Here is a 194789-nt window from a genome sequence, read left to right as displayed (position 1 = left end):
GTCGCGCTCGTCTCCAGGGGTCGTGTCGTGCGTTCGCTGCCGGACGAGGGTGCGTCCTGCGGGGTCGGACATGCCGTGGCGTGCTCGGTGACCGCACTCGGGACCAGGTCGTCGCCGGCGGATCGTCGGTGGCTCCGGGGGCTTCGTCGACGCCTCGTTGCCGCGGAGGTTCCCACAGGGTTGTCCACAGTGTTGTCCACGACCACCTCGAGCCGTCTGACAGGAGTACTTCCCTGTCGTACCGGCCATCGGGGGGATCGATCACACCACTGTAAAGGACCGGACCGAGTCCCACCGAACGGAAGTTGTCCCCAATGTGGAGAATGGGCTCGAGGGACGTCAGACCCGGCGGCGACGGTGCGACCGCTCCAGGCGGGGTTTGACCTGCTCGCCGCTGTCACGTACCGTTAACCAGTTGACTGCGGCCCTTTGGTCGCGCCCATCTGCGTCGTTCGACACCCGGACGGCTACACATACGTGACGGCTCGCCGCGAGCAGCCGTGTGGAGAACATCATGAGCAAGCGCACCTTCCAGCCGAACAACCGCCGCCGCGCCAAGAAGCACGGCTTCCGCCTCCGCATGCGGACGCGTGCCGGCCGCGCCATCCTGTCGGCGCGTCGCGCCAAGGGCCGTACCGAGCTCTCGGCCTGATCAGGTTCATCGCCTGATCCGGTCCTCGGTCTGACCCCGGCGTCGCAGTGTTGGCCAGCGCCAACCGCATCGTGCGCGGGGATGACTACCGGAACGTCGTGCGTCGTGGTCGCAAGAGCGCCACGGCGCACGTCGTCGTGTCCGTGGTCCGTCAGCCGGCAGATCGCAACGGACCGACGCGGTTCGGCTTCATCGTCGCGAAGACGGTGGGGAACGCCGTGACCCGGAACCTGATCAGGCGGCGACTCAAGGCGATCGCGCACGATCTGCTCGTCGAGTGCCCGCAGGGCTTCGACGTGGTGGTCCGTGTACTGCCAGCCGCATCGCAGGCCGGATGGCCTACCCTGCTCGAAGACGTCACGCGCTCCTTCGCGCGCGGGGTGGAGAAGGCAGCATGAACCGCACTCTGTGGACCCGACTTGCCTGGGTCATCGCGTTGCTCCCACGCAACGCGTGCGTCGTCGTGCTCCGGGCCTACCGTGCGGTGATCTCCCCGCTGTACGGCAACGTCTGCCGCTACCACCCGTCGTGCTCCCGGTACGCCCTCGAAGCGATCCAGCAGTACGGCGTCGTGCGCGGATCCGCCATGGGCGCCTGGCGCATCGCCCGTTGCAACCCCTGGGCTGCTGGCGGAATCGACGACGTCAAGGAACGCCGTCACCCGTTCGTCGTCAACCGGTTCGGGTTCGTCCTCGCGCCGATCCCGCAGCAGCCGCACCCCGCGGTCGGAACGGCCCGGCCGGTCCTGCTCCCCCAGCGCACTCGAAAGGCGTAGCCGTCCCCATGGTGATCATCAACACGATCCTCTGGCCACTCAAATGGGTGGTCTCGGCCATCCTCGTCGGCTTCCACTGGATCTTCGAGAGCCTCGGCATGGACCCGAGCGAGGGCATCACGTGGGTGCTCTCGATCATCTTCCTGACGTTCGTCGTCCGCGCAGCGTTGATCCCGATCTTCGTCCGGCAGATCAAGTCCCAGCGCCGCATGCTCGAGGTCGCGCCGCAGCTGAAGAAGATCCAGGACAAGTACAAGGGCAAGAAGGACCAGTTCTCGCGTGAGGCCATGAGCCGCGAGACGATGGCGCTCTACAAGGAGACCGGGACCAACCCGCTCAGCTCCTGCCTGCCGTTGCTGCTGCAGATGCCGATCTTCTTCTCGCTGTACTCGGTGCTGCACGAGGCCCAGATCAACAAGACGGGCATCGGCCTGCTGACGAACGACCTCGCGGCGTCGTTCGGCAACGCGGCCCTGTTCGGCGCTCCCCTGCACGAGACGTTCACGAACGCCTCCGGGTGGGAGGTCCGTGCGATCGCGGGCTTCATGATCGTCGTGATGACGGCGTCGCAGTTCATCACGCAGCTGCAGCTCGTCGCCAAGAACATGTCGCCGGAGACCAAGGAGTCTCCGATGTACCGCCAGCAGAAGATGATGCTGTACATCCTCCCGCTGGTCTTCGTGATCTCGGGTCTGAGCTTCCCCCTCGGCGTCATGTTCTACTGGCTGGCCTCGAACGTCTGGACGATGGCGCAGCAGTACTTCGTCATCCGCAGCATGCCGACGCCCGGCTCCGAAGCAGCACTGGCTCGTGAAGCCCGCCTGGCCAAGAAGGCACAGCGTCGCGGGACCGCCACCCCGGTCCTCGCCGAGGCCGGTGCCGGCGCCGGTGCGACGGAGATCGAGCCCGTGCGCGTCACCACCCAGCGTCAGCAGCCGGTCGGCAAGCAGCGCCAGAAGAAGAACGGGAAGAAGTAAGTGACCGAGCAGGACACCGCAGCCGCCGTCGAGACGACGGACACCGAGACCGAGGACGCCCGCGACGAAGCGGACATCGCGGCGGACTACATCGAGGAGCTCCTCGACATCTGCGACCTCGACGGCGACATCGAGATCGAAGAACGCGCCGGTCGGGTGTACCTGTCGGTCACCGACGACGGTGAGGCACTCCGCGTGCTGTCGAAGCCCGACACCGTGACGGCGTTGCAGGAGCTCACCCGGATCGCCGTGCAGGCTGAGACCGGCGAGTTCAGCCGGCTCATCCTCGACGTCGGTGGCTCGCGGGATGCCCGTGCTGACGAGCTGCAGCGGCTCGTGGACACCGCTGTCGAGCGCATCGAAGCCGGTTCGTCGTCGGCTGCGCTCCCCCCGATGTCGTCCTACGAGCGAAAGCTCGTCCACGACCTGGTCGCTGAGAAGGGCTTCCACTCGGAGTCCGAGGGTGAGGGTCGGGACCGCCACACGGTCGTCACCCGATGACGGACACACCCGTCCCGACGGAAGCAGCACCGGTCCTCGAGGCTGAGCCCGCGGCGGCTGCAGCACTCTTCGGTGACCAGATCGAGGTTGCGCGCTCGTTCACGAACGAACTTGCGCGACGGGGTGAGGAGCTGGGCCTGATCGGCCCGCTCGAGCTTCCGCGCCTTTGGACGCGACACATCCTCAATTCCGCGTTGCTGGCACCGCTCCTTGAGGCCCGTGGTCGCGTCGCCGACGTCGGCTCGGGGGCAGGGTTGCCGGGTCTCGTGCTCGCGATCGCCCGTCCGGACGTCGAGTTCGTCCTCATCGAACCGATGGAGCGCCGAACGGACTGGCTTCGCAACGAGTCCGACCGGCTCGGCCTGCAGAACGTCGCGGTGCTCCGCGGCCGTGCTGAGGACGTGGCTGACGACGTCGTCGTCGACCAGGTCACCGCACGGGCCGTCAGTGCGCTGTCGAAGCTCATTCCCCTCACTGTGCCCCTGGTCCGCTCCGGCGGGCAGCTCATCCTGATGAAGGGTGCACGCGTCGACGAAGAAATCGAGAAGGCCCGAAAGGTCATCCTCCGGAAGCGCCTCTCCGATGTCGAGGTGCTCGAGCTCGGAGAAGGTGTGGTCGACGAGACCACCCGTGTCTTCCGGGCTACAGTTGACTGACGCTGCGGCTCGGGCCGGGTCATCCGGCCGCCAGTGGCTCCGCGTTCCACGTGAAACATCGAACCGGGGAAGAGGCACTCGTTGAGTTCATCGACCGACTACGACGCGTCGACACCGCTCGCTCGCGAGATCGCCGACCTGAACCGGCGCCGGCGTGCGATCGCCACGCAACAGTTCCCGCTGCCTTCTGAGACACGGATCATCACCGTCTCGAACCAGAAGGGTGGCGTCGGCAAGACGACGACGACGGTCAACCTGGCAGCGGGTCTCGCACATGGTGGAGCTCGTGTGCTGGTGATCGACCTGGACCCGCAGGGCAACGCCTCGACGGCGCTCGGCGTGGACCACCAGGCGGAGGTCGCGAGCATCTACGACGTGATCGTCGATGAGGCACCGATGGCCGACACCGTGCAGGCCTCCCCCGAGTCGGACACGCTCTGGTGCGTGCCGGCAACGATTCACCTTGCCGGCGCCGAGATCGAACTCGTGTCACTGGTGGCACGTGAACAGCGGCTCCGGACGGCGCTCGACATGTACCTGCAGTCCCTGGATGAGCCGTACCACTACGTCTTCATCGACTGCCCGCCGTCGTTGGGTCTGCTGACCATCAACGCGTTCGTTGCCGCACAAGAGGTACTCATCCCGATCCAGTGCGAGTACTACGCGCTCGAGGGTCTGAGCCAGCTGCTGCGGAACATCGAACTGATCGAGCGGCACCTCAACCCGAACCTCCGTGTCTCGACGATCCTGCTGACCATGTACGACAGCCGGACGAACCTGTCGAACCAGGTGGCGAACGACGTCCGTGAGCACTTCGGTGACCAGGTGCTCAAGGCCATGATCCCCCGCTCGGTCCGCGTGAGCGAAGCACCGAGCTACGGCCAGAGCGTCGTCGCCTACGACGTGAACTCCACCGGGTCGCTGTCCTACCTGGAAGCGGCCGCCGAGATCGCAGCACGAGGAGCGAAGCACTGATGGCACCGAAGCGAACCGGACTCGGCCGAGGCATCGGCGCCCTGATCCCGACCGCAACCGATCAGCAGGACCGTCCCGTCGACGTGTTCTTCCCGACCGGTGGCTCGCCGGCATCCGCTCCGACGGCCGACGAGTTGGTGGCCGTACCGGGAGCTCGACTCGCGAACCTCAATCCGCTCGACGTGATCCCGAACGCGCAGCAGCCGCGAAAGGAGTTCCGCGAGGAGGAGCTCCAGGAGCTCGTCCACTCGATCCGTGAGATCGGCGTGCTGCAGCCCATCGTCGTCCGGCCCATCCCCGGCGCGACGGGTACCGATCCCCAGTACGAGCTCATCATGGGTGAGCGTCGTCTGCGTGCCACGAAGGAACTCGGCCTGAGCACGATCCCGGCGATCGTGAAGGACACCCCCGATGACGCAATGCTGCGCGACGCGCTGCTCGAGAACCTCCACCGTGCGCAGCTCAACCCCCTCGAGGAAGCCTCTGCGTACCAGCAACTTCTCGCCGACTTCGGGATCACCCAGGAACAGCTCGGGCAGCGCATCGGTCGATCGCGCCCGCAGATCACGAACACGATCCGACTCCTGCGGCTCCCCTCCCCCGTGCAACGGCGGGTCGCTGCAGGCGTGCTCTCTGCCGGACATGCTCGTGCCATCCTCGCCGCTCCGGACGCGGAGGCGATGGAGTACCTGGCCGAGAAGATCGTCAACGAGGACCTGTCCGTCCGTGCTGCTGAGGCGATCGCCCAGCAACTCTCCGCCAAGACTCCGCCGGCGAAGCCGAAGGCCGAGCCGTCCAAGCGCCAGGCACACTTCAACGATCTCGCTGAGCGGCTCGGCGATCGCCTGAACACGCGGGTGAAGATCGCGGTCGGCGCTCGCAAGAGTTCCGTCACGATCGACTTCGCGAACGGCGATGACCTCAACCGGATCCTCGGCGAGCTCGGCGTGCAGGACCTCGAGGGCTGAACCCATCGCTGTGCGCCCCTGTGCGGCCGTTTGAGCCCCTGTAACGGCCGGGCCGGGTGCGGACGTGGGTCGGTCGTTTCGGTGGCTCCAGCGGCTCCGCAGCTCGATCGGGTGGGGTTGCAACAGCCGTGATCGCTGTCTGCCTCAGGTGAGATGGTGGTGTCGTGACCAACAGCGGCTCGGCCTTCGTGCCAGTGGTCTGAGGGACGTTCTACCGTGCTGTTGATCAGAGGTTCCGCGACTTCGCTGTAGCGGGATCACGGTCCTCGGGCCGGTACCCGAGTGCGCCAGCCCACGTTGTACTCAGCTCCTGAGTTGTCGGAGTCCGTGCCGCGATGATCACCCAGAATGACGTCCGGCCTGAGGCGGTGGAGATCGTCGCGATCGACCTCGAGGCGTCCGGCATCGTCGCCCTGCGCGATGTGAACGCCTTGGAGGCAGTCGGCATCGACTTCGAGGACGCCTTGGCGCCTTGGCAGGCCATCGCCGAGTCCGGGGGGACACCTCGCTCGTGGACGGTGTGTGATCGCCTCATCGAGGGCGGTGCGATCGGTTTGGTCGACCCGTCGCGGAAGAGCCCGGGCCTCTGGCACCTGGTGCTGTGTCGGTGGAACGTGGCGGAGACGCGCCGCGAGTCCGTCTGCTCGATGGACACTGCCTCGGCGGGTGAAGCGACGTTCCACGTGGAACATCGAAGCTCGCCCACCGAGCAGGCGGGACACAAGGTGCCGGTGTTCCACGTGGAACATCGGCAGCAGGGGTCAGGCGCGGTGGTCCCGGATGGCCTGCTCAGCGAGCTCGGCGTAGGTCCAGCCGAGGTCGAAACCGGACGCGGACAGCGCCTGCGGGAGCAATGACGTCTCGGTGAGCCCGGGGAGCACGTTGGCCTCGAGGAACCAGGGCGTCCCGGCCCCGTCGATGATCAGGTCGACGCGTGACAGGTGCCGGAGTCCCAGTGCTGCGTGCGCGGCGACCGCTGCCTCCGCGGCTGCTCCGGCGAACTCGTCCGAGAGTCGCGCGGGCGTGTAGAAGGTCGTCTCCCCCGCGTTGTAGCGCGCCTCGAACCCGTAGATGCCGTTCCGCGGCACGATCTCCACGGCGGAGAGCGCAACAGGGCCGTCTCCGGTGTCGATGATCCCCACGGCGACCTCGGTGCCGCGGATGAGCTGCTCGACCACGACGTCGTCGCAGTACGTGTACGCCGTCACCATGGCCCGGGGCAGGTCCTTGACGTCGTCGACCAGGGTCACGCCCTGTGCGCTTCCGCCTCGAGCCGGCTTCACGGCGAGCGGCACCGGGTGCTCGGTCGCGATGGCCTCGAGGACTCCGACGGCACCGAGCTCGCGGAAGACGTCGTGGGAGAGCGTCACCGAACGAGGGGTGCGGACGCCGGCGCGGGCGACCAGAGCTGACGCCGTGGGCTTGTCCCATGCCAACCGAGCCGACGTCGAACGTGAGCCGACGAACGGGATGTCCACGGCCTCCAGGATGCCCCGCAGGGCCCCGTCCTCACCGGAGGCGCCGTGCAGTGCCGGCCACACGACGTCCGGGCGTGATTCGGTGAGAGCCGGCAGGAGCATCGCGTCAGCGTCACGCAGGTCGACCTGCCAGCCGTAGCCGGTCAGTGAGTCGGCGACCCGACGGCCGGAGCGGAGGGAGACGTCGCGCTCGTGCGAGATGCCTCCGGCTACGACGACGACGTGACGACGGGTGAGCTCGGCCATGCGGGGTCCTCCGATGTGGAACTGCGGTGCTGTGCGAGCAGCACTGCGGAAAAGCGCTGATCAGGAGATGTTCGGCGGCGGTGCGCTGACGGAAGACGTCTGTCGGACCACGGTGTTCGGGCGGGTCGCCGGGCCGAACGTCTCGATCAGTTCGAGTTCGTCGTTGACGACGTTGGCCAGACGCTTGACACCCACCCGGATCTGCTCCGGCGTGGGGTAGCAGAACGACAGACGGATGTGTCCGCCTCCGCGTCCGTCGGCGTAGAAGGCCGTCCCCGGGGTGTACGCCACGAGCTCCTTGACGGCGCGCGGCAGCATGCCCTTGGAGTCGAGCGACTCGGGCAGGGTCAGCCACACGAAGAAGCCACCGTTCGGCTTCGTCCAGGACAGGTCGGGCAGGAACTCCCCCAGCGCGGACAGCATGGCGTCACGGCGCTCGGCGTAGATGCCCCGGAACGTGTCGACCTGACCCTTCCAGTCCGCGGCGTCGAGGTACGCGTTCACGACGTACTGGCCGAAGGAGTTCGGCGCGAGTACGGCCGACTCGTTGGCGAGCACGAGCTTCTCGCGGATGGCGTGCGGCGCGAGGGCCCAGCCGACGCGGAAGCCGGGTGCGAGGGTCTTCGAGAAGGAGCCGAGGTACACCACGCCCTCTTCGTCGATCGATCGGATCGCCTGCGGTGCCGGCTCGTCGAACCACAGGAGCCCGTACGGGTTGTCCTCGAGCACGAGGATGTTGTTCGACCGGCAGATGTCGAGCACCTCGATGCGGCGCTCGCGGCTCATCGTGACGCCGGCCGGGTTGTGGAAGTTCGGGATCGTGTAGAGGAACTTGATCCGCTTGCCCTGGGTGCGGAGGTTCGCGATTGCCTCGCGCAGCGCCTCGGGGACGAGACCGAGCTCGTCCGTCGTCACGTGCACCGTCTCGGCCTGGTACGACCGGAAGACGCCGATCGCACCGACGTAGGACGGCGACTCGGCGAGCACGACGTCGCTCGGATCGATGAACAGCCGGGTGACGAGGTCGAGGGCGTGCTGCGAGCCCGTGGTGACCACGACGTCCTCGGCGCTGGCACGGATGCCCTCGAGGCTCATGACGTCCACGATGTGCTCACGGAGGGACCGCAGGCCCTGTCCGCCGCCGTACTGGAGCGCCATGGCGGCGTCCTCGTTCATGACACGATCCAGGGAGCCCGTGACGAGCTCTCTGGGCAGCGCTGAGACGAACGGCATGCCGCCGGCCAACGAGACCACTTCGGGGCGCGAGGCGACGGCGAACAGGGCTCGGACCTCGGAGGCGCTCAGCCCGGCGGTGCGCTGGGCGTAGGAGTCGTACCAGGGGTCGAGGCTGTTGCCGTTCGTCATCGAGTGCTCCGTTCAGTGGGACATTCCCGCCACACTACGACATCGGCCCGGGGAACCAGGGTTCCGCGACGGAGCCGATCGTCATCCGGTGGCTCCGGACGAGAACGGCCCCGCCCTCCGGGGAGGGCGGGGCCGTTCGGGTGGGGCGACCTACACGAGGAACTCGGCGAGGTCGGCCTCGAGCGCGGGCTTCGGCTTGGCACCGATGACGGTCTTGACGACCTCGCCGCCCTTGAAGACCTTCATCGCCGGGATCGACGTGATCTGGTAGTTCATGGCCGACTGGGGGTTGTCGTCCACGTTGAGCTTCACGATCTCGATCTTGCCGGCGTGCTCTTCGGCGATCTGGTCGAGGATCGGCGAGACCGCGCGACACGGGCCACACCACTCGGCCCAGAAGTCGACGAGGATCGTCTTGTCGGACTTGAGGACCTCGTCCGAGAAGGTGGCGTCGGTGACAGCCTTGGCGTTGGACATGTGTGCTCCTTCGAGAAGTCGTTCAGGGGGTACAACGGCGATGCCGTCGTGGTATTCCGAGGCGGGTCAGGCGCGTGCGGCGATGACGTCGACCATGGCGGGCTCGGTCGGACCGACGCCCTCGGCCTCGTCCGTCAGTGCGTCGTCGAGCTCGGCGAGGTACTTCTCGGCGTCGAGCGCGGCGACCGTGCCCGAACCCGCAGCCGTGACGGCCTGACGGTAGGTCGGGTCGATGACGTCACCGGCGGCGAAGACACCCGGCAGGTTGGTCTTCGACGAGCGGCCCTGGACGGCGATCGTGCCCTCGGGCGCGATGTCGATCTGGCCGTGGATCAGGTGCGTGCGCGGGTCGTTGCCGATCGCGATGAACAGGCCGTCCAGCGCGAGCTCGGACTCCTCGCCCGTCACGGTGTCCTTGAGCGTGACGCCCTCGACCGCGGAGTCACCGGTGATGCCGGTGACTTCCTTGTTCCACGCGAACTCGATCTTCGGGTCGTTCATCGCACGGTCCTGCATGATCTTCGACGCACGCAGGGAGTCCTTGCGGTGGATGACCGTCACCTTGTCGGCGAAGCGGGTGAGGAACGTCGCCTCTTCCATCGCGGAGTCGCCGCCACCGACGACGGCGATGTTCTTCTGTCGGAAGAAGAAGCCGTCGCAGGTCGCGCACCACGAGACACCGTGGCCGGACAGGCGCTCTTCGTCGGGGAGGCCGAGGTGACGGTAGGCCGAGCCGGTGGCGTAGATCACCGCGAGGGCCTCGTACGTCTCGCCGGAGCCGACCGTGACCTTCTTGACCTTGCCGGTGAGGTCGACGGAGACGGCGTCGTCGTACAGGACCTCGGCACCGAACTTCTCGGCCTGTTCCTGCATCTTGATCATGAGGTCGGGGCCCTGGATCCCCTCGGGGAAGCCGGGGAAGTTCTCGACCTCGGTCGTCTTGGTGAGTTCACCGCCCGTCTCGACACTGGAGGCGACGATGAGCGGCTTGAGCTCTGCGCGCGCTGCGTAGATGCCGGCGGTGAACCCGGCCGGGCCGGAACCGATGATGATGAGCTGGCGCATGCCTGATTGCCCTTCCGTTACGTCTGACCGGGTCAACCCATCGTACCGGCGTGGCATTCCGCACGGCCCGTGAGCGTGCGGCGTCCGGCAGGGATCAGCGGCCGAGCTTGCTGCGGAGCATCCGGACGGCGTTGCCGATCTCACCGTTCTTCGCGACGACGAGGGCTCCGAAGTACACGGCCACCATCGCGGCGCCGGTGAGGATGATCGTGATGAGTGCACCGGTGCGGTCGGACATCGCGAACCCGGCCTCTGAGAACGCGCCGAAGAAGTTCACGACGAGGAGCCCGACCACGCCCGAGATCAGCGCGGCGATCACGAACTGGACGTGCGACCGGGTGATGACCGGTCCCTCGATGCTGCCGAGCCGCTTGCGGACGAGCACGAGTGCGACGATCGTCTGCGCCGACCCCGCGATGGTGGTGCAGGCGGCGACCCCGATGCCGATGACCGAGGTGGGGAACGTCGACACCGCCAGGGCTCCGATGACGAACAGCACCGACTGGATGCACTGCATCAGGAACGGCGTCCGGTGGTCGTGCATCGCCCAGAAGACCCGCTGGATCACGAACAGCATGCTGAACAGGACGAGTCCGGGCATGTAGGCGACGAGCACGGCGCCGACCTGCAGGGCGCTTTCGAACGTGCCCTCGTACAGGCGGCCGAACGGGACGGCGACGACGATCAGCGCGACCGAGGCGAAGACGGTGAAGAGCCCGACGATGCGCAGGGACAGCGACAGGTTGCGGCGGACGGCGTCGAGGTCGCCACGTTCGGCGTCGTGGCTCATGCGGGTGAAGTACGCCGTCGCGATGGAGACCGTGATGATCGAGTGCGGGAGCATGAAGATGAGCCACGCGTTGCCGAGCACGGCGTTGCCGGGCCCGTCGTCCTGACCCTTCCAGGCGACCGCAGACTGCACGATCCCGGCGATCTGGGTCACGAGGATCATCGCGAAGAGCCAGCCGGCGGCGGTGCCCGTGGACTTGAGACCGACCCCGCGCCAGCGGAAGTCCGGTCGGAACGACAGGCCGGCGCGCTTCCAGAAGAACGGCAGGAACGCCGCCTGGGCGAAGACGCCGAGGGACGCGCTGCCCGCGAGGACCGCGATCTTGACCGGCGTCCACTCACCGACGTCACTGTGCCCGCTGCCGAACAGCGCGATGAAGACGATGAGGCCGGCGATCGCGATGACGTTGTTCAGCAGTGGTGCCCACGTGAACGGCCCGAAGACCTGCTTCGCGTTGAGGACCTCGCCGAGCAGGGAGTACATCGCGTAGAAGAGGATCTGCGGGAGGCACCAGAAGGCGAAGGCGATGGCGAGGTCGGTGGCGGCCGGACCTCGGCTGTCGGACGACGTCGTGTACAGCCGCACGAGGAGCGGCGCGAGTGCCGTCGCCACGATCGTGATGACGAAGAAGACGGAACCACCGAGTGTCACGATCTTATTGACGTACGCCTGCCCGCCGTCCGTGCCGGTCTTCATCGCGCGGACGATCTGCGGGATGAGCACGGCCGACAGCAGACCGCCCGCGATGAGCGCGTAGATGTTGTTCGGCAGCTGGTTCGCAACGGCGAAGGCGTTGGCCGAGGGGCTCGCATTCTGCCCGATCGCGTACGCCAGCACGAAGGTCTTCGCGAAGCCGAGGATGCGGCTCACCATCGTGCCGGCGGCGAGCATCGCGCTCGCCCGGCCGAGGCTGCGCTCAGCGACCGGCTCGGCGTCGACGTCGGGCTGGGGCTGGCTGGCGCTGATGGTCGGCTCCTCGGGGTCGCGGTCGTCCGCGACGGTGTTGCGTGCGGCGTCGGACGGGAGGCCCGGCTCGGCTCCGGCGCGCGCGATGGCGTCCTGCAGGGGGCCCTGGTTCACCGCCGCGGTCGGCGCTGCGGTTGCCGCCCCGGCAGTGGACGCGGCCGCGCTGGGAGCGGGGGCCGCTCCGGAGGGGTGATCCGTGCCTCCAGGCCGGGTGGTGGCCGCCTGCGCGCCCCCGACCGTCGGCTGGACCGCCAGGGGGCGGTTCGGGTCGTCGTCGTCCTCGTCGTCGAGCTCGCCGTTGCGGCGGCGGATGCGCTTGCGGATGCTGCGGAAGATGCCGAAGCCGAAGATGCCGATCAGGGCGATCGCGGCGACGGCGGTGATGACCGTCTCCCACTGGGCCTGCACGTTCAGCTCGACGGTCGCGGGCTGGGCCACGGCGACGCCGGTCGGGCTCGAGAGCGACATCGTCAGCTCGACCTTGCCGTTCGCGACCGACTGCACGGGGACGGTGGCGCGGGTGGAGGAGTCGGGCTGGATCTCGACGACGATGTCGTTGCGGACCACCCGCAGCGCTGAGTTGGACGGCTGCACGGACAGGTGCACCGTGACCGGGTAGTCGGAGCTGTTGCGGATGGACACCGGCAGGGACGACCGGTCGCCGAGCAGGGTGAGGCTGCTCGAGTCGACGATGCCGACCTCGGTGGTGCTCTTCGCCCAGGCGGCCGTGCGGGCGTCGACCGCGGCGGCGAACCCCTGGTCGTCGTCGCGCCACGCGTTCGAGGCGAGCGCGAGCAGACGGAGCCGGGCCGGGGCGGTGAGCTGGTTCGGGTCGCCGAGGATCGTCGCGAACGCGGAGAGCCCCTGTTCTCCGCGCACGAGTCGCCGGAGCTGGTCGATGCGGGCCTCGCCGGTGGACGCGCTGGCGAGCGTGAGCGACCCGGCGACGGCCTCCGAAGCGGTGGAGAGGTCGGCCGGGGCGACCCAGGCGGTGCTCTCGAGGGCGTCCAGCGCCTGGCTGAGCCGCGTGGAGTCGGACGGCCACTCGCGCCCGAGGGTCAGCAGGATCGGCCCCGCGGCGGTGGCGGCACGGGCCGAGGTGGCGAGCGTCGCGGTGAGCTCGGACATCGCCGACGAGAAGGTCTGCCGGTCGGTGGCGGCCGCGGCTCGGCGGAGCATCGACGACATCGACTGGTCGGAGACGAGCACGTGGTCGTCGCCGATCTTCTCGGACGCCGTGATGGTGGTGTCCGCGCCGGCCGAGGTGTTGCCGCTCGCGACGATGGTGGTCTTCGTGCCGGCACGTTCGAGCGCGGGCAGGTCGGCGGAGGACACGGTTCCCTCGGTCGGCCAGGCGATCGAGTCCATCGAGTACGGGAAGTCGAGCAGGGACTCCGTGGTCGGCAGGGTCTCCTGCGCCTGGTCGGCAGCGTCGCCGGTCGTGGCACCGTCGCTCGAGGTCTCGGTGGGTGCCGGGGACGAGGTCTGCCCCGGCGTGGCCGTCGGTGTCGGAGCCGGGGTCTCGGCGCCGGGGAAGTTCTCGGACTCGACGGACTGGTCGAGGGAGATCGGCGACAGGATGCCGTCGGATCCGGCCTGGCGGAGGCCGGTGACGTCAGCGTCGGCGTACGACAGCGCGAAGGTCTCGTTGCGCAGTGCTTCGAGACGCTGCAGCCAGGTGGTCGCGCTCGACGGTGCGTTGTCGCCGAGGATCCGGATCGAGGCGATGATCCGAGGGTCGACGGCCACGGCGACGTTGTGGTCCTCGGCCGCGTCGAGCTGCTGCGTGAGGGTGCCGTCCACCGAGGTCGCGGCGGCCAGCACCGGGGCGGTGAGGACGCCGTCGGTCGACTTGGGCACCGTGACCGGCATCGCGACGGAGACGCTGACCGGGGCCTGTTCGAAGTCCGGGTACCAGGTGATCGCGGAGCGGTCGACGGCGAAGGCGTCGCCCGCCGTGTACTCGGCAGCGATGCGGCGTGCGCCGAACGAGGAGTACCCGCCGAGCGCGACGTTGCCGGAGACGATGTCGACCGAGTCGATGGTGATCGAACGGTGCGCCGGGATCGCCGGGATGTCCACCGAGTCCATCGGGGCGCCGAGGTAACCGGTTGTGGTGGTGTCGCTGAGCCAGCTCGCCAGGACATCGCGCGTGCTCACCGAGCGGAAGATGTCGAACTCCGCGGTGCCGGCCGGCAGGGCCGTGTCGGTGTCGTTCGTGACGGTGACCGACAGGGTGAGGTCCTGGTCGCGCTCGACGACGCCGCGGTTCGCCGGGGCGATCGAGATGGTCGCCTTGCCCGCGTCGGCGGCGGCCGGGTCGGCGACGTGGCTCTTGGCCGCGGACACCGTGGCGGCCGAGGCGTGATCGGTGGGAACGGGCGCGACGACCAGGCCGAGCGCGACGAGGGTCGACGCGGCTGCGGCGAGCGTGGTGCGGAGCATCTGCATACGGGGAGCGGGCCACGGGGTCGGTTCGGGCCGAGCACGAGTGTATGAGGCTCGACCATGAACAGGTCCCGTGCGCGCGCGGCTCGTGGAGAACTCGGGGCCTCGATCTGGGAGGATGAGCACCGTCATGCAGTCCGTTGCCCAGGCCGTCGAACGACTCGACGCACTCGCCACCACCGAGCCCGTCGACCTCCTCGCTCGGGCCTTCGCCGACGCCGGACACGAACTCGCCCTCGTCGGCGGCCCCGTCCGTGACGCGTTCCTCGGCCGTCCGGTGACCGATCTGGACTTCACCACCGACGCGCGGCCGGACGACATCCTGCGGATCGTCGAACCCATCGCGAGCGCCACCTGGGACGTCGGTCGCCAGTTCGGCACCATCGCCGCACGGGTCGCCGGCGAGCAGGTCGAGATCACCACGTACCGCAGCGACGTCTACGACGGCGAGACCCGCAAGCCCGAGGTCGCGTTCGGCGACACCATCGAGGACGACCTGCTCCGTCGCGACTTCACCGTCAACGCGATGGCCCTGCGGCTGCCGGCCCGCGAGCTCGTCGACGTGCACGGCGGCGTCGAGGACCTGCTCGCCGCACGGCTCCGGACGCCCCAGACCGCGGTCGTCTCGTTCCGCGATGACCCCCTGCGGATGATGCGCGCCGCACGGTTCACCTCCCAGCTCGGTTTCACCGTCGACGAGGACGTGCGGGCTGCGATGCAGGAGCTCGTCGCGTCGATCGACATCGTGTCCGCCGAGCGGGTCCGCGACGAGCTCGTCAAGTTGCTCAACACGGACGACCCGGTCCCCGGCCTCCGGCTGCTCGTCGACACCGGGCTCGCCGAGCGGTTCCTGCCGGAGCTGCCCGAGATGCGGCTCGAGGTCGACGAGCACCACCACCACAAGGACGTCTACGAGCACTCGCTCACCGTGCTCGAGCAGGCCATCGGGTACGAGGCCGAACGGCACGCCGGGGATCCCCCGGACACCGTGCTCCGGCTCGCCGCGCTGCTGCACGACATCGGCAAGCCCGCGACGCGCAAGCTCGAGCCCGGCGGCGCCGTGAGCTTCCACCACCACGACCTGGTCGGTTCGAAGATGGCGAAGAAGCGACTCCGTGCGCTCCGCTTCGACAACGACACCATCGCCGCGGTGTCCCGCCTGATCGAGCTGCACCTGCGCTTCTTCGGGTACACCGAGGGCGCCTGGACCGACTCCGCCGTCCGCCGTTACGTCCGTGACGCCGGACCCCAGCTCGAACGGCTGCACGAGCTCACCCGGTCGGACGTCACCACCCGCAACCGCCGCAAGGCCGACCGGCTGGCGTTCGCCTACGACGACCTCGAGGACCGCATCAAGACCCTCTCCGAGCAGGAGGAGCTGGAGTCGATCCGTCCGGACCTGACCGGCGACGACATCATGAGGATCCTCGACATCCCGCCGGGGCGTGCCGTGGGCGAGGCCTACCGGTTCCTGCTCGAGGCCCGGATGGACGACGGTCCCCTCGGGCCGGAGACGGCCGAGGAGCGCCTGCGCGAGTGGTGGGGCGCCCGAGGCGACACCGGCGCCTGAGACACCAGCGCCTGAGACGCGACCGCCTGACGGGCGGAACCGCTGTCCACAGGCCGGTGGCGCGCCTCCAGGCAGTCCGGTAGGCTACCCAGGTTGCCCCTCGCGCACCTGCGTGGTCTGGGGCACATGCATCAACCCTCCTGCCCCGGGAACCGCCCGGGGCCGCTGAGACCAGAGGAGGTGGGTTCCGCATGCACCAGTACGAACTGATGGCGATCCTCGACCCCGAGATCGATGAGCGCACCGTCGCTCCCAGCCTGGACAAGTTCCTGGCCGTGATCCGCAACGCGGGTGGCACCGTCGACAACGTGGACGTCTGGGGCCGTCGCCGGCTCGCTTACGAGATCGCGAAGAAGTCCGAGGGCATCTACGCCGTCGTCGACTTCACGTCGACGTCCGAGGCCGCCAAGGAGCTCGACCGTCAGCTCGGTCTCTCCGAGGCCGTGCTCCGCACGAAGGTCCTCCGCGCTGAAGAGGGCATCGCGCAGGTCGCCGCCCAGAAGCAGCGTGACGAGGCTCGTGCGGCCCGCAAGGCCGCCAACGCCTCCGCAACCGCGACCGCGAGCGCCGAGTAACCCGTGGCCGGCGAAACCGTCATCACGGTGGTGGGCAACCTCACCGCGGACCCCGAGCTGCGTTACACGCAGAACGGGCTCGCCGTGGCGAACTTCACCATCGCGTCGACCCCTCGCACGTTCGACCGTCAGGCGAACGAGTGGAAGGACGGCGATGCGCTGTTCCTCCGCGCGAGTGTGTGGCGCGAGTTCGCCGAGCACGTGGCGGGGTCGCTGACGAAGGGCTCGCGCGTCATCGCGCAGGGTCGTCTGCGTCAGCGTTCCTACCAGGACCGTGAGGGCCAGCAGCGCACGAGCATCGAGCTCGAGGTCGACGAGATCGGCCCGTCGCTCCGCTACGCGACCGCACAGATCACCCGTGCAGCGGGTGGCAGTGGCGGCGGTCGTGGCCAGGTCGGCGGCGGCGGCAACGCCCCCGCGGGCAACGGCGGCGGCAACTGGAACAACAACGGTGGCGGTCAGTCGGACGCGCCCTGGTCTCCCCAGGGCGGCCAGCAGGGTGGCGGCAACGCACAGTCGAACGACGTGTGGAGCACCCCCGGCGGCAACTTCGACGACGAGACCCCGTTCTGATCCTCCCGGTTCCGACGGACACACAACTTTTCTTCTAAGGACAAATCACTATGGCTGGAAAGAGCACCGGCGACCGCCGGAAGCCTCGCGGCAAGGGCGGCAAGAACGCTGCTCCCGCGAAGTCGATCAAGGTCGGCGTCATCGACTACAAGGACGTTGCGACCCTTCGCAAGTTCATCTCGGAGCGTGGAAAGATCCGCGCCCGTCGCATCACCGGCGTCTCCGTCCAGGAGCAGCGCCTCATCGCCCGTGCCGTGAAGAACGCCCGTGAGATGGCGCTCCTCCCCTACGCCGGCTCCGGCCGCTGATCGGAGGTCGACACATGTCGAAGCTCATCCTCACCCACGAGGTCTCCGGCCTCGGTTCCGCTGGTGACGTCGTCGACGTCAAGAACGGCTATGCCCGCAACTACCTCATCCCCCAGGGCTTCGCTGTCGCGTGGTCCAAGGGCGGCGAGAAGCAGGTCGAGTCGATCCGTGCCGCGCGTACCGCGCGCGAGCTCGCCACCATCGAAGAGGCACAGGACCTCAAGATGAAGCTCGAGAACGCGACCATCACCCTGTCGGTCAAGGCCGGCAAGGACGGTCGTCTGTTCGGCTCCGTCCGTCCGGGCGACGTCGCTGACGCCGTCCAGGCGCAGGGCGTCGGCTCGCTCGACAAGCGCAAGGTCGAGGTCCCCGCGACCATCAAGACCGTCGGTGACCACGAGGCCACCGTGCGCCTGCGCGAGGACATCACTGCCGTGATCTCGCTCAAGGTCGTCGCTGCCAAGTAGCACTGACGTTCCGCTCCACGACGGGCGGGTCTCCTCCGGGAGGCCCGCCCGTCGTTGCGTTCCGGGGGTGGTCGCGCGGCTTGCCCACGGCTGTCGCCGACATGCTCACGGGCCTGGAGGCGCGGCTCGACTCGGGCTGGCTGGTTACGGTTCAGATGGGGTCGCGCTGGCTGGGAACAGGCCGAGAACTCTTCCCATAGGAGGGGTGCTTGTCAAGTTGTTTTACACAGTGGAAACGTGTCAAATCGGAACCTTCAAGGGGTACTTGAACCCCACTTTTCCACACACGGTGTGCACCAGGAAACCCCAGGTCAAGCGGTCGAAAGTGTGTTCGCACACCGCTTTTTCCACAGGCTCCTCCACAGTTCTCCACACAGCGTTCCGGCGTGTTCCGCAGCCTCTCCACAGAGTTATCCACAGGGCTGTTTGTTGGGGATAACTCCGGGGCCGTAGCTTGGGCCAGCGACTCGGGGATGTCGGTCGCCGAGGGTAGAAACAGGGGTGCGGGTTCCCGCCGGTGGGCGCTGTCCCGCCGGTTCAGGTCCGTGTCGTCAACAGAGGAGAGCGTGTGTCGATCGCACATCTTGAGCCCGCACCGCAGGACTACGCGGAGCGCGGCATGGAACGCACCCCGCCGCACGACATGCTCGCGGAGCAGTCGACCATCGGTGGCATGCTCCTGTCGAAGGACGCCGTCGCCGACGTCATCGAGACCGCCCGCGGTGTGGACTTCTACGTCCCCAAGCACGAGGTCATCTTCGACGCGATCCTGTCGCTCTACTCGCACGGTGAACCCACCGACGTCATCGCCGTCACCGACGAGCTGACCAAGACCGGTCTGCTGTCCCGTGCCGGGGGCGCCGAGTACCTGCACAGCGTCACGAGCATGGTGCCGACCGCCGCGAACGCCGGCTACTACGCCGGCATCGTCGCCGAGAAGGCCGTGCTGCGTCGCCTGGTCGACGCCGGCACCCGCATCGTGCAGATGGGCTACGCGTCGGAGGGTGAGGTCACCGACCTCGTCAACAGCGCGCAGGCCGAGGTCTACAACGTCGCCGGTGGTGTGCAGACCGAGGACTACGTCCCGCTGACCGATGCCATCTCAGCCGCGCTCGACGAGATCGAGGCCGCCAAGGGCCGCGACGGCCAGATGACCGGCGTGCCGACCGGGTTCGCGCAGCTCGACGGCCTGACGAACGGGTTCCACCCCGGACAGCTCATCATCGTCGCCGCCCGACCCGCCCTGGGCAAGTCGACGCTGGCGCTCGACCTGTGCCGTGCCGCCGCCATCAAGCACGACCAGACCGCCGCCTTCTTCTCGCTCGAGATGGGTCGCGCCGAGATCGCGATGCGTCTGCTCTCCGCGGAGACCAGCGTGCCGCTGCAGAACATGCGCAAGGGCACCGTGGACTCCCGCGACTGGACCACCATCGCGCAGACCCGTGGTCGCATCAACGACGCCCCGTTCTTCATCGACGACTCCCCCAACATGACGCTCGTCGAGATCCGCGCCAAGTGCCGTCGACTCAAGCAGCAGCACAACCTGAAGCTCGTGGTCATCGACTACCTGCAGCTGATGACCTCGGGCAAGAAGGTCGAGAGCCGCCAGCAAGAGGTCTCCGAGTTCTCGCGTGCCCTGAAGCTGATGGCCAAGGAGCTCCAGGTGCCCGTCATCGCCCTGTCGCAGCTGAACCGTGGTCCGGAGCAGCGTGCCGACAAGAAGCCGGCGATCTCCGACCTTCGTGAGTCCGGCTCCATCGAGCAGGACGCCGACATGGTCATCCTGCTGCACCGTGAGTCGGCGTACGAGAAGGACAACCCGCGTCAGGGTGAGGCGGACCTGATCGTGGCGAAGCACCGTAACGGACCGACGGACACCATCACCGTGGCGTTCCACGGGATGTTCTCGCGGTTCGTCGACATGCCGCAGTAGGCGTTCGTGTCGTCCGCCAGCTAACTTGCCCGACTGCCACGCAACGTGTCTGAAATACGGACGTGGACACGATGTTCGGAGTACGGACGGGCCACGCTGACTAGGGGTCGGCTAGGTCTTCGTGCGTCGCGAGGCGTCCGTATGGCGTGCGGGAAGTGAGATGGTTCGCGGACCACCTATGTGGGACGGGTTCGCCCCGGAGCAGGGCCGTAGGAGTCCGGAGCAGCCCGGAAGCACCCGTTGTCCGCTGGAGTACCGGCTACCGGGACACCATGGTTTGATCGGTCGTGCGCTCGCAGGGCGCGAAGTTCGAGGACAGGAAGGCATCGGATGGCTGAGTTCTTCAACTCACCCCATCCGGTCGCAGAGATGGGGCTCGGGGCGGTTTTCGTCATCATGGGCGTCGTCGTCGGACCGGTGGTCGCGGTTCCGGAAGATCGCGTGAATCAAGGACCTCTGAACATGATTCCGACGCCGGTGCTGGTCGGTGTGCTCGTCGTATGTGGGGCCGTCGTGTTCGCGCAAGGGCTCGGCACTTGGATCAAGCGGAAGCGCGGGAGGTAGGGGCCGGTCGAGGATCGTCTATCTGGGCGCCCTGCTTAGCTAGCGCCGAGGTCGGCCGTATCCCGCTGGACGACCGGCTGACGGGCGGCCGAACATGGCTACATGCGCACGATCTCCAGATCGTGGAGCTGCGCCGACGTGGCAGTGCTGTCTGTCTGCGACAGCCACTTGCACACCGGCTGCAGGCTCACGAGAACACGAGAATGAAGCCGAGGATCGCGGCGGCGAGGGGCAGCGCGGTCAGGACGATTGCCGCAATGGGAGATTCCTTGCGGCGGACGTGAACAGCGATCGCTCCGGCCATGATCACGGTCAGGGCGACGCCGGCGACGGGGCTGAGGGCAGGGGCGATCCGGGTCGCGATGGGGAGGACGAGACCGGTTGCTCCGACGACTTCTGCGAGGGCGATGAGCTTGACGGTGGTGTTGGAGTAGTCCTCGATCCAGCCCATTCCGGCTTCCTTGAGGGCCGATATTGGGCGGATCAGCTTCATCAGGCCTGCGCCGAAGAAGGCGACTGCGGCGAGACCTGCAACGATCCAAAAAGTGATGGCCATGCGTTGTTTCTCCAGGTGGGGTGATGGTGTCCAACGGGGTGCTCGATCGAGGAGCGTCGCCGCGGCGGGGGTCAACCCCGCAGGTCAGTCGATGGTGATGACGAGATTTCCGCCGCCGGAGGTGGGGGCGGTTTCCAGCTCCGCGAGGGCGGGGATGGCGTCGTCGAGGGTGACGGCACGAGCGATGCGGGTGACGATCTCGCCTCGTCCGGCGGCGTCGGCGACGCGCTGAAGGTCGTCGCTGTCGGGGCGGGCCATGAACGCGTTGTAGGGGCCGGGTAGGACGCTTCGGGCGAACTTTGATGCCGCGGGGACGATGTCGATGATGCATCCGTGGAGGGTGAGCATCTGGCGTGCGACGCCGTAGGGCAGGGTCCCTGCCGTGTCGAAGACCACGTCGAACCGGCCGGTGTACGGAACAGGATCTGTGTCGAACGTGACGACTGGGTCGACGCCGAGGTGGCGGGCTTCGGCTTCCGTTCCCGACCGGCAGCTGCCGGCCACGGTCGCGCCTGCCGCGAGTGCGACCTGGACGGCGATTCGTCCAACTCCGCCGAGGCAGCCGTTGATGAAAATGCGCTGTCCAGGTCGGAGCTTGCCGGCCGCAGTGACCGCCTGGTAGGCGGTGAGGCCGGCCACCGGCAGGGTTGCGGCATGTTCGAAGGAGAGGTCGTCGGGCTTGGAAGCGACGGATCGCTCGTTGGCGATCACGAACTCCGCGAACGCTCCTGCATGCTGCAGGCGCGCCGCGCCGAGGACCGCGTCGCCTACCCGAAAGCGGGTGACGCCCTCTCCGACCTGTTCGACGACACCGGCGAAATCGTGGCCGACACCGCGTGGGAACTTCCTGCCGGTCATGACCCGCATCTCGCCGTTACGGATCTTCCAATCCATGGCGTTCGCCGATGCAGCACGCACGCGCACGAGGATCTGGCGTCGACCTGGTTGCGGGATGGCCGCGTCTTCCAACACCAGGACGTCGGGACCGCCGTAGCGGTGGTACTGCAGGCGCCTCATCGCCGCCTGGTCCCAGCGAGCCCGCGGCCTGCGAGGAACCAGCCGACGCCGATCACGGTCAGCATGGGGATGGTGAACTTGAGCTGCGGCCAATTGTCCTCACCGGGCGGGTCCACGCTTGCCGTTCCCGGGTAGAAGAACGCCGAGAGCTGACTGAGCCAGTACGTGCTCGCCGCGAACGCGGCAGCGTCCACGCCCACGCGGCCGGAGCCCGGCCGCCACAAGTTCACCAGGGTCGCCATCGACAACGCGACGCCGGAACTCATGGTCTGCGCGTTGTGGAACTTCGCGTGCGGAGGCCAGGAGTCGTTGTAGATGTGCGTTTCGTTGAAGTCGAACACGTACGGGCCGACCATCTGCGCCGCCGCAGTCGCGGAGACCAGGACTTTGCCCAGCGTCGCCATGCGCATCAGTGCTCATCGCTGGATCCCGTACGGAGGGGCAGGATGACGCGGCTCGCGATCAGCCAGCGGCCTTCGTGCAGGACGACCGTGTCGTCGTAGACGACGCCGTGCACGCCGCCGTGAGCCATGATCATCAGTCCCTTGGACCGCACCGACGCCGTCGACTCCCCCGTCTCCGAGATGACGATGTTCGTCACGAAGTGCGACAGCGGTGCGTGCCCGGAGGCGAACAGCTGCCCCGCCGCGGTTCGCAGGGCGTCCAGACCCTCGAAGGCGCCCATCCCGGAACTGGTCATGTCGTACGTGGCGTCGGGGGTGAACACCTCACGGAGTTGATCCAGGGCGTTCTCGTCGACCACGAACGCCTGGCGCGAGAGAGTCTCGGAGATTTGAAAGCGATCGTCTGCAGAGAGCATTGCTCCTCCTTGTTTGGTACTCAGTACCGTAGCACACCCCGTTCAAGTTGGAACCAAGTCCGGCACATGCTGGTAAGATGAAGCCGTGGCCGAACCAACCGCCGAAGCAGACACGACCCCGCTGACCCTGGTCGAACGGAAGCAGCGTGCCGCGCGGAGCCGGATCATCGACGCCGCAGATGAGTTGTTCGCCGAGCGAGGCTTCGACGCGGTCTCGGTCACGGACATCGCCGAACGGGCCGAGGTCGGCCGGACGACGTTCTTCCGACACTTCGGCGACAAGACGGAAGTCGTCTTCGCCAAAGAGCAGTCCATGTTCGACGCGATCACTACCGTTGCATCCGCTCTTTGGGACCCCGCGCCACCCGTGCAAACCCTCGGAGACGCCCTGAGTGCGCTCGAACCGCTTGTCCTCCAACTCTGCGCACAAGCGATCTCGGACCTCGCCACGTACCGGCGGCACACAATGCTTCTCGACGCGCACGAGGAGCTGCGGGCGCGCGAAGCGGTCAAGCACCAGTACATCGCGAACGAGTTCACGAAGGCGCTCATCATGCAGAACGCCCCCGTTGACGTCGCCACCATCGCAGGGCAACTCGGGGTCGCCTGCTACAACAGCGGTCGGATCCTGGCCAGCGACCCCGCCGACCTGGTGGAAGGGACCGCAGCTGCCTTCCGGAAAGCACTTGCCATGCAATCTGCAGGCTCGAACTAGTCAAGCTCGCGATCGTCTACTGGGCGGTCCTCGTCTGGACGAGTAGGGAGAGGCCGAATACGAGCACTCCCAGGCCGAGCGGAACAAGGATGCCCAGGAACGGCGTCGTCGCTCTTTGATCAGCGAGCATCATCGCAATCCAGAAGAACGCGATGATGCCTGTTCCCACGGCCACCAGCGCAGCCACGACAAGCGCAGCGCTCACGCGCGAGCGCGGCTTGACGACGCCAAAACGGCCGTGACGTGCAAACGGAAACGCTCTCGAGACCCGCGACCGGTAGTGGATCGACTGCCGGACACGGACTGTGGGAGCACCGTTGCGGTGACCGTGCCGCTGTCTTCTGAGACCGAGATGCTCGGTCGCGCGGTCAGCCGTCGCTGACGTCCTCGCGCAGGTTCGGGTCGAGGTTCCCGGTCCACACATTCGCTGCGAGTTCGTGCAACCCGGAGGGGTCGGACGCCGTATACCCATCCGACACGAGTGCCGTCTGGTGGCCGGCATCATCGATCATGCTCGTGACGACGGTCGCTGGCTCGACTGTTCGACCGGCGGAGACTGCCCAGTTCCCGGCACTGTTCGGATCTCCGTTCCGGGCGATCAAGCACACACCACCGCTCGCTGTGGCGGCGATCCAGTACCTGGTTGCGTCCCGCTCTACGACGAAGCGCTGACTGTCCGGCACGATCTCCTCCGGCTCGAACACATCGTCATCGGGGAGCGCGTCGGCGGATGTGGCGGGACGCGCGAGGACGGCGAAGTGCCGGGATGCCAGTTCGATCGGGTCGACGGAAAGAGCAACCGACGTCCGGGTGGCGGACGGAGACGCCTTTGGTGCCGGTCCTCCATCGGTGCAGCCTGCGGTGGCCATGGTCAGGCTGATGGTCGCCGCGACGGCGGATGCAATGACGACCGTCCGTGCTGTTCGTGTCCTTCGTTTCATGTGTCCCCCTCAATGCAGAAACTAGCAGCGGCCGGCGGCCTGCGGGATCCGTCCAAGTCCCGGCACTGGCTCCTGCGCCGCGGAGGCTTTGAAGGGCAAAGCCCCGACGTTCGTTGGCCGATCCGTTACCGGCCAGTGGCTACCAGGACCGGACTTCGGACGAGTCGGTGACCGAACCCCGCCGTGCGACCGCTGGCCGTGGGATCCTTCCAACGGCCCGTTCGAAGTCGTACGGACGTCGGTCGGACCAGCAGCGAGTGGGGATCCGCGGTGTCTGAAGACGGAGTGGTGCGGCGCGACAGTCGGGGCGGTTCGCGGTGGTCACGCCTGCAGCTGGGGGAACGTCCCGCGCGCCCACACCAGGTTGATGGAGAACGACGTGACGAGCCAGGTGTCGCCGTGACGGGTCAGGCGGCCGCGCCAGACGTTCGATCCCTCGAAAGCCGGCGTGTGCGCCTCGTCGCAGAAGATTGCGGTGACGTTGCCGCGAACTTCCGCCTGGTCTCCCGCGATATCGGCTAGGACGCCGGAGATGAGGTGCTGCGTGGCGACCACCGGTTCGTGAACGGCGCGGATTTGCTCGACCACCAAGTCGGCGCCGACAGTGACACCCATGACCGTCGTCGCCTCCACGTCGCTCGCATACATCTGGTGGAGATCGTCGAAGCGGTGGTCGTCGATGGCGGCGAAGATGCGGGAGATGATGTCGGACGGTGTGCTTGACATGAAAAGCCTCTCTTACTGTTGGGATCCCAACGTTGGAAACCCAACGATACATGGAAGAGAGAGTTTCGCCTACCGTGGAGAACATGGCTGACCGGGAGATTCCGGAGCGACTGAGTTCGCTCCCGAGCTGGCTGCTCGTCGAGGCTGCGGCGCGAGCAACACGCGTCGTGTCGGAGCTCACCACCGAGGCCGGCGTCCCGAAGGCGGCGTACCCGATCCTTGCCGTGCTCGAGGCGGCTGGTCCGCTCAGCCAAGCCGAAGTCGGCCGACGCGTCCGGATCGACCGCAAAGACCTCTCGGGGTACGCTGCCCGGCTCGAGCAGCTCGGCTTGGTCACGCGGCGTCCTGACCCCGTAGACGTGCGACGCAACCTGCTCGAGAACACGCTCGCGGGGACGGAGCTCCTCAGGCGGCTTGACCCCGCTTTCGCGGCGGCGCAGGACCAGCTACTGGCTCAGTTGACCTCAGCGGAACGGGTGACGTTGAAGCGGCTGCTCGATCTCATCACCACTGAAGTCGCCCACTAGCTGCAGGCCCTTCGACCCGGCAGCGACTCTTGTCATCGCGACGACGGCGCTCCTCCCGTGACTGCCCGCCGGATAAATCCAGCAGGCAACCTGCAGCGATGTTCCGTAAGCCGGTGGCTCAACGAACGCGACCGGGCCCGCGTGGCCCCGCCCGGTAGGGGATCGTTGACCGGGCGCGCATGGGGATTGGTGGGATCCTTCCGGTATGCAGGCGAACATCCGACTGGTGACCGTCCAAGGCGAGCAGCAGGGCCGCGATGCGGACCTGGACCACGTGCAACAGTTCGAGGTTGAGACGAACGCTGGCCACAGGTCGTCGTCGCGTGTCAGGGCCCTCCTGTTGGTGCGCCGTCGGACTGGGATGTGTTCAGCGCAGAGGATGGCCGCCAGGTAGGTCATGTGCGTCTGCTTGGGGCGGGAATGCCAGGCGCTACGACCTACCGATTCAAGAAGGCTGGAGCGCTCTTCGCCGGCGGGAAGCAGATGGACCTCTGGAACGCGGTGCAATCGCTCCTGGAGTGACTCACGACCGGTGGCCGATCGACTACCGGGAGACGCCGGGAGGCCGCGATACGTCAAGGTGTCGGCGGCGAACACGCGACCATTTCGGCAAGATCGAAAGCATGCGTTCTCTCGCTATCACCCTGTTCATCATTGGCGCACTGCCGTTCGCGAGCGGCATCGTCTACTACCTCGTCGACTACCGCCGAACAGGCGAGCTCTACCGGGAAAAGCTTCCGTGGTTCCCGATCATCATCAGCGGATGGGTGCTCGCCGCCGCCGGGGTGCTAATCGGGATGTTCACCACACCGGGGTAGGGGTTCGGGTGAGCATGGAGCCAACCGCCCCGCATCGTGCCGGCTGGGGCCAGGCCAATGACGTCACTTGCGTCGTCCTCGTGTGAAGGCGAGGACCCCGCCAACCGCCACGAGCGCCAGGACGATGACGATCCAAATGGGAAACGGCATGCTCCCGCCAGGGGCATCACTGCCAGGTAGTGAGAGGTAGGGGTGAACACGACGCTCCGATCGATCGGAACCCGAGGTTATCCCTCGTCCAGCCGCCTTCTCAGGCTAGTTCTTCCGCTCCCGCGCCGCCCGGTAGTTGATCGGCGTGCGGGATCGCTCGGGCCAAGCCCGCCCGAGAACCGACGGCGACGAAGCCCGGCCACCCGCGGTGGCCGAGCCTTGGCACGGGAGGTGCCCGGGTGAGCCTTCGCCTTCAGGATCGCAAAAGCTGGTTGCACGTATCGCTCCTCTGATCGAATGATGACGACAGCTGAACCGGTCCGGCCCGTGATCACCGGCCGTCCACACGAGCGCACCTGAGCGCTAATCCTTTCTCTGCCGACGCGAGGAGCACCGGGTCGGCTGTCCGTCGGAGTTCGACGGCACATCGACGTGTTAGGTTGTGCACAATCTAATGGAGCACAACGTGAAACTGACCAGCTGGATCGACGTCGTCACCGGGGGCCTGCTCGCCGGGCACGGCATCACCACGGTTCGCCGCACCCAACTGCGCGCACGAGCCCAGCAGATGCAGCGCCGGGGCTTCGAGCCGGGCGTCCCGCACGCACTCGGCGTCCCGGCTCTGGAAGTCCTGTCCGGGCTCGGACTCGCTGCTGCAGCGTTCCGCCGTGCCCCCGGGATCGACCTGGTCGGCATCGGCTCCACCATCGCGGCGACCGCCCTCGGCGCGACCCGGTTCGTGATCGACCTCGAAGACCGGCAGGTGACGACCACGACCGGTGCTGCCGGGGCACTCGCACTCGTCGGCGGGCTGCGAGTGTTCACCTCGACCCGCGGCCGTCCGGTCGCCCGGGCGCTCACGCTCGGTGCCGCCGCTGCCGCGATCACGTTCGAGGCCGCACGCCGACGCCGAGTCGTCCGCAGCCGCAGCCACTGACCTCGGCTCCCCACTCCACCGAACCCCACCACGACCGTGAGAGGCACCACCCCGATGGCAACCCGCACCCCCGCAGTCCGCTCCACCCGCCCCCGGACCATCGTCCGCATCCTGTTCGGCGCGATGCTCACCTGGGCCGGCATCAGCCACCTGACGGTGGCGCGCGAGGAGTTCCAGGCGCAGGTGCCGAAGTTCGTGCCGCTGCCGACCGACGTCACGGTGATCGCCTCCGGCGTGGTGGAGATCTCGCTCGGGGCTGCGCTGATGCTCCTGGCACGGCGACAGGTGACCGTCGGGTGGGTCGTCGCGGTGTTCTTCCTGGCGGTCTTCCCCGGCAACATCGCGCAGTGGATGCACCACCGCGACGGGTTCGGCCTGGACACCGACACCAAGCGCTTCGTCCGCCTGCTGTTCCAGCCCGTGCTCATCGCCGTCTCGCTGTGGGCGACCAACGCCCTGCGCAAGCGCCGCTGAGCAACGCTGCGCGAGCGCCGCTGACCGACGCTGCACTCGCGCGGCCGTGACCATGGGGCAGAATCGGCCCCATGAGTGGGGACGACATGGACCAGCCGCGCGTGACCGCGGTGAGCAAGGACGGCGAGCACCGGTTCAGCAAGCCGCTGGTCGACGCGGTGACGCTCGTGGCGGGGTGGGGCATCGAGGGTGATGCCCACGCCGGCACGACCGTGCAGCACCGCTCCCGGGTCGCCCGTGACCCCTCGCAGCCGAACCTGCGCCAGGTCCACCTGCTGCACGCCGAGCTGTTCGACGAGGTCGCCGAGGCCGGGTTCAGCGTCGAGCCGGGCCAGATGGGCGAGAACGTCACGACGAGCGGCATCGACCTGCTCGGGTTGCCGGAGGGAACGGTGCTGCACCTCGGTGACGATGCCTCCGTCAAGGTCACCGGGCTGCGGAACCCGTGCCAGCAGATCAACGGCTTCGAGCCGGGGCTCCTGCGTGCCGTGCTCGGTCGCGCCGAGGACGGCACGGTCGAGCGCAAGGGCGGCGTGATGAGCGTCGTGCTCACCGGAGGCACGGTCCGGCCGGGCGATCGCATCCGGGTCGAGCTCCCCGACGGCGAACGACGACCCCTCCAGCCCGTCTGATGCCGCAGCGCGTGCGACGCGTCCTGGTACTCGGCGGCACCGGTTGGCTCGGACGGAAGATCGTCGACGAGCTGTTGGCCGAGGGCGCCGACGTCACCTGCCTCGCCCGGGGCACGACCGGCAGTGTCCCCGAGGGAGCACGCTTCGTCCAGGCGGATCGAGCCCTGGCGGGCGCGTACGAACAGGCCATCGGCGACTGGGACGAGGTCATCGAGCTCGCCCACGCCCCCGAACTCGTCGCCCCGGCGCTCGATGCCCTCGCCGACCGGGCCGCGCACTGGACCCTGGTGTCGACGGTCTCGGTGTACGCGGATAACGACGAACCGGGCGCCGACGAGTCCGCTCGGCTGGTGGAGCCGAGGGACTCGTCCGCGTACGCCGACGCGAAGGTCCTCGCCGAGCGCATGACGCGGCTCCGGCTCGGGTCACGGCTGCTCATCGCACGCCCGGGGTTGATCGTCGGGCCCGGCGACCCGAGTGACCGGTTCGGGTACTGGCCGGCACGCTTCGATCGCGGTGGGCCGGTGCTGGTGCCGACGACGGCGGAGCGGTTCGTCCAGGTGATCGACGTCGTGGACCTCGCCGTCTGGCTCGTCCGGGCCGGGCGCGACGGGTTCGTCGGGACGGTCAACGCCGTCGGTGCTCCGGTGCCGATGCAGGACTTCTTCCGGTGCGTGGCGGAGGTCACCGGGTTCGACGACGAGCTGGTCGTGGTCGACGACGACGTCCTGCTTGCGCACGACGTTGCCTACTGGGCTGGACCGCGATCGCTCCCCCTGTGGATCCCGGTTTCGGAGGTCGGGTTCGCGCAGCGCTCCGCGGTGGCGTTCACGGACGCCGGCGGGGTGAGCCGACCCCTCCGGGACACCGTCGTGCGGGTGCTCGAGGACGAGCGTGCCCGCGGGACGGATCGCCAACGCCGTGCCGGCCTCACCTCGACAGAGGAACGGGCGATCCACACCAGGTAGACGCACGATCCCCACGAGCGAGATCAGGACGCGGCGGCAGCCTGCTCGTACAGACTCGTCGCCAGGTCGTTGAGCACCTCGTGCAGCTCCCCGTTGTGCGCCCCGTCGACGGCCCGGAGCATCGCGGCGTACCGCTCCCGGTAGTCCGCCACGACGTCGTCGCCCGGGGGCAGCAGCCGCAGCAGGGAGCCTCGACGGTCGGACGGGTTCGGTGCGCGTTCGAGCAGGCCGGCGGTGCTCATCCGGTCGATCATGTTCGTCACCGCGCCCGAGGTCAGCCCGAGGTACCCGGCGACCTCGGTGGGCGTGGAGTACCCGGTGTCGCTGATGAGCACCAGGGCACGGAGGGCGTTCTCGTGCACGCCGGCACGAGCGCTCAGCTGACTCACCAGACTCGCGTTCGCGCGCACGACGGCGGTGAACGCGGCCATGAGGTCAGCCGCTTCGTCGTCGCTTCGTACTGCTGCCACGAGGGCCTGCTTCCGTGTCGGGTACCGGGGGGACAAGAGCCGTCCCCCGCACTGGGGTAAGTATACGAGTGGTCAACTTGGTGAACCAGTGACTATCTTAACCATTGAAGCAAAACAGCCCGAAGGTCTTGCTTCCACAACTTCCTGAAACCACCACCGAACGAAGAGGTACCCCGTGTCCACCAAGCTCCGCACCTCCGCACTGAAGCGGGTCCGCTTCGCCCCCGTGGCGCTCCTCGCGGGTATCTTCGCCGCCGTCCTGCTCTCCCTCTCGCTCACCGGCACCCTCTCCGGGTTCGCGGCGAGCATCACCAACAGCAGCAACACCGCCGCCAGCGGCACGCTGATCATGCAGGAGCAGAACGCCGGCGCGACCGTCACCTGCCTCAGCACGGACGGCGGATCGGTCTCGACGAACTCGGCGACCTGCTCGACGATCAACAAGTTCGGCGGCAGCACGACGATGACCCCGGGCAACACGGTCAACACCGCGATCTCGATCAAGAACACGGGCACCGCGAACGCCAGCACCTTCACGCTCAACCCGGGCGCCACCTGCACCCAGTCGGCGAACGGTTCGGCTAACGGCACCGCGACCGACCTGTGCGCCAAGATGAACCTCGTCATCACCTCCGGCTCGACCACCGTGTTCAGCGGCACCCTCGCCAGCTTCAAGGGTGCGGCGGCGTCGGCCTTCACGATGCCGCAGGCTCCGGCCGCCGGCGCGAGCGTCCCCTTCAACTTCGCGGTGACCCTCGACTCCTCGGCCGGCAACACCTACCAGGGCCTCGCCGCCTCGGTCCCGATGACCTGGACCTTCACGGCCTGATCCGGCCTGATCCGACCCCCATCACCCCTCCCCCCAGACCGGCGACGCTCGGCCGACCCCCCTCCGGCCGAGCGTCGCCCCCCCGCAACACCACCCACCCCCGCAACACCACCCACCCCAGCAAGACCAGCAAGACCAGCAAGACCAGCGAGACCAGCGAGACCAGCCCCACCACCGCCCCACCACGACCTCCCGGAGCAGAGCCCATGAGCCAGACCGCAGCGATCCCGCTCAGCGGGATGCTCGACCGCCCGGTCCTCCGCGGCCGTCAGGTCACCCGCTCGGAGACGGTCCTCGCCTGGTCGGTCGCCGCGATCGCCGCACTGCTCCTCACCGCCGCGGTCCTGTTCCTCTCCGCGGGCGGCCGCTGGTTCGTCGTCGAGACCCCGTCGATGGGCGAAGCCGCCCCCGTCGGCACCCTCGTCCTCGACCTGCCGGTGGACGTCGCCACGCTCAGCGTCGGCGACATCGTCTCGTTCGAGACCTCCGCCAACCCGGACGTCGTCTACACGCACCGCATCGTCTCGATCGACGCGGACGGCGGGCTCCACACCCGCGGCGACGTCAACGGCGCGACCGACCCGTGGACGCTCACCCAGGCCGACGTCATCGGCACCCCCGCGCTCCTGGTCCCCCGCATCGGCTGGCTGCTCCGCGCCGCGCCGATCCTGCTCATCGGCACGCTGATCATCCTGACCCTGACCAGCGCGTTCACCGACCGGGTGACCCGTTCCTGCCTCCGGATCGCGGGCAGCGCCCTCACCGTCTCGTACGCGGCGTTCGTGTTCAAGCCGTTCGTCAACGTGACGACGATCACGAACACCTCGAGCCCGACGGGGGTCGAGGCCACCGTGATCTCGTCGGGGATCTTCCCGGTCCGCGTCGACGCCCACGGCGGGAACAGCGTCCACCTGGTCGACGGCGAGATGGGCCGGGTCGTCATCCACGAGCTGACGAAGAACGGGCACTACCAGCTCATGTCGAACATCGACCTCGATCCCCTGGGCTGGGTCGCGTTGATCGCCGTGTGCCTCGTGCCGCTCGTGGCGTGCCTGGCGGTCGGCCGCGTCGAGACGGTGCGTCCCTCGTGATCCTCCGCCGCCTGCGCGACGGCCGCGTCGTCGCCGTCCTCCTCGTGGTCGCCCTGGCCGTCGTCGTCCTGCTGAACCAGTTCGCCCCGACCCGCTCGGCGTACAGCGCACGCGTGACCAACAGCGCGAACACCGCGGCGACCGCGCCCTACTTCACGTGCACGGGCGCCGTCGGCGCCGACACCGCGAACGCCCTGTTCGCGTACCGCCTGACCGAGGCCTCGGGTTCGCGGACGGCCACCGACTGGTCCGGTCGTGCTGCGAACGGCACCTACCAGGGCACCATGACCGCGACCACGCCGAGCCCGAACGCCTGCCCGCGTGACAGCGGCAGCGCCTACGCGCTCAACGGGTCCACGAGCTACGTCTCCACCCCGCGCTCGTACGCCAACCCCACGACCTTCAGCGAGGAGGTCTGGTTCCGCACCACGGTCGCCGGTGGCATGCTCATCGGCTTCGGCAGCAGCCAGACCGGTGCGTCGGGCCAGCACGATCGAAAGCTCTACCTGACCACCAGCGGCCAGCTCGCGTTCGGCACGTACAGCGGCACCACGCAGGTACTCACCTCGCCGAAGGCCTACACCGACGGCGTCTGGCACCACACGGTGGCGACGATGTCGCCCACCAACGGCATGCGCCTGTACGTCGACGGCACGCTCGTGGCGTCGAACGCGGCCTTCAAGAGCCCCGAGAACTTCACCGGGTACTTCCGCGTCGGCTACGACGTCGTCAGCGGGTGGCCGGGTTCCACGAGCAACCCGTACTTCACCGGGTCGATGCGGTACGCCGCCGTCTACGGCACCGAACTGACGGCCAGCCAGGTGGCCGCGCACGCGGCCGCCGGTTCCTGACAGGGCTGCCTGCCGGACGGGAGGCCCGTGGCCGTGCCCGCCCCGGGCCTCCAGGCCGTCTCTGGTGGCGTCGACAACGTGGGCCGGGTTGGCGGACCGGGCCCACCAACCCGCGGATTCGGGGCGACGAATCCCGCTGATCAGGCCTTTTCGTCCCGTGGACCATGCCAGGATCGTCAGGTCCTGAGACGTCGGCGTCTCCGTCCGACCGTCTCGAAAGGCGCCGCCCCCATGTCGTTCTGGGCCCTCTTCCTCATCGCGCTCGGCGTCTCCGCAGACGCCTTCGCCGTCGCCCTCGGCAAGGGCCTGCACATGAAGCGCTTCGACGTGCGGCACGCGATCGTGATCGCGCTCACGTTCGGGGTGTTCCAGGCGGTGATGCCGTTGCTCGGCTGGCTGCTCGGGTCCGCGTTCGCGCAGGACATCGCGGCCTTCGACCACTGGATCGCGTTCGGGCTGCTCGCCCTGGTCGGCGGGAAGATGCTGTGGGAAGCGTTCTCGACGCACGAGGACACCGAGCAGGACACCGACCGGCTGCCCATCCGCCAGTTGCTCGTGCTGGCGGTCGCGACCAGCGTCGATGCCCTGGCGGTCGGGGTCACCCTGGCGTTCCTGCCCGTGTCGATCGGCGGCGCGGTGCTGCTCATCGGGATCACGACCGCGGTGCTGTCGTTCGTCGGGGTGGTCGTCGGTCGCCGGGTCGGCGCCCGGTTCGGCAAGCCGGCGGAGATCGCGGGTGGCGTCGTCCTGATCCTGATCGGCCTGAACATCGTGCTGGAGCACACCGGCGTCATCGGCTGAGGCCAGGACTCAGGAACCAGCCTCGAACACACCGGAGGCCCGTGGCGAGCTGCCACGGGCCTCCGGTGTGGTGCTGGTGGGCGTCAGTACCCGCCCGTGGTGCTGGTGGGGGCGTTCGCGAGGACCGCGACCACGAAGATGATCCAGATGATGCCGAACACGAGCGACAGGGCGCTGATGATGACGCCGGCGAGGGCGAGGCCGCGGCCACGCTCCCCGGTCTTCTTGATCTGCGAGAGCGCGATGATCGAGACCACGAGGCCGGCGATGTTCACCACGAACGCCAGGACGAACCCGACGATCGCCATGACGTTGAAGCGGTCGGACGACGGCTGCATCGGAGCGCCGTAGGGCTGCCCGCCGGCGGCGTAGGGGTTCGGGTTCTGCTGGTTGTACTGGGGCGTGCCGTCACTCATGGCGCCGCGTCCTCTCTGGTCAGGGGATGTCTACGCAGGAAACGTACAGGACCAGCGGGCCGCAATGTGCAGAGGTGTGACGGGGAGCCGTGAACAGCCGGGAGGCCCGTGGCGGGCCCGCACCGCGCCTCCCGTCCGCCCGTTGCCGGTCCACCTGCCGGACTCGCCGCAGCCGTCGGGCGCATGATGGGCGGATGGCACGCATCCTCGTCACCGGATCCACCGACGGCCTCGGGCGGGGAACCGCCGACTCGCTGCTCCGCAGCGGACACGACGTCGTCGTCCACGCTCGCAACCGGGCCCGCGCCGAGGCGGTCGCCGACCTGGTGGAGCGCGGCGCCGGACTCGTCGTCGCCGACCTGGCGGACCGCGACGCCGTGATCGCCACCGCTCGGGAACTCGACGCCGGCACCCCGCTCGACGCCGTCGTGCACAACGCCGGCGTGATCTCGGGCCGTTCCCTGGTGCCCGTCAACGTCGTGGCGCCCTACCTGTTCACCGCGTTGCTGCAGGCCCCGAAGCGGCACGTGTACCTGAGCAGCGGGATGCACCGGGGCGGCCGCCCGCGCCTGGACACCGTCGACTGGACCGGCGCTTCGGAGACGAACTCGTACTCCGACACGAAGCTGTTCGTGACGGCGCTCGCCGCCGAGGTGCCGCTCCGACGCCCGGGCGTGCTGAGCAACGCCGTCGACCCGGGCTGGGTGGCGACCAAGATGGGCGGGGCCGGCGCTCCGGACGACTTCGAGCTGGGACACCGCACGCAGGAGACGCTCGCGACCGACCCCGATCAAACCGTGACGGGCGGTTACTGGTTCCACGGGGAGCAGCAGGAACCGCACCCGTCGGTCGCCGACCAGCGGTTCCGCACCGAACTGCTCGACGCGCTCGCGACTGCCACCGGCGTCACGCTCTGAGTCGCGCGCACCGCCGTCAGGAGCGTCGGAGCGTCTCGCTCGGGTACTCGCCGTGCCGGTCGGCGTACGCGGCGGAGAACCGGCCGGCGTGGGCGAAGCCCCAGTAGCGGGCGACGTCGGCGACGTTCGTGGTGGCCGGGTCGGACGCCAGCAGTTCGGTCCGGATGCGGTCGAGCCGCACCGAGCGGATGTAGGCGTTCGGCGACATGCCGAGCAGCCGCTGGAAGGCGGCCTGCAGGGCGCGGAGGCTGAGGTGCGCCATCTCGGCCAGGTCGGTGCTGGTGATCGGCAGGTGCGCGTGCTCGTGGACGTACTCGACGACCTGCCGGATCCGACGGTGCTGCGGGAGCAGGAGTTCGTGCGGCAGGCCGGCGGTGGCGCGGGGGTACAGCTCGAGCAGGGACACCGCGGCCAGCCGGCCCATCTCGGCCTGCAGCAGCGGGGACGCCTGTCGGTCCAGGGTCGTCGCGGAGATGAGCTGGACCGTCTGCCGCCACTGCCGGATCGCCGCGTCGTCGATCTGGGCGGTGTGGTCGAAGCGGCGGAGCGACAGGCCACGCTCGGCTGCGACTCCCTCGACGGCGCTGCGGTTCACCTGGACGAGCCGCTGGTCGTAGTCCTCGAAGCGGAACGGGAACGCCTCGTTCGGCCACATCTGCGGGCGCCCCGGCACGAGGTGGATGGCGGAGCCGCCGTCGCCCAGGACGCCGAGCCCGCGGGTGATCCACTGGACGACGAAGTCGTCACCGGCGGGCATCTCACCCGTCAGGCGTCCACCGAAGCGCACGGCGCGGAGTGTCATCGTGCCGTCGCCGGCCGCCGTGTACCGGTAGTCGAACCCGTCGCCCGTGGTGTCGGCGTGCCACTCGATGCCGTCGTACGCGGTCGCGAGGGTCTGCTTCGCAGCTGCGAGGTCCGTGCCCTGCTCGTCGACCCGGATACGCGCGGGCTGCTCGGTGTCGTCGTTCATGTCGCTCGAGCAGTAGTTTCACACCCCGGTTCGGGCCCATCGCGCGATTGTCCAGATGCGGTCAGAACAGGGCGTCACCCTCGTGCACCGCGAGCAACATCGCCGCGGCGGTCCGGGCCGTGCGGACCGGTTGCACCGAGCGGTGGACGGTCGCCTCGACGTGCGCTCCGTGGAGCAGCAGGGTGAGCGCCTGGCCGAGGTGCACCGGCAACGCGGCCGCAGCGCAGCGTTCGGCGACGTGTGCCTCGACCTGCCGCAGCTGGTCGTGCAGCAGGTCGCTGAGGTCGGTTCCGTCGGCGGCGGCTCCAGCTCCGCCGTGGGCCGCGCCGGACCACGCGCGGTGCCCGTCGGCCACGAGACGGTGCTCCAGGTGGGTGAACACGGCGAGCAGCCGGTCCCGGGGGTCGTCGAGGGCGGCCTCGTGCGCCAGCAGTCCGCGCATCCACTCGTCGTGCCGGTGGCGGACGGTGTCGAGCGCTCCGAACCCGACCGGCGCTCCGGACGAGACGGTCGGTTCGGCCACGAGGGTGACGGCGCTCACGCTGCGACGAAGAAGTCCGCGTACGTCGGATCAGCCGGGACGCCCCGCACCACGCCGGACAGCCGCCGGGCGATGAGCGCCTCGAGTTCGATGGGGGGCATCAGGCCGCGGCGGCGCCACTCGAAGGGCTGTGCCCGGAGTTCGTCCATCGCGTCGTCGTCGGAGGGGTGGGCCACGGGGATCATGCGCCGAGGCCGATCACGACGACGGCCGCGGATGTCGTGGCGGTGACCGAGACGATCCCGGTCGCGGTCGCGGCGACCATGAGCGTCCGGAGCCGCGCCTGTTCGCGGATCTCGGTGAAGGGGCTGCGCTCGGAGACGCAGCGTGCACGGCGGGCCACGGCGGTGTGGGCGTGCTTCGGGGCGAGTGCGGTGTCGGTGGTGAAGGTGGTCGTGGTGGTCATCGCTCGGGTCCGTTCCTCTCTGCGTCCTCGCCGGCGGTCCTGTCGATCGGGGTGGGATCGACGGTAGGTCGTGCTCCCCGGTGGCCGTGGACGAACCGGGGCCGGACGGCGAAAGTCGGACAGCCGGGCTGCGAAAGGTGTCCGGAACGGGGTGGCGCACCAGCGCGATCCGGCCAGGACGGCCCTGCGAAGGCGTTCGTCGTGTCCGGACCAGGATGGCCTCGACACGACGAACGGAGGACCCGGTGACCCTCGGCCTGCTCAACGGATCGGGCGGGTGGCAGCGCGTGCGACGGCACGGCCTGCTCCTCGCGAACGTCGCCGTCTTCGTCGTGTGCTTCATCGGCATGGTGTTCGCCGGGTGGCGGGTGTCCGTGGCGGACGCGCTCCAGCACGGCGAGGTGGCCGAGTCGCTCTGGGGCTTCCTGACGAGCGGCGACTTCGCCGAGGCCACGTTCGAGAACTGGGAGAGCGAGTTCCTGCAGATGGGCGCGTACATCGTGTTCACGGTGTTCCTGTTCCAGAAGGGGTCGAGCGAGTCCGAGCCGCTGGACGAGGAGAGCCCGCAGGACGAGGACCCACGGGAGCACGCCGACGACCCGAAGGCTCCGTGGCCGGTGCGCCGGGGCGGGATCGTGCTCGTGCTGTACGAGAACTCCCTGCTCATCCTGTTCGCGGTGCTGTTCCTCGGCAGTGTGGTGGGGCACCTGATCGGTGGTGCGGCGGCCTACAACGAGGAGCAGCTCGAGCACGGCGGCGGTGTCGTCTCGGCGTGGGGCTACCTGGGCACGAGCCAGTTCTGGTTCGAGTCGATGCAGAACTGGCAGTCGGAGTTCCTGGTCATCTCGGTGATGGTGATCGCCACCGTGTCCCTGCGGCAACGAGGGTCGAGCCAGTCGAAGGCCGTGGCCGCACCGACGGAGCAGACCGGCGCCTGACCGGACCCGGCTGACGACGATCGCGGGGTTTCCCCACCGACCACGGGGGGCAGCACCGGTGTGCGGGCGGACCCCCACGGCGAGGCTGGTGCCGGGCAATAAGCTCGTCACCGACACGAAGAGGTCCGCATGTACACCGCCGTCGCCACCCCGGGCGAACCCACCACCGTCCCCCGGTTCCGACCGTTCCGCGCCGTCGCCGACGGCAGTACGTGGCGGGCCTTCGCGTTCCACGCCGCGCACCTGCCGATCGCGATCGCCGCCCTGGCCTGGTTCGTCGTGGTGCTGGCCGTCGGCATCCCGGTGTCGCTGACCTGGGTCGGCCTGGTCGTCGCCGCGTTCCTGCTCGGTGGGTCGCACTGGTTCGCCGCGGTCACCCGCCGGATGTCCGCCGCGCTGCTCGGGCAGGCCGTCGTCGCCCCGGCACCGCCCCGAGCGGGCTCGACGCCGCTCGGCACCGCGTTCGCCCGGCTGTCGGACGGCCCCACGTGGCGGGCGTTCGCGTACCTGCTCGCGGGGTTCGTGCTGACCACCACCACGTTCGCCGTCTCGACCGCGGTGCTCGTCAGCGGCCTGGGCGCGATGACCCACGCGGCGTGGGGGCACTTCCTGCCGGCGCAGCGGGGCGCGGACGGCGAGCTCCACAGCGGTGCGCAGTTCCTCGGCGTGTACGTCGACACCCCGCCGATGCAGGCCGCGTTCGCGGTGTTCGGCCTGCTCATCGTGCTGTTCCTCTGGCCCGCGGTGAACCACGGGCTCGCGGCGCTGCAGCGTGTGGCCATCCGCGCCTTGCTCGGTGCCACCGCACGTGACCTGCGGCTCCGCCAGGTCACGGCCTCGCGCGACGCCGCCGTGCTCGACGCCGACACCACCCTGCGCCGCATCGAGCGGGAGCTGCACGACGGCACCCAGGCCCGGCTCGTCGGCCTGGCGATGACCCTCGGCGACGCCCGCGACCGCCTGCAGACCGGCGCCGACCCGGACGCGGTCACCGCGCTGGTCGACCGGGCGCACGCGTCGACGAAGGAGGCCCTGGTCGAGCTCCGCGCCCTGGCCCGCGGCATCCACCCGCCCGTCCTCGACGAGGGGCTCGAGGCCGCGCTGACCTCGGCGTGCTCCCGCACCCCGTTCCCCGTCGCGCTGTCGGTCGACCTGCCCGTCCGGCCGTCCCGCGTCGTCGAGGGCATCGCGTACTTCGGGGTGCTCGAGCTGCTGACGAACGTGTCGAAGCACGCCGGCGCCTCGGCCACCGCCGTCCGGGTCGGCATGCTCGGCACCGACCTGCTCGTCGAGGTCGAGGACGACGGCCACGGTGGGGCACACGTCGCCCTCGGCACCCCCGACGGTCACGGCACCGGCCTGGCCGGCGTGCTGGAACGGCTGCGCGCCGTGGACGGTGACCTGCAGGTGGACAGCCCCGCCGGTGGCCCGACCGGTATCCGGCTGCGCATGCCGAGCGGAGCCGAACGGTGAGGATCGTCGTCGCCGACGACAACACGATCGTGCGCGAGGGGCTGACGTCCCTGCTGCGCGGTCGCGGGCACGAGGTCGTGCCGGTGTCGGACGGCGACGCTGCGGTGGCCGCCGTCGCGCACGGTGCGGTCGACGTCGTGGTGATGGACATCCGGATGCCGCCGACCCACACCGACGAGGGCGTCCGTGCGGCCGTGCGGGTGAAGGACGTCCGGCCCGACGTCGGGGTGCTCCTGTTCTCGCAGTACGCCGAGGCGCAGTGGGCGCGGGCGCTGCTCGACGTCGCCACCGTCGGCGTCGGGTACCTGCTCAAGGACCAGGTCGCCGAGGTCGGTACCTTCATCGACTCACTGCACCAGGTCGCCGCGGGCAACGTCGTGCTCGACCCCGAGGTGGCGGCCGCACTCGTCCAGGCGCCGCGTACCACGAGCGGTCCGCTCGACTCGCTGACCGCCCGCGAGACCGACGTGCTGCGCCTGATGGCCGAGGGCCGGTCGAACGCCGCGATCGCGGACACGCTGTTCCTGTCCGGCGGGACCGTCGAGAAGCACGTCACCGCGGTCTTCACCAAGCTCGGGCTCGAGGCGACGCCGAACGAGAACCGGCGGGTGCTCGCGGTCCTGCGGTTCCTGGCGGACTTAGCGGGGCCCTGGACGGGCCGACCGAGCCTGAGCGGGAGGCCCGTGGCGGGCCCGCCACGGGCCTCCCGTCCGGTCCGCACCACGCTGGTGCGGTAGGTTCCTGCCGAACACAGTCCGCACGTGAGAGGGGGCGCCCGATGGCGCAGGGGCACCGCTCTCCGCCCACGATGAGCGACGTCGCCGCCGTGGCAGGTGTCTCGAAGAAGACCGTCTCGAACGTGCTGTCCGGCTACGAACACGTCTCCGTCCGCACGCGCGACCGTGTGATGGCCGCCGTCGACGAGCTCGGCTACGAACTCAACGTCTCGGCCCGGAACTTCCGCGCCGGACGCTCCAAGGTGCTCGGGCTCGCGGTGCCGGAACTGCGGCAGGCGTACTTCGCCGAACTCGCCGACGCCGTCATCCGCGCTGCCGGAGCCGTGGGCTACACGGTGCTCATCGAGCAGACCGCGAGCGGCGTGCGCGAGGCGGACGCGATCACCCGGATGCGCGAGCACTCGATCGACGGCATCATCTACAGCCCGCTGACCGTCCGGCCGAGCGACGCCGGCGCGCTCGAGGTGAAGTTCCCCCTGGTCGTGCTCGGTGAGCCGATCCCGGACGCCCCCCTTCCGTTCATCGCCATGTCGAACGCGGACGCGCTGCGGGACGCGACCGCCCACCTGCTCGGCGCCGGTCGCCGGTCGATCGCGTTCATCGGGTCCGACCCGTCGGGCCCCGTGCGCACGGCGCAGGAGCGACTGCGGGGATACCGCGAGGCGCTCGACGGCCACGGCGTGCCGTTCGCGCCCGAGCGGGTGGTGCCGACCGCGCTGTGGCACCGGGCCGAGGGGGCGGCGGCTGCGCGCCAACTCCTCGACGCCGGCGTGCCGGTCGACGGGATCGTCTGCTGCAACGACGCGCTGGCGCTCGGGGCGATGAGTGCCCTGCAGCTCGCGGGCCGGACCGTGCCGGACGACGTCGCGGTCGTCGGGTTCGACGACATCGAGGAGTCGGCGTACTCGACCCCGGCGCTGACCACGGTGTCGGCCGACCTGGACCGCGTCGCGGCGACGGCGGTCGGGGTGCTCGTCGCCCAGCTCGAGGAGGGTGCCCCGGCGACACCGGGGGTGCTGCGCTCGCCGCACGCGCTCGTCGTCCGGGCGTCGTCCGGACCGTTGCGCTCGGTCTCTGCCTGACCCGGTGACCACGGGTGCTCCCCGACCCCTTGACCGGGCGGTCGAGCACCGGCTACTGTCCACATTTACACCGGTGTAAATCCGGGATGGACGAGGTCCGCACACCGACGTGCCGGACGGATGGCAGGTTTTCGATGAAGAAGCACATCGCGGTCGTCGCGCTCGCAGCAGCGGCGTCGCTCTCCCTCGCCGGGTGCGCCGGCTCCCCCGGGTCGTCGGGTGACGGCGGTCACGTCGACCTGACGTTCTGGCACGGCTACACCGAGGCCGACGGCAAGGTCCTGGACGGCATCGTCAAGGACTTCAACGCCTCGCAGGACAAGGTCACCATCACGACCCAGACGAAGACCTGGGCCGTGATCGACGACACGATGCTCCCCGCCCTGTCCGCGAAGAAGGGCCCGGACCTCGTCGCGATGACCTCCGACCGGCTGCCGGTCTACGCCCAGAAGAAGGCGCTGGTCGACCTCAGCGACTTCTACGCCGACGCCGCCAACAACACCGGGGACCTGAAGGAACAGGCCGTCGCGATGGAGCGGGTCAACGGCAAGGAGTACGGGGTGCCGAGCGGGTTCGTCCCGCTCTCCGTGATCTACAACAAGAAGCTGTTCGCAGCGGCCGGCATCGACTCCTTCCCGACCACCTGGGACGAGTGGGTCGCCGACGCGAAGAAGCTCACGAAGGACGAGAACGGCGACGGCACCCCCGAGCAGTACGGGCTCGTGCTGCCGGACCACCAGACCGTCGGCAACGGCATCTGGCCGAGCCTGTTCGCCGGCAACGGCGGATCGATCACGAACGAGGCGGGTACGAAGTCCACCATCGACTCCGCCGCGAACGCCGAGACGCTCGAGTACTGGGCGAATGCGGTGCGCGACGACAAGATCTCGCCGACCGGTGTCGACGGCATCGCTGCGGACAAGCTCTTCACGGCCGGCAAGACCGCCATGGAGATCGGCGGTCCCTGGATGGCCGGCGTCGCCGAGGCCTCGGACATCGACTACGGCATCGCCGCGATCCCGGCGGGCCCCGAAGCACAGGTGGCCTCGGCCATCGGCATCTCGCTCGGCGTGACGGCCCAGACCGACGACGCGAAGCAGGCCGCAGCCGAGCGGTTCCTGCGCTACTTCAACGAGCAGTCCGTCGCGACGAAGTGGGCCCTCGGCTCGGGCTGGCCGCCGCTCCGCACCGACGTCACCGCCGCCGACGTCGACGAGAACGCGACCGTCGCGACGCTCACCGGGCTGCCGGGCACCACGATCCCGCTCCTGCCCGGCGTGGTCGACAGCGCTGACGTGCTCACCGCCGTGGACACCGCGACCCAGAAGGCGATGGCCGGCGGGGACCCCGAATCGCTCCTCGCCACCGCCGACGCCGACGTGCAGTCGGCCCTGAAGTAGCAGCAGCGGCCCTCGGAGGACCCTCGTGACCACACAGCAACTCGGCCGGCGCCGTCGGTACCGACCACCGGGCCAACTCGGCGGACGATCGCCCCTGAACGGCACGTTCCGCCGCCGCGCCACCATCGTCGGGTTCCTCGCACCCGCGATCGTCATCCTCGGGGCGTTCGTGCTCTGGCCGATGCTCTCGGCGCTCCAGCTGTCGTTCACCGACGCCAGCGGGTTCGGCGACCCGTCGTTCATCGGGTTCGCGAACTACGTCCGGGTCTTCACCGACCCCGACGTCCTGCGGTCCATCGGCAACACCGCGCTCTACTCGGTGCTCTTCACCCCCGTCGCGATCGTCGTCGCCCTGGTGCTCGCCCTCGTGCTGAACCACCCGGCCCTGCCGTTCCGCGGGTTCTTCCGGTCGGCGTTGTTCCTGCCGTTCATCGTGTCCTTGGCCGTCGCCGCGTTCGCGTGGTCGTACCTGCTCGACCCGCAGATCGGCCTGCTGAACCACTGGCTGCAGCTCGTCGGCATCCGGCTCGGCAACGTGCTGCAGGACCCGACGCTCGCGATGCCCACCGTGGTGCTCGTGGCCGTGTGGAAGAACTTCGGCTTCTACATGGTGATCTTCCTGGCCGGGCTGCAGGAGATCCCCACCAGCCTGTACGAGGCCGCGCAGCTGGACGGGGCGAACAGCCGCCAGCGGTTCGCGAACGTCACCTTCCCGATGCTGAGCAACACGATGGCGTTCGTCGTGATCGTCGCCCTCATCGCCGCGCTGCAGGCGTTCGACCAGATCTACGTCCTGACCGGCGGTGGCCCGTACCGGTCGACCGAGACGATCGTCATGCAGATCTACCAGTCCGGCTTCAAGGACCTCGACCTCGGGTTCGCGAGCGCCCTGGCGTACGTGCTCCTCATCGCGACCCTGCTGCTCAGCCTCGTGCAGTTCCTGTTCTTCGGGAAGCGCGGAGAGGACACCGCATCATGACCGCGCTCCCCCGTCCCGCGACCGTCGTCCGACGCAGCACGGTGGCCCGTCGACAGCCGTCGATGCGGTGGCTCGGCTTCGCCGCCGTGGCCGTCGTGACCCTGGCGGTGCTGCTCCCCGTCCTCGTGATCGTGTTCACCGCGTTCAAACCGGCGAGCGAGGTCAACGCCTACCCGCCGACGCTGTTCCCGCACACCTGGACGCTCGACAACTTCCGGGCGATCTTCACGCAGCTGCCGTTCGGGCGGCTCATCCTGAACAGCTTCGCCTTCGCCGGCGGTGTGACGGTGTTCGCGCTGGCGTTCGACGCGCTCGCCGCCTACGCCCTGGCGCGGCTCGACTTCCGGGGCAGCAAGGTGCTGCTCATCGTGATCGTCGCCAGCCTGATGATCCCCTTCCAGGCGACGCTCATCCCGATCTACCAACTGGTGTCCGACCTCGGGTGGGTGAACACGTTCGCGGGGCTGATCGCGCCGCGGGCGGCCGACGCCTTCGGGATCTTCTTCCTGCGTCAGTTCTTCGTGTCGCTCCCCCGCGACCTGGACAACGCCGCGCGGATCGACGGGGCCTCGGAGTGGCGGATCTTCCGGAGCGTCGTCCTGCCGAACGCGGTCCCCGCCCTGCTCACCCTCGGCATCTTCACCTTCGTCAACAACTGGAACGACCTGCTCTGGCCGCTGGTGTTCACCACCGACCAGGACATGGGGACCATCACGTCCGGCCTCACCCTGCTGACCGGGCCCGGCGGGATCATCCCGCAGGGCGTGATGATGGCCGGCGCCCTGATCGCCGTGCTGCCCCTCGCCGTCATGTTCCTGCTCGTGCAACGCCGCTTCATCGAGAGCGTCGCCAGCACCGGGCTCAAGTGACGACGACACCGCACAGGCCCGGAGCGGCCGTGCCCACCACGAAACGAGACACCATGCACTGGTCCGACGACGGCAGGCTGCACTTCGCCCTGGGCATCGAGGACACCTTCGTCCCGCAGGCCCGACCGGGCGAACGGCCCATCGACGAGTACGAGCTCACCGACCACTACCGGCAGTACGCCGCCGACCTCGGGCTGGCGGTCGACGTCGGCGCCGAGCTCCTGCGCTGGGGTGTCCCCTGGTACCGGGTCGCCCCCGAGCCCGGCGTCTGGGACTGGTCGTGGGTGGACGGCGTCATGGCGCGGTTCCGCGAGACCGGCCTGCGGCCCGTGGTCGACCTGCTGCACTACGGCACACCGCTCTGGCTCGACGGGCAGTTCGCCCACCCCGACTACCCGGCGCACGTCACCGACTACGCCGCCCGGTTCGCGGCGCGGTACGGCGACGTCGCCACCGACTACACGCCCGTCAACGAGCCGGTCATCCACGCCCTGTTCTCGGGTGAGTACGGGTACTGGCCCCCGTACCTGACCGGCGCCGAGGGGTCGGCCCGGATCGCGTCCGCCCTGGCGAAGGGGTTCGTCTCGACGCAGCACGCGATCGCCCGCGAACTCGGAGACGCCGCCACCTTCGTGCACGTGGACGCCGGCATCCGGTACGTCGGCGACGTCGACGCCCCGGAACACCGCGACACGGTCGCCCGCCTGCGCGCCCAGACGTTCCTGGTCGAGGACCTGGTCACCGGGGGCGTCGACGACGCGCACCCCCTGGTCGGTCGGCTGCGTTCGGGGGGCGTCACCGACGCCGACCTCGACTGGTTCCGGCAGCACGCGGTCCGGCCCGACGTGATGGGCGTCAACTACTACCCGCTGCACTCCACCGAGGTGTTCGAGGCGGGGGTGCACCACGGCGGCGGGTTCGCCGACCCGCGGCCCTACGAGGACACCGGCGTCGAGGGGCTCCGCGACGTGCTCACCACCTACGCCGAGCGCTACGGTGCCCCGGTCATGCTCACGGAGACGTGCGTCACCGGTTCGGTCGAGGAGCGCATCGGCTGGCTGGACGCCTCGGTCACGGCCGTGCGGGAGCTCCGCGACGAGGGGCTGCCGGTCGTCGGTTACACCTGGTGGCCGCTGTTCGACATGTACGAGTGGACCTGGCGGCACACGGAAGCCCCACGCCAGGAGCACCTGCTCACGATGGGCCTCTTCGACCTCGTCGAGGACGGCGCCGGCGGCCTCGACCGTCGCCGCAACCCGGTCGCCGACGCGTTCGCCGCGCACTCGCGACAGGAACAGGCCGTGGCAGCGGCCCTGTCCGCGACCACCTGAGGGACTGGAGGCGCGGGTCGGGTCGGTCCCGCGCCTCCAGTCCGTCCCGGTGCCGCGTCTCAGGCCGCGACCGGCTCAGCAGGCCGGTCACGCAGCGCCGGGCAGTGTTCGGCGGTGGGGTGCTCGGTGATCGCGATGACCTGGTCGAGCCGCCCCCGGACGGCCTCGAGCTCGGCCAGCTGCGCGGTGATCCGATTCCGCTCTCCGATGAGCAGCGCGAACGACTCCGGCGTCGACTCCCCACGGTCGACGCAGGGCAGCAGCTGCACGATCGTGCGGCTCGCGAGCCCGGCGGCGAACAGCTGCTGCACGAGCTGGACCCGCTCGACGGCTGCGTCCGTGTAGATCCGCTGCCCGCTCGCGGTACGCGACGCAGTGAGCAGTCCCTGCTCCTCGTAGTACCGCAGCGAGCGGACGCTGACGCTGGTCGCGGCGGCGAGGTCTCCGATGCGCATGTGTGCTCCGATCCGGGCTTGCCCCTGACATGGATGTGAGGTCTTAGCGTAGCCGAGCCGCTGCAGGAGACACCCGCGCGGCAGGAGGAGACACCATGGACATCGCTGGATCGGTCGCACTCGTCACCGGCTCGAACCGCGGCATCGGACGCCGCTTCGCCCTGGAGCTGCTGGAGCGCGGCGCGTCGAAGGTCTACGCGACCGCACGCCGCCCCGAACTCGTCGACGTCGAGGGCGTCGTCGCGCTGCCCCTCGACATCACCGACCAGGCCTCGGTCGACGCGGTGGCCGCCGCCGCGGGCGACGTGACGCTGCTCGTGAACAACGCCGGCATCTCGACGCAGGGATCCCTGGTGACCGACGACCTGGCCATCGTCCGGAAGGCCATGGACACGCACTTCTGGGGCAGCCTGTCGATGATCCGCGCCTTCGCGCCGGTGATCGAGCACAACGGCGGCGGCGCGATCGTCAACGTGCTGTCGGCACTGTCGTGGTTCGCGGCACCCGGCGCCGGTGGCTACGCCGCGGCGAAGGCGGCCGAGTGGAACATGACGAACGCGGTCCGCCTGGAGCTGGCCGACCGGGGCATCAGCGTGCAGGGACTCCACCTCGGTGCGGCCGACACCGACATGATGGGCGACTACGACGGCCCGAAGACGGACCCGACGGACGTGGCTCGTGCGGCACTCGACGGTGTGGAGCGCGGCGTGGCAGAGGTGCTGGTCGACGACTGGAGCCGGATGGTGAAGGCGTCACTCGCCGATGCACCGGAGCGCTTCTACGCGCAGATGGCCTGAGTGCCGCGGCGACACGACGGGCAGCTCGGCTCACTCCTGACAGAGGGACGCCGGTCGCGGCGGGAGGACCGCCGCGACCCCGTTCGTCCGTGGGTCTTTTGGTCCTGGTCAGACCGCGTCGGCGCGCAGGAACTCCGCCACCGGGGTCGACCCCGTGTTGAACCGGAAGGTGTTGCCTGCCGTGCCGGGGTTCTCGACGACGTCGGCGACCACGTGCGCCACGTCACCCCGCGGCACCTGGGTCGGCGAGCCGTCCCAGTCGACGGAGCCGGTCGGCTCGTCGTCGGTGAGGGTGCTCGGGGCGACGATCGTCCACTGCAGCCCCGAGTCGCGGAGCACGGCGTCGGCGATCATCTTCGACTGCGCGTACGCGAAGAAGTCCTGGTCCTGCGGGATCCCGTGGTCGAGTTGTGAGCCGGACCACGACACCATCACGTAGCGGTCGACGCCGGCCTGCTTCGCCCCCTGGATCGACAGCACCGCAGCGTCGCGGTCGATGGCCCAGGTCCGGTCGACGGAACCGCCACCGGCACCGGCCGACCACACCACGGCGTCGTGCCCGCGGACCAGTTCGGCGAAGTCGTTCAGGGACTGCTGCTGGATGTCCGCAACGTGCGGTTCGCCGCCGTGCGCCCGGATCTCGTCGGACTGGTCGGCGTTCCGGATGACGGAGGTGACCGTGTGTCCGCGCTCGGACAGGATGCGGGTGGCGAGGAGTGCGACCTTGCCGTGGCCGCCGAGGACGATGACGTTGCTCATGCGCCGGACGCTACTCGGGGCGGCTCCGTGCCCGGGGAACGCCGGACGTGCGCCCGGCGATCGCCCGCGATGCTCGGAACACCCGAGGTCACCGTGCGTACCGTCGGGGGCAACACGACAGGAGTCACGATGAGCAAGCAGCACGAGCAGCACACCCTGGTCCGCACCCTGGTCCTCGGCATCATGAGCGGCGGCCGGAGCGCCACCCCGCTCGCCGTCCTCGCACTGAACCACGACCGGTCCTCGCTGAAGGGTTCGTGGCAGCAGTGGAAGGTCTTCAGCACCCCGGTCGGCCGCGGCCTGCTCGTCGCCTCCGCCGTCGGTGAGCTCATCGGCGACAAGCTGCCGAAGACCCCGAACCGCATCGCCCCCTCCGCGCTGCTCGGACGTGTCGCGTCCGGTGCCCTGGCCGGCGCCGCCCTCGGCACCACCGGCAAGCGTGACCTGCGCATCGAGGGCGCGATCCTCGGTGGCCTCGGTGCCCTGGTCGGCAGCTTCGTCGGCTGGGGTGCGCGCAAGGCCCTCGGGGGTGCGGGCCTGCCCGACCCCGTCGTCGCGCTCGCCGAGGACGCTGCGGCCATCGCCGGCTCCGTGAAGGTCATCACCGCCGACTGAGCGTGGCCCGGCGTGCCGCGCTTGCTCGCCGCGGGCGTCGCGCTCGCCGCACTCGCAGCGTGCGCGCTTCGTGAGCAGGAACGGTCGGGTCGCACCGCCGCACCCGACCGTTCCTGCTCACGATCCGCACGCCTCGGCCTACGGTGGCCCTCATGCACATCGTCGTCATCGGAGCCACCGGCCACATCGGGTCGTTCCTCGTCCCCCGCCTCGTCCGCTCGGGTCACCGCGTCGTCGCCGTCACGCGCGGCACGAGCACCCCGTACGCCGACGCCCCCGAGTGGCAGCAGGTCGAGCGGATCACCGCCGACCGCGAGCAGGAGGACCGCGACGGCACCTTCGGCAGCCGCATCGCCGCGCTCGGTGCCGACGCCGTCGTCGACCTCGTCTGCTTCACCGAGTCCTCGGCCGCAGCGATGGTCGACGCGCTCCGTGGCACCGGCACGCACCTGGTGCACTGCGGCTCGATCTGGCGCGCCGGTGTCTCGCACGTGCTGCCGATCACCGAGCAGAACGCGACCCCGCCGTTCGGCGACTACGGCGTCCAGAAGGACGCCATCGCCCGGATGCTCAAGGAAGAAACCGCGTCAGGCGGTTTGGTCACGACGTCGCTGCACCCCGGTCACATCAGCGGTCCGGGCTGGACGCCGATCGGTCCGCTCGGCAACCTCGACCCCTCGGTGCTGACGAAACTGTCCGCCGGCGAACCGCTCGAGGTCCCCGGTCTCGGCGCCGAGACGATGGCCCACGTGCACGCCGACGACGTCGCGCAGGCGTTCCAGCTCGCGGTCGAGCACCGCGATGCGGCGGCGGGCGAGGACTTCTTCGTCACGGCTCCGACGGCGCTCACCGTGCGCGGGTACGCCCACCTGGCAGCGTCGTGGTTCGGCCAGGAGGCCCGGCTCGACTCCGTCACCTGGGACCGGTTCCGCGAGACCACGGCTCCGGAACACGCTGACGCCAGCTGGGAGCACCTGTCCCGCAGCCAGGTGTTCAGCACCGAGAAGGCGAGTCGTCTGCTCGGCTACGCACCGGCGTTCACCGCCGAGGAGACCGTGCTGGACGCCGTGCGCTGGCTCGTCGACCACGGCGAGCTCGAGGTCACGAACCCCCTGGTCCGCTGAGTCCCGCGGTCAGGTCCGCTCCGGCTCGACCACGAGCCCGCGGTTCCGGTGCACGACCCAGACCGTCGCGGCGAACCCCGCCGACACCGCGGCGCCGATCGTGACCGCCGTCCAGCCCCCGGCGTTCCACAGCACCGACGCCAGCGCCGAACCGAGCGCACCGCCGATGAAGTTCGAGGTGACGAACGCCGTGTTGAGCCGGCTCCGCGCGGCCGGGTCGACCGAGAAGAGCCGGGTCTGGTTGAGCACGTTCGCCGCTTGCACCGCGACGTCGAGCAGCAGCACGGCGAGCAGCACCACGACGATCGAGTGCGCACCGACCCCGGCGACGACCAGGGAGACGAGCAGGAGCACGATCGCTCCCCCGGTGACGGGTACCGACAGCCCCCGGTCGTGCAGTCGCCCGACCCGCTGCGCCGCCACGGCACCCGCGAGCCCCACCAGCCCGACCAACCCGATGCTGCTGGTGGAGAAGTCGTAGGGGTCGCTGCTCAGCAGGAACGTCAGCGCGGTCCAGAACATCGTGAACACGGCGAACACCGACGAGCTGATCACCAGCGTGACCTGCACGGTCCGGTGGGTCCGGACGGCACGGAACACCGACAGGATGAGCTGCGGGTACGGCACCTTGCCGCGGGCTTCGAGCTGCGGGATGGCTCGGCGCAGCAGCACCGCGAGGACGAGGGCGACGACGGCGGCGAACACGTAGATCGCGCGCCACCCGAACGCGTCCGCGACCAGGCCGCTGATCGTCCGCGACACCAGGATGCCGGTGAGCACACCGGACGCGATCGTGCCGACCACGCGTCCGCGTTGCGCGGGGTCGGCGAGGTCCCCGGCCAGCGGGATGAGGAGCTGCCCGGCGACCGTGGTGAGCCCGACCAGCGCGAGGGCGACCAGGAGCGTCGCGAAGCTCGGCGCGATCGCGGCGAGCAGCAGCGCGACGGCCGAGGCGACGAGCACCCAGGGGATCAGGCGTCGGCGGTCGAGGACGTCCCCGAGCGGCACGACGAGCAGGATGCCGAGGGCGTAGCCGACCTGGGTGAGCGTGACCAGCAGCCCGGCGAGCGACGCCGAGGTGCCGAGCGACGATGCGATGTCGTCGAGCAGTGGCTGCGACCAGTACAGGTTGCCCACCGCCGCTCCCCCGGCGACGGCGAACAGCAGGGTCCGGCCCGTCGACATCGAGTGGTCCGTGGTCATGCTGCGGGTGCTCCCTCGTTCAGGGCGGCCAGGGCGTTCAACGTGCGCGGGTAGCCGATGAGCGGGACGAGCACGGTCAGGACGTCCAGCATCGGCTGGCGGGTGTTCCCGACGTTCAGGTTGCCGGCCACGTGCCCCTGCACCTGTGCGTCGGCCCCGCCGAGCGCCGCGAGCAGCGCGAGGGTCAGGAGTTCACGGGTGGGCAGCGACGGCGCCCTGCACCTCGTCCGGTGACAGGTGCTGTCCTCCCCCCTCTCCGCTCATCGACGCCGGAACAACTCCCCCAGGTGCCAGGGGCCGGGCGCGAGCCGCACTGCCGCCTCGGCACGGACCCGTTCCTCGAGCTCGCGATCGCGGGTGAGCTCGTGGATCTCCTGCTCGGCGCGCAGCCGGAACCGCAGTCGGCCGAGGCCCCCGGCCGACGGCGCGGGGAGGACCGTCCGGACGGAGTCGGTGTCGTTCATGCTGGATGCGCCCTTCCTCGTCGTGGCTGTGGACACTTGGTGCGCTCGTGCGACGCGACCACGTCACGGCCGGGAGGCGCGGTGCCGGCTGGCACCGCGCCTCCCGGCTGTCAGTGGCCGCGACCACCGCATCAGGCGAGCTGACGCGCCCGCTCCGCGATGCCCTCGGTCGCCGCCCACGAGGCCAGCACCCGCAGGGCGTCGGCCGTGGGACTGCCCGGGGTCGCCGGGTAGATGGTGAGCGCGAGTCCCGGGTCCTCGGCGAGTTCGAGGGTCTGGCAGTGCAGCTCGAGCGGTCCGACGACGCCGTGCCGGAACGACTTCACGCCGGCGTAGTGGCGTCGGACGTCGTGCGCTGCCCAGAGTTCGCGGAAGTCGTCGCTCCGCATCGACAGCTCGCCGATCAGCGCGGCGAGGTCCTTGTCGTTCGGCGTCCGGCCCGCTTCGCGCCGCAGGATCGCGACGTTCGTGTGCGCTGCCCGCTGCCAGTCCTGGTAGAAGTTCCGCGCCTGCGGGTCGAGGAAGATGAAGCGCGAGAAGTTCATCGGCCGCGCCGGTGCCGCGACCAGGTCCGAGTGCATCGCGAAGCCGAGCGCGTTGGCGGCGACGATGTCCTGGCGGTTGTTGACGATCATCGCCGGGGCGTCCGTGACGACGTCGAGCAGGTACTGCAGCTCGGGTCGGACGGCGGCGACGGGCACGACACGACCGGCGCGACGCGGGGTCTCGTTCTGGTGCTGCGCGAGGTCGCGCAGGTGCTCCTGCTCGGCGGGGTCGAGCTGCAGGGCGCGGCCGATGGCGTCGAGCACGCTCTCGGAGACGCCCTGCAGGTTCCCCCGCTCGAGTCGCGTGTAGTAGTCGATGCTGAAGCCGGCGAGGCGGGCGACCTCTTCTCGGCGCAGCCCGGTCACGCGGCGCCGGGTGCCGAAGGTCTCGACGCCGGCTTGCTCGGGGGTGATGCGGGCGCGACGGCTGGAGAGGAAGTCGCGCGCTTCGTCGCGGTGGTTCATGCCGTCACGGTACTTCGCCCCGTCCGGCGCGAGCGAGGGGCTGCGGGAACCCCTTTCACGTGCGCGTGAACGGGACGGAGACGATCCGGTCGTCACCGCTCGACGGCGTCCCACGGCCGTCGGTGTTGTTCGTGACGAACCAGAGGGTGTCCGACGGGCCCTCGACCACCGTTCGGATCCGGCCGAAGTCACCCGCGAAGTACTCGGTCGCGGTTCCGGGGTCGTCGGCCGGGATCGCGCGCAGCACCTCGCCCCGCAGGTTGGCGACGAAGACGGTGTCGTCGACGACGGCGAGGCCGCTCGGGGACGCCTCGTCCGTCGACCACTGCTGCACGGGATCGACGAAGCCCCGGTCCTCGCCGCCGGTGCCCTCGACCTCGGGCCAGCCGTAGTCCGCGCCGGGCTCGATGACGTTGAGCTCGTCGTGGGTGTTCTCGCCGAACTCCGACGCGAACATCGTGCCGTCCGACGACCAGCCCATGCCCTGCACGTTGCGGTGCCCGAGGCTCCACACCGGCGACCCGTCGATCGGGTTGTCGGCGGGGACGTCCCCGTCCGGGGTGAGCCGCAGGATCTTGCCCGCGAGCGAGTCCTCGTCCTGCGCGTCCGTGCTCGCACCGGCGTCCCCGACGCTCGCGTACAGCATGTCGTCCGGGCCGAACGCGATCCGCCCGCCGTCGTGGAACGTGTTCTTCGGCAGGCCGTCGATGATCGTCGTGGCGTCCCCGAGCCCCCACGACCCCGCGCTGCCGGTCAGCTCGTACCGCTGGATCCGGTTGCCGTCGTCGGTCGTGGAGTACACGAACAGGTCGTCGTCGTGCAGTGCGAGCCCGAGCAGGCCGCCCTCGCCGCCGTGGCTGACCCCGTCGACGGTGCCGACCTCGCGGGTGGTGCCGTCGGACCGCAGCTCGAGCACCCGGGCCGAGTCACGCTCGCTGACCAGCGCGTCGCCGTCGTCACCCGTCAGGACCACCGACCAGGGGGCCTCCAGGCCGGTGACCACGTCGGTGGTGTCACCGTCGAGCGCCACCTGACCGGCGGACAGGCCAGCGGGTGCGGTGGCGCGCGCCGTCGGCGATCCGCCCCGGTCGGATCCGTCCTGGTCCGCTCCGTCGCCGCTCGTGCAGGCGGTCAGGGCCAGTGCGGCGACGGCGGCGATGCCGGCCGCCGACCAGAGGCGGCGGCTGCGGGGCGTTCCGGCGGGTGTGTCCACGATGATCCTCCCGGGGTCGTGGGTCGATCACACACGCTGCGTTCGGGAAACCCCTGAGGGGTTCCGGCGGCACCTCCCGCGCGCAGACGCGCCGGCCTACCGTCGTCGGCATGCAGATCGAACCGAAGCAGCCGACCGTCAAGAACCCGCCCGAGCAGTTCACCGGCGACGTCTGGCTCGACGCCGTCGCCTCGCCGAAGGAGCCCGGTCAGACCATGACCGTCGCCAAGGTCCGGTTCCTGCCCGGCGCCCGTACCGCCTGGCACTCGCACGCCAAGGGACAGACCCTGCACGTCACCGAGGGCGTCGCACGGATGGGTACCCGGGACGGCCGCGTGATCGAGGTGCAGGCTGGACAGACCGTCTACACGCCGGCCGGCGAGGAACACTGGCACGGCGCGACCCCCACCGACTACATGGAACACCTCGCGATGCTCGAGGGCGCCGACGACCCGGCGACCACCACCACCTGGCTCGAGCACGTGAGCGACGAGGAGTACACCGCATGACCACCATCGCCATCGTCGGGGCCGGCAAGGGCCTCGGCCTCGCCGTCGCCGAGCGCTTCGCCCGTGAGGGCTTCGCCGTCGCCCTGATCTCCCGCAACCAGGACCGGCTGGACGGGCTCGCCGCGGAACTGCGTGAGCGCGGGCACACCGCCGCCGGGTTCGCCGCGAACGTCCGTGACGGGGACTCCCTGCGCACCGCCCTCGAGCGCGCCACCGAGCAGCTCGGCCCCATCGAGGTGTTGCAGTACAGCCCGCTCCCCGCCAAGGAGTACATGCGCCCGGTGCTCGAGACCACGGCGGACGACCTGGTCGGCCCGATCGAGTTCTCGGTCTACGGCTCGGTCAACGCCGTCCGCCAGGTGCTGCCCGGCATGCGCGCGATCGGCCACGGCACGATCCTGTTCGTCAACGGCGGCAGCGCGGTCCGCCCGGGAGCCCGTGTCACGGGCACGTCGGTCGCCTTCGCCGCCGAGAGCGCCTACGCGCAGCTGCTGCACGACGCCGTCCGCGACGAGGACGTCCACGTCGGCCAGCTCATCATCCCGTTCGGCATCGACGACGGGCAGCCCGAGCACTCCGGGGAGTCCATCGCCGACCGCCTGTGGGCGATCCACACGGAGCGCGGCGACTTCCGCACCTATGCGGAGGCACTGCCCGAGCTCGCGTGAGCGCGGCGCTCACCACGTGACGGACGGGAGGCCCGTGGCGACGCCGCCACGGGCCTCCCGTCCGTCTGTTGCTCGCGGAGCGCGCGCGTCAGTGCGCCCGTCGCACCGTCACCCGCCGCCGACCCCGCGAGGTCAGCCAGGCCCCGGCCGTCACAACGAGGGGCAGGCCGACCGCGAGCAGGGCCAGCACCGGCCAGTCCGGCACGAACGGCATGTGGTTCACCCCGACCGGACTCTCGGTGAACCGCAGGGTCAGGGCGCGGATCGGCAGGAGTCCGAGGAGCGTCCCGATCACCGAGCCGACCGTGGCCAGGATCGCCGCCTGCCAGGTCGACACCCCTCGGCGCAGGCGTGGTGCGGCACCGATGGCGTCGAGCACCTCGTCGTCCCGTCGGCCGTCGGACCGTGCGAGTCCGATCGCCACCGCCGTCGCACCGATGGTGACCGCCGCCGCCAGTGCGAGCACGATCGCCCGGATGATCGCCTCGTTGTCGACCGGACCGGCTTCGTAGGTGAACGACGGGCCGCTCCACCGTGCACGGTCGTCGCCGCCGAAGCTCTGCCACGCCGAGCTCAGCTCGTCCCACTGGGCCGGCTGGATGTCGTGGGGCAGCGTCGTGACGAGCATGCCGTCGACCACCGGCACGCCGTACCGTTCGGCGGTGGCCTTCGTCATGAAGACGCCGACCTGGATCCGCGGGGTCTGCACGTCGAGCACGGCGGGGATCGAGACGCTGGCCGCCGGTCGGCTCCGCTCGGTGACGGGCTCGCTGTCCCAGGTGCGGTCGTGGAACGTGTCGATGCGGACCGCACCGTCGTGGGCGTACTCCGGCCAGAGCGACACCGCGCGACCGCCCTCGAGCGCGCTCCGGACGGCGGCGGACGGCCGGTGCCCGGTGAGCACGGCGTAGTCGTCGACGGTCCCCGTCCAGATGTGCGGGCTCGACGCGCTCGCCGTGTCCAGGTAGTACGAGCAGCTCGTCGTGTCGTTCGCGGGGCAGTCGTACGCGCTCCAGCGGTGCGGGATCGTGACGGTCGAGGGGGTGTCGCCCGGCATCTCCTGCGCGACGCCGAGCACCCGGATGCGGTCCTGGTCGAAGACCCCGGACACGACCTTCGCCGCGTGCGCGGTCAGCGCTGCGTCGTGTCGACCGGTGCCCCCGCCGTCCTTCGTCTCGGTCTGCACCTCGGCCGTCGCGACCCCGACCGCGGTGGAGTACTCGTAGCCACGGACGTACTGGGCCTGGCTCGACGCACTCCACGTGATCACGACCGACGCCACGAACACGACGCTCATCACGCTGGCCAGCACCGGCACCGTGCGGACCGGGTTGCGACGAGCGTCGCGGGCGGCGAGCCGTGCGGACAGCCCCGCGCGGGCGGTGAGCCGGGTGACCAGGGCGAGCAGCCACGGTGAGCAGATGGCGATGCCGAGCTGCATCAGGCACGGCCCGATCGCGACGCCGGCACCGACGACGTAGGCCCACCGGTCCTGCTGCACCGGACGGTCGTTGAGCATGAGCACCCCGACACCGCATGCCAACGTCATCACGGCGCCGAGGACCACGAGCAGCGGCCCCCAGATGCGCCGACGACGGCGGGCCGGACGGCTGACGGGCACCGGACGGAGCGAGCCCCGCAGTGCCGCGAGCACGTTGATCCGGGTGGCCGACCGTGCGGCGACGAGCGCGGAGACGAGTCCCGCGAGCACCCCGGCTGCGGCGATCGACAGCAGCAGGAGCGGCGGCACGTGCAACCCGGGGAAGGACACCACGTTCCCGTTGTCGATCAGCCGGAACGCGAGCACGCCGATCCCGGTGCCGGCGGCGACCCCGAGGACCGCGCCGACGAGCCCGAGCACCAGGCCCGACCCGGCGACGATCGTGCGGACGAACCGCTTGTCGCCGCCGACGCTCGTGACGATGGCGTACGAGCGGGTGTCCGCACGGGTGCCGACCAGGAACGCGGCCCCGGCGAGCAGGGCGACCTCGAACATCGCGAAGACGCCGAGCAACCCCATCGCCCCGAGGTACCAGCCGAGTGTCGAGCTCATCTGCCCACCGGGGAGCCGGGCGTCCGGCGGGTCGAGCACGACCGGACGCGACTGCACGATGATGCCGTGCGCGTTGAGCTGCCGGATCTCCGACCACGTCGGGGCGTCCGACGGCAGGTACACGGTGACGTCGGTGAGCCCGACGTCGTCGGTGGTGTCGGTCGTCGAGAGCGTCGTGCCCCAGGGCAGGAACACCCCCTGCGACCCCGGGTCCGTCCCCAGGTCGGTCATGGTCCCGGTGATCGTGAAGCGCTTGGTGACCGGGTCGGTCAGGTCCACCGTGTCGCCGATCCGCGCCCCGAGGCGCTCGAGCGTGGCCGGCGTCACCATGAGGCCACTGCGCGTGGTCGGCGCGGAACCGTCGAGCACGTGCCAGTGGCCCTCGAGCGACGGGTCCCAGACACTGCCCTCCACGGCGGTCAGTCCGACGGGGCCGTGCGCACCCTGCACCACGACGGGCGTGCTGCCGACCGGGATCGACAGGGCGCCGTCGGGCACGTGGGCCAGGACGTTCGTGAACGGTGAGTCGTCGTCCGACTCCGTGACGGGGCTGTTCCGCTTCGAGTCGGTGAACTCCCACTGCACCGGGTCCTGCACCATGCCGGGCAGGTCCGGGCCGGAGACCCGCATCTGCGCCGATGCGTGGCCGAGGTCGTAGTCGAGCCGCTCGGCGGTAGTGGCCTGCGTCGACTGCACCACGACGGCGACGGCGGCGAACCCGGCGGTGGGGATCCCGATGAGCGCGATGATCAGTGCCGCGCGGCCCGCTTTCGCGAACGCCAGCCGACGCCCCAGACGGAGCGCCGGTCGGAGGGCGAACGGCGTCCGGCCGGTCCCGGCACGCCGACCCCCGCTCACGAGGCGGTCCGGTCCGACAGCGCCGCCTCGACGCCCGAGTACACGGTCTCGTCGACCACCCGACCGTCGCGCAGGAACACGATCCGGTCCGCCCAGGCCGCGTGCCGGGCATCGTGGGTCACCAGGAGGGCGCCGGCTCCGGCGTCGACGTGCCGACGGAGCATGCGGAGCACGACCTCGCCGGTCTGCGAGTCGAGGGCTCCGGTCGGCTCGTCGGCGAGCACGAGTCGACGCTCCCCGACCACGCCGCGGGCGATCGCGACGCGCTGCTGCTGGCCGCCGGACAGGTCGTCCGGGTAGGCATCGGCGCGGTGCGACAGCTCGACGTTGTCCAGCGCGAGCTCCGCGGCGCGGCGGGCCTGCGAGGCCTTCCACCCGTCGAGCTCGAGCGGCAGTGCCACGTTCTCGACCGCGGTCAGCGAGGGGATCAGGTTGAAGTCCTGGAACACGAACCCGATGAGTCGGCGGCGCAGCGCTGCGAGCTCCTTGGCGGGACGGTCGGACACGAAGGAGCCGTCGATCAGGACCTCACCGCTCGTCGGCGGCAGCAGGGTGCCGGCGCAGGCGAGCAGCGTCGACTTGCCCGACCCCGAGGTGCCCATCACGGCCACCATCTCGCCGCGCTCGACCCGCAGGTCGATGCCGGCCAGGGCGGTGACGGCCTTCGCGCCGGAGCCGTAGTGCACGCTCACGGCGTCGAGCTGCAGGAGCGGTGCGGCGGTCACCGTGCGCTCCGCGCAGCAGCGGCGTCAGCGTCAGCAGCACCGTCGGCACTGGCAGGCGTCGCCGGGTGCTCGTCCGGCCGGTACCGGGCGACACTCGACTCCACGTGGTCGAGCCACCGCACCTCGGCCTCGGCCTGGAACACCATCGACTCGAGCACGAGCGACCACGCCAGCTCCGCCGCCGGATCGGTCGTGCGCTTGAGCCGCGTCAGGTCCTGCAGGTTCCGGATCGCGGCACCGCGCTGCACCTGCACCAGGCGGGCGACGTCGACCCCGGGCACGGTCACCGCGAGGGCGAACTTGATCGCCAGCTCGTCGCGACCGCGCTTGGCCGGCACGGGCTCGCTGAACCAGCGCGCCACCTCTGCGCGACCCGCGTCGGTCGCCGTGTAGACGACGTGTCCGTCGCCGTCGGCGTCACCGCGGGCGACCAGGCCGTCGCGCTCCAGGCGGTCCAGGGTCGTGTAGACCTGGCCGATGTTCAGGGGCCAGCTGCCGCCGGTGCGGTGCTCGAACTCCCCCCGCAGCTGGTAGCCGTAACCGGGTCCCCCCACCAGCAGCGCGAGTACGCCCATCCGAACGCTCATGACACTTCCCCTGTCTCGGGCCACCGTGGCCATACTGAGTATGCACATACGCGGTATGCCTGCGCAAGCTCGGATCTGAACCGGGCGGAGAAATGGACGGGAGGCGCGGTGCCGGCTGGCACCGCGCCTCCCGTCCGCCCGGTCGTCGCGTTCGCGACCCGCGGTCGCTTCCCGGGGTCAGTGACCCAGCTTCGCCAGCTCCTCGAACTCGTCGTCGGTCAGATCGACGGTCGCACCCGCGAGGTTGTCCTCCAGGTGCGCGACGCTCGACGTGCCGGGGATCGGCAGCATCACCGGGGAGCGCTTGAGCAGCCAGGCGAGCGCGAGCTGCGCCGGGGTGGCACCCTTGCGCTCCGCGATCTCCGTGAGCGGCGAGTCCTCGCCGGTCAGGCCACCCGTCGCCAGGGGGAACCACGGGATGAAGCCGATGCCCTGCTGCTCGGACCAGTCGAGCAGCTCCTCGGCGTCGCGCTTCTGCAGGTTGTAGAGGTTCTGCACGGAGACGATCGTGGCGATCTCCTGCGCGGCCTTGACCTCGTCGACGGAGACCTCGGACAGGCCGATGTGGCGGATCTTGCCCTCGTCCTGCAGCTTCTTCAGCTCGCCGACCTGGTCCTCGAGCGGGACCTTCGGGTCGATGCGGTGCAGCTGGAACAGGTCGATGCGCTCGAGGCCCAGTCGGCGGAGGCTCATCTCGGCCTCCTGGCGCAGGTACTCCGGGCGGCCGACGGGCGGCCAGACGTTCGGGCCGGTGCGGGTGAGACCGGCCTTCGTGGCGATGACGACGTCGTCGCCGTAGGGGTGCAGCGCCTCCTTGAGGAGCTCCTCGGCGACGTAGGGGCCGTACGAGTCGGCGGTGTCGAAGAAGTTCACGCCGAGCTCGACGGCACGCTTGAGGACGCGGATCGCCTCGTCGTGGTCCTTCGGCGGTCCCCAGACGCCGGGGCCGGTGAGCTGCATGGTGCCGTAGCCGAGCCGGTTGACCTCGAGGTCGCCGCCGATGCGGAAGGTGCCGGAGGACGCAGCCGGACGGTTCGTGGTGTCAGTGCCTGTGGTCATGTCCCCGGTCTACGCCCGGTGCGTTGCCGGTCCCTGAGTCGGTGTCCCCCGACCGCTCTCCGCGTTCGCAGGGCTACGGACGAGTGGGCCGCGGGTACGGGGTCTCGCCGCGTTCGAGTCCGCCGACGAGCTTGGTGAGCCGGTTCGTCCGCACCGTGGCGTTCGGGGCGGTGGTGATGCGGTGCAGTACGGCGTACCGGTTCGTGGCGTCGAGCTCGGCGAACAGCGCGGCGGCTGCGGGGGCGGCATCGAGGGCGGCCTGCAGGTCCTCGGGCACCGTGGCCGTGGCCGATCCGGCGTAGGCGCGGTCCCACCGGCCGTCACCCTTCGCGCGCTCGATCTCGGCGTGCCCGCGCTCCCGCATCCGCCCGTCGGCGATGAGTGCGGCGACCAGGCCGAGGTTCCGCTGCGACCACAGCGAGGCCTTCCGGCGCGGGGTGAACCGCTGGCGGTACGTGGTGTCGTCGCGCCCGCGCCGCTGCCCGTCGATCCAACCGGAGCAGAGCGCCTCGTCGAGGGCCGTGTCGTAGGTCAGCGTCGTCGGCTCCGTGACGCCCTTCTTGGCGAGGACGAGCCACACCCCGTCGGGTTCGTGCTCGTGGTCGTCGAGCCAGGCGCGCCACGCGGCGACGTCCGGCAGCACCAGGTCGACGATGTCCATGCGGTCATCGTAGGGCGCTGCCGGCCGTGAGCCCGGTCGGGTTCCGCGCTGAGCGACAGTTCACGGGGTGCAGGACGCGTGCAGTGTCGCTGGGGCCGAAACCCGGACCGCGCGCACCGTCCCCGGGCCGTCGTCAGACCCAGTGCGGCTGTGCGAGCACGCCTGCGGGGTCGGCCTGCTCGGCGATGCGGTGCAGACGGGTGGTGTTGTCGCCGAAGTACGCGGACGGGTCGGTGATCGATGCATCGCAGTAGTTCGCGTACGCGGCGTCGCCCCACGCCGGTCGCATCGCCTTCCGGAACTCCCGCACGTACGCATCGAACGGCGCGGGATCCGCCCCGTCCGCGAACACCGCCGTGTACTGCACGGTCATCAGCGCCGACCGCCAGGGGAAGGCCGAGTCCCCGGCGCCGACGTCCGCCACGGCGCCACCGAGCGCGTCGAGCGCCACCCCACCCTCGAGGTTGCCCGTCACGTCACCCGCCGCGGCCGCCTGCCGGACGAGCACGTCGATCTGAGCGTCGCTGAGCTTCGCCGAGCCGATCGACGACGTCGCCGCCTCGGACACCCGCTGTGGTCTGCCGGCCAGGGCCGACATCGCTGCCCCGTATGCCAACTCGTCCGCCGTGTGGGCGAGTGGCTTCGCACCCGTCGACCGGACGAACCCGTCGACGGAGGCGTCCGCCCCGGTCTTCGACCCCGTCCACACACCGGTCACGGTGACGGTCGGCGCGGTGTGCCGACTGCCGTTCAGCAGCTTCAGGGACGACCACAGCTCCCGGTCGGCGGTCGGCGCCCAGTCCTGCCAGGCACGCACCACGGCAGCGGCGGCCGACCATGCGAACGTGATCGTGAAGAGCAGGACGGGAGGCGCGGCGTGCGTCCGGAACGTCAGTGCGGTCACGACGCCGACGGTTCCACCGCCCCCACCGCGGCAGGCCCAGAAGAGATCGGGTTCGCGGGACGTCGACACCCGGTGCACGACCCCGTCCGGGGTGACGAGGGTGGCCCCCGTGAGCTGGTCGCAGGTCAGACCGAAGGACCGGACGAGGACGCCGACTCCACCACCCAGGGTCAGTCCGCCGATGCCGACCGTCGGGCACGAACCGGCGCCGATCGCCCGTCCGGCCTTCGCGAGCTCGGCGTACACGTCGCCGAGCCGGGCACCCGGGCCGATCGTGACGGTCCCGTCGTCGTGCAGGTCGATGCCGTCCAGGTCCTGCGTGCTGATGACCAGCGATCGCGGCACGTCGGTGCCGGGCGCCCCGCCGGCCGACCACCCCGTGTACGAGTGCCCGCCGGCCCGGAGCGCCACCGGCGTCGAGGTGGTCCGGGCGAAGGCGAGGCCGGCCTGCACGTCCGCGGTGTCCGCCGCCCGCAGGATCCCTCGCGGGTCGGCGTCGTCGAAACGCGGGTTCTCGAGCACACGGGCGTCGTCCCACCCCGCCGCACCGGACCGGAGCACGGTGCCGGACACCGCGGCGGTCAGCGCATCCCACGAGTCCGGGCCGCGGTCCGGGGAGTCACTCGGTGCAGGGTCAGGGGTCTGCGAGCGCGTCGCGGCGGCGCTCAGTGACCGGCTGGGCTCGGGCCCCGGCCTGCTGCAGGCGGCGAGGATGCCGGCGACACCGAGACCGACTCCGCCGGCGATGAGCGCGCGGCGTGAGGTGGCGGTCGTCCGGTGGGAGCCTGCTGGTTCGGTCACCGGACCTGTCTACGCCGCGCCGCTGCTGATCCGGGTCGCACTCGCCCAGTCGTGCACCCAGTCGGGCACGGTCAGGTCGCGGTCCGCGCCACCCGCCGCCTCGAGCAGGTCCGCGGTCGGCACCGTCCCGCCGGAACGCCGCAGGAACCGGGCCTGCACCACGGCGCGGGCCATCACGGCACCCTGTCGCACGAACGTCTGCTCCAGGTACACGGCACGGTCGTCGACCCCGAGCACGTGGGTCCGGAGCTCGAACCGCTGCCCGAGCGTCAACGATCGCTTGTACGTGATCGTCTGCGCCGAGACCACGGGGTACCAGCCGTGCTCGGCCAGCGCGGCCCAGTAGCCGGAACGGAGCATCAGGTCGAGCCGACCGAGGTCGAGCATCGACAGGTACTTGCCGTTGTTGACGTGGCGCAGCGGGTCCAGGTCGGTCGGGACCACCCGGAACGGCGTCCGCACCTCGTCCCAGAGCGACGCCCGGCGGCGTCCACCGACCCGAGCGCGCAGACGGGTGCGCAGCTGCAGCAGGAGCAGTCGGAAGTACAGGTTCACGGGACGATCACACCAGTGTGCGGAGCGCTCGTGCGAGCACCTTGGAGGAACCTCACGAAGCCCGAGGGCGTTCGTCGGACCAGAACGGCTGGTCCCGACAACGAGTCGAGACGGTTCGTCAGCCCGGGAACATGCCGCCGACACCGCTGCCGCCGGGGTGCGCTGCCTTCGACACGCCTTCGGCCGTCGAGCGCGCGGCGTCGGCGTCGGCCACGGCACGTGATCCCGCCGTGGGGTCGGAGAAGTCCTCGAGGTCCGAGAGCGCCCGCCGCCGACGGCGGTTCTGCACCTCGAGCACGACGAGCAGGGCGCCGAGCACGACGACCACGGCGACGACGATCCAGATGACGACCACGACACTCCCCCGAGCCCGGGGCGCCTGCCCCGTCCCTCGCAGCGTAGTGGTGCGGAGGCGGGTACCGACAGTGCCTCCCGCCGCCCCGGGGGACCGGGAGTAGACCTGCAGCATGCAGACACGCAAGCTCGCAGACCTCGAGGTCGGACCGATCGGCCTCGGAACCATGGGCATGAGCGCCTTCTACACGGGCGCCGGCACCGACGACGACGAGTCGATCCGCACCATCCACCGCGCAATCGACCTCGGCGTCACCCTGTTCGACACCGCCGAGGCGTACGGCCCCTACACGAACGAGGAACTCCTGCGCCGTGCGCTCGAGGGCCGTCGCGACGACGTCGTCATCGCGACCAAGTTCGGCCTGTACCACCACGAGGCCGGTGAGGAGACGCCGACGCAGCAGCGCGGGATCTCCAGCAAGCCCGAGTCCGTGCGCGAGGCCCTCGAAGGCTCCCTCCGTCGCCTCGGCACCGACCACATCGACCTCTACTACCAGCACCGCGTCGACCCGGCCGTCCCGATCGAGGACGTCATCGGCCAGCTCGCCGGCTTCGTGCAGGAGGGCAAGATCCGGCACATCGGCCTCTCCGAGGCGAGCGCCGCGACGATCCGGAAGGCCCACGCCGTCCACCCGATCACCGCGCTGCAGAGCGAGTACTCGCTGTGGACGCGGGACCCCGAGGGCGACGTGCTCGACACCCTGCGCGAGCTCGGCATCGGCCTGGTGCCGTACTCGCCGCTCGGCCGCGGGTTCCTGACGGGTGCCATCACGAAGCCGTCCGACCTGGACTCCGACGACTTCCGCCTGGCGAACCCGCGCTTCCAGCAGGAGGCGTTCGAGCAGAACATGCGCATCGTCGACGCGGTCAAGGAGATCGCGACCGAGGCCGGGGCCACCCCGGCGCAGGTGTCGCTCGCCTGGCTGCTGGCCCAGGGCGACGACATCGTCCCGATCCCCGGCACGAAGCGGGTCTCCCGCCTCGAGGAGAACGTCGGCGCAGCCGATCTGACCCTCACGGCGGACCAGCTGTCGCGCCTGTCGGCGCTGCCGGTCCCGACCGGTGACCGCTACCCCGACATGTCGACCATCGGTCGGTAGACGCGAACACCTGACGACCTGGAGGCCCGTGGCGGATCCGTCACGGGCCTCCAGTCCGTCGTCAGTCGCGTTTGCGGACGCGAGACGCCGGCGTCAGCGCGAGACGCCCCCGAATCCGGCGGCGTCTCGCTGACTCGGCGGCGTCTCCCGAGGACGCCGGCGTCTCAGACTTCAGCGGCGAAGGACGCGGCCCGGACCTGCAGGTCCTCGATGCGCCGGAGGCGCGCTGCCTCGACGTCGTAGCCCTCGTAGGCGGGCGGCGGCAGCTTCCGGACGTTCCGCGAGCACTGGAAGTCCTGGCACACCAGGGTGCCGACGGTGTTGCCGTTCCGTCCGGCCGGCCCGGACCGTTTCGCGCTGTAGAACGCGACGTCGTTCGGCAGCTTGACGTCCTGGCACCACGAGCACTGGGCACGGGAGCGGGGCGAGGCCTCGGCCTGCCGGAACAGGATGCCGATCAGTTCACCGTCCAGGGTCGGCACGACGGCGTAGGCACGCCGCCCGATCTTCGGGTCGCGCCAGCCGAGGTAGTCGAGCGCGTCCCAGTCGAGCGTCTCGAAGTCGGCGGGCAGCGTGAGGTCGGACACCTCTTTCCGTGAGGCGTTGACGAAGGACGTGCGGAGGGTCTTCTCCACGATGGGGAGCATGGGTGTTCGCTTTCGTGCGGGCCCGGGGCGTGCGGACGCACACCGCACCGGGCGGAGGAGGTCAGGGTTCGACGAGGGCGGCCGCACCCGAGGGCACGACCGAGGGCCTCACGCCCTGATGCCGGCGAAACGGGCGCCGACCACCTCCTGGAAGCTCACCCGACCAGCCTACGACCGGGTGTCAAGCCCGGCCCGGCTCGGCCGCGGCCGGTTCGGCGTCGCCGTGACCAGGACGACCGAGCCCTCGTACGTCGGGCGGATCCGGAGCGACCCGTGCCGCCGGTCCCACTCCCCCGACTCCAGCGCGGTCCGGAGCGCCGCCACGGACCGCCGGACGGTGAACTCGTCGACCAGGCCCCACGCCGGGTCCGCCTGGCGCACGCCGGGGTCGAGCAGTCGCTCGGGGCGGGCGTAGTACGCCTCGGCGAACCCGTCGACGCACGTGAACGGGACCGGCAGCGGGGTGCTCGTCACGGTGTCGTCGCGCAGTGCGTCGGCCATCCGCGGCAGTGCTGGATGGCGACGGGCCTCGGCCACCAGCACCTCGGGCGCGTACTCGGCGAGCCAGGAGCGCTCGATGCGGTCGGGGTCGAACGTCAGGACCACGATCGTGCCCCGGGTCACCCGACGCACCTCGGCGAGCCAGCGCTCGAGGTCGTCCCACTCGTGCAGCGAGAAGGTCGTCATCGCGGCGTCGAAGGTGTCGTCGGCGAAGGGCAGGTCCGCGGCGGGCTCCACGGTGGTCACCTCGCGGTCGGTCGGCGCGTACGAACCGGCACCGGCACCGGCACCGGCACCGATGTCGAGCACGGTCCGGGCGTCTCCGAGGGCCTTCGCGACCGCGCGGGCGAACGCGGGTTCGGGCCGGCGGTGCTGCCGGTGGTCCGCGCCTCCTGCTGAGCCGTCCGTCGTCCTCGTCACGTCCCCACCCTACGAACCCGCGGGCGCCGGGTCAGTCGACCGACTCGGACTCGGATTCCGACTCGCGCAGGGCCGCGTACTGCTCGGCCCGCTCCGTCGCGGCCCAGCTGCCGAGCAGCGCGAGCGACCGTTCGGACTCGCTGCCCGGTTCGGCCGAGTACGAGAACAGCGTCAGGCCGGGGTCGGCGACCAGGTCGAGCGCCTCGTAGGACAGCCGCAGCTCCCCCACGATCGGGTGGTCGATGCGCTTCTTGCCGGTGCGCTGCATCCGGACGTCGTGGGCGGCCCACCAGCCGCGGAACTCCTCGCTCCGGGTGGAGAGCTCGCCGACGAGCGTGATGAGCCCCGGCTCGCAGGGGTTCGACACCGCGGCGGTCCGGAGCACGGCCACGGCGTCCTTCGCGGTCTGCGCCCAGTCCGGGAAGAAGTCGCGGGCGGCCGGGTCGAGGAACGTGAAGCGTGCGGTGTTCACCGGGCGTCCGGGGCCGGCGAAGAGCGGTGCGTAGAGCGCACGGCCGAGCTCGTTCGTCGCGACGACGTCCCCGCGCTCGTTCCGCACCCAGGCCGGTGCGCCGGTGATGGCGTCGAGCAGCCGCTGCACGCCGGGGCGCACGCGGGTCGGCACGTTCCGGTGCATGACCTTCGCGCCGGAGTTCGCCAGGCGCGTGAGGTCCCACAGGTGCGCACGCTCGTCCTCGTCGAGCTGCAGGGCGCTCGCCAGGCCCTCGAGCACGCTGTCCGAGACGCCCTTGAGCGAGCCGCGCTCGAGTCGCGTGTAGTAGTCGACGCTGACGCCGGCGAGCATGGCGACCTCGTGCCGACGCAGCCCGGGAACCCGTCGGACCCCGCCGCCGAACGACGGCATGCCGACCTGCTCGGGGGTGAGCCGCGCCCGCCTGGAGGACAGGAAGTCGCGGATCTCGTTGCGCACGTCGATACCCATGCGACGAGCGTACGTGCCCGGGCCGTGCGTCCGGCAGGCACGGGCGGTACCCGTCAGTCGGTCAGGGCGCGGCGTCGGCTCCGATGCGCACCCGTGCGACGCGGTGACCGTCCATGGCAGTCACCTCGAGGCGGTGGCCGCCGGCCGTGACGACGTCACCGACCTCGGGCACGCGGTCCAGCTGCACCTGCACGAGCCCACCCACGGTCTCGTAGTCGCCGTCGGGCAGGACGGGGCCGCCGTCCGCCGCCAGGTCCTCGAGCACGGTTGCTCCGTCGACGCCGTCGTGCGCCAGCACGGACTCGTCGTACTCGGTGGAGTCCCACTCGTCGCGGATGCGGCCGACGAGGTCCTCGAGCAGCGCCTCGAGCGTGACCATTCCGGCGCTGCCGCCGTACTCGTCGACGACCAGGGCGATCTGGTGGCCGTCGGTGCGCATGTCCGCGATCGCACTCGACAGCGACTTCGTCTCGGGCAGGGCGAGCACCGGCCGGACGAGCGTGGCGACCGGGGCCGTGGGGTCGACCGGACGCAGCAGGTCACGGAGGTGCACGAAGCCCTGGACCTCGTCGCGCCCGCCGGAGGTCACGAGGTACCGGGTGTGCCCGGCTGCGATGGCCTGGTCGGTGGCCTCGGCGACGGAGAGGCCGGCGTCCAGCGTCGACACGTCGTACCAGGGGCGCATCGACTCGCGCAGGATGCGGTCACCGGCGTCCAGCGCGCTGCGGGCGATCCGGCGTCCCTGCTCGTCGACGCCGGTGTGCTCGTCGACCAGGCCGCGGAGCTCCTCGGTGCTCATCGACTCGCTGCGGGCGTTCGGGTCGCCGCCGAGCAGTCGCACGACGGTGTCGGTGGACTTCGAGAGCAGCCAGATCACCGGCCGCATCAGCACCGCGAAGCGCTCCAGGGTCGGGGCGACGGCCATCGAGAAGCCCTCGGCACGCTGCAGGGCGAGGCGCTTCGGCACGAGCTCGCCGAACACGAGCGACAGGTACGCGATGACGAGGGTCATGAGCACCAGCGCGACGGCTTCGGCCGTGCCCTGCTCGAGGCCGAGCCCCTGGAACAGCGGCGCGACGTCGGGTGCGATCGAGGACGCACCGTACGCGGCGGAGAAGAACCCGGCGACGGTCACGCCGATCTGCACGGCGGACAGGAACCGGTTCGGGTCACGGCCGAGCTCGGCGACGCGCATCCCGCGGGGGCCGCGGCGTTCGAGCTGCTGGAGCTGGGATTCGCGGAGGGAGACGAGTGCGATCTCGGCGGCCGCGAAGACCCCGCCGACGAGCACGAAGAGGATGACGAGCCCGAAGGCGATCCAGGTGTCGGCGCCCATCAGCGGGCAGCCGCCTCGGATCGACGACGGGCGGGCGGTCTGTGGGGATCGTCCATGCCTGTGAGTCTGCACAGGCAGACTGGGACATCACCGTACTGCCGCTCGACAGCAACTGTGGGTTCTGCGTCGATCCGGGACGGGGCCCTGCAGGAGTCGGTCGCTACAGGGTGAGCGAGCGACCGATGCGGGCTTCGAGCCACGCCTCCGGGTCGATCGGCGTGACGCCGTCCATCAGGACCTCGAGGTGCAGGTGCGCGCCGGTCGAGACGCCGGAGGACCCGACGAGCCCGATGAACTGCCCGGCAGCGACGGTGTCGCCGACGTTGAGCGGCGAGGAGCCGGGGATCATGTGGCCGTACAGCGTGGAGACCTGACGGCCGTCGACCACGTGGTCGATGATGACCGCGTTGCCGTACGAGAAGTAGGTGCCCGAGACCCGGACCTTGCCCGCGGCGACGGCACCGATCGGTGTGCCCATGCCCGGCGTGAAGTCGAGGCCCTGGTGCAGCGACGAGCACGCGCCGCACGGTGCGGAGCGGTACCCGAAGCCGGAGCTCATCTGCACGGGGCCGGGGAACGGCGAGCGGACGGCGCCGCCGAACGACACGGCGCCTCCGGCGGTCGCCGCGGTGCCGGCGGAACCAGCCGTCGTCGTGGTGACGGTCGAGCCACCGCCGACGGTGAACCCGTCACGGTCGAACCCGGCGGACGTGACCGCCTGGGTCACGGCGTAGTCCTGGGTGCGCACGATGGGCGCGATGGTCGAGGTGGCCATCGAGGTGCCGGCGCTCGCGTGGGCGGGCATCGCCGACGCGGCGAACATCGCGATCGCGGCGGCGGCGCTGGTGAGGGTGATGCGTCCGGCACGGGCCGACCGGGAGGCCCGGGGTGCGCTGGCGACACGGGTCGCCTTGGGTGCGGGGCGACGGACGACGCGCTGGATGCGGTCGTCGACGCGCTCGGTGGTGGCGCGTGCGGCTGCGGAGCGGCGGCCGGCCGGCTCGGTGGCCGAGGACGCGAGGACGACGGCCTTCACCGGCTTGGCGACCTTCGCGGCCTTCGGCGCCTTGGCCGGCTTCGCGGCCTTCGCCGGCTTGGCGACCTTCGCTGCCTTGGCCGGCTTCTCGGGCTTGGTGACCTTCGCGACCGGGGCCGTCTTGCTGCGACGCTGCGGTCCGCGTGCTGCTGCGCGCTCGGCCTCGAGGGCGGCGCGACGGGACAGGTGCACCACCGGGGTCTCCGGGTGCTGGTCGGGTTCGGGTGCAGTCGTCATGGCCGCCCACCATTCTGCACGACTCTGTCGCTTTGTACAGGCCCTTCCGTGATCTTTTCGTTACCGAGTGCGCTGGGAGGCGCCTGATCGCCACGGGCCGAAGCGTCCCCCGGGCCCTCCGCATCGGTACGGTCAGGGGAAAGCGACGGAAGGACCCGCACCATGGCCCGATCGCCGCGTGAGCGGTACGGAACGGTCGACCTGGCGTCGGCCGACGTCGTGCTGGCCGGTACCCAGGAACTCCTTCCCGTGCTCCGGGCCGCGGCCGTGCGCGCCGGGATCGACGCCGCGCGGATGCGGGTCATCGGGGTCGACGACCTGCCGGACCCCGGCGAGACCTGGGACGCGGCGCTGGCCGTCATCGCCATCCGCCGCCCCGGTGACGACCCCGCGTTCCACCGGGCGCAGGCGGCTGCCGAGCTCATCGCGCCGATGCTCGCGCCGCACGCCGTCCGCATCGTCGTCACGGTGTCCGGGGTGACCCGCCTCGCGCCGAAGCTCGAGCGCACGCTGACGTCCGAGGTCCTGCACCAGATCGATGCCGCATCGGCGTCGTCCGGGTTCCGTCGGCCCTTCCGGCCCCTGCGCATGCGGCTCGGGCTCGCCGGGCTCCGTGCCGCCGGCGTCCGCGTGTTCCGCGTCTCGATCGGCGACTGAGGCTCAGGCTCCGTCGGTTCCGGAGTCGTCCGGGGGCTGCCGTGTGGTGGTCATGCGCGCTCTCCCTCGCTCTGGTGTTGCGGAAGACCAGCCCACGCGCCGTTCCTATGTGTCGACAGTGCGCCTCCAGGGTGTCGGCCGAGCATCTGCCGCGCGCAGGCAGGGGCCATGTATCTTGATGTCGAGACATCCTGCGCCACGAGTACCGTGGACGTACCGACGGTCGAACAAGGGAGTACCCGCCAGCATGGCCAAGATCATCTACACCCTCACGGACGAGGCGCCGTTCCTCGCCACCCACTCCTTCCTCCCGGTCATCCAGGCCTTCGCCGGCACCGCGGGTGTCGACGTCGAGACCCGCGACATCTCGCTCGCAGGCCGGATCATCGCCCAGTTCCCGGAGCGGCTCACCGACGAGCAGCGCCTGGACGACGCCCTCGCCGAGCTCGGCGACCTGGCGAAGACCCCCGAGGCGAACATCATCAAGCTGCCGAACATCTCGGCGTCGATCCCACAGCTCAAGGTCGCGATCAAGGAACTGCAGGCGCAGGGCTACGACCTTCCCGACTACCCGGACGAGGCCACGACCGACGAGCAGCGCGACGTCCGCGCCCGGTACGGCCGCGTCCAGGGCAGCGCCGTGAACCCGGTGCTGCGCGAGGGCAACTCCGACCGCCGCGCACCCCTGTCCGTCAAGAACTACGCCCGCAAGCACCCGCACCGCATGGGCGCCTGGTCGCGTGACTCGAAGACGAACGTCAGCACCATGGGCGTCGACGACTTCCGGTCGAACGAGAAGTCCTGGATCGCCCCCGCCGACGACGTCCTGACGATCACCTTCGTGGCCGAGGACGGCAGCGAGCAGGTCCTCAAGCAGTCGATCCCCGTGCTGCAGGGCGAGGTCGTCGACGGCACCGTGCTGCACGTGGCCGCACTCGAGACGTTCCTGCGGGAGCAGATCGAGCGCGCCGCGGCCCAGGACGTCCTGTTCTCCGTGCACCTCAAGGCCACGATGATGAAGATCTCCGACCCGATCATCTTCGGGCACGTCATCAAGGCGTTCTTCCCGTCGGTGTTCGAGCGCTACGGCGCCGACCTCGCCGCCGCGGGCCTGACCCCGAACGACGGCCTCGGCTCGATCCTCGCCGGCCTCGGTGCGCTGCCGAACGGCGCCGAGATCGAGCGTGCCTTCAAGCAGGGCATCGCCGACGGCCCCGAGCTCGCCATGGTCGACTCGGACAAGGGCATCACGAACCTGCACGTGCCGAGCGACGTCATCGTCGACGCCTCGATGCCCGCGATGATCCGCACCTCGGGGCACATGTGGGGCCCGGACGGCGACGAGCACGACACCCTCGCCGTCATCCCCGACTCGAGCTACGCCGGCATCTACCAGGCCGTGATCGACGACTGCCGCGCCCACGGCGCCTTCGACCCGTCGACGATGGGCTCCGTGCCCAACGTCGGTCTGATGGCGCAGAAGGCCGAGGAGTACGGCTCGCACGACAAGACCTTCGAGCTCCCCGGCGCCGGTGTGGTCCGCGTCACGACCGCCTCGGGTGACGTCGTCATCGAGCACGACGTCGAGCCCGGAGACATCTGGCGCGCCTGCCAGACCAAGGACGTCGCCATCCGCGACTGGGTGAAGCTCGCCGTCACCCGCGCCCGTGCCTCCGCGACACCCGCCGTGTTCTGGCTCGACGAGACCCGTGCCCACGACGCGAACCTCATCGGGCTCGTCCGCCGGTACCTCGGCGAGCACGACACCGAGGGCCTGCAGATCGAGATCCTCGCGCCCGAGGACGCCATGCGCTTCTCGCTCGAGCGGATCCGCCGCGGCGAGGACACCATCTCGGTCACCGGCAACGTCCTGCGCGACTACCTGACGGACCTGTTCCCGATCATGGAGCTCGGCACCTCGGCGAAGATGCTCTCCGTCGTCCCGCTGCTGGGCGGTGGCGGCCTGTTCGAGACCGGTGCCGGTGGTTCCGCGCCGAAGCACGTGCAGCAGCTCGTGCAGCAGAACTACCTGCGCTGGGACAGCCTGGGCGAGTTCCTCGCACTGGCGGTCAGCCTCGAGCACCTCGCCGGTGTGACGGGCAACGAGCGGGCGAAGATCCTGGGCGAGACCCTCGATCGTGCCACCGGGACGTTCCTCGAGCAGGACAAGTCCCCGGGCCGGAAGCTCGGCTCCATCGACAACCGCGGCAGCCACTTCTACCTGGCGAAGTACTGGGCCGAGGAGCTCGCGGCGCAGACCCAGGACACCGAGCTCGCGGCGTCGTTCGCGGACCTCGCGGCGAAGCTCGGTGATCAGGAGCACACGATCGTCGACGAGCTCGTCTCGGTGCAGGGCCACCCGGCCGACATCGGCGGCTACTACCGCCCGGACGACGCCAAGACGAGCGCGGTCATGCGCCCGTCCGCCACGTTGAACGCGGCGCTGGCAGCGCTCTAGCAGCGACCTGCTCGCGGACGGGAGGCCCGGTGCCAGCTGGCGCCGGGCCTCCCGTCCGTCCGTGGTCGCGTCCGCACCACGAAACCCGACCGTTCGTGCTCACGAAGTGACACGGGGGACGCGCGGGGCGTCAGCCGCGGGACGGCACGGGCGGGCCGGCGGCCAGCAGCCCGGTGAAGACCAGGGCGACGGCCACGACCCCGATGCCCGCGGCCACGGCGGGCCGGCGCACCACGAAGAACAGCAGACGGTCCCAGAAGCCGGAGTGGGCGTCCGGCGAGCGGCGCCAGGAGCCCTCGAGCATGCCGCGGCGGGCGACCGCGACCTCGAACGGCACGGTGGCGTATGGCACGACGGCACTGGCCCAGCCGAGTACGAGCGCCCCGAACGACCACCGCTGGTTCACCGCGACGACCGTCGTGACCACCAGGTACGCCAGGAACACGAAGCCGTGCACCCCACCGCCGATGCGCACGCCCCAGTCGCCGGCGTCCAGGCCGTACTTGAGCACCATCCCGAGGATGAGCAGGGTCCAGGTCACGAGTTCGGCGACCGCGGCGGCGCGGAACAGGGAGCGCGGAGTCATGGCCTCCATGGTGGCGGACCCGGTTGACAGAGAGCAGGACGCCCCGGACCGATCGACCCGGGGCGTCCTCGACGTCGGGTCAGTGCCGCACGACCACCGTCTGGCCCAGGCGGTTCACGCCGGCGCGCGCGTCCCACGTGCCGGTGTTCGCGGTCTGGATCGCGAAGGCCGGGTTCGACGCCACCGAGCGTTCGGGTGCCGGCAGGGCGAGGGCGATGTCCCAGCGTCCCTTCGGCAGGTGTGCGAGCGACGCCCGGACGGTCACGGTCCGGCCCGGCTGCCACGACGACGCGTCGGCGCGCACCGGCACGGTGACCCGGCGGTGCCCGTCGGTCAGGACGAGCTGCACCGGGCGGCTGTTGTACGGCGCCGCCCAGCCGTCGTTCCGCACCGACACCGCGACCGACGGCGTGCGACCGGTGGTGACGGTGCTCGAGGTCATCGTGAAGCGGTAGCCGAGCTTCTTCGCGGCGTCGGTCATGCCGTCCGCGCCCCAGGTCGCCAGGACGTCCTTGTTGTAGTCGAGGTTGAGGTAGCTGTAGTGGTACTTCGCCATCTCGGCCGAGGCTGACGGGTACTCGGACCGCGGCGCGTTCACGGCGCAGGTCTCGCCACCGACGGGGACGTACCGCGACTCGGCGGCCAGGTAGTCCTGGTCGAGTGACAGCGGGTCGCTCAGGAACGTGCCGAAGTCGTCGGGCGAGGCGAGGAAGCAGTCGTTGTGGTGCCCGGTGCGCGACGCTGCCGACCCGTCGTGCGCCTGCTCCGGGGTGAGCGCCCCGGCCGTGCCGGACGGCATGCGGAGTGCGTCCTGCTTCATCTGCATTGTGCGGACCTGGACCGAGCGGCTGGACGGCAGGGCCGCGAGTTCGGCCTGCAGGACCTGCCGTCGGGCGTCCTTGTCGGCCTCGGTCAGCACGCCCGGGTTCGCCGGGTCGCTGGCGAAGTGGTCGGTGTAGTAGCCCTCGCCCCAGAGCCCGATGAACCCCTGCTGCAGGGTCGGGATGACGTCGGCGTTCCGGCGGAGCGTCGGGGTGAGCTGCTGGATGTGCGCGAGCACGGTCGACAGGTCGGCGTCGCCGTAGGGCGCCGAGTACGGGTACGCACCGCCCTGCACGTACGCGAACCGGGTGATCACGCCCACCCCTGCCGCACGTGCGGTGTCGTAGTCGCGCTGCACGAGCCGCAGCCAGGCCGGACTGAGGCGCTGCTGCTGCACGAACGCCTCCATGTAGAACACCCGGACGATCTGGGTGACCCCCTCGGCGCGGTAGCCGCGGAGCGTCGCGGCGTCGAGCGGTGTGTACCCGCTGCCGTCGGCGCGGTAGTGCGTCTCGGTGGTGTGGTCGAACCCGCGCGAGGGGTTCGGGATGACCGCGTCGCTCGCCGTGTAGGCCACGGTCGAGGTGGTCGTGGTCCGTGTCGTGTGGTGGCCGGTGGGCGACGACGCCCACGCGGTGGTCGGTACGGCGAGCGCGAGTGCCGCCGCGAGTGCGACGGTGGTGATGGTGCGGTGCTGCATCGGACGAGCCCCTGTCCTCGGCGCGGACGGTGATCGGCGCCCCCTGGCGCTGCCGTCCTGCGCGATTGTGATCTGAAGGTAGGCCGAACGATCAGAAAACGCCAGTGGATGCGCGAACCGAGCACGGGTAGCGTTGCCTGCATGTCGCCGTCGACCGAGAACCGTCCCCTGAACATCGTCGTCTGGAACGAGAACGTGCACGAGACCCGCGGTGACGCGACGGTCATCGGGCACTACCCCGACGGCATGCACACCGTGATCGCCGAGGCGCTCCGGCAGCTGCAGCCCGGGGCCGACGTCTCCACCGCCACCTTGCAGGAACCCGACCACGGCATCACCGCCGAACGGCTGGCCACCACGGACGTGCTGTTCTGGTGGGGGCACGCCGCCCACGACGAGGTGAGCGACGCCGTCGTCGACCTGGTCGTCGACGCCGTGCACGCCGGCATGGGCCTGGTGGTGCTGCACTCCGGCCACTACTCCAAGCCGTTCAAGCGCCTGATGGGCACGACCTGCTCGCTGAAGTGGCGGAACGACGGCGAGCGTGAACTCGTCTGGACCGTCGCGCCCGAGCACCCGATCGCCGCGGGGGTCCCGCACCCGATCGTCATCGACCGGCAGGAGATGTACGGCGAGTACTTCGACATCCCGCGCCCCGACGAAGAGGTGTTCCTGTCGACCTTCGCGGGCGGCGAGGTCTTCCGCTCCGGCGTCGCGTACCGCCGGGGGCTCGGCAAGGTCTTCTACTTCTCGCCGGGCGACCAGGAGTACCCCGTCTACCACCACCCGGACATCCAGCGCGTGCTGTCGAACGCCGCCGCCTGGGCCGCCCCGGTGTCCGAGCGCCGCGAGCTGACGGCCGACCCCCACCCGCGGGACTGGTTCCTGTCGGACGATGGGGGTAGACAGGTCGGGTGACCAACCATCTCGACGGTGCGCACAGGCGCACCGCGGTGATCGAGGCGCTCGCCATCTTGGGATCAGGACCCGAGGAGCGCTTCGATCGCATCACCCGCATGGCCCACGAGGCGTTCGACGTCCCGTTGACCTTCCTCAACCTCGTCCACCACGACCTCGTCACCACGCAGTCGACCTTCGGCTGGCACCAGGGATCGAGCGTCCCCGCCAGCGAGCAGTTCTGCGCGTCGACGGTGCTCACCCGCGAACCGATGGTGATCCCGGACGCGTCGCTCGACGCCCGGTTCGCGCACACGGCGGCGGTGGCGGAGCACGGCATCCGGTTCTACGCGGGCGCACCGTTGACCATGGTCGACGGCACCCGGGTGGGCACGCTGTGCCTGATGGACGCTGTTCCGCGCACGTTCTCGCCGGACGACGTCGCCCTGTTGGGTGACCTGGCCCGGTGGGCGGAGCGTGAACTCGGCGTCGCCGTCGACCGCGGACGGGTCCGTCGGGTGCTCGACGGCCTGGTGCCGGACCCGGTCGCGGTGCCGGGGTACGACCTCGACGTCCTGGTGGCCCAGCACGACGACGGCGGGGGTGACGTCGCCGACTGGCGCGTCGCACCGGACGGTGCCCTGCACGTCACCGTCGGCCGGGTGAGCGCGGCCGGCCCGGCGTCGGGCCTGCTCGCCGCGGCGGTCCGCGGTGCCGTGGCGGCACGGACCGGTTCGGCCATGTCGGACGCGATCGTCGGCCTGGAGGCGCAGGTCACCGCCGACCTGTCGGCTGCGGACGCCGTCGGCTCGCTCTTCCACCTGCGGCTCGACCCGACGTCGGGTCACGTCGACTTCGGCGACGCCGGCCACGGCCTCGCGGTGTTCGTCCCCGCCGACGGCCCGGCTCGCGTCCTGCACCCGCTCGACCTGCCGCTCGGGCTGCAGCCGGAGTCGATCCCCCGGTCGCCCGGCGCGCTCGACCTGGAACCCGGCGACCGGCTGGCGATCTGCACCCAGGGCGTCCTGACGCTGGACGGACTCCGGCACCTGGACGACCTCGCTGCGCTGGTGCGCTCCGCTCCGGACGGGGCCACGGCGGTCGAACGGGTGCGCGCGGCGGTCCCCGCGGACGCCGCGGTCGACGTCACGCTGGTGGTGCTCACACGGCACTGAGCGGGATGGGCCGCCTGGGCGTCGCGTGCTGCCCCGGGTGGGTCAGGAGCGGAAGCGGTCCTGCCGAGGGCGCGGGGTGCCGGTCAGCGCGACCACGAGCAGCGTCGCGAGCAGGGCGAACCCGGCGAGCTCGATGCCCAGGCCGGCGAGCTGCCAGTACGCGCTGCCGACGTGCTGCGGCTGCGTGATCGACTCCGGCCACCACGACTCGATGAGCGGGAACGAGCCCGGGAACGGGTCGAGGCCGAACACCACGAGGCCGCCGAGCAGCAGCACGACCCCGAGGGCGGCCATCGCCCCGCGGGACCGACCGAGCATGTGCACCACGAGGGCCGCTGCCATGCCGGCGAGGCCGACGACGGCGAGCAGGAACGCGAGCACCACGATGGTCTGCGGCGCGAGCGCGACCCAGTCCAGCACCGCGATCGGCAGCAGCAGCCACCGCCCCGTCCGTGCCCAGCGCGCAGGGTTCCGCCATCCGTCCATGGCGACCGACCGTAGGGCACCCGGCCGAACGCCTGCCGAATGCGGCCAGTGGACCCCGGCGGCAGTCCGCCCTGGCTACGATCGGACCCCATGGCGCAGGACCGACCGACCCGGCAGCAGCGGTCGCTCGCGACCCGCACGGCGATCATCGAGGGCGCGGCCGCGGAGTTCGACGAACGCGGGTACGTCGGCGCCTCGATGGACGGCATCGCCGAACGCATCGGGATGACCAAGGGCGCGCTGTACTTCCACTTCAGGTCGAAGGCCGACATGGCGGGTGCCGTGATCGCCGAGCAGCACGCGATCTCCCGACGGTACGGCGAGGCCGCGGTGGCGAAGGGGACGACGCCGCTCGAGTGGATCGTGTGGTTGGCGCAGGGGCTGGCCGTGCAGATGACGACCGAGGTGGTGGTCAGCGCCGGTGTCCGGCTGTCGACCGACGTGGCCGCGAGCGACGTCGACCGGCAGGACCCGTACACGGACTGGACGACGGTGGTCGCCGGGTTCGCACGGCAGGCCGTCGACGCGGGCGAGATCGACCCACGGTGGGACCCGGAGCTGGTCGGCCGGGTCGTCGTCCGTGCCTACACCGGCGTGCAGACCGTTTCGGACGTGATGACCCGCCGGGCCGACCTGTTCGCGGGCCTGCGGGAACTCTGGACGGTCCTGCTGGACGCGTTCGTCACCGAACGGCTGCGTCCGGAGATCCCGCGGCTCGTCGCGCTCATCGCTCCGGAGTGACGCGGGTCCCCCCAGGGAAACACCCACGTCACCTCGTCCCTGAGACTACCGAGGAGGATCTCGCGCCACCGGCCCCAGTTCGCGGGCGTGTGTCCGGCGGCCCACTAGCCTGACGCCGTGCCCACACCCGCTGCCGAGGTCGACGTCGACGTCCCGCTCGTCCGGGCCCTGCTGCGCGACCAGCACCCCGACCTGGCCGTGCTGCCGCTCGAGGTCGTCGCGAACGGCTGGGACAACGTGGTGCTGCGTCTGGGCGACGACCTGGCCGTCCGGGTCCCCCGTCGGGAGCTGGCCGCACGCCTCGTCGAACACGAACAGCGCTGGTTGCCGGCCATCGCCGCCCGGGTCGGATCGGTCGTCCCGGTGCCGGTCCCGGTGCGCACGGGCCGCCCCGCCCTCGGCTACCCGTGGTCGTGGAGCGTCGTGCCGTGGCTGCCCGGTACTGCGATCGGTGAACGGGCGGCCGGGGTCCTCGTCGCCGAGGCGCTCGCCGCGTTCGTCGGGCTCCTGCACGTCCCCGCCCCGGACGACGCCCCGGCGAACCCGTTCCGCGGGGTGCCGCTCGCGTCGCGGAGCGACGCCGTGCTGACGCGACTCGACGGTCACGGCGTGCACCGGGCCGGAGAGCTCGCCGCGTTGTGGCGGACCGCAGCGGCCGTGCCCGCGCACGCCGGGCCTCCTGTCTGGGTGCACGGCGACCTGCACCCCTTCAACCTGCTCGTCGACCCGTCGGGCGGTGCCGACCGCCTGTCGGCCGTGATCGACTTCGGGGACGTCACCGCGGGGGACCCCGCCGTCGACCTCGCGACCGCCTGGCTGACGCTCGACCGGCCGGGGCGTCTGGCGTTCCGCGCGCGCGTCACGGCCCCGGAGGCCACCTGGCAGCGCGCACGTGGGTGGGCGGTCGCGCTCGCGTCCGCCCTGGCGACCGCTGACGAGCGCGCCTTCCGGAGCGTCGCGCGACGGAGCATCGACGCGGTGCTGGACGACTGAGTCCTCGCGGGGCTATCGTGACCGCACCATCCGTGCACAGCCGATCGGAGGGGCCGCCATGACCCTCGAGCTCCGCGTCCAGCACGACGTCGCCACCGACGCCTCCCCCGCCCCCGTCCGACCCGAGCGACACGGTCTCCGCGGCCTGCTCGACCGTCTGTCCGACCGCCGCGCCGCCGCCCGCGCGCGGCGGGTCGACGACCGTGTTCGCGAACTCGGCGAACTCGTCCACCTGCTCTCGGACGCCCGCGCCGTCGTCGAACGCGGGTGGGTCCAGCACGCCTGGTTCGCCTACCTCGACGAGCACGGCCGCGAGCGCAAGGCCTCCAGTGCCGCCGCGATGGACGTGCAGGGCCGGCCGCTCGTCGGCGCCTGCCTGGTCGGCGCGGTCGTGTCCGCCGCCGGCGGGCCGCACGCGGTCCACGCGCCCCGGGTGCAGCACGCGCTCGACGTCGTGTGGCACGCCCTGGCCCGCGACGAGGGCGAGCCCGTGCTGTGGTGCCCCGCGCCGGACATCCGGATGGGGCGGGTGCGTGACCTGACGAGCTGGAACGACGCCCCGGCACGCACCGGTGCCGAGGTCGCCGGCCTGTTGCTGACGGCCGAACGGGTCGCCGTGCAGGAGTCGACGCGCCTGCAGGAGCTCCGGGTGGCACGATCGGGGGCATGAGCGACGTCGAAGCGGTCCCCGAGGTGCACCCCGCGAGCACCAGCACGCTGGCCGCGAGCGGCAACGCCCTGCTGTCGGACGAGGGGTCTGCGCGGAACCCCGACCGCGCGGCTGCCGACGCCGCGGTGAAGCAGACGCTGCACCGGTACCTGCAGAAGCACCGTGCGGCCCTGCTGGCCAAGCTCGACGGGCTGGCGGAGCGGCAGGCCCGCTGGCCGGTGACGCCGACGGGCACGAACGTCCTCGGGCTCGTGAAGCACGTCGCCGGGGTGCAGGCCGGCTACTTCGGCGAGGTGTTCGGGCGGCCGCTGCCGGACCAGCCCGCCTGGCTCGAGTCTGAGGACGGCGAGGACATGTACGCCACGCTCGACGAGACCATGGCCGACATCGTGGCCTTCCACCACCGCAGTGCCGCCCACGCCGACGCCACGATCGATGCCCTCGACCTCACCGCGACCGGCACCGTGTCGTGGTGGCCGGAGGGGCACCGGGACGTCACGCTGCACCGGATCCTGGTGCACATGGCGTACGAGACCGCCCGGCACGCGGGCCACGCCGACATCGTGCGCGAGATGCTCGACGGCCTGGCTGGCGACGGCGACGGCAACCTGGCCGACAAGTCGCCGGAGGAATGGGTCCGGTGGCGTGAGCAGCTCGTCGACATCGCGGAGCGAGCCGGGTTGCGCGGCTTCGACGCATAGCCGAGCACGCACACCGATCGTTACCGTTCTCCCAGGGTTCACCCGGTGACCAGGCTCTGACCTGGGGTTATTCTCCAAGCAAATGTGAGGGAAATGGTCGTCCACCGCTGTGTGCGTTGTACAACAGGTCCAGCTGCTGCGTAGCTTTGGCCGAGCTCGTGCCCCGATCTGTGGGCAGTTCAGCCGACCGGAAGGGGAGCGCCCACCCGTGTTCCAGTACGTCGTGGAGCGATGGAGCCAGATCTGGTTCGCATCGTGGCAGCACTTCTCACTGGTCGTCCAGTGCGTCGTCCTCGCCACGGTCATCGCCGTGGTGCTCGCCACACTCGTCTACCGCAGCCCGCGCTTGACCTCCGTCGCGAACGGGGTGTCGGCCATCGGCCTCACCCTGCCGTCCTTCGCGGTCATCGGCCTGCTCATCGTCCCGCTCGGCTTCGGCGTCCTGCCGTCGGTCGTGACGGTCGTCTTCTTCGCCGCGCTGCCGATCCTGCGCAACGCGGTCGTCGGTCTCGCCGAGATCCCGCCCACCGTCGTGGAGTCGGCGCGCGGCATCGGCATGAGCCGGTTCCGCACCCTGCTGCAGGTCGAGCTGCCGATGGCGTGGCCGATCATCCTGAGCGGGGTCCGCGTGTCCGCGCAGATGGTGATGGGCATCGCCGCCATCGCCGCGTACGCGCTCGGCCCCGGGCTCGGCGGTTTCATCTTCTCCGGGTTGTCCCGCCTCGGTGGCGCCAACGCCCTGTTCTCCGTCGTGGTCGGGGTGGTCGGGGTCGTCCTGCTCGCCCTCGTCCTCGACCTGCTCCTCATCGGCCTCGGCCGCCTGACCATCTCGAGAGGTATCCGTGTCCAGCACTGACTCCGCCACCACCACCGCGCCCGACGGGGACGTCACCGGGCGCAGCATCCTGCTCGACGAGGTCACCAAGCGGTACCCCGGGCAGTCGAAGCCCGCCGTCGACGGCATCACGCTCGAGATCCCGGCCGGCAAGATCGTCATGCTCGTCGGCCCGTCCGGCTGCGGCAAGACGACGACCCTCAAGATGATCAACCGCCTGATCGAGCCCACCCAGGGCCGGATCGTCGTCGGCGACGACGACGTCACCGGCATCGACGGCGACGAGCTCCGCCGCCGCATGGGCTACGTGATCCAGGCCGGCGGTCTCTTCCCGCACATGACCGTCGCGGCGAACATCGCGATCGTGCCGAAGATGCTCGGCTGGTCGAAGGAGAAGATCGCGGCGCGCGTCGACGAGCTGCTCGACCTGGTCTCGCTCGACCCCGACACCTACCGCGACCGGTTCCCCCGCGAACTCTCCGGTGGGCAGCAGCAGCGCGTCGGCGTGGCCCGTGCGCTCGCGGCGGACCCGCCCGTCCTGCTCATGGACGAGCCGTTCGGCGCCGTCGACCCGATCACCCGCCAGCGCCTGCAGGACGAGCTCCTGCGCATCCAGGAGGAACTGCACAAGACGATCGTCATCGTCACGCACGACTTCGACGAGGCCGTGAAGCTCGGCGACTGGATCGTCATCTTCACCGAGGGCGCGCACATCGTGCAGTACGACACCCCGGAGCGGATCCTGGCCGAGCCGGCGAACGAGTTCGTCGAGAACTTCATCGGTTCCGGTGCCGGCCTGAAGCAGCTCACGCTGAACCGCGTGCGCGACGTCGAGGTCGAGTCAGCCGTGACGTGCTCCCCCGGCGAAGAGGTCAAGGCCGTGCTGCAGCGGATGAACGAGGCCGGCGGGCACCAGCACGCCGTCGTCGTCGACCACCGCCAGCGTCCGATCGGATGGCCGTCGCGCCGCCAGCTCGAGCGTCTGACGCGCATCCCCGACGGCGTCGAGCCCGGCCTGCCCGTCGTGGGCGAGGCAGCGACCCTCAACGACGCGCTCGACACCATGCTCGTCTCGAGTGCCGGCGCCGCGCTCGTCACCGGTCGTCGTGACGCGTTCCGCGGGGTCATCACCGTCGAGACCGTGATGGAGGCGATCACCCGCTCCCGCGCGACCGCCGCCGGAGACCAGGCATACACGCCGGTCGGCACCAACACGAACCCGATCGAGACCATGCCGTCGTCACCGGTGTCGGCCATGCCCACCGGAGAAGACCTGTGAGCGCAGTCGCCGTCGCCGGCCCCGCCACCGGTGCACGCACCTCGTGGAAGGGCCTGCTGTTCCAGCCGATCGCGATCCTGGTCGTCCTGGCCGGCTTCGCGGTGTGGCTCGCGACGGCGGACCTGACCCCGACGGAGCGCACGACGCTCAACCCGGCGGACATCCTGGCCCTGACCGGCCAGCACCTCGTGCTGACCCTGCAGTCGACGGTCCTGGTGCTCGTCATCGGCATCCCGTTGGGTGTCGTGCTCACCCGCGGGCCTCTGCGCCGGGCGAGCCCGTACGTGCTCGCCGTCGCGAACTTCGGGCAGGCGGCCCCGGCTGTGGGCCTGATCGTGCTGCTCGCCGCCTGGCTCGGCCTGAACAGTTCGTCCGCCGTCATCGCGCTCGTGCTCTACGCGATCCTGCCGGTGCTCCGGAACACCATGATCGGCGTGCAGAGCGTCGACGACCGCCTGGTCGAGGCCGGTCGCGGCATGGGCATGAGCGCCTTCAGCGTGCTGATGCGCGTCGAACTGCCGCTCGCGGTGCCGGTGATGCTCTCGGGCATCCGGACCGCCCTCGTGCTGCTCGTCGGCACGGCGAGCCTGGCCACCTTCGTCGGTGCTGGCGGACTCGGTCTGCTCATCACCACGGGTGTGACGCTGTTCCTGCCCAAGGTGCTCGTCGCCGGGGCCCTGCTCGTCGCCCTGCTCGCCCTCTCCATCGACTGGCTCGGCCGCGTGGTCGAGACGGTCGCACGACCGAAGGGACTCCGATGACCCGCAGCACCCGCAGCACCCGCCGCACCCGGGTCGGAGCCGCCGCGTTCGTCGCCGGTGCCACCGCCCTCGTCCTGACCGGGTGCGGCCTGCAGCCCGCCACGTCGTTCGTGCCCGAGGCCGGCGCCGGCTCCATCCAGCGCATCGACGACCTGCCGGCCGGCGCCCACATCACCGTGACGTCGAAGAACTTCACCGAGCAACTCGTGCTCGGCAAGATCGCCGTGCTCGCCGCCAAGGCCGCAGGGTTCGACGTCACCGACGAGACGAACGTGCCCGGCAGCGTCGCGGTCCGTGAGCTGATGACCTCGCACGCGGCCGACTTCACGTACGAGTACACCGGAACCGCCTGGCTGACCTTCATGGGCCACGCGGAGGGGATCCCGGACAAGACCGACCAGTGGACGGCGGTGAAGAAGGAGGACGCCGGCAACGGGCTGACCTGGCTCGAGCCGGCGCCGATGAACAACACCTACGCGTTCGCCGTCCGCAACGAGGCAGTCAAGGAACTGGGGGACGTCAAGACGCTCTCCGACGTCGTCAAGCTGCCGGTCGACCAGCGCACGTTCTGCGTGGAGTCGGAGTTCAACTCCCGTGCCGACGGCTTCAAGCCGATGCTCAAGAAGTACGGTCTGGAGCTCGGTGGTTCGGGATCGAACGGCGTGCCGAGCCGCAACGTGAGCATCCTCGACACCGGCACGGTCTACACCGCCACCGACCGCGGCAAGTGCAACTTCGGTGAGGTCTTCACCACCGACGGCCGCATCAAGTCGCTCGGTCTGACGGTGCTCGACGACGACGAGGGGTTCTTCCCGGCGTACAACGTCGCCCCCGTCATCGACTCGGAGACGCTGAAGGAGTACCCGCAGCTCGAGGGGATCTACGACCAGATCTCGCCGAAGCTCACCGACGCCGTGCTGCAGGAGCTGAACCGTCAGGTCGACGTCGAGGGGCGCGAGCCAGCCGACGTCGCCTTCGACTGGATGGTGAAGGAGGGCTTCATCACGAAGCCCTGACCGTTCTGGACGCACCCATCTGACGGACGGGAGGCCCGTGGTGACCCCGCCACGGGCCTCCCGTCCGTCTGTGGTCGCGTCTCAGGCCGCGGCGATGCGCGCCGCCGTGTCGCGGATCGACGCGACCACCGCCGCCCGGACCTGCTCCGGGTCGGACCCCTCGTGCCGGGCCGAGCTCCGCAAGCCCGTCATGCACATGCCGAGCAGCATCTCGGCTGCCTGCGGGGTCGCGGCCTCCGGCCCCCAGGCCGGGTCGCGTTCGAGGATCGTGCGCACCGCGCCGGTCATCGCCTCGGCGACCGTGGTCATCCGCGTGACCTGCCGACGCATCAGCTGCGGGAACCGCACGATGACGGCCTTGCGTTCGAGCCGTTCGTGCTCGTCGCCGAACGACGACCCGAACACCAGGAACGCCAGGTCCACGACGGCCTGCGCCGCCGGCTCTCCCGCGACGGCCGCCAGGTGCGCCTCGAGGGTGGCGGGTTCGAGGTCGAGCTCGGTGTGCCCGAGGACCGCGTCCTCCTTGCTCTCGAAGTAGTTGAAGAACGTCCGCGGGGAGACGTCGGCCCGCGCGGCGATCTGCTCGATCGTGGTGCCGTCGACGCCCTGCTCGAGGGCCAGGGACCGAGCCGCCTCGGCGATGCGGTTGCGGGTCTCGATGCGCTTGCGGTCACGGAGACCGAGTTCTGACGGCGTCGGGGAGTCGGGCATGGCCCGACTGTAACCGGAAGGTCACATGATCTACAGCAAACGCAAACTTGCAGTCGTGCACCGGACACTACGGTGAACCCATGACCACTCCCGTGCTCGAGGCCCGTGACCTCGCCAGGACCTACGGCCGCGGCGCGACGCGGTTCGACGCGCTCAAGGGGGTGTCGTTGGCGGTGCACCAGGGCGAGAGCCTGGCGATCGTCGGCAAGTCCGGCTCCGGCAAGTCGACGCTGATGCACCTGCTCGCGCTGCTCGACAAGCCGTCGGCCGGTCAGGTGCTGCTCGACGGCACCGACGCGGCGACGCTCGGTGCGCGGCAGGTCAACCGCACCCGGAACAGCACCTTCGGGTTCGTGTTCCAGCAGTTCTTCCTGACACCGAAGACCTCGGTGCTCGACAACGTCGTGCTCCCGCTCAAGATCGCCGGTGTCTCCGGAGCCGAGCGGAAGCGCCGGGGCATGGCGGCGCTCGATGCACTCGGGCTGGCCGACAAGGCGAAGAACGACGCCAACGACCTGTCCGGCGGCCAGAAGCAACGCGTGGTCATCGCCCGGGCGCTGGTCGGCGAGCCGAGCGTGATCTTCGCCGACGAGCCGACCGGCAACCTCGACACGAACACCGGACAGGTGGTCGAGGACATGCTGTTCGGGCTGCAGCGCGAGCGGGGGATCACGCTCGTCGTGGTCACGCACGACGAAGAGCTCGCCGCACGCTGCGACCGCAGTGTCAACGTCCGCGACGGCCTGATCGTCGGCGGATCCGACGACGCGGTCGACGCGTCCGGCACGCACGGAAGGCACGCCGCATGAACTTCCTCGACCTCCTGCGCACCGCGGTCTCGAACACCTTCCGCTCGAAGCTGCGCACGACCCTGACCGTCATCGCGATCTTCATCGGCGCCTTCACGATCACCCTCACCTCGGCCATCGGCACGGGCGTCAGCAACTACATCGACAGCCAGGTCTCCTCGATCGGAGACGACGGCACCCTGGTCGTCACGAAGGCCGTGGACTCCACCTCGACCGACAGTGGCCCGGCGAAGTACGACCCCGAGGCGTCCGGCCAGAGCGTCGACCGCGGCCCGGCGTCGTTCTCGTACCTGTCACAGTCCGACGTCGACGACATCGAGAAGACCGACGGCATCGAGAGCCTCCGCCCCGCGGTCGCCCTCGCGCCGAAGTACGCCGAGTACGGCGACCAGGGCAAGTACGTCGTCTCGCTCACGGCCAACGCCGGCGAGCTCGACGCCGACCTGGCGAGCGGCGAGCAGCTCGACGACGAGACCGACGCCGACCAGGTGATGCTGCCGACCGACTACCTGAAGAACATGGGTCTCGGCAGCGCCTCGGCCGCCGTCGGCAAGGAGCTCACGTTCGCCGTCGACGACTACCAGGGCAAGCCGCACACGCTCACCGCCACCGTCGTCGGGGTGCAGAACGAGTCGCTGTTCGGCAGCGGTGCCGGGGCGAACGCCGCACTGACCGACGCCATGCAGGCCGCGCAGGAGATCGGCAAGCCCGACTCGATCGCGACGTCCTACGCCAGCGCCACCGCGACGCTCGACGCCGACGCCTCCGTCACGACGGTCAAGAAGTCCCTGGCTGACGACGGGTTCCTCGGCCAGACGATCCAGGACCAGCTCGGCCAGTTCCAGACCGTGATCAGCGGCATCGTCGGGGTCCTGAACGCCTTCGCCGTGATCGCGCTCGTCGCCGCCGGCTTCGGCATCATCAACACCCTGCTCATGAGCGTGCAGGAGCGCACCCGCGAGATCGGCCTGATGAAGGCGATGGGCATGGGCGGCGGCAGGGTCTACACGCTGTTCTCGCTCGAGGCGGTGTTCATCGGGTTCCTCGGCAGCGCCATCGGCGCCGGGGTCGCGATCCTGCTCGGCACCGGGATCTCGAACGTCCTGGCCGGCACGCTCCTCAAGGACCTGCCGGGGCTGCAGATCATGCAGTTCGCGCCGGGGTCCGTCGCCACGATCATCCTCGTCGTGATGTTCATCGCGTTCCTGGCGGGCACCCTGCCGGCACGACGAGCGGCACGGCAGAACCCGATCGAGGCGCTCCGGTACGAGTGACAGGCAGGGCTGCCTAGTGTCGGAGCGGTGACGACGTTCGGACGCGACCTCGGTGACGGCTACACGCTGACGCTGCGCGACCTGACGACGATCGACCCGGTGCTCGCACTCGTGCACGCCAACACCGATCGTCTCCGGGCCGCCGAGCCCTGGGCCTGGGACCCCCAGACCCGCGAGGCCATCGCCCTGCACACCGAGCGGCTGCTCGGGCAGTTCGCGATGGACCGCGCGCTGCCCTGCGTCATCCGCGCGGACGACCGCATCGTCGGGGTGGCCTCGCTGACGTTCGACCCGTACCTGGGCCAGGCATCGCTCGGCTACTGGGTGGACGCCGGACAGGAGGGCCGTGGTGTCGTCCGGCGGGCCGCCACCGTGCTGATCGGGGTCGCCCGGGCGCGCGGGTCCGCGCGGATGGAGATCCGGACGGCGGTCGACAACGCGCGGAGCCGGGGGCTCGCCGAGCGGCTCGGCTTCGCGCACGAGGGCACCCTGCGCGGCGCGCTGCCCCTCGGCCCCGAGCGTGTCGACGTCGCGGTGTACGGCCTGCTGCTCTGACGCCCGCCGCCCTCGTGCAGGCCGACCGACACCGGGCGCCGGTATCGTCGGAGCATGGCCTTGTTCGGACGACGCAACCCCGACGTGCGCGATCGACCCATCAGCCAGGTCGAACTGAAGCGGGCGGTCGACGAGGGCTTCCTCATCGCGAAGGCCGCCGTCACCATCGCGGTGGCCAACCGCATCATCACGAACGCCCTGCGTGACCAGGGGTACTTCGACCACGCGCTCATCGCCGAGGCCACGCGCGAGGAACTCCACCGCATGGCCGAGGAACAGCGGGGCGACGCCGCACGCATGCGGGAGATCCGCTCCACCTCGAGCAAGCAGAAGGGCCGCTCCCGCCACCAGCACGACTACCGGCGGGGCGACGACCTGAAGCTCCGGATGCGCGAGGCCACGTACGAGCAGCTCGCCACCATGCTCGACAAGCGGCGCGACGACCAGCACTTCGTCGACGGCATCGTGCTGACCGCCCGGGCGCGCGCCTGGGACGACATCGGCACCACCGTCGTCGGTCGGCTGGGCTGGGCGCAGCGCCCGGCGGACGACTACGAGATCGGCCGCGACGACCGGTTGCAGCAGATGCTCGACGAGGACTTCGCCGAGCTGCTCGCCGAGCACCCCGTCGGATCGACCCCGGTCGACGCCGACGAACCGGACGACGCCGACGGCGACCAGGACGAGTCCGACCCGGCTGATCCCGACACCTCGCGCACCTGACCGACACCACACGCAGTCACGAGTCCCTAGGCTCGGTGCATGGTTGATGCGGTGGTCGTCGGAGCGGGACCGAACGGGCTCGCGGCAGCGGTGACGCTCGCCCGCGCCGGCCTGTCGGTCGAGGTCGTCGAACGGAACGACACGATCGGCGGCGGCGCCCGCACGGCCGAGCTCACCCTGCCCGGCTTCCTGCACGACGTCTGCTCCGCCGTGCACCCGATGGCCCTGCAGTCGGAGTTCTTCCGGCTGTTCCGCATGGAGGAGCGCATCGAACTCCGCCTGCCCGAGGTGCAGTACGGCCACCCGCTCGACGGCGGCCGTGCCGGCATCGCCTACCGGGACCTCGACCGCACCGCCGCCGAGCTGGGGGTGGACGGGCCGGCCTTCAAGCAGCTGATGGCGCCGCTGTCGAACAACGCCGACCAGGTCGCCGACTTCGCCACCGACGCGCTGCTGCACGTGCCGCGGCACCCACTGACGGTCCTGCGCTTCGGCCTGCGGGCGCTCGAGCAGGGCACCGCCGCGTGGAACCTGCGTTTCCGCGGCGAGGCCGCCCCGGCGATGGTGTCCGGCGTCGCCGCGCACTCGATCCAGCACCTGCCCTCCCTCTCCACCGCGGCGGCGGCACTGTCACTCGGCTCGTACGCGCACGCCCGCGGCTGGCCGGTGCCGATCGGCGGCAGCCAGGCGATCGTCGACGCGCTCGCCGCCGACCTCGTCGCGCACGGCGGCCGCATCGTCACCGGGCAGGAGGTCCGGTCGCTGGGTGACCTCGCCCCGGCGAAGGCGGTGCTGTTCGACACGAGCGTGCCGGGCATGCTCCGGATCGCGGGCAAGCAGATCCCGACCCCGAAGCGTGGGGCACTGCGTCGCTTCCGGTTCGGCAACGCGGCGGCGAAGGTCGACTTCGCGCTGTCCGACCCGGTGCCGTGGACCAACGAGTCGCTGCGGAAGGCCGGGACCGTGCACATCGGCGGTACCCGCCAGGAGATCGCGGCGGCCGAACGGGCGGTGGCGCACGGGCAGCACGCCGAACGCCCGTACGTGCTCGGGGCGGAGCCGACCGTGGTGGACCCGACCCGGGCCCCGGCCGGCAAGCACGTCTTCTGGGCCTACGCGCACGTCCCCGCGGGGTCGGACGTCGACCCGACCGAGGCCGTCACCCGCCAGATCGAGCGGTTCGCGCCGGGGTTCCGCGACACGATCCTGTCGTCGAGTTCCCGCACCGCCGTGCAGATGGGCGAGTACAACCCGAACTACGTCGGTGGCGACATCGCCGCCGGTGCCGCGAGCTTCTGGCAGCTCGTCAAGCGCCCCGTCCTGTCCAGCGACCCGTGGCGGATGGGCGGTGGCATGTACCTGTGCTCCGAGTCCTCCGCCCCGGGCCCCGGCGTGCACGGCATGGCCGGGTGGCACGCGGCGAAGAGCGCACTCCGGCACACCTTCGGCTTGCCGGAGGACGTCGACCTCACCCCGGAAGGCTGATCACCATGGCGAAGAACGTCCGCATCCTGCACTGCCGTCCCGAAGCCGTCTTCGACGTGCTCGGCGACGGTTGGCTCTACACGACCTGGGTGGTCGGGGCCTCGCGCATGCGCAAGGAGGAGTCCGGCTGGCCGCAGGTCGGTACCCACCTGCACCACTCGTTCGGCGCGTGGCCGATCGTCATCAACGACGTCACGACGTCGCTGGTGTGGGAGCCGCCGCACCGCATGGTCATCCAGCCGAAGGGCTGGCCCATCGGCGAGGCCCGCGTCGAGCTGACGGTCGAACCGCACCGGCACGGCTGCAAGGTCACGATCACCGAGAACGCGGTGGCCGGGCCGGGGTCGTACGTGCCCGACTTCCTCATGCAGCCGCTCATCTGGATCCGCAACCGCGAGACGCTCCGCCGGCTCGAGTGGGTGGCCGTCGGGCGCGCGGCGAACGCCTGAGACGCCCCACGAGACGGACGGGAGGCCCGTGGCGGCGTCGCCACGGGCCTCCCGTCCGCCCTGTGGGTGCGTCGACTACTCGGCGCGCGAGAACTCGCTGGCCCGCGCCACCTGGTCGTCGGTCAGGACGACGCCCGTGTACCGCTCGAACTGGCGCGCCGCCTGCAGGGCGATGACCTCGGCGCCGGTGACGACGTGCTTGCCGGCGTCTCGCCCAGCACGGACGAGCGGGGTCTCCGACGGGAACGCGACCACGTCGAAGACGGTGTGGGCAGCTTTGATCCGTTCCGGTGCGAAGGCGAGTGCGTCCTGCTGGTCGCCGCGCATGCCGAGCGGGGTGACGTTGACGACCAGGTCGGTCTCTCCCGCCTCACGCTCGTCGGCCACCCACTCGTACCCGTACTGCGATGCGAGGGCCGGGCCGGTCTGTTCGTTGCGGGCGACGACCGTCAACCGGTCGAAGCCGGCGCCGCGGAACGCCGCCGTGACGGCCTTGGCCATGCCGCCCGAGCCGCGGAGCAGCACACGCGAAGCCGGGTCGACCTCGTGGGACCCGAGCAGAGCGGCGATCGCCTCGTAGTCCGTGTTCGACGCGGTGAGCACGCCGTCGTCGTTCACGACCGTGTTGACCGACTGGATCGCGGCGGCGGAGTCCTCGATGTGGTCGACCAGCGGGATGATCGCCTCCTTGAAGGGCATCGACACCGAGCAACCGCGGATGCCGAGCGCACGGATGCCGGCGACGGCACCGGGCAGGTCGGTCGTGGTGAACGCCTTGTACAGGAAGTTGAGGCCGAGCTCGTCGTACAGGAAGTTGTGGAACCGGGTGCCGATGTTGCTCGGTCGCGCGGCCAGCGACATGCAGACCTGCATGTCCTTGTTCAGGATGGGCATGCCCTCAGTCTCGCACCCTCTCCCTTTCGCGTCCTCGCAGGGATGGAGCGGTCCATCCAGACCGGGTGCCCTGCTCCGGGGTAGCGTCGGTGCCGATGACTGAGATCCCGGAGACCATGCGCGCTGTCCGCTTCGACGAGTGGGGTGACCGGTCGGTCCTGCACGTGGCCGAGGTGCCCGTTCCCGAGGTGACCCCCGGGCGGGTGCTCGTCCGCGTCCGCGCCGCGGGCATCAACCCCGGTGAGTCGGCCATCCGCCAGGGTGCGTTCGGCGGCGACCTGCCGTCCGGACAGGGCACCGACTTCGCCGGCATCGTGGTGGCCGTCGGAGCCGAGGTCGATGGCGTCGACGAGGGCGAAGAGGTCATCGGCTGGTCGTGGGACCGCGCGAGCCAGGCCGAGTACGTGTCCGTGCCGGCCGTCCAGGTCGTCCAGAAGCCACGCCTGCTCGACTGGACCGTGGCGGGTGGCCTCGACGTCATCGCGACGACCGCGGCCGCAGCCGTGCGTGCGGTCGACCCGCGTCCGGGCGAGACCGTCGTGGTGTCCGGTGCCGCCGGCGGGGTCGGCGGCTTCGTCACCCAGCTGCTCGCGAACGAGGGCATCGACGTCATCGCCGTCGCGTCCGAGGCGAACCACGAGTGGCTCCGTTCCAAGCGCGCACGGCCGGTCGCGTACGGCGACGGGCTGCAGGAGCGCATCACCGAACTCGCGACGAACGGCATCGACGCCGTGATCGACACCCACGGTGCCGAGTACGTCCGGCTCGGCATCGCCCTCGGGGTGCCGGTCGACCGCATCGAGACGATCATCGCGTTCGACGAGGCCGCCGAGGTCGGGGCGAAGGCCTCGGGCAGCGCGGACACCGCCGACCCGGAGATCCTCGGGGCGCTCGCACTCGAGGTCGCGAACGGCGCGATCGAGGTACCCGTCGCCGCGACCTACCCGCTCGACCGCGTGCAGGACGCCTTCGAGGAGCTCGAGCAGGGCCACACCCGCGGCAAGATCGTCCTGATCCCCTGATCCCAGCGTCGCTCAGGGCTGGTCCGGGGGTTTCCCCCACCACGGTCGGGGTGCGTCCCGGATGCGCTGGACCGACGGCGTTGCGTAGCGTCGTCGGTATGAGCACACTCTCCCGTCCCCGCAACGGTCGTCTGCTGGCCGGCGTCTGCGCCGGTCTCGCCGATCGCTTCAACCTGTCCCGCACCCTGGTCCGGGTGGTCTGGGTCATCCTGAGCTTCTTCCCCGGGCCGCTGTGGATCGCGTACGTCGTGCTGTGGTTCGTGATGCCGCCCGAGGGTGGTCGGCGGCGCTGAGCGGTCCGAGCCTCGGCGCTGAGCACCGGTCCGTCCGGACGGGTTAGTGTGGCGGCGTGCCGGTCTCCGTCTTCGATCTGTTCAGCGTCGGTGTCGGCCCCTCGAGCTCGCACACCGTCGGCCCGATGCGGGCCGGTGCCGAGTTCGCCACGCTCGTCCGTGGCCTGCCCGTCACGTCCGTGGTGGTCGACCTGTACGGGTCCCTCGCGTCGACCGGGCAGGGTCACGGTACCCTCGGTGCCGTCGTCGCCGGGCTCATGGGGTCGCACCCGGAGACCGTCGACCCCGATGCCATGGTCCTCGCGCTCGACGCGCTGGAGCGCGACGGTGTCCTGCGGCTCGACGGCGGTGCGAGCGTGCCGTTCCGCCTCGCCGACATCGTCCTGCACCCCCTGACGATGCTGCCCCGGCACCCGAACGCCATGCGGCTGCGCGCCCGTGACGCCGACGGGACCGATCTGGCCGACGAGACCTACTACTCGATCGGTGGCGGGTTCATTGCGCGGGACGAGGCGGCCGAGCCGGCGACGGACGCGTCGGCGGCCGTCGCCGGTGCCGCGATCCCGGTCGACGACGCCGTGCCCCACCCGTTCTCGAGCGGCGCCGAGCTGCTCGCCGCGTGTGCCGGTTCAGGCCTGCCGATCAGCGGCGTCGCCCTGGCGAACGAGGCCGTCACTCGGACGGACGCCGAGATCCGGTCCGGACTGCTGGGCATCCACGGCGTGATGGAGTCGTGCGTCGACCGGTCCGTCCGCAGGGGCGGGTGCCTGCCCGGCGGGCTCGACGTCCGCCGTCGCGCCGCCACCTGGCACGAGCAGCTCACCCGCGAGGACCCCGACCACGACCCGCTGTTCGCGATGGAGTGGGTGAACCTCGTCGCCATGGCGGTCAACGAGGAGAACGCCACCGGAGGCCGCGTCGTCACCGCCCCGACGAACGGCGCAGCCGGCATCATCCCCGCGGTGCTGTACTACGCGCTCACGTACGTGCCCACGGTCGCCGACGCTCCCGCCGCCGAACGCGACGATGCCGTCGTGCGGTTCCTGCTCACCGCCGGGGCGATCGGGTCGATCTACAAGGAACGGGCGTCGATCTCCGGCGCCGAGGTCGGCTGCCAGGGCGAGGTCGGATCCGCGGCGTCGATGGCGGCTGCGGGGCTCGCCGAGGTCCTCGGGGGTACGCCGGAGCAGGTCGAGAACGCCGCCGAGATCGCGATGGAGCACAACCTCGGGCTGACCTGCGACCCGATCGGCGGCCTGGTGCAGATCCCGTGCATCGAGCGGAACGCGATCGCGGCGAACAAGGCGATCAACGCCGCCCGCATGGCCCTGCGCGGCGACGGGGTGCACCACGTGTCGCTCGACCAGGTCGTCGAGACGATGCGGCAGACCGGGGCGGACATGTCGTCGAAGTACAAGGAGACCGCGATGGGCGGGCTCGCGGTGAACGTCCCGCTCTGCTGAGCGTCGTGGTCGCGTGCGCGCGTGCTCGCGCGTGCTCGCGCGTCAGGCGTGCAGGAGCGTCAGCAGTCGCGCCGTCTCGGTGGCGATGGCGTCCCGGCCCGCCGACACGTACTTGCGCGGGTCGACGACCTCCGGTCGCTCGTCGAGCACGGTGCGGAGCGCACGGGTGAACAGGCCGTTCAGGTGCGTCGAGATGTTGATCTTCGTCATCCCCGCGTGCACGGCGCCGCGGAGTTCATCGTCGGACAGGCCCGAGGACCCGTGCAGCACGAGCGGCACCGGCACCGCGGCACGGAGGCGCTCGACCAGGTCGCGGTCCACCGAGGCCTCGCGGGTCTGCATCGCGTGCGAGGTCCCCACCGCGACCGCCAGGGCATCGACCCCGGTGTCGGCCACGAACGCGGCGGCGTCGGTCGGATCGGTGCGGACGCCGGGGGCGTGCACACCGTCTTTGCCGCCGACCTCGCCGAGCTCGGCCTCGATCCCGACACCCGCGGCGTGACACCGAGCGGCGAGCTCGCGGGTCGCTGCCACGTTGGCGGTGAAGTCCAGGTGTGAACCGTCGTACATGACCGAGTCCACGCCGAGTTCGACCCCGGCCGCGACCAGCTCGGGATCCTCGATGTGGTCGAGGTGCACGAGGACCTCGACGTCGGCGGCACGTGCGACCGCCTGGGTCGCGGTCGTGATCGGTGCGAGGCCGCCGTGGTACCGGACGCAGTTCTCGCTGATCTGCAGGATCACCGGCAGCCCGGCCAGCTCGGCGCCGGACACGATCGCCTCGGCGTGCTCGAGCAGCACCACGTTGAACGCACCGACCCCGCGGCGTGCCGTTCGGGCGGTGTCGAGCAGGCCGGTGAGGGCGAGGTCGGTGATCATGCGGGGGTCCTCGTTCGGTCGTGGGCGGGAGCGGGCTGGGTGGACAGGAAGCGGTGGACGTCTGCCGGGTCGACCGCGCCGGCCACCGGTTGGAGGACGGCGGCGGCCCCGTGTGCGGCGGCGGACCGCAGGGCTCGGAGCAGGGTGGCGTCGTCGGGGGCCGGGACGCTGCGAGCGCCGACGAGGACACGCACGAGCCCGGCGGTCGCTGCGTCACCCGCGCCGGTCGGGTTGCCCGAGACCCCGGGGACCGCCGGCACCTCGAGCACGTGCTCGGCGGTGTGGGCGGCGATGCCGTCGGATCCGCGAGACACCACGACGACCGTCGCGCCGAGTCCGAGGAGCCGGAGTGCCCCCGAGCGCTCGTCGTCGGTGCCCGTGGCCTCGAGCAGTTCCTCGCGGTTGGGCTTGCAGACCGTCGCCCCGGCCGAGGCGGCCGCCAGCAGCGCCGTGCCCGAGCAGTCGACCACCGAGAGCACACGGCGACGTCGAGCGGCGGTGACCCAGCGGGCGATGACCGTGGGATCGGTGTCGCGGGGCAGGGAGCCCGACACGACCAGGGCAGCTGCGGGCAGGGCATCGGCGGCACCGTCGGCACCGCCGGCACCGACACCACCGTCGAGGAGCGTCTCGACCGCGGCGGTGACCGTGTCCCACTCGGCTGGGCTGAGCACGGGGCCGGGCTCGCCGAACATCGTCGGGTGGGCGAGGTCGTCCACCACCGTCACGGTCGTGCGGGTCTCACCACGGACGGCGACGTCGGTGTGGACGAGCCCGAGGTCGTCGAGGGCGTGGGTGATCCAGTGCCCGCCGTCGCCGCCGAGGGGTAGCACGGCGTGGGTCGGCGTGCCGGTGGCGGCGAGGACCCGCCCGACGTTCAGGCCCTTGCCGCCGGGGCGCCGCTGGACCTCGAGCACGCGCTGGGTCTCGCCGATGCGCTGTTCGGCGACCCGGTAGGTCACGTCGACGGCCGGGTTCGGGGTGACGACGAGGATCATGCGACCACCGCCGTCGGCAGGGCTCGGACGCTGCCGCGCTCCGGGTCGAGCACGACCAGGTCGGCGGGGGCGCCCACGCTGAGTGGTGCCGGAGCCCCGAGCAGGTGTGCCGCACGCCCCGCGGACGCCGCGACGACCTCGGGTAGGTCGGTCCCCGCGTCGAGCAGGCGGCGGACGGCGTCGGCGACCGTGATCGTGCTGCCCGCCAGCGACGAACCATCGGCGAGCACGGCGAGCCCGTCGCGGACGGTCACCGCCGAGCCGGCGACCGTGTACGCGCCGTCGGGGCAGCCGGTCGCGGCCATGGCGTCGGAGACCAGGACCATCCGGCCCGGAGCACTGCGCTGCACGAGGGTGACCGCCACGGGGTCGAGGTGGTGGCCGTCGACGATGCACTCGAGCAGCACACGGTCGTCGGAGAGCGCGACCCCGACCGGCCCGGGCGCACGGTGGTGCAGCGGGGGCATCCCGTTGAACAGGTGGGTGACGAGCGAGGCTCCGGCGTCGATCGCACGGCGGGTCTGCTCGGCGGTGGCGTCGGTGTGGCCGATGGCGACGACGACCCCGGCTTCGACGAAACGGGCGACGACGTCGAGTGCACCCGGCAACTCCGGCGCGAGCGTGACGATCCGCAGGGCGCCACCCGCGGCGTCGCAGTAGGCGTCGACCTCGGCGGGGTCCGGGGCGTGCAGCAGGTCCACGCGGTGCGCCCCGCGACGGGCGGGCGCGAGCCACGGCCCCTCCAGGTGCAGGCCGGCGAGCGTGCCGTCCGCGACGAGCGGCCGGAGCCGGGCGAGAGCCGCCACGGTGTCCGCGCGCTGGCCCGTGGCGATGGATCCGACCAGGGCGGTCGTGCCCCGTGACCGGTGGTGTGCAGCGGCGGCACGGGCGTCCTCGGCGGAGCACACGGAGAAGTCGTGTCCGAGCGCCCCGTGGGCGTGCAGGTCGACGAACCCGGGCACGATCGCGCCGTCGACGGTGACGGCGGTGTCCGTGCGCATCGGGGACCCGGTGCCGGTCGCCAGCACGGTGTCGTCGTCACCGATGACGAGCCAGCCGTCGTGCAGGTCTGCCTGGGCCGTGACGATGCGATGGGCCCGGACGAGGGTGGTCACAGCAGGACCCCGGTCTCGGTCTCGAGCAGCGCGCGTGCGAGGATCCCTGCTCCGATGGCGCCGGCTGCGTCGCCGTGCCGGGCGGGAACGATGACGGGGGCACGGACGCCCTGCAGACGCTCCGTGACGGCGTCGCGCAGCGGGTCGAGCAGCAGCGCGCCCGACTCGGCGAGTCCCCCGCCGACGATGATCGTGTGGACCCCGGCGACCGCGGTGGTCCAGGCGAGTGCATCGGCCAGGACCGCGACGCAGTCGTCCCAGACCGCACGGGCTGCGGGGTCGCCCTGGCGGACCAGGAGCATGGCGGCGTGCGCGGACGGAGCGCCGGAACGACGTGCGACTCCCCCGGCGGACGCGATCTCCTCGACACGGTGGCCCGCGTGCGGACCGGTCTGGATCCGGACCTGCCCGATCTCCCCCGCCCAGCCACCGCCGGACACGACGACGCCGTCGACCACCAGGGCGCTCGCGAGCCCGGTGCCGACCGGCACGAACGAGACCGACCCCTGCGAGAGCGCCGGGTCACCGGCCCGGACCTCGGCCAGGGCGCCGGCGCGGACGTCGTGGCCGAAGGCGAGCGGCACGTCGATCCCCTGCCGCAGGAGCTCGGCGCGGACGAGATCACGTACCGGGACGTCGCGCCATCCGAGGTTGACGGACAGGTCCACGGTGCCGCGGGTCTCGTCGACGACGCCGGGGGTCACCACCCCGATGGCTCCGAGCGGCGCGCGTCGCGTGGCCTGTGCGGCCAGTTCGGCGACGACGGCGGCGAGGCGCCCCGCGTCCGGGTCGTCGCGCGGCGTCGGTACCCGGGTCTCGTCGAGGACGAGTCCGTCGGCCGTCGTCAGCCGGGTCTTGATGCCCGTGCCGCCGACGTCGACCCCGAGCACCGCGCCTGCGCCACCCATCAGGTGAGGATGACTGACCGGGTGAGCGACCGGGGGTTGTCCGGGTCGAGCCCGCGTCCCTCGGCCAGGGCGACGGCGAACCGGTGCACGACGACGAGTCCGGCGATCGGGTCGAGGTCGTGCTGGACGAAGCGAGCACCGGTGGCGGCGACCTCGTCGGCCAGGCCCTCGGGCGCAGTGCCGAGCGACCAGACGAGCCGGCCGGGCTGGGCGATCGCGATGGGACCGTGCCGGTAGTCCATCGCCGGGTAGGACTCGGCCCAGAACTGCGCCGCCTCACGCGTCTTCAGCGCGGCTTCGAACGTCAGGCCGACGGCGGCCCCACGACCGACGAACGAGACCTGCTCGGCGTCGAGCAGGTCGTCGATGGGCACCGTCAGCGCGGTCTCCGCCTGGGCTGCGAGGGCGTCGACGTCGTCACCGATGGACGCCCGCAGCAGCGCGAGCGTCGTGGTCGCGAAGCGGGTCTGGACGACCGAGCGCTCGTCGGCGAAGGGCAGGGCGACCACCTGGTCGGCGACGGCCGCGGCGGGGCTGTCGGCGACCGCCGTGATCAGGACGGTCCGCTGGGACGGCAGGGCCTGCAGTAGGTCGACGATCTCGGTCGTCGTGCCCGAGCGGCTGATCATGAGCACGCGGTCGTACTCGCGGGACGCCGGGTACTCGGACCCGGCGAAGGCATCGGTCACGCCGAGGCCCGCCTGCTCACGCGCGACGGCGTAGCTCATGGCGATGAACCAGCTCGTGCCGCAGCCGATCACGGCCACGCGCTCGCCCGGCTGGGGGAGCGCATCGGCGAAGGTCGGCAGGAGCGCGGCGGCTGCACGCCAGGTCTCCGGCTGCGAGGCCAGTTCAGCGCTCACGAAGGTGTCGGTCATGGGAGCCTTCCGGGTCCGGATCGATCCGGGTGATCGATGATCAGGAAGCGTAGCGAGCGATCGTGCGCAAGGGAAGGGGAAAACGTCATTTCCGATCACCGTGCGACGGTGGTGACGCCGTAGGATGACCGTCATGACCCCCCAACAGCGGCTGAACGCCCTGCTCGAACTGGTGAGCGAACGCGGCAACGTGTCGATCGCCGAGATCGGGGAGCTGCTCGGGATCTCCGCCGCCACGGCCCGCCGTGACCTCGCGACCCTCGCTGACCAGCGGCTCGTCACGCGCACGCACGGGGGAGCGGCAGCACTCGGCGCCGGGTACGAGCTCCCGCTGCAGTACAAGATCGCCCGGCAGGCCGAGGCGAAGACGGCGATCGCCCGCGCGGCCGCCCGGTTGGTGCAGCCGGGGGAGACCGTCGGGCTCAACGGCGGGACGACCACGACCGAGGTCGCGCGTGAACTCGGCAAGAGCGAGCGGTTCATCCGCGCCGACGGCGAGTTCGGCATCACGATCGTGACGAACGCCCTGAACGTCGGGTACGAGCTGTCCGTCCGCGCCAACGTGAAGATCGTGGTCACCGGTGGTGTGGCGCGGCGGCAGTCCTACGAGCTCGTCGGGCCGCTCGTCCGGGACACCCTGGACGAGTTCGCCCTCGACCTCGTGGTGCTCGGCGTCGACGGGCTCACCGGCCAGTACGGTGCGACGACCATGCACGAGGGCGAGGCCGAGGTCAGCCGCCACTTCGCCTCCGTCGGGCGACGGGTCGTCGTGGTCGCCGACTCGACCAAGATCGAACGGTCGACCTTCGCCCGGATCTGCCCGCTCGACCGCATCGACGTCCTGGTCACCGACCGGCCGGTGCCGGCCTCGTTCGCCGCCGACCTGGCCAGCGCCGGCGTGGAGCTCGTCGTCGCCGACTGAGCGCCCCCTGCGGCCACCCCGGAACGGTCCGGACGTTTCGATCGTGTAAAACCCTCCCCGGCACGGATGCGTGAGCGATCTGTGAGCGCCTATTGTGCATTCATGATCGATTCGGCATCATGGGCGTCACATTCACGCAAGGGAGCGATGAGCATGGGCGCTGACAACGCAGGACTCCGCGTCGCGGTGATCGGGATGGGCCAGCGGTCCGCCATCGCGCGCCACGTGGCCGAGGCAACTGCCGACGACCCGTCGCTGCACGCCCGGGTGGTGGCCGTCGCGGACGTCACCGCGGCCGGCCGCGATCGTGGGCACGACGAGTACCCGGACGCCCTGGTGGTCGAACACCACCGTGACCTCACCGGCCACGTCGACGCGGCCATCGTCACCACGCCGGACTGGACCCACGCCGAGATCGCGATCGACCTGCTCCGCGCGGGCATCGCCGTCTACCTCGAGAAGCCGCTGGCCATCACGGTCGAGGACGCCGACGCCGTCCTGAACACCGCGGCGGAGACCGGCACGCCGCTGTACGTCGGGCACAACTTCCGGCACGCCGCCGTCGTCCGCCTGATGCGCGAAATCGTGGCCCGCGGCGAGATCGGCCAGGTCAAGGCCGTCTGGTGCCGGCACTTCGTCGGCAACGGCGGTGACTACTACTTCAAGGACTGGCACGCCGACCGCAGCAAGGTGAACTCCCTGCTGCTGCAGAAGGCGAGCCACGACCTCGACGTCATCCACGCGCTCGGCGGGGGTGACACCGCCCGGGTCGTCGGCATGGGGTCGCTGTCGGTCTACGGCGACGTCACCGACCGGCGCGACCGCAGCGGCGAGCTCATGGGGGACTGGTTCTCCCACGACAACTGGCCGCCGCTCGCCCAGACCGGGCTGAACCCCGTCGTCGACGTCGAGGACGTCTCGATGGTGATGATGACGCTCGACAACGGGGTGCAGGCCAGCTACGAGCAGTGCCACTTCACCCCGGACTACTGGCGGAACTACACCGTCATCGGCACCGAGGGACGCCTCGAGAACATCGGCGACACCGGTGGTGGCGTCGTGAAGGTCTGGACGCACCGCCGGGGATGGGACACGGCGGGGGACCGCGAGTACCCGATCGACGGCGTCGAGGACGGTCACGCCGACGCCGACCTGCTCACCATGACCGAGTTCCTGCGGTCCGTCGCGTTCGGCGAACCGTCGGAGCTCTCCCCGATCGCGGCCCGTGCCGCGGTCGCCGCCGGCGCGCTGGCCACGCGCTCGCTCCGCAACGGGTCCGTCCCCATCGACGTCCCCCCACTGCCGGCCGACACCATCGCGCACTTCACCCGTTCCACCCCCTCCACCCCGCATCCCGCCCAGACCGTCGGCTCCTGACGGCCGTGCGAAAGGACACCCCGATGACCGCACACATCCCCACCCGAGGAACCGGCGTGCGCCGCGTCCTCCTCGGCGCCGTCGCCGCCCTCGGCGCGGCCGCACTCCTGGCCGGCTGCTCCTCGTCGTCCGGGGCGTCCGACTCCGGTGGCGACTACGAAGCGGCGCCGAAGGACACCAAGGCGTCCCTGACCTACGCCGTCTGGGACGAGAACCAGGTCAAGGCGATCAAGGCCAACCTGAAGGGCTTCAACGAGGAGTACCCGGACATCAAGGTCAGCGTCGACGTCACGCCGTACGCCAACTACTGGACGAAGCTGCAGACCCAGGGCTCGAGCGACACCCTGCCCGACCTGTTCTGGATGAACGGCCCGAACTTCCAGCTGTACGCGGCCAACGGCAAGCTCGCGCCGATCACCGGCGAGGTCGAGTCGGGTGACATCGACGCGTCGAAGTACTCGAGCGCGCTCAACGACCTGTACACGTACGACGACACCCAGTACGGCGTGCCGAAGGACTTCGACACCATCGGTGTCTGGGTCAACAGGTCACTGTTCGAGCAGGCAGGCATGGACCTGCCGTCCAAGGACTGGACCTGGGACGACTTCCAGCAGACCGGCGCCGAGCTGTCCGAGAAGCTGAAGGCGAAGGGTGCCTACGGGGCAGCCGGCGGCATGGACGGCCAGACGACCTACTACAACACGATCCTGCAGGCCGGGGGATCCGTCGTGAACGCGGACGGCACCGAGTCCGAGTACGCCACGAAGGCCTCCGAGGACGGCCTGCAGTTCTGGACCGACCTGATCGACTCGGGGGCATCGCCCTCGATCAAGCAGCTCACCGACACGACGGCCGACCAGTGGTTCACCTCGGGCAAGCTCGCGATGTACCAGGGCGGCAGCTGGTTCCGCTCCGCGCTGACCGGCACCGAGCTCGAGAAGGACGTCGTCGCCTACCCGCTGCCGAAGGGCAAGGAGCAGGCGACCGTCATCCACGGTGTCTCGAACGTCGTGTCCGAGGCGAGCAAGGACAAGGCCGCCGCCCAGGCGCTGCAGGTCTACCTCGCGGGCAAGACGGCGCAGCAGCAGCAGGGCGACATGGGCGCGGTCATCCCGGCGTACGAGGGCACGCAGAGTGCCTTCACGAAGACGATGCCCGACGCCGACCTGCAGGTGTTCCTCGACGCGGTGGACTACGCGAAGCCGCTGCCGGTGTCGAAGAACACCGCCGCCTGGAACACCCTCGAGACCACCCTGCTGCCGAGTGCCTTCGACGGGTCGAAGCCCGTCGACCAGGTGGCAGAGGACCTCGCACAGAAGATGGACGCCGCCCTCGCCAAGGAAAAGTAGGACCCGCGCGTGACGATCAACACCGAGCGGCCCCCGGCCGCAGTCACCCCCGCCCGGACGACACGTTCGTCCGGGCGGGGCGGCCCCGCGCCGCGACCCGGCGGCGGTCGAGCACCACGACGGACCGACGGCTGGTGGCCGTGGCTCTTCGTGCTCCCCTTGCTCGTCGGCGTCGGCACGTTCTACATCTGGCCGATCATCCAGACGTTCTGGTACTCGTTCACCAGCTGGGGTGTCTTCGGGGGCGCCACGTTCACCGGCGTCGCCAACTACGTCCGGCTCGTCGGTGACCCGCAGCTCTACCAGTCGCTGCTCAACACGGTGATCTACACCGTGATCGTCCTCGCCGGGATCCCGATCGCGGTGTGGCTCGCCAGTCTGCTGAACACCCCGGGGCTGCGGTTCGCCCAGTTCTACCGGGTGCTCTTCTTCCTGCCGTACGTCGCCATGCCCGCGGCGATCGCCCTGGTCTGGCGCATCATGTACAACGGCGACTACGGCATCGTGAACTGGTTCCTCGGGAACTTCGGCATCGACGGCCCGTACTGGATCTCGACCCCGGGCTTCGCCCTGATCGCGGTGAGCCTGGTCGGCCTCTGGTCGTCCCTCGGGTTCTCGATGATCATCCTCGGCGCCGGGCTCAAGGACATCCCGCCGGAGCTCTACGAGGCAGCGGAGCTCGACGGCGCGAGCCGGTGGCGGCAGTTCCGCTCGGTGACCGTGCCGTTGCTCAGCCCGAGCATCTTCTTCGTGGTGATCGTCACGACGATCTCGAGCTTCCAGCTCTTCGACCTGCTGTACGCGATCCTCGGCAGCACCAACCCGGTGATCCCGAAGACGATGTCGCTCGTCTTCTACTTCTACAGCGCCGGGTTCATCGACAACGACAAGGGCTTCGCGGCCGCGATCGCCATGGTGATCTTCCTGCTCATCGGCATCGTCACGCTCGTGCAGTTCCGTGTCCAACGGAAGTGGGTGCAGGGATGACCGCCACCGTCACACCTCCTCGGGCCGCACGCCGGCCCGGCCGTCGCGGCGGCAGCCACTGGTGGATCCACGTCGTGCTCGGCGTCGGCGGGTTCGCGATGGCGTTCCCGTTCCTGTGGCAGATCATCATGTCGCTGTCCACGAACGCGCAGGTGCAGTCCGTCACGCCGGTCTTCTGGCCGGGGGAGCTGCAGTGGCAGAACTACGCGCAGGTCTTCGAACGACTCCCGTTCCTCAGCCAGCTCGGCACCTCGGTGTACGTCACGATCATCCGCACGCTCGCGCAGATCGTCCTGTGCACGCTCGCCGGGTACGCCTTCGCCCGGATGCGGTTCCGCGGACGGGCGGCTCTGCTCGCGATCGTGCTGTCGATCCTGCTCGTGCCCTCGCAGGTCTACCTGATCTCGCAGTACCAGATCGTGCAGGGGCTCGGCTGGCTCGACACCCTGATGGGGATCGTCGCGCCCGGGCTGTTCAGTGCCTTCGGCACGTTCCTGATGCGGACCGCGTTCCTGAACATGCCGCCCGAGCTCGAAGAAGCAGCGCGGATGGACGGCGCGAACCCGTTCCAGACGTTCTGGCGGATCATGCTGCCCCTGGCCCGTCCCTCGATCAGTGTGCTCGCGATCACGACCGTGCTGTGGTCGTGGAACGAGCTGCTCTGGCCGCTCGTGGTCTCCACCCGCGCCGAGGACATGCCGCTCGCCGCCGGCCTCGCGACGCTGTCGAGTGACCGCACGATCGACTACCCGGTGCTGATGGCCGCCAGCCTGATGGCGATGGCGCCGGTCCTCATCATGTTCGTCGTGCTGCAGCGTCGGGTGATGGACGGGCTCGCGTCGTCCGGTCTGAAGTGACCACCGCGACCCCCGGCCTGGAGGCCCGTCCCGCGTCCGTCGCGGTCCTCGCCGCCGCCGTGGGGTCACCGGACGACTCCGCGACGGTGGCGGCCGAACTGGCCGCCACCGTCGCCGACGCCGGGTCCGCGGAGCGGGACGCGCTGCTGGTGGCGGCGCTCCGCGCCGCGGTGCCGGAGAGCGCCGACGCCCTCGCGGAGCGGGGCCTCCCGCGCGCGCTCGCCGAGGCCTCCGTCGCCGACGTCGACCGCAAGCTCGGGCGCTACGGGCTGCACGGCACCGGGGTGGAGTGGCTCGTCGCCGTGGTGACCGGGCGTGTGGTGGCCGTGGGGCGCCTCCAGTTCGAACTCGGCGACCACCTGGCGAACGGGACACCGGCCTGGGGTGTGCACGTGCCGGAGACCGGGCCGCTCGACCCGGTGGCCTGCGACCGCTCGTTCGCCCGCGCGCCCGAGGTCCTGCGCGGCCTCGCGCCGGAGCTCGCTGCCGACCGGTGGCAGTGCCGCTCCTGGATGCTCGATCCGGGGCTGCCGGCCGCGCTCGGTCCCGATGCCAACCTCGTGCGCTTCGCCCGGCGCTTCCGTCTCGTCCCGCCGGGGGAGCACGACGCGACCGAGGGGGACGCCAGCGTCGCGAAGTTCGTCTTCGGGGTGCCGCTGGCGACCGCTCGGTCCGCGGCGCCGTCCGGTAGGTTGCGCGCGGCCGTGCTCGACCGGTGGGCGAGCGGTGGGCACTGGACCGAGCGGACCGGCTCCGCACCGGTCGCGTGACCACCCGCAGCCCCGGCCGCGTACCGTGCACGGCATGACGAAGCCCGACCACGACCACCTCGACGACGGCGTCGACATGACGTTCGAGGAACGCCGACAGGACACGTTCCGCCGCATGTCCGGATCCGACGAGCACGACGCCGATCCCCGGGTCGAGGTCTCCCGTGCCGAGGACGGCGACGTCCGCATCGACGTCGCCGACACCGCGGCGGTCCGACCCGGCGAGTGACACCCGATCCGGCCCTGGTGCGTCGGGGTCGGTGGGGCACGGCATGATCGTGTCGTGCACCTCGTCCTCCGCCGCGTCGAAGGCGGCGTCCTCGCGACGCCCCTGACCGACGCGGGGACCGCCGGGGGTGAGCCGGTCCGCCTGGACGAACCGGGCCTCCCGGCCTTCGTCGCGGCCCACGACGCACCGGGCGTGCGCTGGGTGTGGGACGACACCGCGCGCTGGTACCCGGCCGTGCTCGCCGCTGGCGGGCGTGTCGGACGTTGCGTCGACCTGCGCCTCGGTCGTCGTGTCCTGCGGGCCGCGCTCGCTGCACGGGGATCCGCGCTCGCCGCTGCGCCGCCCGACGCCCTGGACGCCCCGGTCGCCGAACCCCGCGTGGTCCGACCGACGCAGGCCCAGCTCTTCGACGACGCCCTGTTCACCGCCGCTGCGCCCGACGACGAGGTCGATCCGGTGGCGGAGTTCCGCGCCCAACTCGCCGCACTGGCGGGGTCGAGCGCTCCGGGTGCGCTCCGCCTGCTGCTCACCGCGGAGTCGGCCGGGGCGCTCGTGGCGGCCGAGATGCTGCACGCCGGGCTGCCGTGGCGTGCCGACGTGCACGAGCGGCTGCTGGAGGACGCCCTCGGGCCGCGCGTGCCCTACGGGGTGCGGCCGCGACGCCTCGAGGAGATCGCCGCCGTCGTGCGCGAGCGCCTCGACGACCCCGGGCTCAACCCGGACTCACCTGCCGACGTCCTGAAGTCGCTGCGCCGGGCCGGGCTGATGGTCACGAGCACGCGGAAGTGGGAGCTGCAGGAGATCGAGCACCCCGTCATCGAGCCGCTGCTCGAGTACAAGCGCCTGGCGCGACTGCTCACCGCCAACGGCTGGACCTGGCTCGACGACTGGATCCGCGACGGACGGTTCCACCCGAAGTACGTCGTCGGCGGTGTCGTCACCGGGCGCTGGGGGGCTGACGGCGGGGGAGCGATGCAGCTGCCGAAGGGCATCCGCGGCGCGGTCATCGCCGACCCTGGGTGGAAGCTCGTCGTGGCGGACGCCGCGCAGCTGGAGCCCCGGGTGCTCGCCGCGATGTCCGGCGACCGGGCGATGGCCGCGGCCGGCGACGGACGCGACCTGTACGACGGCGTGGTGGCCTCGGGTGCGGTCGAGACCCGGCAGCAAGCCAAGGTGGCGATGCTCGGTGCGATGTACGGGGCGACCCAGGGCGAAGGCGGTCGGCTCGTGCCACGCCTGGTCCGGGCGTTCCCGCAGGCGCTCGACATGGTGGAACGGGCCGCGCGTGCGGGGGAGCGCGGCGAGCCGGTGACGACGCTGCTCGGGCGGACGTCACCGGTACCCGAGGACTCGTGGTTCGAGGCCCGGAACCAGGCGTACACGGTCGAGGGGACCCCGGCGATGCAGCGCGCGGTCGAGTCCCGTGCCCGGAGCTGGGGGCGGTTCACCCGGAACTTCGTGGTGCAGGGGACCGCGGCCGAGTGGGCACTCGCGTGGATGGGGTCCCTGCGCTCGCGGCTGCTCGCGCGGTTCCCCGGAGCCGTGACGGACGGGCCGCACCTGGTGTTCTTCGTACACGACGAGATCGTGGTGCACGCTCCGGAGGAGCACGCGGAGTGGGTGGCGCGGCAGATCGAGGAGGCCGCCGTCGACGCCGGACGGCTGTTGTTCCAGGACTTCCCGGTGACGTTCCCGCTGTCGGTCGGGGTGGTCGGGGCGTACTCGGAGGCGAAGGACTGAAGCAGCCGGGACGGCTCACGGCGGGGTCGGGCAGGGTGGACGGATGCACACCGAACGCGGGGACGCCGCCGACCGCACCGTCGGCGAAGTCGACCTGACCCGCTGGCGCTCCCGCGTCGGCCGCAGCGTCGCCGCTGCGTGGACTGCGCTCGGCAAGCGCTTCGGCGCCATGCCGGTGCTGCTGCTGACCCTCGCCATCGGTCTGGGCGTCGCCGTCCTCGCCACGTGGATCGCCTCCGAGGTCTACGACGCCGTCCGGGAAGCCGACGACGTCGCGGTGCTCGACCGACCGGTCCTCGACTGGGCCCTCACGCTCCGATCACCCACGGCCGACACCCTCGTCACGTGGTGGACGGACATCGCCGGCACGATCGGGATGCCGATCGTCGCGCTCGGGTTCCTGGTCGGCTTCACGATCCAGCGTCGTGCGTGGACGCCGCTGGTGCTCCTCGTGGCGGCGAGCGGTGGCTCGCTGCTCATGACGATCGCGGGCAAGGACCTCATCGGTCGCGCCCGTCCGCCGCTGTCCGACGCGGTGCCGCCCTACGAGACGTCGCCGTCGTTCCCGTCCGGTCACACGCTCAACTCCACGGTGATCGTGGGCACCATCGTGTACCTGCTGCTCCTGCGGCAGTCGCGCGTCGTCACCCGGGTGTGGACGATCGTCGTGGGCACCCTGTTCGTGCTGTCGGTCGGGGCGTCGCGGGTGTTCCTCGGGCACCACTGGCTGACGGACGTCCTGGCGGCGTGGGCGCTCGGACTCGCCTGGCTCGCCCTCGTGATCACGGCGCACCGGTTGTACCTGACGGCGCTCCACCACGGTGCCGAGCCCGCGCCGGACGTCGACCGCATCACTTCGTGAGCAGAAGGCGTCGGGTCGTTCGCCCGCACCCGACGTCTTCTGCTCACCGAGTCTCCGGGCGCCACCCCGCCCGCCCCGCCGCCGCCACCGTCCCGCGCCGCCGTGCGCCAACGGCAGAGCGCCGTCAGCCGCGACCGGTAGGTTGCCGGGCATGGAAGAACGGGTCTTCGGCGGCAGGTACCGCGTCACGGGCACGCTCGGACACGGTGGCATGGCGTCCGTGTACCGGGCGGTCGACGAGCAACTCGGCCGCGAGGTCGCGGTCAAGGTGTTCCGCATCGGCCCCGTCGACCGCGGTGAGCGCGCCCGCGCCGAGGCAGAGATCCAGACCCTCGCGACGCTGCGGGCCCCCGAGCTCGTCACGCTCTACGACGCCGCACTCGACGACATCGACGGCGACTCGTACCTCGTCATGGAACTCGTGCCGGGCAGTGACCTGGCGACCCGTCTGCGCGAGGGCCCGCTCGACCCCGCGACCGCCGCCCGCCTGGGTGCGCAGGTCGCCGACGGTCTGGCCGCCGTGCACGCGCAGGGCATCGTCCACCGTGACGTGAAGCCCGCGAACGTCCTGCTCGAGAGCGACGGTCGGCACGTCAAGCTCGCCGACTTCGGGATCGCCCTGCTCCGCGACGCCTCTCGGGTGACGGGGACGGGGACCGTGATGGGGACGGCCGCGTACCTGGCCCCGGAGCAGGTCCTGGCGAAGGAGATCACCGGCAAGGCCGACGTCTACTCGCTCGGCCTCGTGCTGCTCGAGTGCATGACCGGCCGTCAGCCGTTCCCGGGCAGTGCGGTCGAGTCGGCCACCGCCCGGCTGACCCGTTCGCCCGAGATCGACCGGCAGCTGCCCACGGCCTGGCGCACCCTGCTGCACGTGATGACGGCGCAGGACCCGGCGGAGCGACCGACGGCAGCCGAGGCGGCCGAGCGCCTGCGCGCGCTGGGCCGCGACGAGCCGACGAACGCCACGCAGCTCCTGCCCGGGATGCCCGGTGCGGTGACCGCTGCGGCTGCCGGCGCAGCGGGTGCCGCGGCTGGTGCCGCCGCTGCGGCGAACGCCGACGACCGGACACAGGCGATGCCGGCGAGCGAGCTGCCGAACGGCGGCGCGCGTCCGGGCGACGACGCCACCCGCGTCCTGGACACCCAGCGCCCGAACCCAGCCGACGACGTCTCGACGACCGTCCTCGGCGCCCAGGCGAACGACCGAGGCGCATCGGGCCCGAGCGGGCCGACCCCGCCGCCGGTCGCGCCCCGCCCGGTCCGGGGGGACCAGCCGGAGGACCAGCCGGAGAAGAAGAAGCGCGGACCGCTCATCGCCGCGGTCATCGTGATCGTCCTGGTGCTCATCGGCATCGGGGTCGCGGTGTTCGCCCTCAACGGCGACGACGACGGCACCCCGGCCCCGACGGACACCACGTCGACCGCCCCGACCGAGCAGCAGCCGTCCGAGGACCCGGGCGAGGAACAGCAGCCGAGCGAACCGGCCGAGCAGCAGCCCTCACAGGAGCAGCAGCCGTCGCAGCCCGCCGAGGAACCCAGCGAGCAGCCGAGCGAACCGACCCAGCCGGAGCAGCCCACGCAGGACCCGCCCGTCGGACCGGAGCCGAGCACCCCGGCCTCGAACCCGGTGCAGGAGCCGCAGGACGGCACGGGCGCGGTCGACACCACGTCGGACACCGCTCCCGGCAATTCCGGCAGCGCCCCGGGACACAACAAGGACTGACGACGCGCACTGACGACCAACACTGACGACCGGCACTGACACGCCGGGGTTTTCGTCCAGTCCCTGGAGCAAATAGGCTCGCCCTGTGCGAGAACTGCAACGGAGCGGTGGTCCGACGACGGCCGTGGCCGCTCGGAACGGTGTCGGCTTCGGGTCTGCAGAGGGCTGGCTCGTCGAACGACCAGCGGGCGCGCCGGTGGCCGAGGCGATCGTCCCCGGCTTCACCGGACGCACCATCGCCACCGGCGACGAGCTCTCCTGGGTCTGGTTCCCCGAGCGGACCCTGCCCGACGGGGCGTCGGAACCGACGGAAGCAGACCTGCCGCACTTCTGGGACGCCACGGCCTTCGCCCTCGACGTCGTCTTCACCGACGGCTCGCGGCTGCGTGACCACGCCGCGGTCCGCGACCAGTACGGCGACGCGGTCACCCCGGACGTGCAGGACGCGGCCCGCAAGCAGTGGGTGGACCAGTGGAACCGGCGCGCGGTCGACCTCACGCCGTTCGCGGGGCTGGTCGTCGACCGCCTGGAGGCCCGGCTCGGCTCCGACGCGCCGGCCACGGCCACCGACGGCGAGCGTCCCGCACTGCGCGGCTGGCTCGACGCCGTCCGGATCGGTCCCGCGCGTCCGACCCCGACGACCCCGCTCGGCCACGTCCGGACGACCCGTGGCACCCAGGCATCCTCCCGGTTCTCCCGCGGCAACAACGCCCCGCTCGTCGGTGTCCCGCACGGCGGCGTGTTCGGGCTGCCGATGACGGACGCCTCGAGCAACCGCTGGCCGTACGCGTACCAGGAACACGACCGGATCGACGACCAGGGACGACTCCGCCCGGCGATCCAGGCCTTCGCCACGAGTCACATCCCGTCGCCGTGGATGGGCGACCGCGGGGTGTTCCAGGTGATGCCCTCGCCACTCGAGACGCCCGACGTGGACCGGGATGCCCGCGCGCTCGGGTTCGACCACGAGGACGAGCAGGACGGCCCGCACCGCTACCGGGTCGCCCTCGAGCACGCTGTGACGGCCGAGCTGACTGCGGGGGAGTTCGCCCTCGGGTTCCGGTTCACCGGCGCCCGCAGCGTCGTGCTCGACCACCACGGCCGGGTGTCCGACGTCTCCGTGACGGTCACGGACCGCACCGCCGTGGTCGAGGCCGTCCTCGACGACCGGCCAGGCACCCCGCCGCACCACGTGCACCTGCGGGTCGCGGGGGTCACCGCCGACCACACGACGATCGGCGAGCACGAGCTGCGCGGCTGGCTGTCCGTGGGTGAGGCCGGGGGCGCGGACGGCCCGGTCGACGTCCTGCTCGGCATCTCGACCGTCTCGATCGAGGACGCCCGTGCGAACCTCGACGACGCCGGCTCGTACGACGCCATGCGCTCCCGTGCCGAGGCGCTGTGGACCGAGAAGCTCGCGACGCTGTCCTTCGACGGCGCGACCCCCGACCAGCTGACGAGCCTGTACTCCGGCCTGTACCGGTTGTTCCTCTACCCGAACCGGGCCGGGGAGACCGCCCTGACCGGCACCCCGCGACACCGCTCACCCTACGGCGACGTCCTGGCGGAACCGATCCGCGACGAGCCCGGGCCGGAGATCGTCGAGGGCGCGTTCACCACCACGAACGGCTTCTGGGACACCTACCGCACGGCCTGGCCGCTCCTCGGACTCCTGACCCCCGAGACCGCGGGCGAGCTCGCGCAGGGCTTCGTCGAGCACCACCACGACGGCGGATGGACGCCCCGCTGGAGTGCCCCCGGCGCCGAGGACTGCATGACCGGCACCACGAGTGACACCGTGTTCGCCGACCTCGCCGTGAAGGGCGTGCGCGGCTTCGACCTGGGCGAGGCGTACCGGAGCGCGGTGCGGAACGCGACCGTCCCGCCCCGTGACGAGCGCGTCGGACGCAAGGGGAGCCTCCCGGGCGCCTTCCGTGGCCACGTCGACACGGCGACCCACGAGGGGATGTCCTGGACCCTGGACGCGGCCATCAACGACTGGGGTCTGGCCGTCATGGCGGGCCTGCTCGCGTCACGGGCGCGGACGCCGGCCCACCTGTCCCGGTACGAAGCCGAGGCCGAGTGGTTCGCCCGCCGGTCGCTGCAGTACCGGCACGTCTTCGACTCCGAGCGCGGGTTCTTCATCGGCCGCGACCCGGACGGCTCGTGGCGGGTCGGCACCGAGTTCGACCCGCGCGACTGGGGCGACGACTACACCGAGACGAATGCCTGGGGCACCGCGTTCACGGCTCCGCACGACGGAGCCGGCATCGTCGACCTGCACGGCGGCCCCGAGCGGTTCGACGCGGCCCTCGACGCGTTCTTCGCGACCCCCGAGACCGGCAGCCTGGCGCGGTCCGGCTCGTACGGGTTCCCGATCCACGAGATGACCGAGGCCCGCGACGTCCGGATGGGCATGCTCGGGCTGTCGAACCAGCCCGCGCACCACATCCCCTTCTTCCCGATGTTCACCGGGCGCCACGACGACGCGCACCACATCGTCCGCGAATCGCTCGAGCGCCTGTTCGTCGGGTCCGACCTCGGCCAGGGCTACCCCGGCGACGAGGACAACGGTGAGATGAGCGCCTGGTACGTCTTCGCGACCATCGGCCTGTACCCGCTGGCGCCGTCGACCGGCACCTACGTGCTCGTGCCGCCGTCGGTCCGCAGGACGGTGCTGCGGCAGCCTGGAGGCGCGGCCACGGTCATCGAGGTCGCGCCGGATTCCGCAGGCGCGTACGTCGCGTCGGTGACGGTCGACGGCTCGCCCTGGACCTCGGTCACCATCCCGCACAGCGTGGTCGTGGCCGCGTCACGGATCGAGTTCACGCTGTCCGACGAACCGCAGGGATGGGCGGCGGACACCCGGCCCGTCTCGGCCTCCGACGTGCACGGCTACCGGGACGCCCCGGTGGACGTCCTGCCCGTCGGGGTCTCGGCACTGACGGACGACACCGGCCGCTCCGTCACGGCGCTCGCGGCGGGGGAGTCCGTGTCCTTCGACGTGTCGTGCCCCGCCGCCTCGCTGTACACCGTGACGGTCGCGTCGCCGGGGTCCTACTCGTGGCAGGTCGCCCTGGACGACGACGTCACCGCGGTCGACGGCGCCGAGTTCACGTGGGCCGGCCAGACCCGCGTGTTCCGGATCCTCGGCGGGGGTTCGTCGTTCACGTTCACTGCCGGCACCGACCTGGCGCTGACGCAGCTCGAACTCATCGCGGCCGACGGACAGCGTTGACCCGGCGTTCACCGAGCGGGAGCATGCTCGCCCCATGTCGATGAGCGCACCGTTCGATCCCGAACAGCAGGGCCGGTCCATCCCCGTGGACGGCAGTGACGAGTCCGAGCTCGAGATGGAGGAGGACCGCGGCGCCGACGTCGGCGACGACTCCGCCGACCCGAGCGTCTCGCCCGTCAGCCACCACGACGAGGACGAGGCCGGCGGCGGCCCGGTGTTCCGGCGTCCGCACGCAGGCGAGCGGCTCCACCCGGACGACATCTGACCGTTCCGGGGTTCCTCCGGGGTTTCTTGGGCGATTGCCAAGCGGCTCGGGCATGCTCGTGCGCATGTCGATCGCGAACTCGTGGGACCCGTCTGGTGGCCGTGCAATCCCGGAGGACCAGGTCCGTCAGGACGGGCTCGAACTCGACGAGGACCCGGCGATGCTCGGGATCTCGTTCGACGTCGTGGGCGGTGCCTCCGCGGACCCCGCCGGGGTGTCCCCGGTCGACGTGAACGTGCCGACGCCGAGGTCTGCCGACTCCGCGTCCGACGACTAGCGCGCGCCTGGTCGAAGCGGCCGCGCGTCCCATTCAGCCGGTAGTATTCCGGAATGGTACCGACGGCCTACGTGGACGAATCCGAGCCCGGAGACGCACGTGACCCCGGCGCGTACATCCTCGGGGCGGTGACAGTTGCCGACAGCGACGCTGAGCGGTTCCGGGACTCGCTCCACGCCATCAAGCCACGATCGGCGCGGAAGCTGCACTGGTCCGAGAGCGACGCCCGGCACCGCACAGGGATCGTCGAGATGCTGTGTGACCATCCGTTCACAGCCGTCGGAGTCGTGAGCGTGACTGACCGATCCGTCCGGAGCGAGCGCCGTCGCCGTCTGGCTCTTGAGCACTTGATCATGGAACTCCGCGCGAGCGGTGTTGACCGTGTCGTCCTCGAATCTCGCGGACCCTCAGACCGGAACGATCGTGCGCACCTCGACGCCTTGCGATCACGCAAGCTGGTTCACGGATTGGTGTTCGAGCACCTGCCGGGTGGCCGCGAGCCACTTCTCTGGGCGGCGGATGCGGTCTGCGGCGTGGTCGCGCTGGCTCGGCGAGGCGAGACGGCGTACCTCGAGCAGCTGGACCATGTGCTGAGCGTCCACGAACACCGCCGGTGAACGCGCGAATCCCCGGGCCCCGCTATACCGCAGGATCTCCCGGGGATCACTTCCGCACCCACCTCGATGGGGCGACTGGTCTCAGTGTGACATATCAGGCGGGATGGCGGAAGGGTCGAGGACCCGGTACTTGAACCCGATGTGCGAGCCGGTGAAGCCGAGGCGCTCGTAGAAGCGGTGCGCATCGGTCCGTGCAGCGTCCGACGTGAGTTGCACGAGCGGGGTCCCGAGGGCCGGCGCAGCGACGTCGGTCACCCAACGCGTCAGGGCACTCCCAACGCCGCCGGAGCGCCCTCCGGTGCGGCGACGTCACCGCGCGCGGCGCTGATCGGGTCGTCGGACAACAGGGTCATGAGTGCGTCGAGGTCCGCTTCCGTGGCGTCCGCAGCGTCAGTTCGCAGGAGCGTGGGGTCAGACGGACGGGCAAGGCGAGGTCGTGGAGCACGACCCCACCCTGCCCGACCCGACCGGGCCGTTCCTGCTCAGGGAACGGTGTGTCCGGCCGCGGTGAAGATCCGGTACCACTCCTCGCGCGACAGCTCGACGTCCGAGCCGGCGGCCGAGTCCCGCACGCGCTGCGGGTTCGTCGTGCCGAGGACGACCTGGAAGTGCGCGGGGTGGCGGGTGATCCACGCGACCGCGATGCCGGTCGGGGTGACCCCGTGTGCGGCGGCGACCTCCTCGAGCACGTCGTTCAGCTCGGCGTACTGCTCGCGGTCGCCCAGGAAGACGCCGTCGAAGAAGCCCTTCTGGAACGGCGACCAGGCCTGGAGCGTGATGTCGTTGATCCGCGAGTAGTTGAGGATGTCGTTGTCGCGGTCGACCGACTGGTCGAGGCCACCCATGTTCGCGGTGAGGCCCTGCGAGATGACGTTGGCGTGGGTGATGCTCAGCTGCACCTGGTTGAACGCGAGCGGCTGGCGGACGTGCTTCTTGAGCAGGTCGACCTGGCCGGGGGTGTGGTTGGAGACGCCGAAGTGGTGGACCTTGCCGGAGGCGTGCAGCTCGTCGAAGGCCTTCGCGACCTCTTCCGGCTCGACCAGGGCGTCGGGGCGGTGCAGCAGCAGGACGTCGACGTACTCGGTCTGCAGCGCCTCGAGCGACTCGTGCACGGACTCGAGGATGTGCTCGTAGGAGAAGTCGAAGTAGGCGCCCTTCGGCGTCGGTCGGATGCCGACCTTGGTCTGCAGCACGATCTCGGCACGTTCCGCGGGCGACAGCGTGACCGCCGCGCCGAACCGCTGCTCGCAGCCGTGCCATTCGCCGTACACCGCGGCGTGGTCGAACATGTTCACGCCCGCGTCGCGCGAGGCGCTGTAGAGCGAACGGATGTCCTCGTCGCTCATGTCGTTGATCCGCATCAGTCCGACGACGACGTCGGAGGCGGTGAGGTCTGTCTGTGGCAACTCCAGTGTCTTCACGCCCTCGATCCTGCCAGCCAGACCCCGGTGCAGGCAGGCCCTGCCAGTGCCACGTCGCTCAGTGGACGGAGAACCCGCCGTCGACCGCGATCGACTGCCCGGTGACGTAGGCCGACCCGGGTCCGGCGAGGAACACCGCCGCCGCGGCGAAGTCCGACGCGACCCCGTTCCGGCCGACCAGCGTCCGCGCGGCGAGGGCCGCCACCGTCGCCGGGTCGGACCCGAGTCGCTCGTTGAGCGGGGTGCGCACGAAACCGGGGACGAGGACGTTGGAGGTGACCCCCTGCGCGGACCAGGCCTCTGCCTGGGACCGGGCCAGTGCCTCCAGGCCGGCCTTGGAGACCCCGTACGCGCCGCTGGCGGCGAAGGGGCGGTGGGCCTGCTGCGAACTGATCGACACGATCCGCCCGTACCCACGGGCCGCCATGCCGGGTGCGAGCCGCTGCCCGAGCACGAACGGCGCGTCCAGGTTGACGGCCATCGTGGCGTCCCAGGTGGCCTCGTCGAGTTCCGGCATCGGCGGGCGCAGGTTGATCCCGGCGGAGTTCACCAGGACGTCGACGTCTCCGGCGGTGTCTGCGAGTGCGTGTGCTCCAGCGCGGGAGGACAGGTCCGCGACGATGCCGTCGGCCGAGCGGCCCGCCTGGCGGATGCCGGCGACGGTGGCGTCGATGGTCGCGGACGTCCGGGCGGCGACGAGGACGTGGGCACCCGCGTCGGCGAGTGCGGTGGCGATCGCTCGGCCGATGCCGGAGCTGCCTCCCGTCACGAGTGCGGTGCGGCCGTCGAGGCCGAAGAGCTGCTGCAGCGACATCCGGTCAGGTTACCGAGGCCCGTACGCTGGGCCGGTGCGTGACGACCTGCTGCCGATGCTCGCCTGCCCCGTGTGCGCCGAGCCGCTCGGCCGCGTCGACGGCGGCCAGGTCGGCTGCCCGAACGGTCACCGGTTCGACGAGGCGAAGCAGGGCCACCTGACGCTCCTGCCCGCGAAGCGGCGCGCACTCACCGCGGACACCCCGGAGATGGTGGACGCGCGGCTGCGGTTCCTGGGGCGCGGGCACTACGCGCCCGTCGAGCGGGCGCTCGCCGCGATCGTCGCGGACGCCACCGCGCCCGGCATCGTGCTGGACGTCGGTTCGGGCCCGGGGACCTACCTGGCGCATGCGCTGCGCGCGGCGGACGGGAGGCTCGGGGTCGCGCCGGACACGCTTGCACCTGTCGGCCGTCAGCCGACTCGACGACTGGGGGTCGCCTTGGACCTGTCGGCCGTCGCGATCCGGCGTGCGGCACGCGCCCACGAGCGTGCGGGGGCCGTCGTCGGGGACGTGACCGAGCGCCTCCCGGTCGTCGACGGCGCTGCCGCGGTCGTGCTCGACGTCTTCGCACCCCGCAACCAGAGCGAGTACGCCCGCGTGCTGCACCCGGACGGCGTACTCGCGGTGGTGACCCCGCGGACCGGGCACCTTGCGGAGCTCGCCGAGGCGACGATCAGCGTGGACCCGGAGAAGGAACGGCGGCTGCACGACTCCTTGACGCCGTCGTTCGTGCTGCGGTCCTCCGAAGACCTGACGTGGACGATGGAGCTGTCGGCGGAGGACGTCCACGACGTCGTGCACATGGGGCCGAGCCACCACCACGTCGCGGCGGACACCGTGTTCGAGCCGACGACGGTGACGGCCGCGGTCACCGTGTCGACGTGGACGCCGACGCGCTGACCGCGACCGTCAGGACCGACTAGTCGCCAGCCGGGGCGACGTCGAGCTGCCAGACCACGCCGAAGCGGTCACGCAGCTGCCCGGCCAACGGAGCCCAGGCCGAGGGTTCCAGGGGCTGCCGGATCTCGGCGCCCTCGGACAGTGCGGCCCAGTACCGCTCGATCTCGGCCGTGTCGTCACCGTGCACGAACACGTAGAAGGCGTTCGATCCCTGGTCGTAGGGCTGCCCGGGCCAGACGTCGAAGGCCATGACGCGGAAGCCGGCGGCCGTGGAGACCTGACCGAACACGATCCGGTCCGCCCAGGCCGGGTCGTCCAGGGCGCCCATCTGGCCGTAGGTGGCGGCGGTGACCTCGCCGCCGAAGACCGATGCGTAGAAGTCGAGCGCCGCGCGGGCGTCGCCGTCGAAGTTGAGGTGGGTTGTCGTTTCGATGCTCATGGGACGAGGATGTCGGTCAATGCGGTCAGATCGTGTCCGCTTCTCGAACGAAGATGGACGCCATGGCCGGACCCTCCGTACGGATGCTCGCGCTGCTCTCCCTGCTCCAGGTGCACCGCGACTGGCCGGGCGACGAGCTCGCCGGACGGCTCGAGGTCAGTCCCCGCACCGTCCGCCGCGACGTGGATCGGCTGCGCGGCCTCGGGTACCGGGTCGAGGCACTCCGCGGGCCGGCCGGGGGCTACCGGCTCGAGGCGGGCTCCGACCTGCCCCCGCTGCTCTTCGACGACGACCAGGCGGTGGCGATCGCCCTGGCACTCGCCGTGGCCCCGGCATCGGGGGCGGACGTCGCCGAGTCGGCGGCCCGTGCCCTCGCGACCGTTCGACAGGTGATGCCCGCGCGGCTGCGGTCCCGGGTCGACGCGGTGCAGGCCGTGACCGCGACGAGCCGGAGCCTGACCGATCCGGAGGTCCTGGTGGCGGTGAGCGAGGCCGTCCACCTGCAGGAGGTGTTCCGTTTCGGGTACGGCGACGACGAGACCCCGCACCGGGTCGAACCGCACGCCGTCGTCGCCCGGAACGGTCGCTGGTACCTGCTCGACCGGGACCTCGACCGCGACGACTGGCGGACGCACCGCATCGACCGGATCACGCCGCGGATGCGGACCCGTGTCCCGTTCACGCCGACCCCGATCCCCGGAGGTGACGCCGCCGCGTTCGTCGCTGCGCGGTTCAAGGGGTCGGTGGTCGACGACGTGTGGCCGTGCACCGGTTCGGTGACCACGACGGCGGACGATGCACGGAGGATCACGCCGTACCTGCCCGATGATGCCGTGGTCGAGCAGCTCGAGGACGGCCGGGCCCGCGTCACCCTCGGATCGTGGTCGTGGGACGGGCTCGCTGGCGTGGTGTCAGGACTTGCGGTCGACTTCGTCGTCGCGGGTCCGGAGGAGCTCGTCGAGGCCGTGGCAGACCTCGCTGACCGGTTGCGCGCGGCCGGCACGCGTGGCCCACCGTGATCAGTGGCGACCTGTCCAGAGCGCGTGGTCCAGCCAACCGGCGCCGACTCCCATCGACGCGAGATCGAGGTGTTCGTTGCTCGGGAAGGACTCGAGGAGAGCGGCCACGCGCTCGGCCCAGTCGTGGTCGGACGGGATCGACCTGAGCAGGTAGGCCATCACCGCCAAGGTGTTGTAGACACCGAACTGCTTCGGCGCATCGGTTCCCGAAAGATGTGCGAGGAGCGGTACCGCACCGGACCTCGGGCGTTTCGGGACCACGACCAACTTCCGGTTGAACAGACGCGCATGGTGTGCTGCGACGTTCCGGACGTAGTTGACCGAGGCGAGCCAGCTCAGCATCGTCTTCTTGGTCGGGACGCCGAACTCTCGGGCGATCCGGGTGGCGACGTCGTTCCGGAGACCGCCGTACAGCCGAGCCAGGTGTCCCAGCTCGAGGATTTCGGTGAGTGCCCAGATGGGCATCCGGTCGTCGTACTTGGTGCGGAAGTGGGCAACGAACGATTCATCCGAGGAATCCTGCCGTTCGCGGACGCGCTGCAGCCAAGCAGTGTGCGGGCTGGAGCCATCGGACGCATCTGCTCGGTGTGCGGTGAACGCCTCGGTGAAGAGTGATCCGTCTTCGTGAGCGAAGGGGGCATGCTCTCCGAGGACGTGGCCGACCTGGGTCCGAACGGCCACCTCGATCCGCTCGACACCTTCGATCACCAGGAGCCGGATAATCCGATCGAAGGCGATGAGTGCTTCGGCTGCGGCGAGTTCCGTCCCTGCTCGGTACCGGTCCTGGACCTCTACGTGCCGACGGCCGTCGTCGTCGATGTCGAACGAGGATTCACGGAAGGGATAGAGGTATCCGGTGAGGCGGTAGTAACCGACTTCGCGCAGCACCGAGCCCGCGACGCCCCGATCACCGATGCGGACTCCCTTGGAAGCCAGCTTCTCGATCTGCTCACCGATCGAGAGCCACGGCTTCACGTACTCCATGCGCCCCCCGAGACAAGAAAATCGGCCCGAGCCGTGAGGCGAGCGGGCCGATCGTGATGCCGAAACCCTACCAGGATCCGCGTCACGGGATCGAGCGCTCTCCACAGGCGTTAGGAGCGTGCATGCGTCCGCCAGGGCGGCGTCAGGGATCCGTTAGGAGCGGACTGGAGGCGCGGCGCAGGACCCAGCATCGGTTCGGCACCACAAGTGGTGCCGGTCCGCGTCACCCGGCGCGGACACCGCAGACCTTCTGGAGTCCCTCGTGTTCGACGTGTTCGTCGTCGCCGGTGTCCTCGCCGTGTTCGGCGTGGTGGCACTGATCGCCAAGGGGGTGGAACGGCTGTGATCGGCATCACCATCGCGGCCGCCGTCCTCGGCATCGCCGCAGTCGTGTACCTCGTCTGGGCGCTCGTGCGTCCGGAGCGGTTCTAGTGGGCGCCGCGGACGTCTGGGCGGGCATCGCCCAGGTCGCCACCCTCGTCCTGCTGCTCGTCGTCGCGCACCGCCCGCTCGGTGACTGGATGGCGAAGGTCTTCACGCCCGTCCGGCACAACCGGGTCGAGCGCGGGGTCTACCGGCTGATCGGGGTCGACCCGGACGCCGAGCAGTCCTGGCCCGTGTACCTGCGCGGTGTGCTGCTGTTCAGCGTCGCCGGGCTCTTGCTCGTCTACCTGCTGCAGCGCATCCAGGTCATCCTGCCCGGCGACCTCGGGCTGCCCGCCGTCGGACCCTCGCTCGCGTTCAACACCGCGGCGTCGTTCGTCGCGAACACGAACTGGCAGTCGTACTCGCCCGAGGTCACCGTCGGCTACACGGTGCAGATGGCCGGCCTGGCGGTGCAGAACTTCCTGTCCGCGGCCGTCGGTCTCTCGGTCGCCGTGGCCCTGGTGCGCGGGTTCGCCCGTCGCAAGTCCGGCACGCTCGGCAACGTGTGGGTGGACATCGTCCGCGGTCTCGGCCGACTGCTCCTGCCCGGGGCGTTCGTCTTCGCGATCGTGCTCGTCGCCGGCGGGGTCGTCCAGTCGTGGGGAAGCGGTACCGACGTCACCACGCTCATCGGTGGCACGCAGCACATCCCCGACGGGTTCGTCGCCTCGCAGGAGGCGATCAAGGAACTCGGCACGAACGGTGGCGGCTACTTCAACGCCAACTCGGCGCACCCGTTCGAGAACCCGCAGGCGTGGACGAACCTCGTCGAGATCTTCCTGATGCTCGTCATCCCGTTCTCGCTGCCGCGCACGTTCGGGCGGCTGGTCGGCGACGACCGCCAGGGCTACGCGATCCTCGCCGTGATGGGCGCGATCTTCCTCGTGTCGCTGTCGGTCATGTCGATCGCCGAGCTCGCCGGGGGCGGTGTCGCCACGCACGCCGCCGGGGCCGCGATGGAGGGCAAGGAGAGCCGCTTCGGCATCCTCGGTTCCACGCTCTTCTCGACCGCGACCACCTCGACGTCCACCGGTGCCGTCAACGCGATGCACGACAGCTACACCCCGATCGGCGGGATGATGGCGCTCGTCAACATGATGCTGGGCGAGGTCACCCCCGGCGGCGTCGGCTCCGGCCTGTACGGCATGCTCGTGCTCGCCGTCATCACGGTGTTCATCGGTGGCCTGCTCGTCGGTCGCACCCCGGAGTACCTCGGCAAGAAGATCCGCGCCAAGGAGATGACCTTCGCAGCGCTGTACATCCTCGTCACGCCGACGCTCGTGCTCCTGGCCACCGGGCTCTCGCTCGTGATCCCCGGGGTCCGCGAGCAGGTGCTCGGGACGTCGATCTTCAACCCCGGCAACCACGGGCTGACCGAGCTGCTCTACGCCTTCACCTCGGGTGCGAACAACAACGGCTCGGCCTTCGGCGGGCTCACCGCGAACACCACGTGGATGAACTCCTCGCTCGGAGTCGTGATGCTGCTCGGCCGCTTCGTGCCGATGGTGTTCGTCCTGGCGCTCGCCGGGTCCCTCGCCGCGCAGGACCGGGTGCCGGAGACCGCCGGCACGCTGCCCACCCACCGCCCGCTGTTCATCGGGCTGCTCGGCGGCGTCGCCGTCATCGTCACCGCACTCACCTACTTCCCGGTGCTCGCACTGGGTCCGCTCGCAGAAGGACTGTCATGACCACCCCCGTGACCACGGAGTCGGAACCGCGCACCGCCGTGGAACCGGCCACCCGCTCGTCCGCATTCGGACCCCGCCAACTGGTGGCGGGCCTCCCGGGCGCCCTGCGGAAACTCGATCCGCGACTCATGTGGCGGAACCCCGTCATGTTCATCGTCGAGGTCGGCGCAGCGCTGACAACGGCGGCCGCCGTCGTCGAGCCGTCCGCGTTCACGATCGCCATCGCCGTCTGGCTCTGGCTCACCGTCGTCTTCGCGAACCTGGCGGAGTCGGTGGCCGAGGGCCGCGGCAAGGCGCAAGCCGACACCCTGCGGAAGACCCGCTCGACCACGAGCGCCCGCCGGGTCCTCGGGTACGCGACGACCGACGCGGCCGCGACCGGCAACGAGACCGAGGAGGTCGCGTCCGTCGACCTGGCCAAGGGCGACGTGGTCGTGGTCGTCGCCGGCGAGGTCATCCCGGGCGACGGCGACGTCGTCGACGGCATCGCGTCGGTCGACGAGTCGGCCGTCACGGGTGAGTCCGCACCGGTCATCCGCGAGTCCGGCGGTGACCGCAGTGCCGTCACCGGCGGCACACGGGTGCTGTCGGACCGGATCGTGGTGCGCATCACCTCGACGCCGGGTGAGACCTTCATCGACCGGATGATCCGCCTGGTCGAGGGTGCGGCACGGCAGAAGACGCCGAACGAGATCGCGCTGAACATCCTGCTCGCCTCGTTGTCGATCGTCTTCGTGATCGTCTGCCTGACGATGCAGCCCATCGCGGGACTCGTCGGTGCGACGGTCAGCGTGCCGGTGCTCATCGCCCTGCTCGTCTGCCTCATCCCGACCACCATCGGAGCGCTGCTCTCCGCGATCGGCATCGCCGGCATGGACCGGCTCGTGCAGCACAACGTGCTGGCGATGTCGGGCCGCGCGGTCGAGGCCGCCGGCGACATCACGACGCTGCTGCTCGACAAGACCGGCACGATCACGTACGGCAACCGCCGGGCGTCCCGCGTGGTGCCGGTGCCGGGCGTGACGACAGCCGAACTGCTGGAGGCCGCGGCACTGTCGAGTGCCGCCGACAGCACGCCGGAAGGACGCTCGATCGTCGACCTGGCGCGTGCAGACGGAGCCGCCGTCGGTCTGCCCGACGGTGCCGTCGAGGTGCCGTTCACGGCGCAGACACGCATGTCCGGTCTCGACCTGTCGGACGGGTCGCAGATCCGGAAGGGCGCTGCCGCGGCAGTGCTCGCCTGGGCGGACACCACCGAAGCCGGTTTGGTGTCGGCCATCGACGCGACCGTCGCGGAGATCTCCGACCAGGGCGGCACCCCGCTCGTCGTCGGGCGTCGCTCGTCGACCGGTGCGGTCACGCTGCTCGGTGTCGTGCACCTGAAGGACGTCGTGAAGGACGGCATGGCGTCGCGGTTCGCCGAGCTCAGGTCGATGGGCATCCGCACGGTGATGATCACGGGCGACAACCCCCGCACCGCGGCTGCCATCGCCCACGAGGCCGGCGTCGACGACTTCCTCGCCGAGGCCACCCCGGAGGACAAGCTCGCGTACATCAAGCGCGAGCAGGAGGGCGGCAACCTCGTCGCCATGACCGGTGACGGCACCAACGACGCCCCGGCCCTGGCACAGGCGGACGTCGGCGTCGCGATGAACACCGGCACGACGGCGGCGAAGGAGGCTGGCAACATGGTCGACCTCGACTCCGACCCGACCAAGCTCATCGACGTCGTCCGCATCGGCAAGCAGCTGCTCATCACCCGCGGCGCCCTGACCACCTTCTCCATCGCCAACGACGTCGCGAAGTACTTCGCGATCATCCCGGCGATGTTCCAGCTCGCGTTCCCGGGGCTCGCGGCGCTCAACATCATGGCGCTGCACAGCCCGTCGTCCGCGATCCTGTCGGCGGTCGTCTTCAACGCGCTCGTCATCGTCGCGCTCATCCCGCTGTCCCTGCGTGGCGTCAAGTACCGCGCGGCCGCAGCGTCGTCGATCCTCGGCCGCAACCTGCTCGTCTACGGGCTGGGCGGCGTGGTCGTCCCCTTCATCGGCATCAAACTGATCGACCTCGTGGTCGGTCTCATCCCGGGGTTCTAGTCATGGCATCTGCACGTTCCACCTTCCGTTCCGCCGGTGTGGCCATCCGCCTCACCCTCGTCGCCACCGTCGTCCTGGGCGTCGGGTACCCGCTCGCCGTCTGGGGCGTCGGCCAGGCGGCGTTCCACGACCAGGCCAACGGCTCGATGGTCACGGACTCGTCCGGCAAGGTCGTCGGTTCCTCGTTGATCGGGCAGTCGTTCACGGGCAAGCAGGCCGACCGCTGGTTCCAGTCGCGGCCGTCCGCCGCCGGCGACGGCTACGACGCCGGAGCGTCGTCCGGCTCGAACCTCGGGCCGAACAACGCCGACCTGCTCAAGGCCGTCGAGGAGCGTCGTGCGGCGCTGGCGAAGGCCGACGGGGTCTCCGCCGCGCAGGTGCCTGCCGACGCCGTGACCGCATCCGGTTCGGGCCTCGACCCGGACATCAGCCCCGCCTACGCGTCCCAGCAGGTGGCCCGTGTGGCCTCGGCACGCGGCCTGCCCGCCGACACCGTGCGGCAACTGGTGGCGTCGCACACCGAGTCCCGGCAGCTCGGGTTCCTCGGTGAGCCCGTGGTGAACGTGCTCGCGCTGAACCTGGCGCTGGCGAAGGCGTCCTGAGCGTGGGTGACCCCTCCGCAGAACACCGGTGCTCGCGCGTCGAACACCCGCAGACCGCGGTGCGACAGGTGAACACCGGTGTCTTGCGGAGACCGACCCCCGCACGCGAGAGGATGAGCACGTGAAGCGCGGGAAGCTGCGGGTCCTGCTCGGTGCGGCGCCCGGTGTCGGCAAGACCTACACGATGCTGGAAGAGGGGCGTCGGTTGCTCGACGAGGGTCGCGACGTGGTCGTCGCCGTCGTCGAGACGCACGAGCGCGCCGCCACCGCAGCACTGGTGAACGGGCTCGAGGTCGTGCCCCGCCGCACCGTCTCGCACCGGGGTGTCGACCTCGACGACCTCGACCTCGACGCCGTCATCGCCCGGGCACCCGAGGTCGCGCTGGTCGACGAACTCGCGCACACGAACGCCCCGGGGAGCCCGAACGAGAAGCGCTGGCAGGACGTCGAGGCGCTGCGGGACGCCGGCATCGACGTCATCTCGACCGTCAACGTGCAGCACATGCAGTCCCTCGGCGACGTGGTCCGTGAGATCACCGGCACCGTGCAGCGCGAGACCGTCCCCGACGCCGTGGTGCGTGCGGCCGACCAGATCGAGGTCGTCGACCTGGCCCCGGCAGCGCTGCGCGAACGGCTCTCCGACGGGCTCGTCTACCCGGCGGCCCGGATCGACGCCGCGCTGTCGAACTACTTCCGCCTCGGCAACCTCACCGCACTGCGCGAGATCGCCCTGCTCTGGCTCGCCGACGAGGTCGACGACGCGCTCAAGGCCTACCGCGCCGAGCACGGTATCGAGCACCGGTGGGAGACCCGGGAGCGCGTGCTCGTCGCCCTGACCGGTGGCCCCGAGGGCGAGACCCTGCTGCGCCGCGGCGCCCGCATCGCCGCCCGCAGCGCCGGTGGTGAACTCGCCGCCGTGCACGTGACGACGAACGACGGCCTGCGCGTTCGGCACCCCGGCGCGCTCGGCAAGCAGCGGACCCTGCTCGAGCAACTCGGTGGGACGTACCACCAGGTCGTCGGCGACGACGTGCCGAGCACGCTGGTGCGGTTCGCGCGGTCGATCGACGCCACCCAGATCGTGATCGGGGTCAGTCGCCGCAGTCGGCTCGCGGCCGCCATGACCGGTCCGGGGATCGGCAACACCGTGATCCGTGAGTCCGGCGACATCGACGTGCACGTCGTCACGCACGAGCGCGCCGGCGGCGGGATCACCCTGCCCAGGCTCGGCGGCAGCCTGTCCCGCGGCCGGGTGGTCGCCGCGTTCGTGCTGTCGGTCCTGGTCGGGCCGCTGCTCACCTGGGTGCTGTCGATCGGCAGCGACCCGGACGCCATCACGGTGGACGTGCTGGCGTACCAACTACTCGTCCTGGTCGTGGCGCTCGTGGGCGGGATGTGGCCGGCGGTGTTCACGGCCGTGCTGTCCGGGCTGAGCCTCGACTACTTCTTCGTGCAACCCCTCTACATGGTCACCGTCCAGCAGCCGTGGCACCTGTTCGCCCTGGTCATGTACGTGATCAGTGCGGTGCTGGTCAGCTTCGTGGTCGACCGGTCCGCTCGGCGGTCACGCGCTGCCCGTCGGGCCTCGGCCGAGTCCGGGCTCCTGATGGGCATCGCCGGCAGCGTGCTCCGCGGCGACGACGCCCTGCAGGCCCTGCTCGACCGCACACGAGAGGCCTTCGGCTTCGCCGGGGTCCGGATCCGCCAGGGCGACGAGGTGCCGGCGACCTCGGGCGAGTTCGGTGCGACGCCGGACGCGTCGACGACGCTGGCGTCCGGGGCCGTGCTCGAGTTCGCCGGTGCGCCCGACGACCCGACCCAGCGCCGGCTGCTGCGGGTCGTCGAGCAGCAGCTCGACGCCGCCGTCGAGCACCGCGAGCTGACGCGCACCGCCGTGGGCGCCGAGCGCATCGCCGCCGCCGACCGGGTCCGGAGCGCGCTGCTCGCGGCGGTCGGCCACGACGTGCGCCGCCCCATCGCAGCGGCCTCCGCCGCCGTGCAGACGCTGCGTGCGCCCGACATCGACCTGTCCGGGGCCGACCGGGAGGCGCTGCTCGCGACCGCCGACGAGAGCCTCGGTCAGCTGGCGGTGCTGTTGGCAGACCTGTTGGACGTCAGCCGCGTGCAGGCCGGTGTCCTCGCGGTCACCCCGGCGGCGATGGCGCTCGAGACGGTGGTCGCCCCCGCACTCGACGAGCTGGAGCTCGGCCCCGACGACGTCGACCTCGACCTGCCCGCGGACCTGCCACCGGCGCTCGCCGACCCGGTCCTGCTGCAGCGCGTCGTCGTGAACCTGCTCGCCAACGCGGCGCGGTACGCCCCGGACGGCACCCACGTGCGGATCGCCGCGAGCGCGTTCGCCGGCGGGGTGGAACTCCGCGTCGCCGACCACGGCCCCGGCATCCCCGAGGACCGCCGCGACGAGGTGTTCCAGCCGTTCCAGCGACTCGGTGACACCGACAACGAGACCGGCCTCGGGCTCGGCCTGGCCCTGGCGCGCGGGTTCACCGAGGGCATGGGCGGCACGATCGAGGTCGACGACACCCCTGGCGGCGGGCTCACCGTGGTGGTGCGGCTGCCGATCGCCGGGCACGTGGGAGTGGAGATCCGATGAAGGTCCTGATCGCTGACGACGATGTGCAGCTCGTCCGCGCGCTCTCGGTGACGCTCTCGGCGCGCGGGTACGACGTCGTCACGGCTCGGGACGGGCGCGAGGCGATCGACGCCGTCATCACCGAGCGCCCCGACCTGGTGCTGCTCGACCTCGGCATGCCCCGGCTCGACGGCATCGGGGTGCTCGAGGGCGTCAGGGCCTGGTCCCAGGTGCCGGTCCTCGTGCTCTCCGGGCGCACCGACTCGTCCGACAAGGTCGACGCGCTCGACGCCGGTGCCGACGACTACGTGACGAAGCCGTTCCAGATGGACGAGCTCCTCGCCCGGCTGCGGGCACTCGGACGGCGACGGGTGGTGGCGTCGGAGGAGACCCCGACGATCGCGATCGGACCGCTGCTCGTGGACCTGGTCGCGAAGCAGGTCACCCCGGCCGAGGGTCCCGCGATCCGCCTGACCCCCACCGAGTGGCGCCTGCTCGAGGTCCTGGTCACGAACCCCGACCGCCTGATGACCCGCGAGATGCTGTTGACCGAGGTCTGGGGGCCGACGCACGGCAACGACTCCGGGTACCTGCGGCTGTACATGGCGCAGCTGCGGCGGAAGCTGGAGCCCGACCCCGCGCACCCGCGCTACCTGGTGACGGAGTCCGGCATGGGGTACCGCTTCGCCCCCGGAGCGTAGGGGACCGCCGCTGTCGGGGCGTGGACGAGATGCGGATCGGTGAACTCCGATGACGTCGGCGGTACCCGTCGTCGCGATCTCGTCGGGACGCCTCGTCGCGGTCCCGTCGGTTCACGCCCGGGAGCTGAACGCCGCGAGCTCGGCCCGGGTCCGGGCGCCGTGCTTCCGGAGCAGGTTCGCCACGTGGTACTTCACGGTGTTGACGCTGATGCCGAGCCCCTCCGCGATCTCCCGGTTGCCCACTCCCGTCGCCACGAGCCGCAGCACGTCGCGCTCACGCGGGGTCAGGTCACCGTCGTTGACCCCGTCCACCTCGGTCGGCCGCGGGTCGAGCGGCAGCGAGATGTCGAGCACGGACCCCCAGCCGGGCGTGCTCGCGACCTGCACCCGCCCGTCGAGCGTGACGACCCGCTCCGCGATCGGCCGCATGGCGTCGTCGTGCACGTCGAGGGTGCCGGAGCCGTCGTCGCGGAGCTGCATGAGCAGGTTCCGGCCGTCGCAGTCCCACTGGATGCGCACCCGCTTCGCCGCACCGTCGTCGACCAGGGCGAGCACCGCGGTCCGGACGATCGCCCGGGCCGCGTGGGCGACGTCGCCCGGGAGCGCACGGCCGGTGGCCGGCGGCTCGACGAACTGCACGTCGAGGTCCCCGAAGCGCACGAGCGGCCGCAGGTCGGCGCGCAACCGCGAGAACGCGCCGGTGACGGGTTCGAGCAGGGTGCTCCGCTGCTGATCGGTCACGGTGCGCAGGTCGACGAGGGCGGCCGAGGCGATCTCGACGGCCTCGGCCCTGGCGGCCGCGTCGGTGACCCGCGACGACCGGAGCACGGCGAGGACGGACTCGAGGGTCAGCGCGTGCCGGTCCGCCTGCTCGGCGACCGTGCGGGCGTGCTCGGCGGCCGCGAGCCGGATGGCGGAGCCGCCCCGGGCCTCCAGGGTGTCGACCGATGCGTCCATGGACGCGACGGTACCCGTCCCACCCGAGCGGACGGGCCCACCCGATGGGATGGGGTCCCTGCCGGGGCGGGTAGCGGCGTGCCGAGGCGCGCGACGGAAGGATCGAGGGCATGGCAGCAACCACCGTCTCCGCAGCGCTCGACCTGGTCGTCCGCGAGGTCGGCGACCTGGCGGCCCGCCTCGACGATGCCCCGGCCCAGCGCGCACTCGACCTGATCGAGGGCGCCGACCGGGTGTTCGTCCACGGCGCCGGTCGCTCCGGACTCGCCCTCCGCATGACCGCGATGCGCCTCATGCACCTCGGCCTCGACGCGCACGTCGTCGGCGAGGTCACCACCCCGGCCATCCGTCCGGGTGACCTGCTCCTCGTCGCGAGCGGCTCCGGTACGACCACCGGCATCGTGCAGGCCGCGCGCACCGCGCACGAGGTCGGCGCATCCGTCGTGGCGCTCTCGACCACCGACGACTCCCCGCTCTCCGAGCTGGCGGACGTCACGATCGTGCTGCCCGCCGCGACGAAGACCGACCGCTCCGGCACCGCCTCGGCCCAGTACGCCGGTGGCCTCTTCGAACAGGCGGTCGCCCTGGTGGGCGACGCCGTGTTCCACGCCCTGTGGACCCGAGGCGGGCAGTCCGCCGACGACCTCTGGCCCCGTCACGCCAACCTCGAATGAAAGGCACACCCATGCAGCTCCAGTTCGCCATGGACACCCTGACCACCGAAGCCGCCCTCGAGCTCGCCGCCGCGGCCGCGCCGCACGTCGACGTCCTCGAGCTCGGCACGCCCCTGATCAAGAGCGCCGGCCTGTCCGCCGTCACCGCGATCAAGGAAGCACACCCCGACAAGATCGTGTTCGCCGACCTCAAGACCATGGACGCCGGTGAGCTCGAAGCCGACATCGCCTTCTCGGCCGGTGCCGACCTGGTCACCGTCCTCGGTGTCGCCGGCGACTCGACGATCGTCGGTGCCGTCAAGGCCGCGAAGAAGCACGGCAAGGGCATCGTCGTCGACCTGATCGGCGTCTCCGACAAGGCCGCCCGTGCCCGCGAGGTCGTCGCACTCGGCGCCGAGTTCGTCGAGGTCCACGCCGGGCTCGACGAGCAGGCCGAAGAGGGCTTCACGTTCTCGACGCTGCTCGACGCCGGTAAGGAGTCGGGCGTCCCGTTCTCGATCGCGGGCGGCGTGAACGCGTCCTCGGTCGCCTCGGTGCAGGAGGCCGGTGCCCGCATCGCCGTCGCCGGCAGCGCGATCTACAGCGCCTCGGACGTCGGCGCAGCAGCCGCCGAGATCCGCGCCGCCATCAAGTAGCGCGTCCCGGTCGCCCTTCCCGGGCGACATCGTGAGCAGGAATGGTCGGGTGTGCACGTCGCACCCGACCATTCCTGCTCACGAAGCGAACGCCGCCGTCCGGATACGCCGTACGGTGGCCACATGAACCGAGCGCTGCGCTGGACCACCTGGATCGTCGCCGTCGTCGTGCTGATCGCGGTGGTGTTCCTCGTCTGGGCGCACATCGTGATGCAGGGCACCCGCAGCGCCGCCCTGCAGGTCTGGCGCGACGACCGGATCGCGGTCCGGGACGCCGGTGACTCGGTGGTGATGACCCCGACCGGCCAGGCCGACGGGGTCGGGATCGTCTTCATCCCCGGCGCGAAGGTCGACCCGTACGCCTACATGGCCACGTTCCGGCAGATGGTCGCCAACGGCACGACGGTGGTCATCACGAAGCCGACGCTGAACCTCGCGTTCTTCGACACGCGGCCCCTCGCGACGTTCGAGGCCCACGCACCCTCCGTCACCCGCTGGGCGGTCGGCGGGCACTCCCTCGGCGGGGTCCGCGCGTGCCAGCTCGCCCAGGACGCCGACGGCCTGCTGCTGCTCGGCAGCTACTGCGCGAACGACATCAGCCGCTCCTACATCGACGTGCTGAGCGTCTCCGGTTCGCGTGACGGTCTGTCGACCCCGGCCAAGGTCGACGCCGCGCGGGACAAGCTGCCGTCGACCGCCACCATGACCGAGATCCAGGGCTCGAACCACGCCGACTTCGGCGCCTACGGCGACCAGCCAGGCGACCGCACGGCGACCATCAGCCGTGCTGATGCCCGCCAGCAGATCTCGGACGCGATCGAGGCCTGGGTGCGCGACCTGCGCTGATCACCCGGGCGGACCGGCGGACGCACCACGGGCCTCCAGACGGTCTGCCTGGAGGCCCGTGGTGCGCGACGTCAGTGGATCACGCCCGCCTCGTGGTCGCGTCCGGAACGGCGCCCGGTGAACCGGGCGACGAAGTACAGGACCACGCCGACGGCGAGCAGGATCGCGGCGTAGAGCCAGACCTGTCCGCTCTGCTGCGTGAGCAGCAGGATGCACGACAGCACCCCGAGCACCGGGACGAACGTCCAGACCCGGAAGTGGTCGTGCTCGACGTGGTCGCGGCGGAGCACCAGGACGGCGACGTTCGTGCTGATGAACACGAAGAGCAGCAGGAGCACGACGGTCTCGGCCAGCACGCCCACGTCGCCCACCAGGGTCAGGAGCATCGCGACGATCGTGGTGGCGACGATCGCGGTCCACGGGGTCTTGCGGTTCGGCAGGACCTTCGCGAGCAGGGCGGGCAGGAGCCGCTGCTCGGCCATGCCGTAGGTCACGCGGCTCGACATGATCATCGTGAGCAGCGCGCCGTTCGCGACGGCGACCAGGGCGATGAGGCTGAAGACCCAGTCGGGGATCGGGACGCCGGTGGCGGAGACGACCGCGAGCAGCGGGCCGCTGGACTCGGACAACTCCGAGGCGGGGAGGGCGATGGAACTCGCGAGTGCGACGAGGACGTAGACGACGCCGGCCGTGGCGAGGGCGCCGAACAGGGCCTTCGGGTACACGCGGCGGGGTTCGCGGACCTCTTCCGCGATGTTCGCAGAGGTCTCGAAGCCGACGAACGAGTAGTAGGCGACGATCGCTGCGCTCAGGGTCGCGAGCGCCGGGTTCGCATCGGCAGGGAACTCCCCGATGCGCGAGACCTCACCGCCGCCACCGCCGAGCATCACCGCGACGACGACGATCACGATGACGAGGCCGGACACCTCGATGATCGTCATCACGACGTTGCTCTTGAGCGAGTCGGAGATGCCCCGGGCGTTCAGACACGCGATCAGGGCGAGGAAGACGATCGCTGTGGGGACCGGCGGCAGGTCGACGAAGGTGCCGAGGTAGTCGCCGGCGAAGGCGAGCGACAGTCCGGCGGCGCTCGTGACACCGGCCGCGAGCATGCTGAAGCCGACCAGGAACGAGACGATCGGCGACTTGTACGCGCGCTCGGCGAAGACCGCGGCGCCACCGGCCTTCGGGTACTTCGTGACGAGCTCTGCGTAGGAACCCGCGGTGAGCAGGGCCAGCAGCAGCGCGAGGACGAGCGGTGCCCAGAGCGCGCCGCCGACGTCCTTCGACAGGGTCCCCATCAGGGCGTAGATGCCGGCGCCGAGCACGTCGCCGAGGATGAAGAGGTACAGCAGCGGGCCGGTGATCGCCTGGCGGAGCTTCGACTGCGTACCGTCGTGGGGTGCGGCCGTGGTGTCGCTGGTCATGGTGGTGCCTTTCGTCCGGGTCAGCGTGCCGGTGCGTGTCTCCGAGCACTCACAGGTGGATCGTGGTCACCGTGCTCCTCCACACCGAGGTGCGGGTGAACACCCTCCACAGGGCGCAGCGCCTCCGGACGTGCCGACTGGAGCGGTCCTAGACTCGGCGGGAGCCATTCGTCCACCACCAGTCCCCGGAGGACCGCAGATGACGACGCAGGACCAGCGCACGCCCGCGCGACTCAGTGATCAGCGCGCACTCCTGTTCGACCTCGACGGCGTGCTCACCCCGACCGCCGACGTCCACATGCGCGCCTGGAGCCGGCTGTTCACGCCGTACCTGGCCGCACACGGTGTCGCGCCGTACACCGAGCAGGACTACTTCACCTACATCGACGGCAAGCCCCGCTACGACGGCGTGCGTTCGCTGCTCGAGTCGCGCGGCATCGAGCTGCCGCAGGGCACCCCCGACGACGCACCCGACACCGACTCCGTGTGTGGGCTCGGCAACCGGAAGAACGCGGAGTTCACCGCGGAACTCGACGAGCACGGCGTCGAGCCCTACCCGGGGTCGCTGCGGTTCCTGACCGCCGCGATCGCCGCCGGACTGTCCGTCGCGGTCGTCTCGAGCTCGGCGAACGCCACCTCGGTGCTCCGGACGGCGGGCATCCTCGACCGGTTCCCGGTGGTCGTCGACGGGCTCGTCGCGCGCCAGGACGGCCTGACCGGCAAGCCCGCGCCCGACACCTACCTCGACGCGGCAACCCGGTTCGGGCTCACCGCCGCCGAGTGCGTCGTGGTCGAGGACGCTACCAGCGGGGTCGAAGCCGGCCGCAACGGTTCGTTCGGTCTCGTCGTCGGTGTCGACCGCGGCGCCGGGGCGGACGCCCTGCGCGAGCACGGTGCCGACGTCGTGGTGTCCGACCTCGCCGAACTCATCGACGAGCTGCCCGCACCGGCCACCAGCACGACGTAGGCCACCCGGCCGGACACTCCCTGCCTGCCGGCCGCACCGACGCACCCACCTCCCTCCCTTCCCACGGAGCAGCATGAACCCCATCACCTCGGACCCCCTCGACCGCGTCCGCTACCCGATCGACGAGTGGGCACTCGTCGAGACCGAGTACACCCCCGACGAGCAGGGCGTCGCAGAGACGAACTTCGCCGTCGGCAACGGGTACCTCGGCCTGCGCGGCAACCTCGACGAAGGCCGTGGCGGCGTGCAGTACGGCACGTACATCAACGGGTTCCACGAGACCTGGCCGATCCGGCACGCGGAAGACGCCTTCGGCTTCGCGAAGACCGGGCAGACGATCATCAACGCGCCCGACGCCAAGGTCATCCGCCTCTACGTCGACGACGAGCCGCTCGTGCTGGCCGAGGCCGACATCCTCCGGCACACGCGCAGGCTGGAGTTCCGCGGCGGCTACCTGTTCCGCGAGACCGAGTGGTCGACGCCGTCCGGCAAGCGGGTGCTCATCCGGGCGCGTCGGCTCGTGTCGTTCACCGACCGGCACCTCGCCGTCATCGACTACGAGGTCACCGTGCTCGACGCGGACGCCTCGATCCTGCTGTCCAGTCAGATCCTCAACCGCCAGGACGTGCAGGACGAGTACCACGCCGGCATGCGGGCCGCGGCGAACGCCTTCGACCCCCGCAAGGCCGAGGCGTTCACCGAGCGGGTGCTCGTGCCGAAGCTCAAGCGCAGCACCGGCGGCCGTTCGGTCCTCGGGTACCAGGCGTCCAGCTCCGGCATGACGATCTGCGTCGGCGTCGAGCACCACATCGAGACCGAGAACAGCTGGGACGAGTCGTCGTCGATCGACGACGACCTGGCGAAGCACGTCTACCGGGTGCAGGCCCGCGCGGGGCAGCCCATCCGGCTCGTGAAGCACGTGGTCTACCACACCTCCCGCGGGGTGCCCGTGCGCGAGCTCGCCGACCGCTGCGACCGCACGCTCGACCGCGCGCACGCCGAGAACGTCGACGAGACCTTCGCGAAGCAGCGCGAGTGGCTCGACGACTACTGGGCCCGCAGCGACGTCGAGATCGCCGGCCAGCCCGCGATCCAGCAGGCCGTCCGCTGGAACCTGTTCCAGCTCGCGCAGGCCACCGCCCGCACCGACGGCCACGGCATCGCCGCGAAGGGCGTCACCGGGTCCGGCTACGGCGGCCACTACTTCTGGGACATGGAGATCTACGTCCTGCCGTTCCTGTCGTACACGGCGCCGATCGTCGCCCGGAACGCCCTGCGCTTCCGCTACAACATGCTCGACGCGGCGCGGGCTCGGGCCCGCGAGCTGAACCAGCGCGGCGCCCTGTTCCCGTGGCGGACGATCAACGGCGAAGAGTCCAGCGCCTACTACGCCGCCGGCACCGCGCAGTACCACATCGACGCTGACATCTCGCATGCGCTCATGCAGTACGTGCGGGCCTCGGGCGACCGCGAGTTCCTGAAGCGCGGAGCCATCGACGTGCTCGTCGAGACCGCCCGGCTCTGGGCCGACCTCGGGTTCTGGCGGTCGAACGGCGACAAGAAGTTCCACATCGACGGCGTCACCGGGCCGGACGAGTACACGACCGTCGTCGACGACAACCTCTACACGAACGTGATGGCGCGGGCGAACCTGTGGTTCGCCGTCAACGCCTGTCGCGAGCTCGCTGCCGACGACGCCGAAGAGTACGACCGCATGGTGCGCCGGACCGGTCTGCAGCCCGACGAGCTCGTCGAGTGGGAGCACGCCGCCGAGTCGATGGAGATCCCCTTCGACCCGCACCGCGGCATCCACCCGCAGGACGCCCAGTTCCTCGACAAGGAACTCTGGGACCTCGAGAACACCCCGGAGTCCAAGCGCCCGCTGCTGCTCCACTACCACCCGCTGGTGATCTACCGGTTCCAGGTGCTCAAGCAGGCCGACGTCGTGCTCGCGCTGTTCCTGCAGGGGCACGAGTTCACGGCGGCCGAGAAGCGTCGCGACTTCGACTACTACGACGCGCTCACCACCGGTGACTCGACGCTGTCCGCGGTCGTGCAGTCGATCATGGCGGCCGAGGTCGGGTACCACGACCTCGCCGACCAGTACTTCCAGACCGCGCTCTACGTCGACCTGGCGGACCTGCACGGCAACACCTCGGACGGCGTGCACATCGCGTCGACCGGTGGCATCTGGGGTGCGCTCGTCAACGGCTTCGGTGGCATGCGCGACCACGGTGGTCGGATGACCTTCAACCCGCGGCTGCCGAAGCACTGGGACCGTCTGTCCTACCGGCTGACGGTGCGCGGATCGCGGGTCCGGGTGGACCTGGAGCAGGAAGCCATGACGCTCACGGTCGAGACCGGTTCGGGCTTCACGGTGTGGGTGCACAACCAGCAGTGGGACATCGAGGCGGGGGAGCCCACCGTGGTGCCGCTGCCGCACCACGGGCCGCGGATGTCCGGGCACGCCCCGACCACGAGCGACATCCAGGGCACGCTGCGGGCCGACGGCTCGGTCATCACCGCGTCGATCCCGACGATCTCCCTGGAGCGCGACTTCGACCTCGACGACTCGACCGGCTGACGCCGGTACCTGCGCTGCAGTCGCACGTCGCCCCGGTTCCGCCTCGCGGGGCCGGGGCGACCTGCATCCCGGGGCGTTCCTGGCGCCTCCGAACGCGTCCAGTCGGCCCCGGGCACCGTGGTCTGCCGTGCCCCTCGGGTCGATGGCGTCTCCCCGGGCACGGTTCGTGCAACGAGAGGAGACATCATGGGCAACCGGTTCGAGGGCAAGGTCGCGATCGTCACGGGCGCGGGGTCCGGTATCGGCGAGGCGACCGCGCGGGCGTTCATCGACGAGGGCGCGTCGGTCGTCCTGACCGACAGCGTCGACGAGAAGGTGCGCGCGGTCGGGGACTCGCTGCCCACCCACCGGGTGGTGGCGCTGCACGCCGATGTAGCGAGCCCCGACGACTGGCAGACCGTCGTCGACGCGGCGATCGACCGGTTCGACCGGGTCGACGTCCTGGTGAACAACGCCGGGACCTTCAGCTCGGGCGACATCACCGACATCAGCACGGACGAGTGGCGCCGGGTCATCGAGACCGATCTGTCCGGTGTGTTCTACGGCACCCGGGCGGCCCTGCCGTTCCTCCGCGAGACGAAGGGGTCGATCGTCAACACCTCGTCGGTCTCCGGTGAGGATGCCGACTGGCGGATGAGTCCGTACAACGCGGCGAAGGGTGGCGTGACGAACTTCACCAAGGCCGCTGCACTCGACAACGGGCAGTTCGGCGTGCGCGTGAACGCCGTCGCTCCGGGGCTCATCTGGACCGACCTGACCCAGGAGCAGGCGGAGGACGAGGCCCTGCAGTCGAAGTTCACCGAGCGCATCGCCCTCGGCCGCGGGGGTCGCTCTGCCGAGGTCGCCGAGGCGATCCTGTTCCTGGCAAGCGACGCGGCCTCGTTCATCACGGGTGCGGTCCTGCCCGTGGACGGCGGCACCATGGCGAGCAACGGGCAGCCGCCGCAGGCCTGAGCCACCCCGGCGTCGGCGGAGACTCGGCCCAGCGGACACTTCGGGCGGTCAGGGACGTCCGGATCGTCCGTGGGCGTGAGTCTCGGCTCGCTTCGAGTGCACGAGCGTCACAGGAGCTTCCGCAGGGTGTTCGTGTTGCGGGTCGTCGTCGTGCGCTTGAAGCGTGCGGCGCCGGCCCGCTTCGCGAACACGGTGTCGGTGCTCGAGCCCTTCGGGCAGGACCAGTAGACGACGCCGGCTCCGCGTGCGATCCGTTCGACCGAGTCATCGAGTTCGAGATCCTCGATCAAGGCGTCGAGCGCACCGTCGTCGGACCCGAACACGACGTAGTCGTGCCGTTCGTCGGCATGCTCGAAGGGAAAGTCGTCGACCACGGCCGCGAGGGCGTCGTGCCGGACGAGCACGATCCAGGCGTCGTACCCGAACCGGTCGCGCAGCCCCTGCTCGATCGACGTCTTCAGCGGCTCGGCGGGCGCGTCGGCGCTGAACATGACGTTGCCCGAGGCGAGCACGGTCCGGACATCGTCGAACCCGAGCTCCCGGAAGAGCTCCGCCAGGTCCGCGCTCCTGATCGTGATGCCGTTCACGTTGACCCCGCGCAGCAGCGCGACCCACCTGTCCATGTCCGGACGGTAGCGGTCCGCGGCGATCACGTCCACGTCCGGGCCACGCCCCAGCCGGAGCCCTGCGGCACGATGTCGACCACCAGCGACTCGCCGTCGAGGTCGCTGGTCGCCTGGAATCGCCATCCCACGGTCCGCTCCGGCGCGTGGGTGATGGCGGTGGGCAGTTCGGCCCGTGTGACGGTCAGTCGGGTCGGGGTGTCGCTCACCCGCCACCGCTGCCCTGCCCACACCAGGCGGGTCGGTGTGCCTCCGGACCACCACACCGTGGCAGCCGTGTCGGTGATCATCATCGGGTCTCCTCGTTCGAACGTGTGTTCGAATGGTAGGTGTCGACCTCCGACGTCGCAACCGACGGTTGTCGACCACGGCGGGTCGCGGACGAACCCTCGAACGACGCAGCAGCCGTCGTGTAGACGGGACCCATGACGAACGACGCACAGGGCCCCGACGCGCAGCACCAGGTTCCCGAGGGGGTGTCCGAGGCCACGGTCGAGGCGCTCGGCAGCCTGTCCGCCGCGGTCGAGGTCATCGAGCACGCGCGCGGCCTGCTCTACGGGTTCCACCGCCTGACCGGCACCGCTGATCTGAACCTCGGTGAGGCGGTCGAGCAGCTGCGGAAGGCCGGGCACACCGAACTCGCCGAGCGCATCGACACCGAGCTCGTGGGCCGCAACGTCATCGCGGGCCGCTGGACGTTCCAGATCGTCGAGGACTACGACGACGGCTACTACGCCCTCGCCAAGGAGCTCGAGCGCACCGCGCGCGACGAGCTCGTGCAGGGCCGCCGCCACCTGTTCGAGGCGGGCATGAAGGAAGACCGTCGCACCCAGGACCAGCGCCACCACGAGGCCACGCCGAGCGACCTGCCGGACTGACCACGGGCCTCCAGGCCGACGCGGCCGACGCGGCCGACGCGGCCGACGCGGCTGACGCCAGCCGGCGAAGACGCCGGCGTCCTGCGGAAGACGCCCCGGAAACGTCGAGACGCCGCCGGATTCGGCGGCGTCTCGATGACACGACGGCGTCTTGCGCCAGGCCCGAGCGAACCGGCCCAGGAAGGCCCGAACGAATGGCTCAGCCGACGCCGAGCAGCGCCTCCAGCGGCCCCCGCGCGAAGTACAGCAGGAAGCCCGCGGCGACGACGTAGAGCAGCCACGAGACCTCACGGCCACGGCCGGACAGCAGCTTGATGAGCACCCAGCTGATGAAGCCGGCGCCGATGCCGTTCGCGATCGAGTAGGTCAGCGGCATGACGACGATCGTCAGGAAGGCCGGCAGGGCCGAGCCGAAGTCCGACCACGAGATGTCCGCGACCTGCGCGACCATGAGCGCCCCGACGACGACGAGCCCGGCGGCGGCGACCTCGAGCGGGACGACCTGGGTGAGCGGCGTGAGGAACATCGACGCCAGGAACAGCAGGCCGGTGACGACCGAGGCCATGCCCGTGCGGGCGCCCTCGCCGATGCCGGAGGCCGAGTCGATGAAGACGGTGTTCGACGACACCGACGCGCCACCACCGGCGATCGCGCCGACGCCCTCGACGACGAGCGCCGACTTCAGGCGGGGGAACGTGCCGTCCGGCTTCGCGACACCGGCGGCCTTGGCCAGACCGGTCATGGTGCCCATGGCGTCGAAGAAGTTCGTGAAGACGAGGGTGAAGACGAGCATCGACGCGGCGAGCGGGCCGATGCGGGTGAAGGCGCCGAAGACGTCGGCGTGACCGACGAGCGACAGGTCCGGCACGGCGAACAGTGCGCTCGGCAGGCCGGGGGCGTTGAGGTTCCAGCCGGTCTTCGAGTCGACCGAGGTCGGCACCTGGAAGATCGCCTGCAGGATGATCGCGATGATCGTGGTCGCGACGATGCCGATGAGCAGCGCACCCTTGACCCGGCGGGCCATGAGCGTGCCGATGATGATCAGGCCGATCAGGAAGACGATGGTCGGCAGGGCGCCGACGGAGCCGTCCTCGCCGAGCTGCAGCGGCGGCGACGCGAGCCCGGAGGACCGCACGAAGCCGGAGTCGACGAGCCCGATGAACGCGATGAACAGGCCGATGCCGACGGTGATGGCCGCCTTGAGCTGGGCCGGGACGGCGGTGAAGATCATCGTCCGGATGCCGGTCAACGCGAGGATCACGATGATCACACCGTTGATGACGACCAGGCCCATCGCCTCGGCCCAGGTGACCTGCTGCACGACACTGACGGCGAGGAACGAGTTGATCCCGAGCCCCGCGGCGATGCCGAACGGCAGGTTCGCGATGATGCCCATCGCGATGGTCATGACGCCGGCGACGAGGCCGGTCGCCGCGGCCACCTGAGCGTTCTCGAGCCATCCGCCCGAGACGTCCTTGGCGGCCTGGTCGGCGCTGAACCCACCGAGGATGAGGGGGTTCAGGATCACGATGTACGCCATCGTCACGAACGAGACGAGGCCACCGCGGACCTCGCGGGGGATCGACGATCCGCGTTGCGTGATGGAGAAGAATCGATCGAGGCCGGTCGCGAAGCGGTTCCGGGGCGTGGTGTCGGTCTGCGGGGCGCTCACCACGAGAGTTTAAAGGACGCTGGGTTTCGGGCGTGTCACACCGGTCTCACAGGTTGCGACCGCCGGGAGGCCCGTTCCACGCGGATCGCGCACCTCGCGCTGGGCGTCTGCCCGCGTTCTCCGGCCATGGCTGGTGTTGGATGAGCGGGTGACGTCACCCATGGACCGCGCCCGTGTGGAGGCCGCCGTCCGCGAGCTGCTGCTCGCCATCGGCGAGGATCCCGACCGCCCGGAACTCACCCGCACCCCCGCCCGTGTCGCCGACTCGTACGCCGAGTTCTTCTCCGGGATCGGCACCGACGCGGTCGCCATCGCCCGGGACGGCACGGTGCACGCCGAGGACGGTGAGCGCGGTCGGCTCGTCATCGTCCGGGACGTGAAGTTCCGCTCCGTCTGCGAGCACCACCTGCTGCCGTTCCTCGGGGTCGCGCACCTGGCGTACGCGCCGGGCGACCGGCTCATCGGGCTCGGCACGCTGGCACGGGTGCTCGACGCGGTGGCCTCCCGCCCGCAGCTGCAGGAGCGGCTCGGCGAACAGGTCGCCGCGACCATCGCCGAGGGGCTCGGCGCCGAGGGCGTCCTGGTGGTCCTCGACGCGCAGCACCAGTGCGTCACGACACGTGGGGAGCGCCAGACCGGTTCGACGACCGTGACGGTGGCGGCGACCGGTTCGCTGGCCGAAGCCGCGGGACGGGCCGAGGCGATCGCGCTCATCGGCGCGGGGCGTGCGACGGATGCCGGGCAGGATGCGAGTGCCGGGGCGGACGCATGACGGGCCTCCAGGCGGCCGGACCCGGCTGGGTCGTGCCGGACCTGCGCCACCCGGTCCGGACGTTCGGCCGCCGCACCATCGACTTCGACCACCGCATCGCCGTCATGGCGATCGTGAACCGCACGCCCGACTCGTTCCACGACCGCGGCGCCACCTTCGAGCTCGACCGGGCCGTCGCCGCCTCGGTGCGCGCCGCCGAGCAGGGTGCCGACTGGGTCGACATCGGCGGCGTGAAGTTCGCCCCCGGTCCGGAACTGCCCGCGTCCGACGAGATCGACCGTGTCGTGCCCGTCGTCGAGCAGCTCGCCCAGCAGTCCGACGTCGTCATCAGCGTCGACACCTTCCGTCCCGAGGTCGCCGCGGCGGCGATCGCAGCCGGGGCGACCGTCGTCAACGACACCACCGGCCTGTCCGACCCGCGGATGGCCGCCGTGGTCGCCGACTCCGACGCCACCGTCGTCATCACGCACTCGCTCGCCGAACCCCGACGGCCCCTGCCGGCACCGCCGCAGTACGGCGACATCGCGGGCGAGGTCGTCGCGTTCCTGCGCGAACGGGTCGACCGGGCGCTCGCCGCGGGCATCCCCGAGTCGCGGATCATCGTCGACCCCGGCCACGACCTGCACAAGAACACCGTGCACACCCTCGAGCTCACCCGTCGGCTGCCCGAGGTCGTCGCGCTCGGCTACCCGGTCCTCGCCGCGGTGTCCAACAAGGACTTCGTGGGGGAGTCGCTCGGGCGCCCCCGCGGTGAACGGCTCTCCGGATCGCTCGCGGTCGCGACCGTGAGCGCGATGCTCGGCGCCCGGATCGTCCGCATGCACGACGTCGCCGAGAGCGTCGACGCGATGCGCATGGTCGAGGCCACGCTCGGATGGCGCACCCCGGTGGAATCGAGGCACAACACGTGAACGTCCTGCCCCCGTCGATCGCGGACCTGTCCGACGACGACCTGCTCGAGCGCTACACCGCCGACGCCGGCGACCCCTGGCTCCGGGTCAACTTCGTCGCGACGCTGGACGGTTCGGCCTCGGCTGCCGGGGTGTCCGGGGCGCTCGGCGGCGACGACGACCTGCGCGTCTTCGACCTGCTCCGGCGGGTGGCCGACGTCGTGCTCGTCGCCGCCGGCACCGTCCGTGACGAGGGCTACGGGCCGATGGTCCTGCACGACACCGACGTCGCCTGGCGGCGGGCCCACGGCATGCCGGACCACCCCGTGTTCGCGATCGTCACCGGGTCGCTGTCGCTCGACCCGGGGTCTCGGGTGTTCACCGAGGCGCCGGTGCGCCCGATCGTCCTGACGTCGGCGACGGCGGCCGGTTCGCCGACGGGCCGGGCGCTCGCCGAGGTCGCCGACGTCGTGCCCTGCAGCGCGGACGACGACCCGGACTCGGTGGACGCCGGACGGATCCGAGGGCTGTTGGCCGACCGTGGCCTCGGGACGATCCACTGCGAGGGCGGGCCGTCGTTCCTCGGGGCACTCATCGCCGCGGACGCCGTCGACGAGCTGACCCTGACGATCGACCCGTCGCTCGAGGGCGGGGAGGGGCCGCGCATCGCCCGGGGGTCGTCGCCGGAACTCCGGCGGATGCGACCGGCCCACGTGCTGCTCGGCACCGACGGCGTGCTGCTCACCCGGTACGTCCGGGCGCGCTGACCCCGCCCGCGCTGACACCGCCTGCGCTGGCGCCGCGGGTGCGCTGACACCGCTCGCGCGCGGACCGCGGGACGGTCGGGCCCGTGAGCTAGGGTCGGGCGCGTGATCGACATCGTGGCGTCCGGGGTCCTCTTCGACATGGACGGGACCCTCGTCGACTCGACCGCGGTGGTCGAGGCGACCTGGACCCGGTTCGGGAACGCGAACGGCATCGACCCCGACGAGATCCTCGCGTTCTCGCACGGGCGGCAGGCGATCGACACCCTGCGGCGCTTCCTGCCCGACCTGCCCCTCGCCGAGCAGCAGCGGATCGCGGCGGAGCTCGTCGCCGAGGAGACCGCGAGCACCGAGGGCATCCTCGAGATCCCCGGTGCCGTCGCCTTCGTGCAGCGACTCGTCGAGCTCGACGTCCCGGTGGCGCTCGTCACCAGCGCCCCGCGCGACCTCGCCGCGGGTCGGATGGCGGCCGCCGGGTTCGCCGTGCCCGCGGCCTTCGTGCCCTCGGAGGACGTCGAGCACGGCAAGCCCCACCCCGACGGCTACCTGCGCGGTGCTGCTCTGCTCGGCGTCGACCCGGCCGACTGCGTGGCGTTCGAGGACGCCCCCGCCGGACTCGAGTCCGCCATCGCCTCCGGCGCGACCACGGTGGTCGTGGGTCCCCTCGAGCACCCCGTGACGGCCGGCCTGCACCGGGTCCACGGGTACGACGGCCTGACCGTCGAGCGCGACGGCGACGCCTTCCGCATCCACGGCTGAGCGCGGCGCCCGTCCTGCCGCCCGCGTCCGCCGGCCGGTCCGGACATCCCGCTCGGCCCGCGCCGAGTGGTCGGGAACCGTCGGCTGCGCCACCGCCAGCCGCCGCCTTGCGACCGCCCGGCGGACGTGAGCGGGGAGTTGCGGCCGGCCGGATGGCGGCCTGGAGGCCCGTGGCGGGCCCGCACCGTGCCTCCAGGCCGACGGCGGGCGCGTCCACGACGCCTCGCCCGTCGGTCCGGACACCCCGCCCGGTCTGCGCCGAGTGGTCAGGAACCGTCGGCTGCGCCGTGGCCAACCGACGGTTTGCGACCGCCCGGCGGACGTGAGCGGGGAGTTGCGACCGCCCGACCGGACCCCGAGCCGCCCCTGCGCGCCTACCCAGCCGACGCCGACGACCCTCGGGTGTGCGGCCGGAACGACCGGGCCGCGGAAGGAGCGATCATGGCAACCCTCGACGGCAAGAAGGTCCTCGTCATCACGACGAACTACGGCGTGGAGCAGGACGAGATCGTCGTCCCCACCGAACAGCTGCGTGAGCGCGGTGCCTCGGTGACCGTGGCGGCGAAGGAGACCGGCACGATCCAGACGCTGGTCGGCGACAAGGACCCGGGGCAGACGCTCGAGCCGGACACCACCATAGGCGGTGTCGACGCGAAGGACTTCGACGCCCTCGTGATCCCCGGCGGCACGATCAACGCCGACACCCTGCGCCAGGAGTCCCGTGCAGCGACGCTCGTGCAGGCCTTCGCCGAGGCGAGCAAGCCGGTCGCGGCGATCTGCCACGGCCCGTGGACCCTCGTCGAGGCGGGCGTGCTGTCCGGCAAGACCGTCACGTCGTTCCCGTCGCTGCAGACCGACCTGCGCAACGCCGGAGCCGAGTGGGTCGACCAGGAGGTCCAGGTCGACGGCGGCTTCATCACCTCCCGCACCCCGGACGACCTGCCGGCGTTCGTCGACGCGATCGAGAGCGCCCTCACCGCCTGAGCACCGCGCCGCCGAGCGTCTCGACGCCCGGCCGGATCTCGGCCTGCCGGACACGATGCGTCCCCGGACGCCGACGATGTGTCCGCCGAGCCGAGTCTTGGCTGGCGCAGGACGCTCACCGTGTCGCGGCGCGACCGCGTCAGGCGAGCGCCACGGGGCGTGCCGTGCGGAGCACCGCAGGTCCGAGGGTGAGCACACCGTCGGACTCCGGGTCGCACCGCACGCCGCCCCGGCCGCGCATCGCCCGGAACGCCCCGGGGGCCACCTCGTGGTCCATCCAGGCGCAGGGGTTCGCCGCACGGTAGCCACGGAACCGGACCGGCCCGCTACCGGCGTCCGGGGTCACGTTCTCCAGCGAGAACGGCTCGCCCCGCAGGGCCTCGACGTCGGCGCCCCGCAGGAACACGTTCCGCCGGGTCGCAGCGGGGTCGACGGTGGCACCGGTCGCCTGGCCGACGGCTTCGAGCCTCTCCAGCCCGATCACCGTGACCGAGGCGTGCACGTGCGCCCGGGCCGCGAAGTACCGGTCGCCGACGATGCCCAGCCCGGCCCGCAGCTCGATCCGGTCGCGTGACTCGTCCGGATCGTCTGCGCCCACCGGCCGTGCACCGTCGGCCGGGCGCCCCTCGTACCGGTGCCGCGGCGAGACGAGCAGCAGCGCGATCTCGACCTCGGTGCGGAACGGCAGGTCGTCGAGACCGGCCCGATCGTCGAGACCGGCCCGGTCGCCGAGACCGGCCACGTCGTCTGCGGGAGTCACGCGGCCAACGCTAGCCGGGCCTCCCGGCCCCGTACTGCTCCATCGACCTGCGGTGACACGCCGTCGTGTTGCCGGGACGCCGTGTTCCCGGCGGAACGCCGCGGAATCGGGCGGCGTCTCGCGCGCGTGGCGGCGTCTCGACGAGACGCCGGCGTCGTGGCCCGCCCGGCCGTGCACTGCTCCGTCCGATTCCCGCCAGTCGGCGTCGGCGGCGCATGTCAGGCTGAGCCCATGACCAGCCCGGACTCCGACGCGCAGCCCGACGCGCTGCACGCCGAACGGCACCGCGCCGTCGCCTCGCGCGACGCGCGCTTCGACGGCCAGTTCGTCACCGCCGTGCACTCCACCGGCATCTACTGCCGGCCCAGCTGCCCGGCCCGCACGCCGAAGGCCTCGGGCGTCACCTTCTACCGCACGAGCGCCGCAGCGCACCTGGCCGGCTTCCGCGCCTGCAAGCGCTGCCTGCCCGAGGCGACCCCCGGCAGCCCCGAGTGGGACCTGCGCGAGGACGTCGCCGGCCGGGCGATGCGACTCGTCCTCGACGGTGTCGTCGAGCGCGACGGTGTCCCCGGGCTCGCCGCACGCGTGGGCTACTCGGAGCGGCAGCTCAACCGCATCATGACGGCCGAGCTGGGTGCCGGGCCGAAGGCGCTCAGCCGGGCGCACCGGGCGCAGACCGCGCGGACCCTGCTCACCTCGTCCGACCTGCCCGTGGCCGACGTCGCGTTCGCCGCGGGGTTCGCCAGCGTCCGACAGTTCAACGACACCGTGCGCGAGGTCTTCGCCGTCACCCCGACCGAACTCCGCGCACGCCGGTCCGGGCGAGGCGACGTCGCCACCGGCGGCTCCGTCGGTGACGGCGCACTGCACGTCCACCTGCCGGCCCGGGCACCCTTCGACGCGCAGGGCCTGCTCGACTGGCACGCGCTGCACGCCCTGCCGGGCACGGAGCAGGTGGACGCCGACCCCGCCGGCCGGGTCACGTCGTACGGGCGGCTGGTCGACCTGCCTGGAGGCCCGGGCTGGTTCAGCGCATCGGCCGCCGTCCCCGACGTGGCCGGGCGGGGCACCGGGATCGACCTGCGCGTGCGGGTCTCCGACCTCTCCGACCTGCCGTCCCTCGTGGCGCGGGTCCGGGCGCTGTTCGACCTCGACGCCGACCCGGTCGCCGTCGACGCCGTCCTCGGAGCCGTGCCCGAGCTCGCCGGACCCGTCGCACGAGTGCCCGGTCTCCGGCTCCCCGGCGCGGTGGACGCGCACGAGATCGTCTTCCGCACCCTGATCGGGCAGCAGGTCTCGGTGGCCGCGGCGCGCACCGCGCAGACCCGGCTCGTGGCCGCACTCGGAGCGACGGTGCCGGACGCCATCCGGCCCGGCGGGCTGCTGTTCCCGTCGGCGGTGGTGATCGCCGAACGCGGGCACGAGGTCCTGCGCGGGCCGGCCGCTCGCGTCGACACGATCCTGCGGGTGGCTGCTGCGCTCGCCGACGGGTCCCTGGTGGTGGACGGTGGGCAGTCCCTCGGTGACCTGCGCGACGGACTCCTCGCCGTGAAGGGCATCGGGCCGTGGACCGCCAACTACGTCGCGCTCCGGGTCCGGCACCACCCCGACATCGTCCTCCACAGCGACCTCGCGGTGCGGAACGGTGCACAGGAACTCGGGCTGCCCGGTACGGCGCGTGAGCTCTCCCTATGGTCGGAGCAGGTGGCCCCCTGGCGGAGCTACCTCACGATGCACTGCTGGCGACCGATCATCGACCGCGCGATGACCGCGACCGCCGGCGCCCGTGCAACCCGTGCCCCCGAGGACCCCCGGAAGGACGACCGATGACCGACGCAACCATCCAGACCCTGGACACCCCCGACGGGCCGTTCACCGTGCTCGAGGACGCCGAGGGCAGGGTCCTCGCCTCCGGGTGGACCGACTCCGTCGAGCGGATCCTCGCCCGCCTGGCCGACCGTCACCGCCCCGACCGCGTGCTCGACGGCGTGGTCGCCTCGGCCGAGGCCGTCGACGCCTTCTACTCGGGCGAGGTCGAGCACGCCATGCAGGTACCGGTCCGGCAGTTCGGCACCGAGCTCTTCACCGAGGGGTGGCGCCAGCTCCGCCGGATCCCCGCCGGCGGCACCCTGACCTACACCGGGTTCGCGGCGGCGATGGGCCGGCCCGACGCCGTGCGGGCGGCGGCGAGCGTGTGCGCCCGGAACGCCCCGGCGCTCTTCGTCCCGTGCCACCGCGTGCTGCGCTCGGACGGCACGCTCGGGGGCTTCGCGTGGGGGCTCGACGTCAAGCGGTCCCTGCTCGAACGAGAGTCGGTCGGCACCACGGCACTCGTCTGACTTGTACAAAACGCTCTAGAATGTACAGGTGAACGAAGTGTCGATCTCCGAAGCCCGTGGCCGTCTGGCGTCGATCATCGACGACGCCCGACACGAACCCGTGTACCTGACCCGGCGCAACAAGCGCGTCGCCGCCGTGGTCGATGCGGCCGTCCTCGACCGGTTGCTCGAGGCGGCAGAGGACCTGGACGACCTGGTCGCCTACGACGAAGCCGTCGCCGAGAGCGCCCGCATCGGTGGCGAGAACGTCGAGTGGGACGACCTCAAGCGCGAACTCGGCCTCGGGTGACGTACTCGGTCGAGGTCATCCCGGCCGCGCAACGCGTCATCCGCAAGCTCCCGCTCGACGGGCGGCGGCGGATCGAGGGGCTCCTCGCCATCCTCGCCGAGCACCCCCGGCCGCCCGCCGCACGCAAGCTCGTGAACCGGCCCGGGTGGCGAGTCCGCTCGGGGGACTACCGACTGATCTACCGGATCGACGACGGCAAGCTCGTCGTGGTGGTCGTCGACGCCGGGCACCGGCGCGAGGTCTACCGGGATCGCTGAGCTGGCAGGCGGCAGGCGGCAGGCGGCAGCCAGCAGTCGGCAGCGTGCAGCCGTCAGGCGATCGCGCCGCGCAGGCTGTCCACGTGCAGTTCGACGAGCGCCAGGACCCGCTCCGGCGCACGTGCCGTCGGGTCCCACGTGTGCTCGATCGCCAGCCCGTCGATCAGCGCGTGCAGCCGGTCCGCCTCGTCGGTCAGGTCGCGACCGGCGCCGAAGCTGCCGTCCTCACGCAGGATCTCCAGCGCCCGGGTGCACACCCGGCTGACCCCGTCGTTCAGGCGTCGGGCGCTCGCGGCCAGGTGTTCGTCGGTGCGCGCGAGCACGCCGAGCTGCACCTGAGCCAGGATCTCGGTCGTGCGCTCGGCGTCGAGCGGCAGCACCTGGGCGAGGACGTCCAGTGCGAGCGCCCGACCCGTCGAACGCAGGGCGGCGAGCCGAGCGGTGACCCGTTCCTCGATGATCATCAGGCAGTGCTCGCGCAGGGCGTCCTGCGTCGGGAACACACGGCGGAGTGATGCGGGAGCGATGCCGGCCTCGTCCGCGACGTTCCGCACCGACAGCGCGCTCAGGCCGTCCCGCTCCAGGATCCGCAGGCAGGCCGCGGCCACCAGGGATCCCCGTTCCTCGAGGTCGACACGGCGGGACACCGGGTCAGCCTACGGCCGGCTCGCTGCTCCGGCCGGGCTCGCGGCTGCGGAGGTGGCCCGGCGTGGCCAGATCGTGTAGCTGATCGCCCACAGCAGTTCGACGCCCAGCACCACCCCGAGCAGCGCGACCGTGCCCTGCAGTTCGTTCGTGCGCTCCGGGTCCCCGACGACGAGGACGAGTCCGCCGATGATCCCGCCGGCGATCAGCACGGCGAGCGCGGTCCGCAGCACGTCGCCCCAGCACCGGGCCGTGTACCGCCGTCCGCTCAGGCGTTCCGGTGCCGGACCGCCGGCGAACCGGTGCGTGAACCGGACGTCCGCCCACGCGATCATCCGGTGCCCGTACGCGACCGAGAAGCCGATGTAGATCGCCGCGAGTCCGTGGTGCCACGACGCGGTCCCACCGCCGAGCAGGTCGCCCGTGACGACCGCGAGCAGCACGACATCGATCACGGGCGCTGCGACGAGCATCGCCGCTCCCGACCGCGGCCGTCGCAGCAGGTACCGGGTGGTCAGGCCGCCGAGGATCGCGACCCAGAAGGCGATCTCGCAGGCGACGATGGCGATGAGTGTCATGGTTCCCCGTTGCAGCGGCGGTGAGTGTTGAGTACAGGTGTGCTCAAACAGCATGACACGGCGACCACCACGGTGTCGAGCGTGGGGTTCTGCCCCTGGAAGCGGGGGGAGACACGGACTCGCACGCCTGCGACACTCGGAGGACCGGTAATCCGCACGGTCCCCTCCGAGGCCCGACGCATCGCCGTCGACAGCTCGCAAAGGACCCCATGCTCCCTCCAGTCGACCGAACGGTCGTCTCCTCCGACGGCACCACCATCGCCGTCTCCGAGGCAGGGGACGGGCCGGCGGTCGTCGTCGTGGGCGGTGCCTTCGACCACCGGGGGACCCCGTACCTCGACCGCGTGGTCGCCGAGCTCGGCTCGACGCACCGCGTGGTGACCTACGACCGCCGTGGCCGCGGTGCAAGCGGTGACTCGGCGACGTGGGCCATCGAGCGCGAGGTCGACGACCTGCGCGCCGTCGTCGAGAGCATCGGCGCACCGACCACCGCCGTCGGCATCTGCGTCGGCGCCGGTGTCGTCCTGCACGGGCTCGCCACCGGACTGCCCGTCGACGGCGCCGTCCTGTGGGAACCGCCGTACCGCGCCTCGGTCGACCCGCACGCCGACGACGTGGTGTTCGCCGACCTGCTCGACGAACACGTCGGTGCCGGCCGGCGGGCCCAGGCCGTCCGCGGCTTCCTGACCCAGGTGCTCGGGGTCCCGATGGGCCAGGTCACGGCACTGCGGCTCAAGGGGTCGCTCTGGCGCTCCCTGGTCGTCGACGCCCACGTGCTCAGCCGCGAGGTCCGGGTGCTGAACGGCCTCGCCGTGCCCGAGCGGGTCGCTGCCGCCGTGGGTGTGCCGGTGCTCGTCGGTGCCGGTGGCGACGGACTCGAGTGGATGCGTCGTGCGGCCCGCGCCCTCGTCGACGCGGTGCCCGGTTCGGAGTACGCCGAGGTGCCCGGGCAGGGACACGTCCCCGCCCCGGCGGCCCTCGGAGCCCTGATCGACCGCGTCCGGAGCCGGATCGCCTCGCCCAGCAGCTGACTGCGAGAGGATGAGCGGGTGAACGCACCCCGCCTCGGTCTCCTGCTCGACGTCGACGGACCCATCGCCAGCCCGGTCTCCCGCACCATCGCGATCCCGAGCATCGTCGCGGACCTCGTCGCGCTCGCCGCCGAGGGCATCCCGATCGTGTTCAACACCGGGCGCAGCGACGCGTTCATCCGCTCCGAGGTCGTCGGCCCGCTGCTCGCCGGTGGCCTCGCCGAGGGCGGGCGGGTCCATGCGGTCTGCGAGAAGGGCGCCGTGTGGTGCTCGATCGGTCCGCAGTACGACGGCGGCATGGGTGAACTGACGGTGGCCCAGGACCTCGCGCTGCCGCGGGATTACGCCGACGAGATGCGCGAGCTGGTCCGCGACGAGTACGCCGACCTGGTGTTCTTCGACGAGACGAAGCGCGCCATGGTGTCGATCGAGCAGCGCGTCGAGGTGCCGAACGCCACCTACCTGGCCCGCCAGCCGGAGTTCGACGCGAAGGCCATGGCCGCGCTCGAGCGTCGCGGGCTCGGTGTCCGCCGACTCGACGACGTCCGACCCGACGCCGACGGTGCCGTGCAGTGGCGCATCGACCCCACGATCATCTCGACCGACGTCGAGTCGGACCGCAGCGGCAAGGACCTCGGGGCCGAGCGCTCGCTCGAGCTCCTCGGGCAGGACGGCGAGCTCCCGGTCACCTGGCGCACCGTGGGGGACTCCCGCAGCGACTACGCCATGGCGGACTGGCTGCACGCCCACGGCCACGAGGTCGCGCACGTCGACGTCCGTCCCGCCGACGGGGTGCCGGCCACGCCGTACCCGGTGCTCACCGCGCCCGACGGCGTGATCCACGACGAGGCCGGCGCCCGGTTCCTGGCGGACTGGCGCGCCGGCCGCTGACGCGACCGCGGCACTGGACGCACCCGTCAGCCGACCGAGCGGTGCGTGCCGGGCCGGTGCCGCGCCTCCTGGCCGTCGCCGGACCGGACCACCGTCCGGGCGGACGCTTTGCGTGACACAGTGGTACACCAGTACCCTTCCGAGGTCCGCCGCCAGCCGATGACGGGAACCACCCCATGGCAACGAAGCTCCGCATCAAGTCGATCGAGGCCTCCCTGGCCGACTCCGAGGAGCAGGGCAGGTCCCTGAAACGCTCCCTGAAGACGTTCGACATCGCCGCGATGGGGATCGCGGTCGCCGTCGGCGCCGGCATCTTCTCGGTCGGCGCGAACGCCGCCGCGAACTTCGCAGGGCCCGGCGTCATCATCTCCTTCCTGCTCGCCGCCGTCACCTGCGGCCTGGCGATCATGTGCTACGCCGAGTTCGCGTCGACGATCCCCGTCGCCGGCTCCGCGTACACGTTCACGTACGCCACGATGGGTGAGCTGCTCGCCTGGATCGTGGGCTGGGACCTCATCCTCGAGACCCTCACCGCCAGTGCCGTCATCGCGAAGTACTGGGGCATCTACCTCAGCACCGCGTTCGACGTCTTCGGCATCACCCTGCCGAGCACGATCCAGCTCGGCCCGATCCCCTTCACCTGGGGTCCGGTGCTCATCGTCGGGATCTTCACGGTGCTCCTCGCCTTCGGCACCCGCCTGTCGTCGCGGGTGTCGGCGGTCATCACCGTCATCAAGGTCGCGATCGTCGTGTTCGTCATCGTCGCCGGCGCGTTCTTCGTCAAGGCCGCGAACTTCACGCCGTTCATCCCGCCGGCCGAGCCGGCCAAGGGCGCCGAGGGCAGCGTCTGGACCCAGTCGCTCGTGTCCTGGTTCACCGGTGCCGAGCCCGCCCAGTACGGGGTCTTCGGCCTGCTCGCCGCGGCGTCCCTGGTGTTCTTCGCCTTCATCGGCTTCGACGTCGTCGCCACCAGCGCGGAGGAGACCGAGAACCCGCAGAAGACCCTGCCCCGCGGCATCTTCATCGGCCTCGGCATCGTGACCCTGCTCTACGTCGGTGTCAGCATCGTCATCACCGGCATGGTCTCGTACCAGCGCCTGGCAGAGGAGAAGGCGCCGTCCCTGGCGTCGGCGTTCGACATCGTCGGGCTGCCGTGGGCCGCCGGCATCATCGCCATCGGGTCCCTGATCGGTCTGACCACCGTCGTCATGGTGCTGCTGCTCGGCCTGTCCCGCATCGTCTTCTCGATGAGTCGTGACGGCCTGCTGCCCCGCTGGTTCTCGAAGACCAACCCGAAGACGCAGACCCCGGTGCGCGTGCAGGTCGTCGCCGGTGTCGTCGTGGCGCTGCTGGCCGGGTTCACCGCGGTCGACAAGCTCGAGGGCATGATCAACATCGGCACGCTGTCCGCGTTCGTCCTGGTGTCGATCGGCATCGTCGTGCTGCGTCGTTCGCGGCCCGACGCCCCGCGGGCCTTCCGGGTGCCGTGGTCGCCGGTGCTGCCGATCATCTCGGCGGTGCTGTGCTTCTGGCTGATGCTGAACCTCGAGGTCGAGACCTGGCTCCGGTTCGTCGTCTGGCTGGCCATCGGCTTCGTCATCTACTTCGGCTACAGCCGTCGCCACAGCCGCGTCGGCCAGCGCATGCAGTAGGGCGGTTCCGCAAGACACCGGTGTTCGCACGTTGCACACCCGCACAACGCGGTTCGACGTGTGGACACCGGTGTTTTGCTGCCCGCCTGTCCGCCGCGCCGCCGCCGCGCCGCGCCGCCGCCGCGCGGCTCCGCGTCGCTACGCGCCGACGAGCAGGAGCACGCCGAACGCGAGCATCACGACGGCGACCAGCCCGTCGAACACCCGCCAGGTCACCGGCTTCTCGAACAGCGGCCGCAGCAGGCGTCCGCCGAACCCGAGCGCACCGAACCACAGGCAGCTCGCCGTGACGGCACCGATCGTCCAGAGCCACCGGTCGTCCGCACCCTGCTGGTTCGCCACCGACCCGAGGAACACCAGCGTGTCCAGGTAGACGTGCGGGTTCGCCCACGTGAAGACGAGCATGGTCAGCACCGCCGTCCGCATGGTCACCCCCTGGCCGGGAGGCGCGGTGCGCGTCCGCCCCGCCGCCACCGTCCCGCCGGTGGTCGCGCCGACCCCCGCGCTCGCGCCGGCGCCCACCACTCCGTCGTCGGCGGCCTCGTCGGCCACCCGCATCGCGTCCCCCGAGGGCCGCAGCGCACGCCGCGCCGCGAGCACCCCGTACGTGAGCAGGAATGCGGCACCCACGAACCGGACCACCAGGAGCGCCACGGGGAACCGTTCGACCACGGCGCCGACCCCGAGCACCCCGGCGACGATGAGCAGCGCATCCGAAACGGCGCACACCACGACGGCAGCGGCCACCACCCGGAGCCCGGCGCTCACGGCGAGGCGCAACAGGTAGGTGTTCTGCACACCGATCGCGACGATCAGTGCGAGGCCGGTGCCGAGGCCGGAGAGCAGGGGCAGGAGCGTGGTCACGGTCCGACGCTAGGGCCCGGCTCCGGTGTAGTACAGCTCACGTTCCTGCAGCGCCGTAAGCTCAACTGCATGACCCGGTTCCAGCGCGAGCACCTCGAGACGCTGCTCGCCGCCGTCGACCACGGCACGCTCGACGCGGCGGCCCGCGCGCTGGCGATCACCCCGTCGGCGGTCTCGCAGCGGATCAAGTCCATGGAGCAGCAGGTCGGCCGGGTCCTGCTCCAGCGCACCACCCCGGTGCGCCCGACCGCGGACGGCGCAGTGGTGCTCCGGCACGCACGGCAGGTCCGGCTGCTCGACGAGGAGACCTCCCGAGCGCTCGGCGGTGGATCATCGGTGGTGCCGTCGATCCCGCTGGCCGTGAACGCCGACTCGCTCGGCACCTGGTTCCTCGACGCCCTCGCCCTCGTCCGAGCCGACACCGAGGTGGTCTTCGACCTGCACCGCGAGGACCAGGACCGCACCGCCGAACTGCTCCGCGCCGGCACGGTGATGGGTGCCGTGACGGCCGAGGCGGATCCGGTGCAGGGCTGCTCGTCGGTGCCGCTCGGCATCGACCGGTACCGGGCGGTGGCGTCCCCGGCGTTCGTCGCCCGTTACCTCGGCGACACCGGCACCGAGCGGCGGATGCTCCGGCGGCTCGACGAGGTCCCGCTCGTCGACTACGACCGCGACGACGACCTGCAGCAGGGGTACCTGCGGCAGGTCCTCGGACACGCTCCCGGAGGCCCGCGCCACTTCGTCCCGACCTCTGCCGACTTCGCCCGTGCGGTCACGCTCGGGTTCGGGTGGGGGCTGCTGCCCGAGGCGCAGTGCCTCGAGGCGATCGACCGCGGTGTCCTGGTCGAGCTGGCCCCGGGCCGGCACGCGGACGTGGCGCTGTGGTGGCAGCGCTGGAACCTGGCGTCACCGCTCCTCGAACGGGTCACCGACGCCGTCCGTGCGACCGCCTCGTCGCGCCTGCACCCCGCGCGTCAGGTCTGACAGCGCGGACACCAGTACGTGTCGCGCAGGGTGAGTTCCGAGTCGCCGAGTTCGCCGTGCCGGATCGGGGTCCCGCACCGCAGACACGGTTTGCCGGCACGGCCGTAGACCCAGAACCGTCGTCCCGGACGGTCGACGCCGGTGGTGACGCGGGCACTGCGGTCGCGGTTCGCCAGGATCAGTCGGCTGGCGAGCGTGATCGTCCGCGCCGGGTCCGGCACCTGCCCGACCGGACGCGTCGGCAGCACACCGCGCAGGAAGCAGAGTTCGTTCCGGTACACGTTGCCGAGCCCGGCGAGCACCCGCTGGTCGAGCAGCGCCAGCCCGACCGGGCGCTCGGGGTCCTCGGTCAGGTTGACGAGCGCCAGGTCGGCGTCCCAGTCGGGGCCGAGCAGGTCGGGCCCCAGGTGTCCGACGACCTCGGACTCCTGGTCGCGGGGGACGACCTCGAGCACCCCGAGCGCGAAGCCGACGGTGGAGACCCCCTCGGCGTCCAGGATCGCCCGGGCCTGGTGGGCCGGGCGTCGCCAGCGGTCGCCGGGCGCGTAGACGTCCCACCGACCCTCCATCTTCAGGTGCGAGTGCACGGTCAGGTCGCCGATCCGGTGCAGCAGGTGCTTGCCGCGGGGCACGACCTCGTCGACGGTGCGGCCGACCAGGTCGAGCGTCGCGAACGCGGGGACCCGGAAGTCGCTCTTCGTCAGGACCTTGCCCGCCAGCGCGGTGTGCAGGCGGCGAGCCGCCCGGTAGACGGTGTCGCCTTCAGGCACGGGTCACCTCCGACGGGCGCCCGCAACTCGTCCGGACGGCACGGGCCACGTCCGGCACGTGGTCGCTGCGCTGCCGGGAGGCGCGGCTCGCCTCACACACGGAGCCGCAGCCCCTGCGGGGTCGCCGTGAACCCCGCGGCCCGGAGTGCGCCGCCGAGCGGCGTCTCGAGCACGAAGTCCCCGTCGACCCGTTCGACCGAGAGCTTGCGCAGCCCGGTCCGGACGATGCCGGCGATGGAGGCGGCCGCGGCAGCGAGGTCGGCGGCGTCGTCGGTGAAGGTCAGCACCGACTTGCCACCGCGCTCGACGTACACGGTGAGCTTGCCGTCGACGGTCGTCACGAGGGCGCCCGCCTTCCGCCCCGGCCGGTGGCCCCGAGTGGTCTTCGCGCCGCTCGCCGCACCGCTGCCGAGGGTGCTCTCGGCCCCGGCGGCATCGTCCGCCACGACGCCTGGATCGGCGTCGCCCGTCGGCCACGGCAACGAGGCCCCGAACGGGTTCGCCGGGTCGGTCGCGGCGAGCGTGAGCGCCTCGCGCTTCCGGTCCGGATCGTCGCGCTCGTCGTCGCCGAGTTCGCGGGCGTAGGTGCGCAGCCGGTCGACGGTCGGGCCGGTGGCGAACTGAGCGGCACCGAGCCCCTCGACGAAGTACCCGCGACGAGCCCGGCCGGACTCCTCGAAGCGCGAGAGCACCCGGTACACCCCGGCGAAACCACCCCGGACGCCCTCGACCTGCACGGCACCGCGGGCGACGACGCCGTAGCGTTCGAGCAGCTGTTCGGCGGTCGCGGCGGCCCGCACGGTCGAGTCGGACTCGGCCAGCGGCAGCAAGGACCACCGGCCCCCGACCGACGGCGGCCCGGACTGCGTCGGCATCGTCGGACGCCGACGGCCGCGGTAGGCCCGAGCACGCGGAGCACTCGAGCTCTTCGCCTTGCCGCCGAGCATCGAGCGCAGCGGGGCGAACGTGTCGTTCGTGATCTGCCCCGCCCAGACCAGGTCCCACAGCGCGGTGGTGAGCGCCTGGTCGTCACTGCTGCCCACGGCCTGGCCCAACTGCCGGAAGAAGTACGCGCCACCGCCCGCCAAGGCCCCGAGCACGTCCCGCTGCAGCTCGGTCGTCTCGTCGCCGGAGGGCTCGGCGAGCGTCGTCGCCGCGGTGTCGGCCAGGTGCAGGCGAACCCAGCCGTCGTTGCCCGGCAGGGTGCCACCGCCGGACCACAGGACCTCGCCGGTGGCGGTGAGTTCGTCGAGCATGCTCGTCGAGTAGTCGGTCACGCGAGACGGCAGCACCAGGGTCTCCCAGGCGCTGGCGGGCAGGGCGACCCCGGCGAGCTGGTCGATCACCTGCAGGACGCCGTCGACGCCGCGGAGCCCACCGCGGGTCCCGGGGGTCTGCACGTGCTGCCACGCGGGCAGGAACCGGGCGAGGGTGTCCGGCGAGACCGGTTCGACCTCGTGCCGCAGCGCTGCGAGGGACTTCGTGCGGATCCGGCGCAGGACCTCGGCGTCGCACCACTCGGCACCCTGGCGGTCGGGGCGGAACTCGCCCTCCACCACCCGGCGGTCGGCGACGAGTCGGCGCAGGGTGTCCTGCACGACGGCGATGCCCAGACCGAGTCGCCCGGCGGCTTCGTGCGCGGAGAACGGCCCGTGCGATCGGGCGTAGCGTCCGATCAGGTCACCGAGGGGGTCGGCCACGGGCTCGACGAACGCCGTGGGCACACCGATGGGCAGCGGGACCCCGAGGGCGTCCCGCAGACGGGCGGCGTCCTCGATCACGGCCCAGCGCGTCGCCCCGGCGTGCGAGAACGAGAGCACCCGGCGGTCACGCTCGAGGACCTGCAGCGTGCTGCGCAGTTCGGCGGTGGCCGCTGGACGGTCGGCGGTGTCGGCGAGCCAGCTCCGGTCGACCGCTTCGTCGAGGTCGAGCGCGCCGACGAGCCGCAGCACGTCCACGAGCCCCTCGGCGTCACGGGCACGGCGGTCCGGCGAGAGCCGCTGCAGGTCGCGCTCCACCGAGGCGATGACCGCCGGGTCGAGCAGCTCGCGCAGCTCCGCACGTCCGAGCAGCTCGCCGAGCAGCGTCGAGTCGAGCGACAGGGCCGCTGCCCGGCGTTCGGCGAGCGGGGTGTCGCCCTCGTACATGAAGGCCGCGACGTACCCGAACAGGATCGAGCGGGCGAACGGCGACGGCTGCTCGGTCTCCGTCTCGACCAGGCGGATCCGGCGTCCGGCGATGTCGTCGGCGATCCCGAGCAGCGCGGGCACGTCGTAGACGTCCTGCAGCACCTCGCGCACGGTCTCGAGCACGATCGGGAACGTCGGGTACTTCTGCGCGACCTCGAGCAGCTGCGAGGCCCGCTGCCGCTGCTGCCAGAGCGGCGACCGCTGCCCGGGGTTCCGTCGGGGCAGCAGCAGGGCGCGCGCCGCGCACTCGCGGAACCGCGCGGCGAACAGTGCCGAGCCGCCGACCTCGTCCGTGACCAGGGCTTCGAGGTCGTCGCGCTCGAACACGAACAGGTCGGCACCCGGCGGCTCGGCATCGGTCTCCGGGATGCGGACGACGATGCCGTCGTCGGCCGCCATCGCGTCACCGTCGATGCCGTGCCGTTCGCGCAGCCGTGCGGCGACGGCCAGTGCCCACGGCGCGTGCACCTGCATGCCGTAGGGCGAGTGCAGGATGAGCCGCCAGTCCCCGAGCTCGTCACGGAACCGCTCGATGACGAGCGTGGTGTCGTTCGGCACGTGACCGGTGGCCGCGCGCTGGTCGCGCAGGAAGGTCAGCAGGTTGGTGACGGCGCGCTCGTCCAGTCCACCGGCGGCGACGCGGGCGCGGGCGTCCTCGTCCGAGGCGCCCTCGACCTCGCGCACGAACGCACCGGTCGCCCGACCGAGTTCGGCGGGCCGGCCGATGCCGTCGCCCTTCCAGAACGGCACACGTCCGGGCTGCCCGAACGCCGGGCTCACGACGACGCGGTCGTGGGTGATCTCCTCGATCCGCCAGCTCGTCGCACCGAGGGCGAAGACGTCGCCCACGCGCGACTCGTAGACCATCTCCTCGTCGAGCTCGCCGACGCGGGACGCCTTCTCGCCGACCATGAAGACGCCGAACATGCCGCGGTCGGGGATCGTCCCGCCGCTCGTCACCGCGAGTCGCTGCGCACCGGGGCGCCCGGTCAGGGTGCCGTGCACGCGGTCCCAGACCAGCCGTGGCCGGAGTTCGGCGAACTCGTCGCTCGGGTACCGGCCCGTGACCAGGTCGAGCGTCGCCTCGAACGCCGATCGGGGCAGACCGCTGAACGGGGCGCTCCGCCGCACGAGCTCGAACCAGTGCTCGACGTCGAGGGTGTCGATCGCCCCGGCGGCCACGGTGTGCTGCGCCAGGACGTCGAGCGGGTTCGCCGGCACCGAGATCGACTCGATCTGACCCGTGACCATCCGCTCGACCGTGACCGCGCTGTTGACCAGGTCGGCCCGGTGCTTCGGGAACAGCACGCCGCGGGAGATCTCACCCACCTGGTGGCCGGCGCGACCGACGCGCTGCAGGCCGCTCGCGACCGACGGCGGCGCCTCGACCTGGACGACCAGGTCGACCTCGCCCATGTCGATGCCGAGCTCGAGTGAACTCGTCGCGACGACGCACCGCAGCCGACCGGACTTCAGGTCGTCCTCGATGATCGCGCGCTGGTCCTTCGACACCGAGCCGTGGTGTGCGCGGGCGAGCACCGGGACGGATGCGTCCGAGCCACCGCCACCCGTCTGTCCGGACCCGCCGATCAGCTGCGCCGGCGGTCGCTTGGCGCCCTGGGGGGCGACGGCGTGCGCCGAGGTGCGGGCCGGTGACTGTGGTCGGCCCCGCGCCACGGGGAGGCCGTCGTCGTCCGGGGACGCCCCCGCCGGCACCAGCACGCCGTCGCCGGCGGCGGCGAGCACGCGTTCCTCGTGGATCTCGTTGAGCCGGGCCGTGAGTCGTTCGGCCAGCCGCCGCGAGTTCGCGAACACGATGGTCGAGCGGTGTTCCTCGATCAGGTCGACGACACGTTCTTCGACGTGCGGCCAGATCGATCCGTTCGTCGGTGACTCGGACGCGTCCGCACCGACCGGCGGTGCCCCGAGCTCGGTCATGTCGTCGACGGGGACGACGACCCGCAGGTCGAAGGTCTTCTGCGCGGGCGGCGCGATGATCGTCACCGGTGCACGACCGCCGAGGAACCGCGCGACCGCTTCCGGCGGGCGGACGGTCGCCGACAACCCGATGCGCTGCACGGGCTTGTCGAGCAGGTCGTCGAGGCGCTCGAGCGACACGGCCAGGTGCGCGCCGCGCTTGGTCGAGGCGACCGCGTGGACCTCGTCCACGATGACCGTGTCGACGTTGACCAGGGTCTCGCGCGCCTGCGAGGTGAGCATCAGGTAGAGCGACTCGGGCGTGGTGATGAGGATGTCCGGCGGCTGGCGCAGGAGCTTCTGGCGGTCGGACGACGGGGTGTCGCCGCTGCGCACCCCGACCGTGACGTCCGGCGGTTCGGTGCCGAGGCGCCGAGCGGTCTGGGTGATGCCGACGAGCGGGCTCCGCAGGTTGCGCTCGACGTCGACGCCGAGGGCCTTGAGCGGCGAGACGTAGAGCACCCGCGTGCGCTGCTTCGCCGGCGGGCGGTCCGTCGCGCTGATGAGCCGGTCGATCGACCACAGGAACGACGCCAGGGTCTTGCCGGAGCCGGTCGGGGCGATCACGAGTGCGTGCTGCCCGGTCGAGATGGCGTCCCACGCCCCGGCCTGCGCCGGCGTCGGTGCGTCGAAGGCGCCGCGGAACCACTCGGTGGTCGCGGGGGAGAAGCGCTCGAAGACGTCCGTCATGGTCCGTCCCATCCTGCCCGCCACCACCGACAGCAGGCCGAGCGGGCGTACCCCTTGACAGAACGATAGTTAGCGACCTATCGTAAACACATCGCGATACGACGAAGACGATCAGGTCAGACCGGTCGCGAGCCGACTCAGCACGACGAAAGGACTCCTCATGCGCCCCTCGTATGACGACGACAGCAACACGTCCCCCCGCGACCAGCGCGGGTTCGGCCCGCGCGGCCCCCGCTTCGGCGGCGCGCGGCAGCACCACGGCGCCGGCTTCCCCGGCCGTGACCGCGGTGACCACGACCACGGCGGCCGCGGCTTCGGTGGCCGCGGGTTCGGCCCCGGTTTCGGTCCGGGCATGGGCTTCGGCCCCGGTTTCGGCGGGCCCGGCTTCGGCCGCGAACGCCGTCGCCGCGGTGACGTCCGTCTCGCGATCCTCGGTCTGCTGGCCGAGGGCCCGCAGAACGGGTACGCCGTGATCAAGACCATCGCCGAGCGCACCGGCGGCGCCTGGAAGCCGAGCCCCGGCTCGGTCTACCCGACGCTCCAGCAGCTCGTCGACGAAGACCTCGTGGTCTCGTCGGGCGACGGCCGCAAGACGCTCTTCGAGCTCACCGACGCCGGCAAGGCCGAGACCGAGGCCAAGGCCGACGAGATCGCTGCGGCACTCGACGGGGCCCCGGGCATCCCGGACGCCCAGCGCGAGTTCTTCGAAGCGCTGCGGAAGACCATGGGCGTCCTGCAGATGTACCGCAGCACCGCGACCGAGGAACAGGCCAAGGCCGCCACGGCCAAGGTGGACCAGCTCCGCAAGGACCTGCTCCAGATCCTCGCGGACTGACGAACGTCACCGGCGTGACGGACCGGAGGCCCGGTGCCAGCTGGCACCGGGCCTCCGGTCCGTCGTCGTGCGCCTACCCGGCGTCGACGAAGGCCGCCACGTCGGCCAGTTCCGCCGTCGACACGGCGTGCGGCAGGCCCGCGTAGGTGCGGTCGGTCACGTCGGTGTGGGCTGCGGCCCACGCCTGCGTCCGGGCGGTGGCCTCGGGCGGGATCACCGGGTCGATGTCGCCGTGCCCGAGGAACACCCGCGGCCGCACGGCCGACACGGCCTCGTCCCGCGAGTCCGAGACGCCCGGCACGACGAACCCCGACAGCGACACCGCGAACGCGAACGCCGCGGGCCGGGCGCGCAGGAGCTGGAGCGCCATCGAGCCGCCCTGCGAGAACCCGAGCAGCCCGATCCGCGGGTGGTCTGCGGCGACGGAGTCGATCCAGTCGAGCACCTCGGCGGTCGCGGCGTCCACCGCCTCGGTCGATGGGGAGCCGGGTGTGCCGAGTGGGTACCAGCTGAAGCCGGGCCCCCACGCCGTCGGCGCCCGGAGCGACGCGACGGTCCACGCGGGCGGCAGCGCGGGGGCGAGCCCGAGCAGGTCGTGCTCGTTCGACCCCACCCCGTGCATCGCCACGAGCAGGGGTGTCCCCCGCCGGTCCGGGGCACTCCGTGTCCACTGCACCAGGTCCGCATCGATCATGTGGACAACGCTAACCATCCCCAACTCCCGCGCCTTCCGCCGAACTCGCCGCCGTCCCTGGTAGACACGGTGCATGTCCTCGCTGCGCACCCCCGATCCCGACTCCGGCTGGCTGTCCGACGAGGAGCTCGCGAACGTCCGCCGTCGTCTGCCGATCTGCTACGTCGAGGCGGTCCCCGTCCGCACCGACGGTCTCGGCGTCGTGACCGAGGTCGGCGTGCTGCTGCGTGTCTCCCCGAGCGGTTCGATCGCCCGCACCCTGGTGTCCGGCCGCGTGATGTTCGGCGAGTCGATCCGCACCGCGCTGTTCCGCCACCTCGAGAAGGACCTCGGGCCGATGGCGTTCCCGCAGCTGCCCTCGAGCCCGACGCCGTTCACCGTGGCCGAGTACTTCCCGCTGCCCGGCGCCTCGGTGTACACCGACGAGCGGCAGCACGCGATCTCGCTGGCGTACGTCGTCCCCGTCACCGGGACGTGCGAGCCCCGGCAGGACGCCCTCGAGCTCACGTGGATGAGCCCGATGGAAGCCGCGTCCGACGCCGTCGCCGACGAGATGGAAGGCGGCCGCGGCGCACTGCTGCGTGCCGGTCTGGCATCGGTCGGCGCCCTGCACTAGCCCGCCCGGGGCGTCCACGCCCGGCGCACGACGAAGCCCGCACGACGAAGCCCCGGATCCGATCGGATCCGGGGGCTTCGCAGCGCGGTCGCGAACCGGCTTAGTGCTTGTCGTCCTTGAAGCTGTCGGCGACGCCGTGCGCGGCGTCCTTGACGTCGGTGACGCCCTGCTTCGCCGAGGCCTTGCCCTGGTCGGTCTGGCCTTCGGCCTTCAGCCGGTCGTTACCGGTCGCATTGCCGGTGGCTTCCTTGACCTTGCCTGACGCCTTCTCAGCGGCGTTCTTGATGTCATCGATGCCAGCCATAGGCACTCCTTCCAGAAGCGGACGTGTTCCCCGTCAGCCGCTTGCGCGGCATCCGGTGAGTGAGACCGTACGCCCGTCGGAGTCCCTCACCCCCAGCCCCCGCCAAGGTTCGCCCGTCCCCGGACGCAAAACACCGGTGTTCACACAACACACCGCGGGATGCGGGGGTTCGAAACGTGAACACCGGTGTTTTGCGGGCTCAGACCGCCGGGCTCAGCCCGACTGGGTCAGACCGCGTGGGTCAGAGCGCGCAGGTCAGTGGCGGTCGGCAGCGCCGGCCGGACGGGAGGCGCGGCGCGAGCCACCACGACGGTTGCCGCCCGACTCGTTGCCGGACCGACCCGCGGCGTAGCCGCCCTCGGACGACCAGACGGCCGACGAGCCGCCACGCACGACGTCGCTGCTGCCCGAGCGACGGTTGCCGCCACTGCGGCGACCACCGGTCGAACCGGCGGCCGCGGCACCGGAGCGCCCGGCGCCCTCGGAACGCGCGCCACGGGCCGGACGGCCCTGACGGCCCCCGGCCGAACCGGCGGACTCGCCGGCCGAGCCGGAGCGCGCGGGCTGCGCCGCGCCTCCCGACCGACCGCCGCGACCACGGCGACGACCGCCGCCGTCACCGGCGGACTCGGCCGAGCGCTGCTTGGGCTGACGCTGCTGGGTGGGCTGCTCCTCGGCCACGTGGCGGATCGGAGCGACCTCGCCGACGAGCGCGGTGACGGCCGGGGAGGTCGCCGTGACGTGCTGCGGCGTGACCTTGATCGCGGCTGCACGCATCATCTGCGCGACGTCGCGACGCTCGGCGGGCATCGTCACCGTGACGACGTCACCGGACGAGCCGGCACGCGCCGTGCGGCCCGAGCGGTGCAGGTACGCCTTGTGCTCGGTGGGCGGGTCGACGTGCACGACGAGCTCGACGTTGTCGACGTGCACACCGCGGGCGGCGACGTCGGTGGCGACGAGCACCAGGGCCTCGCCGGAGGAGAACTTCGCGAGGTTGCGCTCACGGGCACCCTGCGACAGGTTGCCCTGCAGGTCGACGGCGGGGATCCCCTGGCTGCTGAGCTGCTTGGCGAGGCGCTTGGCGTGGTGCTTCGTGCGCATGAAGAGGATGCGGCGACCGTTGCCCGAGGCGAGGGCGCTCACGAGGTGCTTCTTCGCGTCGGCGTCGGCGACCTCGAACAGGTGGTGGGTCATCGCCTCGACGGGGCTGTTCGCCTCGTCGACGGAGTGCATCACCGGGTTGTGCAGGAACTTCTTGACGAGCTTGTCTACGCCGTTGTCGAGCGTGGCGGAGAACAGCAGTCGCTGCCCGTTCTCGGGCGTCGCCTGCATGATCTTGGTCACGCCGGGCAGGAAGCCCATGTCGGCCATGTGGTCGGCCTCGTCGAGGACGGTGACCTCGATGTCGCCCAGGTTCACGTGGCCCTGCTGCATGAGGTCGGCGAGGCGACCCGGGCAGGCGACCACGACGTCGACGCCGCCGCGCAGGGCGTCGACCTGACGACCCTGACCGACGCCACCGAAGATGGTCGTGGTGTTGAGGCCCATGGCCTTGGCGAGCGGGGCGAGGGCGACGTCGATCTGCGTCGCGAGCTCACGGGTCGGGGCGAGCACCAGGGCGCGGGGGCGGCCGGCGCGGCGCTTGCGGCCGCTGGCTGCGAGGCGGGCGACGAGCGGGATCGCGAAGGCGATGGTCTTGCCAGAGCCGGTGCGGCCGCGGCCGAGGACGTCCTTGCCCTGCAGGGAGTCCGGGAGGGTGTCCGCCTGGATGGGGAACGCCATGTCCTTGCCCTGGTCGGCGAGGACGGAGACCATCGGCGCGGGGACGCCGAGGTCGGAGAAACGGATGTCTTCGGTGGTCATGGTGACCTTTCGAGCCGGAGCGGTCCGGCTGTGGGCGCGCTCTGAGGCAGCGCGCGGGCGGGATGCGCGCCAACGGATGTGGCTGGCGCAGTCGCCGCACCAGAGAAGCCTGGGCACCTTCGTGAGGTGCTCGATCATCGACCGGAGTCTGGAGACAGCTGGTCGGGAGTTCGGGGCGTCCGTACGACGCACGAGGCGATCGGCGCCTCGAGTACGACCAGCATAGCGTGCACATCCCCGGAACAGCGAGGGCGGGGTCGTTCGCCCGTGGCGTGCGAGGATTCCGGGGTGCGTACGCGATCCGTCCTGTTGACCACCGCGATCGCCCTGGTGGCCGTCCTCGGCACCGCCGGCTGCGCCGAGGCCGCCACGCCCAACGCGGCCGCGAGCTACCGCAACCTGCCGACCTCGGGTCGCGTGGACTACCAGCTCGGCGGCGGGTACACCCCGCCCTCCGGCGTGACGATCGTCGAGCGCGACAGCACCGACCGCCCGGCGAAGGGCAAGTACAACATCTGCTACGTCAACGGGTTCCAGACACAGCCCGAGGCCGCCAGCACGTGGAAGAAGTCGTACCCGTCGGCGATCCTCCGCGACCGTGCGGGCAAGCCGGTCTCGGACCCGGGTTGGCCGGACGAGATGCTCCTCGACACCCGGACCGCGGCCGAGCGTGCCCTGATCACGAAGGTGCTCGCGAAGACCGTCGCCCGCTGCGGTGACCGTGGGTTCGACGCGGTGGAGTTCGACAACCTCGACTCGTGGACCCGGAGCGGCAAGCGGCTGACCCGTGCCGGCAACCTGGCGCTCGCGAAGTCGCTCGTCGCCGAGGGACACCGGCACGGGCTGGCCGTCGGGCAGAAGAACACGCCGCAGCTCGGGGCGTCCGGGCGCGAGCAGACCGGGTTCGACTTCGTCGTCGCCGAGGAGTGCGTGCAGTACCGGGAGTGCTCCGCGTACACGAAGGCCTACGGCGGACGGGTCATCGACGTCGAGTACTCGGACACCCTCGAGGGCTCGTGGGCGTCGGTCTGCGGGCTGGAGAGCCGTCCGGCCATGACGATCCTGCGCGACCGCGACCTGGTGACCCCGGAGGACGACGCGTACGTGTACGAGCACTGCTGAGCGCTCGGAACGGTTCTTCCCAGAACGCCTGCGATGCCTGGTCGAATCGGGCGTACCGGGTCAGAACTTCCGACCGGGTACGCCCGGAACGACCAGGTACGCCCGGAAGCACCAGCCAGCGCTACGCCGGCCAGGCCTCCCGCAACGCGGTGGCGGCCTGGTCAGCCGACAGCCCCGCCGAGCGTGCTGCGGCGGCCAGGGCGCGAGCGGCCTCGGCCACGGCTTCCGGTACCGCTGCCGGTCGCACCACCCGGGTGCCGGCGCCCCGCGCGGTGTGCACGAGCCCGGCCTCCTCGAGCAGCTGGTAGGCCTTCGCGACGGTGCCGGCGGCGAGTCCGAGCTCGTCCGCCAGCCCGCGCACGCTCGGCAGTCGTTCGCCGTCCACCAGGTACCCGGCGGTGATCTGCGCGGCGATCTGCGATCGGACCTGCTCGAACGGCGGCACGCGGCCACCGACGTCGAGGGCGACGAGTCCTGTCATGCGTTCCACCCTAGAAGTCGTACTGCTCGCCGACGGGGATCGGGACCGGCACGGTGTTGCCCGGAGGTGCGAGCGGGCACGCCCACGCGGGGTCGTACGCGCACGACGGGTTGTAGGCGAAGTTGAAGTCGAGCACGAGCGACCCGAGGTCGTCGCCGCCCAGGTCCGAGCCCTTGATGGTGTCGAGCAGGTAGCGTCCGCCCCCGTAGGTGCCGCGGGCCTTGCCGGCGCTGGCGTCCTTGACCGGGACGAACACCCCGCCCGCGTAGCCGCCGTGCTTCCAGACGTCGAGCGTGCCGACACCGGGGACCCGCACGAGGCCGAGCCGGTCGAAGTGGACGACGCCGTCGGTCCCGGTCTCGAAGTCGAACTCGGCGGGCTCCGTGGCCTCGACGCGCACCTGGAACCGCCACGCGGGGTCGTAGTCCGGCACCGGCAGGGACTCGAAGTCGCGGGCGTCCTCGTCGAGCAGCGGCGATGCGGGGTGCTCCGCGAACATCGCGTCCCGGGTCTCGCGCCAGAGCGCGTGCGCCGTCTGGGGGTCCGAGGTGGCGCGGACGCGGCGGTACAGGTCGAACGTCATCCGCCGCCAATCCGTCGTCGCGAGCGTGCTGCGCACGCGGTCGTCGGTCGTCGGCTCCTGGGGGCGCGTCTGGCTCACGTGGTCGAGGCTACGCCCGCTCCGCGGTGGACGGGAGGCCCGACCCGCGTCACGTCACTCGCCGTCGGTCCGCCAGGTGGGCGCGAGGGCGCGCATCCGGAACGCCCGCCACTGCCAGATGACCCACATGCCGGGCCACAGGGCGAGCCCGAGGACGGCCGGTCGCATCCGGTAGGTCAGGCGGTCGAGCAGCAGGGTGCGGCCACCCGGTGCGGGGACGACGGCCATCCGGTGCGACATCGTCATCCGCCCGAACAACCCGGACGTGCCGCCGCCGTTGTCGCGCTGCACGGGGACCCCCTGTACCTCGTACAGGTCGAGGTCGACGTGCGTGTCGCCGCTCGGCACCAGCCCGAAGGCGTCCGCGGTGATCGGGTGCGGGTGCCCGGGCTCCCAGCGCTCCGGGAACCCCCGGGGGTCGCGCGAGCGGTACGCCAGGAACGGCTTCGTCACCGCCACCATCACGGACGGGGACAGCAGGGCATCGCGCACGGCGTCGACCGGCGCATCGAGGACGATCCGGAGGCCGACGTGCATGGCGGTGACGCTACGCCCGCGGGCTGGACGGCGCGCCGTGGCCCGCTGCGCGACGGCGCCCGGTCAGGCGAGACGACGCAGGCGAGACGACGCAGGCGAGACGACGCAGGCGAGACGACTCAGGCGTGCCGGGCCGACCGACGGCGGGACCCCTCGGCGCGGTCGTGCCGCCGGAGCCGCTCGGCCAGCGAGAGGCGGACCGCCGGCCACTCCGACGCGATCACCGAGAACACCACGGTGTCGCGCAGGGTGCCGTCGCGGCCGATCGCGTGGTTCCGGAGCACACCGTCCTGCTTGGCGCCGAGGCCCGCGATGGCCGCCCGGGACTGCAGGTTGTGCCAGTGCGTGCGGAACTCGACCGCGATGCACTGCCACGCCTCGAACGCGTGCGACAGCATGAGCAGCTTCGACTCGGTGTTGATCCCCGAACGCTGCGCGGACCTGGCCAGGAACGTGCTGCCGATCTCGACACGGCGGTTGCCCGAGTCGATGTTCATGAAGGTCGTCGCACCCACCACCCGGCCGGTCGGGCGGTCCCGCACGGCGAAGGGCACCATGCGGCCGGCCTCGTGCTCGGCGAGCCGCCGGTCGATCTCGGCCTCGACCTGTGCGGGGGCGGGCACCGAGGTGTACCAGGTGCGCCACAGATCGCCGTCCGCGACCGCCGCCCGCAGGTCTTCCGCGTGCTCCTGCCCGAGGGGCTCGAGCGTCACACGGTCGCCGGTCAGGGTGGGCACGGGGGCGATCTCCATGACCATGCATCCTAGGGTCGCCGACCCTGGCGGAACCCGGTCGGACGCCGACCCTGTGGAGAGGGACAGCATCGCCCGGGCGGCTATCGTGACGGACGTGGCAGAACGCACCCAGGAGAAGTACCAGGTCCGGTTCGCGTGGGGTCCCGGAGGTGCGGCGCGGATCGCCCACGGCGCCCACCTGCTCGTCTGGGTCGACGCCCTGCCGGCGACCTCCGACGCCGCAGCACAGCGGCGCGCGCTGCGGAACGTGACCGCCCAGCTGCCGCAGGGTCCGGAGGTCGTGCTCGGCCACCTCGGCAACGCGGCGGTGGTCGCGGAACGGGTGACGGGCCTCCAGGCCGCACGCGGTGACCGGTGCGTCGTCGCGATCGTTGCCGCCGGGCTGCACCACACCGCAGCCCTCGACGACGCGGCCGAGGCGGCGGGTGAGTCCGTCGACGTCGCCGACGCACCCGACTTCGCCGTCGAGGACCTGCTCGCCGCCGGAGCCGTCGTCGACGCGCTCGCCGAGGTCGGCATCGACCACACCTCACCCGAGGCCGCCGCGGCCTGCGCGGCGTACACGGGGCTGCACCGCGCAGTGCGGCACCTGGTCAGCGCGTCCGAGGGAGCCGCCGTCCTGAGCCGTGACGAGGTGCACGCGGCGCTCGCCGCGGGCGCCGACCTGACCGTCCTGCGGGAATCGGGGGAGCGCGCGTAGCGTTCGCCCCGTCACGGAACCAGCGAGCGAAGGAGCAACGCCATGAAGGCAGTCGTCGGCGACACGGTGATCGCGGAGGCCCCCGAAGAGGACCTCATCAAGATCGAGGGCAACTGGTACTTCCCGCCGTCGAGCGTGAAGACCGAGCTCTTCACCGAGAGCCCCACCCAGTACCACTGCCCGTGGAAGGGCGACACCCAGTACTTCACGGTGAACGTCGACGGACAGGCGCTGCAGGACCGCGCGTGGTCGTACCCGACGCCGATCCCGTCGTCGTTCGACCGCGTCGGCAAGGACTACTCGGGCTACGTCGCGTTCTGGAAGGACGTCCAGGTCGTCGACTGACGACCGCCCGTCCCTGACCGGCTGCGCCTCAGCCGGTCAGGGTGAGCACGACCAGTGCGACGTTGAGCGCCACGATGACCGCCGCGATCACCCACGCCACCACGCGGGTGGTCGCGGCGTTCACGTCGGTCCCCATCACGCTCCGTCGCGACGTGTAGACCACCAGGGGCACGATCGCGAAGGCGATCCCGAAGCTCAGCACCACCTGACTGACGACGAGCAGCATCGTCGCGTCGGCGTTCAGCGCGAGCAGCACGATCGCGGGCACCAGGGTGATCGCGCGCCGGGCCACGAGCGGGATCCGCACGTGCAGCAGGCCCTTCATGATCTCCGCGCCGGCCATGCAGCCCACCGAGGTCGAGGCCAGGCCGGACGCGAGCAGGCCCACGGCGAAGAGCACTCCGACGACCGGGCCGACGTTCTCGGCGATGGCGCGCTGCGCACCGGGGATGGAGTCGGTGCCCTCGACGCCCGGCAGGGTGGCCGCGGCGAGGACGAGCATCGCGATGTTCACCCCGCCCGCGACGATCAGCGCGAGCCCGACGTCCCACCGGGTCGCGACGAGCACCCGGCGACGTTCCGGCCCGGCGGGGACGTCCCCGTGGCGGTCCCGGGCGAGCGCCGAGTGCAGGTACACCGCGTGCGGCATCACGGTCGCACCGAGCATCGAAGCGGCGAGCAGCACCGACCCGGCGCCCTCGAACCGCGGCACGAGCCCGGCGACCAGGTCGGTCGGTGCGACCCGGGCGAACAGCAGCCCGGCGCAGAAGCCCACCGTCAGGATCGCGAGCATCGCCGTCACCACGGTCTCGAACAGGCGCGTGCCCCGGCGGCTGTGCAGGGTCAGCAGGAGCATCGAGACGAGCCCGGTGATGATCCCGCCGACCACGAGCGGCAGGTCGAAGAGCAGGTAGAGCGCCAGCGCGCCGCCGATGACCTCGGCGATGTCGGTCGCGGCGGCGACGATCTCGGCCTGGCCCCAGAACAGCAGACGCGGGGTGCGCCGCATCCGCAGGCCGAGGTGTTCGGGCAGTGACTTGCCCGTCACCACCCCGAGCTTGGCGGACAGGTACTGCACCACCACGGCGCTGGCGTTCGCGGCCACGAGCACCCAGAGCAGCAGGTACCCGTACTCGGCGCCGGCGGTCAGGTTGGCGGCGACGTTGCCCGGGTCGACGTAGGCGATGGCCGCGACGAAGGCCGGTCCGAGCAGGGTGAGCCCGGCTGCGCGACGACGCGGGGCACCGGATGGGTGCTCGTCGAGCCGGGGGCTGGCAGTGTCGGTCATGCACCGATACTGCCAGAGGATTTGGCGGACCGAATCTTTTTCTTCGTCGTGTCGTGGTGCTGGCCAGTCGACACTCGTGCGTGCGTGTGTCGGCTGGTCACGACCCGTCGGTTGCGAGGCCGCTGGCCGACGGTTGGTGACCGCTCGGCGAAGGTGAGCGGGGTGTCCTGACCGCTCGCGGAAGGCGGACGGGAGGCCCGTGGCGGCGCCGCCACGCGCCTCCCGTGCGGTCGGGTGGTCGCGACCTGTCGGTTGCGAGGCCGCCAGCAGACGGTTGGTGACCGCTCGGCGAAGGTGAGCGGGGTGTCCTGACCGCTCGCGGAAGGCGGACGGGAGGCCCGTGGCGGCGCCGCCACGCGCCTCCTGTGCGGTCGGGTGGTCGCGACTCGTCGCTTGCTTTGCGTCGGGTGGTCGCGACCTGTCGGCTGCGACGCCGCCGGGCGACGGTTGGTGACCGCTCGGCGGAGGTGAGCGGGGTGTCGCGACCGCCCCCGGACCCCACACCGTCCGGATCACGCGACGGACGTGGTCGCCCAGTGCTCAGCTCGTGCTCACTCCGCGGCGCGGCGGGCGCGGTGCGCCCGGACCTTCGCCCGGTTGCCGCACCGCTGCATCGAGCACCAGCGCCGGGTCCCACCGCGCGACGAGTCGTAGAACACGAGGCCGCAGTCCTCGGCCGAGCACCGGCTCAGCCGCGTCGGCCGGCCGTCGGCCTCGACGTCGTCGAAGCCGACCTCGGTGAAGAGCGCGACGGCGTCGCGCGCGACGCTCGACAGGGCCTGCGCCAGGCGGACCCGGTTCGCTCCGGCGCGGCGTCGGCCACCCGGGAGGCTCGGGGGCACGTCCGGCAGGGCGGCGAACAGGTTGACGGTGTCGATGTCGTCGGGCGCGGGGCGCGTGCGGCCGGCTCCGGCACGCAGGCCCGCCGCCACGGCGGTGCGTTCCGCGGCGGTGCTCGCCGGCGCGGGGGCGGCGGCCACGGCGAGCCGGGCGATCGCGGCACGCAGGGCACGGGCGTCCTGCAGCTCGCGGGCACTGGCACCGACGTCGATCGGCTCGGTGTGCTCGCTGAGCCACTCGTCCAGGTCGGCCGGACTCGCGAGCAGTTCCCCGAGCTGCGACCGCGGTCGGCGTCCGGCGGGGTCGTCGGCGAAGCCACCCGTGTGCGCGAAGTCGAGCGCGATCCGTCCGGCGTCGAAGAACCAGGAGGAACCGGCGTCCGTGCGGATGTGCTGCCCCGTGTGCATCCGCCCAGGCTAACGGGCTACCGGCGCGCCTCCGTGCGTCGGGCACCTCATGCGGTAGTCGACGCCATCGTGGCCGCGTCGTCGTCCGCGGTCCGGCGCCGCCACGTGATGACGTTCCGGGCATCGAACCGCCGGGAACAGCGGGCGCAGGCCAGGGGACGGGTGGGCGTGCGGTACCGGAAGTGCTCGTGCCCCGCGGGGCAGGTGCCGATCCAGGGGGCGAGCTCGCTGGCGATCGGCCCGTCGTGCAGCCGGGAGCCGGTGTACCCGATCGACGCGGCGGTGCGCTTCCACTTCGGTCCATGTGCCGCCCGGGCGCCGGCGAGTGCGTGCGCGACCTCGTGCAGCAGGACCTGTTCGACGTCGTCGTCGGAGAACCGGGTGGCCAGGTGGCGGCTCACCGTGATCCGCTTCCGCGCGAAGTCGCACTGGCCGGCGCGGGTCTTGGCGTGGTCGAACCCGAACGCCCACGTCCCGCCGCCGAGGTGTTCGGCGATGAGCGCCTCGGCGCGGACACGGACGGTCTCGAGCGCCGTCACTGCTCGGCGCGCGGGTCGGCCTGGCCCTTCTTCGCTGCCCGGGCCGCGATCCGCCCCCAGATGTCGTCGGCCTCGGTCCGGGCGGCGTCGGGTGCACCGAGCACGCGGCGGCGGATCGGCGGGACCTGCTTCACGGGCTCGGCGACACGGGTGGTGGGTTCGTCGTCCTCGGCGCGGCGGGCGGCGACCTCGCGGGCCGTCCGGGGCCGGTCGGACGGTTCCGCCGGGTTCGTGATCGATGCCCGCATGGCGGCCTCGACCGCGGTGCGCAAGGCGTCGGTGCGCTCGGACGGCGCCCCCGCCTGCCGGAAGGCCTGGTACGCCCGCGAGAGTGCGGCGCGGGCCTCGTCGAAGCGGTCGTTCTCGAACAGCGACCAGCCCTCGATCTCGGCCGCGGCGCCCTCGAGTTCCGGCCACTCCTCGGTCGCGGCGGTGTCGCGGGCCATGGCGGCCTCGGCGGCGGCGCGGTCGTGCCGCCCGAGGTCGTGCAGGACGTGTGCCCGGCGGATCCGCGCAGCGACCTTGTCCTGGCGCTCCCCGGTGAACATCGCCAGGCGGAACACCTCTTCGGCGATGACGAGCGACTCGTCCAGACGACCGAGCAGGCGGAGGAGCTCGGCCCGTTCGGCGAGGGCGTCGGTGCTGCGGCTCTGGCCGAGGTCACGGAGCCGCTGGTGCACGGCGTCGACGTCGACCGCGGGTCGCAGGCTGATGGGCGCGAAGGTGCTGCCCGGGCTGACTCCGGCCGTCACGGGAGCCGCGTGGCGCGGTTCACGGGAACGGTCGGACGGGTCGGGCTGCTGGCGGTCGTCGGGCGGGAGGGACATCGGTTCGAGGGTAGCCGCGGTCTCCCGGGAGCGGTCGGTGCGACGCGCTCAGGTTGCGCGGGTGCCGCCGTCCGCGCCTGCCCCCGGGACGACGAACGGCCCGCCGTGCCGGAGCGCGACGGGCCGTTCGGAGTGGTCGATCAGGAATTGGCGCCCACCGCGGCGGCAGCGGCCACGCCGACGTAGGTGACGAGCGTCGCGATCGTGGCGACGACGGCCAGGATGATCGCGAAGATGCCCCAGCCGCGACCACGCTTGGTCACCGCGGCGATGATGCCCTGCACGAGCGCCCAGAGCCCGAGGATCGCTGCGACGCCAGCGATCACCGCACCGACACCGATCTGCGAGATGACGGCCGGGTCGTTCATGAGCTGACGCTGCAGCTCCTGCTGGTCAGGGGTGGCACCACTGCTCGGCACGAGGTTGTTGATCGCGTCGCTGTTGGCGAGCGCCGATCCCATCACGTACCCGCCGATGACCCCGATGACGAGCGCGGCGAGTCCGAGGACGAACGCCACCACACCGAGGGTCTTCTTCTTGGGCTTCGGCTCGTCGTGGCTCTGCCAGGCCGGGGCACCGGAGTGCGCGGGCGCGGCGGCGTACGGCTGCTGGTCGTGGTGCTGGCCCTGGTCGTGGCGCTGCTGGTCGTTCCAGCTCGGCGTGCTCGACGGCTGGCCGTACTGCTGCTGGCCGTACTGCTGCTGGCCCTGCCCGTACTGCTCGCCGTACTGCGGGGTCGAGGTCGGCGCCGGGTCCACCCGCTCGCCGTACCGCGGGGCACCGGCGTCGGGCTGCTGCTGCGGGGCGTCGCCCCAGCGCGGCGCCTGGCCGTCGCCCGTCCGGTCCTGGTCGTTCCGGTCGTCGTTCGTCATCAGGGTTCCCATCGCTCGGTCGCGCACCTGCGCGGTCGTTCAGACCATCCTGACAGCCGGACCCGCCAAGTGCCCGAAGTCCGTCCCCGGCGACGCCCTCGGGCGGGCGTCAGCCCCCGAACACGCTCCGGTTCGGCTCGGGCGACGCGACCGCCGTCTGGTCGGTGACGATCGGCGCCCCGGCGATGAACGACCGGAGCTCCGCGCCGTGCACGACCTTGGCCGGCATCGGGTCGGACGAGTACCGCCTGGGCATGTCCGCCACCGGCAGGTCGGTCGGCGACCCGAGCAGCACGATGTTGCCGAACCGCCGGCCCTTGAGCATGCCGGTGTCCGCGACCGCCGCGACCGAGGGCAGCACCGACTGCAGCGTCGACGCCTGCCCGCGGGCGAAGGCCAACCCGGCGCCGTCGGCCACGTTCACCGCGACGATGCCCGTCGGCGACAGGAACGCGGCGACCTCGCGGTAGAACTCGACGCTCGTCACGTGGGCGGGGATCTGCGAACCGCCGAAGACGTCCACCACCGCCAGGTCCACGGTGCCGCGGAGTCCGGCGGGCAGCTTGCCGAGGACCTCCCGGGCGTCGCCGTACCGCACCCGGATCGACGCGCCGCGGGGGAACGGCAGGGCCTCGCGCACGTGCTCGACCAGGTCGCGCTCGAGCTCGATCACCTGCTGCCGCGAACCCGGGCGGGTCACCGCGACGTACCGGGGCAGGGTGAGGGCGCCGGCGCCCAGGTGCAGTGCCGTGATCGGGCCGTCCGGCAGCAGGTCGATCGCGTGCCCGATCCGCCGGATGTACTCGAACGCCAGGTGCGTCGGGTCCTCGAGGTCCACGTGCGACTGCGGTGTGCCGTCCACCACCAGGGTGAAGGACCCCGGTCGGTGCCGGTCCGGCTCCACCACCGAGTACCCCGCACCGATCCGGAACCCGTCGAACGCATCAGCCATGCCGTCAATGGAACACCACCGCGATCACCACCCGCGCCCCCACCCGTGGTTAGTGTGCCAGCGGAGCGCCCGGAACGAGGCTGATCTCACCGGTCGCGGAACGCCGCCGGACCACCTCGAAAGGCACACCATGTCGGTCCAACTCCTCGCGAACGTGCTCATCGGCCTCGCCCTCGTCGGCTTCCTGGCGTACCGACAGGCGACCTGGCGGTCCCTCGACCCGGCGCGGATCTGGCGGGGCCCCCTCGTCATGGCGGTCGTCGGCGCGGTCGTCCTCGCACAGACCACGACGACCGTCACCACCACCGACGTCGTGTTCCTCGGCCTCGAGGCCCTGCTCACCGTCGGCGTCGGCCTCGCGATGGGGGCCATGACCCGGTTCCGCACCGTCACGACGCCGGACGACGAGGGGCGCACCCTGCAGTCCCGCACGGGCTGGCTCGGCGCCGGCCTCTGGATCGTCCTCATCGCCGCCCGCATCGGGCTCGACGTGCTCGGCGGCCACCTCGGAGCGCACCTGCTCACCTCGACCGGCACGGTCCTGCTCGTGCTCGCCCTGAACCGCGCCGCCCGCGCCCTGGTCGTCGACCAGCACATCCCGCGGGGAGGCGCGGACACCGGCGGCGACGGTCGCCAGGGCGCCGGCCGCGGCATGATGGTGCGGTGAGCCTGCCGACCGACCCGGACCGGACCGATCCCGCCGGGGTCCGGTCCCGCTCGGTCGTCTCCTGGGGGCTCAACGCCGTCGGGATCGCCGTGGTCGCCTTCTGGTTCGTGCGGAACGGCCTCCTGCTCCACCACCCCGCGTGGGTCTGGGTCCTCGGGGCCGTGGCGCTCGCCGCCTGGGTCGTCCGCGAAGGGGCGCGCACGCCCCGTGTGCTCGTCGCCGCAGCCGGCGTGATGATCGCCGCCGGATCCTGCACCGTGGTGCCGACCGACTCGCTCCTGGTCGTCCCGGTGATCGTCGGGCTCGTCGTCCTCGGCGCCGACCTCCGCCTGCCGGTCTGGACGGCTGCGGTCGCCGCGCTCGCCGCCGTCGTGGTGGTCGCCGTCACCGCGACGCTCGAGCAGACGTCGGTGCAGTTCGTCCTCGGGGTGAGCGGCGGGCTGCTGCTCGGCGTGCTCGTCGGCTTCGGTCGTCGGCAGGTCCGGATCACGACGGCGCAGGCTCGCGAGACCGAGCGGCAGCAGCAGCGCGCACGGCTCCTCGCCGACCGGTCGCGGGCGTCCCGGGACATCCACGACGTCCTCGCCCACTCGCTCGGCGGCCTGGTGCTGCAGCTCGACGCGGTCGAGGCCCTGCTCGAGGCCGGCCGCGTCGACGAGGCCACCCGCCGAGCCGGCGAGGCCCGCGCGCTGGCCGCGGACGGCCTGGCCGAGGCGCGGCGTGCGGTGCACGCGCTCCGCGACGAACCGCAGCCCGACCAGCCGGAGCGGACCCGTGCCTCCAGTCCGTCCGCCGACCACGCGTCGGGCCTGACGGACCTGCTCGACGCGCACCGCTCGTTCGGCGGCGAGGTCGTGGTGCAGGGCGACGCGACCCTGGCGGTCCTCGACGACGCCCACCGGGCCGCCGTGGTCCAGGTCGTCCGGGAGGCCCTCAGCAACGCCCGCAGGCACGCTCCCGGCCGCCCCGTGTCCCTGTCCGTGATCCGGGACGGCGAGGCCGTGGACGTCGTCGTGGCCAACCCGCTGCTGAGCGGTGGACAGGGGGTGCTCGGGATGCGCGAGCGGTTCGCGGAACTCGGCAGCGAGGCCACGGTGGAAGCCGAGCGTTCCGACGACGAGTTCGTCGTCGCCATGCACCTGCCCGTCGACGGTTCGGTCGATGCGGAGACCGCGGACGCTGCGGTCGTCGCCGAGGACGACCACTCGTGACGATCCGGGTGCTCGTGGTCGACGACCAGGCCATCGTCCGCGACGGCCTGGTCACGGTGCTGTCACTCGTGCCCGACCTGCAGGTCGTCGGGCAGGCGACGGACGGTGCCGAGGCGATCGCCGCCGTCGACCGGCACGTACCCGACGTCGTCCTGATGGACCTGCGGATGCCGGGGGTCGACGGGCCGACCGCCACCGAGCGGATCGTCGCCGAGCACCCCGGGGTGGCGGTCCTGGTGCTGACGACCTACGCCGACGACGACTCCATCGTCACCGCGCTGCGGGCGGGAGCGCGCGGCTACCTGACGAAGGACGCCGGGCGGGCGGAGATCGCGACCGCGGTGCGCGCGGTGGCCGCCGGGCAGTCGACCTTCGACGCGACCGTGGGGGCGCGGCTGGTGGCGCGCCTCGCCGCTGGTGCCGCTGCCGCTGCCGGTGCCGCTGCCGCTGCGCCTGCGTTCCACAATGCCGGTCCGTCGCTCGGTGCCCGGTTCCCGGACCTCACCCCGCGCGAAGTGGACGTCCTCGAGCGCATCGCGGACGGCCGGACGAACCCCCAGATCGCCGCCGAGCTGTTCCTGACGGTGCCGACCGTGAAGTCGTACGTGAACCAGGTGTTCGCGAAGCTCGGGGTCCGGACCCGCGCCGAGGCCGTCGCCCGCGTCCTGCGCTGACCGTCAGCAGCACACCGTCGTTCCCGGGTGACGCACTGCGGACACGTGAATGCGTACACATGGACAACCAGCGGACACCAAGACTCGTTGCGTACGGTTGACGCCTGTCGTCACGACGCCAGAGCGTCGATGCGTGTGTGCCCCACACACCACGCGTCCGCCCGGACACCGTGACCACGACGTGCCCGTGAGCGCCCCCACCGCTCGAGCGTGCGCGTCGTCGGCGTGCTGCTGCGCGTCACCCCTCCGGCCACCCGCGCGCGCTGGCCGTCGAACGCACCGCACCCGATGACGAGTGCACCACTGCTGATCCGCCGCAGGAGACCTCCGTCATGACCGCCGACACCATGAGCGTGCCCACCGCTCGTTCCACCACCCCGGACGCCCGCCGGGCCGGCACCCGACCGACCCGGGTGATCCGGGCCTCCCGGCCGTCCCGCGCTTCCCGGCCGTCCCGTTCCTCCTTGCCGTTCCACGCCGACCGCGAGACGGCACCCACCTGGATGCGGGTCGTCGGCACGGCGCTGCTCGTCGGCGGCGCCGGCCTGTCCGCCGCCGTGCTCGGCTGGCCGGGGGACGCGCCGGAGGTCGCCCTGCTGGTGCCGGCCCTGCTCGCCGTCGCCCTCGGGTCGCTGCTCCTGCTCGCCCGTGCCGGGTTCACCGTCACCGAGCGGCACGTGACCCTGCACTTCCGTCCGCTCCCGCCGCGGCGCATCCCGCGCCGGCGGATCACCGACGTCCGCCTGGTCGAGGCGGACGCGGCCACCTACGGTGGCGTCGGCCTGCGGATCCGTCGCGGCGTGCGTGCGCTCATCCTCACCCCGGGGCTCGGGATCGAGCTCACGGACGACCGAGGCCGGGTCACGTTCGTCCGCACGCGTCGCCCGGAGGACGCGTTCCGTGCGCTGGCCGGACTGCCGGGCGGCCCGGGAGGCGCGGATCGCGTCGAGCGCGAGCGTCTCGGCTGAGCAGGGACCCGGCTGAGCAGGGACCCGGCTGAGCCGGGAATGGAAGCGGCGTGTGGCGGCTTATACACGCCACTGCCGAATCCGGTCAAGCCGGGACTGGACAGCGCGCCACGGAGCGAACTATGATGACAGTTCGCGCTCCCTGGCATCCGTGTCGTCATATTGCGGTCGACGCAGAGTCTTCAGAACCACCGAGTTCTGAGATGTACAGACTCATCTCGCCCTGGTGCAGCCGGACCCGTATATGGCGGCGGGTACCGCTCACGGAGATCATCCCACACGTGCACCGACGTTCCGCGTCAGGCACGCGTCGGCGTGGTCGCAGGGCTTGCATCTCAGGGTTCGCCGAGCGATCAATCCACTCACCTACACACTGCTCGTCAGTGTCGGCCCGACGGGGCCTACCGGAGGTCACACCCTTGGCTGCTGCGCCCAACGCATCCACCAACCCCAAGAACGGTCGCAACCACTCGCGACTCTCGTTCGCCAAGATCACGGACACCCTCACGGTTCCTGATCTGCTCGCACTCCAGACGGAGAGCTTCGACTGGCTCGTCGGCAACGACGTCTGGAAGGCCCGCCTCGCCGAAGGGCAGGAGCAGGGTCGTACCGACCTCGCGCTGCACTCGGGGCTCGAGGAGATCTTCGAGGAGATCTCCCCGATCGAGGACCTCGGCGAGACCATGCAGCTCTCGTTCACCGCGCCGGAGCTCGAAGACCCGAAGTACTCGATCGACGACTGCAAGGAGCGCGGCAAGACCTACGCCGCTCCGCTGTACGTCAACGCCGAGTTCATGAACCACATGACGGGTGAGATCAAGACGCAGACGGTCTTCATGGGCGACTTCCCGCTCATGACCGAACGCGGCACGTTCATCATCAACGGCACCGAGCGCGTCGTCGTGTCGCAGCTCGTCCGTTCGCCCGGCGTGTACTTCGAGCGCCAGCAGGAGAAGACCTCCGACAAGGACATCTACTCGGCGCGGATCATCCCGTCGCGTGGTGCCTGGCTCGAGTTCGAGATCGACAAGCGCGACCAGGTGGGCGTGCGCATCGACCGCAAGCGCAAGCAGTCCGTGACCGTCTTCCTCAAGGCCCTCGGCCTGACGAGCGAGGAGATCATGGACGAGTTCCAGGGCTTCGCGTCGATCGAGTCGACCCTCGAGAAGGACGCCGTCCTCACGAAGGAAGAGGCGCTCAAGGACATCTACCGCAAGCTCCGTCCGGGCGAGCAGGTCGCTGCCGAGGCCGCGCGTGCGCTCCTCGACAACTTCTACTTCAACCCGAAGCGCTACGACCTGGCGAAGGTCGGCCGCTACAAGGTCAACCGCAAGCTCGGCATGGACGCCCCGCTGTCCGACTCGGTGCTCACCGTCAAGGACATCGTCGCGACGATCAAGTACCTGGTGTCGCTGCACGCTGAGCGCACCACGATCGACGGCGTCCGTGACGGCGAGCCGGTGCAGCTGCGCCTCGACGTGGACGACATCGACCACTTCGGCAACCGTCGCATCCGCGCCGTCGGCGAGCTCATCCAGAACCAGGTCCGCACGGGTCTGTCCCGCATGGAGCGCGTCGTCCGCGAGCGCATGACCACGCAGGACATCGAGGCGATCACGCCCCAGACGCTCATCAACGTGCGTCCGGTCGTCGCCGCGATCAAGGAGTTCTTCGGAACGTCCCAGCTGTCGCAGTTCATGGACCAGAACAACCCGCTCGCCGGCCTGACGCACAAGCGTCGTCTCTCGGCCCTCGGCCCGGGTGGTCTGTCCCGTGAACGTGCCGGCGTCGAGGTCCGTGACGTCCACCCGTCGCACTACGGCCGCATGTGCCCGATCGAGACCCCGGAAGGTCCGAACATCGGCCTGATCGGTTCGCTCGCGTCGTTCGGTCGGATCAACTCCTTCGGCTTCATCGAGACCCCGTACCGTCGCGTCGTCAACGGCGAGGTCACGAAGACCATCGACTACCTCACCGCTTCAGAAGAGGACGACTTCGTCGTCGCGCAGGCCAACGCCCCGCTGACGAACGACTTCCACTTCGCCGACGACAAGGTGCTCGTCCGCAAGAAGGGTGGCGAGGTCGAACTCGTCGCCAAGGACGAGGTCGACTACATGGACGTCTCCCCGCGCCAGATGGTGTCGGTCGCGACGTCGCTCATCCCGTTCCTCGAGCACGACGACGCGAACCGCGCCCTCATGGGTGCGAACATGCAGCGTCAGGCCGTCCCGCTGCTCCGTTCCGAGTCGCCGCTCGTCGGCACCGGCATGGAGGGCTACACGGCCATCGACGCCGGCGACGTCGTCACCGCCGACAAGGCCGGTGTCGTCTCCGAGGTCTCGGCCGACGCCGTCACCCTGCAGCTCGACGAGGGCGGCACGCAGACCTACTACCTGCGCAAGTTCGACCGCTCCAACCAGGGCACGAGCTACAACCACCGCGTCATCGTGTCCGCAGGCGAGCGCGTGGAGCAGGGCGAGGTCATCGCCGACGGTCCCGCGACGGAGAACGGCGAGCTCGCGCTCGGCAAGAACCTCCTCGTCGCGTTCATGCCGTGGGAGGGCTACAACTACGAGGACGCGATGATCCTGTCGCAGAACCTCATCAAGGACGACACGCTCTCCTCGATCCACATCGAGGAGTACGAGGTCGACGCCCGCGACACCAAGCTCGGCAAGGAGGAGATCACCCGTGACCTCCCCAACGTCAGCCCGGACCTGCTGGCCGACCTCGACGAGCGCGGCATCATCCGCATCGGTGCCGAGGTCCGCCCCGGCGACATCCTCGTCGGCAAGGTCACGCCGAAGGGCGAGACCGAGCTGAGCGCCGAGGAGCGTCTGCTCCGTGCCATCTTCAACGAGAAGTCGCGCGAAGTCCGCGACACCTCGCTCAAGGTGCCCCACGGTGAAGAGGGCACGATCATCGGCGTCAAGGTGTTCGACGCGCAGGACGGCGACGACGAGCTCGGCTCGGGCGTCAACCAGCGCGTGGTCGTCTACATCGCCCAGAAGCGCAAGATCACCGCGGGTGACAAGCTCGCCGGTCGTCACGGCAACAAGGGCGTCATCTCGACCATCCTCCCGGTCGAGGACATGCCGTTCCTCGCCGACGGCACCCCCGTCGACATCGTCCTCAACCCGCTCGGCGTCCCCGGCCGCATGAACTTCGGCCAGGTGCTCGAGATCCACCTCGGGTGGCTCGCCAAGCAGGGCTGGAACGTCGAGGGCATCCAGGACTGGGCCGAGAACCTGCCGGAGGCAGCGCACAGCGCCGAGCCCGGCACCAAGGTCGCCACCCCGGTGTTCGACGGTGCGTACGAGCGTGAGATCGAGGGCCTCCTCGACTCGACCCTCCCGAACCGCGACGGCGAGCGCCTGATCGGCTCGTCCGGCAAGGCGCAGCTCTTCGACGGCCGCTCCGGCGAGCCGTTCCCGGAGCCCGTCTCGGTCGGCTACATGTACATCCTCAAGCTGCACCACCTGGTCGACGACAAGATCCACGCGCGTTCGACCGGTCCGTACTCGATGATCACGCAGCAGCCGCTGGGTGGTAAGGCGCAGTTCGGTGGACAGCGATTCGGTGAGATGGAGGTGTGGGCGCTCGAAGCGTACGGCGCCGCCTACGCCCTCCAGGAGCTCCTGACGATCAAGTCCGACGACATCCTCGGCCGCGTGAAGGTCTACGAGGCGATCGTCAAGGGCGAGAACATCCAGGAACCCGGCATCCCCGAGTCCTTCAAGGTCCTCATGAAGGAGATGCAGTCGCTCTGCCTGAACGTCGAGGTCCTCTCGGCCGACGGCCAGGCGGTCAGCCTGCGCGACAACGATGACGAGGTCTTCCGCGCTGCGGAGGAGCTGGGCATCAACATCTCCTCGCGGTTCGAGTCGTCCTCTGTCGACGACATCTGATCCCGCCCGTACATCGAAGCCTGAATCAGCAAGAGAGAAGAACATTGCTCGAAGCAACTTCCTTTGACGCCATTCGGATCGGCCTCGCGACCGCCGAGGACATCCGTCAGTGGTCGTACGGCGAGGTCAAGAAGCCGGAGACCATCAACTACCGCACCCTGAAGCCCGAGAAGGACGGTCTGTTCGGCGAGCAGATCTTCGGTCCTTCCCGCGACTGGGAGTGCGCCTGCGGCAAGTACAAGCGTGTCCGGTTCAAGGGCATCGTCTGCGAGCGCTGCGGCGTCGAGGTCACCAAGTCCTCGGTCCGTCGTGAGCGCATGGGCCACATCGAGCTCGCTGCCCCCGTCACGCACATCTGGTACTTCAAGGGCGTCCCGTCGCGCCTCGGGTACCTCCTCGACATGGCGCCGAAGGACCTCGAGAAGGTCATCTACTTCGCGGCGTACATGATCATCGACATCGATGAAGAGGGCCGTCACGCGGACATGCCGGGTCTCGAGAACGAGATGCGTCTCGAGATCAAGACCCTCGAGGGCCAGCGCGACTCGATCATCGCCGACCGCCTCAAGAAGCTCGAGGACGACCTCGCAGCCCTTGAGGAAGAGGGTGCGAAGGCCGACGTCAAGCGCCGCACCAAGGACACCGCCGAGAAGGAGATGTCCCAGGTCCGCAAGTCGTTCGACGAGGACATCACCCGTCTCGAGCGTGTGTGGGAGGACTTCCGCAACCTCAAGGTGGGCGACCTCAAGCCCGAGGACGCCGTCTTCCACGAGCTCCAGGACCGGTTCGGGATCTACTTCGACGCCTACATGGGCGCCGAGGCGATCAAGCTCCGGCTCGAGGCGTTCGACCTGGCCGCCGAGGCCGAGGCACTGCGTCTGCAGATCGCCGAGGGCAAGGGCCAGAAGAAGATCCGCGCGATCAAGCGTCTGCGCGTCGTCAGCTCCTTCCTCGCCACCGGCAACTCGCCGGCCGCGATGGTGCTCGGCGTCGTGCCGGTCATCCCGCCGGAGCTGCGCCCGATGGTGCAGCTCGACGGTGGCCGTTTCGCCACGTCGGACCTCAACGACCTCTACCGTCGTGTGATCAACCGCAACAACCGTCTCCGCCGCCTGCTCGACCTCGGTGCCCCCGAGATCATCGTGAACAACGAGAAGCGCATGCTGCAGGAAGCGGTCGACGCGCTGTTCGACAACGGTCGTCGTGGACGTCCGGTCACGGGTACCGGCAACCGCGCGCTGAAGTCCCTGAGCGACATGCTCAAGGGCAAGCAGGGTCGTTTCCGCCAGAACCTGCTCGGCAAGCGTGTCGACTACTCGGGCCGTTCGGTCATCATCGTCGGCCCGCAGCTGAAGCTGCACCAGTGCGGTCTGCCCAAGCAGATGGCGCTGGAGCTCTTCAAGCCGTTCGTCATCAAGCGCCTCATCGACCTGTCGCACGCGCAGAACATCAAGTCGGCCAAGCGCATGGTCGAGCGTTCGCGTCCGCAGGTGTGGGACGTGCTCGAGGAGATCATCCGCGAGCGCCCCGTCCTGCTGAACCGTGCGCCGACGCTGCACCGTCTGGGCATCCAGGCGTTCGAGCCGCAGCTCGTCGAGGGCAAGGCCATCCAGCTCCACCCGCTCGTGTGTGCTGCGTTCAACGCGGACTTCGACGGCGACCAGATGGCCGTGCACCTGCCGCTGTCGGTCGAGGCCCAGGCCGAGGCCCGCATCCTGATGCTCGCCTCGAACAACATCCTGAAGCCGTCCGACGGCCGCCCGGTGACCCTGCCCGCACAGGACATGATCATCGGTCTGCACCACCTCACGACCGTCCGCGAGGGCGCCGTGGGCGAGGGCCGTGCGTTCTCGTCGGTGGCCGAGGCGATCCTGGCGAACGACCAGCACACGCTGCACCTCAACGCGATGGTGAAGATCCGCATGACGGGTGTCCACTTCGCCGAGGGTGAAGCACCCGAGGGCTACGAGCAGGGCGACACCGTGCTGCTCGAGACGACCCTGGGCCGTGCGCTCTTCAACGAGACCCTGCCGGCGAACTACCCGTTCGTCCAGAAGGTCACGGACAAGGGCGTGCTCTCCGCGATCGTCAACGACCTCGCCGAGCGCTACTCCAAGACCGAGACGGCCGCTGCGCTGGACCGGATCAAGGACGCCGGCTTCTACTGGGGCACCCGCTCCGGTGTGACCGTCGCCCTGTCGGACGTCGTGACGCCTCCTCGCAAGAAGGAGATCATCGCGGGCTACGAGATCCAGGCCGCCAAGGTGCAGGGCGAGTTCGACAAGGGCCTGATCACCGACTCCGAGCGTCGCGCCGACCTGATCAAGATCTGGACCGAGGCCACGAACGAGATCGCGCAGGAGATGCGCGACAACTTCCCGGTCGACAACACCATCAACCGCATGGTGTCGTCCGGTGCTCGTGGTAACTGGCTCCAGGTCCGCAACATCGCCGGTATGCGTGGTCTGGTGAACAACCCGAAGGGCGAGATCATCGCCCGCCCGATCATCAACTCGTACCGCGAGGGCCTGACCGTGGCGGAGTACTTCATCGCCACCCACGGTGCTCGTAAGGGTCTTGCCGACACCGCGCTCCGTACCGCGGACTCCGGGTACCTCACCCGTCGTCTCGTGGACGTGTCGCAGGACGTCATCATCCGCGAGGACGACTGCGGCACGACGCGTGGCCTCGAGCTGCCGATCGCGACCGTGGACGCCGACGGCAAGCTCGTCCGCGACCCGCGCGTCGAGAACACCGTGTACTCCCGCACCCTGGCCACCGAGGCCGTGGACGCACAGGGCACGGTCGTGGCAGAGGCCGGTGAGGACGTCGGTGACGTGCTGATCGACAAGCTGCTCGCGGCCGGTGTCGAGAGCATCAAGGTGCGCTCGGTCCTGACCTGCGAGTCCGCCGTCGGTGTCTGCGCGAAGTGCTACGGCCGTTCGCTCGCCACGGGCAACCTCGTCGACATCGGCGAGGCGGTCGGCATCATCGCCGCCCAGTCCATCGGTGAGCCCGGTACCCAGCTGACGATGCGTACCTTCCACACGGGTGGTTCGGCCTCGGCCGACGACATCACCCAGGGTCTGCCGCGTGTCACGGAGCTCTTCGAGGCGCGTACCCCCAAGGGCGCGTCCCCGATCGCCGAGGCCCCCGGCCGCGTCGTGGTCGAGGACACGGACAAGGGTCGTCGGATCATCCTCACGCCGGACAACGGCGACGAGCCGTTCATCTACCCGGTGCTCAAGCGTGCGACGCTCCTCATCGAGGACAACCAGCACGTCGAGCTCGGCGAGCAGTTCATCGCCGGCACCGTCGACCCGAAGGAAGTCCTCCGGGTCAAGGGTGTCCGAGAGGTCCAGAAGCACCTGGTCAACGGTGTGCAGGACGTCTACGGCTCGCAGGGTGTGCCGATCCACGACAAGCACATCGAGGTCATCGTCCGCCAGATGCTCCGCAAGGTCACCGTCGTCGACCACGGCGACACCGACCTGCTGCCGGGTGAGCTCGTCGACCGGTCGCGCTACAACGCGCTGAACCGTGCGGCGCTGCAGGAGGGTCGCAAGACCGCCTCGGCTCGCCAGGAGGTCATGGGCATCACGAAGGCGTCCCTCGCGACCGAGTCGTGGCTGTCCGCCGCTTCCTTCCAGGAGACCACCCGCGTGCTCACGCAGGCGGCCATGGAGGGCAAGCAGGACCACCTCGTCGGCCTCAAGGAGAACGTCATCATCGGTAAGCTCATCCCCGCCGGGACGGGCCTCAGCCGGTACCGTGACGTGGACGTGAACGCGACCGAAGAGGCGAAGGCGGAGCGGTACCCCAACCGCATCTTCGCCGACGACTCGTCGTTCTCGGACGCCGACCTGAGCTTCGTCGACTTCGACAGCTTCTCGTCGGACGACTTCACGCCGGGCACGTACAACTGAGCCTGATGTGATCCCATGAAGGCCCCGTCTCCGCAAGGAGGCGGGGCCTTCATCGTGTCGTCACCAGGTGACGGCCTGAAGGCGCGGTGCGGGGCCGCCACGGGCCTCCCGTCCGCCGTGGGGTCGCGGCTAGAGCGCGCGGCCCGCGCCGTTGTCGCGGCCGGAACCGCGACCGGTCTCGTCGACCAGCGAGAACAGGCTCAGCACGTTGCCGTCGGGGTCGCGGACGTCGAACCAGTCGACCGCCCCGTCGACGCACTCGACGGGGCCGATGTCGATGCCGAGCGCGCCGATGCGTGCGTGCTGCGCGGCGACGTCGTCGACGCCGAAGCGGACGCTGACCGGGTTCTCCTCGGCCTGTTCGTCGACGTAGAGCTGGATCCAGATGCCGCCGACCTCGTACTCGGCGACGCCGTCCTCGGGCTCGAGGTCCGGCTCGGTGCGCTCGAAGACCGCGCCGTACCAGAGGCAGGACGCCTCGATGTCGGTGACGGGCAACCCCACGGTCACGCTCGTGATGTCCATGACTCATCATGTGCCCGGGTGGGGGTGTGCGTCGAGAGGGATTCCGCGGTGCCGCGCTGTCCGACCCGCATGGCAGGGTGGGGTGATGGCAACGCTGCGCGAACGGATCCCCGCCCCGACCCAGCTCGAGCTGCCGTCACCCGTGAGCGGCATCGTCTTCCGCCCGGGGTCGCGTGACGACCTGGTGGGCATGCACGCGGTCGCAGTCGCTGCCGCCGCGCTCGACGATCCTCGTGCCCGTCCCTCCACAGCGGACCTCGACCGCTCGTTGTCCACCGAAGGCCTCATCGTCGATCAGGACACGGTCGTCGGCGTCGATGCTGATGGACGTGTGCAGGCCTACGGCATCGTCATCGACGTCCCTTCGCGGGTCACCGCGGCACGGGCGGTGCTCGGCGGTGCCGTCCACCCCCGGTACCGGAGCCGTGGTGTCGGGCGCCGGCTCCTCGCCTGGCAGGTCGGTCGAGCGCGGCAACGGCTCGCCGCGCTCGACATCGACCTTCCCGCGACCCTCGACGTCGGAGGCCGCTCCGGTGCTCCCGTCCTCGCCCTCGCCGAGCGGCTCGGGTTCCGGCCGGTCCGGCACTGGGTCGAGATGGAGCTCGTCTTCGCCGACCATGCCGTCGACGACCTCCCCATGCCCGCGTTCCCCGATGATCTGGTCCTCCGTCGAGCGGCCCCGGACGACATCGAGCCGATGCGAGCCGCCAAGAACGACGCCTTCCGCGACCACTGGGGCTCGCAGCCGATGGTCGCGTCCGACTGGCGGGGCTTCCTCACCGCACCGAAGAGTCGGCTCGACCTGTCCCGACTCGTGGTCGATCCCCTGGGCAACGTGCTCGCGTTCGCCGTCGTCGAGGTCGATCCGGACGGGTTCGCCGCACGCGGACGGGCGTTCGGCTCCGTGCACTGGGTGGGGGTCGTCCGTTCGGCGCGTGGTCGCGGCTTGGCGCCGCTCGTGCTCGGCGCTGCACTCGCGGCGATGCGAGCGGACGGGCTGTCGGCTGCGGTGCTGGACGTCGACACCGAGAACCCGAGCGGCGCGGCCCGGATCTACGAGCGCCTTGGATTCGCCCGGGGCGAGGTCCACGTCACGGCCGCGTTGTCCCTCTGACCGGGGCCGAACGGGTCGTGGACCCCAGTTCTGGGTGCAGCCAGACCCCCTCCGCCCCCTCTTTCTGGGACTGCGGTCGGCGAGGGCGCCAGAAGTAGCGTGGTCGGGCGCCACATCCCTGGTGGTGCATCACCCGACGACGTCTCGCCGTGCGCGAGTCCAAGGAGGCACGGGACTCATGGCGACCCTGTCCGAGATCCTCATCCTGAACGGCGCGCTTCCGATCGAGCACCTCGATGCGATGACGGGCGACGAGGACCTCGACGAGCGCGCGATCCGGGGCCTGGTCGACCAGGGCGTCGTGAGCGAGGCCCAGTTCATCACGGCGCGGGCCGCGTCGAACAACTCGCGCACCGTGCCGCTCAGCGACTACCCGGTCGACGGCACCGCCGTGTCGATCCTGCCGGCCGCACTCTGCCGTCGCCACGGCGTGCTCGGTGTCGGGTTCGAGGGCGACCTCCTCATCCTCGCGATGGTGAACCCCACGAACGTGCTCGCGATCGACGACGCCCGCACCGCCTCGGGCCGCACGATCAAGCCGCTGCAGGTCGAGGAGCGCGACCTCGTCGCTGCCCTCGACCGGTACCTGCGCGCCGACGACGAACTGAACGACCTCACGTCGTCGCTGGAAGAAGAAGCGTCGACGACCTCGAATGCGCAGGTCGACATCGCCGACGGTGCCCTCGACGACGTCCCGATCGTCCGCTTCGTGAACCTGCTCGTGTCGCAGGCCATCCAGGACCACGCATCCGACATCCACATCGAGCCGGGCGAGCACGAGGTCCGGATCCGGTACCGCATCGACGGCGTGCTGCACGAGATGGCGCCGGCGCCGAAGAACATCCAGAACGGTGTGATCAGCCGTCTGAAGATCATGAGCGACATCGACATCGCCGAACGTCGCAAGCCGCAGGACGGCCGCATGTCGGTGCGGCACGGCGGCCGGCAGATCGACCTCCGCGTCGCGACGCTGCCCACCGTGTGGGGCGAGAAGGTCGTCATGCGGATCCTCGACAACACGAACACCTCGCTGACCCTCAAGGACCTCAACCTCCTCGAGCAGAACTTCCAGGCGTACCAGCGGTCCTACTCGAAGCCGTACGGCATGATCCTGGTCACCGGTCCCACCGGTTCGGGCAAGTCAACGACGCTGTACACGACCCTCAACGCCGTGGCGAAGCCCGAGATCAACGTCATCACGGTGGAGGACCCGGTCGAGTACCGGATGGCCGGCATCAACCAGGTGCAGGTCAACCCGAAGGCCGGCCTGACGTTCGCGTCCGCGCTCCGCTCGATCCTCCGGTCCGACCCCGACGTCGTGCTGCTCGGCGAGATCCGCGACCACGAGACCGCCCAGATCGCGATCGAGGCGTCGCTCACCGGGCACCTCGTGCTCTCGACCCTGCACACCAACGACGCGCCGTCGGCCGTGACCCGCCTGACCGAGATGGACATCGAGCCGTTCCTGGTCGGATCCGCCCTCGACTCCGTCGTCGCCCAGCGACTCGCACGCCGGCTGTGCGACCGGTGCAAGGCGCCAGCCGTGTACGAGATCGAGCAGCTCCAGGCGCTCGGGTTCCTGGCCCCCGGCGACGAGATGCCCGCGTTCTTCGCCCCGGTCGGCTGCGCGGTGTGCTCCAACACGGGGTACCGCGGGCGCATCGCGCTGCATGAGGTCATGACCGTGACCGAGGAGATCGAGCGGCTCGCCGTCGGTCGCGCCTCGAGCGCGGAGATCAGTCGCGTCGCCCAGCAGCAGGGCATGCTCACGCTCCGCCAGGACGGCTTCGAGAAGGTCAAGCTCGGCATGACGAGCGTCGACGAGATCCTGCGCGTCGTCGCGTGACCGGGGAACAGGACGAGCAGATGACCGACTCCGTGTACGACATCACCATGCCCGGCGACGAGCCCGTCGCCGGATGGCACCCCGGCACCCCCGGCGCCGAGGTCGGCTCCCGCCGTGCCGCGCGTCTGGCCGCGGCCGCTGCCGCCCCGCCGGAGCAGGTCTACGACCTGACGGACGACTCGGCGCTGTGGCCCGCGCCCACCGGCACGCCCGTGGCCAGCTCGGTCACCGGGCCCGTGGGTGGTCCGGTCGCTGCGCCCGTGGCGCAGTCCGCCACCGCTCCGGCGACGCCGCCCGCCGCGGTGCCGTCGTCGACCGCCACCTACGGGTACGCCGAGCCGACGACCCAGCAGCTGCCGGCCATGGCGTACAGCGGCGCCCACCACGCCGCACCGGCGGCACCGGCTCCGGTTCCCGCCCCCGCCGCTGCGTCGGCTGGTGACATCGACTTCGCCCGGCACGCGCGTGAAGTCGCCGACCCCGACCTCATCACCGCACTGGCGCAGGTCGTCTACCAGGGGGCCTCCGACCTGCACGTCACGGCCGACGCCCCGCCCACCGTCCGCGTCGACGGCTCGCTCCGGCCGGCCGTGCCCGGAGGCGCGTGGTCGCGTGGCAAGGTCATCGCGGCACTCAAGACGCTGCTGTCCGTCGAACAGGCCGGGCAGTTCGACCACGACCAGGAGCTCGACTTCGCGTACTCGCTGTCGCCGGAGTACCGCTTCCGTGTGAACTACTACCAGCAGCGCGGCAACTGGGGCGCGGCGTTCCGCATCATCCCCACCAGGATCAAGACGCTCAAGCAGCTCGGCATCCCCGCGCACGTCGGTGACTTCGCCGGCCTGCCCCGTGGCCTGGTCCTCGTCACCGGCCCGACCGGCTCGGGCAAGTCGACCACCCTCGCCGCGCTCATCGACCTGGTCAACGAGAGCCGTGCTGACCACATCGTGACGGTCGAGGACCCGATCGAGTTCATGCACGACCACAAGCGGTCGATCATCAACCAGCGCGAGGTCGGCGCCGACACCCGCTCCTTCGCCTCCGCGCTCAAGCACGTGCTGCGGCAGGACCCCGACGTCATCCTGATCGGTGAGCTCCGCGACCTCGAGACCATCTCCGTCGCGCTCACCGCTGCCGAGACCGGCCACCTGGTGTTCGCCACCCTGCACACGCAGAGCGCACCCGGCACGATCGACCGCGTCATCGACGTCTTCCCGCCGCACCAGCAGGGACAGATCCGCACCCAGCTCGCGGCCACCCTGCAGGGTGTCGTCTGCCAGACCCTCGTCCCGAAGGCCAACGGCGTCGGCCGGGTCGTCGCCACCGAGATCATGACGATCACCCCGGCCATCGGCAACCTCATCCGCGAGGGCAAGACGTACCAGATCACCTCTGCCATGCAGGCCGGCCGTGACCTCGGCATGCACACCATGGACCAGAACCTCGCCGAACTGGTCAACGTCGGCACCATCTCGCGCAAGGCCGCGATGGAGAAGGTGCACGACGAAGAGGGCTTCGACCGGCTCGTCCAGCGCGTCGAGTCCCCGTCCGACTCCTCGGCCGCCGCGATCGCCGCCAGCGGCATCGACTTCGGCGACAAGTTCTCCGGAGGCTACTGATGTCACTCGCGTTCGACTACCGCGGGCGTGACGGCGCCGGCAAGCTCGTGAAGGGCCGCCTCGACGCCGCGTCCGAAGGGGCCGTCGTCCAGCGTCTCCGGGGGATGGGCGTCTCCCCGATCGCGATCACCGAGGCGAAGGCCGGCACCGGGCTGCAGACCGAGATCAAGATCCCCGGGTTCGAGAAGGGCGTCGGGCTCAAGGACCTCGCGATCATGTCGCGGCAGGCCTCGACGATGCTCACCTCGGGGCTCTCGCTCCTGCGGACCCTCACGATCCTGTCCGACCAGACCGAGAACAAGAAGCTCAAGGACATCCTCGGCAAGGTCCGCGACGACGTGGAGCGCGGCGTCTCGTTCTCCGACGCCGTCGCGAAGTACCCGGTCGACTTCCCGCCGATCATGATCAACATGATCCGTGCGGGGGAGACCGGCGGGTTCCTCGACCAGGCCATGGACTCCATCGCGACGAACTTCGAGAAGGAGCACAAGCTCCGCTCGACGATCAAGTCGGCGATGACCTACCCGGTGGTCGTGCTGTGCATGTCACTCGCCGCCGTCGTGATCATGCTCATCTTCATCGTCCCGATCTTCCAGGACATGTTCTCGTCGCTCGGCGGAACGCTCCCGCTGCCGACGCAGATCCTCGTCTCCCTCTCGCACGCCATGCGGTACGTCGCGATCCCGCTCGCGATCGTCGTCGTGCTGGCGTGGCTCTGGTGGCGGGCGAACAAGAACACCGAACGCGTCCGGGCGTTCATCGATCCGATCACCTTGAAACTGCCGGTCTTCGGCCCGCTGCAGAAGAAGATCGTCATCGCTCGGTTCGCGCGCAACTTCTCGAACATGATCGGCGCGGGTGTTCCCATTCTGCAGGCATTGCGGATCGTCGGGGAAGTGTCGAATAACTTCGTCGTGAAGCGTGCGCTCGACAATGTTGCCGAGGCTGTTCGGAAAGGCGAATCGATCGCCGTCCCGCTCGCCGCGCAACCGGTGTTTCCGGCAATGGTGACGCAAATGGTCGCGGTTGGGGAAGACGCCGGATCGCTCGAGATCATGCTCGAGAAGATCGCGGTGTTCTACGACGCCGAGGTCGAGGCCACCACGGATGCCCTGACCTCGCTGATCGAGCCGCTGCTCATCGCGTTCCTGGGCGTGGTGGTGGGCGGGATGATCATCGCGCTCTACATGCCGATCTTCCAGATCACGAACGTGGTGCAGAACGCTTCGTAGCCATTCCACCCCCGTGTGGGGGCAATGCCGATTTCGAGCATCCCCCGCACTGGGGGTGTTTTGCGTCTGGAATGGCCCCCGTTCTCGGGATTGGCCCCCCGATGCGCTCCGAATACGCTGACATCCGGCGGCCGAGCAAGCCCCGAAATCATCCCCGACATTCCCTGCAGAATGGAAACAACCATGTACTTCGCTCTCATGGGCAAGCTCGACGCTCGCCGCAAGGGTCTCCTGAAGGACGGCGAGAAGGGCTTCACGCTCATCGAGCTCCTCGTCGTCGTCATCATCATCGGCATCCTCGCCGCGATCGCCATCCCGGTGTACATCGGTGTCCAGAACAACGCCAAGGACTCGGCCGTCAAGTCGGATCTTGCCAACGTCAAGACTGCAATCGTGAGCGTCGCTTCCCAGGGCGACGGTTCGTTCCCGGCAACGCTCACCCAGGCTCAGCTGACCGCTGGAGAGTACGCCAGCGCCGGTTCGACCAAGGGTGCCAGCACGAAGACACTCAGCTACACGAAGACGACAAACGGATTCTGTGTACAGGCGGTGAGCACGACTGCCGACACCAAGATCTTCAACGCCACCGACACGACTGGTGTCGCTTCCGGAGCCTGCGCCTCCTGAGCAGGTGTGGTGTGGGCACACACCGTGGTGCCCACACTCACGTTCTCACCGGTTCGCCAATGGAGAGGGACGCCATGATCTCGCGCATCGCCGAGCGACTGCGTTCCGCCCGTGAGAACGAGGCCGGCTTCACGATCGTCGAGGTGATGGTCGCCATGACGATCTTCGCTCTGATCGCCGCCGGCATCGCCGCCGGCATCACCGCTTCTCTCGTGCTCTCGAAGGACACCCGTGCCCGGGAGGTCGCGTCGACGATCGCGATGGAGGACATCGACGGCCTCCGCGACCTCCCGAGCATCTTCGACATCAAGAGCGGTACCGATTCGCCGAAGGTCGGTAACCAGACCTTCGCCCTCACGCGCAAGGTGTCGTGGACCCGGTCCTCGGGAAGCGCGACGGCCTGCGGCACCGGCGAAGGCGTGCTGTCCTACAAAGCCGTCACCGTCACGGTCAGCTGGAAGACGAGTGCATCGTCGTCCGGCTCGCAGCAGGTCACGATGTCGAGCGCCATCGCTCCGTTGACGAACATCAACTCGGACAGCACGGGTTCGATCCTGATCGGGGTCACGAACGCGAACGGCGTCGGGGTTTCCGGGATCATCCCGACGGTCACCGGCCCGGACGGGGTCACCATGCCCGCGACCGATGACGAGGGGTGCACCTACGTCTCCGGAGTCGCTCCGGGCACGTATTCGGTGAAGATCGCTCGGAGCGGCTACGTCGACTCGAGCCAGCAGGTCAGCCCGTCATCGCAGACGATCACCGTCGCTGCGGGCGCCTCCGGGGCTGCGGCGTTCAGCTTCGACGTGGCAGCGAGGTACACGTTCACGTACACGTCCACCCCGGACGTGGGCGCGATGCTCCCCACCAACATGCCGACGACGCTCATCAACCCGACCTCCGGCACCACCCAACTGACGAACACCGCCGGGTCGGCGTCGCTGTTCCCGTACGGGAGCTACCGGGTGGTCGCCGGGTCGTACGTCGTCGACGCGTCGGGTACCTCGTCGTCGACCTGTCTCAGCCCGGAGCCGGGGTCCTGGACGACCCCGAATGCGAAGTCGAAGGTCGGGACACCCTCGGAGCCCTTGAACAACAAGGCGACGATCACCGTGCAGATGGGGGCGGTCAAGCTCTCGGGTCTGACGGCGGGCAAGTTCCTGACCGCGAAGACGACGACGCCCGTGAACGGCGACCCGGGCTGTGCCGCAGGGATGACCCTGCAGTTCCCGAAGCTCGCAGCGGGCACTGCGTCGATCGCGTTGCCGTGGGGGACCTGGAAGATCTACTCCGGGGACACGGCCGGATCCACCACGAACGCCCTCGCCCTCACGAACGAGAACGCCGCGATGGTCACGAACGGCGCCGTCCGGAGTGGTGCCGTGATGGTCGATCCCAGGCCGGTCAGCTGATGCGGGCGATCATCCGTCGTCTCCACTCGGAGCAACGGGGCATCACGCTCGTCGAGCTCCTCGTGGCGATGCTCGTCACGTCACTGCTGCTCACGTTGGTCGGGAGCTTCTTCGTCTCGATGATCAAGGCCCAGCGGACGGTGTCGTCGGTCAACGACAGCACGCGGCAGGGCACGACCTCCATGACGCAGGTGAGCCGGTACCTGCGTGAAGCGTCCCGCGTGCAGCTGACGAAGACGACGAACCTGGCGGCGTTCGAGAGTGCGACGGCGACGAGCATGCGGTTCTACTCCGGCGTCGACCTCTCCACGTCCCGGGCTGGGCTCACCAAGGTCACGATCGACACGCAGGGCACGAAGCTCCGCATGCAGCTCCAGCGCGGCGACTGCCCGGCGAACGGGTACTGCGCGTTCACCGGCACGACGAAGACCATCGTGCTGGCCGACGTCATCCGGACGAGCGCCGGCACCAGCCCGCTGTTCAGCTACCGGAACGCCGCCGGTGGCGTCGTCACCCCGACAGCCGCAACCCTCGACTCGATCCGATCGGTCGACGTGGCCCTCACGGTCGGATCCGTGACGGGGACGACCGCGAACGACACCACCTTCCAAGCGAACATCAACCTGCGCAACCTCGACTACGGCGCAGCGACGGAGTCATGATGCTCATCCGACTTGTC

201 protein-coding genes and 1 pseudogene (1 of these 202 only partly in view) are annotated in these 194789 nt (G+C 70.9%); 124 read left to right on the top strand and 78 right to left on the bottom strand.

Annotated features, from left to right (window positions below; all coding sequences use genetic code 11):
- Window positions 1–514 precede the first annotated feature (514 nt).
- The 9 genes from rpmH to DEI85_RS16955 all read left to right on the top strand — a co-directional run bounded on the left by rpmH (window position 515) and on the right by DEI85_RS16955 (window position 6361).
- Window positions 515–652 carry a 50S ribosomal protein L34 gene (gene rpmH / locus DEI85_RS16995; RefSeq protein WP_022889115.1) on the top strand — a complete coding sequence of 46 codons (138 nt, stop codon included), beginning with the start codon at window positions 515–517 and terminating at the stop codon, window positions 650–652.
- A gap of 47 nt (window positions 653–699) precedes the next feature.
- Window positions 700–1050, top strand: a complete 351-nt coding sequence (gene rnpA, locus DEI85_RS16990; protein WP_027466914.1) for a ribonuclease P protein component — start codon at window positions 700–702, stop codon at window positions 1048–1050.
- Window positions 1047–1427 carry a membrane protein insertion efficiency factor YidD gene (yidD, locus tag DEI85_RS16985; protein ID WP_110862701.1) on the top strand — a complete coding sequence of 127 codons (381 nt, stop codon included), beginning with the start codon at window positions 1047–1049 and terminating at the stop codon, window positions 1425–1427. Before rnpA ends, yidD begins: the two co-directional genes overlap by 4 nt.
- Window positions 1428–1435: 8 nt before the next feature.
- Entirely contained in the window at window positions 1436–2404 is a 969-nt protein-coding gene (gene yidC / locus DEI85_RS16980; protein ID WP_110862700.1) for a membrane protein insertase YidC, read from the top strand.
- Window positions 2405–2905, top strand: a complete 501-nt coding sequence (locus DEI85_RS16975; RefSeq protein ID WP_110862699.1) for a Jag family protein — start codon at window positions 2405–2407, stop codon at window positions 2903–2905.
- Entirely contained in the window at window positions 2902–3561 is a 660-nt protein-coding gene (gene rsmG / locus DEI85_RS16970) for a 16S rRNA (guanine(527)-N(7))-methyltransferase RsmG (RefSeq protein WP_110862698.1), read from the top strand. The genes DEI85_RS16975 and rsmG overlap by 4 nt, the downstream gene beginning before the upstream one ends.
- A gap of 81 nt (window positions 3562–3642) precedes the next feature.
- Window positions 3643–4536, top strand: a complete 894-nt coding sequence (locus DEI85_RS16965; RefSeq protein ID WP_027466910.1) for a ParA family protein — start codon at window positions 3643–3645, stop codon at window positions 4534–4536.
- Window positions 4536–5504: a ParB/RepB/Spo0J family partition protein gene (locus DEI85_RS16960; protein ID WP_111124405.1), complete on the top strand. Its 969-nt coding sequence runs from the start codon at window positions 4536–4538 to the stop codon at window positions 5502–5504. The genes DEI85_RS16965 and DEI85_RS16960 overlap by 1 nt, the downstream gene beginning before the upstream one ends.
- Before the next feature lie 335 nt (window positions 5505–5839).
- Window positions 5840–6361, top strand: a complete 522-nt coding sequence (locus DEI85_RS16955; protein WP_220038962.1) for a hypothetical protein — start codon at window positions 5840–5842, stop codon at window positions 6359–6361.
- On the opposite strand, the gene DEI85_RS16950 is transcribed toward DEI85_RS16955, so the two are convergent.
- From DEI85_RS16950 to DEI85_RS16930, 5 genes are all read right to left on the bottom strand, one after another.
- The gene (locus DEI85_RS16950; RefSeq protein WP_110862694.1) at window positions 6266–7228 is read right to left on the bottom strand and encodes a D-alanine--D-alanine ligase family protein; all 963 of its coding nucleotides are present in this window, start codon (window positions 7226–7228) and stop codon (window positions 6266–6268) included. The genes DEI85_RS16955 and DEI85_RS16950 overlap by 96 nt on opposite strands.
- A gap of 60 nt (window positions 7229–7288) precedes the next feature.
- Entirely contained in the window at window positions 7289–8593 is a 1305-nt protein-coding gene (locus tag DEI85_RS16945; RefSeq protein WP_111124404.1) for an aminotransferase-like domain-containing protein, read from the bottom strand.
- Between the two features lie 150 nt (window positions 8594–8743).
- The gene (gene trxA / locus DEI85_RS16940; protein WP_111124403.1) at window positions 8744–9070 is read right to left on the bottom strand and encodes a thioredoxin; all 327 of its coding nucleotides are present in this window, start codon (window positions 9068–9070) and stop codon (window positions 8744–8746) included.
- Window positions 9071–9136: 66 nt separating this feature from the next.
- Complete coding sequence (gene trxB / locus DEI85_RS16935; RefSeq protein ID WP_111124402.1) at window positions 9137–10135, bottom strand: thioredoxin-disulfide reductase; 999 nt, start codon at window positions 10133–10135, stop codon at window positions 9137–9139.
- A gap of 94 nt (window positions 10136–10229) precedes the next feature.
- Window positions 10230–14342, bottom strand: coding sequence for a DUF6049 family protein (locus tag DEI85_RS16930; protein WP_220038961.1), 4113 nt, complete (start codon window positions 14340–14342; stop codon window positions 10230–10232).
- A 127-nt stretch (window positions 14343–14469) separates the two neighbouring features.
- Here DEI85_RS16930 and DEI85_RS16925 point away from each other — a divergent pair, with 127 nt between their 5' ends.
- From DEI85_RS16925 to DEI85_RS16895, 7 genes are all read left to right on the top strand, one after another.
- Window positions 14470–15909, top strand: coding sequence for a CCA tRNA nucleotidyltransferase (locus tag DEI85_RS16925; protein WP_111124406.1), 1440 nt, complete (start codon window positions 14470–14472; stop codon window positions 15907–15909).
- Between the two features lie 191 nt (window positions 15910–16100).
- A complete protein-coding gene (rpsF, locus tag DEI85_RS16920) occupies window positions 16101–16484 on the top strand; it encodes a 30S ribosomal protein S6 (protein ID WP_110862691.1) in 384 nt (127 codons plus the stop codon).
- 3 nt (window positions 16485–16487) lie between these two features.
- Complete coding sequence (locus tag DEI85_RS16915; RefSeq protein WP_110862690.1) at window positions 16488–17057, top strand: single-stranded DNA-binding protein; 570 nt, start codon at window positions 16488–16490, stop codon at window positions 17055–17057.
- A 50-nt stretch (window positions 17058–17107) separates the two neighbouring features.
- Window positions 17108–17365, top strand: a complete 258-nt coding sequence (gene rpsR / locus DEI85_RS16910) for a 30S ribosomal protein S18 (protein ID WP_017887834.1) — start codon at window positions 17108–17110, stop codon at window positions 17363–17365.
- Between the two features lie 14 nt (window positions 17366–17379).
- Complete coding sequence (rplI, locus tag DEI85_RS16905; RefSeq protein ID WP_027466901.1) at window positions 17380–17832, top strand: 50S ribosomal protein L9; 453 nt, start codon at window positions 17380–17382, stop codon at window positions 17830–17832.
- 568 nt (window positions 17833–18400) lie between these two features.
- A complete protein-coding gene (gene dnaB / locus DEI85_RS16900) occupies window positions 18401–19765 on the top strand; it encodes a replicative DNA helicase (RefSeq protein ID WP_031260130.1) in 1365 nt (454 codons plus the stop codon).
- Between the two features lie 330 nt (window positions 19766–20095).
- A complete protein-coding gene (locus DEI85_RS16895) occupies window positions 20096–20329 on the top strand; it encodes a hypothetical protein (RefSeq protein WP_111091461.1) in 234 nt (77 codons plus the stop codon).
- A gap of 187 nt (window positions 20330–20516) precedes the next feature.
- Here DEI85_RS16895 and DEI85_RS16890 read toward each other — a convergent pair whose 3' ends face one another.
- The 4 genes from DEI85_RS16890 to DEI85_RS16875 all read right to left on the bottom strand — a co-directional run bounded on the left by DEI85_RS16890 (window position 20517) and on the right by DEI85_RS16875 (window position 22722).
- A complete protein-coding gene (locus DEI85_RS16890) occupies window positions 20517–20885 on the bottom strand; it encodes a DoxX family protein (RefSeq protein ID WP_111091462.1) in 369 nt (122 codons plus the stop codon).
- Between the two features lie 84 nt (window positions 20886–20969).
- Window positions 20970–21902 carry an NADP-dependent oxidoreductase gene (locus tag DEI85_RS16885; protein ID WP_111124401.1) on the bottom strand — a complete coding sequence of 311 codons (933 nt, stop codon included), beginning with the start codon at window positions 21900–21902 and terminating at the stop codon, window positions 20970–20972.
- On the bottom strand, window positions 21899–22312 hold the full coding sequence (locus DEI85_RS16880; protein WP_111091464.1) for a DUF6640 family protein: 414 nt from the start codon (window positions 22310–22312) through the stop codon (window positions 21899–21901). Before DEI85_RS16880 ends, DEI85_RS16885 begins: the two co-directional genes overlap by 4 nt.
- On the bottom strand, window positions 22312–22722 hold the full coding sequence (locus tag DEI85_RS16875) for a nuclear transport factor 2 family protein (protein WP_111124400.1): 411 nt from the start codon (window positions 22720–22722) through the stop codon (window positions 22312–22314). Before DEI85_RS16875 ends, DEI85_RS16880 begins: the two co-directional genes overlap by 1 nt.
- An 85-nt stretch (window positions 22723–22807) precedes the next feature.
- On the opposite strand from DEI85_RS16875, the gene DEI85_RS16870 reads away from it, so the two are divergent.
- The gene (locus DEI85_RS16870) at window positions 22808–23437 is read left to right on the top strand and encodes a TetR/AcrR family transcriptional regulator (RefSeq protein ID WP_111091466.1); all 630 of its coding nucleotides are present in this window, start codon (window positions 22808–22810) and stop codon (window positions 23435–23437) included.
- Between the two features lie 16 nt (window positions 23438–23453).
- Here the strand turns inward: DEI85_RS16870 and DEI85_RS16865 are convergent, their stop codons facing one another.
- From DEI85_RS16865 to DEI85_RS16855, 3 genes are all read right to left on the bottom strand, one after another.
- Window positions 23454–23642, bottom strand: a complete 189-nt coding sequence (locus DEI85_RS16865) for a hypothetical protein (RefSeq protein ID WP_111091467.1) — start codon at window positions 23640–23642, stop codon at window positions 23454–23456.
- A gap of 163 nt (window positions 23643–23805) precedes the next feature.
- Window positions 23806–24306, bottom strand: a complete 501-nt coding sequence (locus tag DEI85_RS16860; RefSeq protein ID WP_146244713.1) for a hypothetical protein — start codon at window positions 24304–24306, stop codon at window positions 23806–23808.
- Window positions 24307–24699: 393 nt separating this feature from the next.
- Window positions 24700–25104: a nuclear transport factor 2 family protein gene (locus tag DEI85_RS16855; protein WP_111091469.1), complete on the bottom strand. Its 405-nt coding sequence runs from the start codon at window positions 25102–25104 to the stop codon at window positions 24700–24702.
- Window positions 25105–25187: 83 nt separating this feature from the next.
- Between DEI85_RS16855 and DEI85_RS16850 the strand changes: the two genes are divergently transcribed.
- The 6 genes from DEI85_RS16850 to DEI85_RS16825 all read left to right on the top strand — a co-directional run bounded on the left by DEI85_RS16850 (window position 25188) and on the right by DEI85_RS16825 (window position 29610).
- Window positions 25188–25631: a MarR family winged helix-turn-helix transcriptional regulator gene (locus DEI85_RS16850; protein WP_181430182.1), complete on the top strand. Its 444-nt coding sequence runs from the start codon at window positions 25188–25190 to the stop codon at window positions 25629–25631.
- Between the two features lie 623 nt (window positions 25632–26254).
- On the top strand, window positions 26255–26449 hold the full coding sequence (locus DEI85_RS16845; RefSeq protein ID WP_111124399.1) for a hypothetical protein: 195 nt from the start codon (window positions 26255–26257) through the stop codon (window positions 26447–26449).
- Window positions 26450–27065: 616 nt separating this feature from the next.
- Window positions 27066–27536, top strand: a complete 471-nt coding sequence (locus tag DEI85_RS16840) for a hypothetical protein (protein WP_146249054.1) — start codon at window positions 27066–27068, stop codon at window positions 27534–27536.
- Between the two features lie 54 nt (window positions 27537–27590).
- On the top strand, window positions 27591–28010 hold the full coding sequence (locus DEI85_RS16835) for a DoxX family protein (protein ID WP_027466888.1): 420 nt from the start codon (window positions 27591–27593) through the stop codon (window positions 28008–28010).
- Window positions 28011–28081: 71 nt separating this feature from the next.
- Complete coding sequence (locus tag DEI85_RS16830) at window positions 28082–28642, top strand: MOSC domain-containing protein (RefSeq protein WP_111124398.1); 561 nt, start codon at window positions 28082–28084, stop codon at window positions 28640–28642.
- 11 nt (window positions 28643–28653) lie between these two features.
- Window positions 28654–29610 carry an NAD-dependent epimerase/dehydratase family protein gene (locus tag DEI85_RS16825; RefSeq protein ID WP_258376415.1) on the top strand — a complete coding sequence of 319 codons (957 nt, stop codon included), beginning with the start codon at window positions 28654–28656 and terminating at the stop codon, window positions 29608–29610.
- A gap of 23 nt (window positions 29611–29633) precedes the next feature.
- Here DEI85_RS16825 and DEI85_RS16820 read toward each other — a convergent pair whose 3' ends face one another.
- Entirely contained in the window at window positions 29634–30080 is a 447-nt protein-coding gene (locus tag DEI85_RS16820; protein WP_146238622.1) for a MarR family winged helix-turn-helix transcriptional regulator, read from the bottom strand.
- A gap of 175 nt (window positions 30081–30255) precedes the next feature.
- Here DEI85_RS16820 and DEI85_RS16815 point away from each other — a divergent pair, with 175 nt between their 5' ends.
- From DEI85_RS16815 to DEI85_RS16800, 4 genes are all read left to right on the top strand, one after another.
- Window positions 30256–30909, top strand: a complete 654-nt coding sequence (locus DEI85_RS16815; protein WP_110893625.1) for a COG1361 family protein — start codon at window positions 30256–30258, stop codon at window positions 30907–30909.
- Between the two features lie 206 nt (window positions 30910–31115).
- Window positions 31116–32000 (top strand): S26 family signal peptidase, encoded by an 885-nt coding sequence (locus DEI85_RS16810; protein WP_110862913.1) that lies wholly within the window; start codon window positions 31116–31118, stop codon window positions 31998–32000.
- Window positions 31997–32851 carry a LamG domain-containing protein gene (locus DEI85_RS16805; RefSeq protein WP_110862914.1) on the top strand — a complete coding sequence of 285 codons (855 nt, stop codon included), beginning with the start codon at window positions 31997–31999 and terminating at the stop codon, window positions 32849–32851. Before DEI85_RS16810 ends, DEI85_RS16805 begins: the two co-directional genes overlap by 4 nt.
- Before the next feature lie 231 nt (window positions 32852–33082).
- Window positions 33083–33652, top strand: coding sequence for a manganese efflux pump MntP (locus DEI85_RS16800; protein WP_110862915.1), 570 nt, complete (start codon window positions 33083–33085; stop codon window positions 33650–33652).
- 83 nt (window positions 33653–33735) lie between these two features.
- Here the strand turns inward: DEI85_RS16800 and DEI85_RS16795 are convergent, their stop codons facing one another.
- Entirely contained in the window at window positions 33736–34068 is a 333-nt protein-coding gene (locus tag DEI85_RS16795) for a DUF4190 domain-containing protein (protein ID WP_110862916.1), read from the bottom strand.
- A 194-nt stretch (window positions 34069–34262) separates the two neighbouring features.
- On the opposite strand from DEI85_RS16795, the gene DEI85_RS16790 reads away from it, so the two are divergent.
- On the top strand, window positions 34263–34985 hold the full coding sequence (locus tag DEI85_RS16790) for an SDR family NAD(P)-dependent oxidoreductase (RefSeq protein WP_111124052.1): 723 nt from the start codon (window positions 34263–34265) through the stop codon (window positions 34983–34985).
- A gap of 16 nt (window positions 34986–35001) precedes the next feature.
- Here DEI85_RS16790 and DEI85_RS16785 read toward each other — a convergent pair whose 3' ends face one another.
- The 4 genes from DEI85_RS16785 to DEI85_RS16770 all read right to left on the bottom strand — a co-directional run bounded on the left by DEI85_RS16785 (window position 35002) and on the right by DEI85_RS16770 (window position 36902).
- Window positions 35002–35955, bottom strand: coding sequence for an AraC family transcriptional regulator (locus DEI85_RS16785; protein ID WP_110862918.1), 954 nt, complete (start codon window positions 35953–35955; stop codon window positions 35002–35004).
- Window positions 35956–36016: 61 nt separating this feature from the next.
- Window positions 36017–36496 (bottom strand): hypothetical protein, encoded by a 480-nt coding sequence (locus tag DEI85_RS16780; RefSeq protein WP_110862919.1) that lies wholly within the window; start codon window positions 36494–36496, stop codon window positions 36017–36019.
- Window positions 36493–36672 (bottom strand): hypothetical protein, encoded by a 180-nt coding sequence (locus DEI85_RS16775; protein ID WP_111191851.1) that lies wholly within the window; start codon window positions 36670–36672, stop codon window positions 36493–36495. The genes DEI85_RS16780 and DEI85_RS16775 overlap by 4 nt, the downstream gene beginning before the upstream one ends.
- Window positions 36673–36677: 5 nt before the next feature.
- The gene (locus tag DEI85_RS16770; protein WP_111091324.1) at window positions 36678–36902 is read right to left on the bottom strand and encodes a hypothetical protein; all 225 of its coding nucleotides are present in this window, start codon (window positions 36900–36902) and stop codon (window positions 36678–36680) included.
- 245 nt (window positions 36903–37147) lie between these two features.
- Here DEI85_RS16770 and DEI85_RS16765 point away from each other — a divergent pair, with 245 nt between their 5' ends.
- The 8 genes from DEI85_RS16765 to DEI85_RS16730 all read left to right on the top strand — a co-directional run bounded on the left by DEI85_RS16765 (window position 37148) and on the right by DEI85_RS16730 (window position 45711).
- Window positions 37148–37840, top strand: coding sequence for a DUF6766 family protein (locus DEI85_RS16765; RefSeq protein ID WP_258370038.1), 693 nt, complete (start codon window positions 37148–37150; stop codon window positions 37838–37840).
- Window positions 37841–37969: 129 nt separating this feature from the next.
- The gene (locus DEI85_RS16760; RefSeq protein ID WP_111124053.1) at window positions 37970–39313 is read left to right on the top strand and encodes a sensor histidine kinase; all 1344 of its coding nucleotides are present in this window, start codon (window positions 37970–37972) and stop codon (window positions 39311–39313) included.
- Window positions 39310–40050: a response regulator transcription factor gene (locus DEI85_RS16755; RefSeq protein ID WP_111124054.1), complete on the top strand. Its 741-nt coding sequence runs from the start codon at window positions 39310–39312 to the stop codon at window positions 40048–40050. Before DEI85_RS16760 ends, DEI85_RS16755 begins: the two co-directional genes overlap by 4 nt.
- A 71-nt stretch (window positions 40051–40121) precedes the next feature.
- Complete coding sequence (locus tag DEI85_RS16750) at window positions 40122–41132, top strand: LacI family DNA-binding transcriptional regulator (RefSeq protein ID WP_111124055.1); 1011 nt, start codon at window positions 40122–40124, stop codon at window positions 41130–41132.
- Window positions 41133–41266: 134 nt separating this feature from the next.
- Window positions 41267–42532 carry an ABC transporter substrate-binding protein gene (locus DEI85_RS16745; protein ID WP_111124056.1) on the top strand — a complete coding sequence of 422 codons (1266 nt, stop codon included), beginning with the start codon at window positions 41267–41269 and terminating at the stop codon, window positions 42530–42532.
- A 25-nt stretch (window positions 42533–42557) separates the two neighbouring features.
- Window positions 42558–43511, top strand: coding sequence for a carbohydrate ABC transporter permease (locus tag DEI85_RS16740; protein WP_110862926.1), 954 nt, complete (start codon window positions 42558–42560; stop codon window positions 43509–43511).
- Entirely contained in the window at window positions 43508–44380 is an 873-nt protein-coding gene (locus tag DEI85_RS16735; RefSeq protein WP_071404106.1) for a carbohydrate ABC transporter permease, read from the top strand. The genes DEI85_RS16740 and DEI85_RS16735 overlap by 4 nt, the downstream gene beginning before the upstream one ends.
- A 53-nt stretch (window positions 44381–44433) precedes the next feature.
- Complete coding sequence (locus tag DEI85_RS16730) at window positions 44434–45711, top strand: family 1 glycosylhydrolase (RefSeq protein ID WP_111124057.1); 1278 nt, start codon at window positions 44434–44436, stop codon at window positions 45709–45711.
- Between the two features lie 59 nt (window positions 45712–45770).
- Here DEI85_RS16730 and DEI85_RS16725 read toward each other — a convergent pair whose 3' ends face one another.
- Window positions 45771–46166 (bottom strand): MerR family transcriptional regulator, encoded by a 396-nt coding sequence (locus DEI85_RS16725; protein WP_110862941.1) that lies wholly within the window; start codon window positions 46164–46166, stop codon window positions 45771–45773.
- A gap of 95 nt (window positions 46167–46261) precedes the next feature.
- On the opposite strand from DEI85_RS16725, the gene DEI85_RS16720 reads away from it, so the two are divergent.
- Window positions 46262–46963, top strand: a complete 702-nt coding sequence (locus tag DEI85_RS16720) for an SDR family oxidoreductase (RefSeq protein ID WP_110862940.1) — start codon at window positions 46262–46264, stop codon at window positions 46961–46963.
- Window positions 46964–47071: 108 nt separating this feature from the next.
- Here the strand turns inward: DEI85_RS16720 and DEI85_RS16715 are convergent, their stop codons facing one another.
- The gene (locus DEI85_RS16715; protein WP_111091331.1) at window positions 47072–47722 is read right to left on the bottom strand and encodes an NAD(P)H-binding protein; all 651 of its coding nucleotides are present in this window, start codon (window positions 47720–47722) and stop codon (window positions 47072–47074) included.
- A gap of 129 nt (window positions 47723–47851) precedes the next feature.
- Between DEI85_RS16715 and DEI85_RS16710 the strand changes: the two genes are divergently transcribed.
- Together DEI85_RS16710 and DEI85_RS16705 are read left to right on the top strand one after the other, a co-directional pair.
- Entirely contained in the window at window positions 47852–48337 is a 486-nt protein-coding gene (locus DEI85_RS16710) for a DUF4126 family protein (RefSeq protein WP_181435457.1), read from the top strand.
- 152 nt (window positions 48338–48489) lie between these two features.
- Entirely contained in the window at window positions 48490–49461 is a 972-nt protein-coding gene (locus DEI85_RS16705) for an NAD-dependent epimerase/dehydratase family protein (protein ID WP_111124059.1), read from the top strand.
- A gap of 9 nt (window positions 49462–49470) precedes the next feature.
- On the opposite strand, the gene DEI85_RS16700 is transcribed toward DEI85_RS16705, so the two are convergent.
- From DEI85_RS16700 to DEI85_RS16680, 5 genes are all read right to left on the bottom strand, one after another.
- Complete coding sequence (locus tag DEI85_RS16700) at window positions 49471–50664, bottom strand: MFS transporter (protein ID WP_110862937.1); 1194 nt, start codon at window positions 50662–50664, stop codon at window positions 49471–49473.
- Window positions 50661–50870 carry a carboxymuconolactone decarboxylase family protein gene (locus DEI85_RS16695; protein WP_110862936.1) on the bottom strand — a complete coding sequence of 70 codons (210 nt, stop codon included), beginning with the start codon at window positions 50868–50870 and terminating at the stop codon, window positions 50661–50663. The genes DEI85_RS16700 and DEI85_RS16695 overlap by 4 nt, the downstream gene beginning before the upstream one ends.
- A gap of 54 nt (window positions 50871–50924) precedes the next feature.
- Entirely contained in the window at window positions 50925–51128 is a 204-nt protein-coding gene (locus DEI85_RS16690) for a hypothetical protein (RefSeq protein ID WP_110862935.1), read from the bottom strand.
- Between the two features lie 131 nt (window positions 51129–51259).
- Entirely contained in the window at window positions 51260–52138 is an 879-nt protein-coding gene (locus tag DEI85_RS16685) for a helix-turn-helix transcriptional regulator (RefSeq protein WP_111124060.1), read from the bottom strand.
- 55 nt (window positions 52139–52193) lie between these two features.
- The gene (locus DEI85_RS16680) at window positions 52194–53351 is read right to left on the bottom strand and encodes a PQQ-dependent sugar dehydrogenase (protein ID WP_111124061.1); all 1158 of its coding nucleotides are present in this window, start codon (window positions 53349–53351) and stop codon (window positions 52194–52196) included.
- A gap of 110 nt (window positions 53352–53461) precedes the next feature.
- Between DEI85_RS16680 and DEI85_RS16675 the strand changes: the two genes are divergently transcribed.
- Both DEI85_RS16675 and DEI85_RS16670 read left to right on the top strand, forming a co-directional pair.
- Window positions 53462–53860 carry a (R)-mandelonitrile lyase gene (locus DEI85_RS16675; RefSeq protein WP_111091338.1) on the top strand — a complete coding sequence of 133 codons (399 nt, stop codon included), beginning with the start codon at window positions 53462–53464 and terminating at the stop codon, window positions 53858–53860.
- Complete coding sequence (locus DEI85_RS16670) at window positions 53857–54528, top strand: SDR family NAD(P)-dependent oxidoreductase (protein ID WP_027466861.1); 672 nt, start codon at window positions 53857–53859, stop codon at window positions 54526–54528. The genes DEI85_RS16675 and DEI85_RS16670 overlap by 4 nt, the downstream gene beginning before the upstream one ends.
- An 88-nt stretch (window positions 54529–54616) precedes the next feature.
- Here DEI85_RS16670 and DEI85_RS16665 read toward each other — a convergent pair whose 3' ends face one another.
- From DEI85_RS16665 to DEI85_RS16630, 8 genes are all read right to left on the bottom strand, one after another.
- Complete coding sequence (locus DEI85_RS16665) at window positions 54617–57439, bottom strand: ABC transporter permease (protein ID WP_111124062.1); 2823 nt, start codon at window positions 57437–57439, stop codon at window positions 54617–54619.
- The gene (locus DEI85_RS16660) at window positions 57436–58164 is read right to left on the bottom strand and encodes an ABC transporter ATP-binding protein (RefSeq protein ID WP_111124063.1); all 729 of its coding nucleotides are present in this window, start codon (window positions 58162–58164) and stop codon (window positions 57436–57438) included. Before DEI85_RS16660 ends, DEI85_RS16665 begins: the two co-directional genes overlap by 4 nt.
- On the bottom strand, window positions 58161–58751 hold the full coding sequence (locus tag DEI85_RS16655) for a PadR family transcriptional regulator (RefSeq protein WP_258370040.1): 591 nt from the start codon (window positions 58749–58751) through the stop codon (window positions 58161–58163). The genes DEI85_RS16660 and DEI85_RS16655 overlap by 4 nt, the downstream gene beginning before the upstream one ends.
- Before the next feature lie 177 nt (window positions 58752–58928).
- Window positions 58929–59810, bottom strand: a complete 882-nt coding sequence (locus DEI85_RS16650; protein ID WP_111124064.1) for an aldo/keto reductase — start codon at window positions 59808–59810, stop codon at window positions 58929–58931.
- Window positions 59811–59883: 73 nt separating this feature from the next.
- Window positions 59884–60471 (bottom strand): YdeI/OmpD-associated family protein, encoded by a 588-nt coding sequence (locus DEI85_RS16645; RefSeq protein WP_110859383.1) that lies wholly within the window; start codon window positions 60469–60471, stop codon window positions 59884–59886.
- 133 nt (window positions 60472–60604) lie between these two features.
- The gene (locus DEI85_RS16640) at window positions 60605–62176 is read right to left on the bottom strand and encodes an FAD-binding oxidoreductase (protein WP_111124065.1); all 1572 of its coding nucleotides are present in this window, start codon (window positions 62174–62176) and stop codon (window positions 60605–60607) included.
- A gap of 9 nt (window positions 62177–62185) precedes the next feature.
- Window positions 62186–62731 carry an acyl-CoA thioesterase gene (locus DEI85_RS16635; RefSeq protein ID WP_110892909.1) on the bottom strand — a complete coding sequence of 182 codons (546 nt, stop codon included), beginning with the start codon at window positions 62729–62731 and terminating at the stop codon, window positions 62186–62188.
- Between the two features lie 118 nt (window positions 62732–62849).
- The gene (locus DEI85_RS16630) at window positions 62850–63086 is read right to left on the bottom strand and encodes a hypothetical protein (protein ID WP_110859386.1); all 237 of its coding nucleotides are present in this window, start codon (window positions 63084–63086) and stop codon (window positions 62850–62852) included.
- 112 nt (window positions 63087–63198) lie between these two features.
- Here DEI85_RS16630 and DEI85_RS16625 point away from each other — a divergent pair, with 112 nt between their 5' ends.
- Window positions 63199–64185 carry an aldo/keto reductase gene (locus DEI85_RS16625; RefSeq protein WP_111091345.1) on the top strand — a complete coding sequence of 329 codons (987 nt, stop codon included), beginning with the start codon at window positions 63199–63201 and terminating at the stop codon, window positions 64183–64185.
- A 164-nt stretch (window positions 64186–64349) separates the two neighbouring features.
- Here DEI85_RS16625 and DEI85_RS16620 read toward each other — a convergent pair whose 3' ends face one another.
- The 5 genes from DEI85_RS16620 to DEI85_RS16600 form a co-directional block, all read right to left on the bottom strand.
- Window positions 64350–64832, bottom strand: coding sequence for an FBP domain-containing protein (locus DEI85_RS16620; protein WP_110859388.1), 483 nt, complete (start codon window positions 64830–64832; stop codon window positions 64350–64352).
- Window positions 64833–65000: 168 nt separating this feature from the next.
- Window positions 65001–65753, bottom strand: a complete 753-nt coding sequence (locus DEI85_RS16615) for a class I SAM-dependent methyltransferase (protein WP_111124066.1) — start codon at window positions 65751–65753, stop codon at window positions 65001–65003.
- 31 nt (window positions 65754–65784) lie between these two features.
- Entirely contained in the window at window positions 65785–66696 is a 912-nt protein-coding gene (locus DEI85_RS16610; protein WP_071406260.1) for a helix-turn-helix transcriptional regulator, read from the bottom strand.
- A gap of 61 nt (window positions 66697–66757) precedes the next feature.
- Window positions 66758–68032: a hemolysin family protein gene (locus tag DEI85_RS16605; protein WP_111124067.1), complete on the bottom strand. Its 1275-nt coding sequence runs from the start codon at window positions 68030–68032 to the stop codon at window positions 66758–66760.
- A gap of 160 nt (window positions 68033–68192) precedes the next feature.
- Complete coding sequence (locus DEI85_RS16600) at window positions 68193–69305, bottom strand: M23 family metallopeptidase (RefSeq protein ID WP_111124068.1); 1113 nt, start codon at window positions 69303–69305, stop codon at window positions 68193–68195.
- Between the two features lie 162 nt (window positions 69306–69467).
- Between DEI85_RS16600 and DEI85_RS16595 the strand changes: the two genes are divergently transcribed.
- Both DEI85_RS16595 and DEI85_RS16590 read left to right on the top strand, forming a co-directional pair.
- Entirely contained in the window at window positions 69468–69962 is a 495-nt protein-coding gene (locus DEI85_RS16595; protein ID WP_110859392.1) for a hypothetical protein, read from the top strand.
- A 247-nt stretch (window positions 69963–70209) separates the two neighbouring features.
- The gene (locus DEI85_RS16590; RefSeq protein ID WP_111124069.1) at window positions 70210–72420 is read left to right on the top strand and encodes an NADP-dependent isocitrate dehydrogenase; all 2211 of its coding nucleotides are present in this window, start codon (window positions 70210–70212) and stop codon (window positions 72418–72420) included.
- Between the two features lie 130 nt (window positions 72421–72550).
- Here the strand turns inward: DEI85_RS16590 and DEI85_RS16585 are convergent, their stop codons facing one another.
- A complete protein-coding gene (locus DEI85_RS16585) occupies window positions 72551–73006 on the bottom strand; it encodes a DUF3817 domain-containing protein (protein WP_035809287.1) in 456 nt (151 codons plus the stop codon).
- 79 nt (window positions 73007–73085) lie between these two features.
- A complete protein-coding gene (locus tag DEI85_RS16580) occupies window positions 73086–74528 on the bottom strand; it encodes a DUF4832 domain-containing protein (protein WP_111124070.1) in 1443 nt (480 codons plus the stop codon).
- 141 nt (window positions 74529–74669) lie between these two features.
- On the opposite strand from DEI85_RS16580, the gene DEI85_RS16575 reads away from it, so the two are divergent.
- Both DEI85_RS16575 and DEI85_RS16570 read left to right on the top strand, forming a co-directional pair.
- A complete protein-coding gene (locus DEI85_RS16575; RefSeq protein WP_258369834.1) occupies window positions 74670–75446 on the top strand; it encodes a ThuA domain-containing protein in 777 nt (258 codons plus the stop codon).
- On the top strand, window positions 75443–76600 hold the full coding sequence (locus tag DEI85_RS16570) for a GAF domain-containing protein (protein ID WP_111124071.1): 1158 nt from the start codon (window positions 75443–75445) through the stop codon (window positions 76598–76600). The genes DEI85_RS16575 and DEI85_RS16570 overlap by 4 nt, the downstream gene beginning before the upstream one ends.
- 42 nt (window positions 76601–76642) lie before the next feature.
- Here DEI85_RS16570 and DEI85_RS16565 read toward each other — a convergent pair whose 3' ends face one another.
- A complete protein-coding gene (locus DEI85_RS16565; RefSeq protein WP_110859397.1) occupies window positions 76643–77086 on the bottom strand; it encodes a hypothetical protein in 444 nt (147 codons plus the stop codon).
- A 90-nt stretch (window positions 77087–77176) separates the two neighbouring features.
- On the opposite strand from DEI85_RS16565, the gene DEI85_RS16560 reads away from it, so the two are divergent.
- From DEI85_RS16560 to DEI85_RS16525, 8 genes are all read left to right on the top strand, one after another.
- A complete protein-coding gene (locus tag DEI85_RS16560) occupies window positions 77177–77827 on the top strand; it encodes a ScbR family autoregulator-binding transcription factor (protein WP_181420015.1) in 651 nt (216 codons plus the stop codon).
- Between the two features lie 117 nt (window positions 77828–77944).
- Window positions 77945–78820: an aminoglycoside phosphotransferase family protein gene (locus DEI85_RS16555; protein WP_111124072.1), complete on the top strand. Its 876-nt coding sequence runs from the start codon at window positions 77945–77947 to the stop codon at window positions 78818–78820.
- A gap of 58 nt (window positions 78821–78878) precedes the next feature.
- On the top strand, window positions 78879–79490 hold the full coding sequence (locus DEI85_RS16550) for a DUF6197 family protein (protein ID WP_111091355.1): 612 nt from the start codon (window positions 78879–78881) through the stop codon (window positions 79488–79490).
- Window positions 79487–80191, top strand: coding sequence for a DinB family protein (locus tag DEI85_RS16545; protein ID WP_110859401.1), 705 nt, complete (start codon window positions 79487–79489; stop codon window positions 80189–80191). Before DEI85_RS16550 ends, DEI85_RS16545 begins: the two co-directional genes overlap by 4 nt.
- Before the next feature lie 208 nt (window positions 80192–80399).
- Window positions 80400–81047 carry an ABC transporter permease gene (locus tag DEI85_RS16540; RefSeq protein ID WP_110859402.1) on the top strand — a complete coding sequence of 216 codons (648 nt, stop codon included), beginning with the start codon at window positions 80400–80402 and terminating at the stop codon, window positions 81045–81047.
- Window positions 81034–82305 carry an ABC transporter ATP-binding protein gene (locus tag DEI85_RS16535; protein ID WP_111124073.1) on the top strand — a complete coding sequence of 424 codons (1272 nt, stop codon included), beginning with the start codon at window positions 81034–81036 and terminating at the stop codon, window positions 82303–82305. Before DEI85_RS16540 ends, DEI85_RS16535 begins: the two co-directional genes overlap by 14 nt.
- The gene (locus DEI85_RS16530) at window positions 82302–83066 is read left to right on the top strand and encodes an ABC transporter permease (protein WP_111056509.1); all 765 of its coding nucleotides are present in this window, start codon (window positions 82302–82304) and stop codon (window positions 83064–83066) included. Before DEI85_RS16535 ends, DEI85_RS16530 begins: the two co-directional genes overlap by 4 nt.
- A complete protein-coding gene (locus DEI85_RS16525; protein WP_111124074.1) occupies window positions 83063–84082 on the top strand; it encodes a glycine betaine ABC transporter substrate-binding protein in 1020 nt (339 codons plus the stop codon). The genes DEI85_RS16530 and DEI85_RS16525 overlap by 4 nt, the downstream gene beginning before the upstream one ends.
- A gap of 81 nt (window positions 84083–84163) precedes the next feature.
- Here the strand turns inward: DEI85_RS16525 and DEI85_RS16520 are convergent, their stop codons facing one another.
- Window positions 84164–84793: a TetR/AcrR family transcriptional regulator gene (locus DEI85_RS16520; protein WP_111091358.1), complete on the bottom strand. Its 630-nt coding sequence runs from the start codon at window positions 84791–84793 to the stop codon at window positions 84164–84166.
- Between the two features lie 80 nt (window positions 84794–84873).
- On the opposite strand from DEI85_RS16520, the gene DEI85_RS16515 reads away from it, so the two are divergent.
- From DEI85_RS16515 to DEI85_RS16490, 6 genes are read left to right on the top strand one after another with little or no spacing between them, the layout of a single operon-like run.
- Window positions 84874–85602, top strand: coding sequence for an ABC transporter ATP-binding protein (locus tag DEI85_RS16515; protein WP_110859407.1), 729 nt, complete (start codon window positions 84874–84876; stop codon window positions 85600–85602).
- Window positions 85599–86876, top strand: a complete 1278-nt coding sequence (locus tag DEI85_RS16510; RefSeq protein ID WP_111091360.1) for an ABC transporter permease — start codon at window positions 85599–85601, stop codon at window positions 86874–86876. Before DEI85_RS16515 ends, DEI85_RS16510 begins: the two co-directional genes overlap by 4 nt.
- 27 nt (window positions 86877–86903) lie before the next feature.
- Window positions 86904–87431, top strand: coding sequence for a GNAT family N-acetyltransferase (locus tag DEI85_RS16505; RefSeq protein WP_181430174.1), 528 nt, complete (start codon window positions 86904–86906; stop codon window positions 87429–87431).
- Between the two features lie 54 nt (window positions 87432–87485).
- Window positions 87486–88154 (top strand): hypothetical protein, encoded by a 669-nt coding sequence (locus DEI85_RS16500; RefSeq protein WP_111124075.1) that lies wholly within the window; start codon window positions 87486–87488, stop codon window positions 88152–88154.
- A 39-nt stretch (window positions 88155–88193) separates the two neighbouring features.
- A complete protein-coding gene (locus tag DEI85_RS16495; RefSeq protein WP_111124076.1) occupies window positions 88194–89639 on the top strand; it encodes a phytoene desaturase family protein in 1446 nt (481 codons plus the stop codon).
- Window positions 89640–89644: 5 nt separating this feature from the next.
- Window positions 89645–90088: an SRPBCC family protein gene (locus DEI85_RS16490; protein ID WP_110859412.1), complete on the top strand. Its 444-nt coding sequence runs from the start codon at window positions 89645–89647 to the stop codon at window positions 90086–90088.
- A 75-nt stretch (window positions 90089–90163) separates the two neighbouring features.
- Here DEI85_RS16490 and DEI85_RS16485 read toward each other — a convergent pair whose 3' ends face one another.
- Window positions 90164–90982, bottom strand: a complete 819-nt coding sequence (locus DEI85_RS16485; protein ID WP_111124077.1) for a shikimate 5-dehydrogenase — start codon at window positions 90980–90982, stop codon at window positions 90164–90166.
- A 95-nt stretch (window positions 90983–91077) separates the two neighbouring features.
- Here DEI85_RS16485 and DEI85_RS16480 point away from each other — a divergent pair, with 95 nt between their 5' ends.
- The 3 genes from DEI85_RS16480 (at window position 91078) to DEI85_RS16470 (ending at window position 93760) form a co-directional block, all read left to right on the top strand.
- Complete coding sequence (locus DEI85_RS16480; RefSeq protein WP_258369835.1) at window positions 91078–92004, top strand: NADP-dependent oxidoreductase; 927 nt, start codon at window positions 91078–91080, stop codon at window positions 92002–92004.
- A 98-nt stretch (window positions 92005–92102) separates the two neighbouring features.
- Window positions 92103–92297, top strand: coding sequence for a PspC domain-containing protein (locus DEI85_RS16475; RefSeq protein ID WP_027466823.1), 195 nt, complete (start codon window positions 92103–92105; stop codon window positions 92295–92297).
- Window positions 92298–92353: 56 nt separating this feature from the next.
- Window positions 92354–93760: an L-serine ammonia-lyase gene (locus DEI85_RS16470; RefSeq protein ID WP_110859414.1), complete on the top strand. Its 1407-nt coding sequence runs from the start codon at window positions 92354–92356 to the stop codon at window positions 93758–93760.
- 42 nt (window positions 93761–93802) lie between these two features.
- Here DEI85_RS16470 and DEI85_RS16465 read toward each other — a convergent pair whose 3' ends face one another.
- From DEI85_RS16465 to DEI85_RS16445, 5 genes are read right to left on the bottom strand one after another with little or no spacing between them, the layout of a single operon-like run.
- Window positions 93803–94639, bottom strand: a complete 837-nt coding sequence (locus DEI85_RS16465) for a class II fructose-bisphosphate aldolase (protein ID WP_111124078.1) — start codon at window positions 94637–94639, stop codon at window positions 93803–93805.
- Window positions 94636–95637: a 1-phosphofructokinase family hexose kinase gene (locus DEI85_RS16460; RefSeq protein WP_111091365.1), complete on the bottom strand. Its 1002-nt coding sequence runs from the start codon at window positions 95635–95637 to the stop codon at window positions 94636–94638. The genes DEI85_RS16465 and DEI85_RS16460 overlap by 4 nt, the downstream gene beginning before the upstream one ends.
- Complete coding sequence (nagA, locus tag DEI85_RS16455; protein WP_111091366.1) at window positions 95634–96752, bottom strand: N-acetylglucosamine-6-phosphate deacetylase; 1119 nt, start codon at window positions 96750–96752, stop codon at window positions 95634–95636. Before nagA ends, DEI85_RS16460 begins: the two co-directional genes overlap by 4 nt.
- A complete protein-coding gene (locus tag DEI85_RS16450; RefSeq protein ID WP_111124079.1) occupies window positions 96749–97660 on the bottom strand; it encodes an ROK family protein in 912 nt (303 codons plus the stop codon). Before DEI85_RS16450 ends, nagA begins: the two co-directional genes overlap by 4 nt.
- On the bottom strand, window positions 97660–98538 hold the full coding sequence (locus DEI85_RS16445; protein WP_071406232.1) for an SIS domain-containing protein: 879 nt from the start codon (window positions 98536–98538) through the stop codon (window positions 97660–97662). The genes DEI85_RS16450 and DEI85_RS16445 overlap by 1 nt, the downstream gene beginning before the upstream one ends.
- Before the next feature lie 133 nt (window positions 98539–98671).
- Here DEI85_RS16445 and DEI85_RS16440 point away from each other — a divergent pair, with 133 nt between their 5' ends.
- From DEI85_RS16440 to DEI85_RS16375, 14 genes are all read left to right on the top strand, one after another.
- Complete coding sequence (locus DEI85_RS16440; protein WP_181420018.1) at window positions 98672–99460, top strand: DeoR/GlpR family DNA-binding transcription regulator; 789 nt, start codon at window positions 98672–98674, stop codon at window positions 99458–99460.
- Window positions 99461–99607: 147 nt separating this feature from the next.
- On the top strand, window positions 99608–100837 hold the full coding sequence (locus tag DEI85_RS16435; RefSeq protein WP_111091367.1) for a Gfo/Idh/MocA family protein: 1230 nt from the start codon (window positions 99608–99610) through the stop codon (window positions 100835–100837).
- Window positions 100838–100860: 23 nt separating this feature from the next.
- Window positions 100861–102186: an ABC transporter substrate-binding protein gene (locus tag DEI85_RS16430; protein WP_110859421.1), complete on the top strand. Its 1326-nt coding sequence runs from the start codon at window positions 100861–100863 to the stop codon at window positions 102184–102186.
- Window positions 102187–102195: 9 nt separating this feature from the next.
- Complete coding sequence (locus DEI85_RS16425; protein ID WP_110859422.1) at window positions 102196–103173, top strand: carbohydrate ABC transporter permease; 978 nt, start codon at window positions 102196–102198, stop codon at window positions 103171–103173.
- Window positions 103170–104030 carry a carbohydrate ABC transporter permease gene (locus tag DEI85_RS16420; protein ID WP_250893249.1) on the top strand — a complete coding sequence of 287 codons (861 nt, stop codon included), beginning with the start codon at window positions 103170–103172 and terminating at the stop codon, window positions 104028–104030. Before DEI85_RS16425 ends, DEI85_RS16420 begins: the two co-directional genes overlap by 4 nt.
- Window positions 104027–104800 carry a hypothetical protein gene (locus DEI85_RS16415; protein ID WP_111124080.1) on the top strand — a complete coding sequence of 258 codons (774 nt, stop codon included), beginning with the start codon at window positions 104027–104029 and terminating at the stop codon, window positions 104798–104800. The genes DEI85_RS16420 and DEI85_RS16415 overlap by 4 nt, the downstream gene beginning before the upstream one ends.
- A 34-nt stretch (window positions 104801–104834) precedes the next feature.
- The gene (locus tag DEI85_RS16410; RefSeq protein WP_017887924.1) at window positions 104835–105029 is read left to right on the top strand and encodes a hypothetical protein; all 195 of its coding nucleotides are present in this window, start codon (window positions 104835–104837) and stop codon (window positions 105027–105029) included.
- A 54-nt stretch (window positions 105030–105083) separates the two neighbouring features.
- Window positions 105084–106769: a bifunctional 3'-5' exonuclease/DNA polymerase gene (locus DEI85_RS16405; RefSeq protein WP_111124081.1), complete on the top strand. Its 1686-nt coding sequence runs from the start codon at window positions 105084–105086 to the stop codon at window positions 106767–106769.
- 43 nt (window positions 106770–106812) lie between these two features.
- Complete coding sequence (locus DEI85_RS16400; protein WP_110859425.1) at window positions 106813–107631, top strand: phosphatase PAP2 family protein; 819 nt, start codon at window positions 106813–106815, stop codon at window positions 107629–107631.
- Window positions 107632–107782: 151 nt separating this feature from the next.
- A complete protein-coding gene (locus tag DEI85_RS16395) occupies window positions 107783–109357 on the top strand; it encodes a serine/threonine-protein kinase (RefSeq protein ID WP_111123172.1) in 1575 nt (524 codons plus the stop codon).
- Window positions 109358–109442: 85 nt separating this feature from the next.
- The gene (locus tag DEI85_RS16390) at window positions 109443–112595 is read left to right on the top strand and encodes a GH92 family glycosyl hydrolase (RefSeq protein ID WP_258370340.1); all 3153 of its coding nucleotides are present in this window, start codon (window positions 109443–109445) and stop codon (window positions 112593–112595) included.
- 34 nt (window positions 112596–112629) lie between these two features.
- Entirely contained in the window at window positions 112630–112860 is a 231-nt protein-coding gene (locus tag DEI85_RS16385) for a hypothetical protein (RefSeq protein ID WP_111090896.1), read from the top strand.
- Window positions 112861–112924: 64 nt separating this feature from the next.
- Window positions 112925–113137 (top strand): hypothetical protein, encoded by a 213-nt coding sequence (locus DEI85_RS16380; RefSeq protein WP_146238506.1) that lies wholly within the window; start codon window positions 112925–112927, stop codon window positions 113135–113137.
- Window positions 113138–113208: 71 nt separating this feature from the next.
- Complete coding sequence (locus tag DEI85_RS16375; protein ID WP_146238507.1) at window positions 113209–113754, top strand: hypothetical protein; 546 nt, start codon at window positions 113209–113211, stop codon at window positions 113752–113754.
- A gap of 81 nt (window positions 113755–113835) precedes the next feature.
- Here DEI85_RS16375 and DEI85_RS17625 read toward each other — a convergent pair whose 3' ends face one another.
- From DEI85_RS17625 to DEI85_RS16360, 3 genes are all read right to left on the bottom strand, one after another.
- Window positions 113836–114009, bottom strand: coding sequence for a GNAT family protein (locus DEI85_RS17625; protein ID WP_309147035.1), 174 nt, complete (start codon window positions 114007–114009; stop codon window positions 113836–113838).
- 227 nt (window positions 114010–114236) lie between these two features.
- Complete coding sequence (locus tag DEI85_RS16365; RefSeq protein WP_110859430.1) at window positions 114237–115175, bottom strand: aldo/keto reductase; 939 nt, start codon at window positions 115173–115175, stop codon at window positions 114237–114239.
- 58 nt (window positions 115176–115233) lie between these two features.
- Window positions 115234–115989 carry an SDR family NAD(P)-dependent oxidoreductase gene (locus DEI85_RS16360; protein WP_110859431.1) on the bottom strand — a complete coding sequence of 252 codons (756 nt, stop codon included), beginning with the start codon at window positions 115987–115989 and terminating at the stop codon, window positions 115234–115236.
- A 34-nt stretch (window positions 115990–116023) separates the two neighbouring features.
- On the opposite strand from DEI85_RS16360, the gene DEI85_RS16355 reads away from it, so the two are divergent.
- Window positions 116024–116890 carry a putative RNA methyltransferase gene (locus tag DEI85_RS16355; RefSeq protein WP_111123173.1) on the top strand — a complete coding sequence of 289 codons (867 nt, stop codon included), beginning with the start codon at window positions 116024–116026 and terminating at the stop codon, window positions 116888–116890.
- A 19-nt stretch (window positions 116891–116909) separates the two neighbouring features.
- Here DEI85_RS16355 and DEI85_RS16350 read toward each other — a convergent pair whose 3' ends face one another.
- The gene (locus DEI85_RS16350) at window positions 116910–117329 is read right to left on the bottom strand and encodes a VOC family protein (RefSeq protein WP_110859433.1); all 420 of its coding nucleotides are present in this window, start codon (window positions 117327–117329) and stop codon (window positions 116910–116912) included.
- A gap of 62 nt (window positions 117330–117391) precedes the next feature.
- Here DEI85_RS16350 and DEI85_RS16345 point away from each other — a divergent pair, with 62 nt between their 5' ends.
- Window positions 117392–118348, top strand: coding sequence for a helix-turn-helix transcriptional regulator (locus DEI85_RS16345; RefSeq protein ID WP_111123174.1), 957 nt, complete (start codon window positions 117392–117394; stop codon window positions 118346–118348).
- On the opposite strand, the gene DEI85_RS16340 is transcribed toward DEI85_RS16345, so the two are convergent.
- Complete coding sequence (locus DEI85_RS16340; RefSeq protein WP_111123175.1) at window positions 118349–119332, bottom strand: Abi family protein; 984 nt, start codon at window positions 119330–119332, stop codon at window positions 118349–118351.
- Between the two features lie 342 nt (window positions 119333–119674).
- Between DEI85_RS16340 and DEI85_RS16335 the strand changes: the two genes are divergently transcribed.
- The 6 genes from DEI85_RS16335 to DEI85_RS16310 all read left to right on the top strand — a co-directional run bounded on the left by DEI85_RS16335 (window position 119675) and on the right by DEI85_RS16310 (window position 127438).
- Entirely contained in the window at window positions 119675–119764 is a 90-nt protein-coding gene (locus DEI85_RS16335) for a potassium-transporting ATPase subunit F (RefSeq protein ID WP_017887940.1), read from the top strand.
- Window positions 119764–121446, top strand: a complete 1683-nt coding sequence (kdpA, locus tag DEI85_RS16330) for a potassium-transporting ATPase subunit KdpA (protein WP_111123176.1) — start codon at window positions 119764–119766, stop codon at window positions 121444–121446. The genes DEI85_RS16335 and kdpA overlap by 1 nt, the downstream gene beginning before the upstream one ends.
- The gene (kdpB, locus tag DEI85_RS16325) at window positions 121443–123542 is read left to right on the top strand and encodes a potassium-transporting ATPase subunit KdpB (RefSeq protein WP_111123177.1); all 2100 of its coding nucleotides are present in this window, start codon (window positions 121443–121445) and stop codon (window positions 123540–123542) included. Before kdpA ends, kdpB begins: the two co-directional genes overlap by 4 nt.
- A gap of 2 nt (window positions 123543–123544) precedes the next feature.
- The gene (gene kdpC, locus DEI85_RS16320; protein ID WP_111123178.1) at window positions 123545–124144 is read left to right on the top strand and encodes a K(+)-transporting ATPase subunit C; all 600 of its coding nucleotides are present in this window, start codon (window positions 123545–123547) and stop codon (window positions 124142–124144) included.
- Between the two features lie 121 nt (window positions 124145–124265).
- Entirely contained in the window at window positions 124266–126758 is a 2493-nt protein-coding gene (locus DEI85_RS16315; protein WP_111123179.1) for an ATP-binding protein, read from the top strand.
- Complete coding sequence (locus DEI85_RS16310; protein ID WP_111123180.1) at window positions 126755–127438, top strand: response regulator; 684 nt, start codon at window positions 126755–126757, stop codon at window positions 127436–127438. The genes DEI85_RS16315 and DEI85_RS16310 overlap by 4 nt, the downstream gene beginning before the upstream one ends.
- 111 nt (window positions 127439–127549) lie before the next feature.
- Here the strand turns inward: DEI85_RS16310 and DEI85_RS16305 are convergent, their stop codons facing one another.
- Window positions 127550–128395 (bottom strand): helix-turn-helix transcriptional regulator, encoded by an 846-nt coding sequence (locus DEI85_RS16305; RefSeq protein WP_111123181.1) that lies wholly within the window; start codon window positions 128393–128395, stop codon window positions 127550–127552.
- Window positions 128396–128505: 110 nt separating this feature from the next.
- Here DEI85_RS16305 and hxlB point away from each other — a divergent pair, with 110 nt between their 5' ends.
- The 3 genes from hxlB (at window position 128506) to DEI85_RS16290 (ending at window position 130550) form a co-directional block, all read left to right on the top strand.
- Complete coding sequence (gene hxlB / locus DEI85_RS16300; protein ID WP_071406216.1) at window positions 128506–129069, top strand: 6-phospho-3-hexuloisomerase; 564 nt, start codon at window positions 128506–128508, stop codon at window positions 129067–129069.
- 11 nt (window positions 129070–129080) lie between these two features.
- Window positions 129081–129704 (top strand): 3-hexulose-6-phosphate synthase, encoded by a 624-nt coding sequence (gene hxlA, locus DEI85_RS16295; protein ID WP_027466791.1) that lies wholly within the window; start codon window positions 129081–129083, stop codon window positions 129702–129704.
- A 123-nt stretch (window positions 129705–129827) separates the two neighbouring features.
- On the top strand, window positions 129828–130550 hold the full coding sequence (locus DEI85_RS16290) for an alpha/beta hydrolase (RefSeq protein WP_111090903.1): 723 nt from the start codon (window positions 129828–129830) through the stop codon (window positions 130548–130550).
- Between the two features lie 71 nt (window positions 130551–130621).
- On the opposite strand, the gene DEI85_RS16285 is transcribed toward DEI85_RS16290, so the two are convergent.
- Window positions 130622–131977 (bottom strand): APC family permease, encoded by a 1356-nt coding sequence (locus DEI85_RS16285; RefSeq protein ID WP_111090904.1) that lies wholly within the window; start codon window positions 131975–131977, stop codon window positions 130622–130624.
- 199 nt (window positions 131978–132176) lie between these two features.
- On the opposite strand from DEI85_RS16285, the gene DEI85_RS16280 reads away from it, so the two are divergent.
- From DEI85_RS16280 to budC, 3 genes are all read left to right on the top strand, one after another.
- Complete coding sequence (locus DEI85_RS16280) at window positions 132177–132944, top strand: HAD family hydrolase (protein WP_111123182.1); 768 nt, start codon at window positions 132177–132179, stop codon at window positions 132942–132944.
- Between the two features lie 73 nt (window positions 132945–133017).
- The gene (locus DEI85_RS16275) at window positions 133018–135528 is read left to right on the top strand and encodes a glycoside hydrolase family 65 protein (RefSeq protein ID WP_111123183.1); all 2511 of its coding nucleotides are present in this window, start codon (window positions 133018–133020) and stop codon (window positions 135526–135528) included.
- Window positions 135529–135714: 186 nt separating this feature from the next.
- Window positions 135715–136482 carry a meso-2,3-butanediol dehydrogenase gene (gene budC / locus DEI85_RS16270; RefSeq protein ID WP_110859446.1) on the top strand — a complete coding sequence of 256 codons (768 nt, stop codon included), beginning with the start codon at window positions 135715–135717 and terminating at the stop codon, window positions 136480–136482.
- Window positions 136483–136589: 107 nt separating this feature from the next.
- Here the strand turns inward: budC and DEI85_RS16265 are convergent, their stop codons facing one another.
- Window positions 136590–137105: a DUF1697 domain-containing protein gene (locus DEI85_RS16265; RefSeq protein WP_111123238.1), complete on the bottom strand. Its 516-nt coding sequence runs from the start codon at window positions 137103–137105 to the stop codon at window positions 136590–136592.
- Between the two features lie 26 nt (window positions 137106–137131).
- Window positions 137132–137398, bottom strand: a complete 267-nt coding sequence (locus DEI85_RS16260; RefSeq protein ID WP_110859447.1) for a hypothetical protein — start codon at window positions 137396–137398, stop codon at window positions 137132–137134.
- A gap of 132 nt (window positions 137399–137530) precedes the next feature.
- Here DEI85_RS16260 and DEI85_RS16255 point away from each other — a divergent pair, with 132 nt between their 5' ends.
- Window positions 137531–137983: a hypothetical protein gene (locus tag DEI85_RS16255; RefSeq protein ID WP_017887957.1), complete on the top strand. Its 453-nt coding sequence runs from the start codon at window positions 137531–137533 to the stop codon at window positions 137981–137983.
- Between the two features lie 199 nt (window positions 137984–138182).
- On the opposite strand, the gene DEI85_RS16250 is transcribed toward DEI85_RS16255, so the two are convergent.
- The gene (locus DEI85_RS16250) at window positions 138183–139658 is read right to left on the bottom strand and encodes an NCS2 family permease (RefSeq protein ID WP_110892847.1); all 1476 of its coding nucleotides are present in this window, start codon (window positions 139656–139658) and stop codon (window positions 138183–138185) included.
- 157 nt (window positions 139659–139815) lie between these two features.
- On the opposite strand from DEI85_RS16250, the gene folE reads away from it, so the two are divergent.
- From folE to DEI85_RS16225, 5 genes are all read left to right on the top strand, one after another.
- Window positions 139816–140427, top strand: a complete 612-nt coding sequence (folE, locus tag DEI85_RS16245) for a GTP cyclohydrolase I (protein ID WP_111123184.1) — start codon at window positions 139816–139818, stop codon at window positions 140425–140427.
- Window positions 140424–141338, top strand: coding sequence for a dihydropteroate synthase (gene folP / locus DEI85_RS16240; protein WP_111123185.1), 915 nt, complete (start codon window positions 140424–140426; stop codon window positions 141336–141338). Before folE ends, folP begins: the two co-directional genes overlap by 4 nt.
- Window positions 141335–142084 (top strand): pyrimidine reductase family protein, encoded by a 750-nt coding sequence (locus DEI85_RS16235; protein WP_258376276.1) that lies wholly within the window; start codon window positions 141335–141337, stop codon window positions 142082–142084. Before folP ends, DEI85_RS16235 begins: the two co-directional genes overlap by 4 nt.
- A 102-nt stretch (window positions 142085–142186) precedes the next feature.
- Entirely contained in the window at window positions 142187–142840 is a 654-nt protein-coding gene (locus DEI85_RS16230) for an HAD-IA family hydrolase (protein ID WP_111123187.1), read from the top strand.
- Window positions 142841–143281: 441 nt separating this feature from the next.
- Complete coding sequence (locus tag DEI85_RS16225) at window positions 143282–143824, top strand: type 1 glutamine amidotransferase domain-containing protein (protein ID WP_111123188.1); 543 nt, start codon at window positions 143282–143284, stop codon at window positions 143822–143824.
- Window positions 143825–143963: 139 nt separating this feature from the next.
- Here the strand turns inward: DEI85_RS16225 and DEI85_RS16220 are convergent, their stop codons facing one another.
- Window positions 143964–144512 (bottom strand): molybdenum cofactor biosysynthesis protein, encoded by a 549-nt coding sequence (locus DEI85_RS16220; protein WP_111123239.1) that lies wholly within the window; start codon window positions 144510–144512, stop codon window positions 143964–143966.
- Between the two features lie 303 nt (window positions 144513–144815).
- Between DEI85_RS16220 and DEI85_RS16215 the strand changes: the two genes are divergently transcribed.
- The 4 genes from DEI85_RS16215 to DEI85_RS16200 are packed head-to-tail and all read left to right on the top strand — an operon-like array spanning window position 144816 to window position 147469.
- Window positions 144816–146414: an AlkA N-terminal domain-containing protein gene (locus DEI85_RS16215; RefSeq protein ID WP_111123189.1), complete on the top strand. Its 1599-nt coding sequence runs from the start codon at window positions 144816–144818 to the stop codon at window positions 146412–146414.
- Window positions 146411–146923: a methylated-DNA--[protein]-cysteine S-methyltransferase gene (locus DEI85_RS16210; protein WP_071245560.1), complete on the top strand. Its 513-nt coding sequence runs from the start codon at window positions 146411–146413 to the stop codon at window positions 146921–146923. Before DEI85_RS16215 ends, DEI85_RS16210 begins: the two co-directional genes overlap by 4 nt.
- A 28-nt stretch (window positions 146924–146951) precedes the next feature.
- Complete coding sequence (locus DEI85_RS16205; RefSeq protein ID WP_258376278.1) at window positions 146952–147212, top strand: type II toxin-antitoxin system prevent-host-death family antitoxin; 261 nt, start codon at window positions 146952–146954, stop codon at window positions 147210–147212.
- A complete protein-coding gene (locus tag DEI85_RS16200) occupies window positions 147209–147469 on the top strand; it encodes a type II toxin-antitoxin system RelE family toxin (RefSeq protein WP_017885834.1) in 261 nt (86 codons plus the stop codon). Before DEI85_RS16205 ends, DEI85_RS16200 begins: the two co-directional genes overlap by 4 nt.
- A gap of 53 nt (window positions 147470–147522) precedes the next feature.
- On the opposite strand, the gene DEI85_RS16195 is transcribed toward DEI85_RS16200, so the two are convergent.
- Together DEI85_RS16195 and DEI85_RS16190 are read right to left on the bottom strand one after the other, a co-directional pair.
- Window positions 147523–148116: a TetR/AcrR family transcriptional regulator gene (locus DEI85_RS16195; RefSeq protein ID WP_111123190.1), complete on the bottom strand. Its 594-nt coding sequence runs from the start codon at window positions 148114–148116 to the stop codon at window positions 147523–147525.
- Between the two features lie 9 nt (window positions 148117–148125).
- Complete coding sequence (locus DEI85_RS16190; protein WP_111123191.1) at window positions 148126–148692, bottom strand: hypothetical protein; 567 nt, start codon at window positions 148690–148692, stop codon at window positions 148126–148128.
- A gap of 209 nt (window positions 148693–148901) precedes the next feature.
- Here DEI85_RS16190 and DEI85_RS16185 point away from each other — a divergent pair, with 209 nt between their 5' ends.
- The 3 genes from DEI85_RS16185 (at window position 148902) to DEI85_RS16175 (ending at window position 152266) form a co-directional block, all read left to right on the top strand.
- On the top strand, window positions 148902–149723 hold the full coding sequence (locus DEI85_RS16185) for an alpha/beta fold hydrolase (protein ID WP_110859457.1): 822 nt from the start codon (window positions 148902–148904) through the stop codon (window positions 149721–149723).
- A gap of 18 nt (window positions 149724–149741) precedes the next feature.
- On the top strand, window positions 149742–150614 hold the full coding sequence (locus tag DEI85_RS16180) for an HAD family hydrolase (protein WP_111123192.1): 873 nt from the start codon (window positions 149742–149744) through the stop codon (window positions 150612–150614).
- Between the two features lie 176 nt (window positions 150615–150790).
- Window positions 150791–152266 (top strand): APC family permease, encoded by a 1476-nt coding sequence (locus tag DEI85_RS16175; RefSeq protein WP_110859459.1) that lies wholly within the window; start codon window positions 150791–150793, stop codon window positions 152264–152266.
- 138 nt (window positions 152267–152404) lie between these two features.
- Here the strand turns inward: DEI85_RS16175 and DEI85_RS16170 are convergent, their stop codons facing one another.
- Window positions 152405–153130, bottom strand: a complete 726-nt coding sequence (locus tag DEI85_RS16170) for a LysE/ArgO family amino acid transporter (RefSeq protein ID WP_110859460.1) — start codon at window positions 153128–153130, stop codon at window positions 152405–152407.
- A gap of 69 nt (window positions 153131–153199) precedes the next feature.
- Between DEI85_RS16170 and DEI85_RS16165 the strand changes: the two genes are divergently transcribed.
- A complete protein-coding gene (locus DEI85_RS16165; RefSeq protein WP_110859461.1) occupies window positions 153200–154114 on the top strand; it encodes a LysR family transcriptional regulator ArgP in 915 nt (304 codons plus the stop codon).
- Here the strand turns inward: DEI85_RS16165 and DEI85_RS16160 are convergent.
- Window positions 154105–154884 (bottom strand): Fpg/Nei family DNA glycosylase, encoded by a 780-nt coding sequence (locus DEI85_RS16160; RefSeq protein ID WP_111123193.1) that lies wholly within the window; start codon window positions 154882–154884, stop codon window positions 154105–154107. The genes DEI85_RS16165 and DEI85_RS16160 overlap by 10 nt on opposite strands.
- Window positions 154885–154976: 92 nt before the next feature.
- Complete coding sequence (locus DEI85_RS16155) at window positions 154977–159740, bottom strand: Lhr family ATP-dependent helicase (protein WP_111123194.1); 4764 nt, start codon at window positions 159738–159740, stop codon at window positions 154977–154979.
- Between the two features lie 160 nt (window positions 159741–159900).
- Here DEI85_RS16155 and DEI85_RS16150 point away from each other — a divergent pair, with 160 nt between their 5' ends.
- A complete protein-coding gene (locus DEI85_RS16150; protein WP_027466765.1) occupies window positions 159901–160575 on the top strand; it encodes a PadR family transcriptional regulator in 675 nt (224 codons plus the stop codon).
- A 73-nt stretch (window positions 160576–160648) separates the two neighbouring features.
- Here DEI85_RS16150 and DEI85_RS16145 read toward each other — a convergent pair whose 3' ends face one another.
- Window positions 160649–161269: an alpha/beta hydrolase gene (locus DEI85_RS16145; protein WP_111123195.1), complete on the bottom strand. Its 621-nt coding sequence runs from the start codon at window positions 161267–161269 to the stop codon at window positions 160649–160651.
- A gap of 73 nt (window positions 161270–161342) precedes the next feature.
- Between DEI85_RS16145 and DEI85_RS16140 the strand changes: the two genes are divergently transcribed.
- A complete protein-coding gene (locus DEI85_RS16140) occupies window positions 161343–161885 on the top strand; it encodes an NUDIX hydrolase family protein (RefSeq protein ID WP_110859466.1) in 543 nt (180 codons plus the stop codon).
- Window positions 161886–161985: 100 nt separating this feature from the next.
- On the opposite strand, the gene DEI85_RS16135 is transcribed toward DEI85_RS16140, so the two are convergent.
- Both DEI85_RS16135 and DEI85_RS16130 read right to left on the bottom strand, forming a co-directional pair.
- Window positions 161986–162189 carry a CsbD family protein gene (locus DEI85_RS16135; protein WP_110859467.1) on the bottom strand — a complete coding sequence of 68 codons (204 nt, stop codon included), beginning with the start codon at window positions 162187–162189 and terminating at the stop codon, window positions 161986–161988.
- A gap of 255 nt (window positions 162190–162444) precedes the next feature.
- Window positions 162445–164055, bottom strand: a complete 1611-nt coding sequence (locus tag DEI85_RS16130) for a DEAD/DEAH box helicase (protein ID WP_111123196.1) — start codon at window positions 164053–164055, stop codon at window positions 162445–162447.
- Between the two features lie 288 nt (window positions 164056–164343).
- Between DEI85_RS16130 and DEI85_RS16125 the strand changes: the two genes are divergently transcribed.
- Complete coding sequence (locus DEI85_RS16125; protein ID WP_111123197.1) at window positions 164344–165177, top strand: endo alpha-1,4 polygalactosaminidase; 834 nt, start codon at window positions 164344–164346, stop codon at window positions 165175–165177.
- A 121-nt stretch (window positions 165178–165298) separates the two neighbouring features.
- Here the strand turns inward: DEI85_RS16125 and DEI85_RS16120 are convergent, their stop codons facing one another.
- From DEI85_RS16120 to DEI85_RS16105, 4 genes are all read right to left on the bottom strand, one after another.
- On the bottom strand, window positions 165299–165658 hold the full coding sequence (locus DEI85_RS16120) for a GntR family transcriptional regulator (RefSeq protein WP_258369842.1): 360 nt from the start codon (window positions 165656–165658) through the stop codon (window positions 165299–165301).
- A gap of 10 nt (window positions 165659–165668) precedes the next feature.
- A complete protein-coding gene (locus DEI85_RS16115; RefSeq protein WP_110859563.1) occupies window positions 165669–166241 on the bottom strand; it encodes a DUF1684 domain-containing protein in 573 nt (190 codons plus the stop codon).
- A 132-nt stretch (window positions 166242–166373) separates the two neighbouring features.
- On the bottom strand, window positions 166374–166856 hold the full coding sequence (locus DEI85_RS16110) for a hypothetical protein (protein WP_110859471.1): 483 nt from the start codon (window positions 166854–166856) through the stop codon (window positions 166374–166376).
- 119 nt (window positions 166857–166975) lie between these two features.
- A complete protein-coding gene (locus DEI85_RS16105; RefSeq protein WP_027466757.1) occupies window positions 166976–167614 on the bottom strand; it encodes a GNAT family N-acetyltransferase in 639 nt (212 codons plus the stop codon).
- Between the two features lie 91 nt (window positions 167615–167705).
- Between DEI85_RS16105 and DEI85_RS16100 the strand changes: the two genes are divergently transcribed.
- Together DEI85_RS16100 and DEI85_RS16095 are read left to right on the top strand one after the other, a co-directional pair.
- A complete protein-coding gene (locus tag DEI85_RS16100; protein WP_258376280.1) occupies window positions 167706–168311 on the top strand; it encodes a hypothetical protein in 606 nt (201 codons plus the stop codon).
- A 36-nt stretch (window positions 168312–168347) separates the two neighbouring features.
- Window positions 168348–168656: pseudogene (locus DEI85_RS16095) on the top strand (DUF427 domain-containing protein); the annotation flags it as partial.
- Window positions 168657–168684: 28 nt separating this feature from the next.
- Here the strand turns inward: DEI85_RS16095 and DEI85_RS16090 are convergent.
- From DEI85_RS16090 to DEI85_RS16065, 6 genes are all read right to left on the bottom strand, one after another.
- Window positions 168685–169944 (bottom strand): Nramp family divalent metal transporter, encoded by a 1260-nt coding sequence (locus tag DEI85_RS16090; RefSeq protein ID WP_111123198.1) that lies wholly within the window; start codon window positions 169942–169944, stop codon window positions 168685–168687.
- Between the two features lie 551 nt (window positions 169945–170495).
- Window positions 170496–171191, bottom strand: coding sequence for a CGNR zinc finger domain-containing protein (locus tag DEI85_RS16085; RefSeq protein WP_110859474.1), 696 nt, complete (start codon window positions 171189–171191; stop codon window positions 170496–170498).
- 47 nt (window positions 171192–171238) lie between these two features.
- Window positions 171239–171730 (bottom strand): SprT-like domain-containing protein, encoded by a 492-nt coding sequence (locus DEI85_RS16080; RefSeq protein ID WP_111123199.1) that lies wholly within the window; start codon window positions 171728–171730, stop codon window positions 171239–171241.
- Window positions 171727–172557: a hypothetical protein gene (locus DEI85_RS16075; protein WP_110859476.1), complete on the bottom strand. Its 831-nt coding sequence runs from the start codon at window positions 172555–172557 to the stop codon at window positions 171727–171729. Before DEI85_RS16075 ends, DEI85_RS16080 begins: the two co-directional genes overlap by 4 nt.
- A 140-nt stretch (window positions 172558–172697) precedes the next feature.
- Window positions 172698–173429 carry a YhjD/YihY/BrkB family envelope integrity protein gene (locus tag DEI85_RS16070; RefSeq protein ID WP_146244722.1) on the bottom strand — a complete coding sequence of 244 codons (732 nt, stop codon included), beginning with the start codon at window positions 173427–173429 and terminating at the stop codon, window positions 172698–172700.
- A gap of 109 nt (window positions 173430–173538) precedes the next feature.
- A complete protein-coding gene (locus DEI85_RS16065) occupies window positions 173539–174381 on the bottom strand; it encodes a spermidine synthase (RefSeq protein WP_071245518.1) in 843 nt (280 codons plus the stop codon).
- A gap of 130 nt (window positions 174382–174511) precedes the next feature.
- On the opposite strand from DEI85_RS16065, the gene DEI85_RS16060 reads away from it, so the two are divergent.
- The 6 genes from DEI85_RS16060 (at window position 174512) to rpoC (ending at window position 185735) form a co-directional block, all read left to right on the top strand.
- The gene (locus DEI85_RS16060; protein ID WP_111123201.1) at window positions 174512–175048 is read left to right on the top strand and encodes a hypothetical protein; all 537 of its coding nucleotides are present in this window, start codon (window positions 174512–174514) and stop codon (window positions 175046–175048) included.
- Complete coding sequence (locus DEI85_RS16055) at window positions 175045–176259, top strand: sensor histidine kinase (RefSeq protein ID WP_111123202.1); 1215 nt, start codon at window positions 175045–175047, stop codon at window positions 176257–176259. Before DEI85_RS16060 ends, DEI85_RS16055 begins: the two co-directional genes overlap by 4 nt.
- Complete coding sequence (locus DEI85_RS16050) at window positions 176256–176933, top strand: response regulator transcription factor (RefSeq protein WP_111123203.1); 678 nt, start codon at window positions 176256–176258, stop codon at window positions 176931–176933. The genes DEI85_RS16055 and DEI85_RS16050 overlap by 4 nt, the downstream gene beginning before the upstream one ends.
- Before the next feature lie 332 nt (window positions 176934–177265).
- On the top strand, window positions 177266–177901 hold the full coding sequence (locus tag DEI85_RS16045) for a hypothetical protein (protein ID WP_111090909.1): 636 nt from the start codon (window positions 177266–177268) through the stop codon (window positions 177899–177901).
- 419 nt (window positions 177902–178320) lie between these two features.
- Window positions 178321–181809 (top strand): DNA-directed RNA polymerase subunit beta, encoded by a 3489-nt coding sequence (gene rpoB / locus DEI85_RS16040; protein WP_110859483.1) that lies wholly within the window; start codon window positions 178321–178323, stop codon window positions 181807–181809.
- 44 nt (window positions 181810–181853) lie between these two features.
- A complete protein-coding gene (rpoC, locus tag DEI85_RS16035; protein WP_110859484.1) occupies window positions 181854–185735 on the top strand; it encodes a DNA-directed RNA polymerase subunit beta' in 3882 nt (1293 codons plus the stop codon).
- A gap of 129 nt (window positions 185736–185864) precedes the next feature.
- Here the strand turns inward: rpoC and DEI85_RS16030 are convergent, their stop codons facing one another.
- Complete coding sequence (locus DEI85_RS16030; RefSeq protein WP_017885546.1) at window positions 185865–186260, bottom strand: VOC family protein; 396 nt, start codon at window positions 186258–186260, stop codon at window positions 185865–185867.
- Between the two features lie 85 nt (window positions 186261–186345).
- On the opposite strand from DEI85_RS16030, the gene DEI85_RS16025 reads away from it, so the two are divergent.
- The 8 genes from DEI85_RS16025 to DEI85_RS15990 all read left to right on the top strand — a co-directional run.
- A complete protein-coding gene (locus tag DEI85_RS16025; protein ID WP_111123204.1) occupies window positions 186346–187374 on the top strand; it encodes a GNAT family N-acetyltransferase in 1029 nt (342 codons plus the stop codon).
- A 178-nt stretch (window positions 187375–187552) separates the two neighbouring features.
- The gene (locus DEI85_RS16020; RefSeq protein WP_110859486.1) at window positions 187553–189220 is read left to right on the top strand and encodes a GspE/PulE family protein; all 1668 of its coding nucleotides are present in this window, start codon (window positions 187553–187555) and stop codon (window positions 189218–189220) included.
- Window positions 189217–190839 carry a type IV pilus twitching motility protein PilT gene (locus DEI85_RS16015; RefSeq protein WP_284183439.1) on the top strand — a complete coding sequence of 541 codons (1623 nt, stop codon included), beginning with the start codon at window positions 189217–189219 and terminating at the stop codon, window positions 190837–190839. Before DEI85_RS16020 ends, DEI85_RS16015 begins: the two co-directional genes overlap by 4 nt.
- Entirely contained in the window at window positions 190839–192071 is a 1233-nt protein-coding gene (locus DEI85_RS16010; protein ID WP_111123205.1) for a type II secretion system F family protein, read from the top strand. The genes DEI85_RS16015 and DEI85_RS16010 overlap by 1 nt, the downstream gene beginning before the upstream one ends.
- Before the next feature lie 198 nt (window positions 192072–192269).
- Window positions 192270–192698: a type II secretion system protein gene (locus DEI85_RS16005; protein WP_284183438.1), complete on the top strand. Its 429-nt coding sequence runs from the start codon at window positions 192270–192272 to the stop codon at window positions 192696–192698.
- Window positions 192699–192772: 74 nt separating this feature from the next.
- Window positions 192773–194110 carry a prepilin-type N-terminal cleavage/methylation domain-containing protein gene (locus tag DEI85_RS16000; protein ID WP_181436313.1) on the top strand — a complete coding sequence of 446 codons (1338 nt, stop codon included), beginning with the start codon at window positions 192773–192775 and terminating at the stop codon, window positions 194108–194110.
- Window positions 194110–194772, top strand: coding sequence for a prepilin-type N-terminal cleavage/methylation domain-containing protein (locus DEI85_RS15995; RefSeq protein WP_111123207.1), 663 nt, complete (start codon window positions 194110–194112; stop codon window positions 194770–194772). Before DEI85_RS16000 ends, DEI85_RS15995 begins: the two co-directional genes overlap by 1 nt.
- A protein-coding gene (locus tag DEI85_RS15990; RefSeq protein WP_111123208.1) for a pilus assembly PilX family protein crosses the window boundary here: on the top strand, window positions 194772–194789 show its beginning. The gene runs 1875 nt beyond the window's last position; 18 of the gene's 1893 nt are visible here — the first part of the coding sequence; it begins with the start codon at window positions 194772–194774; its stop codon lies off the right edge, out of view. The genes DEI85_RS15995 and DEI85_RS15990 overlap by 1 nt, the downstream gene beginning before the upstream one ends.

Origin of the sequence: Curtobacterium sp. MCBD17_026, from assembly GCF_003234895.2 — a bacterium.
Lineage (GTDB): Bacteria > Actinomycetota > Actinomycetes > Actinomycetales > Microbacteriaceae > Curtobacterium > Curtobacterium flaccumfaciens.
This window is presented reverse-complemented; position numbering and strand designations above follow the sequence as displayed.

Bases quoted from the DNA above. Each gene is read 5' to 3' on its own strand.
- rpmH (WP_022889115.1), top strand. From the start codon at position 515: ATGAGCAAGCGCACCTTCCAGCCGAACAACCGCCGCCGCGCCAAGAAG.
- yidD (WP_110862701.1), top strand. From the start codon at position 1,047: ATGAACCGCACTCTGTGGACCCGACTTGCCTGGGTCATCGCGTTGCTC.
- yidC (WP_110862700.1), top strand. From the start codon at position 1,436: ATGGTGATCATCAACACGATCCTCTGGCCACTCAAATGGGTGGTCTCG.
- rsmG (WP_110862698.1), top strand. From the start codon at position 2,902: ATGACGGACACACCCGTCCCGACGGAAGCAGCACCGGTCCTCGAGGCT.
- DEI85_RS16960 (WP_111124405.1), top strand. From the start codon at position 4,536: ATGGCACCGAAGCGAACCGGACTCGGCCGAGGCATCGGCGCCCTGATC.
- DEI85_RS16955 (WP_220038962.1), top strand. From the start codon at position 5,840: ATGATCACCCAGAATGACGTCCGGCCTGAGGCGGTGGAGATCGTCGCG.
- DEI85_RS16950 (WP_110862694.1), bottom strand. From the start codon at position 7,228: ATGGCCGAGCTCACCCGTCGTCACGTCGTCGTCGTAGCCGGAGGCATC.
- DEI85_RS16945 (WP_111124404.1), bottom strand. From the start codon at position 8,593: ATGACGAACGGCAACAGCCTCGACCCCTGGTACGACTCCTACGCCCAG.
- trxA (WP_111124403.1), bottom strand. From the start codon at position 9,070: ATGTCCAACGCCAAGGCTGTCACCGACGCCACCTTCTCGGACGAGGTC.
- trxB (WP_111124402.1), bottom strand. From the start codon at position 10,135: ATGCGCCAGCTCATCATCATCGGTTCCGGCCCGGCCGGGTTCACCGCC.
- DEI85_RS16930 (WP_220038961.1), bottom strand. From the start codon at position 14,342: ATGCAGATGCTCCGCACCACGCTCGCCGCAGCCGCGTCGACCCTCGTC.
- DEI85_RS16925 (WP_111124406.1), top strand. From the start codon at position 14,470: ATGCAGTCCGTTGCCCAGGCCGTCGAACGACTCGACGCACTCGCCACC.
- rpsF (WP_110862691.1), top strand. From the start codon at position 16,101: ATGCACCAGTACGAACTGATGGCGATCCTCGACCCCGAGATCGATGAG.
- rpsR (WP_017887834.1), top strand. From the start codon at position 17,108: ATGGCTGGAAAGAGCACCGGCGACCGCCGGAAGCCTCGCGGCAAGGGC.
- rplI (WP_027466901.1), top strand. From the start codon at position 17,380: ATGTCGAAGCTCATCCTCACCCACGAGGTCTCCGGCCTCGGTTCCGCT.
- DEI85_RS16895 (WP_111091461.1), top strand. From the start codon at position 20,096: ATGGCTGAGTTCTTCAACTCACCCCATCCGGTCGCAGAGATGGGGCTC.
- DEI85_RS16890 (WP_111091462.1), bottom strand. From the start codon at position 20,885: ATGGCCATCACTTTTTGGATCGTTGCAGGTCTCGCCGCAGTCGCCTTC.
- DEI85_RS16885 (WP_111124401.1), bottom strand. From the start codon at position 21,902: ATGAGGCGCCTGCAGTACCACCGCTACGGCGGTCCCGACGTCCTGGTG.
- DEI85_RS16880 (WP_111091464.1), bottom strand. From the start codon at position 22,312: ATGCGCATGGCGACGCTGGGCAAAGTCCTGGTCTCCGCGACTGCGGCG.
- DEI85_RS16875 (WP_111124400.1), bottom strand. From the start codon at position 22,722: ATGCTCTCTGCAGACGATCGCTTTCAAATCTCCGAGACTCTCTCGCGC.
- DEI85_RS16860 (WP_146244713.1), bottom strand. From the start codon at position 24,306: ATGGCCACCGCAGGCTGCACCGATGGAGGACCGGCACCAAAGGCGTCT.
- DEI85_RS16855 (WP_111091469.1), bottom strand. From the start codon at position 25,104: ATGTCAAGCACACCGTCCGACATCATCTCCCGCATCTTCGCCGCCATC.
- DEI85_RS16850 (WP_181430182.1), top strand. From the start codon at position 25,188: ATGGCTGACCGGGAGATTCCGGAGCGACTGAGTTCGCTCCCGAGCTGG.
- DEI85_RS16845 (WP_111124399.1), top strand. From the start codon at position 26,255: ATGCGTTCTCTCGCTATCACCCTGTTCATCATTGGCGCACTGCCGTTC.
- DEI85_RS16835 (WP_027466888.1), top strand. From the start codon at position 27,591: ATGGCAACCCGCACCCCCGCAGTCCGCTCCACCCGCCCCCGGACCATC.
- DEI85_RS16830 (WP_111124398.1), top strand. From the start codon at position 28,082: ATGAGTGGGGACGACATGGACCAGCCGCGCGTGACCGCGGTGAGCAAG.
- DEI85_RS16810 (WP_110862913.1), top strand. From the start codon at position 31,116: ATGAGCCAGACCGCAGCGATCCCGCTCAGCGGGATGCTCGACCGCCCG.
- DEI85_RS16800 (WP_110862915.1), top strand. From the start codon at position 33,083: ATGTCGTTCTGGGCCCTCTTCCTCATCGCGCTCGGCGTCTCCGCAGAC.
- DEI85_RS16795 (WP_110862916.1), bottom strand. From the start codon at position 34,068: ATGAGTGACGGCACGCCCCAGTACAACCAGCAGAACCCGAACCCCTAC.
- DEI85_RS16790 (WP_111124052.1), top strand. From the start codon at position 34,263: ATGGCACGCATCCTCGTCACCGGATCCACCGACGGCCTCGGGCGGGGA.
- DEI85_RS16785 (WP_110862918.1), bottom strand. From the start codon at position 35,955: ATGAACGACGACACCGAGCAGCCCGCGCGTATCCGGGTCGACGAGCAG.
- DEI85_RS16770 (WP_111091324.1), bottom strand. From the start codon at position 36,902: ATGACCACCACGACCACCTTCACCACCGACACCGCACTCGCCCCGAAG.
- DEI85_RS16760 (WP_111124053.1), top strand. From the start codon at position 37,970: ATGTACACCGCCGTCGCCACCCCGGGCGAACCCACCACCGTCCCCCGG.
- DEI85_RS16750 (WP_111124055.1), top strand. From the start codon at position 40,122: ATGAGCGACGTCGCCGCCGTGGCAGGTGTCTCGAAGAAGACCGTCTCG.
- DEI85_RS16745 (WP_111124056.1), top strand. From the start codon at position 41,267: ATGAAGAAGCACATCGCGGTCGTCGCGCTCGCAGCAGCGGCGTCGCTC.
- DEI85_RS16735 (WP_071404106.1), top strand. From the start codon at position 43,508: ATGACCGCGCTCCCCCGTCCCGCGACCGTCGTCCGACGCAGCACGGTG.
- DEI85_RS16730 (WP_111124057.1), top strand. From the start codon at position 44,434: ATGCACTGGTCCGACGACGGCAGGCTGCACTTCGCCCTGGGCATCGAG.
- DEI85_RS16725 (WP_110862941.1), bottom strand. From the start codon at position 46,166: ATGCGCATCGGAGACCTCGCCGCCGCGACCAGCGTCAGCGTCCGCTCG.
- DEI85_RS16720 (WP_110862940.1), top strand. From the start codon at position 46,262: ATGGACATCGCTGGATCGGTCGCACTCGTCACCGGCTCGAACCGCGGC.
- DEI85_RS16715 (WP_111091331.1), bottom strand. From the start codon at position 47,722: ATGAGCAACGTCATCGTCCTCGGCGGCCACGGCAAGGTCGCACTCCTC.
- DEI85_RS16710 (WP_181435457.1), top strand. From the start codon at position 47,852: ATGAGCAAGCAGCACGAGCAGCACACCCTGGTCCGCACCCTGGTCCTC.
- DEI85_RS16705 (WP_111124059.1), top strand. From the start codon at position 48,490: ATGCACATCGTCGTCATCGGAGCCACCGGCCACATCGGGTCGTTCCTC.
- DEI85_RS16700 (WP_110862937.1), bottom strand. From the start codon at position 50,664: ATGACCACGGACCACTCGATGTCGACGGGCCGGACCCTGCTGTTCGCC.
- DEI85_RS16690 (WP_110862935.1), bottom strand. From the start codon at position 51,128: ATGAACGACACCGACTCCGTCCGGACGGTCCTCCCCGCGCCGTCGGCC.
- DEI85_RS16685 (WP_111124060.1), bottom strand. From the start codon at position 52,138: ATGAACCACCGCGACGAAGCGCGCGACTTCCTCTCCAGCCGTCGCGCC.
- DEI85_RS16675 (WP_111091338.1), top strand. From the start codon at position 53,462: ATGCAGATCGAACCGAAGCAGCCGACCGTCAAGAACCCGCCCGAGCAG.
- DEI85_RS16670 (WP_027466861.1), top strand. From the start codon at position 53,857: ATGACCACCATCGCCATCGTCGGGGCCGGCAAGGGCCTCGGCCTCGCC.
- DEI85_RS16655 (WP_258370040.1), bottom strand. From the start codon at position 58,751: ATGAGCGTTCGGATGGGCGTACTCGCGCTGCTGGTGGGGGGACCCGGT.
- DEI85_RS16650 (WP_111124064.1), bottom strand. From the start codon at position 59,810: ATGACCACAGGCACTGACACCACGAACCGTCCGGCTGCGTCCTCCGGC.
- DEI85_RS16645 (WP_110859383.1), bottom strand. From the start codon at position 60,471: ATGGACATCGTCGACCTGGTGCTGCCGGACGTCGCCGCGTGGCGCGCC.
- DEI85_RS16625 (WP_111091345.1), top strand. From the start codon at position 63,199: ATGCAGACACGCAAGCTCGCAGACCTCGAGGTCGGACCGATCGGCCTC.
- DEI85_RS16620 (WP_110859388.1), bottom strand. From the start codon at position 64,832: ATGCTCCCCATCGTGGAGAAGACCCTCCGCACGTCCTTCGTCAACGCC.
- DEI85_RS16610 (WP_071406260.1), bottom strand. From the start codon at position 66,696: ATGGGTATCGACGTGCGCAACGAGATCCGCGACTTCCTGTCCTCCAGG.
- DEI85_RS16605 (WP_111124067.1), bottom strand. From the start codon at position 68,032: ATGGGCGCCGACACCTGGATCGCCTTCGGGCTCGTCATCCTCTTCGTG.
- DEI85_RS16600 (WP_111124068.1), bottom strand. From the start codon at position 69,305: ATGACGACTGCACCCGAACCCGACCAGCACCCGGAGACCCCGGTGGTG.
- DEI85_RS16595 (WP_110859392.1), top strand. From the start codon at position 69,468: ATGGCCCGATCGCCGCGTGAGCGGTACGGAACGGTCGACCTGGCGTCG.
- DEI85_RS16590 (WP_111124069.1), top strand. From the start codon at position 70,210: ATGGCCAAGATCATCTACACCCTCACGGACGAGGCGCCGTTCCTCGCC.
- DEI85_RS16585 (WP_035809287.1), bottom strand. From the start codon at position 73,006: ATGACTCCGCGCTCCCTGTTCCGCGCCGCCGCGGTCGCCGAACTCGTG.
- DEI85_RS16580 (WP_111124070.1), bottom strand. From the start codon at position 74,528: ATGCAGCACCGCACCATCACCACCGTCGCACTCGCGGCGGCACTCGCG.
- DEI85_RS16575 (WP_258369834.1), top strand. From the start codon at position 74,670: ATGTCGCCGTCGACCGAGAACCGTCCCCTGAACATCGTCGTCTGGAAC.
- DEI85_RS16565 (WP_110859397.1), bottom strand. From the start codon at position 77,086: ATGGACGGATGGCGGAACCCTGCGCGCTGGGCACGGACGGGGCGGTGG.
- DEI85_RS16560 (WP_181420015.1), top strand. From the start codon at position 77,177: ATGGCGCAGGACCGACCGACCCGGCAGCAGCGGTCGCTCGCGACCCGC.
- DEI85_RS16550 (WP_111091355.1), top strand. From the start codon at position 78,879: ATGACCCTCGAGCTCCGCGTCCAGCACGACGTCGCCACCGACGCCTCC.
- DEI85_RS16545 (WP_110859401.1), top strand. From the start codon at position 79,487: ATGAGCGACGTCGAAGCGGTCCCCGAGGTGCACCCCGCGAGCACCAGC.
- DEI85_RS16525 (WP_111124074.1), top strand. From the start codon at position 83,063: ATGACCCGCAGCACCCGCAGCACCCGCCGCACCCGGGTCGGAGCCGCC.
- DEI85_RS16520 (WP_111091358.1), bottom strand. From the start codon at position 84,793: ATGCCCGACTCCCCGACGCCGTCAGAACTCGGTCTCCGTGACCGCAAG.
- DEI85_RS16515 (WP_110859407.1), top strand. From the start codon at position 84,874: ATGACCACTCCCGTGCTCGAGGCCCGTGACCTCGCCAGGACCTACGGC.
- DEI85_RS16510 (WP_111091360.1), top strand. From the start codon at position 85,599: ATGAACTTCCTCGACCTCCTGCGCACCGCGGTCTCGAACACCTTCCGC.
- DEI85_RS16500 (WP_111124075.1), top strand. From the start codon at position 87,486: ATGGCCTTGTTCGGACGACGCAACCCCGACGTGCGCGATCGACCCATC.
- DEI85_RS16495 (WP_111124076.1), top strand. From the start codon at position 88,194: ATGGTTGATGCGGTGGTCGTCGGAGCGGGACCGAACGGGCTCGCGGCA.
- DEI85_RS16490 (WP_110859412.1), top strand. From the start codon at position 89,645: ATGGCGAAGAACGTCCGCATCCTGCACTGCCGTCCCGAAGCCGTCTTC.
- DEI85_RS16485 (WP_111124077.1), bottom strand. From the start codon at position 90,982: ATGCCCATCCTGAACAAGGACATGCAGGTCTGCATGTCGCTGGCCGCG.
- DEI85_RS16480 (WP_258369835.1), top strand. From the start codon at position 91,078: ATGACTGAGATCCCGGAGACCATGCGCGCTGTCCGCTTCGACGAGTGG.
- DEI85_RS16475 (WP_027466823.1), top strand. From the start codon at position 92,103: ATGAGCACACTCTCCCGTCCCCGCAACGGTCGTCTGCTGGCCGGCGTC.
- DEI85_RS16465 (WP_111124078.1), bottom strand. From the start codon at position 94,639: ATGATCACCGACCTCGCCCTCACCGGCCTGCTCGACACCGCCCGAACG.
- DEI85_RS16460 (WP_111091365.1), bottom strand. From the start codon at position 95,637: ATGATCCTCGTCGTCACCCCGAACCCGGCCGTCGACGTGACCTACCGG.
- DEI85_RS16450 (WP_111124079.1), bottom strand. From the start codon at position 97,660: ATGGGTGGCGCAGGCGCGGTGCTCGGGGTCGACGTCGGCGGCACGGGC.
- DEI85_RS16445 (WP_071406232.1), bottom strand. From the start codon at position 98,538: ATGACCGACACCTTCGTGAGCGCTGAACTGGCCTCGCAGCCGGAGACC.
- DEI85_RS16440 (WP_181420018.1), top strand. From the start codon at position 98,672: ATGACCCCCCAACAGCGGCTGAACGCCCTGCTCGAACTGGTGAGCGAA.
- DEI85_RS16435 (WP_111091367.1), top strand. From the start codon at position 99,608: ATGAGCATGGGCGCTGACAACGCAGGACTCCGCGTCGCGGTGATCGGG.
- DEI85_RS16430 (WP_110859421.1), top strand. From the start codon at position 100,861: ATGACCGCACACATCCCCACCCGAGGAACCGGCGTGCGCCGCGTCCTC.
- DEI85_RS16420 (WP_250893249.1), top strand. From the start codon at position 103,170: ATGACCGCCACCGTCACACCTCCTCGGGCCGCACGCCGGCCCGGCCGT.
- DEI85_RS16410 (WP_017887924.1), top strand. From the start codon at position 104,835: ATGACGAAGCCCGACCACGACCACCTCGACGACGGCGTCGACATGACG.
- DEI85_RS16400 (WP_110859425.1), top strand. From the start codon at position 106,813: ATGCACACCGAACGCGGGGACGCCGCCGACCGCACCGTCGGCGAAGTC.
- DEI85_RS16395 (WP_111123172.1), top strand. From the start codon at position 107,783: ATGGAAGAACGGGTCTTCGGCGGCAGGTACCGCGTCACGGGCACGCTC.
- DEI85_RS16385 (WP_111090896.1), top strand. From the start codon at position 112,630: ATGTCGATGAGCGCACCGTTCGATCCCGAACAGCAGGGCCGGTCCATC.
- DEI85_RS16380 (WP_146238506.1), top strand. From the start codon at position 112,925: ATGTCGATCGCGAACTCGTGGGACCCGTCTGGTGGCCGTGCAATCCCG.
- DEI85_RS16360 (WP_110859431.1), bottom strand. From the start codon at position 115,989: ATGTCGCTGCAGCAGCTCTTCGGCCTCGACGGCCGCACCGCACTCGTG.
- DEI85_RS16350 (WP_110859433.1), bottom strand. From the start codon at position 117,329: ATGAGCATCGAAACGACAACCCACCTCAACTTCGACGGCGACGCCCGC.
- DEI85_RS16345 (WP_111123174.1), top strand. From the start codon at position 117,392: ATGGCCGGACCCTCCGTACGGATGCTCGCGCTGCTCTCCCTGCTCCAG.
- DEI85_RS16340 (WP_111123175.1), bottom strand. From the start codon at position 119,332: ATGGAGTACGTGAAGCCGTGGCTCTCGATCGGTGAGCAGATCGAGAAG.
- kdpB (WP_111123177.1), top strand. From the start codon at position 121,443: ATGACCACCCCCGTGACCACGGAGTCGGAACCGCGCACCGCCGTGGAA.
- kdpC (WP_111123178.1), top strand. From the start codon at position 123,545: ATGGCATCTGCACGTTCCACCTTCCGTTCCGCCGGTGTGGCCATCCGC.
- DEI85_RS16310 (WP_111123180.1), top strand. From the start codon at position 126,755: ATGAAGGTCCTGATCGCTGACGACGATGTGCAGCTCGTCCGCGCGCTC.
- DEI85_RS16305 (WP_111123181.1), bottom strand. From the start codon at position 128,395: ATGGACGCATCGGTCGACACCCTGGAGGCCCGGGGCGGCTCCGCCATC.
- hxlB (WP_071406216.1), top strand. From the start codon at position 128,506: ATGGCAGCAACCACCGTCTCCGCAGCGCTCGACCTGGTCGTCCGCGAG.
- hxlA (WP_027466791.1), top strand. From the start codon at position 129,081: ATGCAGCTCCAGTTCGCCATGGACACCCTGACCACCGAAGCCGCCCTC.
- DEI85_RS16290 (WP_111090903.1), top strand. From the start codon at position 129,828: ATGAACCGAGCGCTGCGCTGGACCACCTGGATCGTCGCCGTCGTCGTG.
- DEI85_RS16285 (WP_111090904.1), bottom strand. From the start codon at position 131,977: ATGACCAGCGACACCACGGCCGCACCCCACGACGGTACGCAGTCGAAG.
- DEI85_RS16280 (WP_111123182.1), top strand. From the start codon at position 132,177: ATGACGACGCAGGACCAGCGCACGCCCGCGCGACTCAGTGATCAGCGC.
- DEI85_RS16275 (WP_111123183.1), top strand. From the start codon at position 133,018: ATGAACCCCATCACCTCGGACCCCCTCGACCGCGTCCGCTACCCGATC.
- budC (WP_110859446.1), top strand. From the start codon at position 135,715: ATGGGCAACCGGTTCGAGGGCAAGGTCGCGATCGTCACGGGCGCGGGG.
- DEI85_RS16265 (WP_111123238.1), bottom strand. From the start codon at position 137,105: ATGGACAGGTGGGTCGCGCTGCTGCGCGGGGTCAACGTGAACGGCATC.
- DEI85_RS16260 (WP_110859447.1), bottom strand. From the start codon at position 137,398: ATGATGATCACCGACACGGCTGCCACGGTGTGGTGGTCCGGAGGCACA.
- DEI85_RS16255 (WP_017887957.1), top strand. From the start codon at position 137,531: ATGACGAACGACGCACAGGGCCCCGACGCGCAGCACCAGGTTCCCGAG.
- folE (WP_111123184.1), top strand. From the start codon at position 139,816: ATGGACCGCGCCCGTGTGGAGGCCGCCGTCCGCGAGCTGCTGCTCGCC.
- folP (WP_111123185.1), top strand. From the start codon at position 140,424: ATGACGGGCCTCCAGGCGGCCGGACCCGGCTGGGTCGTGCCGGACCTG.
- DEI85_RS16225 (WP_111123188.1), top strand. From the start codon at position 143,282: ATGGCAACCCTCGACGGCAAGAAGGTCCTCGTCATCACGACGAACTAC.
- DEI85_RS16215 (WP_111123189.1), top strand. From the start codon at position 144,816: ATGACCAGCCCGGACTCCGACGCGCAGCCCGACGCGCTGCACGCCGAA.
- DEI85_RS16210 (WP_071245560.1), top strand. From the start codon at position 146,411: ATGACCGACGCAACCATCCAGACCCTGGACACCCCCGACGGGCCGTTC.
- DEI85_RS16190 (WP_111123191.1), bottom strand. From the start codon at position 148,692: ATGACACTCATCGCCATCGTCGCCTGCGAGATCGCCTTCTGGGTCGCG.
- DEI85_RS16185 (WP_110859457.1), top strand. From the start codon at position 148,902: ATGCTCCCTCCAGTCGACCGAACGGTCGTCTCCTCCGACGGCACCACC.
- DEI85_RS16175 (WP_110859459.1), top strand. From the start codon at position 150,791: ATGGCAACGAAGCTCCGCATCAAGTCGATCGAGGCCTCCCTGGCCGAC.
- DEI85_RS16165 (WP_110859461.1), top strand. From the start codon at position 153,200: ATGACCCGGTTCCAGCGCGAGCACCTCGAGACGCTGCTCGCCGCCGTC.
- DEI85_RS16155 (WP_111123194.1), bottom strand. From the start codon at position 159,740: ATGACGGACGTCTTCGAGCGCTTCTCCCCCGCGACCACCGAGTGGTTC.
- DEI85_RS16150 (WP_027466765.1), top strand. From the start codon at position 159,901: ATGCGCCCCTCGTATGACGACGACAGCAACACGTCCCCCCGCGACCAG.
- DEI85_RS16145 (WP_111123195.1), bottom strand. From the start codon at position 161,269: ATGATCGATGCGGACCTGGTGCAGTGGACACGGAGTGCCCCGGACCGG.
- DEI85_RS16140 (WP_110859466.1), top strand. From the start codon at position 161,343: ATGTCCTCGCTGCGCACCCCCGATCCCGACTCCGGCTGGCTGTCCGAC.
- DEI85_RS16135 (WP_110859467.1), bottom strand. From the start codon at position 162,189: ATGGCTGGCATCGATGACATCAAGAACGCCGCTGAGAAGGCGTCAGGC.
- DEI85_RS16130 (WP_111123196.1), bottom strand. From the start codon at position 164,055: ATGACCACCGAAGACATCCGTTTCTCCGACCTCGGCGTCCCCGCGCCG.
- DEI85_RS16120 (WP_258369842.1), bottom strand. From the start codon at position 165,658: ATGACAGGACTCGTCGCCCTCGACGTCGGTGGCCGCGTGCCGCCGTTC.
- DEI85_RS16115 (WP_110859563.1), bottom strand. From the start codon at position 166,241: ATGACGTTCGACCTGTACCGCCGCGTCCGCGCCACCTCGGACCCCCAG.
- DEI85_RS16110 (WP_110859471.1), bottom strand. From the start codon at position 166,856: ATGCACGTCGGCCTCCGGATCGTCCTCGATGCGCCGGTCGACGCCGTG.
- DEI85_RS16105 (WP_027466757.1), bottom strand. From the start codon at position 167,614: ATGGTCATGGAGATCGCCCCCGTGCCCACCCTGACCGGCGACCGTGTG.
- DEI85_RS16090 (WP_111123198.1), bottom strand. From the start codon at position 169,944: ATGACCGACACTGCCAGCCCCCGGCTCGACGAGCACCCATCCGGTGCC.
- DEI85_RS16085 (WP_110859474.1), bottom strand. From the start codon at position 171,191: ATGCACACGGGGCAGCACATCCGCACGGACGCCGGTTCCTCCTGGTTC.
- DEI85_RS16075 (WP_110859476.1), bottom strand. From the start codon at position 172,557: ATGTCCCTCCCGCCCGACGACCGCCAGCAGCCCGACCCGTCCGACCGT.
- DEI85_RS16070 (WP_146244722.1), bottom strand. From the start codon at position 173,429: ATGACGAACGACGACCGGAACGACCAGGACCGGACGGGCGACGGCCAG.
- DEI85_RS16065 (WP_071245518.1), bottom strand. From the start codon at position 174,381: ATGGCTGATGCGTTCGACGGGTTCCGGATCGGTGCGGGGTACTCGGTG.
- DEI85_RS16060 (WP_111123201.1), top strand. From the start codon at position 174,512: ATGTCGGTCCAACTCCTCGCGAACGTGCTCATCGGCCTCGCCCTCGTC.
- DEI85_RS16045 (WP_111090909.1), top strand. From the start codon at position 177,266: ATGACCGCCGACACCATGAGCGTGCCCACCGCTCGTTCCACCACCCCG.
- DEI85_RS16030 (WP_017885546.1), bottom strand. From the start codon at position 186,260: ATGGACATCACGAGCGTGACCGTGGGGTTGCCCGTCACCGACATCGAG.
- DEI85_RS16025 (WP_111123204.1), top strand. From the start codon at position 186,346: ATGGCAACGCTGCGCGAACGGATCCCCGCCCCGACCCAGCTCGAGCTG.
- DEI85_RS16020 (WP_110859486.1), top strand. From the start codon at position 187,553: ATGGCGACCCTGTCCGAGATCCTCATCCTGAACGGCGCGCTTCCGATC.
- DEI85_RS16010 (WP_111123205.1), top strand. From the start codon at position 190,839: ATGTCACTCGCGTTCGACTACCGCGGGCGTGACGGCGCCGGCAAGCTC.
- DEI85_RS16005 (WP_284183438.1), top strand. From the start codon at position 192,270: ATGGGCAAGCTCGACGCTCGCCGCAAGGGTCTCCTGAAGGACGGCGAG.
- DEI85_RS16000 (WP_181436313.1), top strand. From the start codon at position 192,773: ATGATCTCGCGCATCGCCGAGCGACTGCGTTCCGCCCGTGAGAACGAG.
- DEI85_RS15995 (WP_111123207.1), top strand. From the start codon at position 194,110: ATGCGGGCGATCATCCGTCGTCTCCACTCGGAGCAACGGGGCATCACG.